This is a genomic window from Pseudoalteromonas sp. EB27, from assembly GCF_001974875.1.
Taxonomy (GTDB): Bacteria; Pseudomonadota; Gammaproteobacteria; order Enterobacterales; family Alteromonadaceae; genus Pseudoalteromonas.
Map to the genome: position 1 here is coordinate 230,686 of NZ_MTQD01000001.1, position 230,686 is coordinate 461,371.

216 protein-coding genes, 2 tRNA genes, 1 other RNA gene and 1 pseudogene (1 of these 220 cut by a window edge) are annotated in these 230,686 nt (G+C 39.2%); 96 read left to right on the forward strand and 124 right to left on the reverse strand.

Translation table 11 applies throughout. The features are described from left to right. Window positions 1-2 precede the first annotated feature (2 nt). Together argB and argC are read right to left on the reverse strand one after the other, a co-directional pair. Window positions 3-770: an acetylglutamate kinase gene (gene argB, locus BW142_RS01000; RefSeq protein WP_024598616.1), complete on the reverse strand. Its 768-nt coding sequence runs from the start codon at window positions 768-770 to the stop codon at window positions 3-5. Further along, window positions 771-1,781 (reverse strand): N-acetyl-gamma-glutamyl-phosphate reductase, encoded by a 1,011-nt coding sequence (argC, locus tag BW142_RS01005; RefSeq protein WP_076923595.1) that lies wholly within the window; start codon window positions 1,779-1,781, stop codon window positions 771-773. 224 nt (window positions 1,782-2,005) lie between these two features. Between argC and argE the strand changes: the two genes are divergently transcribed. Beyond that, complete coding sequence (gene argE, locus BW142_RS01010; protein ID WP_076923596.1) at window positions 2,006-3,166, forward strand: acetylornithine deacetylase; 1,161 nt, start codon at window positions 2,006-2,008, stop codon at window positions 3,164-3,166. A 231-nt stretch (window positions 3,167-3,397) separates the two neighbouring features. Here the strand turns inward: argE and BW142_RS01015 are convergent, their stop codons facing one another. Next, window positions 3,398-4,330 (reverse strand): hypothetical protein, encoded by a 933-nt coding sequence (locus BW142_RS01015; RefSeq protein WP_076923597.1) that lies wholly within the window; start codon window positions 4,328-4,330, stop codon window positions 3,398-3,400. A gap of 75 nt (window positions 4,331-4,405) precedes the next feature. After that, entirely contained in the window at window positions 4,406-5,791 is a 1,386-nt protein-coding gene (gene radA / locus BW142_RS01020) for a DNA repair protein RadA (RefSeq protein WP_076923598.1), read from the reverse strand. A 364-nt stretch (window positions 5,792-6,155) separates the two neighbouring features. Between radA and BW142_RS01025 the strand changes: the two genes are divergently transcribed. After that, window positions 6,156-8,633: a PilZ domain-containing protein gene (locus BW142_RS01025; RefSeq protein WP_076923599.1), complete on the forward strand. Its 2,478-nt coding sequence runs from the start codon at window positions 6,156-6,158 to the stop codon at window positions 8,631-8,633. A 20-nt stretch (window positions 8,634-8,653) separates the two neighbouring features. Here the strand turns inward: BW142_RS01025 and serB are convergent, their stop codons facing one another. Beyond that, the gene (gene serB, locus BW142_RS01030; RefSeq protein WP_076923600.1) at window positions 8,654-9,682 is read right to left on the reverse strand and encodes a phosphoserine phosphatase SerB; all 1,029 of its coding nucleotides are present in this window, start codon (window positions 9,680-9,682) and stop codon (window positions 8,654-8,656) included. Between the two features lie 152 nt (window positions 9,683-9,834). On the opposite strand from serB, the gene BW142_RS01035 reads away from it, so the two are divergent. Then, a complete protein-coding gene (locus BW142_RS01035) occupies window positions 9,835-10,455 on the forward strand; it encodes an AhpA/YtjB family protein (RefSeq protein ID WP_007581635.1) in 621 nt (206 codons plus the stop codon). On the opposite strand, the gene BW142_RS01040 is transcribed toward BW142_RS01035, so the two are convergent. The 5 genes from BW142_RS01040 to BW142_RS01060 all read right to left on the reverse strand — a co-directional run bounded on the left by BW142_RS01040 (window position 10,422) and on the right by BW142_RS01060 (window position 16,440). Beyond that, the gene (locus BW142_RS01040; RefSeq protein ID WP_076923601.1) at window positions 10,422-11,189 is read right to left on the reverse strand and encodes a TatD family hydrolase; all 768 of its coding nucleotides are present in this window, start codon (window positions 11,187-11,189) and stop codon (window positions 10,422-10,424) included. The two genes, BW142_RS01035 and BW142_RS01040, sit on opposite strands and share 34 nt — an antisense overlap. 21 nt (window positions 11,190-11,210) lie before the next feature. Further along, the gene (gene pdxH, locus BW142_RS01045) at window positions 11,211-11,849 is read right to left on the reverse strand and encodes a pyridoxamine 5'-phosphate oxidase (protein WP_076923602.1); all 639 of its coding nucleotides are present in this window, start codon (window positions 11,847-11,849) and stop codon (window positions 11,211-11,213) included. Between the two features lie 406 nt (window positions 11,850-12,255). Continuing rightward, window positions 12,256-13,998 carry an arginine--tRNA ligase gene (gene argS / locus BW142_RS01050; RefSeq protein ID WP_076923603.1) on the reverse strand — a complete coding sequence of 581 codons (1,743 nt, stop codon included), beginning with the start codon at window positions 13,996-13,998 and terminating at the stop codon, window positions 12,256-12,258. A 62-nt stretch (window positions 13,999-14,060) separates the two neighbouring features. Then, the gene (gene prfC / locus BW142_RS01055) at window positions 14,061-15,650 is read right to left on the reverse strand and encodes a peptide chain release factor 3 (RefSeq protein ID WP_076923604.1); all 1,590 of its coding nucleotides are present in this window, start codon (window positions 15,648-15,650) and stop codon (window positions 14,061-14,063) included. A gap of 415 nt (window positions 15,651-16,065) precedes the next feature. Beyond that, complete coding sequence (locus BW142_RS01060; RefSeq protein ID WP_076923605.1) at window positions 16,066-16,440, reverse strand: isochorismatase; 375 nt, start codon at window positions 16,438-16,440, stop codon at window positions 16,066-16,068. Between the two features lie 102 nt (window positions 16,441-16,542). Between BW142_RS01060 and BW142_RS01065 the strand changes: the two genes are divergently transcribed. Then, window positions 16,543-17,430, forward strand: a complete 888-nt coding sequence (locus BW142_RS01065; RefSeq protein WP_076923606.1) for a LysR family transcriptional regulator — start codon at window positions 16,543-16,545, stop codon at window positions 17,428-17,430. A gap of 280 nt (window positions 17,431-17,710) precedes the next feature. Beyond that, a complete protein-coding gene (locus BW142_RS01070; RefSeq protein ID WP_076923607.1) occupies window positions 17,711-20,377 on the forward strand; it encodes a sensor histidine kinase in 2,667 nt (888 codons plus the stop codon). A 65-nt stretch (window positions 20,378-20,442) separates the two neighbouring features. On the opposite strand, the gene rimI is transcribed toward BW142_RS01070, so the two are convergent. From rimI to BW142_RS01085, 3 genes are all read right to left on the reverse strand, one after another. Then, on the reverse strand, window positions 20,443-20,910 hold the full coding sequence (gene rimI / locus BW142_RS01075) for a ribosomal protein S18-alanine N-acetyltransferase (protein WP_076923608.1): 468 nt from the start codon (window positions 20,908-20,910) through the stop codon (window positions 20,443-20,445). Beyond that, complete coding sequence (locus BW142_RS01080; protein ID WP_076923609.1) at window positions 20,897-21,202, reverse strand: hypothetical protein; 306 nt, start codon at window positions 21,200-21,202, stop codon at window positions 20,897-20,899. The genes rimI and BW142_RS01080 overlap by 14 nt, the downstream gene beginning before the upstream one ends. Before the next feature lie 64 nt (window positions 21,203-21,266). Continuing rightward, window positions 21,267-21,343 (reverse strand) — tRNA-Trp (locus BW142_RS01085). 475 nt (window positions 21,344-21,818) lie between these two features. Between BW142_RS01085 and BW142_RS01090 the strand changes: the two genes are divergently transcribed. Further along, on the forward strand, window positions 21,819-23,402 hold the full coding sequence (locus BW142_RS01090; RefSeq protein WP_076923610.1) for a BCCT family transporter: 1,584 nt from the start codon (window positions 21,819-21,821) through the stop codon (window positions 23,400-23,402). Window positions 23,403-23,505: 103 nt separating this feature from the next. Here BW142_RS01090 and guaA read toward each other — a convergent pair whose 3' ends face one another. Together guaA and guaB are read right to left on the reverse strand one after the other, a co-directional pair. Further along, window positions 23,506-25,083, reverse strand: a complete 1,578-nt coding sequence (gene guaA, locus BW142_RS01095) for a glutamine-hydrolyzing GMP synthase (protein ID WP_024598632.1) — start codon at window positions 25,081-25,083, stop codon at window positions 23,506-23,508. Window positions 25,084-25,185: 102 nt separating this feature from the next. Then, complete coding sequence (gene guaB, locus BW142_RS01100; RefSeq protein WP_002958783.1) at window positions 25,186-26,655, reverse strand: IMP dehydrogenase; 1,470 nt, start codon at window positions 26,653-26,655, stop codon at window positions 25,186-25,188. Between the two features lie 135 nt (window positions 26,656-26,790). Here guaB and xseA point away from each other — a divergent pair, with 135 nt between their 5' ends. Continuing rightward, the gene (gene xseA, locus BW142_RS01105; protein WP_076923611.1) at window positions 26,791-28,122 is read left to right on the forward strand and encodes an exodeoxyribonuclease VII large subunit; all 1,332 of its coding nucleotides are present in this window, start codon (window positions 26,791-26,793) and stop codon (window positions 28,120-28,122) included. On the opposite strand, the gene BW142_RS01110 is transcribed toward xseA, so the two are convergent. Both BW142_RS01110 and cysE read right to left on the reverse strand, forming a co-directional pair. Further along, the gene (locus tag BW142_RS01110) at window positions 28,119-28,799 is read right to left on the reverse strand and encodes a hypothetical protein (RefSeq protein WP_076923612.1); all 681 of its coding nucleotides are present in this window, start codon (window positions 28,797-28,799) and stop codon (window positions 28,119-28,121) included. The two genes, xseA and BW142_RS01110, sit on opposite strands and share 4 nt — an antisense overlap. A 35-nt stretch (window positions 28,800-28,834) precedes the next feature. Next, window positions 28,835-29,653, reverse strand: a complete 819-nt coding sequence (cysE, locus tag BW142_RS01115; RefSeq protein WP_002958786.1) for a serine O-acetyltransferase — start codon at window positions 29,651-29,653, stop codon at window positions 28,835-28,837. 610 nt (window positions 29,654-30,263) lie between these two features. Between cysE and BW142_RS01120 the strand changes: the two genes are divergently transcribed. Both BW142_RS01120 and BW142_RS01125 read left to right on the forward strand, forming a co-directional pair. Beyond that, window positions 30,264-30,668, forward strand: a complete 405-nt coding sequence (locus BW142_RS01120; protein ID WP_171972306.1) for a hypothetical protein — start codon at window positions 30,264-30,266, stop codon at window positions 30,666-30,668. Window position 30,669: 1 nt separating this feature from the next. Further along, window positions 30,670-30,990, forward strand: a complete 321-nt coding sequence (locus BW142_RS01125; protein WP_076923614.1) for a helix-turn-helix transcriptional regulator — start codon at window positions 30,670-30,672, stop codon at window positions 30,988-30,990. Window positions 30,991-31,181: 191 nt separating this feature from the next. Here the strand turns inward: BW142_RS01125 and BW142_RS01130 are convergent, their stop codons facing one another. Beyond that, complete coding sequence (locus BW142_RS01130) at window positions 31,182-34,064, reverse strand: M16 family metallopeptidase (RefSeq protein ID WP_076923615.1); 2,883 nt, start codon at window positions 34,062-34,064, stop codon at window positions 31,182-31,184. Window positions 34,065-34,323: 259 nt separating this feature from the next. On the opposite strand from BW142_RS01130, the gene BW142_RS01135 reads away from it, so the two are divergent. Next, the gene (locus BW142_RS01135; RefSeq protein ID WP_076923616.1) at window positions 34,324-35,280 is read left to right on the forward strand and encodes a methylenetetrahydrofolate reductase; all 957 of its coding nucleotides are present in this window, start codon (window positions 34,324-34,326) and stop codon (window positions 35,278-35,280) included. 329 nt (window positions 35,281-35,609) lie between these two features. On the opposite strand, the gene BW142_RS01140 is transcribed toward BW142_RS01135, so the two are convergent. The 4 genes from BW142_RS01140 to BW142_RS01150 form a co-directional block, all read right to left on the reverse strand. Continuing rightward, a complete protein-coding gene (locus BW142_RS01140) occupies window positions 35,610-36,398 on the reverse strand; it encodes a sensor domain-containing diguanylate cyclase (protein WP_363925745.1) in 789 nt (262 codons plus the stop codon). A 27-nt stretch (window positions 36,399-36,425) separates the two neighbouring features. Continuing rightward, complete coding sequence (locus BW142_RS20810; protein ID WP_253188786.1) at window positions 36,426-36,590, reverse strand: hypothetical protein; 165 nt, start codon at window positions 36,588-36,590, stop codon at window positions 36,426-36,428. Window positions 36,591-36,648: 58 nt separating this feature from the next. After that, window positions 36,649-37,896 carry a DEAD/DEAH box helicase gene (locus BW142_RS01145; RefSeq protein WP_007581604.1) on the reverse strand — a complete coding sequence of 416 codons (1,248 nt, stop codon included), beginning with the start codon at window positions 37,894-37,896 and terminating at the stop codon, window positions 36,649-36,651. 188 nt (window positions 37,897-38,084) lie between these two features. Further along, complete coding sequence (locus tag BW142_RS01150) at window positions 38,085-38,786, reverse strand: DUF3581 domain-containing protein (protein WP_024598641.1); 702 nt, start codon at window positions 38,784-38,786, stop codon at window positions 38,085-38,087. Window positions 38,787-39,144: 358 nt separating this feature from the next. Here BW142_RS01150 and BW142_RS01155 point away from each other — a divergent pair, with 358 nt between their 5' ends. Continuing rightward, window positions 39,145-39,780 carry a CPBP family intramembrane glutamic endopeptidase gene (locus BW142_RS01155; protein WP_253188787.1) on the forward strand — a complete coding sequence of 212 codons (636 nt, stop codon included), beginning with the start codon at window positions 39,145-39,147 and terminating at the stop codon, window positions 39,778-39,780. 101 nt (window positions 39,781-39,881) lie between these two features. Next, complete coding sequence (locus BW142_RS01160; RefSeq protein WP_076923775.1) at window positions 39,882-40,274, forward strand: hypothetical protein; 393 nt, start codon at window positions 39,882-39,884, stop codon at window positions 40,272-40,274. Between the two features lie 4 nt (window positions 40,275-40,278). On the opposite strand, the gene BW142_RS01165 is transcribed toward BW142_RS01160, so the two are convergent. The 4 genes from BW142_RS01165 to proB all read right to left on the reverse strand — a co-directional run bounded on the left by BW142_RS01165 (window position 40,279) and on the right by proB (window position 43,863). Further along, window positions 40,279-40,578 (reverse strand): hypothetical protein, encoded by a 300-nt coding sequence (locus BW142_RS01165; RefSeq protein WP_021032137.1) that lies wholly within the window; start codon window positions 40,576-40,578, stop codon window positions 40,279-40,281. Between the two features lie 181 nt (window positions 40,579-40,759). Beyond that, a complete protein-coding gene (gltX, locus tag BW142_RS01170; RefSeq protein ID WP_076923618.1) occupies window positions 40,760-42,244 on the reverse strand; it encodes a glutamate--tRNA ligase in 1,485 nt (494 codons plus the stop codon). Window positions 42,245-42,283: 39 nt separating this feature from the next. After that, the gene (locus BW142_RS01175) at window positions 42,284-42,643 is read right to left on the reverse strand and encodes a glutaredoxin domain-containing protein (protein WP_007581591.1); all 360 of its coding nucleotides are present in this window, start codon (window positions 42,641-42,643) and stop codon (window positions 42,284-42,286) included. Window positions 42,644-42,759: 116 nt separating this feature from the next. Beyond that, window positions 42,760-43,863 (reverse strand): glutamate 5-kinase, encoded by a 1,104-nt coding sequence (proB, locus tag BW142_RS01180; RefSeq protein ID WP_076923776.1) that lies wholly within the window; start codon window positions 43,861-43,863, stop codon window positions 42,760-42,762. Window positions 43,864-43,982: 119 nt separating this feature from the next. Here proB and BW142_RS01185 point away from each other — a divergent pair, with 119 nt between their 5' ends. Continuing rightward, entirely contained in the window at window positions 43,983-44,942 is a 960-nt protein-coding gene (locus BW142_RS01185) for a DMT family transporter (RefSeq protein WP_024604368.1), read from the forward strand. Here the strand turns inward: BW142_RS01185 and BW142_RS01190 are convergent. From BW142_RS01190 to pdsO, 3 genes are read right to left on the reverse strand one after another with little or no spacing between them, the layout of a single operon-like run. Beyond that, complete coding sequence (locus tag BW142_RS01190) at window positions 44,837-45,442, reverse strand: class GN sortase (protein WP_076923619.1); 606 nt, start codon at window positions 45,440-45,442, stop codon at window positions 44,837-44,839. The two genes, BW142_RS01185 and BW142_RS01190, sit on opposite strands and share 106 nt — an antisense overlap. Beyond that, entirely contained in the window at window positions 45,439-47,457 is a 2,019-nt protein-coding gene (locus BW142_RS01195; RefSeq protein ID WP_076923620.1) for a marine proteobacterial sortase target protein, read from the reverse strand. Before BW142_RS01195 ends, BW142_RS01190 begins: the two co-directional genes overlap by 4 nt. Before the next feature lie 46 nt (window positions 47,458-47,503). After that, window positions 47,504-48,235 (reverse strand): sortase-associated OmpA-like protein PdsO, encoded by a 732-nt coding sequence (gene pdsO, locus BW142_RS01200; protein WP_076923621.1) that lies wholly within the window; start codon window positions 48,233-48,235, stop codon window positions 47,504-47,506. A gap of 203 nt (window positions 48,236-48,438) precedes the next feature. Here pdsO and pdsR point away from each other — a divergent pair, with 203 nt between their 5' ends. From pdsR to BW142_RS20680, 3 genes are all read left to right on the forward strand, one after another. Next, window positions 48,439-49,128: a proteobacterial dedicated sortase system response regulator gene (pdsR, locus tag BW142_RS01205; RefSeq protein WP_076923622.1), complete on the forward strand. Its 690-nt coding sequence runs from the start codon at window positions 48,439-48,441 to the stop codon at window positions 49,126-49,128. Then, window positions 49,128-51,266: a proteobacterial dedicated sortase system histidine kinase gene (gene pdsS / locus BW142_RS01210; RefSeq protein ID WP_076923623.1), complete on the forward strand. Its 2,139-nt coding sequence runs from the start codon at window positions 49,128-49,130 to the stop codon at window positions 51,264-51,266. The genes pdsR and pdsS overlap by 1 nt, the downstream gene beginning before the upstream one ends. 281 nt (window positions 51,267-51,547) lie before the next feature. Next, window positions 51,548-51,712 (forward strand): hypothetical protein, encoded by a 165-nt coding sequence (locus tag BW142_RS20680; RefSeq protein WP_007581574.1) that lies wholly within the window; start codon window positions 51,548-51,550, stop codon window positions 51,710-51,712. Between the two features lie 2 nt (window positions 51,713-51,714). Here BW142_RS20680 and BW142_RS01215 read toward each other — a convergent pair whose 3' ends face one another. Further along, window positions 51,715-52,968, reverse strand: coding sequence for a multifunctional CCA addition/repair protein (locus BW142_RS01215; protein WP_024598651.1), 1,254 nt, complete (start codon window positions 52,966-52,968; stop codon window positions 51,715-51,717). 132 nt (window positions 52,969-53,100) lie between these two features. Between BW142_RS01215 and BW142_RS01220 the strand changes: the two genes are divergently transcribed. Continuing rightward, window positions 53,101-53,328: a hypothetical protein gene (locus BW142_RS01220; RefSeq protein ID WP_024598652.1), complete on the forward strand. Its 228-nt coding sequence runs from the start codon at window positions 53,101-53,103 to the stop codon at window positions 53,326-53,328. Window positions 53,329-53,346: 18 nt separating this feature from the next. Here BW142_RS01220 and BW142_RS01225 read toward each other — a convergent pair whose 3' ends face one another. The 4 genes from BW142_RS01225 to BW142_RS01240 are packed head-to-tail and all read right to left on the reverse strand — an operon-like array spanning window position 53,347 to window position 57,212. Then, complete coding sequence (locus BW142_RS01225; protein WP_076923624.1) at window positions 53,347-53,847, reverse strand: DUF1543 domain-containing protein; 501 nt, start codon at window positions 53,845-53,847, stop codon at window positions 53,347-53,349. An 8-nt stretch (window positions 53,848-53,855) separates the two neighbouring features. Then, the gene (locus BW142_RS01230) at window positions 53,856-55,205 is read right to left on the reverse strand and encodes a sigma 54-interacting transcriptional regulator (protein WP_076923625.1); all 1,350 of its coding nucleotides are present in this window, start codon (window positions 55,203-55,205) and stop codon (window positions 53,856-53,858) included. Window positions 55,206-55,207: 2 nt separating this feature from the next. Continuing rightward, on the reverse strand, window positions 55,208-55,753 hold the full coding sequence (locus BW142_RS01235) for a hypothetical protein (RefSeq protein ID WP_024598655.1): 546 nt from the start codon (window positions 55,751-55,753) through the stop codon (window positions 55,208-55,210). A 1-nt stretch (window position 55,754) separates the two neighbouring features. Next, entirely contained in the window at window positions 55,755-57,212 is a 1,458-nt protein-coding gene (locus BW142_RS01240; protein ID WP_076923626.1) for a HAMP domain-containing sensor histidine kinase, read from the reverse strand. Between the two features lie 330 nt (window positions 57,213-57,542). Between BW142_RS01240 and BW142_RS01245 the strand changes: the two genes are divergently transcribed. The 4 genes from BW142_RS01245 to BW142_RS01260 all read left to right on the forward strand — a co-directional run bounded on the left by BW142_RS01245 (window position 57,543) and on the right by BW142_RS01260 (window position 58,697). Then, on the forward strand, window positions 57,543-57,776 hold the full coding sequence (locus BW142_RS01245) for an EF-hand domain-containing protein (RefSeq protein WP_024598657.1): 234 nt from the start codon (window positions 57,543-57,545) through the stop codon (window positions 57,774-57,776). Window positions 57,777-57,800: 24 nt separating this feature from the next. After that, window positions 57,801-58,028: a hypothetical protein gene (locus tag BW142_RS01250; protein WP_007581559.1), complete on the forward strand. Its 228-nt coding sequence runs from the start codon at window positions 57,801-57,803 to the stop codon at window positions 58,026-58,028. Between the two features lie 186 nt (window positions 58,029-58,214). Continuing rightward, a complete protein-coding gene (locus BW142_RS01255) occupies window positions 58,215-58,451 on the forward strand; it encodes a calcium dependent protein (RefSeq protein WP_024598658.1) in 237 nt (78 codons plus the stop codon). Between the two features lie 9 nt (window positions 58,452-58,460). Continuing rightward, a complete protein-coding gene (locus tag BW142_RS01260) occupies window positions 58,461-58,697 on the forward strand; it encodes a calcium-binding protein (RefSeq protein WP_076923627.1) in 237 nt (78 codons plus the stop codon). Window positions 58,698-58,754: 57 nt separating this feature from the next. On the opposite strand, the gene BW142_RS01265 is transcribed toward BW142_RS01260, so the two are convergent. Both BW142_RS01265 and BW142_RS01270 read right to left on the reverse strand, forming a co-directional pair. Then, window positions 58,755-59,207, reverse strand: a complete 453-nt coding sequence (locus tag BW142_RS01265; protein ID WP_076923628.1) for an energy transducer TonB — start codon at window positions 59,205-59,207, stop codon at window positions 58,755-58,757. A gap of 180 nt (window positions 59,208-59,387) precedes the next feature. Continuing rightward, entirely contained in the window at window positions 59,388-59,909 is a 522-nt protein-coding gene (locus tag BW142_RS01270) for an energy transducer TonB (protein WP_076923629.1), read from the reverse strand. 171 nt (window positions 59,910-60,080) lie between these two features. Between BW142_RS01270 and BW142_RS01275 the strand changes: the two genes are divergently transcribed. Next, the gene (locus BW142_RS01275) at window positions 60,081-61,763 is read left to right on the forward strand and encodes an amidohydrolase (RefSeq protein WP_076923630.1); all 1,683 of its coding nucleotides are present in this window, start codon (window positions 60,081-60,083) and stop codon (window positions 61,761-61,763) included. 55 nt (window positions 61,764-61,818) lie between these two features. On the opposite strand, the gene BW142_RS01280 is transcribed toward BW142_RS01275, so the two are convergent. Further along, window positions 61,819-62,658: an HDOD domain-containing protein gene (locus tag BW142_RS01280; protein ID WP_024590070.1), complete on the reverse strand. Its 840-nt coding sequence runs from the start codon at window positions 62,656-62,658 to the stop codon at window positions 61,819-61,821. A gap of 296 nt (window positions 62,659-62,954) precedes the next feature. Between BW142_RS01280 and BW142_RS01285 the strand changes: the two genes are divergently transcribed. Next, entirely contained in the window at window positions 62,955-64,655 is a 1,701-nt protein-coding gene (locus BW142_RS01285; RefSeq protein WP_076923631.1) for a Zn-dependent hydrolase, read from the forward strand. Window positions 64,656-64,696: 41 nt separating this feature from the next. Here the strand turns inward: BW142_RS01285 and BW142_RS01290 are convergent, their stop codons facing one another. After that, window positions 64,697-65,101 carry an HIT domain-containing protein gene (locus BW142_RS01290; protein WP_024598664.1) on the reverse strand — a complete coding sequence of 135 codons (405 nt, stop codon included), beginning with the start codon at window positions 65,099-65,101 and terminating at the stop codon, window positions 64,697-64,699. A gap of 111 nt (window positions 65,102-65,212) precedes the next feature. On the opposite strand from BW142_RS01290, the gene BW142_RS01295 reads away from it, so the two are divergent. Both BW142_RS01295 and BW142_RS01300 read left to right on the forward strand, forming a co-directional pair. Beyond that, window positions 65,213-67,438: a S9 family peptidase gene (locus BW142_RS01295; RefSeq protein WP_076923632.1), complete on the forward strand. Its 2,226-nt coding sequence runs from the start codon at window positions 65,213-65,215 to the stop codon at window positions 67,436-67,438. A 142-nt stretch (window positions 67,439-67,580) separates the two neighbouring features. Continuing rightward, window positions 67,581-69,218: a methyl-accepting chemotaxis protein gene (locus tag BW142_RS01300; protein ID WP_076923633.1), complete on the forward strand. Its 1,638-nt coding sequence runs from the start codon at window positions 67,581-67,583 to the stop codon at window positions 69,216-69,218. Window positions 69,219-69,289: 71 nt separating this feature from the next. On the opposite strand, the gene BW142_RS01305 is transcribed toward BW142_RS01300, so the two are convergent. The 3 genes from BW142_RS01305 to BW142_RS20685 all read right to left on the reverse strand — a co-directional run bounded on the left by BW142_RS01305 (window position 69,290) and on the right by BW142_RS20685 (window position 72,508). Beyond that, window positions 69,290-70,810, reverse strand: coding sequence for a leucyl aminopeptidase family protein (locus BW142_RS01305; RefSeq protein WP_076923634.1), 1,521 nt, complete (start codon window positions 70,808-70,810; stop codon window positions 69,290-69,292). A gap of 129 nt (window positions 70,811-70,939) precedes the next feature. Beyond that, a complete protein-coding gene (dinB, locus tag BW142_RS01310) occupies window positions 70,940-71,992 on the reverse strand; it encodes a DNA polymerase IV (RefSeq protein ID WP_076923635.1) in 1,053 nt (350 codons plus the stop codon). A gap of 339 nt (window positions 71,993-72,331) precedes the next feature. Beyond that, window positions 72,332-72,508, reverse strand: coding sequence for a hypothetical protein (locus tag BW142_RS20685; RefSeq protein ID WP_170071746.1), 177 nt, complete (start codon window positions 72,506-72,508; stop codon window positions 72,332-72,334). 168 nt (window positions 72,509-72,676) lie between these two features. Here BW142_RS20685 and BW142_RS01315 point away from each other — a divergent pair, with 168 nt between their 5' ends. The 3 genes from BW142_RS01315 (at window position 72,677) to BW142_RS01325 (ending at window position 75,215) form a co-directional block, all read left to right on the forward strand. Next, window positions 72,677-73,111 carry a thioesterase family protein gene (locus BW142_RS01315; protein WP_024598668.1) on the forward strand — a complete coding sequence of 145 codons (435 nt, stop codon included), beginning with the start codon at window positions 72,677-72,679 and terminating at the stop codon, window positions 73,109-73,111. Window positions 73,112-73,120: 9 nt separating this feature from the next. Then, window positions 73,121-74,173 (forward strand): aldo/keto reductase, encoded by a 1,053-nt coding sequence (locus BW142_RS01320; protein WP_024598669.1) that lies wholly within the window; start codon window positions 73,121-73,123, stop codon window positions 74,171-74,173. A 118-nt stretch (window positions 74,174-74,291) separates the two neighbouring features. After that, window positions 74,292-75,215 (forward strand): ABC transporter substrate-binding protein, encoded by a 924-nt coding sequence (locus tag BW142_RS01325; protein WP_083707536.1) that lies wholly within the window; start codon window positions 74,292-74,294, stop codon window positions 75,213-75,215. Here the strand turns inward: BW142_RS01325 and BW142_RS01330 are convergent. The 6 genes from BW142_RS01330 to BW142_RS01355 all read right to left on the reverse strand — a co-directional run bounded on the left by BW142_RS01330 (window position 75,166) and on the right by BW142_RS01355 (window position 81,644). After that, window positions 75,166-75,786 carry a fumarylacetoacetate hydrolase family protein gene (locus BW142_RS01330; RefSeq protein ID WP_024598670.1) on the reverse strand — a complete coding sequence of 207 codons (621 nt, stop codon included), beginning with the start codon at window positions 75,784-75,786 and terminating at the stop codon, window positions 75,166-75,168. The two genes, BW142_RS01325 and BW142_RS01330, sit on opposite strands and share 50 nt — an antisense overlap. Before the next feature lie 330 nt (window positions 75,787-76,116). After that, window positions 76,117-78,084, reverse strand: coding sequence for a response regulator (locus tag BW142_RS01335; RefSeq protein WP_024598671.1), 1,968 nt, complete (start codon window positions 78,082-78,084; stop codon window positions 76,117-76,119). A gap of 10 nt (window positions 78,085-78,094) precedes the next feature. Next, window positions 78,095-78,556, reverse strand: a complete 462-nt coding sequence (locus BW142_RS01340; protein WP_002958089.1) for a response regulator — start codon at window positions 78,554-78,556, stop codon at window positions 78,095-78,097. Then, window positions 78,557-80,041 carry a sensor histidine kinase gene (locus BW142_RS01345; protein WP_024598672.1) on the reverse strand — a complete coding sequence of 495 codons (1,485 nt, stop codon included), beginning with the start codon at window positions 80,039-80,041 and terminating at the stop codon, window positions 78,557-78,559. Window positions 80,042-80,079: 38 nt separating this feature from the next. Continuing rightward, complete coding sequence (locus BW142_RS01350; RefSeq protein ID WP_007581523.1) at window positions 80,080-80,289, reverse strand: histidine kinase dimerization/phospho-acceptor domain-containing protein; 210 nt, start codon at window positions 80,287-80,289, stop codon at window positions 80,080-80,082. A 14-nt stretch (window positions 80,290-80,303) separates the two neighbouring features. Then, window positions 80,304-81,644, reverse strand: coding sequence for a sigma-54 dependent transcriptional regulator (locus BW142_RS01355; RefSeq protein ID WP_002958086.1), 1,341 nt, complete (start codon window positions 81,642-81,644; stop codon window positions 80,304-80,306). 233 nt (window positions 81,645-81,877) lie between these two features. Here BW142_RS01355 and BW142_RS01360 point away from each other — a divergent pair, with 233 nt between their 5' ends. From BW142_RS01360 to BW142_RS01375, 4 genes are all read left to right on the forward strand, one after another. After that, entirely contained in the window at window positions 81,878-82,393 is a 516-nt protein-coding gene (locus BW142_RS01360; RefSeq protein WP_076923636.1) for an NUDIX hydrolase, read from the forward strand. A gap of 217 nt (window positions 82,394-82,610) precedes the next feature. After that, window positions 82,611-83,987 carry an NAD-dependent succinate-semialdehyde dehydrogenase gene (locus tag BW142_RS01365; protein WP_076923637.1) on the forward strand — a complete coding sequence of 459 codons (1,377 nt, stop codon included), beginning with the start codon at window positions 82,611-82,613 and terminating at the stop codon, window positions 83,985-83,987. Between the two features lie 846 nt (window positions 83,988-84,833). Beyond that, a complete protein-coding gene (locus BW142_RS01370) occupies window positions 84,834-86,534 on the forward strand; it encodes a hypothetical protein (RefSeq protein ID WP_076923638.1) in 1,701 nt (566 codons plus the stop codon). 366 nt (window positions 86,535-86,900) lie between these two features. Then, window positions 86,901-87,422: a hypothetical protein gene (locus BW142_RS01375; RefSeq protein ID WP_083707537.1), complete on the forward strand. Its 522-nt coding sequence runs from the start codon at window positions 86,901-86,903 to the stop codon at window positions 87,420-87,422. A gap of 281 nt (window positions 87,423-87,703) precedes the next feature. Here BW142_RS01375 and BW142_RS01385 read toward each other — a convergent pair whose 3' ends face one another. The 7 genes from BW142_RS01385 to BW142_RS01415 form a co-directional block, all read right to left on the reverse strand. Next, entirely contained in the window at window positions 87,704-88,267 is a 564-nt protein-coding gene (locus tag BW142_RS01385; RefSeq protein ID WP_076923641.1) for an SLATT domain-containing protein, read from the reverse strand. Continuing rightward, a complete protein-coding gene (locus BW142_RS01390) occupies window positions 88,245-89,126 on the reverse strand; it encodes a nucleotidyltransferase (protein ID WP_076923642.1) in 882 nt (293 codons plus the stop codon). The genes BW142_RS01385 and BW142_RS01390 overlap by 23 nt, the downstream gene beginning before the upstream one ends. A 57-nt stretch (window positions 89,127-89,183) precedes the next feature. Continuing rightward, window positions 89,184-90,011 (reverse strand): restriction endonuclease, encoded by an 828-nt coding sequence (locus BW142_RS01395; RefSeq protein WP_076923643.1) that lies wholly within the window; start codon window positions 90,009-90,011, stop codon window positions 89,184-89,186. Window positions 90,012-90,127: 116 nt separating this feature from the next. Then, a complete protein-coding gene (locus tag BW142_RS01400; RefSeq protein WP_076923644.1) occupies window positions 90,128-90,475 on the reverse strand; it encodes a hypothetical protein in 348 nt (115 codons plus the stop codon). 426 nt (window positions 90,476-90,901) lie between these two features. After that, entirely contained in the window at window positions 90,902-91,981 is a 1,080-nt protein-coding gene (locus BW142_RS01405) for an endonuclease/exonuclease/phosphatase family protein (RefSeq protein WP_076923645.1), read from the reverse strand. A gap of 23 nt (window positions 91,982-92,004) precedes the next feature. Beyond that, window positions 92,005-92,355 (reverse strand): hypothetical protein, encoded by a 351-nt coding sequence (locus BW142_RS01410; protein WP_076923646.1) that lies wholly within the window; start codon window positions 92,353-92,355, stop codon window positions 92,005-92,007. A gap of 76 nt (window positions 92,356-92,431) precedes the next feature. After that, complete coding sequence (locus tag BW142_RS01415) at window positions 92,432-92,680, reverse strand: TIGR03643 family protein (RefSeq protein ID WP_076923647.1); 249 nt, start codon at window positions 92,678-92,680, stop codon at window positions 92,432-92,434. Between the two features lie 123 nt (window positions 92,681-92,803). Here BW142_RS01415 and BW142_RS01420 point away from each other — a divergent pair, with 123 nt between their 5' ends. The 3 genes from BW142_RS01420 to BW142_RS01430 all read left to right on the forward strand — a co-directional run bounded on the left by BW142_RS01420 (window position 92,804) and on the right by BW142_RS01430 (window position 96,314). Further along, complete coding sequence (locus tag BW142_RS01420) at window positions 92,804-93,493, forward strand: transporter substrate-binding domain-containing protein (protein WP_076923778.1); 690 nt, start codon at window positions 92,804-92,806, stop codon at window positions 93,491-93,493. Window positions 93,494-93,522: 29 nt separating this feature from the next. Next, entirely contained in the window at window positions 93,523-94,179 is a 657-nt protein-coding gene (locus BW142_RS01425) for a YoaK family protein (RefSeq protein ID WP_076923648.1), read from the forward strand. 74 nt (window positions 94,180-94,253) lie between these two features. Beyond that, window positions 94,254-96,314 carry a TonB-dependent receptor gene (locus BW142_RS01430; RefSeq protein ID WP_076923649.1) on the forward strand — a complete coding sequence of 687 codons (2,061 nt, stop codon included), beginning with the start codon at window positions 94,254-94,256 and terminating at the stop codon, window positions 96,312-96,314. A 19-nt stretch (window positions 96,315-96,333) separates the two neighbouring features. Here the strand turns inward: BW142_RS01430 and BW142_RS01435 are convergent, their stop codons facing one another. Beyond that, a complete protein-coding gene (locus tag BW142_RS01435; RefSeq protein WP_076923650.1) occupies window positions 96,334-97,125 on the reverse strand; it encodes a helix-turn-helix transcriptional regulator in 792 nt (263 codons plus the stop codon). Between the two features lie 106 nt (window positions 97,126-97,231). Between BW142_RS01435 and BW142_RS01440 the strand changes: the two genes are divergently transcribed. Beyond that, entirely contained in the window at window positions 97,232-98,437 is a 1,206-nt protein-coding gene (locus BW142_RS01440; RefSeq protein ID WP_076923651.1) for an MFS transporter, read from the forward strand. On the opposite strand, the gene BW142_RS01445 is transcribed toward BW142_RS01440, so the two are convergent. The 5 genes from BW142_RS01445 to BW142_RS01465 all read right to left on the reverse strand — a co-directional run bounded on the left by BW142_RS01445 (window position 98,417) and on the right by BW142_RS01465 (window position 102,672). Then, window positions 98,417-98,638: a hypothetical protein gene (locus BW142_RS01445; RefSeq protein ID WP_076923652.1), complete on the reverse strand. Its 222-nt coding sequence runs from the start codon at window positions 98,636-98,638 to the stop codon at window positions 98,417-98,419. The two genes, BW142_RS01440 and BW142_RS01445, sit on opposite strands and share 21 nt — an antisense overlap. A 77-nt stretch (window positions 98,639-98,715) precedes the next feature. Beyond that, window positions 98,716-99,165 carry a Rid family detoxifying hydrolase gene (locus tag BW142_RS01450; RefSeq protein ID WP_253188788.1) on the reverse strand — a complete coding sequence of 150 codons (450 nt, stop codon included), beginning with the start codon at window positions 99,163-99,165 and terminating at the stop codon, window positions 98,716-98,718. A gap of 10 nt (window positions 99,166-99,175) precedes the next feature. Next, window positions 99,176-99,589 carry a GFA family protein gene (locus BW142_RS01455; protein WP_024598859.1) on the reverse strand — a complete coding sequence of 138 codons (414 nt, stop codon included), beginning with the start codon at window positions 99,587-99,589 and terminating at the stop codon, window positions 99,176-99,178. Window positions 99,590-99,993: 404 nt separating this feature from the next. Further along, a complete protein-coding gene (locus tag BW142_RS01460; RefSeq protein WP_076923653.1) occupies window positions 99,994-101,280 on the reverse strand; it encodes an amidohydrolase in 1,287 nt (428 codons plus the stop codon). 402 nt (window positions 101,281-101,682) lie between these two features. After that, the gene (locus tag BW142_RS01465) at window positions 101,683-102,672 is read right to left on the reverse strand and encodes a fatty acid desaturase (protein ID WP_076923654.1); all 990 of its coding nucleotides are present in this window, start codon (window positions 102,670-102,672) and stop codon (window positions 101,683-101,685) included. Between the two features lie 390 nt (window positions 102,673-103,062). Between BW142_RS01465 and BW142_RS01470 the strand changes: the two genes are divergently transcribed. After that, window positions 103,063-103,147, forward strand: a tRNA-Leu gene (locus tag BW142_RS01470). 218 nt (window positions 103,148-103,365) lie between these two features. On the opposite strand, the gene BW142_RS01475 is transcribed toward BW142_RS01470, so the two are convergent. From BW142_RS01475 to BW142_RS01490, 4 genes are all read right to left on the reverse strand, one after another. Continuing rightward, a complete protein-coding gene (locus BW142_RS01475; protein ID WP_024598852.1) occupies window positions 103,366-103,839 on the reverse strand; it encodes a VOC family protein in 474 nt (157 codons plus the stop codon). Window positions 103,840-103,939: 100 nt separating this feature from the next. Beyond that, entirely contained in the window at window positions 103,940-104,410 is a 471-nt protein-coding gene (locus BW142_RS01480; RefSeq protein ID WP_076923655.1) for a GFA family protein, read from the reverse strand. Between the two features lie 108 nt (window positions 104,411-104,518). Beyond that, a complete protein-coding gene (locus tag BW142_RS01485; protein ID WP_076923656.1) occupies window positions 104,519-106,591 on the reverse strand; it encodes a catalase in 2,073 nt (690 codons plus the stop codon). 242 nt (window positions 106,592-106,833) lie between these two features. After that, a complete protein-coding gene (locus tag BW142_RS01490; protein WP_076923657.1) occupies window positions 106,834-107,667 on the reverse strand; it encodes a mechanosensitive ion channel domain-containing protein in 834 nt (277 codons plus the stop codon). Window positions 107,668-108,039: 372 nt separating this feature from the next. Here BW142_RS01490 and BW142_RS01495 point away from each other — a divergent pair, with 372 nt between their 5' ends. The 7 genes from BW142_RS01495 to BW142_RS01525 all read left to right on the forward strand — a co-directional run bounded on the left by BW142_RS01495 (window position 108,040) and on the right by BW142_RS01525 (window position 118,541). Beyond that, on the forward strand, window positions 108,040-108,426 hold the full coding sequence (locus BW142_RS01495) for a hypothetical protein (RefSeq protein ID WP_076923658.1): 387 nt from the start codon (window positions 108,040-108,042) through the stop codon (window positions 108,424-108,426). Window positions 108,427-108,758: 332 nt separating this feature from the next. Then, a complete protein-coding gene (gene gss, locus BW142_RS01500) occupies window positions 108,759-110,627 on the forward strand; it encodes a bifunctional glutathionylspermidine amidase/synthase (RefSeq protein WP_076923659.1) in 1,869 nt (622 codons plus the stop codon). Between the two features lie 135 nt (window positions 110,628-110,762). Then, window positions 110,763-111,131 (forward strand): DUF2237 domain-containing protein, encoded by a 369-nt coding sequence (locus tag BW142_RS01505; protein ID WP_076923660.1) that lies wholly within the window; start codon window positions 110,763-110,765, stop codon window positions 111,129-111,131. 234 nt (window positions 111,132-111,365) lie between these two features. Continuing rightward, window positions 111,366-111,890, forward strand: coding sequence for a DNA starvation/stationary phase protection protein Dps (gene dps / locus BW142_RS01510; RefSeq protein WP_076923661.1), 525 nt, complete (start codon window positions 111,366-111,368; stop codon window positions 111,888-111,890). A gap of 623 nt (window positions 111,891-112,513) precedes the next feature. Further along, the gene (locus BW142_RS01515) at window positions 112,514-115,453 is read left to right on the forward strand and encodes a TonB-dependent receptor (RefSeq protein WP_076923662.1); all 2,940 of its coding nucleotides are present in this window, start codon (window positions 112,514-112,516) and stop codon (window positions 115,451-115,453) included. Between the two features lie 311 nt (window positions 115,454-115,764). Next, the gene (locus BW142_RS01520; protein WP_076923663.1) at window positions 115,765-116,556 is read left to right on the forward strand and encodes a hypothetical protein; all 792 of its coding nucleotides are present in this window, start codon (window positions 115,765-115,767) and stop codon (window positions 116,554-116,556) included. 266 nt (window positions 116,557-116,822) lie between these two features. Then, window positions 116,823-118,541: a SulP family inorganic anion transporter gene (locus tag BW142_RS01525; protein ID WP_076923664.1), complete on the forward strand. Its 1,719-nt coding sequence runs from the start codon at window positions 116,823-116,825 to the stop codon at window positions 118,539-118,541. Window positions 118,542-118,810: 269 nt separating this feature from the next. On the opposite strand, the gene BW142_RS01530 is transcribed toward BW142_RS01525, so the two are convergent. Continuing rightward, window positions 118,811-119,338, reverse strand: a complete 528-nt coding sequence (locus BW142_RS01530) for a hypothetical protein (protein WP_076923665.1) — start codon at window positions 119,336-119,338, stop codon at window positions 118,811-118,813. Between the two features lie 621 nt (window positions 119,339-119,959). Here BW142_RS01530 and BW142_RS20815 point away from each other — a divergent pair. Then, window positions 119,960-120,196 (forward strand): annotated as a pseudogene (locus BW142_RS20815) (sodium-independent anion transporter); the annotation flags it as partial. A gap of 54 nt (window positions 120,197-120,250) precedes the next feature. On the opposite strand, the gene BW142_RS01535 reads toward BW142_RS20815, so the two are convergent. After that, window positions 120,251-120,928, reverse strand: a complete 678-nt coding sequence (locus tag BW142_RS01535) for a glutathione S-transferase N-terminal domain-containing protein (RefSeq protein ID WP_076923666.1) — start codon at window positions 120,926-120,928, stop codon at window positions 120,251-120,253. A gap of 177 nt (window positions 120,929-121,105) precedes the next feature. Here BW142_RS01535 and BW142_RS01540 point away from each other — a divergent pair, with 177 nt between their 5' ends. The 6 genes from BW142_RS01540 (at window position 121,106) to BW142_RS01565 (ending at window position 127,959) form a co-directional block, all read left to right on the forward strand. Continuing rightward, the gene (locus BW142_RS01540; RefSeq protein ID WP_076923667.1) at window positions 121,106-121,876 is read left to right on the forward strand and encodes a DUF1223 domain-containing protein; all 771 of its coding nucleotides are present in this window, start codon (window positions 121,106-121,108) and stop codon (window positions 121,874-121,876) included. 306 nt (window positions 121,877-122,182) lie between these two features. Continuing rightward, entirely contained in the window at window positions 122,183-122,863 is a 681-nt protein-coding gene (locus BW142_RS01545) for a CsgG/HfaB family protein (RefSeq protein WP_076923668.1), read from the forward strand. Then, on the forward strand, window positions 122,863-123,210 hold the full coding sequence (locus BW142_RS01550; RefSeq protein WP_008165258.1) for a DUF4810 domain-containing protein: 348 nt from the start codon (window positions 122,863-122,865) through the stop codon (window positions 123,208-123,210). Before BW142_RS01545 ends, BW142_RS01550 begins: the two co-directional genes overlap by 1 nt. Window position 123,211: 1 nt before the next feature. Continuing rightward, window positions 123,212-123,889 (forward strand): DUF799 domain-containing protein, encoded by a 678-nt coding sequence (locus BW142_RS01555; RefSeq protein ID WP_076923669.1) that lies wholly within the window; start codon window positions 123,212-123,214, stop codon window positions 123,887-123,889. A 295-nt stretch (window positions 123,890-124,184) separates the two neighbouring features. Further along, window positions 124,185-126,362 (forward strand): response regulator, encoded by a 2,178-nt coding sequence (locus BW142_RS01560; RefSeq protein WP_076923670.1) that lies wholly within the window; start codon window positions 124,185-124,187, stop codon window positions 126,360-126,362. Between the two features lie 238 nt (window positions 126,363-126,600). Then, the gene (locus tag BW142_RS01565) at window positions 126,601-127,959 is read left to right on the forward strand and encodes a serine hydrolase domain-containing protein (protein ID WP_076923671.1); all 1,359 of its coding nucleotides are present in this window, start codon (window positions 126,601-126,603) and stop codon (window positions 127,957-127,959) included. Window positions 127,960-128,017: 58 nt separating this feature from the next. Here BW142_RS01565 and BW142_RS01570 read toward each other — a convergent pair whose 3' ends face one another. From BW142_RS01570 to BW142_RS01600, 7 genes are all read right to left on the reverse strand, one after another. Further along, the gene (locus BW142_RS01570) at window positions 128,018-128,359 is read right to left on the reverse strand and encodes a YajD family HNH nuclease (protein WP_076923672.1); all 342 of its coding nucleotides are present in this window, start codon (window positions 128,357-128,359) and stop codon (window positions 128,018-128,020) included. Window positions 128,360-128,396: 37 nt separating this feature from the next. Further along, entirely contained in the window at window positions 128,397-129,332 is a 936-nt protein-coding gene (locus BW142_RS01575) for a hypothetical protein (RefSeq protein ID WP_076923673.1), read from the reverse strand. A gap of 99 nt (window positions 129,333-129,431) precedes the next feature. Further along, window positions 129,432-130,031: an ACP phosphodiesterase gene (locus BW142_RS01580; protein WP_076923780.1), complete on the reverse strand. Its 600-nt coding sequence runs from the start codon at window positions 130,029-130,031 to the stop codon at window positions 129,432-129,434. A gap of 234 nt (window positions 130,032-130,265) precedes the next feature. After that, window positions 130,266-130,499, reverse strand: coding sequence for a ChaB family protein (locus BW142_RS01585; protein WP_039485228.1), 234 nt, complete (start codon window positions 130,497-130,499; stop codon window positions 130,266-130,268). A gap of 16 nt (window positions 130,500-130,515) precedes the next feature. Next, complete coding sequence (sodC, locus tag BW142_RS01590) at window positions 130,516-131,085, reverse strand: superoxide dismutase family protein (protein ID WP_083707538.1); 570 nt, start codon at window positions 131,083-131,085, stop codon at window positions 130,516-130,518. Window positions 131,086-131,940: 855 nt separating this feature from the next. Beyond that, window positions 131,941-132,435 carry a hypothetical protein gene (locus tag BW142_RS01595; protein ID WP_024590238.1) on the reverse strand — a complete coding sequence of 165 codons (495 nt, stop codon included), beginning with the start codon at window positions 132,433-132,435 and terminating at the stop codon, window positions 131,941-131,943. Between the two features lie 225 nt (window positions 132,436-132,660). Then, window positions 132,661-133,893 carry a cytochrome C gene (locus BW142_RS01600; protein ID WP_076923674.1) on the reverse strand — a complete coding sequence of 411 codons (1,233 nt, stop codon included), beginning with the start codon at window positions 133,891-133,893 and terminating at the stop codon, window positions 132,661-132,663. A gap of 328 nt (window positions 133,894-134,221) precedes the next feature. Between BW142_RS01600 and BW142_RS01605 the strand changes: the two genes are divergently transcribed. The 5 genes from BW142_RS01605 (at window position 134,222) to BW142_RS01625 (ending at window position 140,210) form a co-directional block, all read left to right on the forward strand. Next, window positions 134,222-134,467 carry a DUF4235 domain-containing protein gene (locus BW142_RS01605; RefSeq protein WP_002958040.1) on the forward strand — a complete coding sequence of 82 codons (246 nt, stop codon included), beginning with the start codon at window positions 134,222-134,224 and terminating at the stop codon, window positions 134,465-134,467. Between the two features lie 258 nt (window positions 134,468-134,725). Further along, entirely contained in the window at window positions 134,726-135,034 is a 309-nt protein-coding gene (locus tag BW142_RS01610) for a hypothetical protein (protein ID WP_076923675.1), read from the forward strand. Between the two features lie 302 nt (window positions 135,035-135,336). After that, window positions 135,337-136,485 (forward strand): hypothetical protein, encoded by a 1,149-nt coding sequence (locus BW142_RS01615; RefSeq protein WP_076923676.1) that lies wholly within the window; start codon window positions 135,337-135,339, stop codon window positions 136,483-136,485. Window positions 136,486-136,836: 351 nt separating this feature from the next. Then, entirely contained in the window at window positions 136,837-138,060 is a 1,224-nt protein-coding gene (locus tag BW142_RS01620; protein WP_076923677.1) for a hypothetical protein, read from the forward strand. Beyond that, window positions 138,060-140,210, forward strand: coding sequence for a hypothetical protein (locus BW142_RS01625; protein WP_076923678.1), 2,151 nt, complete (start codon window positions 138,060-138,062; stop codon window positions 140,208-140,210). The genes BW142_RS01620 and BW142_RS01625 overlap by 1 nt, the downstream gene beginning before the upstream one ends. 586 nt (window positions 140,211-140,796) lie before the next feature. On the opposite strand, the gene BW142_RS01630 is transcribed toward BW142_RS01625, so the two are convergent. From BW142_RS01630 to BW142_RS01650, 5 genes are all read right to left on the reverse strand, one after another. After that, on the reverse strand, window positions 140,797-141,081 hold the full coding sequence (locus tag BW142_RS01630; RefSeq protein WP_007579952.1) for an addiction module antidote protein: 285 nt from the start codon (window positions 141,079-141,081) through the stop codon (window positions 140,797-140,799). Between the two features lie 335 nt (window positions 141,082-141,416). Further along, the gene (gcvP, locus tag BW142_RS01635) at window positions 141,417-144,308 is read right to left on the reverse strand and encodes an aminomethyl-transferring glycine dehydrogenase (protein ID WP_076923679.1); all 2,892 of its coding nucleotides are present in this window, start codon (window positions 144,306-144,308) and stop codon (window positions 141,417-141,419) included. Between the two features lie 161 nt (window positions 144,309-144,469). Next, entirely contained in the window at window positions 144,470-144,859 is a 390-nt protein-coding gene (gene gcvH / locus BW142_RS01640) for a glycine cleavage system protein GcvH (RefSeq protein ID WP_002958029.1), read from the reverse strand. Window positions 144,860-144,932: 73 nt separating this feature from the next. After that, complete coding sequence (gcvT, locus tag BW142_RS01645; RefSeq protein WP_076923680.1) at window positions 144,933-146,015, reverse strand: glycine cleavage system aminomethyltransferase GcvT; 1,083 nt, start codon at window positions 146,013-146,015, stop codon at window positions 144,933-144,935. A 117-nt stretch (window positions 146,016-146,132) separates the two neighbouring features. Continuing rightward, entirely contained in the window at window positions 146,133-146,732 is a 600-nt protein-coding gene (locus tag BW142_RS01650) for a hypothetical protein (protein WP_024599315.1), read from the reverse strand. Between the two features lie 126 nt (window positions 146,733-146,858). On the opposite strand from BW142_RS01650, the gene BW142_RS01655 reads away from it, so the two are divergent. Continuing rightward, complete coding sequence (locus BW142_RS01655) at window positions 146,859-147,710, forward strand: LysR family transcriptional regulator (RefSeq protein WP_024599314.1); 852 nt, start codon at window positions 146,859-146,861, stop codon at window positions 147,708-147,710. Between the two features lie 188 nt (window positions 147,711-147,898). After that, complete coding sequence (locus tag BW142_RS01660) at window positions 147,899-150,055, forward strand: TonB-dependent receptor (RefSeq protein ID WP_076923681.1); 2,157 nt, start codon at window positions 147,899-147,901, stop codon at window positions 150,053-150,055. A gap of 207 nt (window positions 150,056-150,262) precedes the next feature. On the opposite strand, the gene rlmB is transcribed toward BW142_RS01660, so the two are convergent. The 5 genes from rlmB to BW142_RS01685 all read right to left on the reverse strand — a co-directional run bounded on the left by rlmB (window position 150,263) and on the right by BW142_RS01685 (window position 156,711). Beyond that, on the reverse strand, window positions 150,263-151,006 hold the full coding sequence (gene rlmB / locus BW142_RS01665; RefSeq protein WP_007378377.1) for a 23S rRNA (guanosine(2251)-2'-O)-methyltransferase RlmB: 744 nt from the start codon (window positions 151,004-151,006) through the stop codon (window positions 150,263-150,265). Next, entirely contained in the window at window positions 151,003-153,498 is a 2,496-nt protein-coding gene (gene rnr, locus BW142_RS01670) for a ribonuclease R (RefSeq protein ID WP_076923682.1), read from the reverse strand. Before rnr ends, rlmB begins: the two co-directional genes overlap by 4 nt. A gap of 660 nt (window positions 153,499-154,158) precedes the next feature. Further along, window positions 154,159-154,896 (reverse strand): enoyl-CoA hydratase/isomerase family protein, encoded by a 738-nt coding sequence (locus BW142_RS01675; RefSeq protein WP_076923683.1) that lies wholly within the window; start codon window positions 154,894-154,896, stop codon window positions 154,159-154,161. 100 nt (window positions 154,897-154,996) lie between these two features. Further along, the gene (locus BW142_RS01680; protein ID WP_076923684.1) at window positions 154,997-155,611 is read right to left on the reverse strand and encodes a response regulator transcription factor; all 615 of its coding nucleotides are present in this window, start codon (window positions 155,609-155,611) and stop codon (window positions 154,997-154,999) included. After that, window positions 155,608-156,711, reverse strand: a complete 1,104-nt coding sequence (locus tag BW142_RS01685) for a histidine kinase (protein WP_076923685.1) — start codon at window positions 156,709-156,711, stop codon at window positions 155,608-155,610. Before BW142_RS01685 ends, BW142_RS01680 begins: the two co-directional genes overlap by 4 nt. 324 nt (window positions 156,712-157,035) lie before the next feature. On the opposite strand from BW142_RS01685, the gene BW142_RS01695 reads away from it, so the two are divergent. The 4 genes from BW142_RS01695 (at window position 157,036) to queG (ending at window position 161,069) form a co-directional block, all read left to right on the forward strand. Next, complete coding sequence (locus BW142_RS01695; protein WP_076923687.1) at window positions 157,036-157,902, forward strand: DMT family transporter; 867 nt, start codon at window positions 157,036-157,038, stop codon at window positions 157,900-157,902. Beyond that, on the forward strand, window positions 157,899-158,603 hold the full coding sequence (locus tag BW142_RS01700; RefSeq protein WP_076923688.1) for a glycerophosphodiester phosphodiesterase family protein: 705 nt from the start codon (window positions 157,899-157,901) through the stop codon (window positions 158,601-158,603). The genes BW142_RS01695 and BW142_RS01700 overlap by 4 nt, the downstream gene beginning before the upstream one ends. Window positions 158,604-158,648: 45 nt before the next feature. Then, window positions 158,649-159,869 carry a methyl-accepting chemotaxis protein gene (locus tag BW142_RS01705; RefSeq protein WP_076923689.1) on the forward strand — a complete coding sequence of 407 codons (1,221 nt, stop codon included), beginning with the start codon at window positions 158,649-158,651 and terminating at the stop codon, window positions 159,867-159,869. Window positions 159,870-159,935: 66 nt separating this feature from the next. Next, the gene (gene queG / locus BW142_RS01710) at window positions 159,936-161,069 is read left to right on the forward strand and encodes a tRNA epoxyqueuosine(34) reductase QueG (RefSeq protein ID WP_076923690.1); all 1,134 of its coding nucleotides are present in this window, start codon (window positions 159,936-159,938) and stop codon (window positions 161,067-161,069) included. A 34-nt stretch (window positions 161,070-161,103) separates the two neighbouring features. Here the strand turns inward: queG and BW142_RS01715 are convergent, their stop codons facing one another. The 3 genes from BW142_RS01715 to BW142_RS01725 all read right to left on the reverse strand — a co-directional run bounded on the left by BW142_RS01715 (window position 161,104) and on the right by BW142_RS01725 (window position 164,886). Then, window positions 161,104-162,231 (reverse strand): response regulator, encoded by a 1,128-nt coding sequence (locus BW142_RS01715; RefSeq protein WP_058154163.1) that lies wholly within the window; start codon window positions 162,229-162,231, stop codon window positions 161,104-161,106. A gap of 52 nt (window positions 162,232-162,283) precedes the next feature. Next, on the reverse strand, window positions 162,284-164,278 hold the full coding sequence (locus BW142_RS01720) for an ATP-binding protein (RefSeq protein WP_076923691.1): 1,995 nt from the start codon (window positions 164,276-164,278) through the stop codon (window positions 162,284-162,286). Between the two features lie 119 nt (window positions 164,279-164,397). Continuing rightward, on the reverse strand, window positions 164,398-164,886 hold the full coding sequence (locus BW142_RS01725) for a GNAT family N-acetyltransferase (RefSeq protein WP_076923692.1): 489 nt from the start codon (window positions 164,884-164,886) through the stop codon (window positions 164,398-164,400). 81 nt (window positions 164,887-164,967) lie between these two features. On the opposite strand from BW142_RS01725, the gene BW142_RS01730 reads away from it, so the two are divergent. The 6 genes from BW142_RS01730 to BW142_RS01755 all read left to right on the forward strand — a co-directional run bounded on the left by BW142_RS01730 (window position 164,968) and on the right by BW142_RS01755 (window position 170,424). Continuing rightward, a complete protein-coding gene (locus BW142_RS01730) occupies window positions 164,968-165,543 on the forward strand; it encodes a glutathione peroxidase (protein WP_076923693.1) in 576 nt (191 codons plus the stop codon). Window positions 165,544-165,629: 86 nt separating this feature from the next. Further along, window positions 165,630-165,911 carry a peptidylprolyl isomerase gene (locus BW142_RS01735; RefSeq protein ID WP_002958009.1) on the forward strand — a complete coding sequence of 94 codons (282 nt, stop codon included), beginning with the start codon at window positions 165,630-165,632 and terminating at the stop codon, window positions 165,909-165,911. Window positions 165,912-165,975: 64 nt separating this feature from the next. Continuing rightward, a complete protein-coding gene (locus BW142_RS01740; RefSeq protein WP_076923694.1) occupies window positions 165,976-166,554 on the forward strand; it encodes a glutathione S-transferase family protein in 579 nt (192 codons plus the stop codon). Window positions 166,555-166,571: 17 nt separating this feature from the next. Beyond that, window positions 166,572-166,922, forward strand: coding sequence for a DUF2750 domain-containing protein (locus BW142_RS01745; protein WP_024599302.1), 351 nt, complete (start codon window positions 166,572-166,574; stop codon window positions 166,920-166,922). Window positions 166,923-167,021: 99 nt separating this feature from the next. Then, window positions 167,022-167,702, forward strand: a complete 681-nt coding sequence (locus BW142_RS01750) for a hypothetical protein (RefSeq protein WP_076923695.1) — start codon at window positions 167,022-167,024, stop codon at window positions 167,700-167,702. 148 nt (window positions 167,703-167,850) lie between these two features. Then, window positions 167,851-170,424 (forward strand): M1 family metallopeptidase, encoded by a 2,574-nt coding sequence (locus tag BW142_RS01755; protein WP_076923696.1) that lies wholly within the window; start codon window positions 167,851-167,853, stop codon window positions 170,422-170,424. A gap of 75 nt (window positions 170,425-170,499) precedes the next feature. On the opposite strand, the gene BW142_RS01760 is transcribed toward BW142_RS01755, so the two are convergent. Beyond that, window positions 170,500-170,865: a hypothetical protein gene (locus tag BW142_RS01760; RefSeq protein WP_007579906.1), complete on the reverse strand. Its 366-nt coding sequence runs from the start codon at window positions 170,863-170,865 to the stop codon at window positions 170,500-170,502. Between the two features lie 76 nt (window positions 170,866-170,941). Continuing rightward, window positions 170,942-171,817 (reverse strand): hypothetical protein, encoded by an 876-nt coding sequence (locus tag BW142_RS01765; RefSeq protein ID WP_076923697.1) that lies wholly within the window; start codon window positions 171,815-171,817, stop codon window positions 170,942-170,944. 157 nt (window positions 171,818-171,974) lie between these two features. Between BW142_RS01765 and BW142_RS01770 the strand changes: the two genes are divergently transcribed. From BW142_RS01770 to yjjG, 3 genes are all read left to right on the forward strand, one after another. Beyond that, the gene (locus tag BW142_RS01770) at window positions 171,975-172,874 is read left to right on the forward strand and encodes a phosphoribulokinase (RefSeq protein ID WP_024599298.1); all 900 of its coding nucleotides are present in this window, start codon (window positions 171,975-171,977) and stop codon (window positions 172,872-172,874) included. 62 nt (window positions 172,875-172,936) lie between these two features. Then, the gene (yjjX, locus tag BW142_RS01775; protein WP_076923698.1) at window positions 172,937-173,482 is read left to right on the forward strand and encodes an inosine/xanthosine triphosphatase; all 546 of its coding nucleotides are present in this window, start codon (window positions 172,937-172,939) and stop codon (window positions 173,480-173,482) included. A 13-nt stretch (window positions 173,483-173,495) separates the two neighbouring features. Further along, window positions 173,496-174,170: a pyrimidine 5'-nucleotidase gene (gene yjjG, locus BW142_RS01780; protein WP_076923699.1), complete on the forward strand. Its 675-nt coding sequence runs from the start codon at window positions 173,496-173,498 to the stop codon at window positions 174,168-174,170. Between the two features lie 81 nt (window positions 174,171-174,251). Here yjjG and lpxC read toward each other — a convergent pair whose 3' ends face one another. The 16 genes from lpxC to mraZ form a co-directional block, all read right to left on the reverse strand. Further along, complete coding sequence (lpxC, locus tag BW142_RS01785; protein ID WP_024599295.1) at window positions 174,252-175,163, reverse strand: UDP-3-O-acyl-N-acetylglucosamine deacetylase; 912 nt, start codon at window positions 175,161-175,163, stop codon at window positions 174,252-174,254. A 106-nt stretch (window positions 175,164-175,269) separates the two neighbouring features. After that, window positions 175,270-176,517, reverse strand: coding sequence for a cell division protein FtsZ (gene ftsZ / locus BW142_RS01790; protein WP_076923700.1), 1,248 nt, complete (start codon window positions 176,515-176,517; stop codon window positions 175,270-175,272). 21 nt (window positions 176,518-176,538) lie between these two features. Next, on the reverse strand, window positions 176,539-177,771 hold the full coding sequence (gene ftsA / locus BW142_RS01795) for a cell division protein FtsA (protein ID WP_007582937.1): 1,233 nt from the start codon (window positions 177,769-177,771) through the stop codon (window positions 176,539-176,541). Continuing rightward, complete coding sequence (locus BW142_RS01800; RefSeq protein ID WP_024599293.1) at window positions 177,768-178,547, reverse strand: cell division protein FtsQ/DivIB; 780 nt, start codon at window positions 178,545-178,547, stop codon at window positions 177,768-177,770. Before BW142_RS01800 ends, ftsA begins: the two co-directional genes overlap by 4 nt. 1 nt (window position 178,548) lies before the next feature. After that, complete coding sequence (locus tag BW142_RS01805) at window positions 178,549-179,469, reverse strand: D-alanine--D-alanine ligase (protein WP_076923701.1); 921 nt, start codon at window positions 179,467-179,469, stop codon at window positions 178,549-178,551. Continuing rightward, on the reverse strand, window positions 179,466-180,917 hold the full coding sequence (gene murC, locus BW142_RS01810; protein ID WP_024599291.1) for a UDP-N-acetylmuramate--L-alanine ligase: 1,452 nt from the start codon (window positions 180,915-180,917) through the stop codon (window positions 179,466-179,468). Before murC ends, BW142_RS01805 begins: the two co-directional genes overlap by 4 nt. Next, window positions 180,918-181,994: an undecaprenyldiphospho-muramoylpentapeptide beta-N-acetylglucosaminyltransferase gene (gene murG / locus BW142_RS01815; protein WP_076923702.1), complete on the reverse strand. Its 1,077-nt coding sequence runs from the start codon at window positions 181,992-181,994 to the stop codon at window positions 180,918-180,920. Beyond that, a complete protein-coding gene (gene ftsW, locus BW142_RS01820) occupies window positions 181,991-183,166 on the reverse strand; it encodes a cell division protein FtsW (RefSeq protein ID WP_076923703.1) in 1,176 nt (391 codons plus the stop codon). The genes murG and ftsW overlap by 4 nt, the downstream gene beginning before the upstream one ends. Continuing rightward, on the reverse strand, window positions 183,163-184,497 hold the full coding sequence (murD, locus tag BW142_RS01825) for a UDP-N-acetylmuramoyl-L-alanine--D-glutamate ligase (protein ID WP_076923704.1): 1,335 nt from the start codon (window positions 184,495-184,497) through the stop codon (window positions 183,163-183,165). The genes ftsW and murD overlap by 4 nt, the downstream gene beginning before the upstream one ends. Beyond that, window positions 184,498-185,580: a phospho-N-acetylmuramoyl-pentapeptide-transferase gene (gene mraY, locus BW142_RS01830; RefSeq protein ID WP_024599287.1), complete on the reverse strand. Its 1,083-nt coding sequence runs from the start codon at window positions 185,578-185,580 to the stop codon at window positions 184,498-184,500. Further along, the gene (gene murF / locus BW142_RS01835) at window positions 185,580-186,962 is read right to left on the reverse strand and encodes a UDP-N-acetylmuramoyl-tripeptide--D-alanyl-D-alanine ligase (RefSeq protein WP_076923705.1); all 1,383 of its coding nucleotides are present in this window, start codon (window positions 186,960-186,962) and stop codon (window positions 185,580-185,582) included. Before murF ends, mraY begins: the two co-directional genes overlap by 1 nt. Next, a complete protein-coding gene (murE, locus tag BW142_RS01840) occupies window positions 186,959-188,437 on the reverse strand; it encodes a UDP-N-acetylmuramoyl-L-alanyl-D-glutamate--2,6-diaminopimelate ligase (protein WP_076923706.1) in 1,479 nt (492 codons plus the stop codon). Before murE ends, murF begins: the two co-directional genes overlap by 4 nt. Continuing rightward, the gene (locus tag BW142_RS01845) at window positions 188,430-190,247 is read right to left on the reverse strand and encodes a penicillin-binding transpeptidase domain-containing protein (RefSeq protein ID WP_076923707.1); all 1,818 of its coding nucleotides are present in this window, start codon (window positions 190,245-190,247) and stop codon (window positions 188,430-188,432) included. The genes murE and BW142_RS01845 overlap by 8 nt, the downstream gene beginning before the upstream one ends. Continuing rightward, window positions 190,244-190,570 carry a cell division protein FtsL gene (gene ftsL, locus BW142_RS01850; RefSeq protein ID WP_007582915.1) on the reverse strand — a complete coding sequence of 109 codons (327 nt, stop codon included), beginning with the start codon at window positions 190,568-190,570 and terminating at the stop codon, window positions 190,244-190,246. Before ftsL ends, BW142_RS01845 begins: the two co-directional genes overlap by 4 nt. Then, window positions 190,567-191,505 (reverse strand): 16S rRNA (cytosine(1402)-N(4))-methyltransferase RsmH, encoded by a 939-nt coding sequence (gene rsmH / locus BW142_RS01855; protein ID WP_076923708.1) that lies wholly within the window; start codon window positions 191,503-191,505, stop codon window positions 190,567-190,569. The genes ftsL and rsmH overlap by 4 nt, the downstream gene beginning before the upstream one ends. A gap of 28 nt (window positions 191,506-191,533) precedes the next feature. Continuing rightward, window positions 191,534-191,992 carry a division/cell wall cluster transcriptional repressor MraZ gene (mraZ, locus tag BW142_RS01860; RefSeq protein ID WP_007582904.1) on the reverse strand — a complete coding sequence of 153 codons (459 nt, stop codon included), beginning with the start codon at window positions 191,990-191,992 and terminating at the stop codon, window positions 191,534-191,536. Between the two features lie 499 nt (window positions 191,993-192,491). Here mraZ and BW142_RS01865 point away from each other — a divergent pair, with 499 nt between their 5' ends. Genes BW142_RS01865 through BW142_RS01875 form a run of 3 tightly spaced genes read left to right on the forward strand, consistent with a single transcriptional unit; the run spans window position 192,492 to window position 193,536 of the window. Next, window positions 192,492-192,830, forward strand: coding sequence for a hypothetical protein (locus tag BW142_RS01865; RefSeq protein WP_010554292.1), 339 nt, complete (start codon window positions 192,492-192,494; stop codon window positions 192,828-192,830). A gap of 6 nt (window positions 192,831-192,836) precedes the next feature. Further along, window positions 192,837-193,283: a hypothetical protein gene (locus BW142_RS01870; protein ID WP_024590208.1), complete on the forward strand. Its 447-nt coding sequence runs from the start codon at window positions 192,837-192,839 to the stop codon at window positions 193,281-193,283. Between the two features lie 10 nt (window positions 193,284-193,293). Further along, window positions 193,294-193,536, forward strand: a complete 243-nt coding sequence (locus BW142_RS01875) for a hypothetical protein (RefSeq protein WP_024599282.1) — start codon at window positions 193,294-193,296, stop codon at window positions 193,534-193,536. A gap of 3 nt (window positions 193,537-193,539) precedes the next feature. On the opposite strand, the gene BW142_RS01880 is transcribed toward BW142_RS01875, so the two are convergent. Both BW142_RS01880 and BW142_RS01885 read right to left on the reverse strand, forming a co-directional pair. Next, window positions 193,540-194,514, reverse strand: coding sequence for a glutathione S-transferase family protein (locus tag BW142_RS01880; RefSeq protein ID WP_076923709.1), 975 nt, complete (start codon window positions 194,512-194,514; stop codon window positions 193,540-193,542). A 21-nt stretch (window positions 194,515-194,535) separates the two neighbouring features. Continuing rightward, window positions 194,536-195,378, reverse strand: coding sequence for a pirin family protein (locus BW142_RS01885; RefSeq protein WP_076923710.1), 843 nt, complete (start codon window positions 195,376-195,378; stop codon window positions 194,536-194,538). 201 nt (window positions 195,379-195,579) lie between these two features. Between BW142_RS01885 and BW142_RS01890 the strand changes: the two genes are divergently transcribed. Continuing rightward, a complete protein-coding gene (locus tag BW142_RS01890; RefSeq protein ID WP_076923711.1) occupies window positions 195,580-198,684 on the forward strand; it encodes an EAL domain-containing protein in 3,105 nt (1,034 codons plus the stop codon). Between the two features lie 89 nt (window positions 198,685-198,773). Beyond that, window positions 198,774-199,661 carry a LysR family transcriptional regulator gene (locus tag BW142_RS01895; protein ID WP_024599278.1) on the forward strand — a complete coding sequence of 296 codons (888 nt, stop codon included), beginning with the start codon at window positions 198,774-198,776 and terminating at the stop codon, window positions 199,659-199,661. 3 nt (window positions 199,662-199,664) lie between these two features. Here the strand turns inward: BW142_RS01895 and BW142_RS01900 are convergent, their stop codons facing one another. Continuing rightward, window positions 199,665-200,618: a YihY/virulence factor BrkB family protein gene (locus tag BW142_RS01900; protein WP_024599277.1), complete on the reverse strand. Its 954-nt coding sequence runs from the start codon at window positions 200,616-200,618 to the stop codon at window positions 199,665-199,667. Between the two features lie 117 nt (window positions 200,619-200,735). Here BW142_RS01900 and BW142_RS01905 point away from each other — a divergent pair, with 117 nt between their 5' ends. Continuing rightward, on the forward strand, window positions 200,736-201,815 hold the full coding sequence (locus tag BW142_RS01905) for a mechanosensitive ion channel family protein (RefSeq protein ID WP_076923712.1): 1,080 nt from the start codon (window positions 200,736-200,738) through the stop codon (window positions 201,813-201,815). A 75-nt stretch (window positions 201,816-201,890) separates the two neighbouring features. Here BW142_RS01905 and rnpB read toward each other — a convergent pair. Next, an RNA gene (rnpB, locus tag BW142_RS01910) (RNase P RNA component class A) lies at window positions 201,891-202,256 on the reverse strand. A gap of 41 nt (window positions 202,257-202,297) precedes the next feature. Continuing rightward, window positions 202,298-203,155: a 16S rRNA (cytidine(1402)-2'-O)-methyltransferase gene (rsmI, locus tag BW142_RS01915; protein WP_010554279.1), complete on the reverse strand. Its 858-nt coding sequence runs from the start codon at window positions 203,153-203,155 to the stop codon at window positions 202,298-202,300. Between the two features lie 62 nt (window positions 203,156-203,217). Between rsmI and BW142_RS01920 the strand changes: the two genes are divergently transcribed. The 4 genes from BW142_RS01920 to dolP are packed head-to-tail and all read left to right on the forward strand — an operon-like array spanning window position 203,218 to window position 206,681. Then, window positions 203,218-205,095: a penicillin-binding protein activator gene (locus tag BW142_RS01920; RefSeq protein ID WP_024599273.1), complete on the forward strand. Its 1,878-nt coding sequence runs from the start codon at window positions 203,218-203,220 to the stop codon at window positions 205,093-205,095. 23 nt (window positions 205,096-205,118) lie between these two features. Then, on the forward strand, window positions 205,119-205,490 hold the full coding sequence (locus tag BW142_RS01925; protein ID WP_024599272.1) for a YraN family protein: 372 nt from the start codon (window positions 205,119-205,121) through the stop codon (window positions 205,488-205,490). A 38-nt stretch (window positions 205,491-205,528) separates the two neighbouring features. Next, window positions 205,529-206,122: an SIS domain-containing protein gene (locus BW142_RS01930; RefSeq protein WP_002957968.1), complete on the forward strand. Its 594-nt coding sequence runs from the start codon at window positions 205,529-205,531 to the stop codon at window positions 206,120-206,122. After that, window positions 206,115-206,681, forward strand: a complete 567-nt coding sequence (dolP, locus tag BW142_RS01935; RefSeq protein ID WP_076923782.1) for a division/outer membrane stress-associated lipid-binding lipoprotein — start codon at window positions 206,115-206,117, stop codon at window positions 206,679-206,681. The genes BW142_RS01930 and dolP overlap by 8 nt, the downstream gene beginning before the upstream one ends. Before the next feature lie 59 nt (window positions 206,682-206,740). On the opposite strand, the gene BW142_RS01940 is transcribed toward dolP, so the two are convergent. From BW142_RS01940 to zapE, 8 genes are all read right to left on the reverse strand, one after another. After that, entirely contained in the window at window positions 206,741-207,178 is a 438-nt protein-coding gene (locus BW142_RS01940; RefSeq protein WP_076923713.1) for a ClpXP protease specificity-enhancing factor, read from the reverse strand. Continuing rightward, window positions 207,178-207,804, reverse strand: coding sequence for a stringent starvation protein SspA (gene sspA / locus BW142_RS01945; RefSeq protein ID WP_002957965.1), 627 nt, complete (start codon window positions 207,802-207,804; stop codon window positions 207,178-207,180). Before sspA ends, BW142_RS01940 begins: the two co-directional genes overlap by 1 nt. An 80-nt stretch (window positions 207,805-207,884) precedes the next feature. Beyond that, window positions 207,885-208,634, reverse strand: coding sequence for a cytochrome c1 (locus tag BW142_RS01950; protein ID WP_024599270.1), 750 nt, complete (start codon window positions 208,632-208,634; stop codon window positions 207,885-207,887). Continuing rightward, on the reverse strand, window positions 208,631-209,896 hold the full coding sequence (locus BW142_RS01955) for a cytochrome b N-terminal domain-containing protein (protein ID WP_007378320.1): 1,266 nt from the start codon (window positions 209,894-209,896) through the stop codon (window positions 208,631-208,633). Before BW142_RS01955 ends, BW142_RS01950 begins: the two co-directional genes overlap by 4 nt. After that, on the reverse strand, window positions 209,896-210,486 hold the full coding sequence (petA, locus tag BW142_RS01960) for a ubiquinol-cytochrome c reductase iron-sulfur subunit (RefSeq protein ID WP_024599269.1): 591 nt from the start codon (window positions 210,484-210,486) through the stop codon (window positions 209,896-209,898). The genes BW142_RS01955 and petA overlap by 1 nt, the downstream gene beginning before the upstream one ends. Window positions 210,487-211,067: 581 nt before the next feature. Further along, window positions 211,068-211,460 carry a 30S ribosomal protein S9 gene (rpsI, locus tag BW142_RS01965; RefSeq protein ID WP_024599268.1) on the reverse strand — a complete coding sequence of 131 codons (393 nt, stop codon included), beginning with the start codon at window positions 211,458-211,460 and terminating at the stop codon, window positions 211,068-211,070. An 8-nt stretch (window positions 211,461-211,468) separates the two neighbouring features. After that, a complete protein-coding gene (gene rplM / locus BW142_RS01970) occupies window positions 211,469-211,897 on the reverse strand; it encodes a 50S ribosomal protein L13 (RefSeq protein WP_007378318.1) in 429 nt (142 codons plus the stop codon). Window positions 211,898-212,182: 285 nt separating this feature from the next. Further along, window positions 212,183-213,271: a cell division protein ZapE gene (gene zapE / locus BW142_RS01975; RefSeq protein ID WP_076923714.1), complete on the reverse strand. Its 1,089-nt coding sequence runs from the start codon at window positions 213,269-213,271 to the stop codon at window positions 212,183-212,185. Window positions 213,272-213,406: 135 nt separating this feature from the next. Here zapE and BW142_RS01980 point away from each other — a divergent pair, with 135 nt between their 5' ends. The 3 genes from BW142_RS01980 (at window position 213,407) to BW142_RS01990 (ending at window position 216,519) form a co-directional block, all read left to right on the forward strand. Beyond that, window positions 213,407-213,850 carry a YhcB family protein gene (locus tag BW142_RS01980; RefSeq protein ID WP_076923715.1) on the forward strand — a complete coding sequence of 148 codons (444 nt, stop codon included), beginning with the start codon at window positions 213,407-213,409 and terminating at the stop codon, window positions 213,848-213,850. A 131-nt stretch (window positions 213,851-213,981) separates the two neighbouring features. Further along, entirely contained in the window at window positions 213,982-215,334 is a 1,353-nt protein-coding gene (locus BW142_RS01985; RefSeq protein ID WP_076923716.1) for a Do family serine endopeptidase, read from the forward strand. Between the two features lie 102 nt (window positions 215,335-215,436). Continuing rightward, window positions 215,437-216,519 carry a trypsin-like peptidase domain-containing protein gene (locus BW142_RS01990; RefSeq protein ID WP_024599264.1) on the forward strand — a complete coding sequence of 361 codons (1,083 nt, stop codon included), beginning with the start codon at window positions 215,437-215,439 and terminating at the stop codon, window positions 216,517-216,519. A gap of 102 nt (window positions 216,520-216,621) precedes the next feature. Here the strand turns inward: BW142_RS01990 and murA are convergent, their stop codons facing one another. The 7 genes from murA to BW142_RS02025 are packed head-to-tail and all read right to left on the reverse strand — an operon-like array spanning window position 216,622 to window position 221,286. Next, complete coding sequence (gene murA, locus BW142_RS01995) at window positions 216,622-217,881, reverse strand: UDP-N-acetylglucosamine 1-carboxyvinyltransferase (protein WP_024599263.1); 1,260 nt, start codon at window positions 217,879-217,881, stop codon at window positions 216,622-216,624. A gap of 13 nt (window positions 217,882-217,894) precedes the next feature. Beyond that, on the reverse strand, window positions 217,895-218,152 hold the full coding sequence (locus BW142_RS02000; protein WP_002957953.1) for a BolA family protein: 258 nt from the start codon (window positions 218,150-218,152) through the stop codon (window positions 217,895-217,897). A 5-nt stretch (window positions 218,153-218,157) separates the two neighbouring features. After that, window positions 218,158-218,451 (reverse strand): STAS domain-containing protein, encoded by a 294-nt coding sequence (locus BW142_RS02005; protein WP_024599262.1) that lies wholly within the window; start codon window positions 218,449-218,451, stop codon window positions 218,158-218,160. Next, complete coding sequence (locus BW142_RS02010) at window positions 218,444-219,124, reverse strand: ABC transporter substrate-binding protein (protein ID WP_024599261.1); 681 nt, start codon at window positions 219,122-219,124, stop codon at window positions 218,444-218,446. The genes BW142_RS02005 and BW142_RS02010 overlap by 8 nt, the downstream gene beginning before the upstream one ends. A gap of 5 nt (window positions 219,125-219,129) precedes the next feature. Next, window positions 219,130-219,678, reverse strand: coding sequence for an outer membrane lipid asymmetry maintenance protein MlaD (gene mlaD, locus BW142_RS02015; RefSeq protein WP_002957950.1), 549 nt, complete (start codon window positions 219,676-219,678; stop codon window positions 219,130-219,132). A gap of 13 nt (window positions 219,679-219,691) precedes the next feature. Beyond that, window positions 219,692-220,471: a lipid asymmetry maintenance ABC transporter permease subunit MlaE gene (mlaE, locus tag BW142_RS02020; protein ID WP_002957949.1), complete on the reverse strand. Its 780-nt coding sequence runs from the start codon at window positions 220,469-220,471 to the stop codon at window positions 219,692-219,694. Beyond that, window positions 220,471-221,286, reverse strand: a complete 816-nt coding sequence (locus BW142_RS02025) for an ATP-binding cassette domain-containing protein (RefSeq protein ID WP_076915496.1) — start codon at window positions 221,284-221,286, stop codon at window positions 220,471-220,473. Before BW142_RS02025 ends, mlaE begins: the two co-directional genes overlap by 1 nt. 255 nt (window positions 221,287-221,541) lie before the next feature. On the opposite strand from BW142_RS02025, the gene BW142_RS02030 reads away from it, so the two are divergent. The 12 genes from BW142_RS02030 to mgtE all read left to right on the forward strand — a co-directional run. Next, window positions 221,542-222,510 carry a calcium/sodium antiporter gene (locus BW142_RS02030; protein ID WP_024599260.1) on the forward strand — a complete coding sequence of 323 codons (969 nt, stop codon included), beginning with the start codon at window positions 221,542-221,544 and terminating at the stop codon, window positions 222,508-222,510. A 3-nt stretch (window positions 222,511-222,513) separates the two neighbouring features. Continuing rightward, entirely contained in the window at window positions 222,514-223,485 is a 972-nt protein-coding gene (locus BW142_RS02035; RefSeq protein WP_076923783.1) for a KpsF/GutQ family sugar-phosphate isomerase, read from the forward strand. Continuing rightward, window positions 223,486-224,037, forward strand: coding sequence for a 3-deoxy-manno-octulosonate-8-phosphatase KdsC (kdsC, locus tag BW142_RS02040; protein ID WP_007580311.1), 552 nt, complete (start codon window positions 223,486-223,488; stop codon window positions 224,035-224,037). It abuts the gene before it with no gap. Next, entirely contained in the window at window positions 224,034-224,588 is a 555-nt protein-coding gene (lptC, locus tag BW142_RS02045; RefSeq protein WP_024599258.1) for an LPS export ABC transporter periplasmic protein LptC, read from the forward strand. Before kdsC ends, lptC begins: the two co-directional genes overlap by 4 nt. Next, entirely contained in the window at window positions 224,578-225,123 is a 546-nt protein-coding gene (lptA, locus tag BW142_RS02050; protein WP_076923717.1) for a lipopolysaccharide transport periplasmic protein LptA, read from the forward strand. Before lptC ends, lptA begins: the two co-directional genes overlap by 11 nt. Further along, complete coding sequence (gene lptB, locus BW142_RS02055) at window positions 225,120-225,845, forward strand: LPS export ABC transporter ATP-binding protein (protein WP_076923718.1); 726 nt, start codon at window positions 225,120-225,122, stop codon at window positions 225,843-225,845. The genes lptA and lptB overlap by 4 nt, the downstream gene beginning before the upstream one ends. A 69-nt stretch (window positions 225,846-225,914) precedes the next feature. Then, on the forward strand, window positions 225,915-227,414 hold the full coding sequence (locus tag BW142_RS02060) for an RNA polymerase factor sigma-54 (RefSeq protein WP_024599255.1): 1,500 nt from the start codon (window positions 225,915-225,917) through the stop codon (window positions 227,412-227,414). A 26-nt stretch (window positions 227,415-227,440) separates the two neighbouring features. Further along, window positions 227,441-227,728, forward strand: coding sequence for a ribosome hibernation promoting factor (hpf, locus tag BW142_RS02065; protein ID WP_007580301.1), 288 nt, complete (start codon window positions 227,441-227,443; stop codon window positions 227,726-227,728). A 4-nt stretch (window positions 227,729-227,732) separates the two neighbouring features. Then, window positions 227,733-228,185, forward strand: coding sequence for a PTS IIA-like nitrogen regulatory protein PtsN (gene ptsN, locus BW142_RS02070; protein WP_024599254.1), 453 nt, complete (start codon window positions 227,733-227,735; stop codon window positions 228,183-228,185). Between the two features lie 18 nt (window positions 228,186-228,203). Next, entirely contained in the window at window positions 228,204-229,049 is an 846-nt protein-coding gene (gene rapZ, locus BW142_RS02075) for an RNase adapter RapZ (RefSeq protein WP_024599253.1), read from the forward strand. Window positions 229,050-229,091: 42 nt separating this feature from the next. After that, window positions 229,092-229,364, forward strand: coding sequence for an HPr family phosphocarrier protein (locus BW142_RS02080; RefSeq protein ID WP_002957937.1), 273 nt, complete (start codon window positions 229,092-229,094; stop codon window positions 229,362-229,364). Window positions 229,365-229,489: 125 nt separating this feature from the next. Continuing rightward, window positions 229,490-230,686, forward strand: the 5' portion of a protein-coding gene (gene mgtE, locus BW142_RS02085; protein WP_024599252.1) for a magnesium transporter. It continues 162 nt past the right edge of the window; only the first 1,197 of its 1,359 coding nucleotides appear in the window; the start codon lies at window positions 229,490-229,492; its stop codon lies beyond the right edge, outside the window.

The following is a 230,686-nucleotide window of genomic DNA, read 5'->3' on the forward strand; positions in this document are numbered from 1 at the left end:
ACCTATGGTGTAATCTTTGTTCCGACATGCTCACCTTGTAACAGAGCAGTTAAGTTTTCTGGCTTTTGCCAGCTGGAAATATACACACCGCGTCGTAAGTGTTGGGCAGCGTGAAGACTGGTCTTAACTTTGACCTCCATCCCGCCCACAATTACTCCATCTGTAATTAAAGTATCAATGTGTTTTGTGTCAAGTTGATGTAACGGCTGTTTATTTGCATCAAGTACCGCTTCTACATCTGTCATAAAAATAAGTTCTGCATTTAAATTACTAGCAATAGCCGCTGCAGCTTCATCTGCATTTACGTTATACCAAAGCCCTTGTTCATCAAAGCCGATAGAGCTAACAATAGGTAAACGACCTATTTTAAGTAAATCACTAATTATAGAATCGTCGTTGCTTTTGCACTTACCTACTAAGCAAAGCGCTTTTAGCTTTTGAGTGGCAGTAACACCTGCCTCAAAAAGGCTTAAGCCAACAGGTTTATGCCCTGCATTAATCGCTTGAGTCATTAATTGTTTATTAGCACAACCTGCAAGTGCCCCAACTATATAAGGCATTTGCTCTGCTGGACTAATACGTAAGCCTTGGTGTTTAGCACTAGCAAAACCGGCTTGCTTTAGCCATGTATCAACTAAAGAGCCACCACCGTGCACAATGACAAACTCATTATTTTTTTGCTCATTGAGTACATCAAATAACGCTTTTGCTGCATTTTCTGTATTAAGTACTGCACCACCGAGTTTAATAACCCACGTTTTTTTACTCATTTAAAAGGCCCCTTTTAAGCCGGTCGTGTGCTCTAAATTCATAGAAATATTAATACATTGCAAAGCTTGACCAGCAGCACCTTTTAATAAGTTATCAATCGCAGACATTACAATTAACTGCGTGCCTTGTTGTTGCCAACCAATATCAACAAATGGCTGCTTAGCTACACCTTTAATTGAAGGTATTTTATTTCCTAACAAACGAATTAATGGCTCGTTAGCAAGTACTTGATAAGCCGATGCAACGTTTTCCTTGGTAACGCCTGGCTTAAGTTGTACATAAATAGTTTCTAAAATACCGCGCGGGAAATTACCTAAATGCGGTGTAAATAACACTTTGTGGCCAAGGTGTTGTTCAATTTCAGGACCGTGGCGGTGGTTAAACAAACCATAGGGTGCAAGCGATACCTCACAAAAATGTGTTCCTACACTCGCTTTACGCCCGGCACCCGTAACACCCGATACGGCATTAATAATAATACTTTCGCTGCTCAATAAGCCTGCTTTTTTAAGCGGTTTAAGTGCATTAAGTGCGGCAGTTGGGTAACAGCCTGCAACAGCAATTAGCTTTGCGTTAGCTATAGCATCACTGTTCCACTCTGCTAAACCGTAAGCCGCTTCATTTAAAAGCTCTGGGTGTTGATGCTCAAAACCATAGTAAGTAACGTAATCATCATTACTTGCTAGGCGATAACCACCAGACAAATCAAATACTTTTTTACCCATAGCTAAAAATTGAGGCGCTAAATCAACACTTACTTTGTGATCGGTACATAAACATACATAGTCAGCATCATTTTGAATGTCATCAAAAGCTGATGCACTAAGAGGAAGTAAAGGATAATCTAGTAAACCAAGGTGCTCTGGATATAAATCACTTAGTAATTTATTTTTATCTAAGCTACCCTCAGATACATAACAGCCTGTTAAGGTAAGGTTTGGATGATTAGCAACTAAGCTTGCTAACTCTGCGCCGCTGTAACCGCTTGCGCCAATAATAACTACATTCATTGATTACTCGTTATTTTTAAATTTACTGCTAAATATATATGTTGTTCGCTTAAACTAGCTAAAACGCTAAATTAAGACTTAATTTAATGAATTTGTAGATTATCGTCGCATTATTTTCATAGCTTTACTTTAATATATTTATGCTTAAAAAGTGAATTGATATTCATCATAAATACTTTTATATTGTTATGCAATTAAATTGAATAATAATTTTGGATTTTTTTATGCCTTTGCCTTCGTTTATTTCTATGTATCAACAATTGATTGCAGCCCCTTCTATTAGCGCAATTGAAGACAACCTGTGTATGAGCAATAAAAACGTAATCGAACTCCTTGCAAACTGGTGTGAAACACTTGGTTTTACGTGTGAAATTATTGAACTAGAAGGTGGTAAGGGCCGCTTTAATTTATTAGCAAAACGCGGGAAAGGCGATGGCGGATTAATGCTTGCGGGCCACACTGATACAGTGCCTTTTGATGACAGCCGCTGGAACCACAATCCGTTTAAACTTACCGAACTCGACAATAAATTGTACGGGCTAGGAAGCATTGATATGAAAGGCTTTTTTGCTTTTGTATTACATGCGATTAGTGAGCTTGATGAAAAGCAGCAAACTCAACCTATTTTAATACTCGCCACTGCCGATGAAGAAACAACTATGGCAGGTGCACAGCAAATATGTAAGCACCCTAATTTAAAACCTGCGCGCTGTATAATTGGCGAACCTACTGATATGACTCCAGTATTTATGCACAAGGGCCATATGAGTACAGCAATAAGAGTAGTTGGTCGCTCTGGGCATAGCTCAGATCCCGAACGTGGCCTTAACGCCATTGAAGTAATGCATAAAGTGATTACAAAATTGATGTTCTTAAAAGAGCAACTAAAGCATAAGTATTCAATAAATCACTTTGAAATTCCTTATCCAACATTAAATTTAGGTAATATTCATGGTGGCGATAACGCGAATAGAATTTGTGGTTGCTGTGAAATGCATATAGATATGCGCCCATTACCGGGTTTAAGCATTAAAGAACTACAAGCATTAGTACACGATGCAACGAAAGAAATTAATGATCAATACCCTAACGCTGTGAGTGTTATTGATTTACACGAACCCATTCCGGCATTTAGTGGCAGCACCGACAGTGCTTTAGTAAAAATGGCTGAAAAAATAGCGGGGCAAAAAGCGGTCGCGGTAAATTACTGTACTGAAGCTCCTTTTATACAACAACTTGGCTGTGAAACAATTGTAATGGGTCCCGGCTCAATTAACCAAGCGCATCAACCTGATGAATTTTTAGCGATGGAAAAAATAAAACCATCACAACAAATAATCACCGATATTATTAAAGCTAATTGCTTTAGCTATCAGGGTCACTAGCTGCTTATAACAACACAAATAATAAAGGCGCCAATTGGCGCCTTTATTAGATAATACCAATTCCATTAAGTATGTGATCTAAATTTTACGCCGAAAAAACAATTCAGTTCTAGGCGTAAATTGATGTAAATGGTTGTTCCCTTTGCGAAATTTACAACAAAGAAATGGGTTGTTTTAGCAAGTAAAATAGATCAGCTATTTATTGGAGTTGGTATAATTAAATACTAATATTTAATCACCTTTAACTTCTAAATTAATAAACTTAACTAGCTCTTCAGGTTGCCCTACTAGCATCATAACTTGTTGATTAATTTCCATCATGGTTTTACCTTCAGGTAGCTTTGCAGATACGCTAAATGAATTTAAACCTTTAGCAAAGCTAGTTAAAGCTGCGGCTATGTCTTCAGTAACAGGCGCTTGTTGCAACTGTTGCTCTAGCGTCATTTCCATCTGCTCAAGCGTCATACCTTGCTTTTCAAGCTCGCTTGATAATAAATCTTTTAGCTTACCTTGATTATTTAAAACAAAGCTAACATTACGTGGCTCTAACTTACTCATTGCTTGCATAACAAGTGTTTGCTGCTGTAACTCTTGCTCGTAAGTAAGTGGCTGGTTACCCGCTTCTTGCTGTGCTTTACTAATCGCCAATGAAGCATCCATTAATGCTTTTGAATTAGCCAAGCCCATATCCATGTTAAAACTAACAATGTCTTTTGCATCAAGCTTAACCACAACATCACTGTTGCCAGACTCTTCATCGTAATCAAGTGATGAATGTAAATCGTAACTTGCCGACGCTAGCATTTCGTTTGTATCTGCAGGTAATTTTGAAACAAAATCTTTATCAAACTGAAAGCTTTTTACATCAAATGATGTATGCGGTGATATTTTATCTGGCTCGTAACCAGTTATTTCAATGCTTTGAATATTAGCAACATTGTCACCCTCAGGGCTTATTACTTCCATGTTTGTTATTTCTACGCTTTTTGAAATAACACTTGCCGATAAACCAGCGTATTTAAATGTAGCGCCAGTTTGATCGCTTACTAAAGCAAGTTGCTTATCTACTTCTGCACGCACTTCTTGTGTAGCTACATAATTTGCATAGCTCACGCCACCAACGCCCGCAGCTACAATTGCTGCAACTATTACTAACTTTTTCATGTTATTTCCTTATTCTATTCTTTGTGTAAACCGAGTTTTCTTAAGAGTAACATTACACATTAACACCCGTAAGTGTTAATTAATTAAACTAAGCAACTCATGTACTGTTTTAACTGGCGTAATTTTAGCACCAAGCCCTTCCATTGATTTATGATAATTACGAAATGGAATATATATTTCAGTAAAACCATGTTGTGCAGCTTCCTTAACACGTGGTACACCACTGTCGATTGGGCGTACATCGCCGTTTAAGCTAAGCTCACCCATAATACACGTGGTACGAGGTACAACAAATTCGTTTAAGCTACTAAGTAATGCGGTAACCAATGCTAAATCAATACACGTTTCTGTTTCATCAATTCTTAAGCCGCCAACAATATTAAAAAAAGTATCGTGAAATATTTTAGTTTTAGTGTGTTTGCGTAATATACCAGTCAGCATTTTTATACGGTTCATATTTAAACCAACACAAACACGCTGCGGAAATTCTGCCTCGGTTTCGGTCGTTAAACACTGAATTTCGAGCAATAAATTACGATTGCCTTTACGAATACAGGTAATTGTAGACCCTGGTGAATCGGTTGTAGAACCCGATAAAAATATTTCGCTTGGATTATCCACGCTCAACATCCCACGTTCACACATTTTAAAAATGCCCACAGTATCAATATCACCAAAGCGGTTTTTATTTGCCCTAAGGGTTCGAATTTGCCCATCATTGGTATCTATGTGTAAAAGCGCATCGACAATATGTACGAGTGTTTGAGGGCCTGCTATTTCGTTATTTTTATTTACGTGAGCAATAATGAACATGGTTACATCATTTTGCTTACAGTACTGAGTTAATGCTTGGGCGGCGCTTTTTACTTGCGAAGGCGAACCTGGGCTACCATTTGCCGTATCGGTTACAACAGCTTGAATAGAGTCAATAACAGCAAACTTAATTTTATTTTTCTCGAGCTCTTCGATGATGGTTTCAACGCTCGTTTCTGAAAGTAAATAAAGCTCGTCCGGGTTATAGTTTAACTTTAAACGATTTACCCTGTTTTTAAACTGCGATAAAGATTCTTCTGCCGTACAGTAAAGTGATGGCATACGTTGTGACATTCTCGCCACTAAGTCAGATAGCAAAGTTGTCTTACCCGCCCCCGGATCGCCCGAAATTATATTAACAGAGCCAGTAGTCACCCCGCCGCTTAGTACGCGATCAAGCTCGCCGATTTCAGTTAGCTGCTTTTCAGCCTCTGATGTAGCAATATCATTGATTTTTTTAGAACCACCACCAACACCACCAGCATAACCACCAACGTTTGATCGTATTGATGCTTTTTTACTATGCCCTGCTGAAGGCTTAAATTCCGCTAATGTGTTCCACGCACCGCAGCGACATTGACCCTGCCAACGTTGATAGTTCATGCCACATTCGGTACAAACAAATTCTACTTTTGCCGCTTTAGCCATTGATAACTTTACCTACTATTCTTTAAATTAAAAAAATTCTTACTATTAGGCGCTTATTTTGCCATTTCAGGCATTTACTTAGCAACAAACTCTTGCCTGCTTAAAAATCTAGCGTCACAATCAATAAATACACATGGTGTTTCTTTTTAGCTATAATTTAGGGCATACTTTTTGCTTTGTAATAGTTTAAAGTAACTTGCCAATAAAATGGCAAATAACACATACATAACAAGAGCTAAACAGTAGTAACTCAAATAATTGTACCTATATTAATAACATAGCGCGATTTAACGTTTATTGAACTTCTAATAAATGGACTTAACAGTATACCTACTTTTTCAATTAGACGGTGATGGTTTTATAAATGGCTGATGACATAATGCTCAAACACGAAGACCTCGTGAATGAGTTAAAAACATATTTAGGCAACGCTAAATTTGATCTAATTTTCAAATCAAAAACCGCAGGGTTAACTAAACCTGAGCAATTTTTAATGAAAATGGAAATGTCGCGTTTATCTCAGCCAGTGGCACGTTTTGTTGATCTTCGCGGATTAGTGACAGGCCAAGTAAAACCATATGAGCATAACGGCAAGCAACACTTTATGGATGACACAGCCATTGAAGTGTTTGAAAAAGCGCTTAAACAACATGGTGAATACACCTTAGCTGTTTACGAAGCCGTAATGAATACAGAAAATAACCACCGCGTATTACAAAAACAAGCAGCCGAAAAATCAGAGTTACAAGAGTTAGAAAATAACTTAAACACTGAAGTAATTAAGTTTGCCTCTTACGAGAGCCGCCGTGAAGAACGGATGAATTACTCAATAAAAGTAACGATTGATTACAAAGATAAAAAGAACATTGCTGCTAGCACCTCAGATATATCTTTAAGCGGTTGTAAAGTTAAGCTTGCAACGCGCTACTCTATAAAAAAAGGCGAACTCATCGCAATGCGCTTAGTAGGCCTTGAGCAAGACTTTGAACTTGGCCTAAAAAACGGTATTCAATACGAAGTTGTTGCAGTAGAAAATATCTCTCGTGAATTTAATCACATCCGCTTAAAGCGCACTTATATAGAAAACAACGATGCCTTTAATGACTTTTTAGAAAGTTTTATTCATGGTAATAAGCGTCGTTATAAAGTAAATCTAGATAATACGCTCGATGCTGTAGTATCAAAGGGGTATGAGCAGTACTACATTCCTCGCGTAACGTCTTTATATGTGTTTTTAAGTAAAAAAGATGAGCAATATTACCCAAGCCTTAGCCTTACCACTGAAAATAATATTTTTATTCAGCGCTACTTTACCGATGAAAGAAAAATACCGTGTTTGTACAATATACTTAATCATCAGCGTATTACACAATTACTAACTCAAATTACCGCAGTAAAAGAAGATTACCTCTATACATTTACACATATATCATCAGGTAAAATTTATTACTACTCAGCGACGCGTACAGAGTTAAATAACAACCCGAAATTACGTGATCTATTTTTAGGTTTTGGTAGCCAAAAAGAGAGCTGGCAGTGCTTTAAAATACAAGTAATGCCAAGTCATCCAGATGATTCTTTTATACCGCTTTCACTACCTAATAGTGCCGGTGAAAATATAGAAAAATTAAATAAGCCACCTTCACCTCGTGTAAAAGGCCTTATAAAAGATGTTAAGTATATTGTTGTACTTACAAATATTGGCAATAAAGCTGAACAAGCAAATTATAAACAACTTACTTTTGATAAAGCATTAGTAAATCAGCTTAAGCACTTTGGCCACGCCAAACACAAAACGCCACCTTATTTAGACATTGTGCCACTTGAATACGTAAATTTACGCTCACATAAGCGCTACCTTTATAAGACACCAGTTAGCATCACAATTAATGGTGAAGTATTTAACGGTTATACACGTGATTTTTCAGTGATGGGTTTACAGTTAGAGTGCGAGCAACCTGCTACATTCAAAAAAGGGGATATAGTACTTTTAACATTTCCTGAGCTTCAAAAAATAACTAAAAAGCATAAACTTAGCGAACTAAAGTACGAAGTAATGGCTATTAGTAAGTCATTCACTACTATTAACCTAAAAGCGAATCGCATTGCTGAGTTACCCCATGCTGGCGTAACCTTTTTCACTCAGTTAATAGAAGGTAATAAAGACAAACTTAAAGTATCTGAAGAAGCACCTAAAGTAGAAGGCTTATCTACCGCGCTTAGAAATATGGTGACGAAAAGTGTATGCCAATTTCCACTGTATTTACACAAGGAAGCTGCACACTTTAAAACGGGTGCAATTGGTTATGGTTTATATGCAAGCCCTATGCATGTTATTTTACAAAACTTTGGTTTATTAAGTAACAAAACTGACTTTTCGAGTATTCTTACCGAAGAGCAAATTATTAATGTTATAACGCCTAATATAAAAGATCGCAGTCGCCAAGATGCACCGCTTGCTTTCACAATCGCGATTAACTTCGACCCTCGTAAGGGTAACATTGAAGAGGCCATTGTTAGCCAATGCACTTTAGGCGAAGACTACTCAAGCTTTTATAAACAAATTAGTAAAGACATTACATCCCAACTTATATTTGTAATGCGTTTATATATTTCGCGCACAGGTCGCCCTGACACTGACTACCTCTCTAATGAGCTAAAATACGTAAGCCAATACGCAATGCACAAAGCAAAAGATTTAGAAGAAGCCTTATGGGCTGTTGCGGGTGTGGGTGACGTAGTAGATATAACTGAAGAAGCTTTAAGCCATTTAGAACTTAAAAAAGAGCAAGTTGAACAAATGGGCCGCCGTAAGCTAATTTGGTTAAACCGCTTACGCTAAGCGGTTTAACTTAATTTATTTTAAAGTGTTGGTTGTTTTTCTAACGGAATAGCCAACATATACAGCAATTGCAATAATGACCCTTCACAAATAGCTGCTTGCGCTTGCTCAACTACTTTAGGTTTACCATGTACAGCAACACCAAGGCCTGCTTTTGCCATCATTACTAAATCGTTTGCGCCATCCCCAATAGCTACAGTTTGTGTTTTTTTAAACCCTAGCTTTTGCTGAAGCGCCTCTAAAATAACCGCTTTTTGCTGCGCGTCTACAATTGTACCCAGTACCTTACCTGTTAATTTATCGTCTTTAAATTCAAGCACATTAGCGTGTACTTCATCTAAATTAATAAGCTCTTGAACGCGCTCTGCAAAAGGCACAAAACCTCCAGAAGCTATTGCTAAATACCAATTATGCTGCTTTAAAATTTGGCATAATGCTTTAATACCAGGCATTAAAGGCAATGCATTTTTTAGCTCTTCAATTAAGCTTTTTTCAATACCTGTAAGCTTCGCTACACGCTGATTTAAGCTCTCGCTAAAATCAAGCTTACCGGCCATAGCAAGTGCGGTTACAGAGGCAACTTCATCGTATACATCTGCAAGGCGTGCTATTTCGTCTATGCACTCAATAGTTATTGCAGTTGAATCCATATCCATAACCAATAAACCAGGCTCATATAAATTAGGTGGAGTAACAACTTGCACTAATTGACAATCAATCGTGTTTGAAAACTCTTGAAGCACTAACGGGTTTATAGCTTGCTCTGCATTTTGCGCGTAAAAACACAATGCAGGTGCAAGGCCTAAATCTGGTTGATATTGGCATATAGCAGTGACGGTTTGGTTATGCGTAGCTAAAAAATCAATAATGCTAACAATGTGTTTTTCTTCAAAATCACCTGCAAACGCGATGCTGAATAACCCTAATGCTTTATTGGGAATATAATCAAGAAATGTAAATACACCATCACTAAAGCCAAACCATTTATTTAAAGTTAAGTGTTGTAATGGCTGCTCAGCAGTTGGCTGTGCCATGTTGATTTGCGACATGGGATCTCCGTGTTTATTTTTATTTTCCTGATAGTTGGCATATCAAAACTGGTATTCTCAACACTAAATTCGCCATCAGGTGGGGTTTAAGGTTATAGTTAGTGTAGTTGTAACATCAAATCAAAATGCTGTCAGCAGCATAAACGGTGACTATGAAAAATAACCATATTAAAAACCCTATTACCGCTTCACAAAGAAAGCGACTTGTTCGCTTAATACTTGCGGCTGGCTGTTTTGTATTATTAAGCTGGGTAGGCGTTAATAGTAGTTTTCAAAGTCATCAATTGTTATACGATAGCGCCGATAGCACTGCAAAAAGCCTCACTCAATTTATGGCTTTAAATGTTAAAACGCCGCTTATAGAAAAGAATAAACCACAACTCAACGCCATTTGTAACGATATAAGTAAAGATGAGTTTGTGCTTTCTGCCACTATTTATGATCAACAGGGCATTTTAATTGCCAGTAGTGACAATTGGCAATCACACCATATTTATGGTCAGCTTCCGGACTCAACACCGGGTATTAGTAAACTAAAAACACCTTTTATGGAACCCGTGATAAGCGATGATGACCGCCCTATAGGCTTTGTGTCTGTTACTTATTTAACTCGCGCTGCAATATCCGACAGCCACAATCATTTTCATGACTTAGGTCGGCAGGTACTATTAATGCTAGTGATTGCGTGTATTTTTACGTGGCAGCTAGGCCGTGGATTAAAACGTTGGCAGGTAAATCGCTATATGCAAAAAACATCTGAACAAGAATCGTAAAGCTGCTTTGCAAGCGTCCCTCTTTCACTATATGGCTTTAAATCACATAACGCGTTAAATACATCAGGTATATGCAGCGGTGTGTTTATTTCACCTTGGTAGCCACTTAACGGCATTGAAGGTGAGTCGGTTTCAAGCACTAAGTTATCTGGCTCAATAGCAGCAATAACAGCCCGTGTTTTTACTGCGCGATCATAGGTAATAACACCGCCTACACCAAGTTTAAAGCCGTGTTTTATATAATACTGCGCTTGTTGGATTGATCCCGAAAAAGCATGAATCACCCCGCCATTTATTGGTTTACACCGTTTAAATGATTGCGCAATTAAATCGTGGCTTTGTCTGTGATGTACAATAAGCGGTAAGCTTAGCTCGTTAGAAAGCCTTATTTGCTGCTCAAATAAATAAGTTTGTTTAGAGAGGTTTTCAATACTTCGATCAAGCCCGCACTCCCCAATAGCTACCAGTTGGCGCTTATTTTCAGTCGCAAAATCAAATAACGCTTCTATGTGCGATTCTTTATGTTGCTCTAAAAAATAAGGATGTAGCCCAGCGGCTATTTTTATACTTGGGTAAGTTGCTTTGAGCTTTATGAGGGTATGCGATTGAGCAAGCGTAATACCTGGCACAACAAACTGATTAACTCCCTTTGCTACACACTCGTTTATGAGCGATTCACGATTCGAATCAAACTCGCTAAAGTCGAGATGGCAATGAGAGTCAATAAATTGCACGGTTACTTACTCATCTATTTACTAAGGGTTTAAGCGCGTAACTTGCCAGCTGTTATCGGCTTGGCGCTGATACATAAAACGGTCGTGCAAACGATGCGCTCCGCCTTGCCAAAACTCAATTTTAGTGGGTACTACACAATATCCGCCCCAAAAATCAGGAAGTGGTATTTCACCTTTAGCAAACTTGTTTTTCATATTGGCAAAGGTTTCCATGAGTACTTTACGTGATGACACCGGACGACTTTGCGCTGATGCCCACGCGGCTAATTGGCTTTCTTTAGGACGGGATAAAAAGTACTTTGCCACAGCAGAAGTCGGTAAGGGTTTAGCCTCGCCATACACAATAACTTGGCGCTCCATGTGATGCCACGGAAAGTGCAAGGAAATTTTATTATTACCTTTAAGCTCTTGCGCTTTACGCGAGCCGGTATTAGTAAAAAACACAAACCCGTTATCATCTAAATGTTTTAAAAGCACAATACGCTGTGAAGGCTGACCGGTTTCATCAACGGTTGCTACAACCATTGCTGTTGGATCGGGTAGTTTACTTGCTACCGCATGCTCAAGCCACGTTTCAAACTGCTTAAACGGCTCATCTTGCAAATTATCTTCGCTTAACGCGTCTTGCAGGTATTCACGGCGGATATCTTCGAGTTTCATAACAAGTCCTTTAAATAAAGCCTTAGAAAAGAGCTTAGAGTAGCGAGCTTAAAACAATAGATGTTGAGTAATAACAAATATTAAGATTCAGGTGTATGCGATAGCAATAACACCGAGCCTTGAGTGTATTCGATAACAGTAAACATAGAGTCTCAGGTGCATTCGATAGCAATAAACACAGAGCCTCAGGTGCATTCGATAGCAGTAAACATAGAGTCTCAGGTGTATCGTTGGGTTTCGCTTCACTCAACCCAACCTATAACGTAAACTACACAACTCAGATATCTGCAAGTGTAGAAGTGCTGACAAGACGGAGTGCTTTTTTATGCCAAGGAGCATACATTTAGTATGTGACTTAGGCTAAAAAAGCACGACAACGCAGTCAAAGCGAACTACACGCAGCAGATTACATTTGCTCCATAACTTCAATGCCAAGTAAGTCTAATCCCGTCTCTAATGTTTTAGAAACCAAATTACACAGCACTAAACGGCTATCGCGCACGCTTGGTTCTACGCCTTCTTTAAGTACTGGGCAGGCTTCGTAAAATGTCATGTATAAGCTTGCTAGCTCATATAAGTAACCACATAGTACGTGCGGTGTTGCCTCAGAGATCATTAAGTCAAGTACTTCTTCAAGCTGTAGTAGCTTAAGTGCTAGTGCTTTTTCTTGAGGCTCAACAATTGCTACGTCTGAATTTAATGTAGCTGCATCAACGCCTGACTTACGGAAAATACTGCGGATACGTGTATAAGCATATTGTAAGTAAGGGGCTGTTGCGCCTTCAAAGCTTAGCATGCTGTCCCAGTTGAATATGTAATCGCTGGTACGGTGCTTAGAAAGGTCGGCGTATTTAACTGCGCCAATACCTACTTTACGTGCAATCTCGCTGCGATCGCTATCACTTAAATCCGATTCACGTTCAGCTAGTTTTGCAGCTGCACGGTTGATTGACTCTTCTAATAAGTCAGCAAGTTTTACTGTGCCGCCAGTACGTGTTTTAAATGGTTTGTTATCGGCGCCCATCATAGTGCCAAACGGGCAAAACTCGTAACTTGTTTCGTCTCGTAATAAACCTGCTTTACGCGCTGTTAGCTCTACTTGATTAAAGTGTAGGTTTTGACGTGCATCTACAAAAATTAAGATGCGATCGGCACCTAATTTATTTGAACGATAATCACATGCCGCTAAATCTGTTGTTGCATATAAAAAACCACCGCCAGATTTTTGTACGATAAACGCAGATGGTTCGCCATCTTTGTTGGCTAGCTCATCTAAAAACACAACTTGCGCGCCTTGCGACTCTACAGCAATGTTTTTATCTTTAAGTAGGCTAATAATATCGTTAAGCTCTGCGTTGTACGCGCTTTCAGCCATAATATCGGCTTGCGTAAGCGTTACATTTAAACGTTTGTATACTTCTTCAGAGTGCTTAACTGAGGTTGCTATAAATAGTTTCCAAAGCTTTTCACAGTGCGCGTCGCCACCTTGTAATTTAACAACGTAATTACGGGCTTTATCTGCAAAGCCTTCTTCGTCGTCAAAACGTTTTTTAGCATCGCGGTAAAAGGTTTCTAAATCGGCAAGTGCAACCGTATCTAAGTCTACACCTTGGCTAATTTGGTCTTCTAAATGCGCGATTAACATACCAAATTGCGTGCCCCAATCACCCATGTGATTTTGACGTACAACCGTATCGCCTCTAAATTCAAGCACACGTACAATTGAGTCACCAATAATGGTTGAACGTAAATGGCCTACGTGCATTTCTTTAGCAAGGTTTGGTGATGAGTAATCCACTACCACTTTTTGTGGGTTAGTGTGCTCGTTTACTGCAAGCTTTGCATCGCTATTAGCTGCTTTAACACTTTGCGCTAAAAACTCTGGCTTTAAATGAATGTTAATAAAACCTGGACCCGCAATTTCAGTTTTCTCTGCGATATCACTTACATCAAGGTTATCTATAATTTTTTGTGCAAGCTCTCGTGGGTTGCTTTTCATTTTTTTAGCCGCGCCCATTGCTGCATTAATTTGGTAATCACCAAATTGTGGACGTGTGCTTTGCGTTACTGCTGGGTTTGTGTCTTCAGGTAAGCCTGCGCCTGCCATAGCGGCAATAGCTTTTTCGATTAAAATAGTACGAATGTTCATTATATTATTTACCTTTGTAAGCCCGCCTTAGCAGGCTTTCAGTTAACTGTAGTCGGTCAATTCTAGTTTTCGCGCGTGTGGTTAAACGTTACTTCTGGATAACGCTCTACCGATAAATTAAGGTTTACACGGCTCGGCGCTATGTAAGTTAAGTTATCGCCACCATCGAGTGCTAAATTGCTTTCGCATTTGCGTTTAAAGTCTTCAAACTTTTTAACGTCACTGCACTCAACCCAGCGTGCTGTATTTACGTTTACACCTTCGTAAATAGCATCTACGTTATATTCAGCTTTTAAACGCGCTACAACCACATCAAACTGAAGTACACCTACCGCGCCCACAATTAAATCGTTGTTTATAAGCGGTCTAAATACCTGTACAGCACCTTCTTCAGAAAGCTGTACTAAGCCTTTTAATAATTGCTTTTGCTTAAGCGGATCGCGAAGACGAATACGACGAAATAGTTCAGGCGCGAAGTTAGGAATACCACTAAATTTAAGTTTTTCGCCTTGCGTAAACGTATCACCAATTTGAATTGTACCGTGGTTATGCAAACCAATAATATCGCCAGCGTAAGCATCTTCTGCTCGCTCACGATCGCCTGCCATAAAGGTTACCGCATCAGAAATACTCACCTGCTTACCAATACGCACGTGGTTCATTTTCATGCCCTGGCTGTATTTACCCGATACAATACGCATAAATGCAATACGGTCACGGTGTTTAGGGTCCATGTTGGCCTGAATTTTAAATACAAAACCGGTAAAATTCTCTTCTGTTGCAACAATAAGTCTGTCTTCGGTTTCGCGTGGTAATGGCGTTGGCGCCCATTTAGTTAAACCATCTAAAACATGGTCAACACCAAAGTTACCAAGTGCAGTACCGTAATAAACTGGCGAAAGTTCACCGGCTAAAAACAGATCTAAATCAAATTCGTTTGATGCACCAATAACAAGCTCAAGCTCTTCGCGTAATTGCGCAGCTAAATCTTCGCCAATCGCAATATCTAACTCTGGGTTATCAAGTCCTTTAATAGTGCGAACTTCTTGAATTTTATGACCTTGACCTGTTTTGTATAAAACAGCTTCGTCATTATGAATATGATAAACACCTTTAAACTCTTTACCACAACCAATTGGCCACGTAATTGGAGCACAGGCTATATTTAGCTCTGTTTCAACTTCGTCCAATACTTCCATTGGGTCACGAATATCACGGTCACACTTGTTCATAAACGTAACAATTGGCGTTGTACGCAGGCGCGTAACTTCCATGAGCTTACGGGTACGGTCTTCTACACCTTTTGCCGCATCAATAACCATTAAGCACGAATCTACCGCTGTTAGCGTGCGGTAAGTATCTTCCGAGAAATCTTCGTGTCCTGGCGTATCAAGTAAGTTAACAAGCGCATTGTTATACGGGAACTGCATTACAGAGGTAGTAACCGATATACCACGCTCTTTTTCCATTTCCATCCAGTCAGATTTAGCATGCTGATTAGAGCCACGCCCTTTTACAGTACCGGCTCTTTGAATAGCTTGTCCGAACAACAATACTTTTTCGGTGATAGTTGTTTTACCAGCATCCGGGTGAGAGATGATAGCAAAAGTCCTTCGCTTGCTGATTTCATTGATAATAGTTTGGTCTGCCATTAATAAATTCTTTTAGTTTGATGCGGGGTTGAATGCATTTAAATAAGCGCTTGCGAGTAAACCCGTAATGTTGATCGTAATTAACTACTATTTTCGCTGATTTTAACGTTATAAACAGCTGATAATAAAACGCCAATAGCTAATTTTTTAATAATGACAATTGTAACAGGAGTCGGTATAAAAGTGTGCTATCTAACTTAAAAATATCTTGGCTCTATAATGAAGAGATGTGACTAGAAATATTTGAAATATGGTCAGCAATTAAATTACAGACCATTTTATAATTGTTTAAGCGATGATTCGTTGCTTTTTAAGCTTATTTTCACCGAGGAATTTATATAAGTATTTTATTTCACAACCTTAGATAAATTAGACTCACTAGTTAGCACGTACTCAACTCTAAATTAATAATTACTTAGCGCTCACCTAATACTTCAAAATCGTCACTTTTTAACTTTGCTTTTCCATCAGCTGCAACAACCCAATGTTCGCGATGAACAACACCATGCGCTTGGTTCATTGTCCATTTAGCTGATAAAACATAACCATCATCACCAAGCATTTCCCATGTTACATCAGTGTATTGCACATTTTTAAAGCCTTGATCCATGATCCCTTGCCAAAAGCTTTCTATAGCAACCTCTCCTTTAAACATACCAAATGGGCGAGCATGCATTTCACAATCAGAAAAATACTGTTGCGCGCAGCCTTTTGCATCTTGGTTATTAAATGCATCCTGCCAATCCGCTATCCCTTGTTTGCATTTTTGAAGTACTAATTCGCTATTCATAGATCACCTGTAGTTAATAAATTACGCTTATATTAGCCATATCTTTTAACACCAAAAACAAAGATAATAAAAAATACAGTTTAGAAAAACAGAACAATAAACATGAGTAAATTTAAACAAATGTCGGTGTTTGCAAATATTATTGAGGCAGGTTCTATATCTGCCGCAGCTGATAAGCTTAATGTTTCTAAATCGGTAGTAAGCCAGCATTTAAAAGCGCTAGAGCTAGAGCTTGGGATAACCCTTTTAAAACGCACAACGCGTAGACAAGCATTAACGGCAACCGGCGAGCTGTTTTACATACAATGTAAAGAGTTAAATAATATCGCGACTACGGCATGGGATACCGTAAAAACTCAACAAGCAGAGCCTACTGGCAATATAAAGATAACCGCCCCAAATGCATTAATGGAAACACTTATTACCCCTGTTATTGCTAACTTAATGAATCAATACCCCAAATTAACGCCAGAGCTTGTAAGTGCCGATCAGCATATAGATTTTTTAGATCATAATATTGATCTCGCTATTCGAGTGGGTCCCTCGAAAGACAGCGCCCTAAAACAAAAGCGCATAGGTAGCTTTACTGACAGGCTGTGTATAAAAACGGGAGTAATTAAAAGCCCTAAACAGCTAGAGTCTAAAATATTAAATGCAACGCCTTACATCGCTAATACTTGGCAAGGGTTAAATATAGATCACACCTTTAAAAATAAACATGGAGAACTACTTCACTTCAGTACCCAAGCTCGTTGCCTTGCAAACTCTTTCCATAGTTGTTTATCGCTTATAAAAGCAGGAGCTGGAATGGGGCTGATACCGGATTTTTACTTAAACTTAGTAAAGCCATCACTTGAGGTAATTAACCCCGATTACTCACTTAGTAGTAAAAGTATTTATGCATTAACGCCCTACACGCACAACATGCCAATCTCTGTAAAAATATGCATTGATGAAATAACAAAACACTTAAACAAACTTACAACTTAAGTTTAATAAGCGTTACTCCACTTTTTTAAATATATTAAGCATAAAAAGTCACTTTTACATGCATAAATACTGTAAAATTTATTCAAACACTAAAATACCATTTCAATAATACGTAACTTATTAAATTAAAATGACTTAATTATACAAATAAGTAGCTAACCTTAGCTAAATACCGCGCAATTAATGGTTACATTTCAGCCATCAAGACCGCTATAAGCTTGTTTAATAAAGCCGTAACGCATATTATTGGTAGATTGCATGGAGGATAAGTCGCTTGGTCATGAAAACCAGTAAGTTAAGTATTCGATTATTATGGTATATAACACCCCTTGTTATTCTACCGCTGCTATTTTTAGGTGGCTTTACGCTCACCACTGTAACTAATTCAACACAAAAACAAGCTGATTTAATAATGAGCCGTTTTGTTGAGCAACAACAGCAAAAAATATTTAACTATATCGACTCTTTTCACTCTACAGCAAAACTACTTTCAACTTCGCCAGTACTTAGCGACTTTTTAGCAAACGACATTCGTGCCAACGGTAACCACACCCGAAAACTTGGCGCGCTTATGGATGTATTTGCCAGCTACAGTGAAGCTTATCCAGATATTATTAGTATTAATTTAGTCTCTGCCAGTGGGAAAAGTGATGCTTACTACTCTAACAACCTAACTACTGCACCTAAAAGCTATCCATTTTTTAATCAAGTCTTGCAAAGTAATTTAAGTAAACAGCAATTTATGATTCAAAAGGATGACGGCACCACTAGTTTGTATTTTATTCAACGAATTTATAGTGTTGATTACTATTTAAAACGCCCACAGCAACTTGGTTTTATTGTAATACATATAGAGCCTTCGATACTTAACTCCAGTATTTTAGAAGCACCGTATAACAACACGCTTAATTTGATGTTAACCAAAGACGGTAAGATTTTATTTAGCTCTGACTACAACATGCGCGGCCAATATATAAGCGAATACGAACTCAACCAAATCCACGACCTGGCCGATATAGGCATGCTTTCGACCATTGAGCTCTCAAGTATAGATAAAATTGAGCGTATGATTTTTGCAGTACAAATGCCTGGCGGATATTATTACGTATCTACCATTCCAAAAGGTGTGCTTTACCAATCAGGCAAAGCTATAAGTTTAATAACGGGCTTAATTGTTATTATTTCAGTGATCACTCTACCAATATTAATTTTTGTAGTGGTGCGTAATTTATTACTTAATCCAATTGAGTTACTAGGTGCAGCGAGTCACCGTGTGGGTGATGGTGATTTGTCGGTGCACTTACCTGCGCACACTAATGATGAAGTGGGTGTTTTATTTAACGACTTTAACCACATGGTTAATCAAATAAGGCATTACCAGCAGCAGCTTGAAGAATATAAGCATCATCTTGAGGATAAAGTAGAAAGTCGCACCCAAGCACTTGAAGCTATGAACAGCCAACTTGAGTTGGCTATTGGCCAAGCTGAGCAAGCCAATCAACTTAAGAGCCGATTTCTAGCTAACATGAGCCATGAAATACGCACGCCACTTACTGCTATTATGGGCTTTACAGAACAGTTGCTACACAATGGCAAGATTGAGAACGATAAGCAACATCTCAGTACTATTTTACGTAACTCAAAACACTTATTAGAGCTAATAAATAATATTTTAGATTTATCTAAAATTGAAGCCGAAAAGCTAGCTGTTGATTTGTCAGCATTAAACGTAGTGCAGCTTGTACACGACATTGAATCAATTATTCAACCACTGGCACAAGAAAAACAATTAACCCTTAATATTGACTATCAACTACCGCTACCTCGCACTATTTATAGTGATGTGACTCGCTTAAAACAAATACTTATAAACATTGCCAATAACGCCGTTAAATTTACCGAAAATGGCAGTGTGTCTATTTGTGTGCACTATTTAGAATCGAGTCAAAAGCTTGAGTTTGTAATTAAAGATACCGGTATTGGTATGTCTGAGCATCAAATAGAGCGTGTATTTAAACCGTTTGAACAAGCTGATGCAACAACTACACGTCGTTTTGGTGGTACAGGTCTTGGATTGTGTATTTCTAAAAATTTAGCACTGCTACTTGGTGGCGATGTAAATCTTGAAAGTGAAGTGGGTGTTGGTAGTCGCGTTACAATTAGGGTGGCGTGTCAGTTATCTGATGATCAACCCATGCTTGAATTTTTAACGCAAGACAGCCAGTTAATACCAGAGAAAGACCCTCTATTATCATTTGCCAGCAATAGCTTCGACGCCAATATATTAGTTGCTGAGGATAACCCAGATAACCAATTATTAATTAAATTACTACTGCAAACCTGGGGTCTTGAACCCGATATTGCCAATAATGGTGCACAAGCCGTAGAAATGGCACTCGTAAACGACTACCAACTTATTATTATGGATATGCAAATGCCTGTAATGGGCGGGTTAGAAGCGACTAAAATGCTTCGCCATGCCGCGTATGATGGCCCTATTATTGCCCTTACTGCCAATGTAATGAACCACGATATAGGGACTTACCTAGAGGCTGGTTGCGATAAAGCACTTGCTAAACCCATTGATAAAGATGCTCTGGAAAATGTACTCGTGAGCTACCTGCATCTTGAAAAAGATAATCAAAATAAATGGGATAGCCTATTAAAAAGCGAAAAATTCCAGCAAATTGCTGATAATTATTTAGCTAACTTACCTACATATTTAAAAGAAGTTAAAGCTCTGCAACATTGTGATGATTGGGAAGCATTAAGAGGTGTAGCGCACAGTATTAAAGGTAGTTCTGGATGCTTTAACTTTGATGAAATTTACCATAGTGCTGCGGCACTTGAAGAGAACTTAAAAAGTAACAATAAAGTGCCAAGAGACGAGCTGGTAAATGATCTAATAGCAGCCATTGAGCAAGCAATTAGCGACAAAGTAACCTAAAAGCAAACTTACAAAATGCAGTACTTTAGCGACTCTGTATTTTAAATGCTAATTACCGACTTTAATTATGAAAAGTTTAAACCTAGCGCCATACCCATTAAAATAGCGTCTTCAAAGCCATTTTTAGCAGGGTTATCACTTGGGTAGTAGTTTTTACGAACTGACATCTCAGTAAAGCCTGCGCGCTCGTACAGCGCAATAGCACGCGTATTTGATTCGCGTACTTCTAAAAAAAGGTTTTCAGCATTTTGCTGCTCACCATATTCAATAAACTGCGCTAACAACTGCCTTGCAATACCCTTACCCTGGTGACTTGGTGTTACACAAATATCCATAAGTGTAAAATCAGGCCCTGCTTTTTCACCAATATAAAAACCAATCATGCTCGCATCATCAAATGCGGCAACATTAAAATAGCGCCCGCCTATGCATGAACTCATTGTATTTAAAGTCCACGGATGGCTATGACACGCTGTTTCGACGGCCATTAATTGAGATATTGCAGTTTCATCTACTGGTTTAAAGTTTATCAAGGTGTTCACTCATTAAAGCCCATAAAGCACGCTTTTCAGAAGCGTTGAGCTGTGGGGTTGGCAATGTAAGCTCATTATCGTTTAATTGCATCTCACGGCCCTGTACAACACTATTTATAATAATAGGCTCGGCACTGAGTTTAATGTCTGTAAGTAATTGCTCATTGAGCGTTAAAGGACTGGCTATCGCACTTTGTAATAAAGTATTAGCTTGATCATTTGCTTGAGGACAATAATGTTGATTGAGTTCAAGATTTTCTATATCAAAAATAGCTGCGTAACGTGGATGCATAACAACTCAGTAGATTAGACATTTGAACAATATAAGAAGTAATAAAAACGATGTAAAGAAGAAATGGCAGGGGCGGAGAGATTCGAACTCCCAACCATCGGTTTTGGAGACCGCTGTTCTACCAATTGGAACTACGCCCCTGCAATGACGACGAATTATAGAGAAGTTTCGCCAAAGGTAAAGAGAAAAATCACTCTTTTAGCTCAACTGCTTTTAAAATAAACAAAACGGTGAATTAGCATGCTAATTCGCCGTTTTATCTACTGTAGTAACACAATAAATACTTTTATTTAGCGCTCTGCCCAGCGAGGGTTATTAAGAATAGACATCATAGAAACATAAAGAACATCAGTTCCATGCAAAACGTTGGTGACAAAAACACCTAAAGTAACTGTCATTACTGTTTTATTAACTAAATAAAACTTAGCGGATGAGTAAACATACAAACAAATCAATAACATTGATAGCATTTATGATACAGTTTTTCCTCCAGAAGATCCGCGCTTTATCTCTAAATTGCATATTTCATCATGTATCTTATTCACGCGGGTTATACACAATACCAATATGGAGGAGTTTTACTATTCGCTTTTGCGGATGGTTTACACCATGTTATATGAAGTTTAAATCAAAAAAATATAGTATCGATTCAACCGATTATCAAGTAGGTCAAGATAACGTCAGTAAATGGGGGATGGATATTCATAGTAATGTGTTTTCTATTTCAATTGGCTTATCTTTACTTTTCATAATAACTTTACTCGCCTTGCCACCTAGCGAAACAAAAGACGCTATTAACACGATAAAAAATGCTGCACTCGTAAATTTTGATTTTGTATTTATGTGGGGGGCAAATATACTCCTGCTTTTTGCTATCGGCATTGCAGTATCTCCGCTTGGAAAAATTCGCTTAGGCGGCGATAAAGCAACAACCGACTACTCTACCCTTTCTTGGGTTTCAATGTTATTCGCTGCTGGCATGGGCATAGGGCTTATTTTTTGGGGTGTTGCCGAACCAACCGCATTTTATACAGACTGGGCAGGTACTCCTCTCAATGCTGAACCATTTACCGAGCAAGGTCGAGAAATTGCCTTAGGTGCGACGGTATTCCATTGGGGTCTTCATGCGTGGGCGATTTATGGGATGACCGCATTATGCCTAGCTTATTTTGTTTATAATAAAGGCTTACCACTTTCAATGCGCTCTATATTTTATCCACTTTTTGGGGATCTAGTATGGGGGAAACTAGGCGATGTTATAGATGTAATGGCTGTTTTAGTAACTCTATTTGGTTTGGCTACATCACTTGGTCTCGGTGGTTCGCAAGCAGCAAGTGGGATAAGCCATGTTTTAGGGTTTGAAAATTCGCTACTATTGCAACAAGGCATCATTTTACTGATTATGGGCTTAGCCATTTTGTCGATTATACGTGGTATGGATGGCGGCGTTAAACTGCTTAGCAACATTAATATGGGCATTGCTTTTGTGTTTCTTGCTCTAATTGCTATTTTAAATTTTACTACCGTACTTGATTCTGGCTACACCGCAGTCGTCGGCTATGTAAAAAATATTATACCTTTGAGCTCAAGCACAGGCCGAGAAGACACTGAGTGGCTACATAGCTGGACTGTATTTTACTGGGCTTGGTGGGTGGCTTATGCACCTTGCTTTGGCATGTTTGTGGCACGTATCTCTAAAGGCCGCACCATACGAGAGTTTTTAGTATACGTATTACTTATCCCAACGCTTGTTACTACAGCCTGGATGTCGGTTTTTGGTGGGATAGCTATCGATCAGGTTATAAATGAAATTGGAGTGCTAGGCGCCGATAAAGGTATTACTGATGTATCACTTAGCTTATTTTATATGTTGGATGCATACTCTTTTAGTACAGTGCTTTCGCTTTTAGCTATCGCGTTGATTATCATCTTTTTTGTAACGACTCTAGATTCGGGCTCTATTGTGATAGATAGCCTTACATCAGGCGGTAAACTTGAAGTACCAATAAAACAAAAGCTAGTATGGGCTAATATTGCAGGTATTATTGCAATGCTAATGCTCTGGATTGGGGGTACTGAGTCTATTCAAGCACTACAATATATAACGATCATTGCGGCACTCCCTTTTACGCTTATTTTATTACTTGGCAGTATTAGCCTTGTAAAAGGACTAATGACAGAGCTAGAAACACACAAGTAAAAACCTATCAGCACGAAGCTGTAGTCGTAAAAAAGCCCGTTTTATAAACGGGCTTTTTAATGAGCGACTATAAACTGACTAAAATAAGCTTATACGCTTAAGGTTATTCCCACTCAATAGTTGCCGGTGGTTTACCAGAAATATCGTAGACAACACGTGAAATACCATCTATTTCGTTAATGATACGGTTAGAAACCACACCTAAAAACTCATATGGTAAATGTGACCAGCGCGCTGTCATAAAGTCGATTGTTTCAACACAACGAAGTGATACAACCCAATCGTACTTACGTGCATCACCCATAACCCCTACCGATTTAACAGGTAAGAATACAGTAAATGCTTGGCTTACTTTATGGTAAAGCTCAGCTTTGTGAAGCTCTTCGATGAAAATCGCATCAGCGCGGCGTAATAAATCACAGTATTCTTTTTTGATTTCGCCAAGTACACGCACACCTAAACCTGGTCCAGGGAAAGGGTGACGGTAAAGCATGTCGTACGGTAAACCTAGCTCTAGGCCAATTTTACGTACTTCATCTTTGAATAATTCACGTAATGGCTCAACAAGTCCCATTTTCATGTCATCTGGTAATCCGCCCACATTGTGGTGAGATTTAATAACATGTGCTTTGCCTGTGGCAGATGCCGCAGATTCAATAACGTCTGGGTAAATTGTACCTTGCGCTAACCATTTTGCATTTTTAAGCTTTTTGGCTTGCTCATCAAATACATTAATAAACGTGTGACCAATGGCTTTACGCTTATCTTCTGGGTCTGACTTACCAGCAAGATCATTTAAAAACTGCTCTTCGGCTTCAACTTTAACAATGTTTAAACCAAATTTATTACCAAACATGTCCATTACTTGTTGGCCTTCGTTTAAACGAAGTAAACCATTATCAACAAATACACATGTTAGCTTTTCGCCAATTGCACGGTGAATTAGCATAGCCACAACCGATGAATCAACACCACCAGAAAGGCCTAAAATAACTTCGTCATCACCTACAGTTTCTTTAATACGCTCGATAGCATCATCGATAATTTTTGCAGCAGTCCACAACTTTTCACAGCCACAAATATCAATAGCAAAACGCTCTAATAAGCGCTGACCTTGATGCGTGTGTGTAACTTCTGGATGAAACTGTACGCCGTAAAAACGTTTTTCTTCATTAGACATTGCAGCATGTGGACAAGTAGATGTTTTAGCTGTTGTAGTAAAATCAGCTGGAATATCCATTACTTTATCGCCATGACTCATCCAAACGTCAAGTATGCCGTTGCCGCCATCTGTAATATGGTCTTCAATTGCATCAAATAATGCACAATTGCCCACTTTTTCTACTTGTGCGTAACCAAACTCTTTTTTATCTGAGCTGTGTACGTTTCCGCCTAGTTGAGCCGCCATTGTTTGCATACCGTAGCAAATACCTAGTACAGGCACGCCTGCATTAAATACATACTCAGGAGCGCGCGGGCTGTTTTCAAGCGTTGTTGATTCTGGGCCACCAGAAAGAATAATACCTTGTGGGTTGAACTCGCGAATTTGCTCTTCAGTCACATCCCATGCCCATAGCTCACAGTAAACACCAATTTCGCGGATACGGCGCGCGATTAATTGCGTGTATTGTGAACCAAAGTCTAAAATGAGAATTCGTGAATCGTGAATATCTTTGCTCATGGAGTATCTCGTAAAGTCTGATGCTAAATGCCGTTTGTTAATGTAAACGACTAAAAAGAGGGCTTGCAAAGCAAGCCCAGTATATTAAATTAATTACGCTGCTTAACCTAAGCGGTAATTTGGTGCTTCTTTAGTGATTTGCACATCATGAACGTGCGACTCACCCATACCCGCTGAAGTAACACGTACAAATTGTGGTTTTGTATTTAGCTCTTCAATTGTTGCACAACCCGTTAAGCCCATAGCACTACGTAAGCCACCTACTTGCTGATGAATAATCGTTGCAATAGGACCTTTGTAAGCTACGCGACCTTCAATACCTTCAGGTACTAACTTGTCTGCTTCGTTTGATTTTTGGAAGTAACGATCTGATGAACCTTCTTTTTGATCCATCGCGCCCAATGAGCCCATACCACGGTAAGATTTATAATAACGGCCTTGGTATAATTCAACTTCACCTGGTGCTTCTTCTGTACCAGCAAGAAGTGAACCCACCATTACACACGATGCACCAGCAACAAGTGCTTTAACAATATCACCAGAAAAACGAATGCCACCATCAGCAATAACAGGAATGTCGCGACCCTTTAAGCCTTCAACAGCATCTGAAATAGCTGTAATTTGTGGAACGCCACAACCGGTAACAATACGTGTAGTACAGATAGAACCTGGGCCTATACCTACTTTAACTGCATCGGCACCAGCGTCTGCAAGTGCAATAGCACCTTCAGCGGTAGCTATGTTACCGGCAATAATTTGTAAGTCAGGGTACTCTTTACGCGTTTTAGTAACACGGTCAATAACGCCTTGAGAGTGACCATGCGACGTATCAATAAGTAAAACATCAATACCCGCTTCTACTAATGCAGCAATGCGCTCATCAGTACCTGCGCCAACACTTACAGCAGCACCTACACGTAAACGACCTTGGTCGTCTTTACATGCGTCAGGTTTGTCTTGGGCTTTTTGGTAATCTTTTACTGTGATCATGCCTTTAAGTTTAAATTCATCATCAACAACTAAGATTTTTTCAATGCGGTGTTCGTGCATTAAGCCTAAAATTTCTTCGCGTGCTGCGCCTTCTTTAACGGTAACAAGCTTTTCTTTTTTAGTCATAACGGTAGAAACAGGCTGTTCAAGCTTAGTTTCAAAACGCATATCACGACTAGTAACAATGCCTACAAGCACATTATTGCTATCGGTAACCGGAAAGCCTGAAAAACCTTTTTCGTGCGAAAGCTCAATTGCATCTGCAATTGTTAAATCGGCAGTAACCGTTACAGGGTATGAAACAATACCTGCTTCGTAGGTTTTAACTTTACGTACGTTTTTCGCTTGTTCTTCAATAGTCATGTTTTTATGAATAAAACCAAGACCACCTTCTTGCGCAAGGGCAATAGCTAAACGAGCTTCTGTAACAGTATCCATAGATGCTGAAATAAGCGGCAAGTTAAGTTTGATACCACGCGTTAAGCGAGTTGAAATATTTGCCGTGTGTGGCAAAACAGTAGAATGACCAGGTACTAAAAGTACGTCATCAAAGGTAAGAGCTTCTTTAGCGATTCTAAGCATTTTGGCAACTTCTCACATGTGGATCTAAGATAAGGAATTGCGGCCAAATTTTAACAGCGTTGTTGGCATGAGTAAATAATATTTCGCAAATATTTATGATAAAGTAGCCCTATAAATAGATTTAGGTTGTTTTTTATGTTTTCACCGTCCTCAAAAGCAGTTTACACCGTGTCACGCCTTAATAGAGAAATTCGCACGCTTCTTGAACAAGGGTTTGCATCGCTTATATTAACCGGCGAAATTTCGAACTTTATTACACCAGCATCTGGGCATTGGTATTTTTCGTTAAAAGACGATAAAGCACAAATTAAAGCCGCTATGTGGCGCGGCAACAATCGCAACCAAAGCTACCGCCCTGCCAATGGCGCACAAGTTACAGTAAAAGCGCGTGTATCGCTTTATGAACCTCGCGGTGATTACCAGCTTATTGTTGAGCATATGGAACCCGCAGGCGAAGGTCAGCTAAAGCAAGAATTTGATGCGCTTAAAATGCGCTTAGCCGCCGAGGGATTATTTAGCTCAGTTCACAAACAACCATTACCGCAAAATATTAATCGTATTGGTGTTATTACCTCAGCAACCGGCGCTGCTATAAAAGATATTTTAACGGTACTCAAACGCCGAGCGCCGCAGCTAGAGGTCATCATTTACCCTGCTATGGTACAAGGCAAAGAAGCGCACGTGCATTTAATTAACCAAATTGACTTAGCCAACACACGTGACGAAGTAGACGTACTTATTTTAGGACGCGGCGGTGGTTCACTTGAAGATTTATGGTGTTTTAATCACGAACAGCTCGCCCGCGCTATTTTCAAAAGTGAATTACCGATAGTAAGTGCGGTAGGCCATGAAATAGATACAACTATTAGCGATTACGTTGCTGATGTTCGTGCAGCGACCCCATCAGCCGCTGCAGAGCTTGTAAGCCCAAATACACAAGAGTTACATAACAAGGTAACGCAATTAGTTAATCGTTTATCCAACGCGTTTAAGCACGATATTGCTGAAAAACGCGCACTTGCAACGCAGCTACAACATCGCCTTAACTTATGCCATCCGCGTAATCAGCTTAATCAAAAATCACAACGTTTGGATGAGCTAAACATTGCGCTGCAACAAGCTATGCGTAATCGTTTATACCAGCAAGAACGCACACTCAATAACTTAACGCCGCGTTTAATGCGCCAATCGCCTGATAAAAAACTCGCTACAGCAAGCCATCAACTTTCGCAATTACAAGCTAGGCTAAACCAAGCTATACAGCATCAATTACAGCAAGCTAATAATAGCTTGGCATTGCAAGCAAGTAGGTTAGATTCGGTAAGTCCGCTTAATGTTTTAGCGCGCGGTTATAGCATCACTAAAACACAGCAAGGGAAAGTAGTTAAATCTGTGGATAAAATTAAAACAGGCGATGTTTTAATTACAGAGCTCGTTGATGGCTCTATAGAATCACAGGTTACTTAAAGCTCGGTACTTAGCAACAATTTAAGCTCGCTATCGCTAGATGTAGAGGTAGTGCTTTTAAATTGCTGCCAAAATTCCTGCTTCATCAACTTGTCGTTTAGCTCTCGCCATTGAGCACTGCCAAATGTATCGTTATCAGCGGGCGCGGCTAGTTCAAATTCACATACCGTTGTTTTACATTTTGCGCTAACAATATCAGGCATAATTGCCAAATCAGCTGTTAATAAAAAATCTTGTAATGCCATTTCAGTACGATAAGCCCATTCTTCGTCACGCGTTTGCTTTTCAAATTTATCACGTAAGACCTTCTCAAAATCTGAAGGGCCTCTCATTTGCTTTAAAACGCTTTTAAGCGTCGCTTTCTGTTCGGCGAGTTGCTGCTTAAGCTGAGTGACTTGCTCTTCTAAAGGTAGCTCATCAAGCATTTGGGGTTCTAAATCGGTTGGAGACGTGTCTTCAGCGGGCTCTGTATTAGCTACTTGCTCAGGTACTACAGAGTCTGCATTACTTAATACCTCATTACTTTGTTGTTCAGTATGAAGCTTTTGCTGTTTTTCATAACTTGGCTGCGACTTAACAGATTCTGGATGACTTGAAGCTGCATTAAAGTAGCTCCAAGTTAAACCTACACCCGCAATAAACCCAATCCCTAGAGCCAATAAACTATTTTTGTTCATGTTAATTCCTTTTAAGTTTTATTATTTTTCATTACCTATAGCATTGCACTCGTGTGCGATTCGTTTTCAGGCTCAGGATTTGCTAAAAAGTTTTGGTTCATACTTTGCGCCGGACACTCACAATCCGGTCGACCAATAATTTTAGCGGGTACGCCAACAGCGGTTGTGTGTGGTGGAACATTGCTAAGTACAACTGAGCCCGCGCCAATTCGTGCGCCCTCACCTACTTCAATATTACCCAGTACTTTAGCACCCGCGCCAATTAATACGCCCGCTCTAATTTTAGGATGACGATCGCCCTGCTCATTGCCTGTACCGCCAAGCGTTACAGATTGCAAAATTGATACGTTATCTTCAATTACCGCTGTTTCACCAATAACAATACCGGTTGCGTGGTCAAACATAATGCCTTTACCCACTTTACATGCTGGGTGAATATCGACCCCAAACACTTCAGAGTTACGGCTTTGAATAAAGCGTGCTAACTCTTTGCGATTTTGTTGCCACAAACAATTAGCCAAACGGTGCGCCTGAATAGCATGAAAACCTTTTAGATTTAATATAACCGTAAGATAGGTTTCTGATGCAGGATCGCGGTCTTTTACCGCTTTAATGTCCTCAGCAACAAATGAGAGCATACGGTCACATTTTACAAACGCTTGGTCGAACAGCTCTCGGATAGTGAATGCAGATACAACCGCATCAGCCAACTTATTAGCAACAATAAAGCTCAATGCCGAACCTAAACAATCATGATTCAAAACACATGAATAAACATGACTTGCTAATAATGGTTCACGTTTTACTACATCGTTAGCTTCATCGCGAAGCTGTTGCCAAATTGCATGACGCATAATACTGCACTGCCTTAAGTTGATATAAAATAGCCTTTTCCCAAGTCTAACGGATTTAGCCACTAAGGTGTTAATCCCTTAGTTATTTGTTCTGGTTATTAGATATAACTAGGGCGTGTTGATCTTTGGTGATTGGATTTGCAGCAGTATATTTGGTTTTTAGGCAAGGCAGAGCCTATGTAGTGTGGTTACTCCCCATAAATAGGCGATAACGCAGCATAAATACCAAACATGCGCTGCCCTTTGGGTTCTTTCTAGGGACGATTAACTCTTTGTTGATCGGTTTTTACTTAGCCCACTAGGTTACAAACCTCGCGCCGCGATTAAATCGACCCTAGATTGAACAAATTTCAATCCACAGAGTTCAACACGCCCTAGCACCCAGAAATGATATTTTAAATACATACCCACTTTTTAGATTAAGTTATACGACAGTTGCTAAAATTTCCAATACATACTTAAAATATAATAAATTAATAAAAATCAAAAGCTAACAACATATGACAGCTCACCTGTCATATGCCAAAATACATACTGGCGTATAGCTGACGGCGTAAATAACAAAAACAAACGCTAAATTAGCATCATCAACTCAACAAGGATAACGATGATGAAAAACGATATATTAAATACAAGAAAATTAGGTTACAAATTTTACTTTCAAGATGGCGATGATCAAATAGCGTGTTTTGGTAGCTACTTTACAGGGAAAGAAGAAGTATACGTAAATGATGAACTTATAAGTAATAAGCGTAACCAAAGGATTCACAGTGGCCATCAATTTAATATTGGTGACAATGATTTTAAAGTAATGTTTGAAATGCGTAATATTTTAACTGGCAAGTTAGAGTGCTCACTTTATAAAAATGGCCAATTTATAAAAAGTTATGAACAATCATCATTATTAAATAACCCAAAAACTTCGTTAAAAGTGCTTTTTGGCTGCTTTTTTGGAGGCCTAGTTGGTGGCTACTTGCTAATTATAATTTTAGAATTCTTGATTGGGAAGCTTTAAAATGCAACTTAATCCTAAAACAATAAAAGAACTTAGGCAGCAATTTAATTGGACGCAACAGCAACTTGCCGATGCCTGTGATGTAAGCTTGAGAACAATCCAACGGGTAGAAAAAGAAGGCTCGGCATCAAAAGAAACCACAATGGCTTTATGCGCGGTTTTAGAAGTACGCCAGGGTAAATTAATTAAGCTTGATGAAGATACAACACCTCTCGGTGGTGCAACAACTTTAAACAAGCACACTATAACCACGGTGTTAGCATTGTCATCAGTAGTCAGCTTCATATTAGGCATGATAACTGTTTTTTTTATTATGAAATAAAGATCTACAGCAATATCAAAATATAAGTCGAAAGAGCTACGTGGCCACATCACTTTAGTTGTAATAATAAGTGCAATGATACTTTTTGGGTTAGGTGTAAAAATTGGTTCAATACTATATCCAACACCATAAAAAATGCCCCAATATATGGGGCATTTTAATTATCTTAACTTATATAACTATTTAAACCTTCATTGAAAGACTTTATCGACTTTCATCACTTCAATATTTTTTGCAGGAATGGCTAATTTGTAATCAGCAATTACTTTATCCTCAGCAACCAGCTCAGCAGGTTTATTAGTGTTGTAAACCATTGGTGATGTTTGCTCAGACGCTAAACGTTTTTGCATATCAGCAACGTCTGCGGTTATAAACACATATTGAACATTGTCTGTTTGTAAGTTTTCTTTAATAACGCGGTTTACATCAGCAACGCTTAGCGTTTTAAGTTTATTAGTAACGTAACTTACAAAGCTATCTGTGTTGTAAAATTCGCTATCAAGTGCGTAACCTAATTGGCGATTTTGACTTGCGACCATTTGCGGCACAAAGTTAATTAAAAAGTTACGCGTAGCTTCAAAGTCATCTTCGCTCATACCATTTTTAATTAGCTTATCTAGCTCAAACAAGGCTGTACGTGTTGCAAAGTGCGCATCGTTATTAGAGCGAAGTGGGCGTAACCACACTTGAAAAATTTGCTCAGAGCGCCCTAGGTTTGCATCAGGCTTGGTTTGAAACATACCACGTGGAAAATATTCAATGTATACGTAATCGCCGTAGTTCATGCCGCGAGTTTCACGAATGCGCTCATATAAAAAGCTGTTAGAACTACGGTGCTCACCAAAGTACGAACGCACAAGCCACAGGGCTGTCCAGTCTTCGCTACTTCTTATTGTATCAATAGGAAAACCAAACGATACCGCTGTCGATTGTGCCGATTTTTCTACAATCGTTGCATGATGACCTTTAAGCACTGGCGCATCAGGAATACTTAAACGGCTTTGCTCACCTTTTGGTAGCGTTGCAAAATCGCTCATCATTTTAGCTTTAAGTTTTACAGGCACAGCCCCAATTAAGCCAACCGTGAGTTTTGATTGCGTAAGCTCGCTGTTATAAAACGCTTTAACATCATCCAGCGTCAACGCTTCTAAATCCGAAATATCACCGTAGTTGTAACTTTCATAAGGGTGATTTTTGTAAAGCGCACTGTATAGCACTTCTTTGCCTAGCTCTTCATCGTTAGATGCTTTTAAGCCTGACTTAATGCCGTCGATCATTTCTTTTTTAAGGCGCTTAAAATCGTCATCTCTAAAACCTGGATTTAGTAATTGATCGCTCACAAGTGTATACCACTGCGCCGCATTATCTTTATGAATACGCCCTTGAAACGACAGCATTTCTTTATCTATTTGATAGCCAAAGCTACCCGCAAGCGGATAAAGTGCTTTTTGAATACCTTTATAGCTTGTCGCCTCTGAGCCACCTTGTGCAAGCATAGCTGCAGTTAACGCAGCAACACCTTTTTTGCCTTGCGGGTCGGCAGCCGCACCGGTATTGAATAAAAAGTTAACATCAATTAATGGCGAGCTATTGGTTTTATCAAGTACTTTAAATACAGGTGCCGCAGGTGCTTGTTCAAGCTTTGCAGTAAGCGCATTTAAATCAACTTCTTGCTCAAAACCAGGGGCTTTATCAAGTGCCGACATCGTTAATGTGGTACGTGCGTTATCAGTAAAGTATTTATTAGCAACGGCTTTAATATCTGCGCTGGTAATGTTATCTGATGATTTATAAAGCTGGTTTATAACCTCAGGATCGCGCTCAAAATGCATGTAGCTGGCAAGCGTTGATGCAATCGCTTGCGACGAATCTAAGCCGTTAATAAAGCTGTATTTAAGGTTCGATTTTAAATCATTTAGCTTTTGCTCATCAACAAGCTCAGTGCGTGCTTTTGCATAAGTGCGGTTAATTGCATCGCGTGCAGTGGCTAAATCGTCTGCGTTTTCTACCTTAACAAATACGTGTAATAAACCCGGATCTTTAGTCTCTGGGTTATAGGTAAACATTTGGCTGGCAATTTGTTTGTCGACCACTAGCTCTTGATATAGATCTGAATTATTTGAAAAATAAAGCTGTGAAATTAAATCAAGTGCCGCTCTGTCCTTTTTAGCAGGCTCCCACGCAGCGCCTTTGTACGATACAAGTAACCAATGCCCTGGTAGTGCTTCATCTTGCTGGTGCAAATATTTTGGTGCTTGTTGAACAGGCTCTGCTGTAATGTCAGCAACATAGTTACCCTTTTTCCAGCTACCCCAATGCTTTTTAACCATTGCCATTGTTGCTTGTGGGTCTACATCGCCCACGATGACAAGTGAAACATACTCAGGCTTATAAAACTTAGCAAAAAACTCTTTCCCGTACGCCATTTGATCAGGCATGGCTTCTATGTCTTTAAAAAAGCCCATAGTGGTGTGTTTATACGTGTGCTTATCAAACGCTTCTTCGCGTACAGCACTTAATAATTTACGAATTGGGCTCGCGTTGTTTTTTAAGTACTCACCTTTTACCGTTTGTGCTTCGGTTCTAAATTGTTCTTCGGTGTAGGTTAAATTTTGAAAAATATCAGCTTCAAGCTCAAGTACTTTATCAAGATGCTGCTTTGAAAAGTTTAAATGGTAATTTGTGTAATCGTTTGTTGTATAAGCGCGGTTATCAACACCTGAATTTTTTAATATGTCTGAATATACGTCTTCTGGGTATTTTTGTGAGCCTTTAAACATCATGTGTTCAAAAAAGTGGGCAAAGCCTGTTTTGCCCTCTTCAACTTCGTTACGCGACCCTACCGATACCGGAATTTGCAGCGACACTACATCAGGGTAATCGGTTTTAACAACCATGACACGTAAGCCGTTTTCTAGCTCTTCAATTAAATAATCTTGCGAAAAAACACGGTCATCAGCTTTATTTACTTGTTCTTGTTGTGCTGTTGTTTGCGTGCTTTGGTTTTGTTGCATGGCGCAACCCGTTAACGCCAGCGATACCGCTAAGCTGGTTGCTAATAATTTAAATTTCATTGTTGTCCCTTTTTAAATTGAGCAAATTTGTTGTTAGATTTAACACTAACTCACCCTCGATTATGCCCCAAAGCCAATAAATATAAGAGTCCCAAGGGAATTTATTATGTAAACAACTGTGTCAATTATAAATAATGGGAACAAGCACTATGAATAAACATCATGTTAGTTGAAAAACTTTCATTAAATAAATCTATCTAGACGTCTAAATGGCTGCTATATTAAATCTATCAAAACGCACTTGGCTGGAATGAGGATTATGGCTTTATCATTAAAAGAGAAAATAGAGGACACCAACCAAGGTGTTTATCTTATTGGTACTACCCCGCCTAAAATAGGCACCGATAAAGCGCAATTAAAAACTATTGCAGAAAAGCTATTAGGTCGCTTACACGAAATTGAATACGACGGCGTAATAATTTACGACATTCAAGACGAAAGCAGCCGAACTAATCAAGCGCGCCCGTTTGCGTTTAAACAAACCGTTGATCCGCGTGAATACAGCCATTTACTACGTGATTTATCTGCACAAGATGTAATTACTTATAAAAGTGTGGCGCAGCGTGGCGTAGGCGAATTTAAAGATTGGCTAAGTGAAACTAAAAACGACTACGATTTACAAAATGTAGTTTTAGTAGGTAGCCCGTCATCGGTAGGCGATATAAAGCTAAGTCTGCCAGATGCGTATAAAGCAATGGCTGAGCAATCAGATGATTTCTTTTTAGGTGGCGTTACAATTGCCGAGCGCCATTCAAGTAAACGAAATGAGCACGAACGATTAATAGAAAAAACAGCACAAGGTTGTCAGTTTTTTATATCGCAAGCTGTTTACGACGCACAAGCGACTATAGAGCTAATTACTAGCTACGCACGTACATGTAAAGCACAGGGTATTACACCTCAACGTATTATATTAACGTTTACCCCGTGCGGCGGCGAAAAAACCTTAGAGTTTATGCAATGGTTGGGTATCTCAGTGCCAGAGGCAACTAAATGGCGCATGCTTGATGCAGACAATACACTAAGCGAATCGGTCCGTATTTGCCGCGAAAACCTCGACTTAATACTTAAAAGTTGTGCGCATTTAGACGTGCCACTGGGCTTAAATATTGAAAGCTTAACAAACCGTAAAGAAGAAATTGACGCGTCAATTAACTTATACCGTTTATTAAAAGCCATTATGGAATTGAACCTTGCGGAAAAGCTAATAGCTTAGAGTTTGAGCCTAAACCAATTCACACCCTTCTTGGCAAGCCTAGTGGCTTGCTTTTTTATGTCCGTTCTTTGAAAAATGAATTAATAAATACAAATAAAATTTGCAGCTTAAGCTATTTATTAAAGCTATTTTTGGTTATTACTCTCAAGCCTTTTTAAGGCAAACCCCATAGAGGAGCACATAACACCAAAAATTATTCCCTCATTAGATATAAATCTAATGCTAGGGAACGTTTCAAATAAGCTTATTATTGCTAAGGAAAAAATAAAACCTATCGCAGAAAAACTAGCCAAGTTTGTGTGGCATGAGTCATAACGAACTTCCTTTTATTATTGTGCTTTTTTAGCTAGCTTATACGCTTGTTTATTTTTATACATTGCATGGTCTGCATCATTTAATAGCGTTTCAAAAGCCTGCTTTTGTTTATTAGTAAAGCTATAACCTATGCTGAGCGATAAATCGCAAACGTCTTCTTTGAGTAAAGCTTTTGAATACTCGGTCGAAATTTTATTCATAATATAGTTAATTTTACTTTTATCGCTTACTTGCATTACTGCAACAAACTCATCGCCACCTAAACGCCCTACTATATCGGCACCTCTTAAATGCGTTTTTAGCGTGTCCGCCAATATAATCAATGCTTTGTCACCCACTTCATGTCCGCAGGTGTCGTTTAATTTTTTAAAGTCGTTTATATCAATAAACAAACAACACACGTCAAAACCTAAACGCAGTGCTAAGTTAAGCTTTTGCTGAGCTAGTAAGTTAAGTGCTCGGCGATTATAAATATTAGTTAATGAGTCTAACATGGCTATTTCACGCATTTGCTCATAGCTATAAACAAGGGCTAAGTCGTCTTCAATCAAATCGCGTAGCTGTTCTATGAGTTCAAAGTATTCATCGGTATAGCTTGTTATTTTAGTGTCTTTTAAACATAACGTGCCAAACACTTCGCCTTCAGGCCAATGAATGGGTAAACCTAGGTAGGATTCAACACCGTCTTCAACTACTTCTGACAGGGTATTCCATGTATCGTTATTACTTGCATCATTAACATATAATGTATTGTTAGTTTCAGCTACGTGGCGACAAAACAGAGGAGTTTGAGGAGGGAGTATAGGGTTGGTCTCAAAGTTAGATCCACCCTAGTTACTTCTAATAACAACGCGATAGCCTTTGCTTGTTGCCTGAACTATATAACCAGACGGGGCTGAAAAAAGCCCCGTTATAAGATCAATTGTTTTTTGCCATTTATGCAAAGATATTTGGCCATCAATACCAGAAAATGCCCATTGATCAATTTCAAACATTGCTTTACCTCGGCTGCTTAGTAGCTCCAGTATAGGCAAAAAAGCAAAGTAAAAGCTATTATTTACGACGCCTACTTGGCTCTCTTTTACCAGTGATGCGCTTTTTATCGCGATCTTTTCGCGACTTATTGGTGTTTTTACGATTGTCTTTTGGCTTTTTATTAGGATCTGGCTCGTAACCTTCTAACCACTGCGGCGTTAAGCGCGTATCGAGTAATACTTCAATTTCTTCTAGCAGCCATTGCTCATCAAGACTTACCAGCGACATAGCAAGTCCTTGTTCACCTGCACGACCTGTACGACCAATACGGTGTACGTAATCCTCTGCAATGTATGGTAGCTCAAAGTTAATTACGTATCTAAGTGTTGAAATATCTAAACCACGCGCGGCTACATCGGTTGCAACAAGTACACGTGTAATACCTTCTTTAAAGTTTTGCAATGCACGGTCGCGTGCGCCTTGCGATTTGTCGCCATGGATTGATTCGGTTTTTAAACCGTCTTTACACATTTCTTTAGCGAGCTGATCAGCCATTTGTTTTGTGCGAGTAAAAATAAGCACTTGTCGCCAGTTTTTCATGCCAATCATGTGCGATACAAGTTCGCGCTTACGATCCTCATCTACAGCGTAAATAACTTGCTCTACTTCAACTGCGGCTGAGTTACGTTTATCAACTTCAATTAGCTCTGGGTTTTTAAGTAACTTTTTACTGAGTTCAAACACGCTGTCATCAAACGTAGCTGAAAATAGTAAAGTTTGGCGATCGCCTGGGATATGACGCAATATACGTCTAATTTCATCAATAAACCCCATATCAAGCATGCGGTCAGCTTCGTCAAACACTAAAGAGTCTACGCTTGAAAGTACCACACTACCTTTAACTATATGATCAAGTAAACGCCCAGGTGTTGCCACTATAACTTGGGCTGTTTTAAGTGCTTTTATTTGTGGACCAATACTTACGCCGCCATACGCTAAAGCACCATTGATATTAGTGCCTTGTGCGTACTTTTCAAAGCTGGCAAATACTTGCTGAGCAAGCTCTCGTGTTGGCGTTAAAATTACAACGCGGGCAAGACCTTGCTCATCTTTTTTAGGGGTATTTAAAAGCTTATGTAACAGCGGTAAAACAAAAGCGGCGGTTTTACCCGTACCTGTTTGTGCACTGCCCATTACATCACTTCCGGCTAAAATAGGCGGAATGGTTTTAATCTGAATTGCGGTAGGTTGAGTGTAATTATTTTGCTCAATCGCAGTTAATAATAACGGGTCGAGATTAAGTGATGAGAACGTAGTGGCAGACATAGGCTTAGCTTTAAAATAACAAAGAGCGCTATTGTACGCATATTACTGTACTGCGTAAATTAACCAGTTCAGAAAAGTATTTAATCGTAGTTACTCACTTACGCTTTAGCGCTAAAACAATAAAAAAACCAATAAAAAAGGCGCTAAATAACAGTTGTATTTAGCGCCTTTTATAATTTTCTGTAGCTTTAAGCTGGCTTTAGTGTCGCTTTACGTTCGTTGTAAAACGCTATTAAATCGTCAACTGTTGCTTGGCAGTATTCGCGTATACCCGAAACCACCATGTGCTTTTCACCACTACCCACTTTAACGCCGTTTTCCAACAGGTTAAAACGTAGTGTGATTTTTCCGCGCTTACCGGCATACTCAAAACTAGGCTCTGCAAACTCAAGTTCTGGTTCTGTAATATCAAGATTATCAAGATTGATAAGCATTGATTCGTAAATCACCATCGGACGAGCAGGGTTTATCATTACCTCTTGCTTGCCCATTAATGGAATAATTACATGCGGAAAAGTAGTACCAGAAAACTCAACATAATTTTTTATAAGACTATTAGTTAATGCTGGGCATTGGCTGGTTTTACCGCTGCGCTTTACCTTTAAAATTACTTTTTCGCCATTGGTAACATCAAACTCATCGGCTCCCTCAGGAAAATTAAGTTTGGTGTTTTCATCAACCATACCAGCAAAAGTAAATTCCATTTGTTCACTAATACCGTAGCGGTCTAGTACCAATGAAAAAAGTAAGTCTCCTGGCGCGCAAAACTTTTTGGCATCTTTGTCGTGAAGTGGATTGTAATCGTCAGCAACGCATTTAGCGAATCGACAACCCTGCTCACGAGAGATAGAAACATAATCAGCATGCTGCTGAAAAAAAGGACTTAACATAGTTTGTTCACTGCTTAAACTGCTTATAACCTATCTATATTACCAGAAAAAAAATATTGAGAGGTCGAATCTGTTAGATTAATGGCTAAATAAAACAGAGCAATAAAAAACAATGACTTTTTATTTATTAGCGCTATCAATTATATGTGTTTTTCCGTACTGCAAAATATCAATAATGCGGCAACCCCTTTGGCACTACTTACTAGCTTTAGGTGTTGTAAGTGCGTATTTTCAAGGTTATATAAATTTATATGCTCTGCTGTTCACTGGGCTTTACGTTGTTTTATACTACTGTGTGCAAAATACAAAGCGGGCAATAATACGCGCTATATTAAGTACTGTTTTTATAGTTTCCTCATTGGCGTTAGCACTTCATTGGGTACCTGGTTTTAATAACCTCCCTATTGTTATAGACGAGCGTATTACCAGCGATGCGATTACTTTTACCCTTTATGCTAATTTTGATAAAGCTATGGCTGGGTTATTTCTTTGTGCTTACTTTTTTTCAAACTTAGATTCAAATAAAAAGCCTTTAAAAACAGACTCTAATAAAGCGGGCTCATTAAACGTTAAACAACCCATTTTTATAATTATTGCTACTGTTTTGGCTTCGTTCACTGCGGCTTTAATGCTTGGACTTGTAAGCTTTGACCCAAAAGTGCCCAACTTTTGGTTAGTCTTTATTGCTATTAATCTTTTATTTACCTGTGTTGCCGAAGAAGCTTTATTTCGAGGTTTACTTCAAACTAAGCTTAGCAAAATAATTACACCGACCCGTTTAGCAATACTTGCCCCTGTAATTACTGCATGTATTTTTGCTTTGGCACATTTTGCAGGAGGGTTTAACTATGTATTGGTTTCATTTATTGCAGGCTTAGGATATGGCTATGCTTTTTATAAAACGCGGCGCTTAGAGTGGGCTATTTTATGCCATTGGTTGGTTAATGTTTGTCACTTCTTTTTGTTTACTTACCCTATGCTCAATAAAATCTAAATACATTTACAAATGCTAACAATTTACTTAGTAGTAAACATTGCCCGCATTTGATTTTGTTAGTAATTTACTACTTTAAATAAATTAAAGGATTAATGAATATGCTACGTTTTATAACAACAATAACTGTGCTCGCCACAATAACGGGTTGTTCAAGCATGACTTATCATACAGATATAGACAACGGCGTTTTATCTCAAGAAATTGGCACTTACGTTAATAAAAGAGATTTACAGCAATTTTATAGCGATCAAGAAGCTCACGAGAGTGGCGCAACACTTTTAGGCCGAATAGAAGCTGAAAGCTGTGATGGCGACGGTAGAGGTAAAAATAATGTAAGCTACAATCGCTCTAAATCAAACGCGATTGATTTACTTAAAGCTGATGCTATGCGCAAAGGTGGGAATGCTTTTACTATCAATTCTTGTAGTGAAACCTCTGTATCGTACTGCGACCTATCTGTTTTATGCACCGGACAGGCCTACGATTATTAATAACTTATATATTAAGCGCAAAGCTCAGTAGCACACGCTTTCCAGACTCGATTTTAGATACGCTGTGTTCGTACTTATCGGGTCTGAATAAATACACGCGATTAAATAAATTTATAATGCATTTTGAACATTTAAATACCCCACCCGCTTTAGGTTTTTCTAATACAAAGTTGAGCTTGTAATAGCGCCCTTGCTGCACAGGGTCAATATGGTTCATTACGCTGTGATTAGTTGGGTAAGTAACAAGGTTTATCGAAAATGTATTACTGCTAAAAATAGCTTTGTTTTTAACGGTTGCAATCATACTGCCTCCTATGAGTTTATATGCCGCATTGTAGCATTTAGTAAATTATGAATGCTTAGGCTAAACAATATCAAAATACGATGTCATATAGCTAAACAGCCTGAAACAAAAAAGCCGAGCTTAATAAAGCTCGGCTTTTAATACTTTTAACAACTAACTATTGAGCCGTTATTATTAAATACTATGCGCTTGGGTATTCGCGGTACGCACGTTCTATATTTTTAGCCTGCTTTTTAGAAATACCTAAATGAGCAAGTGCTACACGTAAACGGGCGCGTGATAGGTCAGAGCCTAAAATTTCCATTGCATCAAGCACTGACGTACTTGATGTTTTGCCAGTAATTGCGACAAATATTGGCTCTAAAAAGTCTTTAATTTTTAACTCATGGAATGTTGCAACTTCTTTTGCAATTGCAAAAATAGCGGGTTTTTCAAAGCTACGCAAACCTTCAAGCTGCCATACAAAAAATTGTAGCGCTTGGCGAATTACGTTTTCGTCTGCTTTGCCGGTTGTTAATAACGCAGGATCGTAAGTTGGAATTCCGCCTACAAAGTGCCCTGCTAGTTCAACCATATCCGACAGTGTATTAATACGTGTTTTAACTTCTGGTAATATTTTAGCGAGCATTTCGCCGTTAAACTTCCAATCAACAAAGCGCTGAATTAACTGTTCGTCGGTTAGGTTTTCGCGGATCCACATGCCGTTTAACCAGCTTAGTTTATCTACGTCAAATACCGGACCACCAAGCGATACACGCTTCATGTCGAAGTTTTCAATCATCTCATTAAGTGTGAATTTTTCACGCTCATCAGGCATTGACCAACCCATACGACCTAAGTAGTTAAGCACGGCTTCTGGCAGGTAGCCCATTTCTTTATAGTAATTAATAGACGTTGGGTTTTTACGCTTAGACAGCTTTGATTTATCTGGGTTACGTAGTAATGGTAAGTGACCAAGTACTGGTGCTTCCCAACCAAAATCTTCATACAGTTTTAATAACTTAGGAGCTGAGTTAATCCACTCTTCACCACGGAAAATATGACTAATTTCCATGTGGTGGTCGTCAACTACGTTCGCTAAAAAGTACGTTGGGAAACCATCAGCTTTTAAAAGTACTTGCATGTCTACGTTTTCCCACGGGATCTCAATTTCATCACGTAGGTAGTCGTTAAACTTAAATGTGCCTTCGCTTGGGATTTTCATACGTATAACGTAAGGTTTGCCTGTCGCTAAGTTTGCTTTAATTTCTTCATCTGTATGGTTTAAACCACGGCCGTCGTATTTAGGGCGTAAGCCTTCTGCCATTTGCTCTTCACGCATTTGATCAAGCTCTTCGCTTGTTGCAAAGCAGTAAAACGCTTTGCCATCGTCAACTAACTGATGCGCGTACTTTTTATATAAATCGCTACGCTCAGATTGACGGTAAGGACCAAATTCGCCACCCACATCAGGACCATGATCCCAATCAAGCCCTAACCAACGTAGGCTATCCATAATCGCAAGTTCAGACTCTGGCGTGCTACGTACTTGGTCTGTATCTTCTATACGAAGTACAAATTCACCGCCTTGTTGTTTAGCAAAACAGTAGTTAAATAAGGCGATATAAGCGGTGCCAAGATGCGGGTCACCAGTTGGCGACGGGGCAACACGGGTGCGAATTGTCATGGTATATTCTCTTTAAATAAGTGAGATAGTAAAAGTGGTTTATGCAGCTACTTTGTTTAAATAAGCAATAATATCGTTTGATTCATACAGCCATTGTACTTGGCCATTTTGCTCTATACGCAGGCAAGGTACTTTAACTTTGCCACCTTGCTCTAGTAGCTCTTGACGATATTGCTCATTGTCTTTTGCATCACGCGTTTCTATGTTTAAGCCTTCGCGTTTAATGGCGCGACGTACTTTTACACAAAACGGGCATGCTTTAAATTGATACAGTTTAAATTGTGAGGTTTGCTGATCAAGCTGTGCTTGCTCGTCGCTTGCACGCTTTTTACTGCGAGGAGTAAATACAAAATTAAAGAATAAGATTATACAACCTAAAAACCAACGAACTAATTTCATGTTCTGTGCTCTGCTTACAACAATTTAAGGAGCCAGATTTTAGCACAAATTTGCAATCAAAAAAGTGTAATACTCCGAGAATTACACTCAAGTAATTTAATTTACTAAAAGTGCTTCTATAGCAATACCATATCATCCCTATGAAGTACTTCTGCGCCACTATCGTAATCGAGTAATTGGCCTATTTGACTAGAGTGCGCACCCTTTATTTTATTTACCTCAACGCTACTAAATCGCGTTAAGCCCCGTGCAATCACTTGATTTTTTGCATCTATTAAATCAATTAAATCACCGCGTTCAAAACGTCCAAATGCATTAGTAACGCCTTTAGCGAGTAAACTTGCGCCTTTATTTTGAAGGGCGCCAATAGCACCTGTATCAATAACAATTTGACCGGTACTTTTAGGCCCGGCTAGTAACCATTTTTTACGGCCATCTTTTGGGGCGGTGAGTTTTAAAAAACGCGTGCCTGGTAACTCGTCACTCATACATTTTAAAATAACGTTTTTACCTGCACCTTTAGCAATAATAACTTCAACGCCTGCGCGCCTTGCAATATCGGCGGCTTGCAGTTTAGTTGCCATACCGCCGGTGCCTAAATTTGTGCCACTGCCACCAGCAAGTTGGCGTAGTTCATCGTTTATATGTGTTACCTCGCCAATGAGGGTGGCATCGGCGTTTGTGCGCGGATCGCTGGTAAATAAGCCTTCTTGATCGGTAAGTAGCAATAATTTATTAGCATTAGCCAAAATAGCGACAAGCGCCGATAAATTATCGTTGTCGCCTACTTTTATTTCACTGGTAGCGACTGCGTCATTTTCGTTAATGATGGGTACAACGTCGTAATTTAATAACGCATTGAGCGTATCGCGTGCATTAAGGTAACGCTCTCTGTCGTCTACATCAGCGCGAGTAAGCAGCATTTGTCCTACATTTATCCCATATAAACCAAACAAGCTCTGCCAAATATGAATAAGTTGACCTTGTCCAATTGCAGCAAGCATTTGTTTATCAATTAAGCTTCTGCCACAGGGTTTTAATAGCTGTTCACGCCCAGCAGCTACCGCGCCGCTCGATACTAAAATAACGTGATGCCCCAGCTTTTTAAGCTCGCAGCATTGGCGTACTAATTCAACCATGTGCGCTTTATCTAGTTTATCGGTGCCGCCAGTAAGTACGCTTGTACCAAGCTTTACAACTATTACCTGTTCCCTTTGCATGTGCTTTTTACTAATCATTAATTAAAGATGAATTAATTTATACCAGCTCGGTATTTTTGAACAAGTTAAAAATATTCATGCTAGGATCTGATTTTATTAAATTATATAAATTACTCTCTATGCCTGCCAGTTTGTGTTTAATTATTGCCACCTTTTTATGGGGCAGCTCTTTTATAGCGCTTAAATATGCCATTGCCATTTACGACCCTGCCTTGGTAATATTTTTACGCATGCTCACCACGTTAGTTTTATCGCTTTGCTTATGGCGCTACGTTATTCGGTTTGAGTATTTAAAAGGTGATTGGAAGTATTTAGTGGGTATGTCGCTTGCTGAGCCTTGCTTGTACTTTTTATTTGAAGGTCACGCAATGGAATATACATCAGCCTCGCAGGCGGGTGTTATTGTGTCGTGCTTGCCTATAATTATTGCGCTGCTTGCCTTTTTATTACTTAAAGAATACATAAGCAAAGCCATTGTTGTTGGCTTTACGCTGTGTATTGGCGGCAGTATTTTACTTACGCTTCTTTCACCCAATTCTGAGCAAGCACCTAATCCGTTACTAGGTAACTTTTTAGAGCTGATGGCTATGGTGTGCGCTGCATTTTATACCGTAAGTATTAAGCATTTAGCTAATCGCTACTCCCCCCTTACTTTAATTGCACTTCAAGGTATTAGCGGCAGCTTGTTTTTTGCACCTTTTTTGTTTTTTATCGATCTACCAAGCGAAAACCAACACGACTTAACCGCGCTTATGAGTATTTTATATTTAGGTTCGTGTGTAACCCTTGGCGGCTACGGCATGTACAATTATGCTATTAGCAAAGTCTCGGTATTAACCGCGGCTGCATATTCTAATTTAATTCCTATTTTTACACTTATTTTGTCAGCCATTATTTTGGGCGAAGTGCTCAACGTGTGGCAATGGCTGAGTATATTTGTGGTATTTATTGGTGTAATGGTAAGCCAGCGCCATCAAGAACTTGTGGTTGATATACCACTTAGTGAATCGGGTGAAGATATTTGCGCAGATACAAGCAATCTCAAATCAGTACCTGAGGCAAGCGAATCAAAAGGATAACAGGTCAGCAAGTACAATCCAGGTGTTTGTAAAAAGTCATGTTGAGATTGATGAATAACCTCAATCCCCGTTACTTCATAGTTTTGTATCACCCCACTTTGCAATTGCAAAGTAAACGCCTCCCCCACTTTTGCGTTTTGTAAAAATGCAAAGTGGGTGTCGTTATGCCCTGCTATTAGCGCGCCTTTGTTGTTACCAAACTCTTTACCACCAAGCGCCCCTGCGGGTAAAAATTGGCTTGGCGCAAATGCTAAGTTACGCCCGCTTGCTCCTGCCAATACACTTAAAGTTTTATTGTGGCTTGGCCAATTAAGCTTTGCTGTCACGTAGCTGTCGGCGTAATACCAGGGTTTTACTTTGGTGCCAGATGATTTAAGCGCCTCTTGCCATGCTTGCTCAATTAATACTTGAGCAAGCCACGCTTTTGCCTGCATATAAGCGCCGTGCCCAAATAATCCAAGCCCAGCGATTAGTAAGCCCGCGCTTAGCCACTTTTTCATTTATGTTCCCTACTTAATTTAGGCCCTCGGTTTATTTTAAGCGCGCCAAATCCCAATAATAAAATACAGCCTAACAATATGTGGAGCCTACTTTGCCCATCGGTTTGTGGTAAACGCATTGCCATACCTTGCGGTACTGCATTAGTAGCTTGCGCCGTTTGCTCTGCCACTTCTTTTGTTTGAGTTTGTTCAATCGCTATAAAAGCAGTAAAGGGGCTAAGTAATTGATGAGTAAGTGCAAGCTCCTGTACTTCATCTTTAACGGTACTTTGCTCGTTGTATAAAAGTAATGACTTAATTTTTTGGCGCGCCCACAGTTTTGCTATACCTTGAGCGCTTGAACTATTTTGTGTACTTAATCTAATACTTAAAGGCCCTTGTGCTGTTTGCCCAGCAAGTACCACACTTTTAGCATTATTAAGTTTTATAGCGACCATGATAGGCTCGCCAAAATATAAATCAGGTAGTGGTGATGGCCAAAAATCTAAGCTGTTACCGCTTTCATCGCTTAGCGCCAAATTAGTAATCGCTGGATGTGCAAGCTTGTCAAACAATTGCTGCATTTTAGGTTGCACCTCGCTTGTGCTGCCTATAAACGTAAATGAGCCTTTACCGATATCTGCCGCTCGGCGCATAAAAAAGCTGTTAGGTGCGCTGCCAATGCCCACTGTAAATAAGCGGCTATCGCCTAATTCACTTTGAATATTTTTAAACAATGCGTCTTCATTGCTTACGCTGCCATCGGTTAAAAATACAACTTGGCGTACAAAACCATCAAACTCGCTGCCATCAAGTACGGCATTAAGCGCACCTTGTATTTCTGTGCCGCCGTCGGCTTCTAGGCTATAAATAAATCGCTCTGCACGGCGTAAATTAAAGTCGCTGGCTATAAATGGTTTATCGCTCATTGGAGTCACTATGTTATCAAAACCAATAATATTAAAGCTGTCGTCGCTATCAAGTAATGAAAGCGCATAAAACAACGCTTTTTTAGCTTGCTCCATAGATTGCCCGTGCATAGAGCCCGACGTATCAACGACAAATACCATTTCGCGAGGTAATCGCTGAGTTTGTGTAAAGTGATCCCCCGGTGGCATTAGCATAGCAAGCCCGTATCGATCACCATTTTCAAACTGCTGAGTGAAAAATGCAGCTTGGGCCTGCTCTTTTTGCAGCGGTTTAAACTCAAGTACAAAGTCGCGATTAACTGCATTTTCTTCATTTAACGCTATTTTATATTGCCCAAACGCAGTGTTTTTCACATCAATATTATGAAATTTAGAATTGATATCCACCAGCTCTAAGCCAACGTCTATATCAATGTTTAAGCTAAATTTACTACTTGGTACGTTATCAGTTTGAGTGATGTTTTGAGTGCTGTAAACAGGGCTTAACCAGCCAGTTGGGAGTGGATTTGTATGCGCTTGGTGTTGAGTATTAACCTCAACCTCACCACTAATCGCGTGATAACGCGGTGTAATGGTAGTAGGAAATCTAATAGCGAATGTACCGCTGTTGTAATCAATTATTTCTTGATACTCAAGCTCAATAATTACCTGCTCACCAGGACCAATATTCGCCACATTCGTAATAAACATATTGGCGCGTTGCTGGCGTACGAGTGCCGCTTGCTTGCCTGATTTTTTAGCCTCGTCGTATTTTTTTTCAGCCTCCACTTTTTTATCAATTTGGCCTTTAATAACTCGCTCACCTATACGCATCGTCATGGCATGTACGGCGCTTTCATCTGGCAATGGAAAAACGTAGCGCGCATTAACTGCAAACGGATTTTCGTTTTGATAGGTTTGCGTTACTACAACATGATTAATCAGGCCGGTTAAGGTCATATTGGCATCGCTTTTTAATATTATTGCTGGCCCTGCTGGCGCACCATTGCTATCAAAAAGCTCTAACTTGGGTGATTGCGCATGGCTTTTAAAGCTCGCTAACAGCACAATCACTATGAATATAAAAATGCTTACTTTAGTAAGCATTTTGGTTGGTTTACTCAACATAAAATCACTCCATCGAACGCTTAGCTTTACTTAGGTTCCGTTAGGTTTAGTTACTCGCCGTTTGGCCATTTACACTATTCATTGAGCGAGTGGTAAGCGTTACGCGTCTATCAAAAAAGTTGTCTTCCACCGTATTGCTGTTAGCCAATGTTTGCTGCTCGCCAAATGCCTGCGTGCTTAAGCGTTTGTGGCTCACGCCGTGTTTTATTAAATAGCTTTGCACGGCATTTACACGCGCTTTAGAAAGTAAAAGGTTAGCTTGCTCATCGCCGCGTTGATCGGCAAAGCCACTTAAATCAAGTGCGAGTTGTGGTTGGTTGTTTAACAAGGTAACCAGTTGATCTAACTGCAGCGCAAAATGCGGGGCAATAACACTTGAACCTGTTTTAAATTGTACCGTCATCGCCAATAAGTTATTAATTTGAACTTGAGTTAACTGCTCATTTTGATTGGCAAGCACTTCTAGCTGTTGCTCTAAGATATTATTGTGGTTAAGCACGTGTTGGTAATCGCTGGTTTTTTCTTTCATGACCGTAATAGCACGCTCTTGCTCTGCAATTTTGTTATCAGCTACTTTTGAATCACCTATTAAGCCACCGGCAAATGCCCCAATAAACGCACCAATTGGCCCGCCTACTACGCCGCCAATAATAGCGCCTGCACCTAGCCCAATAGCCGTTTCTTTATGGGCTTCTTTTGATGGCGTGTTAGATGTTGAGGCAATTGCTGGAGTACAAAAACTAGCAACGAGTGTTAATGCAATTAATGTCTTCTTCATGATTTGATCCTTAAACTTATCTTTAATTTGTGATGTTTTGTTTTGATGGACCTATTAAAACAAGCTCAAGTGGCAACAAAGGGGATCAAAAATGGCAAACTGCTGAGCAATTGTGGCAAAAAAATGGCAATTGCCTTTTTAAGCGTACTTAGCTTAAAAACTTCGATATAGTGCACAGCAGAGCCGATAGGATAATGATTAAGATGAAAAAAATAGCCATCGTTGAAGATGAACCCGCAATCCGCGAAAACTACATAGAAATGCTGAGCGCACAGGGCTACCAAGTAAGTGGCTTTGCCGATCGCGCTTGCGCAGAAGCTGCATTTAAAAATGCCCTGCCCGATTTAGCCATAGTTGATATTGGCCTAGCCCATGAAATAGATGGTGGTTTTTTACTGTGCCAAACATTGCGATCGCTTTCTAAAACACTGCCTATTATTTTTTTAACCGCCCGCGATAGCGAAATAGATACCGTATGCGGCCTGCGCATGGGCGCCGACGACTACCTAACGAAAGACATAAGCTTGGCTCACTTGGCTGCACGTATTGGTGCGCTGTTTCGCCGAATGGAAGCACTTGAGCAACCCGCTGATGCAAACGCACTCATAACACGCGGGCAATTAACGCTCGACACACAACGTATGCAGGTATTTTGGCAACAACAATTAGTTGATTTAACCGTAACCGAATTTTGGATGCTGCATTCACTCGCCCAGCGACCAGGCCATGTTAAAAGCCGTAACGAATTAATGAGCGATGCTAAAATTTATGTAGACGACAGCACCATTACTTCACACGTAAAACGTATCCGTAAAAAGTTTATAGCACTCGACAGCGCCTTTGATTGCATAGATACCGTGTATGGCATGGGCTATCGGTGGGAACAACACTAATGCTACGATTTGGTCTGCGCAGTAAATTTATATTACTTTCATGTTTTTTGTTTTTGCTGCCGTGGCTTGGCTACGAGTACGTATGGGAAATGGAAAAGTTTTTACGCCAAGGCCAAGAAAAAACCCTCGTAGGCACTACTCGCGCACTTGCTACTGCACTACATGAGCGCCCCGCATTATTTGACGAGCAAACCAACTTTTTAGACCAAGTAGTAAAAGGCCGCGATTTATACGCTTATAATCTTAAAAATCCTATTCAGCTCGACGGTAAACTTAACGATTGGGACAACTACCAACCGCTATTTTGGCATTACGACAAGCGCTACTTACAAAAAACAGATAACAAACATCAAGCCAGTGACTTATCGTTTGATCATATGGTGGGAAAGTTTGATAACTACTTATACGCCGTATTTAAAGTCACCGACAATACCCTTATTTATCGCGCTAAAAATAGCTTAAGCATTACTAATAACGATTATTTACAAATTGGCCTAAAAACGCCTGACGGCCAGTTTAACACTTACATTATTGCGCCACGCCAAAACGGCTGGGTTAATGCGTTTGATGCAAAAACCAAAGCCCCTTTTACTAAAATCCAGGGCTATTTTGAAAGTACCGAATCTGGTTATAACGTAGAGCTGCGTTTTCCTATTAACATGCTGGGCAACAAACTTGGCTTTGCCATTGTTGATGTTGATAATAAAGAGGCACAGCTAGAGCCTAAAATAATGTCGACCTCAAACTTAAATAACCCAAACGATTTAGGCTCAGTACTCGTACCTTCCCCAGAAATTAGCCGTATTTTAAAAGGCATGGGCCACAGTGGTAGCCGCATTTGGGTAGTTGATAACCATCATCGTGTACTTGCACAATCGGGTACTATTCAAAATGCAGATGGCGTATGGGCTGATGGGCTTGCTAACCAAGCACCTAAAACTTGGTGGCAGCGCTTTGAGCAAAATTACTTGCACCCACTTTACTATAAAATATTAACGCGCCCCGAAAATGAGTTTTTAGATACCCTGCACGATGTAGCTTCTATGCAGGGCACACATTTAGCTAAAGCATTAAAAGGGCAACCAGCATCGTCTTGGCGATTAACACCCGACAGCAAAGCTGTTATTTTATCGGCCGCTTACCCTATTTGGATCCAAGACCAAGTAATTGGTGCAGTAATAGCAGAGGAAACCACTAACGGCGTACGTACGCTACGTAATAAATCGCTCGAAAAACTGTTCAACGTTATTTTAGCCGTAATGCTAATTGGTACTGTCACCTTGTTCTTTTTTGCCTCGCGTATATCGAACCGAATTAGGCGACTGCGCGATACAGCTGAACAAGCAATTGATGCACAAGGGCGTGTTACCGGCAGTATTAATTACAGCGATGCTAACGATGAAATTGGCGATCTGTCTCGTAGTTTTTCAAACATTGTTAGTCGACTTGGTGGCTATACCGATTACTTAGAAAATATGTCGTCGCGATTATCACACGAGCTGCGCACGCCGGTTGCCGTAGTACGCTCGTCACTCGAGAACTTACAAAGCTTGCCGCAAAACGAGCTGAGCCAAAAATATCTCGATCGCGCCAGCGAAGGCGTTGAACGCTTGGGTAAAATAATAACCACCATGAGCGAAGCCACTCGCCTTGAACAAAGTATTCAAAGCAACGAACCTGAGCCTTTTGATTTACAAAAAGTAATAAATGGCTGCATGCAGGGCTATCAGCTTACTTACCCACACCAGCTATTTACGCTTGATGTATGCCAAAACAAATTACCTATGCAAGGTGCACCGGAGTTTATAGCTCAGCTACTTGATAAGCTTATTAATAACGCGCTGGAGTTTAGTGAAGCCAATACGGCTATTAATGTAGGCCTTAAGCAGAGCGAAAATAAAGCAATATTAACAGTGAGTAACACAGGCCCCGCGTTACCCGAAGGATTAACTGAGCATATTTTTGACTCTATGGTGTCGGTACGTAGCCAGCAAATGCAGCAACAGCCACATTTGGGGTTAGGTCTTTATATTGTAAGGCTGGTGTGCGACTACCATAAAGGCAGTGTAACAGCGCAAAATGACGAGCAAGGTGATGGTGTCGTATTTACCGTAACGCTGCCGTTAGCTAATAGTTAGAGCTGTATTTATACCGTTATATTTGTACCGTTATATTTATAGCTACAGCATTATATGCAAATAGTAATTACGCAATAAATTAAATTCAGCTGTATATTTTTAGTTAAAAATAGTTATTTTAATTTACCTTAACTCCATATAAATTAACAAATAAACCCCTCTCACCCCTCAAAACCTGCCAGTTACAATTTAGTACAACTTCAAATGTAACTATTCACTTTTAATTCAGTCGAATGACCATACCCTACATCATATTAAAGTATTAAATTGAAGGAATACTCATGAAACCATCACTAGAGCGTGAAGAACTAGACTTTATTTTTGACTTATACAGGCCCTCTAAAAAACCGGAGTCTGAAAATGTAAAACCTAAAAGTACAAACTACAAAGAACTAAGAAAGCACGACGCGACTAAAAACCAAGGCGTATCGCACTATTTAGTCTAATTTTATTGCGCTTGGGATTTCTCATGTTCTAAAAATGCTTTAATGCAGTTTATTTCTGCAAGTTTTACTTCTTCGCCTATTTCAGGGCCTTTTTTGCCATTTTTAAGTGCATTTTGCACTACTTGCTTCTTATCCATTTTTTGCAGTTCAGTATGAATTGCTCGCAGCTTAGCTGCTTGCGGATATGGCTTATCTACCAGTGTTTCACCACGCCCTTGTGCATCGCATTGGCATGCTTGGGTAAACGCTATAAAACGTTCTGGGTGTACCAACGCATTTAAGTTAGTCACTATTAGCTTGTGAATAGTTTGCGGCCTTAACTGATCAATCGTGTGGCAAAGGGTATGATTATCACTGGTGAGTACACCAACATCGCGAAAACGATTAGGCACTTTTAAGCGCTCACAAAACGCCTCAATAACTGCAACACCTTCGCGTTCGTGCCCACGTAGGTTTCCATACTTTTTAAAACTAAGCGCTTTTCCAAAATCATGGGTTAGTGCAGCAAAACGTGCTTCCAAGTTAAAATTTAAATCGGCAGCACGCCTAAGTACCAGCATAGTATGTACAAATACATCCCCTTCAGGATGATGGTTTGCTGGTTGCGGTACATTAACCATGCGCTCAAGCTCTGGAAAAATACCTAAGCCTTGCAGTGCTTCAAAATAAAGCTCAGGGTACTTTTCACCCAGTGCTTTTTCGGTTTCAAGCCACACGCGCTCTGGTACTAAATGATTTAGCTCACCTTTATTTTTAAGCTCACGCATTAGTGCATACGTACTTGGGTGAATACGCCAATCACTGCCATAGCGCGCTAAAAAACGGGCAATACGCAGTACTCGAACAGGGTCTTCTACAAATGCCTCAGTGGTGTGGCGCAGTGTTTTATTTTGTAAGTCAGTTTGGCCATTAAACGGGTCAATAATATTACCGTGTTCATCAAGCGCCATTGAATTTATGGTTAAATCACGCCTTGCTAAATCTTCTTCTAGCGTTACAGTTGGGCTGGCATCAACCACAAAGCCAGTATAGCCTTTGCCACTTTTACGCTCCGTGCGCCCTAGTGCATATTCTTCTTTTGTTTTTGGGTGTAAGTAAACCGGAAAATCGCTACCTATTGGTACAAAACCTAGCGACTGCATTGTTTCTGGCGTTTCACCAATCACTACATAATCGTTATCTTTTGATTTTATATTTAGCAGCTTGTCGCGAACTGCCCCACCAACGAGGTAAACTTGTTTTAAGTTACTTTTCACTTTATTCCCATAAACATTAATAAAATTGTTTGATGTTAATCATAACATTAATTAAAAAATTCTGCGGTGTTTGCCAAGCTCAAGTAAGCTCATTACAATGGCGCATTATTTTCAGCTATAGCCTCACAATTAATGAAAAACCATTCATCAAAAAAAGAACTTATGTTACTACCCATTTTATTAATGGTTATTTTAATGTGTGTGGCGGGTCACTTTTTACTACAAGCAAATTTTCAAGACAGTAATATGGTTGAATACATGTTAGCAGCACTGCCGTTTGCTATGTTTGGATTGGTTATTGTGGCGTTTAAAATGGCGGCTAAAAGCGAAAAGGATGAACAAAACGAGCAGGACTCTTAATCCTGCTTTTTGGCTAATTTAAAGTACGTGGTAGCCAAACCAGTCTGGCTTTATCGGCTGCGATATACCGCTGGGCGTGAGTTTAATGTTTAGCTGGCTATCGAGTAAATCAATGGCAAAGCAATCGTCTACGTCATGTAAATCATCTTTATGAATATGGCTAAGGCCTGCAAGTAAATCGTTTTTAGCACGCTCTTTAGCTTCATGGCTACTACTTGCAACATACAACGCAAAGTCGTGTTGCTCAGCCATAGAATCACTTCTGTAAGCGCCTAAATTTACAAAATAGAGTTGTTTATTTTGCTCCACATAGCTATCGACTACTTCTACTTTAAAGCCATCAATATGATTAATTGCCATGTAACTATCCATGTGAACACTACTTCTGTCGCCTACCCACTGGCTTTTTAACTTTGAGTAGGTTTGCTCTATATTCTCCCCTACAACAAAACGAATATCATGCATTTCAATGTGGCAACCTCGAATCCGGCCACCTAAATAAACCATAAATAACTGCATGCTTTTCCTTAACCTAAATTATCAACATCAATATTATGCTTTTTAATCAACTTATAAAAATCTGAGCGGTTACGTTTAGCAAGCTTAGCGCCTTCGGCTACGTTACCACCTGCCATTTTTAAAGTGTTAATTACATAGTCGCGCTCAAACTCTTTTTTAGCGTCGTTTAGTGATAATGGTTCTACATTTGTTTCGTTACTATTTAGCGCTGCTAACACTAAGTGCTCTGAAATAACATCGCTTGGCGTTAATGCTACAACCTGCTCTACTACGTTTTGTAGTTGGCGGATATTACCTGGCCAGTCGTAACGCACAAGCGCATGCATCGCATCGCTTGCAAAGTGTTTTTCAGTTTGCTTCATGCGCTTAGCAATGCTTGCACTAAAATGCTGTGCTAATAAGCTTATATCTTCGCGGCGCTCACACAGTGGCGGTAATTTTAAATTAACTACGTTTAAGCGATAGTATAAATCTTCTCTAAATTGCTGGCTTAAAATAGCTTCAGGAAGATTTTTATGTGTTGCCGATACAATACGTACATCAATTGCTATTTCTTCTTGAAAACCCACCGGGCGAATTGTTTTTTCTTGTAATACGCGCAGTAACTTAACCTGCAAGTTAAGCGGCATATCGCCTATTTCGTCTAAAAATAACGTGCCGCCCTCAGCTTGTTGAAACAACCCTTGGTGATCTTTAATTGCGCCTGTAAAAGAGCCTTTTTTATGACCAAATAATTCGGACTCTAAAAGCTCCCCTGGTACAGCGCCGCAGTTAATTGCAACAAAAGGTCCGTTACTTACATGGCTATGTTGATGAATCGCCTGTGCGAGTAGCTCTTTACCTGTACCACTAGCCCCCGAAATCAATACATTAACTTGTGTTGGCCCAAGTAGTTTTACTTGCTCAAGCAAGTGAAGCATTGTGCCGCTACGCGTAACTATATTACTTTTTGGGGCTGCTTCATCAGCGTTAACACCGTGAATTTCTATCGCTTTAGCAAGGCTGTCAAATAGCTCATCTTTATCTACAGGTTTAGTTATAAATGCAAAAATGCCCTGCTTAGTTGCCTCTACTGCATCAGGAATTGAACCGTGCGCTGTCATCATAATGACAGGTAATGCAGGGTAGCGGCTTTGCAACTGACGATGCAGCGCCATGCCATCCATTTCATCCATACGCAAGTCGGTTATTACGGCGTCAAACACTTGGCTTTTAAGTATTTGTAGTGCGGTTAAGCCGCTTTCACAGGTCGTTACTTCGTACCCTTTTGATTCGATACGAATAGCGAGCAGTTTTAATAAGCTAGCGTCGTCGTCAACGAGTAATACTTTTGCACCTTGCACTTTAGTTGCTGCCATAGTTACTGCTCCTTAGTTTCTTCTCGTAGTAAAAGCTGCTGCTCAATTGTTGCTAAAGATGAGAGGGTTTCTTGCATTTTATTGTTAAGTGCTTGTTGCTCTTTTTTAGCATTTATTTGCATAGTCACTTGTTGCTTTTGAAGCCATAAATATTGCTTTATATCATCTGGCCAAAAGTAAGCAAGATCGAGTTTTAGCAACTTAGTCATTACTGTATTTGGATCATCATTTATGTTTAAGCACATAAATTTAAAAAAGCGTTTAAGATCGTTTTCGCCTGTAAAAATATCTTTTTTTGGCACCAATTTAAATCCGCCACACTGATTAGCGTGCCATGCAATAACTTGCTCTGCTGGAGGGTAGCTAGGTTCTATTTTTGGTCTGGGTTTTGGGCTTGGTTTGCTGTTTTTGTCGTTTTTTATTTTAGTATCGACCACAGGTGCTGGTGTAATTGACACACGCTCTTCTTGCCCATTATTAATTTCACAACCAGATATAACCATGCTGCTACTGAGCACACATAAAATAGCGATTAAACGCAAGCGCATGTTAATTAACTCCTAGATTTTTTGTTATGGGAATTTTAATTGAAAACCGGCAACCATGTGGCTCATTATGTTCAACAGTAAGTGTACCTCTTAGCTGTTCAACAGACTCTTTTACAATAGTTAAGCCCAGCCCACTGCCTTGCAGCGTAACATTTTTACTGTGTTTACCTTGATAAAATGCGCTGAAAATTTGAGTTTTTTCTTGCTCTTTAATACCGCACCCTCTATCGAGCACAGCGATACAAAGTTGATTTTGCTCAAGCGCTAAATTAATAGTAACGCTTTGCTTATCTTCTGAAAATTTTAAGCCATTTGAGATAAGCTGAATTAAAATCATCTCAATAAGCTCACTAGGTAAAGCAAGCGGTTTATTTGGTAAGTCATTTTTCCATTGCAGAGCCTGCTCACGCGCACTTAAGCGATGCTCAAAATGGCTATTTATTTTATTAATAAGGAGGCTAAATTCAACTTCGCTTAGACTGTCTTTACTGGTACGAATCGCATTATAACTCAATAAACTGTCAATCATTGTGCGAAGGCGCACCATAGATTGGCTAATAAGCTCAAGTACCGCTTTTTGCTCACCTGTAATTGGGCCTACTATTTCATCAGTTAGTAAGTCAGTACCTTCGACCATTGAAGCTAACGGCGTTTTTAGCTCATGGGTAACATGGCGTAAAAAAGTATCTTTTTGCTGCTCAAGCATATGTAGTTGCTCTTGCACCCACTGAAGCTTCTCTCCTAGCTCAACTAGCTCAGCTGACCCCTTAACAGATATTTTTTGCTGCCAATGTCCCTGTCCTAGCTTATCAATAACCGTGGTTAACCCTTTTAGTCGCCCACTTATGCGCCATAAAAAACCACCACCTACAATTAAAGTAAGTGGAATAAGTGCCACCAGCCAGTTTATAAATGAGGCTTGCAAGCTTGTCAGCTCATTTTGGTTATTGGTAATTTGCGCTTCGTTTTTATCACGTAACCATAAAGTAAGTTCAGCGACTAAATCGCTCACTGGGACAAACAACTCAGCTTGTTGTTGTTTTTGCTCAACCAATTCAACATGCGCGGTTTGTAAGGTGGTATATAAGCGTTGCCATTGGTGGGTATAATCTTTATTCATGTTTACAAATTTAAGCTCATCAATGCTTTGCAGGGATGATTGCCATTTATCAACGATGAGTTTGTCGAGCGATTCACTTTTTAATACCCAGTTTTGCCTAGTGGCCCGCTCAAGACTGTTGAGTTCTTGTTTTAGAGTATTAAACGATTTAGTAACTTGGTAATTGTTACTCACAATACTTTGAGTGATAGCTAATTGCTTGTTAAGCGCATTTAAAAATACAATCACCACTATAGAAAGCGGGAGCAACGAAAGCAGCATACTCATTGCAAATTGCCCGATTAAATTAGGCCGCCAGTTAAGCATTGCTTGGTATTTTTTAGCTATGGTTGCTGGCATTTCGTTTAGTCCTTTTAAATTAAGCGTTCTATTATTAAGTGCTTACCTTATACACTAGCTGAACCAGCAATTATATTTAATACGATTAACAGCCAGTGCTACAAAAACAATGTGTCGCCAAATAGAGACAGCGTAAGCCATTGATTTTAAAAACATCTCTTTAATCTCGCTACATAGTGTTGCAAAAGACATACAAAAATTACAATAAACCCCGTAAAAAATTCTCACTCTCCTCAAGTTAAAACGCTAAGCATTTGAAAATTAATAATAATTATTATTGGCATCATTTTTGTAATGCTGTTACTAACTTTAATCAATAAGGAAATAATTATGAACAAACGCATTTTAGTAGTTTCATCATTACTAGCTTTAGGCTTTTTAGGCGCTAACGCACACGCAATGGACGTTCACGCGACTTTTAACGAGCTTGATAAAGACAGTAACGGTACATTAAGTGAAGCCGAAGCAGGTGAAGATGCCGTTTTACATGAGAATTTTTCTCAAATTGATACCAATCAAGATGGGCAATTGTCGCTAGATGAATTCAAAAAATTTATTCAATAAACTCATTTAATAAGGAACGTGATTATGAAACAACTTATAGCCGCTTTTTCATTAATGTTTTTAGCAATTAGTGCCACTGTAATTGCATCCCCAACAAACGTGCGCTTTGCTCATTTAGATAAAGATATGGATGGACAAATATCAATTGTAGAAGCAAAGGAAGACAAGGAAGTAATGAGACAATTTGCCGACTTAGATGAAGACGGTGATGAAAAAGTCTCAAAAAAAGAATTTGAAAGCTTTAAACCTTAATCAGTAATTACTGATTAAGGTTTACTTAAGCTTGTTACAGGTAAACTGAGCTTAAAAGCATTTGCCATAATCCCTGAGGGAGTGTGTAAAAGGATTTAATGTTGGGAGTTAAATTACGGCAAGTGCTTTTTCCTTTTTACTTTGTTTTAGTCACGAACTTTTAATACATCTTTTGGAAGGAACACCATGAAGATACTTCCCCTTGTTATAAGCATTTTAATGCTATTAAGTTTTGATGCCGCGGCACTTGATGTAAAGCAACGCTTTGATCACCTAGATAGCGACAAAAGTGGCTATTTAACACACGACGAACTTGATCCCCAGCCACAACTTTTAAACACCTTTGTAAAATGGGACAAAAACCAAGATAACCAAATTTCGCTAGTCGAATTTAAAAGTTATCTAACTAACAACCTTTACTAAGTGATTTGTATGAAAAGTATTAGCTATATAACGCTGCTGGCGTTTAGTATTTTTAGCACATTTAGTTTTGCCGCAAGTAACGATATTGCAAAGCAATTTAAAAAGCTAGATAAGAACAAAGATGGTTTCTTATCACGTTCAGAAACCGCTTTAGATCCGGCTTTGTGGTCACGGTTCTCAAGCTACGATAGTGATAAAGATGGCAAGTTAGCACTAAATGAATATGGCTTATATGCAAGTAAGTAGTTTTATAGCTAGGTAAACAAGCACCTAGCTTATTATATTTATATCTATTAATTACGTTCAGGCTTTATTTTTAGAGCAATGCGCCAAATACTCTGCATCAGTAGGTTTTGGGCTCACCATAAAATCCATTTTGAGATAAGTTAGAATAGGTTGCTTACTCGTATTTTCAGTTGTCGCTTTCCAGCGCCATAAACCCACAGCAGCAGCTGCATTATTATCAAACACACCCTCAGGGTAGGATGCAATAACCTTATACCCTTGGGCTTCACCTTGTGAATTAATTAACATAGCAAGCTCAACACAACCTGAAATACTTTTCTTAGCAGCTTCTATCGGATATCGCGGCTCTACTCTTTTAGCAACATCCCAGTATTCACCTGCCTTACTTCGCAGTTCAGGACTCGATAAATCAATAAAACTCGGCATTTCATCGTTTACTTGTTGATCAGACGTTGAGCCACAGGCTGTTAGCATCATGCTCAACGGGAGTAATAAATAGAGAGCTTTCACAGTATTTCCTTATTCTTGATGCTTATTTAGTTATTTGTAATATCCGTATTAAACTCATACCCATCAGATTTTATAAAGGTTCGATCTAAAACGTTACACACACTTAAAGTAACTTTAGAGTGAGGTAAATAAGTACTTTGTTCAAACCTTATAATCTTTCCCGTTACTTGAAATGTTTCATCAGTAGGAGGTTTTTTTAATTTTACCTGTTACTTGAAATGTTTCGCCAGCCGGACAATTTTTTAAATATTTTTTACCTACTGGTATTGAATCAATCATGAAATCAATTCTGATATGAGTAAGTACAGGTTGTTTAGCTACATTTACGTTAGTAGGTAGCCAGGCCCATGTATTTAAAGATTGCGCTGCGGCTTCATCAAATAACCCCTTAGGGTATGAAGAAGTTACTTTATATCCTTGCGCCTTACCCTCAGAATTAATAATAGTCATGAGTTCTACACAACCAGCAAGACCTTTTTTTGCAGCAGCTATTGGATATCGTGGTTCTGTTCTTGTGGAAATATTCCAATAGTCTTTCACCCTGTCGCGCAGCTCAACACTTGATAAATCTATATAATCGCGTATTTCAGCATTTGATACATCAGTATGGTTTAGCTTTTCTACACTTTTATCTGCAGTAGGTGTCGATCCACATGCCGCAAGTAATGAAGTTAATGGGAGTAATAAATAGAGGGCTTTCATAGCGTTTCCTTATGCTTTATTGATTTTTTGCATACTAAACAATCACATCAATTACCTATTTTGTAAACAGTTAATATAGAGAAAAGCCTTAAAATGAGGTCTATCAATTCATTGGTATTATAAAATCAAGTTTGTTAATGTAAGTAAATTAACAATAAAAATTAAGTAACTATGCCACTCAAAAAAATAATCAAACCACTCATACTAGCCAGCCTTTGCGCTAGTTCTAGTTACACTCTCGCACAAACAAAAGTAATTTATAACGCCAATGGTTATACCCCTTTATACAAAGGTGAAGTACAGCAGTTTTCTACCCTCGTTATTAAAAATGGCAAGGTAGTTAAGCTCGGTAGCGAAACACTTAAAGATAGCTACCCAGATGCCAAGCTAATTGACGCGCACGGTAATACCTTATTACCTGGCTTAATTGATGCTCATGGGCACGTTATTGGCCTAGGAGATAATTTATCGCAACTTGACGTACGCGGCGCAAAATCGGTAGATGAAGTAACAAATAAACTAAAAGTATTTGCCGATAACAAACAAGGTTGGATTATAGGGAGAGGTTGGAACCAAGAGCTTTGGGCTGATACACGCTTTCCTACGGCTAAAGATTTAGACAAAGTAGTGAGCGATCGACCTGTGGTTCTTTCGCGGGTTGATAGTCACGCCATTTGGGTTAATTCAAAAGCGCTCGAACTTGCTGGGATTAACGCCCAAACAAAAGCGCCCGAAGGCGGTGAAATAATTAAAGACGAATTTGGTAATCCTACAGGTATTTTTGTAGATAAAGCAGAATCGCTAATTACCCAGCATATGCCAGCCCCTTCAAAGCAAGATATAAGTGACTCACTAGATGCAGCAGGTAAGCATTTATTAAGTTTAGGCATTACCTCTACTCACGATGCAGGTATTGATAAAGCCACATGGGAGGTTTACAAAGAGCGCGGCGACCTTGGTAATTTACCGCTACGTATTGTGGCAATGTTAAGTGGTGCAAGCCCTGATTTAGATACAATGTTAAAGGCAGGCCGATACCACGACAAAAATGACTTTATGGAAATTCGCAGTGTTAAAGTTTACGCAGATGGCGCACTTGGCTCTCGCGGAGCTGCTCTGATTGAAGAATACGCAGACCGATCTGGCCACCATGGTTTAATGCTTGAAACACAAGAAAAACTCGAAGCGCTCTTTACACAAAGCTTTAAAAGCGGCTTTAGCGCAAATACCCACGCCATTGGCGATAAAGCAAATAAAGTAGTACTTGATGCCTATCAAAATGTGTTTAAAAAAACGGGCGGTATATTGCTACGTAATCGAATAGAGCACGCACAAATTGTAACGCCTGAGGATATCCCTCGCTTTAAAGCGTTAAAAATAATCCCTTCAATGCAGCCAGTACATGCCACTTCTGATATGCATATGGCAGAGCAACGCTTAACTGAAAAACAATTAAGCGGAGCCTACGCTTGGCAAACATTTTTAAAGCAAGGATCGGTTGTTGCAGCAGGGTCTGATTACCCTGTAGAGCTTGCAAATCCATTTGATGGTTTGTATTCAGCCATTACACGCATGGATCATAACAAACTACCTGAAAACGGCTGGCGCGCAAGTGAAGTACTAAGCCGCGAAGATGCATTACGTGCATTTACGCTCGGTGGCGCCTATGCGGCTCATCAAGAATTTAAGGTGGGCAGTTTAGAAAAAGGTAAATGGGCCGACTTTATTTTAATTGATAAAGACTACTTTAAGGTGCCTGTTGACGAGATATACAAAACAAACGTCCTGCAAACATGGGTAGCGGGAATAAAACGGTACGAAAAAACCAAAACAGAAAATACTATCGATAAATAAAACCAAAAAGGGTTAACGCAAGTTAACCCTTTTTGTTTGCTATGATAAAACATGTTTAGCTAAACATGTTTTTCACATCTTTTAGCATATCGTTGTATTCATCACTTGTGAATAATTGCATTGACGGTATTACACCTTTATCTATATATGTTTGCAGCGCTGCTGACTTATCAGAAACCTGTAATGTTCCCTCTAAAATAGCGCCTACTCGAATAAAGTCTACGTAACTAACTTTATCAGGTTTGTAACTTGGATCTGCCCAGCTTAGAGCTACATCAACAAACTCTTTAGGAAACTCCCACGCTTGCATGATGGATGAGCCAATTTTTCCACTCAGTTTTTGAATTGCGTGAGCTAAAAAGCTTGGATTAGCAAACACTTCAGGGTGGCGCTCAGCTTCAGTTAAAATTGGTAATACACCAATATTATAAACAAGTGCAGCTAATGTAATTGAATCACGATTTAATGAAGTGTGTTTATTGTTTTTTAAGTAAAACTCCATGAGTGTTATTGAATGGCTAGCAACGGTTAATGTTTTTTGCCAAGCCTTACCCATGTAGCCTTTAATCAGCTCATTGTTTGATACAAATAATTGCTCCATGGCCATAGCCGTTGCAATATTTTTAATTTGGCGCAACCCAATACGAGTCACCGCTTGTTGTAAATTAGATACTTTTACAGAACGTCCCATAATCGCACTATTAGCTACTTTTATCATACGAGCTGAAAGCGCTGGGTCTTGTGAGATTACATCTGACATTTGCATTAAGTTCACATCAGGGTTATCTGCAGCTTGTCGAACCTTAATCGCTACTTCAGGTAGCGTTGGTAAAACCAAAGTATCGTTATTTATTCTATCGACTAGAATCGTTAATAAAGCGTTTTCTGTAGACATAAAGCTGCCGTCCTTTTGTGTTCAGCCTGTAAATTAACTGCAAACTCAGGCAGTTAATTTTCGTATTAGTAATATAATTAGTATTGTCTAACTTACCGATAAAGTTAAGGAAATTATAGAAGTTTATTTTTATTTATAATGCTTTACCGCTCATGCTTGCCTTACAACGCCAAATACTTGCTATTTACTATTTAGTTTTGCTTTAATGCACTCACGATAAGGAAGCGTTTGTACATATTTAGTTATTTAACTAAGCAGTACAAGTTATTAAACTTACTTTTTTAACAGGCAATATAATGATCTTAAATAAAATTAGCCAAGCAATTATGCTCTCAGGTGTCGTTTTTCTTAGTGCATGTTCTGAACAAGCACCGTCTTCTACCGACAATACAGCCGTAGAGCTTGCTCAAAAAAGCAGTGCACAATCAGGCCCTGAGCTTATTAATACAGATAAACAACGTTTAGATATTTATACCGACTTTAGCCTAGAGGCTGACCTTTCGCATTTGAGTGATAACCAAAAAGCGATGGTGTCTAAGCTTATTGATGCTTCAAAAATAATGGACGAGTTATTTTGGAAGCAATCTTTTGGTGAGAATAGAGATGCGTTTTTAGCAAAACTCAATGATGAAAAAGTCCGTAAATTTGCCGATATTAACTACGGTCCATGGGATCGCTTAAATGGCGATGAAGCATTTTTATCTAGCTATAAAGAAAAACCTCTTGGTGCACAGTTTTACCCTGCCGACATAACTAAAGAAGAGTTAAATAATGCAGACGTTGAAGACAAAACAGGGCTTTACTCTGTAATCAAGCGTGATGAGCAAGGCAAACTTTATAGCGTACCTTACTCTAAAGAATACGCTGTTGAGCTTGCAAAAGCCGCTGACCTTTTACGTGAAGCAAGTAAACTTGCTGACGATAAAGAATTCGCTAATTACCTAAATCTACGTGCTGATGCCCTACAAAAAGATGATTTTCAAGTGTCTGATTTTGCGTGGATGGATATGAAAAACAACCCTGTAGATGTGGTTATTGGCCCAATTGAAACTTATGAAGATCAATTATTTGGTTACCGCGCAGCGTATGAATCTTACGTACTAATTAAAGATTTAAAATGGAGCGAGCGTTTAGCTAAATTTGCAGCTTTTTTACCTGAGCTTCAAAAAGACTTACCTGTTGATGCTAAGTACAAACAAGAAGTACCGGGTTCTGACGCAGACCTAAATGCATATGATGTTGTTTATTACGCTGGGCATTCAAACGCGGGTAGTAAAACAATTGCAATTAACTTACCAAACGATGAGCAAGTGCAACTAGAAAAAGGGACTCGTCGTCTGCAACTTAAAAATGCGATGCGAGCCAAGTTTGATAAAATTTTAGTGCCAATTTCAGAACAATTAATTGTACCTGAGCAGCGTAAACACATTACCTTTAACGCATTTTTTGCCAATACTATGTTTCATGAAGTGGCGCATGGCTTAGGTATTAAAAATACACTTACGGGTAAAGGTACTGTTCGCCAATCACTACAAGAACACGCAAGTGCACTTGAAGAAGGTAAAGCCGATATTTTAGGTCTCTATATGGTTGAACAGTTACTTAATAAAGGCGAAATTACTGAAGGTACCCTTGAGGATTATTACACAACGTTTATGGCCGGTATATTCCGCTCAGTTCGCTTTGGTGCATCAAGCGCACACGGTAAAGCTAACATGATTCGTTTTAACTTTTTTGCACAAGAAGGCGCATTTTCTAAAAATGACGAGGGTTTATACCGCGTAAACATGGAAAAGATGAGCATTGCAATGGCCAAGCTTTCTCGTCTAATTTTAACCTTACAAGGTGATGGCGACTACGAAAAAGTAGATCAACTAATCGCAACGCATGGCGATATTAAAGAAGAACTAGCTAAAGACTTAGAAAAACTAAGTAAAGCAAATATCCCTGTAGATGTAACGTTTAAACAAGGTAAAGAAGTACTAGGGCTTAAATAAGTTTAGTCAAACTTAGCTAAACCCTAAATAAGCGTTGCAGCTTAAAACTGCAGCGCTTTTTTTATCTCTGTAATTTGTACATCTGTATACGGCACTGCTGGGTGCTTACCCCAAATTGGCGCAGGCCAAGCTGCATCACTCGTAAAGCGTGCAATATGGTGAATATGTAATTGCGGCACCATATTACCCAAAGCAGCTATGTTTAACTTATCAGGGCTAAACACATCCATTAATAATTTACTTAGCTTGGCTGACTCTTTTAAATACACAATTTGATCACTCTCAGATAAATCAATTACCTCTCTTAAGTCAGCCTGCCTTGGTACTAATACAAACCACGGATACTGACTATCGTTTAATAAAAGTACTTTACACAGCGGCCAATCTGCCAGTTCTATACAGTCGCGCTTAAGCTCTGGCGCAAGTTCAAATTTAGGGTTCGTCATTGTTATATCCTACTTTGTCTTTAATAATCGCCACTTTATAGCATTTAGTTGCAGTTGCACACGCTTGGCTTTACCATCAAAGCAATATTTATAATAAGCTAAGGCAACCTTGTGCTAAAAAAAATAAAACACCTCTCACTAGCCCTACCATTAATGGTTGGCGCTATTAGTGTTCAAGCAAAACCTTTATCGTTGGAGCGTATTTTTGACGATCCGAGCCTTTCAGGTAAATCACCTGTACAACTTAAATTTTCGCCTGACGGCAGCCGTGTAACTTACCTGCAAGGTAAAAGCGATGACTACAACCGCTACGATTTATGGGAATATAATTTAAAAGATAACACCAATCGTGTGCTAGTTGATTCGGCAAAATTATTTTCAGGCCCAGAAAACCTATCAGATGAAGAAAAAGCCCGCCGCGAACGCCAACGTATTTTTGGTAAAGGCATACTTGAGTACAAATGGTCGAAAGACGGTAAAGCACTTTTATTCCCACTTAACGGCGACCTTTACTATTACGATTTAGCCTCAGGTAAAAGTAAAAAGCTAACCGATACTGAAACATTTGAAACCGATGCACGCTTTTCACCTAAAGGTAATTATGTATCATTTATTCGTGAACAAAATCTTTATGCTTTAGAGCTTGATTCAGGAAAAGAAATTCAGCTTAGTAAAGATGGCGGTGGCGTAATTAAAAATGGTATGGCTGAGTTTGTTGCTCAAGAAGAGATGAGCCGCATGACGGGTTACTGGTGGTCAGGGGATGAAACTAAAATTGCCTATACCCGCGTTGACGAAACTCCAGTAAAAGAAGCTATCCGTAACGAAATTTACGCTGATGAAGTTAAGTTATTTAACCAGCGCTACCCGTTTACAGGTACCGACAATGTTAAAATTCAACTCGGTGTGGTTAAACTAAACGACCAAAAAGTAGATTGGATTGATTTAGGTAAAGATGAAGACATTTATATCGCGCGTGCTAAATGGCTAAAAGACGGCAATACACTGTCGTACCAATGGCAAAATCGCTCACAACATAAATTAGAACTGCGTTTTTATAACAGCGAAACTAAAGCTCAAAAAGTAGCATTAACCGAAAACAGCGAAACGTGGATTAACTTACATTTTGATCTTGAGTTTTTAAAAGACAAAAAGCATTTTGTGTGGGCATCTGAGCGCGACGGTTTTAAACATTTATATCTGTATCGCACAAACGGTCAACTTGTTCGTCAAATTACTTCTGGCGATTGGGCTGTTGATAGCTTAAAAGGCATTGATGAGAAAAAAGGCATTATTTACTTTGCTGGTCGTAAAGACACTCCTCTTGAAAGCCATTTATACAGCGCGCCTTTATTTAAAAAAGGCGATGCCAAACGTATCACCGAAAAAGGTCAGTACCATAATGTTGTGCTAGCAAAAGACAACAAAACCTTTATCGATAATAGCTCATCTGATAATAAACCAAACTCAGCAGCGCTTCGCAAAGTAAACGGCGAATTTATTACATGGCTTGAAGAAAATAAGCTAGATAGTAATCACCCGCTTACCCCTTATTTAAGCGATTTAACAAAACCAGAATACGGCATAATCAAAGCTGAAGATGGTCAAGTTATGCACTACCGTTTATTTAAGCCAAGTAACGTAACCGATGGTAAAAAGCATCCTGTTATTGTTAACGTATACGGCGGCCCGCATGCTCAGCGAGTAACGAATAGCTGGCGCAGTAAAAACTTGTACTTTCAGTACATGGCGCAACAAGGTTACGTAATTTTTCAACTCGATAATCGTGGTTCGTACAACCGTGGTAAAAAGTTTGAAGATGCAATTTATAAACACTTAGGTGTAGTAGAAGTTGCCGATCAAATTAAAGGCGTAGAGTTTTTACGTACACTTGATTACGTAGATCCACAGCGTATTGGTGTTTATGGCCACAGCTACGGTGGCTACATGGCACTTATGACTATGTTTAAAGCGGGCGATTACTTTCAAGCGGGCGTATCGGGTGCTCCAGTAACCGATTGGGCTCTATACGATACCCATTACACTGAGCGCTATTTAGGTCATCCTGATACCAATGCTAAAGGCTATGAGGACAGCGCAGTATTCCCCTACGCAGATGGCTTAAAAGGTCCATTAATGATTTATCATGGAATGGCTGATGACAACGTGTTGTTTACGCATTCAACTAAATTATTTAAGCAACTACAAGATAACGAAAAACAGTTTGAAATGATGACCTACCCAGGCTCTAAGCACAGCCTACGTGGTAAACAGGTGCAAACACACTTACATCAAACAATTACAAACTTTTTTAATCGTCATTTTGATGTTAAATAATTAAACTATTTTAAAAATAGATAAAGGCTGATTGATAAATCAGCCTTTTTTTTGCATTATTACTCGTCGGACCTAGATTAAACTCTCTTTTTAGCTACGCTTATCCTATGCGCTAAAGCGCACACTTTTTGAGGATAAATGTATGCCTAGTCTACGTAGTTTCAGTATATTCCAACGTTTCTCGCTACTTATAGCAATTGTGGTGTTTGGGCTTATAGCGCTTAGTATAGCCAGCTTAACTCACCAATATAGCTCTCTTAAAAACGAGCAGTATCTAAAAACACAAAACGTAGTAGAAACTGCTTACAGTATAATCGAGCACTTTTATGACCTTGAGCAAAGTAATTCACTTACTCAACAACAAGCTCAATCGCAAGCACTTAATGCAATAAGAGCAATGCGCTACGACAAAACCAATTACTTTTGGATTAACAACTATCAGCCCACAATGGTTATGCATCCTATAAAACCTGCGCTTGAGGGAAAAGATTTAACTAATAATAAAGACCCCGATGGCAAAGCATTATTTGTTGATATGGTGAATATAGTTAAACGTTCTGGCGAGGGGTTTATTCCTTATAAATGGCCAAAACCTGGTAAAGAAAAACCAGTTGAAAAAATCGCATTTGTTAAAGGTTTCAGTCAATGGCAATGGATTATTGGTTCAGGTGTTTATCTAGACTCAATTGACGCAGCATTTAGCGAGCAGCGTAATCTTATAGTTATCAGTGCTACAATTATGATTATTGCTGTTATTTTACTTAGTTACTTTATAGGCAAGAGCATTTTAATACCTACTCGTTTAGCGGCCGATATGATGAAAGATATTTCACAAGGCGAAGGTGATTTGACCCGCAAATTGAGTGAATCTGGAAATGATGAAATATCTGAACTATCACGTTCGTTTAATTTATTTGCTTTAAAAATGCGAGAGTCACTTGCCCATGTATCTCAAAGCGCAAACGACGTAAGCGAGCATGCGCATACAGTTGATGAATCAAGTAAAACAAGCCACTCATTTATTGAGCTCCAAAACGATAGCTCAACCCAAGTTGCAGCTGCCATGGAGCAAATGACTCACCAAATACATGATGTAAGCCGTAACGCCGAAGCCGCAGAGCAAGCAGCTAAAGACGCAGCACAAAATGCATCAACAGGTAAAAACGTAGTTGCTCAAACAATTACAGCCATAGAAACACTCTCAAGCAACATAGAAACAGTCAGCCGTGTAACAGAAGATTTAGCCAACGAAAGCCACAATATAGGCTCTGTACTTGATGTAATAAGAAGTATATCTGAGCAAACAAATTTACTGGCATTGAACGCTGCCATTGAAGCTGCTCGCGCAGGTGAACACGGAAGAGGTTTTGCGGTTGTTGCTGATGAAGTTCGCACACTTGCAAGCCGTACAGGGCAAAGTACCGACGAAATTCAAACCATGATCACTAAACTACAAGAAGGTGCAAAAGCAGCAGTAGAAGCAGTTAAATCAAGCCAAGCACTTTCGGTTTCTACCGTAGCACAGGCGTCATCAGCCAATACTTCGCTTAATGAAATAGAACGACTTGTTTCAATTATTACCGAAATGAACAGTCAAATAGCACGTGCTACAGAGCAACAAACTCAAGCTGCTGATGAAGTTAATTTACGTATTAATGAGCTATCTCAATCAACTGAGCAGTCACTCAATAATACTAAACAGCTTACCAATGCTAGTGATAACCTTAAACAAAGTAGCCAAGAGCTTTCGAGCGTAGTTAATCGTTTTAAATTAGATTAATCGATAGCATTGTCATAAAATGCAAAAGCCCTGAATTAACAGGGCTTTTTTATCACATATAAACTTTTAGCTTACAAACAGTAACGTGCAAACAAGCTCGTTACTGATGCAGCCGTTGGCTTGCCATGCTGCCAATCACCGCCTTCAACACCGCTACCAGCAATATCCATATGAACATAAGGTAGTGGCTGAACTGAATCGTTACCGTGCTTATCAAGCCCACCAACAATAGCCATAAAGGCCATTGGGAACTGATGACCACGAGCTGTAACAGCCGATGCCGCGTTATTGCTAGATAAAACATCGTCAGCTAGCGTGCGTGGTTTAATAAAGTCGTAATCTTCGCGACGTGAACGCGATACTTCTGCACCATCAGCCCACAAATCTCCAAGATCAGCTATTTGACGTGAAACACCTGCGCTACGAGCAGGGCCATTTTCAACATACGCACCGTAAGGACCCATCGCACGTGCCGCGTGACCCGTTAATGTGGCTACAGTAAATAACGTTGGATTGACCTCAGTTTTAGCTAAATCTTTCATTTCGCTAAGCAGGTCACCCATTGCTAAGCGCCCTTCTGCATCGGTATTACCAATGCGTACACGGATACCTTCTCGACTAGTAATAATTTCATCTGGCACAAAACAATCCGAGCCAATAGAGTTACGAACAACGGCTAAGTACGATACTACTTTAACGCCTTTAGGCTGATAATCCGCAACAGCTTTCATAAAGCCCGCAACAGAAGCTGCGCCGCCTTTATCACGACTCATGCCTGCCATATGGCCGCCTACTTTTAAATCTGCACCGCCTGTATCGTACACAAGACCCTTACCTACAAACATAAGTGTGCGAGTAATTTCGCCCTCTGGTACATATTCAAGCTTAACCACACGTGGGTGATGGCGCTCAACTGCATACGATGCACGCGCAACTGTACTTAGCATTGGGTAGTTTTTATCAATAGCTGCAATATCATCAATTACGTCAACCGCAATGTTTGAGCCTTTAAATAAGTCAACGCAGTAATCAGCAAAACGTGGTGGAGCCATACGCTCAGGTTCAGTGCCACATAAATCACGCGCGGCATATTGGCCAGCTGCAATTGCATTAACAGCTTTGATTGTTTGCTCGCTTGCGCCAACTAAACCAATTTGAGTAATAGGTTCAATACTTTCACCGTGATATTCACGCGCTTCTAATGGCTGCCATAAGGCTTGGCAAGCGCCTAAATAAGAAACTTCTAAAGCGTGCTGATAACGGCTGTCGCCATTTAAATTTGGTAAAAATAATGCAGGATTAACACTACCCGACGCTTTTGCTTCGTTAATTGCTAATTTAGCAGCATCAAAATAACGGCGAACATCATCGTAATCTCTATTTAACGGACCAGTAGGCGCAAGTACAACGCGCTTGTTTTCAATTACTAATAAAGTAACTTGTTTACCGATGCGAGAATCAACGTTTGCTTGGTCTAAAATAGCATCACGTAATGAGTTATTTGGTAATAAAGAAAAGTCATCACTAATAATAATAAGCGCATCATGTGATGTGCATTCAAGGCTCGCACTAACCGCTTGAGGGTATGCCATAAATAAAGTCCTGTTAGAAAACATAGGCCTCTATTATCGTCGATTTAAATATTGAAGACCAGCTAGGTGCGATGAGCTAATTACACAACTTGTCAATAAATGGCAACTTGGAGTTACAGGCTTTACAGCTTAATCAAGAATACTCAGTTGAAAGTTTTGATCTGGCTCACTTTTAATGCCAACGCCTATGCCAAGTAATCGTACAGGCTGCTGTAAACCTCTTTGATAAGCCTTGGTAAGTAATTGAACAAGTATTTCAGTGTTTAGTTCGTGGTATGCCTGGTCGGCTGAGGTTACTACAAAATTTGCAAACTTCACCTTAACACTCAGTTTATTGATACGGTTTTGTAATTGTTGCTTATTAAGCCTTAAAACTAATTCGTCTAACAATTTTGGCAGCTCATCTAAGCACTCTTGCAAACTTGTTTTATTGTATTCGTAGGTATGTTCAACACTCAGCGATTTTCTTATGCGATCTGTCGATACTTTACCAATATACTCACCTGCACATTTTTGATAAAGCGATACACCAAAATTGCCTACATGTTGCTGCATCCAATTTACGCCCTTTTCACGTACATCTTTGCCGGTATATAAGCCTTTTAAATTGAGTTTTTCGAGCGTTACTTTACCTACCCCCGGAATTTTCCCCAGCGGTAATTGCGCTAAAAAGTCATCGACCTCATGAGGCAACACGACAAATTGACCATTCGGTTTTTTTTCGTCGCTGGCTATTTTGGCAATAAACTTAATAGGCGCAATTCCTGCTGATGCAGTTAATCCTGTGGTACTGTAAATATCGGCTCTTATTTGCTGTGCAATAAGTGTGGCACTGCCTTTACAAGCGGTGCTGTCTGTTACATCTAGGTAGGCTTCGTCAAGGGAGAGAGGCTCTATTAAGTCTGTATAGCGGCTAAATACTTCGCGTATTTGATTTGAAGCTTCTTTGTATACAGCCATGCGCCCAGGGACAATAACTAAATCGGGGCATAATTGTTTAGCATGATAGTTCGACATAGCCGATCGTACGCCATATTCTCTCGCTATATAGTTAGCGGTTGAGAGCACGCCTCGTCGGCTATTGCCTCCAATAGCAAGCGGTACACATGCAAGTTTAGGATTATCTCGCATTTCTACTGCTGCATAAAAGCAATCCATGTCTATGTGAATAAACTTCTTCATCACCACAACACAACTGTTTATTTATACAGTCATTATTATGTAATCACTTGTGATAAGCAAGCCTAGGGCCTGTTTATCTTTCGAGGTTAAATTTGCAGCAGTATGTTTGGTATTTAGGCAAGGCAGAGCCTATGTAGTGTGGTTATTCCCCATAAATAGGCGATAACGTAGCACAAATGCCAAACATACGCTGCCCGAAGGGTTCTGCCTAGGGGCAATTTACTCTTTGTTGCTCGGTTTTTACTTAGCCCACTAGGTCACAAACCTCGCGCCGCGATTAAATAGCCCCTAGATTGAACAAATTTTAATCCTGAGAGGTCAACAGGCCCTAGTTAGCGATTAAAAAAAGTGCTTATTATCTTCTGGCTCTTTATGGCCACGTAACCAAAACATAACTTCGAAGAAAAACCCCGCTAACATCAAAATAATAGCGCCAGATTCATTACCCATTGCGTAGCAGGTAAATGAGGCTATAAAAACCAAACAAGCTAAAGACCAATTAATTATATTGTGCATACATACCTCTGTGTGTGTTTTTGTGTTTGTGTTTGTCTGTGTAATTTAACTGTAGACCTAAAATTAAATAGGTACAATCATCTTATAAAAAAACATGCTATTAATTACCTTGAGCTCACAACTCCATATTGATAATCTAAATACTTTAAAATTAAGGGCCAATAAATAATGCAAACGTTTAAAGATCAGCACCCTATCCATACCGACATCACCGTAGCGTGGGCTGATATGGATGCACTACAACACGTAAATAATGTAGTGTATTTACGTTACTTTGAAATAGCCCGAATCGACTTCTTAAATAAAATAAATCTGTTCGATACAATAAGCTCTAATGGCGTAGGCCCGGTAATAAGCGAAAATAACATTCGCTATAAACGCCCAGTTACTTTTCCAGATACGCTTACAGTCGGCGTTACTATTTCTGATATAAAAACAGATCGATTTGTTATGAATTACACCGTATTTAGTCACGCGCAAAACGCTATAACAACAACAGGCACTTCAAAAGTGGTTATGTTTGATTTTGAAACAGGCCAAAAAGCGCCAATTGCAGAGCCTCTTTTATCAGCGTTAGTTAGCTACTCTCAAGACGATCAATAAGGAATTCTCATGCAATACAGCCCACTTGGCAGCAGTGGTATTAACGTTTCAAGAGTATGTTTAGGCAGTATGACTTGGGGTAAACAAAATACTCAAAGCGATGCTGATGAACAAATAGCCTACGCGCTAGAGCAAGGCGTAAACTTTATTGATACAGCCGAAATGTATGCTGTGCCACCTTCTCCAGAGACCTATGGCAAAACCGAGGAAATTATTGGCGACTGGCTATCGCGTAATCAGCAAAAGCGTGGCGATGTAGTACTTGCCACAAAAATTGCAGGCAATGGATTATCTTGGGTACGTGATGGCGGTAATATTACTCGCCAAACAGTAATAGAAGCCGTGGACGACTCACTTAAGCGTCTTCAAACCGACTACATTGATTTATATCAGCTGCATTGGCCAAATCGCTCTACTCCACACTTTGGCAGACAATGGCCTGGCACACTTAAATTTACCGACGTAAATACACAAGAACACCAAGCTAGTATGCTTGATATTCTACAAGGCCTTAATGAATGTGTTAAAGCAGGTAAAATTAAGCACTGTGGTTTATCTGACGATACGCCATGGGGTATAAGCCAGTTTTTAAGCTTGGCCAAAGAGCATAACTTACCGCGCATGGTATCTATTCAAAATGAGTTTAGCCTAGCGCACGCTAAAGACTGGCCGTATTTAATAGAGCAATGTGTACACGAAGATATTGCCTACTTACCGTGGTCACCTTTAGCCGCCGGTTTATTAACGGGTAAATACCTAAATGGTGCTCGCCCAGAAGGCTCTCGTTGGACCTTCATGCAGCGTAACGGTATTTTTAGAGATACACCAAACGCAGAGCAAGCAACTAAGCAGTATGTTGAACTGGCTCATGCAAACAATATCACTCCAGCACAACTAGCACTCGCATGGTGTAACCAAGTAGATGGCGTCACATCTTCAATTATTGGTGCAACAACCATAGCCCAATTAAAAGAAGATATTGATGCATTTAACATTACATTAAGTGACGAAATCCTCAGCGAAATTAATACTATATTTAAAAACTATCCAATGCCTTATTAAGCGTGTAGCAGTTAAAAAGCAGCCTTGCATAAAGGCTGCTTTTAACTAAAATATTTGACCCTACAACAACCAACACTATACTTTAATTAAGTTTTATTAATTCAACGAATAATTATCAATGCTGAAAAACGGATACTATGCATTTTGCTTATTAATTGTATTTAACGCACATGCCGTTGAGCAAAAAGTACAGCCTCTAGAAGAGATTATTTGGCTGCAAAGTTACACGCCCCCTTTTCATATAGCTAAGAGCGAAAGTGCACCACAAGGTGGAATTTGCGACAATCTAACTGAGCAACTAATCAGAACCATAACTGATGTAAAACATACTCGCTTAATAGTCCCTCAGCAGCGTATAAATAAATATTTAAATGAAGGAAAAAACGTATGTTTCCCATGTGTTATTTATAAAAAATATAATAACCAACTACTTAACTACTCAAATCCAACAACGGTATATCCTCCATTTTCAATTATCACGACAAAAGAGCTAAAGCCACAATTAGAGAAAAAGCACGGTTCACCTATTCATCTTATTAATTTATTAACTGATCCCCAATACGTATATGGACAAGCCGCTGCACGTAAATTTACAACTGAAATTAATACTATTATCGAAAATACAAAACGAGATAAAGAGTCATCGTTAAGTTGGAGCAGTGAAAACGAAAGTCAGGCGGTTATAGCGCGTTTGAGTCACGGATTTTTAGACTATTCAATTGATTACCCGTTTATGGCCGATTACTTTAATAAGCAAGGCGAATTTACGAATATAGAGAGTGTACCAATAGAAGAAAATGATGTTCAATTTATAAGAGGAGCAATAGGCTGTGCGGCTAACGCCCCCAATAATTTTGCAGAGCAAGCGCTCAAAAAAATTAACCGTTCACTAAAAAACAACGTACTACAATCACCTGAGTACCAACAAAGTCAGCATACTTGGCTTAAAACTACCTTTACCGACTTTGATAAACACTACCAACAGCAAGTCATTAATTTTTACTTACTTTCCACTGATGCTCAAGTAAACACTGATCATTAGCATAAAGTGCAACAGCAAAAATACTTTTAGCCGTTACCTCACCTACGCCCGAAGGTGTGCCTGTCATTACTACATCACCGTCCTCGAGGCTCATAAATTCATTAATCTCTTGTAAAATCGAGTCAGGATTATGTAGCATAAAATGAGTATCACCTCGCTGAATCACTTCATTATTAATTTTAAGTTCAAACGTAAAGTGTTTCATAGCATCAGTTAGTTCGACAAAGTCACTTAAAATAACAGAGCCATCAAACGCTTTAGCACGCTCCCATGGAAGCCCTTTATTTTTTAATTTACTTTGTACTGTGCGCTTAGTTAAATCTAAGCCCAACCCAACACCTACAAATTTTTTATCTTTAATTACAAAGCATAACTCGGTTTCATAATGCAGCGTATCGCCGTTATGAGCTGCAAGTAACGTATTAGTAATTGCGCTATTTGGTTTGTTAAATAAAACCATTTGATCTGGCGTTTCGTTATTTAGCTCTGCAATATGTGCGGTATAGTTACGGCCAACACACACTACTTTTGATGGTATTAATTCTTCAGATACTAACTTTATTGAATGCATATAAATAATGTCTCAGTTATTGGACCTGTTGACCTTTCAGGATTAAAATTCGTTCAATCTAGGGGCTATTTAATCGCGGCGCGAGGTTTGTAACCTAGTGGGCTCGATAACTGCTCCTGCGTTATTCTACTGACTTACATCCCTGTAAGAATAAGTAAAAACCGAGCAACAAAGAGTAAATAGCCCCTAGACAGAACCCTTCGGGCAGCGCATGTTTGGCATTTGTGCTACGTTATCGCCTATTTATGGGGAATAAACACTACACAGGCTCTGCCTTGCCTAAATACCAAACATACTGCTGCAAATTTAACCTCGAAAGATAAACAGGCCCTAGCTAATAAGCGTTTCAAGTAAGCTCAAATTAATAGGTTTAAGTAAAACTCGGTCTATATTTAAATCTTTTATTTCTCTAGGATCTGGCTCTGCACCACTTACAATTACCAAGCGAAGCTCTGGATATCGCTCATTAATTTGCTGGCCTAAATCAGTGCCACGTCCATCGGGTAAATGCATATCTAGCAATACTTTATTAAATTGCTGGTCGTGATTAAGTATTTGTAAACATTGCGCGCAACTTGACGCAATCACCGTCTCAACACCTAAACTTTCTAAAAGTAGCTGCGTAATTTGCGCTGCATCGTGATCGTCTTCTACCAGTAAAAAACGTTGTTTTTTCTCGGTTAAGCCATTACTACAATGTATATTTTTAGCTTGCGGTGCATGCTCCGGCGCGACTAAATAATCTTGCAGGCACTGGTATAAAGCAGCGCTATCAACGGGCTTTGGTATTACATCGTTAAAGCCAAGGGCTGCAAGCTCTTCGCGTATCCCTTTCATTGTAGCTGCCGTAAGCGCAATTATTGGGCCTTTGTAGCCCATTTTTCTGAGCTCTATGGTAGCTTCCTTGCCGCCCATTACAGGCATATGAATATCAATAAAAATAATATCGTAAGGCGCTTTATACGCATCTGCAATACGCACTTTTTCAAGTGCTTGCTGCCCATGTTCGGCGTAATCTACGCGCGCACCACAGGTACTGATCATATGCCCTACTAACATGCGTAAATCACGTAAATCATCAACTACTAATACTCGCCCATGCACTTTGCATGGGGCCGATTTACTTTGTAGTTGTGGAACGCTGCTAAAATTAAGTACTTGTCGTTCTACTTCGCTAATATCACCTGGATACACCGAAATCGTAAATGTAGCACCCTTGCCAATTTCAGAGTGCAAACTAATATTACCGTGCATACGCGCTAACAACTCAGCACATATTGCCAAGCCAAGGCCTGCACCACCTACAGAGCGTGATTCCACATCGGCTATCTGCTCAAATGGCTTAAATATTAGTTCTTGTTTTTCAGGGGCAATGCCCATGCCTGAATCTTTAATGCTAAAAAATAGCATTTCATGATCATCAACCCACTGCGTCCACGCATTAACAACAATTTCGCCTTTATCGGTAAATTTAACCGCATTGTTTATTAAGTTTATTAAAATTTGGCGAACTCTTGTTGCATCCAGTCGTGCAACTAAGGGCAATGGCTGTTGAGATTCAAAACGCAGTGTAAGGCCTTTATCAAGCACCGATACACGCATTAAGGTGTATACATCGGCAAGCATGCTATCAAGGTTAACTTCGCTTAAGGTCAGTTCGAGTTTATCGGCCGCTATTTTAGATAAATCGAGCACGTCGTTTAACAAGCTCAATAAATGTTTACCATTTCGATAAATAACACCCAATTCATTTTCTGCTTGCTGACTAAAATCGCTCTGCATTAATAATTCGGTGTAACCTAAAATAGATGATAGAGGGGTTCTTAATTCATGGCTCAAATGAGCTAAAAAGCGGTCTTTTGAACGATTTTCAGCTTCGGCTTTTAAACGTTCAACTCGCTCGCCTTCAACATCTTTACGAGCAAGTGCATAACGAATAGCACGTGCAAAACGGCTCGAACTCATTTCTGTTTTTATTAAGTAATCTACTGCACCGGCGTCAAGCGCTGCCGAGTCTAACTCATCGTTTGACTGCCCGGTAAGCATAATAATTGGGCCGCTAAAGCCATTCGCAATGGCCTCTTTTAATACATCTAAACCATTAGATGCACCCAAGCGGTAATCAAGCAAGCAAATGTCGTGCTCATTTTTACTAAGCGTTGCAATTGCCTGCTCTGGGGAGCTTATCCATTGAATGTTAAACGTGTGTGAATCCAATTGGTCCAGATAGTCGCAGGTGAGTATATAATCATCTTCATCGTCCTCTACAAGCAGCAACTGAGTCACTTTATCTAACATACAATCTCCATTAATCGTTAAATGTTGTCGGTAGCTCTACAAACTCTACCCAGTATTTTCCTAGCGTTTTCATCAAATCAACCAAACCATCAAACGTCACTGGTTTTGTAATATAAGATGCAGCACCTAAGTTATACCCTTTAACCATATCTTCTTCTTGCTTAGATGTAGTTAAAATAACGACCGGAATTCCCTTTAAATTAGGGTTCCCTTTTATAGCTTCAAGCGCTTCACGGCCATCCATTCTTGGCATATTTAGATCAAGTAATATTAATCCTGGTCGCGGCGACACTGTTTTATCTTCAAACTTACCTTTACGTTCTAAATATTCAAGTAACTCAACGCCGTCTTCTACAAAATGAAGCTCGTTAAGTACACGGCTTTCGGCAAGGGCATCTTGTGTTAACAAACGATCATCTTCATCATCGTCTGCCATTAAAATAGTAATCGGTTTTACTTTTGAATAGGGCATTTAAGCCTCTCCTTGCAATGTGAAAAGCGCAGCTTCCACAGGTAGTTTTATAATGAAGGTTGCACCTTCACCGTCTTTACTTTGGGCTGTAATTGTTCCGCCATGGCGTTCCACAATACGCCTACATACAGAAAGGCCAATACCCGTACCTTTATATTGTGAGCGGCCATGTAAACGTTGAAACGGTACAAATATTTTATCGGCATAGTCTTGTGAAAAACCAATACCGTTATCTTCTATAGTAATAACTTGAAAGCTTAAATTAGCATTATGATCCTCGCTAAAAATGTCTTCATGCTGGTAACTAATTTTTATATGTGGACTTACATCTGGGCGTCTAAATTTAACAGCATTCGACAACAAGTTTAAAAACAACTGCTGCATTTGGCTCTTATCAGCCTGAATAACTGGTAAATCCTCTACATCAACTTGTGTATTAGACTCGCCTATCGCAATTTCTAAATCACTGAGTATATCGGTTACAACGTCGTTTAAATTTGTATCATCAAAATCTTTACCACGGGTGGTAATACGTGAAAACTCTAGTAAGTCGTTTATTAAATTAGACATGCGTTGCGCCGCATTTTTCATGCGTCCAATATAATCAATACCCTTTTCACCAAGCTCATCCTTAAACATAGTTTCGAGTCGGTCACTAAATGCCTGAATTTTCCTAAGAGGCTCTTGTAAGTCATGGCTTGCAACAAAAGCAAACTCCTCAAGCTCTCGGTTACTTCGGCTCAGTTCATCAGAATACAAAGTTAGCTCTTGTGTACGCTCAGACACTTTAGTTGCTAATGTTTCGTTTTGTTTTTCAAGCTCAAAGCGATACCGTGCCGCATTTCTTAAATTAAGCCGCGTCATTACAAACATACCTATAATAAGTAATATGCTTGTGACTGCTGTAATAGCAAACGTGATTTTAGCTTCATTCTTAATTTGCGCTAACTTTGAAAAATGGCTCACTTTAAAGAGTAATTCACGGTCTTGAATTTCATTAACATACTCTCTAATTTGCTTATAAAGCTCCCTGCCTTTATGTGTATTTAACACATACAATGCACGCCTTTCTCTATCATCAAGTGCCAGATTTACGGTTTGTTTTAGCTCTTTAATTTTACTATCGACAAGTACAAGTAGTTGGGCAATACGCTCAGCTTGGCCATCAATTTCAGAGTGCAACGACTTAACATGATCTGTCTGCGCTTCAATTTGCCCAACAGCATCGTAGTAAGGCGTTAAATAGTCAGTCTCTTCTGTTAATAAATAGCCACGCTGGCCTGATTCAGCCTGAACTATTGACAAATGTAGTTGCTCAATTGCTGTTGTCAGCATATTAGTGTTGTCTAAACTCTTTTGGGTTTGTGTTAAACCTTGAATCGTATTCAATGCTAAAAATGCGTTACCCACAATAATACTCAACACAACAACTATAAAAGCTGCCCAAGTAATATTCGCTTTCCCTTGATGTTCTTGTTTGCTCATTTAGCTTCCCGAATTAGCGTTTATACAACACTTAATATTTATTGAGAGTCAGTTATTTTTTGTAAACTTTCACTACACTGTTGACAGTTGTTAATAATCTTATCAAGCGCATCTAACGCTTTTTCTTTTGGCATATCGTTTTCGAGTACCAACTTAATAAGCTCTGCATTCATCGATATACGATTAAGCGGCGCTCTTGCATCGTGTACTAATTTGTTTAGCTGCTCTGTTTGGTTATCGGATGTCATGCCCTTCCTCAAATCTATTTGTATTCGCCAATACCGCCATATGCATTAAGGCGGTTATAAAGTGTTTTAGTACTAATGCCCAGCATTTGTGCAGCAAGCGTTTTATTACCTTGCACCTTATCAAGTGTTGCATGAATAAGCTCTTTTTCAACTTCTTCAATAGTTTGCCCTGCTGATACTGGCTTATCTGCAGTTTGGTTATTAACACGTGAAAACGGCGACTCTAAGTTATCAGGTAAAATAATATCGCTAGTTTGCGGGTCACTCATAATGAATGCTCGGTGTATTGCGTGGCGAATTTCGCGCACATTACCTGGCCATTCATAGCTTTGCAGTTCTTTAAGCTGTGCGGGTGTCCAACTAAATGCGGTACCATTTTCATCATTAAGCTGATCTAAAAATGCTTTCGCTAATAAAGGAATATCTTCTTTTCTGTCGCGTAGCGGCGGTATATCAATAGGGAAAACAGCCAACCTAAAGTAAATATCTTCACGAATAATATTATTTTGCGCTAAATCGGTAAGCGAGCGGTTAGTAGCCGAAATAACACGACAATTGGTTGGTATTTCTCTGTTACCACCTACACGTGTTACTTTTTTAGTTTCAAGCACTCGCAGTAAATTTGGCTGCATATCAATTGGCATTTCGGTCACTTCATCTAAAAACAAAGTACCGTTATTTGATTGCTCAAATACCCCTTCTTTACGGGCTATAGCACCGGTAAAGGCGCCTTTTTCATGGCCAAATAATTCACTACCTATTAATTCTTTTGAAAGCGCACCACAGTTGCTCGCCACTAACGGGCCTTCGCACTGGCTTGCGTTATGAATAGCTTGAGCTACAACTTCTTTACCTGCACCACTTTCACCCATCAACATCACATTGGCATTTGTTTTAGCAACGCGTTCAATCATATTGTAAAGCTTGTGCATTACTTCTGATTCGCCAATTAAACCACCAAAGTGACGCGTTATACCGCCCGACTTTGCTTTTTTAACTGCTTTTTTAGGGCCATTTAAAACCAGTTCTAAATCTTCGCGTTGTAATGGCTTTAATAAATGCCCTACATTTGGCTCACACATCTCAGCTAAAATGCCCTTAACTGAAGGATGACCCGATATAAGTGTAATTTTTGGAGATTGCCCAATCGTTTTTAGGTGATCAAGTAAGTGCAAACCGCTACCATCAGGTAACATAAAATCAAGCAGCACATGGTCAAAGGTATTATTTTCAAACCATTGATGTGCTTCTTTTAAACTGGTGGCGGTGCTTATATTGTGGCCGAGGAATTCGACTATGTGGCATACAACGTCACTAAACTCGACGTCATCGTCTACTAAAAGTATGTCTAACATGATAAATCCCTATGCTTTTTTTCTTATTCTACGCATCCTAAATATTAATTTAAAGGCGCACCTAGAATCTAATTACTTAAATAGTTAAGTAATCCAATACTATCTATTTTACCAACCTAATATTTACGTATGCTTAAAAAAAACGATCACAAATTACGAAAAATAATTAAAATCGTTTCTATTTATAGAATGGTAGCAACTGTTATCATTAAAAACCTAAAAAAGGAGACGAAATGCAGCAATTAAAAACCTTAATACATTCAGGTATTAATATTGACCAAGGCAGTCAATTTACCCGTTTAACGGCTCGCGCCATTGTTATTAAAAATAATAAAATACTTTTAATGTATACAAACCGCTATGAAGACTACAGTTTACCTGGTGGTGGAGTAGATGAAGGCGAAAGTATTGAGCAAGGTTTGATGCGTGAACTAAGCGAGGAAACCGGTGCACAAAAAATAAGTGTTGTTAAAGCCTTTGGACTCTATGAAGAATATCGCCCTTGGTATAAAGGCGACTTTGATATTATTCATATTAAATCGTATTGCTTTGTATGTAATATTGCCGACGAGTTTGGCAAAGCACAGTTAGAGCATTATGAGCAGCAAAATGGCATGACCGCTAAATGGGTTGATATTAACGACGCAATTGCACATAACGAGCGCACACTTGCTAATAGTGAAAAACAAGGACTCTCCATTTTACGAGAAACCTACCTATTAAAACGTATTGCTAAAGAACTTCTATAAGTTAAATAAAAATGAGCAATCACCCTTGTAACTTTTGCATAAATCAGTACTTTTTACTGCCTTGGATAATATATTTACAGTAGTAAAAAGTTATTAGCAGAACAAAAACAAGAAACAAACCTTACATTTCAATGGCTTATATTTAATTGACACTGCTTTTTTGATATTGGCTTTTGTTTTGCACCCTTATAGATAATTAATTTGTAAGGAGATAGAAATGAGTAACACAGTTAAAACGATTAATCCGGCAACTGAGCAAACCATTGAAACCTATACGCTACTTTCTCAAAAAGAAGCTGAACAGGTAATCGAAAAATCTCACGAAACATACTTAAAATGGCGCTTAACGTCGTTCACTGAACGTGCGAGATATCTTAATAAGTTAGCCTCACTTTTCGAAGAGCAAAAAGAATCTATTGCAAAACTCATGACCGAAGAAATGGGTAAAGTATACGAGCAAGGCTTTCAAGAAGTTGAACTATGTGCAGCTATTTGTCGTTACACCGCCGAAAACGGCCCACAAGTACTTGCTGACGAAGAACGTGATATGGACGGCGGCCGCGCAATCATTAGCTACCAACCAACGGGCGTATTATTAGGTATTCAACCGTGGAACTTCCCGCTTTATCAAGTAATTCGTTACAGTGCTGCCAACATCATGGCGGGTAACACAACCGTATTAAAACATGCTGGTAACGTATTTGGCATGGCTGAAAAAATTGAAGAGCTATTTAAACAAGCTGGTTTCCCAGAGTATTGCTTTAACAATTTACTTATCGACGGCAAAACCGCCAGTTCTCTAATTGCACACAAAGCAATTAGCGGCGTAACCTTTACGGGTAGTGATGCGACAGGTAAAAAAGTAGCTGAAGAAGCGGGTAAACACGTTAAAAAGACAGTGTTAGAACTTGGTAGTAATGACGCTTACTTAGTACTCGATGATGCCGATTTAGAGCTTGCAGTTAAAACCTGTGTAACAGGTCGCATGATCAATAACGGCGAAACGTGTGTTTCAGCTAAACGTTATGTTGTTGTTGAGTCACTTTACGATGACTTTAAAGCGCAAATTAAAGAGCAGTTTGAAGCCATGAAAATGGGCGACCCAATGGCAGATGACACAGACTTAGGTCCAATGGCCCGTGAAGATTTACGCGACGGTATTCACGACCAAGTAATGGAATCAGTTAAAGCAGGTGCAAAAATAGTAACGGGTGGCGAAATACCATCGCAAACAGGTTACTACTACCCACCAACGCTACTTGATAACTTATCGCCTGGCATGCCTGCGTACGATGACGAATTATTCGGCCCAGTAGCTTCGCTAATAAAAGCGAAAGACAACGACGATGCAATGCGTATCGCTAACGACTCTCGCTACGGTTTAGGCGGTGGTATTTTTTCAAAAGATGAGAAAAAAACCATTGAACTTGCTAAAAAGTACTTTGACACCGGCATGATCAATATTAACGGTTACGGTTTAGCACAGCCTAACTTACCGTTCGGTGGTGTTAAAGGCAGTGGCTATGGCCGAGAGCACGGCGGCTTTGGTATGCGCGAATTTGTTAATGTTAAAAGCATTATGATCGCTAGCTAATTTAGCTGCATAAATGAAATAATTATTTTAAATAGATATTTTTAATACGTGTTTAAAATACAAAAATTACTAAGCCTAAAAGTGGGTAACTGCTTTTAGGCTTTTTTTATAACTTTTAGAAGATTGCTTTTAGAAAGTAATTTTCAGGAGACAGTACTTAGTTTTTAGTAAGAGATAGAACCGAGTTTTTAGTAAGAGATAGAACCGAGTTTTTAGTAAGAGATAGTACCGAGCTTTTAGTAAGAGATAGTACCGAGTTTTAGATATATTCGTAGGTGCGATTTTACATCACACTTTTAAGAATTAAATATCCTTCAAAATAAAAAGTTACAAGCTAACCATTGCTACTTCATTAAGTTTTAAAAATTTAAAACTCACTTCACAATTTAGCTTATTTAATAAAAATGTAAGCACGCTACCTTTGTCGCTATTTTAAATTGCGCTTACAAACCTGTTAAGCCGTGTATTTAAAGACATAAACATAGTGAGCACTATTACAGAAAACATCACAAATATGATGCTTAAACAGAGCGAGACCAAGTACTATTAAGCCCAAAGCTAACTATTAATATGTAGAAGCTAATACCTGAAACTTGACAGACAAAAATGAGCGATTAGCGGTCATTCAGGTGAGTCGTCATTGACTTAGTAAAAATAAAAGAAAACTTTCCTGTTACTTACATGTTTATATAGGCTGCAGAAAGCCTAATATTTATAGCTGGCAATGATTTACGCTATTTGCTATTAATATAAGTTCATAAAATAAGGACGTTTTCGCGCTAAAATAGGGAAAGCGCCCTCTGATAAAGTTGTTTGTTTTATCTCGAGTTTTGGTGGAAATCGGCAATGAATGTATATGATTTAAATTGTTTAAAGTTCTTATCTAATGAGCCTAGCTCCGAAGATGAGTTCAATGACTGGTGTCAACAAAGTGATGTTGCTGAGTTTTTAACTTCGGATATTAATGATGAATACGTAATTTTGTATGCATCAATGCCACATGTATTTATCCATGCAGTATTTTTACCTGAAAAAAATGCGATTAAAGACAATTTCAATAACCTTCTCAACTGGAGTGGAAATCCATTTTCTTCTTGGGGTGTTTCTTGTTCGTCTGAAGATATATCTATAGAAAGTCCTATGTCCAACCTTGGCTGTAAAGAATTAGCTTCTGGAGAGCAAATACTTTTCGCTCGGTCATTTCAATCCATAGGTAACGATGAAACCTATTATGAGCTTAATCAAAAAATATCTCATTCTTTAGATTTACATTACGTTCCCGAAAAAAAATCATGGTGCAAATTAGATTCTCACGGTGAAATTAATGAAGTAATTAAAATACTCAAAGTCCCTAACGCTCGGAAAAACGATGAAGGAACTATTATCTGCGCAAAGAGAGAAATTATTGGGGAGTATGCGGGTATAGAAGGCATGAAGTTATTTCGTATGTTTGACTTTACGCGTTATAAAACTGGTGATTTTAATGGGTGGGGATCAAATAGAGAACATATTGATTTTAATACCACAGGAATCTTTGGAACAATCAATATCGTAAATGGTGTTGGAAGCTACTCTCGAGGTTTTCATATTTCGGATATTTCAGTTTCAAAGAAGAAGTTAATAGCAAATATTTGGGGCCATTCTGACGATGAAGTTGAAAAAGAATATTGTAGCTATGTTGCGCAGGACTGGAAGAATAGTGAAATAAAGGAAGTTTCATGTAACCCAATTCATTTAGCTAACTATTTTACAGAATCTAATCTACCGTTTGAAATAACCCCTGTATTTTTTAAACCAGAAGTATTACTCAAATATAAAGCTGATCGAGATAGGTTCACTTTAAATAGCCGCAGTATATATTGTAGAGGGGCATGGGAACTAAAAACTTTTGATGTCAATACTGCTGGTCAGGTACATACATATTTAATATACCTGAGCCATCTACCATATGAAGAACAATTGCATTGGAAACAATACAATGAGGCTCCAAAAGCACCTATTTCAACTCGCGCTATGGAAAATGATATAAAAGGTGAGTGGAGTAGTGAGTATGATGCGTTATTAAGTTTAAAAGCCAAACTGGCTGAGTTAGATTCAAAAGGTTCTTTATGGTGGAAGCTCAGGGATAAAAACGCTCCAGATAAAGTTAACTATCCGTATACTAGTTCACGCGATGAGTGGGCTGAAGAGATTCTTAACCTAGATCAATTACTAGTTGAAGGCTTAGAAGAAAAATGGCTTAGAAAAAAAGCTAAGGCTTTAAAGTTAAAACCTGATGCGAGATTACGTGCATTAAAATTACTTGAAGTCATCTTAGTTGGTGTTGAATTTGAAGAAGAGCATGCACGTGAAATAATGTCTCCATTCCATATAGTTCACAATGCTCGTTCAATTCTAAAGGGCCACACTCTGGGTACGGAAGCAGAAGATCTTAGAAAAGTGGCTATAACTGAATATGGTAGCTATAAAAATCATTACGAAAAAATTTGCACAGACTGCGATGAGTCACTTGAAATTATTGCAAACGCATTGAGTGAAATTGAATAATGAAACTATTAAGGAGCAGATGCCAGACAGTTAAAATCTCACGCTTCTTCTCCACCTTTAAAAGCTACAGAGCTCGGCGCTAACAATGTTTGCTAATGGCACAAAGGCATACACTAGCAACGAGTGAAAACAAGTCATTCAGGGTCGTTGTCGTTAACTTAGTAATAAAAAGAGGGAGTTTCTCCTTTTCCATATGTTTAAGTAAACTAGAGTGATATTTTAAAGCTGGCAATAAGTTAGAGTATTTGCTAATAATTTATGAGATACAGGCGTTTTAATGTAAAAGTCACTAAAGCGCCTTTTGATTAAACTGTTAGACACGAAGGTGTTAAATATTAGGAGCGATGAATTATTAGCAAAAAACTTTTGCGCTTAGATGGAGAAGAATCTATTGAAGAGTTAACTGAGCAAAATTTACGTGCCAGAATTTTGAAAGAATCTGAAAAGTATTTGAATACGCCAGTTTCTTCATGGCCTAAAATTATATTTAACTGGGATCTGTCAAGAAGCTCTCAACGTTTTGCATTGGACGGTGTAGGAGAAAATGATTTTCAAAAGTACTACCCTGATGGATTTATACTTGGTTATGTTTCGTTAACTGAATTTGATAAAATCTTATGTCATTTTAGTCGAAGAGATGAAGGCGAGTTGTGGGAGCTCGGTTATCCAGATAACTTGGCAAAGCTTATAGTTTATTTATCTGAAAATAGACCAATATCTCCTCCATTGGTAAAACCTGTCGATAATGGAGAGGTTATATTTCAGGGAGGACATCATCGTTATGCTATAGCTAAAGTCACAGATGTTGATGTATTTCCTATTTACATTGAAAAACACAACAAAATTGAAATAGATAAGCGTTTATTTGTAAATTGGAAAAATGCCTAACAAGAGGCAATGGTGCCACCGTTCGATACTGGCACGTATATGAATTGGGCTCTGAGCGAGAAACAGACTATCGGATAAACTCATTTTGGACAAAAACGTTTTAGGTAGTCAGCCGTATTAGGTGAGTTTCGCATAAAAATTTCTATGGGCTAATGCCGCATTTAGGTATGGCAACGCTACTACAAAGCTGAACCAGACCACCATAAACACAAAACCCAACGATGGAATGAAAAATGCCAAGTGTTGGGAATCATTCTTAAATGCTTTGTTATAAGCAAAACTTACACTGTACGTTTCAACGGTTTGGGAAGAAATTTATCAATTTCTTCATCACTGAAAGTCATTTCCTCCATCTCTTTTAGCGCTTTAGACGCCTCAATGTATGCTTTGCTAACCGTACGTGGTGAACCTTTATAATGCTTATGAAGCTCGATTTGAAGCTTATCTCGTTGCACTTTGATAGCCTCCACATCAATTGTTTGAGACTTAATATCGGTAATAAGGGAAAAATACTTTTCTCGGATATTCCACACAGATACCGCTGTATCTGCATGCTTCTGTGCTAGAGCACCTAAGTCATACTTTTTTACGTATGCGTTGATAATTGTAAGTACTAGCGAAATCAGTGCTGAAGCAATACCAATAACTTTATTTTCACCGAATACCGCAACAAAAACACCTGAAGTAGTAACTGCTGACAAGACAATTTGCCAAAACTTAATTCGATTTTGCCTTTTGTTCAATATATCTGCACACTTCTCATGTGTTTTATGAGTCCAAACTACTCGACCAAAACATTCACGTATTTGGGATTCAAGAATTTCAACTTGGGAATTTAGTTCCATAGATTTCACGCCACTTGAGGTTTGCTGATGCGCTCATATTATCACGCTCATAGTCTAATGCTTCAACAGCGATGTTGTAGCAACGTAGTGCTTTATACTCGAATTTACCTTTGCGCCAAACATACTGAGAACTACCAGGAGCTAACCAATAATTTTTATCAGGATCTTGGTCTTTGAGATACGCAAAGAAGTCTCTGGTCATCCAATCATAGTAAGTAAAAGACTTGTCCTTGTGTTCCCATTGCTTTAGAAAGTTATAAGCAAGTGTGTCAATCAATAGACCTCCAATTGGCACGTCCCATTTGTCTTTCCAAGCTCGAGCCATTCGGCATAATCGCTTTAAGTTTTTATTCCAGTGATTGTTTGCTGAATTTATTTCTTTAATTTCGGCTTTTGGATTTGTAACTTTCCACTTACCGCCGTCATTAGTGTCTGGATATGTAAAAGACTCACCATCTTTATTGATGAAAGCTGGCACAATTTCATAACAGATTCCGTCTGTAAAATTCAACTTAACAACTTGCCCATCACCACCAATATGAGTTGTTGAGTATGTTTTCTTGATTGAGTCCCTTACCGCTTGTAAAAGCGCAGATTGACCATTGGTCTGATAACCATTGTATTTCTCGTACAGCTCATAAGGTAACTGGATAATCATATCAATATCACTGACAAATATATCCGTACCTCTTCCATAAGAGCCAACAAATAGACTATAACTAGTATCGCTATCCAAACCTCTGAAGTCAGAGTTAACTCTTTTTGTTATCTGCTTCGCTCTGTAGGATACATTAGAAACAACATCACCTGACATACGTAATGCTGAACAAAACGTAGAAAATTTCTCAGAAATACTCATAACTCTCCTTTTGCTGATAATGCTTAAAGCTGCGGCTGTGAAGCAGTCCGACAGCCCTTACTTGTTATGTTCTTTATTGAGAGTGTATTCAATATCACCACTTCTGAAATCTTCGAGAACAGCTTGAACAAAATCAATCGCATTAACAGATATAGATAGCTCTTGCCTACTTAATTCCCATAGAACAGTAAAATTTTTAATCTTAAGTCTTTCTTGTGTAGGCAAAACTACAAAGGCATTTTCAGGTGAAATAACTTCCGTCTTTGGGGTATTTAGTTCACCTAAATTGGCCACAATCTTCGAACCTAACCATTTTCCAATAAAACTTACTACACCATCTTCTTCAATTGAAGAATCATAGACATTGAATGATATTTGACTACCATGTTTATCAAAGTATTTCTTCGTATCATAATCTTTTCCGTCAAAAGCTAGTTTCATATCCAAATATTGGTTCTGATACAGTTCTCCATTCACATTTATAATCTGGATATATCCATCCCAGTCTGTACCTTGTGGCGTTCTAATTCTCTTTAAATTTATTTCATAATGACCACAAAAATCGATTACTCCAGATTGAAAGCCTTGTGTAGTAACTATCAGTCCTTGGCTATTAGGAATGTCATTTAGCAGGCCCAACATATTTCTTGCGTGTATTAGTGAAACAGGTTTCGAATAATATTTGCATTCAATTAAGATTTTATGACTCACTCCTGCGTATCGATACTCCCAAAAAACATCTATCTGATGCTCAACACCAGATTTCCCTTTTATTTTCACATCGTGTTGCACATCAATATTCTCTACGCCTTCTGACTCAAGAATTGCTCGATATATCTTTTGAGTTAGTAACTCATAATCTTTAGATGTTTCGCAAAGTTCCAATACTTACTCCTTGAACATAACGCTTGACTAACCAGCGAAAAATAGCAGGCTAAAATAAGCGACGAAGGAGTGCAAGACTGCTATTTTGCGTCCTTTGGTTTAGGCGCTTGTTAATTTTACCTGTGGAAATCTCGATTAAAAATTTCGCGTTTTTTTTGATTTATTGAATAATTGCCTTCAAATACTTGCGGACATACTGACATAGAGTAATCAATTACCCCATAGTTTCCATGTTTTAAAACTACACTTTCTAAATCTTCCATTAACTCTGTAATTACAGATTTATCAATTGCCACATCATCCCCGATAGCAACAATGTTTACTGTCACGGAAGCTGAACTCGTATAATGGACATCTAAATGATAAATGCATTCTTCAAGTTTAACTTTAAACTTTGAGCTAGTTTGACTTTCTCGAACTAAACTCCATTCACAATTTAAACCTTCTAGATAATAATGCGGCATAAAACTCTCCTTAATAAAACTAACTTTTTATAGCGAGCGAATCGCGAGTTTTTATACCACAGCGTCGCTCGTTTTTCTGCATGACTCATTTGTAACAAACTTCTTAACTAATTGCCAATACTACTAAAATACAGTGACTCTAGCTTTTTCCTCAGGGTAAAAACGAGCGATTGGGTCGTTTTCCTGACTATGCAAGCAATATACTATGACGAAATAGAAAAGTAATTGTGAGCGGCCGATGTTCGCTCTTGTTAGGAATTCGCCTAAACACGTTTTGGGGCAGAAACGAGTTAATCATGAATGACTGCTCATGGCACTTATAAGACTGTCAGTTTTGATTAAATATTATTAGTCAAACACCTGACAGTTAAGATCTGAGCTAGTGCAAGTTAATACTTATTGACGAATAGCTAGAACTAGCAGCTATCACTTCTTCTCAAACCTCGGCACTTTTCGCTTATCTGCCTTATTCATTGCGAGCTCTTGGATTTCTTCTTGCTTATGCTCTGCCGATTTAGTTTCTAGTGACTCCTGATTGGCATTCTCATAAGAAAGCTCAGTAAGTAGTGCAAAGTGATCAGACCCATATTTAGCTAGGCGCTTGATACGCTTTACTTTAAAGCCTTGGCTGTGAAATAAGTGATCGAGCGGCCAGCGCATAAAAAAGTAACTTGCATGAAAAGTATTATAAAACCCACGACCTTTTCGAGGGTCTAAAAAGCCACTTATTTGCATAAACAAACGGGTGCTACGCGACCATGCAACATCGTTTAAATCGCCGGCAACGATGGTAGGCCGTGTAGGGTTTTTAAGTGCTTTAGCCACCATTATTAGCTCAGAGTCGCGCGGGCGCGATGAGTCTTCCTCCGTTGGGCTTGGTGGTGCGGGGTGAATAAAGTGCCCTTGCATTTCAAGGCCTTCATCGTTTTCAAATAGTATATGAATAGAAGGAATGTCGTCTTCTATTAGCTCACATATTTGTGCATCAAGTATTTTAAATTTACTGTATAAGTGCATGCCGTAGCGGTTGTCTTTAGGGCACTCTATGTAATACGGGTAATTTTTTTTAATAACTGATAATTTATTTTCCCACCAGCTATCGCTCTCAAGTGTAATAAGCAGGTCAGGTTGGTGCTCATCAACAAGGCTAATTAACTGCTCACTTTTATGGTTCGACATAAGTACATTTGCCGACATAATCCTTATACTATGGTCTATATGCTTAGGTGCGCTTTGTACTTCTTTTTTAGCAAGCCACGTATACGGGTAAATCCATTTACCTTGTAAAAACATTATAAGAAATGATGTTAAAGCTATAAATACATAACCTATTGCGCTACTTTGCCATAATAAAAACAACGAAGTAACGGCTACAAAACTGGCAATATAAAATACCTGTAAGCGCACAAAGTCGCAGCTACGCACTAAGTAATGCTGGCTGTACGACATAGGTAATAAGGTAACCAGTAAAAAAAAGCCAATAATTATAGCCAGCGCAATGAGCATTTTAATATCCTTATAAAGTTAATTTAGCGACTTAAAATTGAAAGTATTTCTCGAGTATCGTGCACCATATGGATAACTGTACGGTCTATTTCTATACTCACTGTACCATTATCTCTAGAGCGTTCAATCACTCTACCTCTTTTGTATAAATCGCGTTCTAAAAAGTCGCCTCGGTGATAGCTTTTACTTAGCCCTGGTGGCGTCCAACCTGCGCGAATTAGTTGCTTTGCCTCTTTTTTAGAAAGGTAGCCATTGTCGTTATGCTTATGCGAATGATGATTTTTATGGCCATGTTTATCTTTATGTGGTTTTGCGTTTGCACTGATTGAACATAAAGCCAATACTATTAGTGCTGTGTATATAGGTGCTCTCATAAATAATCTCTAGCATAATTAATAGCTAGAGGTTAACAAATACGGATGAACATCGTATGAAACAACTAACACCTATTTAACGTTGTTTATATTGAGTTTTACAATGGCTTCGCATAATAGCGGGATCGCGTAATTTTAAATGTTTTGTTTTACGCCCTGCATGGCGCTTACGCCACACTTTAAAACTGCCTTTTGAAATATTGTCGCGCATAAAAACCACCAGCTGCGGATACTTTAATCCGTATAGCTGCTCTATTGCCTCGTAGGGGGTTCTATCTTCCCACGCCATTTCGATAATGCGTGACTGCTGCTCAGGATTAAACATGGTATATCTCACAAAATTTAACTTATACGCTAGGTAAAAATACTTAGATCAATGCAATTTAAGCTCAGTAACTGTATAATTAGCATTCAGATTATGTATTTAAATGGTATCGAATTTATATTTATGCGCGCAATATTTCTGTTTTTAGCCTTAACTTTTCCCTCGTTATTACTTGCAGCGCCAAGTAAAACTCTGCGCTGCGTTACAACGCACTACCCTCCTTTTACTATTTACGATGAAAAAGCCGATACATTTACAGGTTTAGATATTGATTACATTAAGTTTATTGAAAAAAACTTAAACCTCAAAATCGACGTTGTTCATTTACCTTGGGCGCGTGTTAAAAAAGAGATGGAGCTGGGCTATTACGACTGCTATTTCTCATTGGCCAACTATAAAGAGCGTACAGAATATTTAGACTTTACTAGCGAGCCTTTGCATACCACTAAGTTTGGTTTATTCACGTTAAATGAAGATAATCTGCTTATTGATGATTTATCAAAAGCCGCTATAGCTATGTTACGCGGTGTTATTCTTCCCAAAATTATCGCTAAAAAGTACAGCCTTGATGAGAATAACCTGCTTCGTTCACTTTCAACTAAAGACACTTTTGAGCTACTTGAAAAAAAACGCGTTGAATACGCAATAACTAACTATCAAGCGGGTTTGTGGTACTCAAAGGAATATAAAAACATTTATGCTCGGCAATTAAATGAGTTTACATTTCCTACTTACATTGCTTTTAAGCGTGGCGTAATTGATACAAAATTAGTTGATGAACAAATAAAGCGTTTTAAAGCACAAGCTCAATAATTAACTCTGCACACATTAAGAGATAACCAATGTTTACAAAACTACCAAAGTGGGTTGAATATGGCGCGTTTACACTGGCATTTATAGCGGGCATCGTTAACGCTGTAGGCTTATTAGGTTTTGAGCATCAAGCCATTTCGCACTTATCAGGCTCTGTTACTTTGTTGGGTATTAAGCTAATGAGCAATACCTCAGCCGCTTTGCTGTTATTTAGCATACTCATTAGCTTTATGTTGGGCTCGGCACTTTCTGGTTTTTTACTTGCAGGGCGTTCATTAAAACTTGGCCGCCATTACGATACGCTCTTATTTATTGAAGGCGCTTTACTGTTAGCAAGTGCCTACCTACTTAATCAATCTTATGTTTATGCAATTACGCTTGCCTCTGCTGCTTGTGGGTTACAAAATGCGTTAGTCACTAATTACAGTGGTGCGGTCGTTCGTACCACACATTTAACGGGTATTTTTACTGACCTTGGTTTAATGATAGGTAAAGCACTTAAAGGTGAGCAATTTGATATGCGTAAAGGCGTTATGTTTTTACTTATTATTGCAGGCTTTTTATTAGGCGGTGTAGCCGGTTTTGTTTTATTTGAGCATTACTTAGTGCTGGCTTTGGTGTTTCCTGCTGTGGCTTGTTTTGTTTTATCAATTACGTATCGGGTTTATAGGTTACGTACGCTTTAACGCAACGAGTTTAAAAGCACATTAAAACCGCATATTATAGAGGCAATGCAATATAGATTACTTTCAAGGAATGTATGAAACCTTATTTTTTGCCGCTGTTATTACCCTTCAGCCACACTGCGTTTGCCAACAATCAAAATAACGATGCAATAGAAACCATAACAACGACGGCATCACGTATTGAAGCGCTATCTACCCCACTGCCTTTATCAATAAGTACACTTAGTGAAGCGCAGCTAAATAGCATAGCGCCTACGCATATTGAAGAAGCCCTGCAACGTGTAGCGGGTGCTAATATTCAACGCGGAAATGGCCAAGAGTATTTACCCGCGCTTCGCTCACAAGTGCTTTCGGGCGCAGGCGCTTGTGGTGGCATATTGACTTTAGAAGATGGCATACCACTGAGAGCCGCCGGGTTTTGTAATATAAACGAGCTATTTGAAGCCCACAGCGAAATGGCGCAGCGCATAGAAGTACTCAAAGGCCCCGGCTCTGCACTTTATGGCTCAAATGCTGTACATGGTGTTATTAATGTAATAACGCCCGATACCACGCAAGGCGGTGGCTTAGTTGGTTTAGATTACGGCTCGTATGGCTATACTCGCTACAAATTACGTGCAGGACAAGATTACGGCAACAGCGGTATAGGCATTAACGCAAGTATTACCGACGACAGCGGTTACCGCGACGACGAAAGTGTAGAGCAACAAAAAGTTAATATTCGCCATCGCTATTCAAATAATAATTTATTACTGACCTCAGGACTTACTTACACAAACCTCGATCAGCAAACGGCTGGATTTATTACAGGTTTTGAAAGTTACAAAGATGAAGATCTCGCGCAAAAAAACTTTGACCCAGATGCATTTAGAAAAGCACGCGCATTTAGAGCGTGGAGCAACGCAACATGGCAATTAAATAACGATGATGTGCTCTCTACTACGTTATATTTTCGCGACCAAAGCATGGACTTTTTTAAGCACTTTTTACCCGGCACACCGCTTGAAACAAACAGTCAAACAGGCTTTGGCGTGCAATCGCTTTATCAACATAATTTACAAAGTAATGTAAAAATAAACCTAGGGCTTGATGGCGAATACACGCAAGCCGATTTTACTCAAAGCCAAAATGAGCCCACGCAAGGTTCTGCATTTTTAGTCGCGACAGTGCCACAAGGCAAACATTACGATTACGATGTAAACGCTACGCTTTATGCCCCTTTTGCATCTGTAGATTGGCAATTAAATAAGTGGTTACTAACAGCTGGTGTGCGCTACGAGCATATGCAGTACGACTATACCAATAATATGCTAGCAGGTAGAACAAAAGACGATGGCACAGAATGCGCGTTTGGGGGCTGCCGATACAGCCGCCCAGCGAGTGCTAAAAATAGCTTTAGTAATTTATCGCCAAAGCTTGGGTTGAGTTATCAGTACAATACAAATAACACACTTTATGCGAACTTTTCTCGCGGTTACCGCGCCCCACAAGCCGCTGAGTTATACCAATTACAACGCGAGCAAACTACTGCAAATTTAAGCGCCGAAATAGCTAATAATGCAGAGCTGGGTATTAAAGGAATTTACGAAAAACTACGTTATGGTGTGTCGGTTTACGCTATGAGTAAACACAATACGATTTACCGTGATAGTGACTTTTTTACGGTAAATAATGGCAGCTCTCGCCATCGCGGTATTGAGCTTGAACTTGATTACCAGCTTACAAATACACTCTCACTCAACTTTGCAGGCACGCACGCAAAGCATACTTACACTGACAACCAAGTGCTTAACGGTCTAAATATAAACGGCAACGACATAGATACCGCGCCGCGTAATATCGCTAATCTCGATTTAACATGGCAGGCACTAAACAATGCACAATTTGCTTTGCAGTGGCATCGCGTTGGTAACTACTACACCGACCCAGAAAACTTAAATAAATACCAAGGGCATGATATTTTAAGCCTGCGCGCGCAGTGGCAAGTTACCAATAATCTTGAAGTGCTTGCTCGCATTATTAATTTAACCAATAAGGCTTATGCAGAGCGCGCCGACTACACCAGTTTTACCGGCGACAGATACTTCCCTGGCAAACCTCGTAACGCGATGCTTTCGGCAACTTATACGTGGTAATGCTTATTTAAGGGCTAAGCTAATTTAACTGATTTAAGTCGCTCATGTATTTCATGGGCGACTTTTTCATTACCTTTTTAAACATAGTAATAAATGCACTCACCGACTCATACCCTAGTAACTCCGACACCTGCTGCACACTTTGCTTATCTGAAAGCGCTTTTAAGCCTGTAATTATATGCAATTGCGTACGCCACTTTCCAAATGTCATGCCGGTTTCTTTTTTAATTAACCGCGCTAATGTGCGCTCAGTTAATGCAAACTGCTTAGCCCATTGTGGTAATGTTTTTCGATTGTTTGGCATGTTTATAAGCTGATCGCTCATGGTTTGAATTACCTCGTTTTTAGATAATACAAAATCAAGTGGCTGTACAGGCATGTCGATAAGTTGATCAAATAACACCTGCGCCAAACGTGCTGTTTTACTATTTAAAGCATAGTGCTGATTATGCCCAGCCAACTCGCACATTAGCTCTTTAACCAGTGGCGTAATGGCTAATGTACACGTATTTAGCGGCATACCGTTTTTACTACTATCAACAAATAAATGACAGAGCTTTGCGTTATCAGACGCCCTATTACTATGCACTTTTTGTGCGGGGATCCAAATTGCACTGTGCGTAGGCACCATCCACATTTTTGCCGACACTTCGCAGGTTACATAACCATGCAGGGCTAAAATTAATTGCCCTTTAGGATGGGTATGCAGTGGTATTTCGTGACTTGCATGGGCGTGCTCTATTTTGGCTATTATGGGCTGCGCCATAGTTTCAAAATTTTTAATGTCGTCCCAGCCAATTGCATCAAACATAGTTTTGTCTGTTTTTAGTTATTTAATGTCATTATCTCTAAATTATAGTTTTTGCTAAGCATTTATACTAGCGCCCATTAAGTATTAGCTTTAATGGTCTTCCCTTTTGTTAAATAACATACCTAAATCACGCTTTGCTGGCATATTGCTAGTACTTGGCATATTGCTTATTGCCGCCAATTTACGTGCAACATTTACAGGTATTGCACCTGTGCTTGAACAAATTATTAATCACTTTGGGTTAAGTGCTTCGCAAGCTGGATTTTTAACAACACTGCCACTCATTGCCTTTGCGGTTGTATCGCCAATGGCCGCAACTCTTGCTAAAAAGCAAGGATTAGAGCGCACCTTGTTTGTGGCTTTGTTATTTATACTTGCAGGGGTTGCAGCGCGGGTAATAAATACCTCAGCCATGCTGTTTGTGGGTACCGCTATTATTGGTGTAGGTATTGCTATAGCAAACGTATTATTACCGAGTTTAATTAAGCGCGACTTTCCTGCAAAGGTCGCGTTAATGACCTCAGCCTACGTGCTTACTATGGGCGTGGTATCGGGTGGATTTTCTACTTTAGTATTCCCGCTGAGCCAGCTAAACGGATTAGGGTGGCAACTTGCGCTGGGTTCATCAGCCATTATCACTCTGGCGAGTATTATTGTGTGGATATCGCAATTAAGTAAACATACTAAACCCGCGAAAATTGCTCAGCACGCTAACACTTCAAAAAGTGTATGGCGTTATTTACTTGCATGGCAAATTACCCTGCTATTGGGTTTAAACTCATTTTTAAATTATATAATTATTACGTGGTTACCAAGCATATTAACCGAAACAGGTCACTCAGCTACCCAAGCGGGTGCTTATCATGGTGCTTTTCAAATAGCGACTGCATTACCGGGTTTAATATTAATTCCGTTACTTGCTAAATTAAAAGATCAAAGCGCGCTTAGCTTTATTTTAGCCATGTTGAGTGCGCTTAGCGCGTTGGGGCTACTCTATATGCCTAACTTTGCCTTTGTTTGGACCCTAATGCTAGGTTTTTGCTCTGGCGCGTGTTTTATATTGGGGTTGTCGTTTATTAGTTTACGAACTGACGATTCGCAACAAGCAGCGTCGCTTTCTGGTATGTCGCAAAGTGTAGGTTATTTACTTGCCGCTATTGGGCCTATGCTAGCTGGTGCATTACACACAACTACGGGAAGTTGGAGTGCGCCATTATGGCTGTGCGCTATTGCCGGAGTACTGTGTGCTTTATGTGGTTTAGGCAGTGGTAAAAACACCACTTTAGCTAAATCAGCTAACGAGTTGCTGTAACCACGAAAACAGGCCAGACGAAGGTTTGTTACTCGTGTGTTTTTGCTCATAGCGTTTATTAGTTGCTTCGCGCTGTTCACGGCGCTCTTGTGCTAAATTAGCTTTTGCGGCAAAACGTAGGCGTTGCTCTTGAGTTAGCTCATCATTAAAACTAATGGCTGTTTTTTTAACTGCCCGGCTGCTTTTAGGTGAACTACACATAATATTTCCTCTGTTGTGTAACTATTCAAATAGACAGCCTTTTAGCAAATAAAATTTCAGAAAACTTAACTTTTAATTTAAAGTGAGCCTATACATTCAACTTCTACTAAAGAATCAAGCGCTAACGCCTTTACAGCAAAAGCACTACGTGCAGGATACGGCGCACTAAGATACTGGGTGTAAATGGCATTGAATGCTTTAAAGTCGTTTATGTCGGTAAGCATAACGGTGCATTTAACTATATTGCTCATACTGTAGTTATGTTGCTCTAAAGTGCGTTTAATATTTTCAAGTGTTTGTTTAGTTTCACCTTCAAAACCGCCTTTAGCCAACTTACCTGTTACAGGGTTAATCCCTATTTGCCCCGACATATAAAGCGTATTACCAGCTTTTACTATTTGCGAAAATGGTAAGTTAGGATTAGCTTTGCCTGTATTTAAAAAGTCGACATTACTGGGTTTTGCCTGCGCAAAACCAGTAAGTAGTACGCTTGCTAATAAGGCTGTTTTCATCAGTGAGTTCATCATCTGGCTTACCTTATTTTTGTGGTGTGGTTTCAAAAGCAGGAACTTCGTGTAAATTATTTAACCATGTAAGCGTTGATTGTGACCAAATTTGTGCAGACGGTTTAAACTCATCGCGCTGATCAACCGCACCAATACGCAACCCATAAACACGACCTTCTTTTTCTGCATTTGTAGCATAAAGTGTTGTACCACATGTGCCACAAAAGCCCTGCGCACGCTTGTTACCACTTTGGGCTGTTTTAACAAACTCTTTTGGCTCACCTTGGGTAAACACAACCGAGTTTGGCTCTGCAATTATAACTGCTCTAAATGGGCCGCTCGACATACGTTGGCAATCGCTACAATGGCAAACAAGTGCGTTGTTATTTTGAGACTTTGCTTGGTATTTAATTTCACCACAGTAACAGCTTCCAGTAATTTCCATTATTTAAATCCTTAATGCTTATGAAGATTGAATCGAGATATAAGACCGGCAATATCGATTCATTATTTTTAAAATATAAAAAAACTGCTCGCTGGTTCATTTTTATATTCGGTTAGATTTTTAATTTTTTAGAGTGATTTTTTAAAAGTTGAGCAAGTGCTACAAACATGATCCGATGTTTTAAATAAAACAGCAATACCACGTTAAGCTAATAGCGTAACGTGGTGTGTTTAAGCTATTTTTATACCAATTCGCTTAATTAAGTTGTCTATTTTGAGGTAAGAAAACCGTGTCGATAACAAGGCAAAAATTTCGTTATTTAGTTGTTCTATATGAGATATTTTTAACGAAGTTAACGTGCGGTTTAATCCCTCAAATTGATTATGTATTATTGCGAGTTGGTATTAATGTGCGTTTAAATAATCAACAGCTAACAGGCTAAGCGCCTTAGTGCCTACTTTAAACGACGATTCGTCGGCATAAAAATAAGGTGAGTGATTACTAGCCACTGTATTTAAATCTTGCTCACTTGGTGTGCCGCCTAAAAATACAAATACACTCGGCACTTCTAATGCGTAAAACGAAAAGTCTTCTGCGCCGGTTATTTTTCCCATTTCCACTACGTTTCCATTACCTGCTGCTTTTTTAAGGCTAGGTAACATTTGCGCAGTAAGCTCAGGGTTATTAATCGTTACCGGATAACCTTCGTGAATGTGTACCTCTGCAGTTGCACCTGACGATTTAGCAATGTGCGTGGCTGTGGTTTTTATTTTTTCAAATATTTGTGCACGATTATCCATATCAAAGTTACGAATTGTGCCTACCATTTCAACTTCTTCAGGAATAATATTATTACGTACCCCACCCGCTATCTTACCAAACGAGACAATAGCAGGCTCTTTGGTAATGTTGATTTGGCGACTAACAATATGATTTACGCCTGTTACTATTTGCGCTGCTGCGGCAATGGGGTCAACCCCAGTCCACGGTGCAGAGCCGTGTGCCTGCTTGCCATGTACTGTTATTTCAAATCGGTCTGCACTGGCCATTGCAGGGCCACTTCTATAACCAATTTTACCGCTGTGCAAACTAGAGGTTATGTGTAATCCAAAAGCAGCCTCTGGTTTGTATTGTTTAAATATGCCTTCTTTAAGCATTAACTCAGCGCCACCCTCTTCCCCCTCTGGTGCGCCTTCTTCTGCAGGTTGAAACACAAACATGATGTTGCCATGCAATTCATCTTTCATATTTGCTAATACTTCGGCTGCGCCCATTAACATAGCCACGTGCGTGTCGTGCCCACAAGCATGCATTATGCCTACATCTACACCACGGTAATTAGTGGTTTTAGTTGATTTAAAATCAACATCGGCTTTTTCAGTAACTGGAAGCGCGTCCATATCTGCACGTAGCATTACTGTTGGACCTGGCTTTGCACCTTTTAATAAACCCACAACGCCTGTAAAAGCAATCCCCGTTTGTACTTCCATACCCAGCGACTTTAAGTGCTTAGCTACAATACCTGCGGTGCGGGTTTCGCGATTTCCAAGCTCAGGGTTTTGATGAAAATCACGTCGCCAATCAATAACCTGTTGCTCTACCTTTTTCACTTGCTGATCAATGTTTGCATTGGCATTAAGCGCACTAAGGGCAGCAAAGCCCAGCGCTATTGAAATTAGTGATTTTTTCATCCTGTTTGTCCTTATTATATTTATTGGTTTTATAATATTGATGAGCACGAGCCCTTATATACTATTGAGAACATAATTAGTTCGCTCTATAACCACTATTACTGAAGGCTCCACGATAATCAATACCGTTTAAGCTAGATGCCCAACTATGGGGGGCCACTTCACTTCTAACTGGCTTTTATCAGTTTTTAGTTTGAATATTTAACGGTAATTAAGCCTACCACTGTTGTTTTGATTGATTTAAAAATAGCATTGAATAGTCAACCAACGCACGTAAAGTAGGTTTTAGTAAGCGCAATGGTAAGTAGGGAGAGTAAACGATTGATGGACTTGGTACATAATTGCTATTCAAATTATAAAATAAGAATAGCAACGTAAAACCTCCCCTAATGTTGGCGGGAGTTATTTAAATACATTTGCATCTTTAATGCTATCAAAATCGTTAAAGCGCACGTTGTGCTGTTGCATTACTTTAAGTATTTTTTCACTTAGCATTTGGCGTAAATAAAACGGCTGATTTGGCACAAAGTGATGGATAGTATGCGTTTTACCAAAGTTAAAACAAAACAAATGAAACGGCATAAATAAACGACTCGTTAGCACATGGGTTTGCTCGAGCACATTATTAACACCACCATAATAATGCATGCTTGAGGTAACAAAATTAAGTGAACTTGAGCGAATAATATTAGGCACAATAAGCACTACCATTAAAAATTCAAACACCTTCATTGAACTTAGTATCCAACTAGGTGAATTTAGCGAAAGTGGTATAAATAAATCAACGGTATGAAATAAAATAACGCTATATAAAATAGTGAAGTGCGCAGTCGCTATCGGAAACCCCGCATTAAAAACACTCGAAAAACTAAAGCCATTAATTTCTTTTCTAAAACGTTTAGTAGAAATAACTAACCCTAATAGCCCATCGACAATAACTAGCGCACGTAAAAATGGGTTTTTAATACCATTACCCACCAAACGTTCCTCTAGGTCTTGTTGTGTGCCTGAGCTTTTATGGTGGTGTAAATGCATTTTACGTCGGTACCATGGGCTAATAGTATTTGGCCGCATTAACCATACAGTTAGCATCATAAAGTTATGCATGAACGGCTGATTACTAAAGTATTGTTTATGTATAAGGTCGTGCTCTAATTCATGGGAAATAGACGCCGCAATAGCCGCAAGTACTATACATACCCAAGCAGGTATGATGGCTAAATAATATAAAACACCAACACCAATTAATGCGCTAAGCGATAGCAATAAAATAATTAACCCTAAGGTATTTTGATGTGCAAGTAATGGGTGCTTTTGACGAAGTGATACTTCTTCTGTCTTAATTGCTTTAACAATCGCTTGAATGTTCTGCTTGGCACTTAATTGAGTCATATGTAATGTCTTAAAAACCTTGTTGTACAAATAATACCTGAATTAAACGCAACATCGGAATAAAGCAGGAATAATTATTGTAATACGATTAACTATTACCAATAGTTCAATTGCTTACGTATTCAATCGCATAACAAGTTTAATAGCACTCATAACCTAAAACATTCGCTTTTTGTATCAGCCAAAAAGACTTAAAAAAATTCCCTGTTGAGTATCTTTACTATAAACGATTAATTATCAACCAGTTGTTTATGCAAATAAAAGAAAAGGCTTGCCGCCCCCTCTTTTGTTTGTATAATGCGGATACAGAATAAGAGGTATATAAGTATCCTTTTTATTTTAAGTGGTTTTTCTTTATTTTTTATATTTAAAAGATTAAAGAAAAATTATGCCAGCGTGATGAAATTGGTAGACATGGGGGATTCAAAATCCCCTTCCGAAAGGAGTGCCGGTTCGAGTCCGGCCGCTGGTACCACTTTTTAAACCTCAGCTAATTATTGGCTGAGGTTTTTTTATGTCTAAAATTTAACTAGTAATTTATACCAATTCACTTAATTAAATGAGCTATTCTGAGGTGAAAAACGGTTTCGATAACAAGATGAAACCTAGCTCAGCTGAAGCAAAAGCTATAGGCCTTCCATTAAAGCTCTCGGCATATCTTAGGGAGGTACATAAATCTGATTAGCATGCTAATTATGCATCTTGCTCTTGATTTGTTATATCCCCAATTCGATTATTTAACTCTTCGTCACTAACATCTTCTTTGTGTGTACCAATGATCCATATATGACCAAATGGGTCTTGTAGCGTGCCTGTCCTATCACCATAAAACTGGTCATGTACGGGTCTTATTAGTGTTGCACCAAGCTCAATTGCTTTTTTAAATACGGTATCAACATCTTCAACATAAAGCATAAGGCTTAGCGCTGTACCACCGAGTTCTTTTGGACTTTTTAAATACTCTTCAGAACCAATATCTGAAAGCATAATATGCGAATCACCAATTATTATTTCTGCATGGGCTATTCCACCATCAGGTAAAGGCATTTGCATTACGTGTTCTGCACTAAATGCATCACAATAAAAATCTATCGCTTTTTGTGCGTCATTCATAATTAAATAAGGTGTAACTGAATGAAACCCTTTTGGTATTGCTGAGACTGCCATAATATTCTCCTTTACTTACACGGTGATTTTTAATATTTAATTAACTAAATATGCGTTTAATTGCCCCTAAATTTAAGCTTAGCTCATACAAAAAATTGCGTTACTTTTCGAGGTTTAAACGCTTATGCCAAGCAGCAATACTTTCATCAGGGTACTCTTCAAATTGCTTGTCACCTTCATTAATGGGCGCATTTACCCAATTTGCTTTACTACCAAGCATTAAATGAGTGCGCTCTGGCGGTATGGGTAACTCATTATCTATTGCACCTGCAAAGGGGTGAACTTGCTCAGGCCAACGTGCATCGTATAACCACAAGTTAGCGCTACAATGCTTACAAAAATGACGCTCTGCTGGGCTGATTTTATCGCCTATTTTTGCATGATAAATAGTTATGTGTTCACGCCCTGTGACTTCAAGCGTGCTGTATTGCGCGTTCAAGTTAATAACAAAACCGCCGCTCCCTGCGGTTTTACGACAAATAGAGCAGTAACATAAATTGTAAGGATAAGGGTGTTTTGAGTTGACTGTAAATACCACTTTACCAAAGTGACAAGCGCCATTAAGCTTCATAATATATCCAATTTTATTGTTGGCTTGAACTAATACCTTAGCTAGGTGAGCTTAAAAAAACCACAACACTTACATGCTGTGGTTTTATTTATCACTAACCCATATCGACTAGCGCTTCCAATATCTTAAATTACGCAATGTATTTATAAATTTATCGGCTGAATGTGCCTCTAAATCTATCCAACCATTATCTGCTTTTCCATCAAGTCCTGCCGCTTTAAATAAAGGCTTAGCCTCATTTGTAAAGCCTATAAATTTCATGTGTGCATATGCATCACTTACAAAGTCTTTGGCTTCTGCAATGGCAGCTAGTTTTTTAGCTCCCTCTTCGGTGGTTAGTACAAGTACCGCATCATATAAAACCGATGGACCACCATTAATAACCTGATCTGCTTTAAAGTGCTTACCTTTACTGCATTTAGCACCGCCGACTTGTGGGGCAATAATTTCAAAGTTTGCGCCTTCACTTTCAAGTGCATTAGTAACCGATTCAAAAATTTCTGCATCAAACCCGTCACTCACTAAAATACCTAACTTACGCCCTTTGAATGTATTTGGCGCATTTTTTAAAATACTTAACGCATCAGACACAGGTAAGTCTTTACGTGTTGGCATAGCAGATTCAGCTGGGTCTGGCATTTCTTGCAAGCCAAGTCCTTCGGCCACTTTATTTGCGAGGGTTTCGTCAATATTTAACAAGTGCGATACCAACCGTTCTCGTATTGGTAAATGCTCAACTTTAGAAAGCTCAAACACGTACGCAGATTGAATATGCGCCTGCTCTACCTCTGTTTGACTTAAATAAAATTGACGAGCTTGACTGTAGTGATCGCTGAATGTTTCTGAGCGATAACGCAGTTTATCACCGCCGCTTACTTCAGGCTCGCTTGAGCTTTTAAAGCCATGTGCAGGGCATTCGCGCGGGTTATTTTCACCGCCACTCCACGAGTTTGGCTCGTAATTTACACGCCCTTTTGGATTGTGCATTGCCATGTGGCCATCTTGCTGAAAATGACGCATTGGGCATTTAGGAGCATTGACCGGAATGTGCGTAAAGTTAGGCCCACCTAAACGCTTAGTTTGAGTATCTAAGTATGAAAAGTTACGACCTTGCAGTAACGGGTCGGGCGTAAAGTCGAGCCCTGGTACAATATTTTGAGTACAAAAGGCAACTTGTTCTGTTTCTGCAAAAAAGTTGTCTACAACACGGTCAAGCACCATCCGGCCAACAATTTGAACTGGCACTTGTTCCTCTGGTATAAGCTTAGTGGCATCAAAAATATCAAATTCAAATTCATCAGCAAATTGCTGATCAAACACTTGCACACCTAACTCCCATTCAGGGAAGTCGCCATTGCCAATAGATTCCCACATGTCTCTGCGATGAAAATCAGGATCGGCGCCGTTAAGCTTAAGTGCTTCGTTCCATACTACCGATTGCATACCGCCTTTTGGCTTCCAATGAAATTTAACAAATTTTTCATCGCCTTTGGCATTAATAAATTTAAAGGTATGAACACCAAAGCCTTCCATAAAGCGCAACGAGCGCGGAATAGCTCTATCAGACATTGCCCACATAACCATGTGCATTGACTCAGGTGACAAGCTCACAAAATCCCAAAAGTTATCATGTGCTGTTTGCGCCTGCGGAAAACCACGATCAGGCTCGGCTTTAGCGCTATGAATTAAATCAGGAAACTTCATTGCATCCTGAATAAAAAATACCGGTATATTATTACCCACTAAATCCCAGTTTCCCTCTTGGGTATAAAACTTAACCGCAAAACCGCGTACATCACGTGCTAAATCTGGCGATCCTTTATTACCTGCAACCGTAGAGAAGCGAGTAAACACTGGCGTTTTTTCACCTTTTCGCTGAAAAATATCCGCACAGGTTAAATCTTCAAGTGTGTCGTAAGTTTCAAAATATCCGTGTGCACCATAACCTCTAGCGTGCACTACTCGCTCAGGAATGCGTTCGTGATCAAAATGAAAGATCTTCTCGCGCATTATATGATCTTCTAATAATCCTGGGCCACGCTTACCTGCACGTAATGAGTTTTGATCGTCGCTTACAGGGCAGCCCTGCGCGGTGGTCATGGTAGGGTATTCGTCCGACGCCTTTTGATGCAATTCGCCGCCATGCCCTTTATTACCTGAGTATTTAAATGATTCAGCCATGTTTAGTCCTTCATACAGTTTGATTTAATGGGTCAATAGTTTTTATGAGCTTTAAAGCTAAAAGCGACTATGCAAATGCAAAATAAAGACCAGCCATCCAACCTAGTAAGAAAGGGCTGTACAGATAACAATGTAGTATTTGAGGTGGTTTATAAAAGAAAAAGTTACACAGGTATGTAACTTTTTCAGACAAAGAAAGAGCACTTAAAAGTGCTCTTAGATTTAAATCATTTTAAATTTAGTTAATCTTTGCTTTCGTTAACTAAAATAACTTTACGATGTGGGAAAGGTATTTCGATGTTGTTTTCATCTAGTGCTTTTTTAATTAACTCTGGCACTGTGTAAAGAATATCGAAGTAATGCTCGCCCTTACAAAAAGGTCTTACTAAAAAGTCTACTGAGCTGTTGTTAAGTGTTTCTACTTCAACAAAAGGAGCTGGGTCTTTTAGTATGTGTGGATGCGCTTCAAGTACGGCATCTATAACTTTACGTACAGCCGTTGTATCTTCACCGTAAGCAACACCAAAATGCATATCCACACCACGAATTGGATGATGTGAATGGTTTATAATTTGCGCGCCCCAAATTTGACTATTTGGAATAATAACCTGTTGGTTATCGAACGTTTGTAAAATAGTAGTAAACATATCGACCTCAGTTACTTTACCAAAGCGCCCTGCTGCCTCAATAAAGTCATTCACTTTATAAGGTCTAAATATTAGCAACATAACGCCTGCTGCAAGGTTCGACATTGCACCTTGTAACGCCAAGCCTATAGCAAGTCCCGCGGCACCGAGTAAAGCAATAATAGAAGCTGTTTGTACACCAAAGCGATTTAACACAGCAATAATAACGAACGCTAATATGATGTATCGAGCCATGCTGCCTAAAAAGCGAAAAAGCGTGTCATCAAGGTGAGTGTATTTGTGGCATAAGCCAATAATTAAATTGCGTACTTTGCCTGCCAACCACAAGCCCGCAAGTAAAATTGCAATCGCCAGTAATATGTTGGTTGCCCACGTAATTGCAGCGGGTAAATATTGATTAATATCAATGTTGTTTATTATGTCTTCCATTGTTTTTCCTGTTTTAAAAACTTTTAACTAGCTTCAATCCATACTAAGTGCAACAGTTTAACAAAAAATTAACTAAAGTACGGCTATAGGAGTAATTTAAAACATAAAGAAAGAGCGTTACCCTCAATACATGTTATCGCTCACGTAAATCTTTCACCCATAATTTTGCTTTCAATCCTTGGTTTATAGCTTAAATAATTAAACTTCAACTAGTTCATAAATAAAGCTAATACCCGAGATAAATCTCGGTTAACTCTCTTAATTTTCTAATTATTACTGGCACTCATCTATAAATTTACCGATAATCTCACCTAAGCGCGCATATATTGGCGAGACAACACAATTGGATGAAATTAAAAACAAAGGATTATTATGAAAAAGTACTCAATTTTACTTACAGCGGCAGCACTTACTATACTTGCTGGTTGTTCAACATCTGTTGCAGTAAGAGACTTTGAACAAAACCTTATTCCGCAAACATCAACAATTACCAACAGTGAAGCTGACGTAGAAAAAGGTATTCTAAAAGCATGTATTCAGCTTGGTTGGAAGTGTACGCCTATGAGTGAAGGTAAAATAAAAGGTGTACTGGATATTCGCACACACCAATTAACAATCGATATTGCGTATGACAAAACGGCATACTCAATCAACTATAAAGACTCAATTAACTTAAACTACAACGGCAAAAAAATTCACCGTCAGTATGTTAATTGGGTAACAAACCTTATACGCCATATAGACGCTGAAATGATTTAGCAGCGCGTTAACCTGCTTTAAACATTATAAAAAGCACTAAATATGAATAATAAAAATGGAGAAGCTACCTATAGCTTCTCCATTTTTTAGTTGAATTTTAAACAGTAATAATTACGTCAAAAATATTACTAACTTTCAACTAGCTAAAAGGCAAAAAAGCACCAAACCTAACACTATTAGTAAAAGTACTCTCCCGTATTTTCACTCTTTAATGAATGAGTAATTTTTTACTTATCCCCCCTTCGTAAAAACATATTTTATATCTTGCTATAACGCAGTTTCGCTCATATAGTCAGCAAATTATCACACCTTTATTTTGAACATCTTTGTTTATGAAATCTTCTGCTCCTGCTAGTGATTTTGGTACCTTATTAGGTTATGCACCTGGTAATGTTGCTGTTTATTCATCTGATTATGATACGGCTGACGAAAGTATTTATCCTAATCGTAGCGCCTTTCGTAGTTACCTTGATGGCATTTACATGGGCTATAAATGGCAATGCGTTGAGTTTGCACGTCGATGGATGTATCTCAACCATAGTTATATTTTTGATGATATTGCTATGGCTTACGATATTTTTGAGCTGCGTTCTGTGCGCGATGTAAATAGTCAAAACAGACTGCCACTAAACGCGTTTAAAAACGGTGCTAAACATCATCCTCAGGTAGGTAGCTTACTTATTTGGGAAGAAGGCGGCGAGTTTGAAGAAACAGGCCATGTTGCTGTCGTTGTTGAAGTATATGAAGATAAAATACGCCTTGCTGAGCAAAATGTAGGACACCAAATATGGCCAAAAGGTCAAAGCTGGTGTCGTGAACTAAAAGCAAAAGTAACTAAAGATGGCGACTATTGGATTGAGTGCTCTTACAGCGACGCCACTATTTTAGGCTGGATGACACAAACTGATGAAACAGAATATGCTGAGCCAACGTCAGAGCTAAACACCGACTTATTTATTATAGAAGCCCATAAAGCAGTAGATACAGGCCAAGCAAACAAGTCATGGTTAAATATTGCGAATGACGATGAAGCTGCCTACGTAGAAATGATGCAAGGCCATAAACTTACATCAGTAGCTGAGGATCAACATAATTACTTTGCGATATCTCAAACGGCGCAGCAAAGCATTGAGCATGCTACAAATGAGCTACATGGCTTATTTATGCATGCAACCGACTATGTACTGCAGCACCCTGAGTTATTAAAAAAGTTCAATTTACCCGATGTTGTGCTTAATAAAATTCGCCAATCGTGGGATAACCGCTTAAACCAATTAATTACCAGTCGGTTTGACTTTGCTCTAACCACAGCAGGTTTAAAAGTTTACGAATACAATTGCGATTCGGCATCGTGTTATATGGAAAGCGGTAAGGTTCAGGGTAAATGGGCAAAACACTTTGGTGTTAAAACAGGTGTAGATGCAGGCCAAAATTTATTTAAAGACCTAGTAAAGGCATGGCGTAAAAGTGAGGTAAAAGGTCTTGTTCATATTCTGCAAGATGATGAACCAGAAGAGCATTACCATGCATTATTTATGAAAGAAGCCATTGAAGCAGCTGGTTTTGAGTGTAAGTTAGTAATTGGCTTAAGCACACTTCGCTGGAATGAATCGGGCAACATAATAGATGCAGATGGCGCACAACTGAGTTATGTATGGAAAACATGGTCGTGGGAAACCGCACTTGATCAAATCCGTGAAGAATGCGAAGCCGATCAATCATTAGGTGATAACTTTGAACCACAATTCAAAATTGGTGAAACGCCACGCTTAGTTGATGTATTACTGCGTAAAAATGTCATGGTGTTTGAACCGCTGTGGACATTAATTCCTAGTAACAAAGCTATTTTGCCAATACTGTGGAGCTTATTCCCTAATCATAAATATTTACTTAATACCGCGTTTGATCTTAACGACGAGTTATTACAAACCGGGTATGTAGTTAAACCAATAGTAGGACGCTGTGGCGCTAATATTCAACTTTTTGATGAACAGCAGCAAGTTATAGAAAAAACAACTGGGCACTTTGCAGAGCAAGACCAAATATATCAACAGTTATTTGCACTGCCTAAAGTTGATGATTACTTTGTACAAATATGTAGTTTTACAGCTGCCGGAAAATACTCTGGTGGTGGCGTACGCGTTGATAAAAGCATGATCATAAACGGCCATAGCGATTGTATGGCACTGCGTATTAAATAAATAATACTAAGCCCGCAATTTTGCTGCGGGCTTAAGTTTGTGTAATCCCCTTCCCTCTTTTAAGTTTTATAGCTATCTCAAGCGAGTTACTCCTGATAGAGTAAATTTATCAAACACCACAAATTAAGGTATTTCATGGCGAATCAATTTAATGTGCTTGGCACACGTTTAAAACTATGTTGCGGTAATGGTGGTTACACACGTGAAGGGTTTTGTTATGTACCAGAATCAGATCTTGGGAATCACAGTGTATGTGCAATTATGACTGACGATTTTTTACAATTTTCAAAATCGCAAGGTAACGACTTAATAAGCCCAAACCCTCTTTACGATTTTGAAGGTTTAAAAGCCGGTGATAAATGGTGCTTATGTGCAGCAAGGTGGCTGCATGCAATTTCGGCTAATGTCGCGCCGCCAGTGGTACTTGAAGCCACAAATAAAAAAGCGCTAGAAATAGTACCGTTCGATGTTTTAAAAGCGCATGAGTATATAGCCAAAATTTAAATTCACTTAAGCGTTATTAAAATAAAGTCTGCAGATTTTACAAATGTATGCAGGCTTTTCAAAAATCAAATGCTCCCTTCATCACCTAAAACCTCAATAAAAAACATAACACCATGTTTTTAAGGTTATTTTTAAAAAACTCACTTACGGCATAGCAGTTGCTTCATTAAGTTTAAGTCACGCTCATAACGCAACATTTTATATGAGCAACACATTACTTAAGTAGGAGAAATTATGAGTAACAATAACGAATCAAACAAAACAACTAAATTTACCGCGCCAGGTATGAGTGACGAATCAGCTCAAAAAACAATAGCAAAGCTCGATAACCGCATGGTTGCATTGATAGACTTACAGCTTACTTTAAAGCACATTCACTGGAACGTAGTGGGACCAAACTTTATTGGCGTACACGAAATGATAGACCCACAGGTAGACATTGTCCGCGAAATGACAGATACCATTGCAGAGCGAATTGCGACTCTTGGTGGAGTACCTGTCGGTACGCCTAAATCTATTGTAGATCGTCGTACATGGAACGAATACTCAGTAGGTAAAGGGTTAGTAACCGAGCATTTAGCCGCACTTGATAAAGTATACAACGGCGTTAATGCCGATCATCGCAAAGCAATTGAGACTCTTTCTGAGCTAGATCCAGTGTCTGAAGATATGATCACCAGCCAATTAGCTGACCTAGAGCAATTTCAGTGGTTTATTAGAGCCCATTTAGAATCATCTACAGGCGAGCTAAAAAGCTAATATATTAAATCTAAGAAAGCCCAGCATTAATATGCTGGGCTTTTTTTTGCGTAAAAATCACTCTATTTATTATCATATATAGATATGTATCAGTAAGCTCTAATACAAAATTAATATAAAAACAATAGAAAATTGGTATTACCAAAAAAAATAACCAATAGAAAATTGAATGATTTTATACTCCTCACTATTTCGTAAATTTATAAGCCATACCCAACCTTCAATGAACATATTATCATTTTAACATCACTTAAAAAACAAACTAAATACGTATAAAAGTACGACATAAAATTTAAAAACAGTACTAAAAAATGTATTTAATAGTACAAATAATATAAAAAACGCCTTTGGTAAACATACTTCAATAAAATTCACTCAAAATATAAAAAATAAAAATACAGCATAAGCCATTAAATTTATTAAATATAAGCAAAATAAAAGAACACTTTGTAATACACCTTGTGAATTTTTGGTAAACAAAGGTTGTAATAAAAGCTGAATTGGACTAATTTCAACCATACCACCTGTATGACACACTACAGGGAAACAGTAGTTAAATTGGTTAACCAAACCAAGTGACAACACACACAATGACGTAAGTCGTACCCAAACGGGAGAGATACATGAAACTCAATCAAATTACTTCAACATTAATTAATAAACATAAAAGAAGTAGCTCTACAACAATCAGTGCAGCAGCCCTTTTATTAATGGCTTCTTCTACTATTGCAGCGCAAGAGGCTCCGACAGCTTCAGAAACAGCAGCTGCAGATATTGAAGTTATTGAAGTAAAAGGCATGCTAGGTAGTATGAAAGCCGCCGCTATGCTTAAGCGTACTGACGGACGTATTGTAGATGCGATTGTTGCTGAAGACATTGGTAAGTTACCTGATAATAATATTGCAGAAGCACTGCAACGTATTACTGGTGTATCTATTAATACCGATTTTGGTGTGGGTGACAGTGTTTCGATTCGTGGCTTACCTCAAAACCGTGTTGAATTAAATGGTCGCTCTACTATTGGTGACTCTCGTGACGGTATTAGCTTACAAGATTACCCATCAAGTTTCTTAAAAACAGTAGAAGTAGTTAAGTCTCCTACTGCCGATATGATTGAAGGTGCATTAGGCGGAACAGTTAGTCTAAAAACGGTTCGCCCATTAGAGCTAGATAAACTAACTGGTGCTGTTTCATTAGATGGTGAGTACGCTGATAAAACAGAAAAAGTAGCGCCTATTTTTAGCGGTTCACTTGGTAACAATTGGGATTTTGATGAAATGGGTACCTTTGGTGCCATTGCTATGTTTTCGTTTCAAGACCGCGAAATTCGTCAAGATGAAACGTCTAGCCGTGTTAAACCTCAAGACATCGAAATTAATGGCCAAGAAGGTAATACATCAAGTGGCAACGCTATCGTACGAGACGAGCACAGTGTTGAACAATACGTAGAACAACGTAAACGTACTGCTGTAAATTTATCACTTCAGTGGGCACCGCAATCTGGTAATGGCATGGTGTATCTAGATTTAAGTGGCACTAAACGCTCTGGTGAGCAAAGTGGTAACTCTATATTAGGTGTTGCAGGTTCACTATCAACAGATGCAAATACAACTCAAGATGCTAACGGCGTAAATAATTACACGTTAACCAACGAATTTGGTATTCCTAAAACATACAGTGACTTTCGTGAAACCGACTCATTTTCAAATGCACTTGGTGCAGAGTGGAACCTTACTGACAGTATAAAAATCTCTGGTGAAATTGCGGTAGCATCATCAGAAAGTGTAAGACCAGATTCTGAATTTACACTTCGCCCAATCGAAAAATCAACATTTGAAGCAAGCGGCGGTGTTGATTTAGTAAACCATTTATATGATGGTGCATTTTCTCAAAACGGTAATAAATTACCAAGCATCATTCATTCAGATCCAAATGCATTTACTGACCCACAAAACTTAGCACTACGTACGTTTAAAAGTGAAGATAGAAGAACAGATAATGACGAAACAGCTATTCGTTTTGATGTTGAAATGTTTGAGCCACTCAGCAGCTTGAGCTGGGTGTCTAAAGTAAAAGCAGGTGTACGTGTTACTAACCGTGATTACGAATACGAGCAATACAAAGTAGAAATTAAAGACATTTACAAAAATGCATTTAACGACTCAGATGGTTCATTAGCTACTTTATGGGTTGATGACTACAACGCCGCTTTTTCAAATAGCTTCACAACAGTTAGCCACGACAACTCATTTGACCAATTAGGTCATTCAGGGCAAAACGACCTACTAACGTTTTTAAGCTACAACGGTTTATCTAACCCAGCAAATACTTATGCTCAACTTCAGCAGTTACTTGCAGGCACAAACCTAGCGTCAACAGGCAGTCTTTCAGATAATCAAGAGTTCCAAGAAAGCGCATACCGTAACGTAGTTGAAGATACAGCTGCTGTGTACGTATCAGCGTACTTAGACTTTGATAACATTACTGCAATTGTGGGTGGTCGTTATGTGACTACAGATTTAGAATCAAGCGTGTTCCTTAACGGCGAAAAAGTAACTGGCGACAATGACTATAGCGACTTTTTACCAAGCTTAAACGTAACGTATAACTACTCAGACGAAACATTATTCCGCTTTGCTGCTGCAAAAGTTATGCGACGCGCTGACTTTAGCGAGCTAAGTCCTGCGTTTGACGTTAATAACGACATTACAGGTGCAACGCAAGGCTCTATTGATTTAGAACCATACCGCGCAACGCAATACGACTTATCTGTAGAGCATTACTTTGATGAAGGTAACGTACTATCTTTCGCAGTATTTTATAAAGATGTTGAGTCTTTCTTAAGTAACGAAAGTAGCTGTCAAGCTGCATCAAGCACTTCAACAGGTCAAAACGTAACTCAGTGGAACCAAGTATGTCAGCTTGACGTTGCAGGTGTATCACAAGACAACCTAGTTTACTCAGATGCAACAGACTTCCCAGTAGATGCAGATGGCTTTAACCATGTTGCAGGCTTGCGTGATGCAGGACTAACGGGTATCGATACAGTTAAAAATGTAAATGGCGAAAACGGCTCAGTACAAGGCTTTGAAGTTGGTTACCAACAGTTCTTCACAAGCTTACCTGGTGCATTTTCTGGCTTAGGTATTAATGCAAACTACACGTATGCAGACAGCGAACAACCAAACGGAAACCCGTTATTAGATATTTCTAAAAATACGTACAACTTACAAGTATTTTGGGAATACGAAGGGTTCTCTACTCGTATCGCTTATAACTACCGTGACAGTTTCTTAGATACTGAAAACGAGAAACGTGTAGAAAATATTAACTCAGACGGCAGTATTTCAGCAGAAGGCACTGTTTACGGTAATAACTATCGTGACGACAGAGGCCAGTTAGATTTCTCTGCAAGCTGGGATATTAACGAAAACATTACGCTAGTAGGTAATGCGACTAACTTAACGGGTGAGCCTTCTATCTACCTATCTGAACTAGGTGGTGCTTGGAAGTACACTGAAGCGGATCGCCGTTACAGCTTTGGTATTCGCGCTAAATTTTAATTTTCCCTAGAAACTAAAGCCTGCTTTTATGCAGGCTTTTTTACGTCTATAAAAAAATGACACTTTTGTTAAAACACAACACAATTTTTATAACTGAATATTTATTTAAAGCAATAAAATTATCATTGAATAATACTCCAAACTAAAATTTAGCTACCGTGTAAACAATATCAACCTCCTGAACATCACCTTTAGCGCACAACATAAACACCATAAAAATTCCACCAAAACCAAGTAACCTTGCGACTTGGTTATAAAGTGTCTAGTATTCCAAATGCCGTACTCATAATTGGTACGAAAAAGGATTAACAATGTCTCTAAAATATATAACAACAATATCAATCACATTATCATTACTATTATTAACAGCATGCGGCTCTGGGGGAAGTGAAACAAAAGTGGCTGTAAATACTGAAATAATAAAATCAACAGCAATCATTAACAACAGTCCCCTAAATGACTACAAAATAATTATCTATGGAAATAGCCATAGTTCGCAGTTAGGGGGATTATTAAATACGATTATTACAGCGCAATTACCTAACACTTCAGTTAAAACGATGACTGTCAGTGGCCGATTTTTAGATGAAATAGTCGCCGTAGATGCGAATGTCGATAAATTAAAAAGTGATAATTGGAGTCATGCTATTTTTCAAGGACAAAAGTACTCACAATCAGGTTCGACTGACTACCCTACGAGTGCAACTGAGCGATTAATCTCGAACGCAAAAGAGCATAAAATCACACCAATTTTATTTCCGGAGCATCCTCAAAAAGGGGATCCCACAGAAGCAAAGCTGGTTTACGACCTCCATTTATCAATCAGTAAAAAACAACCTAGCTGCATAGCGCCTGTTGGCTTTGTATGGAATCGAGTATTAGAAATAATGCCTAGTATAACCCTTCATAGTGCCGACGGTAATCACGCATCCTATGCAGGCAATGTCCTTACAGCGATGACCTTTTATCAAATCATTACCTCAGAATTAACAGACACAATGCCATTTATACCTGCTATAGATTTAACACAGCAAGAACAAGCCTTATTTGCACAAGTAGTAACAGAAGTACTTGAGTTATATCCGGCATGTGGAGCTAAATAATCTTAAAAAATTTAAAAACTAGATTTTAGATTTGGTTATTTCCAGAGGCGTTCGATATCAGTAGATTAATACCATGCACATAATCTGACTAAAAAGACAAACGCCTCAGGAGCATTAACTTTTATAATTAACTTTTCTGCCAAATTATAAATTTAATATCTTGATAAATAATCACCTGCAATTTATTAAAATAACCACCGTCCTAGCTATACTTATTTTGTTATTAAATTTACTATCGAAGCGTTACCACCAACAGGAAAATTGCAGTGCTGTCGCGTTTATATAATTTTATGCCGGGTTTAGATACATTGCTGCACTACGAGCGACAATGGTTTGCTGATGATGTCAGAGCGGCGCTATCGGTAGCTGCCGTAGCTTTACCTGTTGCCATTGCTTACGCACAACTAACCGGTGTTAACGCCGCCGTAGGGTTATATTCTTGCATACTGCCAATGATGCTATATGCTCTTTTTGGCACTTCCAAACAACTAATAGTTGGCCCTGATGCCGCCACCTGCGCCGTTATTGCAGCCGTAGTAACCCCTCTTGCTGCAGGTGACAGCTTTAAACATTGGCAACTTGTTGTCACCATGACCGCTATGACCGGCTTTTGGTGTTTTATAGCTAGTAAATTTAAGCTAGGCGTATTAGCCGACTTTTTATCTAAACCTATTTTAATGGGCTTATTAAATGGCGTAGCCATCACTATTATTGTTGGTCAATTTTCTAAAGTATTCGGTTTTACCTTTGACGAGCGCTACCTACTTGAACGCCTAGGTGGTGTACCCACATACCTAGCGCAAACACATGTTCCCACCTTGTTAATGGCCTTGTTCACATTGGCGGTTTACTTTGCCATGAAACGCATAAAACCCACGTGGCCGGCATCAATGTTTGCCATTGCATTTGGTGCGATTTTGGTATGGATTTTTGATTTAAAACAACTTGATATAAAAACTATTGGCACCGTAACTGGCGGACTTCCCGTTTTTAATACTCCTGTTTTTGATTTAGGAATTATTCGTGAGCTAGTGGTACCCGCACTTAACTTAGCCATCGTGAGCTTTGTAAGTATGATGCTAACTGCCCGCAGCTTTGCTGCTAAAAATGGCTACGACATAGACGCCGATAAGGAATTTAGAGCGCTAGGTATTGCCAATATAGCGTCAGCTCTTTCGCAAGGTTTTGCAGTTAGTGGCGCCGACTCTCGCACCGCAGTTAACGATGCAACGGGTGGTAAAACGCAGTTAGTATCAATAATTGCAGCAGCTATTATTGCGGTCATAGCCATTTTTTTAACAGCCCCGCTTGAGTTTATTCCAAGCGCAGCGCTGGGTGTTGTACTTATTATTGCTTCTGTTCATTTACTCGATTTAAAAGCTGTTTGGCAATTAAAACGAAAAGATAAACAGGCATTTTATCTCGCCTCAGCCACCTTACTTGCGGTGTTATTTATTGGCGTTATACCAGGGATCACACTTGCTGTATTACTGGGGTTATTTCAATTTATTCGCACTGTTATGCGCCCAACCGACAATATACTCGGCGTAGATGTTAACGGTGTAGTAAGAAGCTTAGACGCCACAGATAAAGCAAAAGCAGTGCAAGGCGTGTTTATTTATCGCTTTAATTCACCTTTAACTTACTTTAATGCCAGCTACTTTAAACGCAGATTACTTGAGCAATACGCAAGGCAAAAAGGCGACACCCAATGTGTAATAATTGACGCTGTGCCCTGCTTTACTCACTTAGATTTAAGCGTAATGGCCATGCTTGCCGACCTCGACGTTATATTTAAAAAGCGCGATATAAGGCTTGAACTTGCAGGTAGAAAACGCCAACTACTTTCGTGGTTTGATATTGCAGGAATGAAGTCAGGAAAAGAAGGTATATATATTCACTCCGATCTATATGTTGCGCTACAAAAAAATAGAGTAAGCCAGCCTACCGACGAAGTTGCCTTATTTGAAGCTCATACCAATTAGGAAGAATTAGCCGTGTTGTAAATTATAAACGGCAATAAAAATAAAAAAGAGTCACTGTATTTTATTATTCGTTAAACAGCTAAGCCCCCTGATTGCCCTGTAAGTTATTTTCAATTCACTACATAAGCTATTTAATGGGCTAAAATAACTAAATTCTTAACAGGCTTCTGATAATGAAGTCACGTCAATAGAGCAGCTAAGTTATAATACGGTTTAACCAACAACGCTACTATACAACCTTGTTGGTTAAATTATTAAATCAATTAGCATTATAAAGTCGTCGATATTGATACAGCGTGTGGCTGCATAAGATCTTTTGCTTTTTCCATTTCCTCGTGGGAATCAGTATGTACAACAATCGCCCACAGACCCGAGCGAGTTGCTTCTCTTATATTATTGATCAAATCATCGTGATCTGGCCTTAACGAAAAAGCTCCAGCAATTAGTACACCAACAAAAGTACAAAGAATACTTATCGAAACATATGTTTCTAGGATGTGTTGTTGTAAAAATTCAAACTCTAATAAAAAGAGTATACTGGCAATGAACACACCAACAACAAGACCAACTACGGCAAATACTAAGTGTGATTTCAACATAGTTTTAGCAATTTTTTTATCTTCAGGCTCGACCTTTTCATCGTAATGTTGATCGTGAGGTGGAATTAGCCTTATGCTTTGTTTTACAAAGTTCTCGTCATTATTTAAAATATCAAAGGTTGCTTTAGCTTTATGTTCGCTGTTAAAAATACCGCCCACTTTAGTGGCTTTATCTCCACTGCTTATATTCGCTTTCATGGCTATTATCTCCGCATTAAATAAATAGTGGTTTAGTAAAACTACTAACACTAATTAATAAAAATTATTGATAATTGAAAATACGACTAATAAATTCACTTTATCATCATAAAAGCAGTTGCAAGACTAACACCAACTTGATTGACGAGTAATAACTCAACTCCCAAAGTAAATAAGCTTACGTGTAAATTAGAGGTGGAGGGGTTATCCTTTGTTTTTTAATACTTTTAGTACCTATTTAAATTCATCGATTATTATAACCTTATTATTTTTGTTGCGAACTCTGCACTACAATAATTAATGTCCATATAAATCACCGTGTAGAATATACAAAAAATATTTCAAACCTCGAAGCAACTAAAAATTAATAATTCAGTATCGCCTTGTTGATAAGCCTAGCTATCAACAAGGTGTTAAATTAATAGCATACCCTCGGAGTCAAGTTTTAGGATATATGGCTTTAAGTTAGCCTAAATAATTTGTATGTGAATACTTATAACTTCATGAAGGCCCGTTTTTTATTTCTTTGGATCTATGCTTAAATTACTGTGGATGAACCATGTGTTCAACCTCATGCCAGTTAATTTAGCAATCACTTTAATCACATAAAAGAAAATACCAATCATTGCCGACCTCGACGTTATATTTAAAAAGCGCGATATAAGGCTTGAACTTGCAGGCAGAAAACGCCAGCTGCTCTCATGATTTGAAATTGCCGGTATGAAGTCAGGAACAGAGGGCATATACATTCACTCAGACCTATACATCGCCCTAAAAAGAAATAGCGTAAGCCAGCATACAGAGGAAGTTAATTTATTCGTGGCAGATGAAAATAAAGAGGCGCTCACACATCCATAAAATACTAAACAGCAGATCAGCTAGCTGGCTCTGCTGTTTAGTATTAAGTACTTTTTATACTTTTGGGTAATTTGAAGGGAAAAACGCTTTTTTAGCGTCTTCATCAAACTCTTTTTTAAATGCTACATCAGTACCAATTACGCGTGCACGTGCAACCGCTGGGCGGCTATCAATGCTTTCAAACCAACGCTTAAGATTTGGATACGGTGCTAAACCTTCTTCGCCTAATACAACCGGTGCTTTATCAATCCAGCCCCAAGCAGAAACATCAGCAATAGTGTATGTATCACCCACAATAAAGTCACGACCTTCAAGATGTGTATCAAGTACTTCGTAGTGGCGCTGCGCTTCACGTAAATAACGATTAACCGCGTAATCAAGCCCTTCTGGTGCCATATGTCTAAAGTGAACACTTTGCCCTGAATACGGACCTAAACCAGATGCGATAAACATTAACCACGACAGCATTTCAGCGCGGTCATCGCTCTTACCTTCTAGCTTTCCATATTTTTCAGAAAGGTACATTAAAATAGCATTCGAATCGAACACACGCGTTTCACCATCAACAATTGCTGGTGCTTTAGCGTTTGGATTAATTGCTTTAAATTCAAGTGTATGTTGCTCACCTTTTAAAGTATCAAGAGGAACAAGTTCAAACGGCAAGCCTGTTTCTTCTAAAAAAAGTGCAACCTTCATTGGGTTAGGAGTATGGTGAAAATAAAATTTAATCATGTAAAGTTCCTCAATAATTGAGCAACGATTAAAGCACAGCTTGAGCGAGTGTTCAAATTGAGTTTTCAATAAGTTAAATATGGAGTTAAAACGTGATTCAATTGTGAGTATTTCGTGATACTTCATTCGTAAATATCATTTAGGCTGAATGCAATATCAACCTTTGCGAAAAGTAACATGCCTTTTAAAGCACTATCCCGTCCATTTTTTATCTCACTTGTTGGGTTAATAACTTTTTGCTTTCAAAGCCAAGCTGATGAGCAAGTAACTATTTCAAGTACAGCTAATCCGACTACCTTTTTAGAGCTTTACACATCGCAAGGTTGCAGTAGTTGCCCACCAGCAGAGCGCTGGATTTCAACGTTTACAGATGATGAAAAGCTATGGACTGATTTAATCCCTATTAATTTTCATGTTACTTATTGGGATTACTTAGGATGGAAAGACCCGTTTGCCTCTGCTATTTTTAGTAAAAGACAACGTACTTATAAGGCACTCGGTAAAAGTAGGATTGTAGCAACCCCAGGGTTTATGGTTAACGGCAGCGGGTGGCAAGGTTGGTTTTATAAGCAAGCTATTCCTGTAGCTAAAGCCCCTTATTTGGGTAATTTAAAAGCGACTATAAACAACAGTAAAATTAATCTCGAATACAATACTGTTAATACCAAAGATAATACTAACCAAAACTTAATAGCCCATGTAGCTCTGTTAGGCTTTGGCATAGAAACACAAATACACAGTGGCGAAAACGCAGGCCATAAGTTAAAACACGACTTTGTGGTTATTGGTTACGAGCAAAGTAACATGCAAACTAAGCAGCAATTATCATTAACTGACTTAACCCTGCCTCGCGCTAAAAAAATATCGCCAACAAAGCAAGCCTTAGTGTTTTGGGTATCTGAAAAAGGCGACCCTACTCCACTACAAGTTGCAGCCGATTGGTTTTAAAAATTACAGTTAATTGAATAAAATTACTAATTAACAACTCAGCGCTCAATAAATCTCCTTGTATATCAACTATAGAAAAAGGCTTTCAATAATTTAAAAACTAATGAATTAGCATTGTTATTACAAAGAATTTATTCTTTTTCATTGTGTGTACCTGTATAAAACATAAATAACATTGTATTTACATCAACTTTTGTTTATAAAGTAAGTTGAATGGACTCTTGAAATAAGTAATTGACTTATAAGTATAAAAATCAAGCGCCTATCAATAAAAACTTCTGCAATTATCTATATGGACAAAAATTTATGCGAATTAACCAAAGCCACATTAAAACAATTGTAATCGCTGCAATTACAGCTTCGTCTTTAGCTGGGTGTGCTACAACATCATCAAAAGTAATAGAAACACCAACTGTTGCTAGCTATAACACAACCTACTCAGGTGCAAAAAGCAAACTAGTCGTAGGTCAGTTTGTAAACCGTTCGAGCTTTCAAAATGGTATATTTGCATCAGGCCAAGACCGTTTAGGTAGCCAAGCAAAAACAACACTAATGAGCCACTTACAACAAACAAATCGCTTTAGTGTGCTTGATCGCGACAATATGGCAGCCCTTGCGGAAGAGGCAAAGTTAACAGGTACAAAACAAGTTCTTAGCGGTGCTAAATTTGTTGTAACTGGTGATGTAACAGAGTTTGGCCGTAAAGCCATTGGCGATCGCCAGCTTTTTGGTTTATTGGGTAAAGGTAAATCGCAAATTGCTTATGCTAAAGTAACGCTTAATGTTGTTGATGTTACTACATCAGAAGTTATTTATTCAGTGCAAGGTGCTGGTGAATACAGCCTATCAGAACGTGAAGTTATTGGTTTTGGTAGCACAGCTTCATACGATGCCACATTAAATGGCAAAGTACTTGACCTAGCTATTCGCGAAGTCGTTAACAAGTTAGTTACTGGTCTTGAAGCTGGCCAATGGGGCAATAAATAATGAAAAAGCTAATTACCTTAGCATTTGTTTGTATAGCCCTAACGGGTTGTAACTCAACGAAAGAACCTATTTACTATTACGGCGACTATAGCACTGCCGTATACGCCTATTTAAAAGCAGATGACGTAACAGCCGAAGAGCAAATTAGTATGCTTGAGCAAATTATTGCCGATGCCGCAAACAAAAGTAAGAATGTTGCACCTGGCCTACATGCTCACCTAGGTATGCTGTACTTTGAAACGGGTAATCCTTCATTAGGCACTACTCACTTCGAAACTGAGAAATCACTTTTCCCAGAATCAGTTCATTACATCGACTTCCTTCTAAAGTCTGCGAAAGGCGCTTAATATGCTTAATTTAAAATCATACACAGCGGTCGCATTAGTCGCATTACTCACTGGTTGTGTTTCACCTCCACCAGCACATGACTACACAGCATTTAAACAAGCAGACCCTCACTCAGTTATTATTTTACCTCCGCTAAATAATACACCTGAAGTAATTGCACCATACAGTGTGATGACTCAAATGGTCGCGCCTATAGCTGAGTCGGGTTTTTATGTTTTTCCTGTTGCTTTAGTTGATCAAACCTTTAAAGGTAATGGCCTCACTGTTGCAGGCGACGTACACCAAGTACCGGTGAATAAATTACATGAAATTTTTGGTGCAGACTCTGCGCTTTACATCACTATTGAAGAATACGGCACTAGCTATGTTGTAATTTCTAGCGAAACAGCTGTAACTGTGTCAGCCTCACTAGTTGATTTACGCACTGGCGAGCAATTATGGCAAGGCAAAGCAAGAGCCTCTTCAGCTGAACAACAAAGTAATGGCGGTGGTGGCCTTGTAGGTATGCTTGTTATTGCAGCAATCAATCAAATTGCTGAAACGGTAACCGATAAAGGCTTTGAAATCGCAGCAATGACTTCAACACGCTTACTTTCTTCAGATGTTTACAACGGCTTATTATATGGACCTCGTTCACCTAATTATGGCCAACCAGCACCAAGCGAAAGGAAAAAATAACTCTTATTGTTATTAACCTAAATCTTAAAAAGGCCGAATCATTAAATGGGATTAGGCCTTTTTAATAAAAGCTTACCTAGCTAAAAACCTTAGCAAAGTTACTTTTAAGTATTTAGAGCAGATTTTAAAATACGAGTTTAAAAACCAATATTAGTCACAATAGAAAAAACATTTCAAAAAATAATAATAGAGTAGCAAAATGCAATGTCTTTTTTTTAGCCGGTTCTACATGTTAAAGTTGTCATTATCACTAAATTACTCTTATAGTGAATCTATATAAATATTGAGCAATACTATGATAAAAGCACAAATACCAGCTGACGAAGAATCTAGATTAAAGGCCCTTTACGAGTATGAAATATTAGATACTGAAGCCGAAAAAGTATTTGATGATTTAACTCAACTTGCTTCTGATATTTGTGAAGCCCCCATATCACTTATAAGCTTAGTTGATCCACAAAGGCAGTGGTTTAAATCAAAGTATGGTATCGATGTAGACTCCACCGAAAGAGATATCGCATTTTGCTCTCATACAATACTGCAAGACCAAGTATTTGAAATACAAAACGCTCTACTTGATGAACGTTTTTATGATAACCCCCTAGTAACCAGCGATCCAAACATTCGGTTTTATGCGGGCACACCGCTAGTTACACCTAGTGGCAGCACAATTGGTACATTATGTGTTATCAGCGACCAGCCAAAAAAGCTAACTCAAACACAAATTAACGCACTGAAAATACTTGGCAAAGAAGTTATTGCACAACTTGAGCTCAGGTTAAACAACAGAAAGCTGGCCACTGCATTAAAACAACAACAAATACATAATAAAAATCTTGAAGAACTAAAAAAAGAAGCTGATACAGCTAACACTCTAAAAGGTCGATTTTTAGCAAATATGTCGCACGAGCTAAGAACCCCGCTGCACGGCATTTTAAATTTAGCTGAGTTTGGACTAGCAGAAACTTCAAATATAGAAAAAGATAACGCCCTAAAAAGTATTTTAAGCTCCGCGAATATACTCTCAAATATTGTAAATGACATTTTAGACTTTTCAAAAATTGAAGCGGGTAAATTAAATATTGAGAATATTAACTTTAACTTGAGCGAAGTCATTAACAATGTAATTAATCCACTAATGAAACAAGCCACAGATAAAGGCATAAAATTTATTCCATCTATAGATAAAAATATCGCTACAACCCTAAAAGGCGACCCTGTCAGAGTTTCTCAAATTTTAAATAACTTATGCTCAAATGCGATTAAATTTACACAACAAGGCCTGGTAGAGTTTAAAGTCACTGTAAAAGAGAACTCCTTAAACACGCAAAATATTGTATTTGAAATAATCGATACGGGTATTGGTATTAGTAAAGCTGCACAGCAAAATTTATTTCAAGAGTTTCATCAGGCCGATTCATCTACATCTAGAAAGTACGGGGGCACGGGCCTTGGCCTCTCCATTTGCACCAAGCTAAGTGATTTAATGAATGGCAAAATCAACTTCACGAGTAAAGAAGATAAAGGTTCTGTATTTACTTACCAACAAAGCTTTGAAACATCAGAACTCGATGAATTATTAAAACCAAATAAAGAAATAACCGATTTACAAGGGTGCACTATTTTGGTTGCCGAAGACAATAAAGTAAATCAAGTTGTCGTAAGTAAAATGCTACAAGCTCATAATGCGAAAGTAATATTTACCGAAAATGGCAAAGAATGCGTTGATTACTCTTTTGCCAACCATGTTGATTTAATTTTTATGGACATTCAAATGCCAGTGATGGATGGAGTGCAAGCCACTAAGATAATTAGAGAGCAACAAACAGGTAAAACAACGCCAATTATTGCCATGACAGCCAACACCATGAAACCAGATATTGAACACTATTTAGACATTGGTATGGATGGCTATTTAACGAAGCCATTTAATAAAGATCATTTAAATAGCTTGCTCAATGTTTATAATCCAAAAAACTCAAATCTCAAAAATTTAGCAGTTAAAGTTAGTAACCCAAACATTACGAGTGAACGTAAGCTAAAACAGATATGCAATGAGCTAAAAAAGTTAATTTCAAATGCCGACAGAGTCAGTCTATGGTTGTTTAATCACGACTATACCGCCATTAATAGCTTAATTTGCCTTGATGAAAAAAATGAGAGAGTAAGTAATGCAGTTTTAAAAGCTAAAGACTTTCCTGCATACTTTGACTATATTTTAGAGCATAAAGTATTAGACGCATCAGATGCGAGAAACCACGAAATCACTAAAAACTTAACCAAGGTTTATTTTGAACCATCAAACATTTACTCCTTGCTTGATTACATCTACTTTATTGATAACAAACCGCTAGGTGTTATTTGTTGTGAAAGTGTTGGCTCAAAAATTTCATGGAGCCATGCAGATAAACTGTCACTTATTAAAGTAGCTGATGTAACAACCTTGTTTTTATCCAAACAGTTGAAATCATAGTAGCTACTTAATATATATAAAATGGGAGGAGTGCCTAATTACTTAAACTATTTAACTAAGCGGCACATGCCACCAAGGTTATGCGCGTTTATTGATTTAACAAAAAAGTTTGAATGTATATGGGTAACTAAAGCGAAGCGTTGAGTTTACTTTTTAGCTGTGCAATATTAATTCATTAATAAGCACAAGGATCACTAAACCTATTTACAGGTTTGGTATAAAAACTAAAAGGATGAATATGATTAAGCCATTTTACGCTAGCTGTTTGTTAGCCCTCTTGCTATTAACACCCAGCCTTGTAATAGCAAATCCGACAGCCTCGCAATATCAGGAAATTCTTAACGATAACCTTGCTGAAAACGAGCCTGGGGTATCGGTAATTATAAGCAAAAATGGCAAAGTACTTTTTAAAGGAGTTCGCGGGCTTGCCAACCTCGAACATAACATCGCACTTAATGAGCAAAGCGTTTTACGTTTAGGTTCCATTTCAAAACAATTTACTGCAGCTGCAATTATGATGCTGCAAGAGCAAGGTAAGCTAGCGGTTACCGATGATATTCATAAGTATGTTGCAAGCTTTCCTACTGAAGGTAACCTCGTCACAATCGAAAACTTATTAACCCACACCTCAGGCATTGCCAACTACACAGATGACGACGACTTATTCGATAAAGAAATACAAGTACCCACCAGCGTTGACGATACACTCAAGAGATTTGCCAAACACCCAATGGTGTTTAAACCCGGCGAAGCGATGGCTTATTCGAACACGGGCTATTCACTGCTAGGTAAAATAATTGAAGTGGCGAGTGGGCAATCTTACAAAGACTTTATTGAACAAAATATATTTAAAAAACTAGGGATGACTCAAAGCAGCTATGAAGGGCAAGATATTGTTGCTCACCGCGCAGCTGGGTATGAGCAAACAGAGCAAGGCTTTATAAACACAAGTTATATTAATATGGACTGGCCTTATGCCGCAGGTGCGCTTATATCTACCCCAACCGACTTAAACATTTGGTTTAGCGCATTATCGTCTGGCAAGCTTATTAGTAAAGCAAGTTATGAGAAGATGGTTAGCCCTTTTAAACTCAATGACGGCAGCTTTTCATCCTATGGTTACGGATTAATTATTAAGCCTTTGAATGAATACACCGTAATTAAACACACTGGCGGAATAAATGGCTTTTTAGCACATGCACGCTATATTCCAGAGCAAAAGCTATATGTTGCAGTACTGGCTAATTCAAACCACATAAACCCTATTTTTATCAACGAAAAACTCACAGCCAAAGCACTGGGTATTGCGCTCCCCGAGTTTAAAAAAGCAGATGTAACAGCGCAGCAGTTAGCGCCCGTATTGGGTGATTACCGTATTGATAAAAACACCTTACGCAGCCTAATTTTTGAAAATGACGTTTTGTATTCTAAGCGCACAGGTGGCGATAAAACAAAACTAATTACCATGTCTAAAAATAGCTTTTACTATCCTAATTCAAACAATTACTTAGTAATAGAAAAAGACAGCCAAGGCCAATTAGTAATGAAGTATTTTAGTGGATTATCAACAACGCCCACTGAGGCGATTAAAATTTAGCGACAAGTTTGAGCGAGGCACAAAATGCTTCGCTCTTGCTAAATAGCTCTCTCTAAAGCTACTTTGATTTATTAAGCATCGCTTTTAAATCGGCAAATGGAGAATGCGTTGCAGCCTCAACTTTTCGCTCTGTAGTCGACCCGCCATACATAATATGTTCATGGTATTTATTGTGTTCATTATCGTGGCAATAAATACACAATAGCTCCCAGTTAGTGCCATCTTCAGGGTTATTACTGTGATTATGATCAACATGATGCACCGTTAACTCACGCAAATTAGAGTACTCAAACTCACGAGCACAACGCCCGCATACCCAAGGGTATAATCTTAAGGCTTTTATTCTATAACCTTCCTCTTGCTTCACATAAGCCTGAGGTACTGCGTTATTATTACTCATAGTATTCCTGGTAAATTCACTATTTCGGTGCTCAATACTAAAAAAACTTAATTACTGACAAATCACCAAAAGAAGTATCTATATGCCGGCCTGTTTGCTCCCATGCACGAAGTACAACCATAAGTTTTTTATTGTCAGAAGTCCAAGAAATTCCACCGCCGTATGCTTCAACTTTTTCACCGCCAGAATCTTTTAACCCCAGCCCAGGGTCTGTATTTCGAATATTTCCCTTACCTACTTTGTATTCAGCAAATACGTGAACATTATGCGGTAACGAAAATGATAAAAGAGAGCCAATACTCGCTCCATACGAATTAGAAATTAACTTAGTGACCTGTGGTGCAGACGAATTTAAAAAATCAGCCTGAAATACAATATTATCTTTATTCTCAAGGGATACATGCTTGAAAGACCACGCGCCAACAATACTTAACGACAAATCAAATTTGTTACTTAGCTTTGGCTTATTAAGAAAAAAATGCTCAAACAAAGACTCTTTATTGTTGAAGGTATAAAAATTGTGTTGGCCAGATAGCTCAAACTTGGTTGAACGTGTATTTTGCGAGAAAATTTGATCCGTTTGATTGCCGCTTAAATTGCTAGCCGTGCTTTGCAGTCCTTCAAGCGTTTGATAGTTAAAAGTGATTTTAGAATTTTTAAACTTTCTATATGAAAGCAGTATATCTTGTGTTTTTGTTTCAACATCATCTTCAAAAATATCGGCAGAGTAGCCAATTTCAATGTCGTTAATATCAAAAAATACACCCACACGTTGGTTGTTTATGGGCTTTAACGAAAAGAGTGTTTTTTGATTATTCCCAGCCAAGTCATCATATATTAATGCGTGGCTAGTATTTGGATTTGAAATAGTTGTTCGTACCGACTTTAAGTCAAAGTCGAAAGCCAATACGGCACCAGATTGAAATGCCGCTAAAACAGCAAAGCTCACAATAGCCAAGTAATTGCGATTCATTAAAAACACTCAAAAGTTAATTTGTATTAGAGTAGCGTTTTTTTCACCTTAAATTATCACAAAAGCTTAACAATTGATAAAAACTTTAAATAATGCGCTTTATGCCATTTTTGGGGTGCTTTCAAGGTCAAACTCACTTACATGCTTAATTAGCTCCGGAAAGAACGCTAAAAACACGGCTTCTAATTCGTCGTAGTTACGCGTTATATCATCGGCCGCGCCCGCAAAGTTATTAGTAAAACGGATGCGGTTAGCAATATTATCAAGTGCTACTCCTATTCCCTCAACGGTTTCGTACTCTTTAAACCAATCGTTTTTGGTCATACTTGTTACAACATGCTGCATGCGCGGCGGCATCACAGGTATGCGATTATTCAAAAGCTGATAGCTGGTGTACTTAAAATCACTTAAAGGTTGCTTGCTAAAGCGCTGCCAATGCACAATTAAAAAATGATCAAACATCACATCAATAGCCACACCAGCAAAACGTTTACGCTCGGGAGAAAAGTACTGCTTGGCGTGTTTAACTGCGCGGTGGGAGTCTGTAAATTTATCGACTAAATAGTGGTTATCGAGCCCGTTTTTAACCGTATTTGGTAAGTGCTCTATATGCCTTTTACCACCAAAGTCACCCAACAAGTTTCCAAAGTGAGAATCGGCTGTGGGCTGCGCTAAATAAAGATGAGCTAAATAATTCAAAGTGTTCTCTGGCTTGGCTAATACAAACAAATAATAACGTAAATTTAAACCAAACTCACATTCGTGTTTAAAGCAGTACTTATGGTTTTGCTTACCAATTTTACTCAAACACGCCGTAAAGTATTGTTTAAACCGGTAAATAGAAAAGTGATCAATCACTGGGCTCTATAAAAAAGCCACTACAATAAGCTGTAGCGGCTTTTTAATGCTTTAGCTTTGTTAGTTTGATCAAAACTAATTACTCGACTTAACCCAATTTCCATTGTCATTTTTACTGTAGCTATTTTTAACCGCAGACCAAGCCACTTTGTGCGCAGTGGTTTCGCGGTCGTCGTCGTTTTTTCTATCGCTTGGGTCCTTGTAGGTATCCCACGCACTATTAAACGCCTCTTGATATATCTCTTGAGCATGTTTAGGTAAGTTACTTTTTACCGACTCAGGTAGTTCGTCCCGGTTTTTATATGGCATAACATTCTCCTTATATTTACTCTATTACGCCACAAGCAACGCGGCTACCACCGCCGCCTAATGGCTTTGGCTCATCTGCATAGTTGTCACTTCCTTCGTGAATCATCACTGCGTGTTGTTTAAGTTGTTCAAGCGTGAGCCTTGGCGCTAAAACAGGCGATTTAGCTTGGCCACTTTCATTTACATACAACGCCGGTAAATCACCTAAATGACCGTTAGCCCAAGGATAATCATGATGCTCGCTAGCTTTTGGATCGAAATGCCCACCAGCGCCACCACCAGGCACGACCTTATCGCCTTTTTTCTTGGGTTCACAACTAGCAAATTGATGAACATGAAAGCCATGCTGCCCAGGCGTTAAACCTTTTAAGTTTGGTGAAAAAACAACGCCGTGAGCATTTTCTGTTAGTGTAATAGTGCCTAGTAATTGCCCCTGCCCCGACTTAGTAACTTGGTGCATTTCAACGTTTACATTAGCCAGTGCACTATTTTGTAGTAAAACGCTGGTAAATAATATTGCAAAAGCCGGTTTTAAAACGCGGTTTAAACTTTTTTTAGCTTTTGAATCAAACTGCAAATAATTCATCATCATCTCCTGGTTTATACCAATCTGCTTATATATGGGGTCTATTTAACGTTAAGAAAATTACGCTAGAACTAGACAAAAATTTTTATATCTAGTTGTTCTCGGCAATTGCTCCCTGCATTGCTCTACCTCCTGCATCCATGCAGTCGTAAATAAAAAATTTTAACGACGTTATAGTGCAATTTAATTCGTTAAATTGATCAAAGATTTATGCAGGTTGGTATTAGTATCAAATTAATAAAACAATAACGCTAAATTAAGCTGCTATTAAACAAGTAGTTTCAATGTCTATACCAGTCCTATGTGCAAACATATATTTATGTATTTTTTAGTCGTAATTTATTGATTAAAAATAATTTTAACTAAATAGCTATTTAATTAATGGGCTAACTTTTAGCCAAAGATTAAGTGAAAACCAAGGCATATTTACAAAGCTCGTGAGAAAAGATTACCAACGTCCCTACCAAAAAAGACAAGCCAAGTGAAAAAGAGGATCTTAAAGAGGCAGTTATTACTTAGGCGGTAGTCTCAAGTGTTGGTGTTGGTTGAATGGCCGTACGTTATAAATTTAAGAAGCGCCAATCTAAATAAGCCTTCTAAGATACTCTTCACGCATTATATTTATAAGGGGTATTTATTTTTTATTATCAAAGCTTGTTTAAAACCAACCCGCTTATATATGGGTCCATTTAATGACAAAAAGTTACGTTATTTAGTTGTTCTATATCAGAATTTTTAACGCAGTTAGCGTCAGATTTAATCCTTAAAATCAATTAAGTATTGTTGCTCGGCGCTAAAAAGCGAGCACAAAAAAAGGTGAAACCAAGTTTCACCTTTTTAATTAATTAGCTAGCATTACGCTGTAGATACGTTACTTGCGCCTGCATTGTTAAGTATTTCTTCAATAGCGTTTTTGTTGTCACTATCGTACTTAATACCAATTAATATAGAGCCTTTTTCAATGGCATCTTCATAATACTTAATTTCGTGCTCGGGGATAAACGCACCAATTGCGGCACCTAAAGTACCACCTACTGCAGCGCCTGCGCCACCAGCAGCAAATGCAGCGACTAATGGTCCGGCAACTAATAAGCCTGTGCCACCTGTTGCTACAGTCCCTACGGCAGTGAAACCACCAATAATTGCAGCAAGAATACCACCCGAAGCCGCGCCAATAAGGCCGCCTTCAGAAGCTTTAGTACCTTCGTCTACAGCAAAATCTTCCTTTGCGTATGAGTCGTTGGCTACAATACTTATATCAGCTTCGTTAATACCTAAAGCTTCTAATCTATAAATTGCGAGTGTTGCTTGTGATGCACTTTCGAATAACCCAGTAATAACGGTACTCATAATAACTCCTTTATTTATTTAAGAAAATACACTTACTACCAAGCAAAACTTAAACCAAGTAAATTATTATTTAAAATCAATAATATAAAACAAAACCCCGTGCTAACACTCTTATTATTAGAGTAAAAATTGCCAAATTTTGTAAAAAACTCCTACCCACATAAACAAACTTAATAACAAGCGATAGCAGTTTTAATATAAATATATTTACAAAAGGAAAATTTATTACTCAGACCATGTAATTTCGGCTAATTGGTTAGTCGCTGTTTGGTGAATAATCAGCCCGTTATTCCCCATGCGCATATGCCTAATTAAGCCTGAGTAAACCCCCTCTTTACTCGGAATTTGCCAGCTCTGCATGGTTTCGGTATTAAGGTCGAACCTTACTAAGGTTTCAGGGCGTTTGGCTGACTCGTTAAACCAAATGGCGTTATCGGCATATTCAATTGCATACGGGTGACTGTTTTCACCGCTGGGATTATCCCACTGAGTGATCTTCTTGGTTTTTGGGTTATAGCGGCCAAGTTTACCCATACCAGAGTTAACATAAAAAACCATATCGTCAGGCGTAATGGCAAGCCGCCTTGCATGCGTTTTGGCGCCAGGGAGTTTAATTTCGCTAAGCTCCATGTTCTTTTTATCAACTTTAACCAAACAGTTACTACCATTACACGACACCCACGGCGTGCCGTTTGAATCAAGCTTAATACCATATGGCCGTGAGCCTTTAGTGGGTAAAGTAACGAGTTTAATATCGCCAGTTGTAGGGTCTAGCTTGCCAATCATATTACTGTGTTGGAGGGTAAACCAAAATATACCTGCCTCGTCAAATACACCGGTATGCGGGTCGCGGGCGTTTTTATCGGGCATTTTATACACTTTAAATTTTTCGGTTTTTAAATCTAAATATCCAACCGTGCCATTTTTATTACCTAAAAACCAAGGCGTTTGATTTTTATCAAGCGACACACTGTGCGCATAGGTACCACTTGGCAGTGTGTACTCTTTCATATCGCCGGTTTTAGGGTCTAACCTACCTAAAATATTACCCCACTGGCCAACCCACCAAATAAGTCCATTTTTACCTTGTACCGGATCGCGAGCGCGCTGCCCAAGCGTAGGCACTTGCCAGTACTTAAAGCTAAGCTTTAAATCGCCCGTAACAACCTTAGACTCGCGCTTGGTATTAACAGGATAATGCTCAGCTAAATAAGCGCTTATATCTTTACTAAGCGCAGTACCCTCGCCCGTATCAACCATATAGCTTATTAATGTTTGCCAGTCCTGCTGACTATAACCCGCGCTACTCTCAAGGTTATTTAAACTATGGCAACTAGCACAAAGCTGCTCAACTAGCGGCCCTTGCTCGTTACTAAGCACAGTTACCGGTGCAGCCAAAGTGCCCGACACAGCCATTACCGCAACGTATTTATTAAATAAAAATCGATTTTTACTCATAACGCCCTCCCTTGTTTTTTAATATTAAAGCATAGGGCGAAGGTGTTTACTATATGTACAGATAAGCCAACTAGAAGGTAAGTTAACTTGCTGAGTAAATGCCTCAAAAATAGACCTGAGCACAGTGGCACGGCTTTACGTTGGTTATTTAGCTGATGCTTAAGTGTGATTTAAAACGACTAAATTACACAAAGAGAATAATAGCCGCTTAAAAAACCTGATTTAAAGTCTTCAGAGTCTATCGGTATGTAAATTGCTGGTACTACTGTTCTTACTTAAAGAGTTACATATTGATAACTCACGCTACAACTAAATAATCGAGGGTAATATGAGTAATAAACAGCTAATTACGACGATAGGTATAGGTCTGGCCGCAGCATCAGCAGGTATGTTAACAAGGAAAACTTTACAAAAATCGTGGGAAAAGGTTACCAATGAACCAGCCCCAAAAGATAGACCAAGCGAAGAAACCGATCTTAAAGAGGCCGTTACATGGGCAGTAGTCTCAGGTATTGGTGCGGGTGTTGCACGAATGGCCGTACGTTATGTACTAGACAAGCGCCGATCCAAATAAACCGACCCAATTAATACCTCTTATAAGTATTAAGCGTAATGCGATGAGGTTCTAAAAGCGGCTTGCGACAACCACTCCCTAGTTGTCGCAAGCAACTTGGTAAAAACCTAGGGCGCCTTGCGACATGCACTCCTAAATTTTAAGCTGATACACTCTATTAAACATTAACTCCCTTTCAAAGTTGTTGCCTGCCTACAAGCTTGCGTATAATGCCCGCATTCCGGCTGCATTTATTAGCCGCTAACTTGGATTTTATTAATGAAAAAACTCTCTGCAGTGCAAATAAAGCAGCAAGCACTTGTACTTAATACTGCTGAAAAATTAGAAGAACAAGGCCGCGCTGAGCTCTCAGGTATGCTGCAATGCTGGTTTGATGTGGAATATCACTTATTTCCAAGTTCACTACTGCTGTGCTTTCAGTTTGAAAACGAGCAAGCCTTAGCAGCCGCAGAGCCAGATTTATTAAAGTGGCAAAAGCGTTTAAGCGGCGCAATGCTTAAAAAAGGCGTTATTTTAAAAGATATGCGTAAACACTTAGTGTTTACCTTAAAAGGGCCTGACGATTAATAGAGGGTTTTAAAGGGATATAAGGCCTTTCGCTCGTGTAGCCGAAGCGCATAAAACCATAATGAAAAGCCGTTGCATTCCTGTAACGGCTTTTTACTTTTATTAGAGCTTAAAGTAGTACCTATAAAGATCAATTTTGGCTCGGGGATTTTTATTAGCCGATGATGCCAATTGGTCGTTAAAAAATACTAATGCACGGCAAAAGCAAATATCAGTTGATTCAACGTTAATTGGTTGCCCTAAGTTAGCAATAGTAGGATAGTAAATTACACATAAAAAAATAGCTTTATCTTAGGAGTATTATGATCAAAGTATTACTAGCGACCAGCTTAATTGCCTCTTCATTCGCTGTTTTAAGTAACCCTTTAACTGTTGAAGAACAGCGTATCAACAAAGCCCAAACAGCTATGCCAAATGTTTTAAAAGCATTTACCCCACAAATATCAACTTTTGAGCAACAATTTAAAGAATTAAACGACTTTAAAAGTGCAAAAATATTAGTACAAAGCTTTAGCTTTGAACTGTGGGAAAACGCCAAGCAACGCATAGTAAAAACCAACAATTACGACGACCGAGAGCTCTACTGGGCACGCCTGCTTTCAAGTAAAGTAATACGCACAACATCACCTAAATTTTCAATTACGCAGGCCCAACTAAATACTTTACTAACCCTACTTGAGGAAGGCAGCAGAGGACGTACCGACCTTGCTTTTTCATCAGGCAGCACTAAAAAAATATTACTTACAGGCTTTGACCCTTTTTTACTCGATAAAAACATAAACCAAAGTAACCCCTCAGGTGTTGCGGCGTTATTACTCGACGGCCAAGTTATTAATTACAACGGCGTGAGCGCAGAAATAAACACCGTTATGGTGCCTGTACGCTACGAAGACTTCGATCAAGGCATAATAGAATCGCTACTTGCCCCCTACTACGCACTTAATAATGTAGACATGGTAGTAACCGTAAGTATGGGCAGAACAGAGTTTGATTTAGAGCACTTTCCGGGTAAACGTCGCAGTGTAACCGCCCCAGATAATGCCAATATTGTGTATGGTGGAACGCAAACGAGCCCAATAATACCAAAACTTAATGGCCGACCACTCCCGGGCAACGAGTTTGTAAAATTTAGCTTGCCTGTAAGTTACATGCAACAAGCCAAAGGCCCTTATAAAGTTATCGACAATCACGAAGTCACCACGCTTGAAAAAACCTATAAAGCAGGTTCGTACGGCGAGCTTAAAAATAGTATTGCGGTAAATGGCGGCGGCGGTGGTTACCTGTCTAACGAAATATCGTACCGAAGTATTCGCCTGCGCGATGCGCTTAATTCAAGTATACCTACAGGGCATATTCATACCCCACGTATACAACAGTTCGAACCTGAAACAGAAGCTAAAATAGTAAAACAAATAAAGGCAATGCTAGAGCAAAGCTTAGTCGCGCTATAGGTTATAACTACTAGTTTAAGCGCATAATAAAGGGCAATAACATTGCCCTTTTTAAATGGGGCTACTAGGGGCTGGTTTTACATTTTTCCTTAATCACAAAAGGCAAAAAGAAAGAGCTGACCCTGCCGGTTGTGGCCAATTTTATTAACCACTACAATCCTTTAGTTTTTAATTGAGTTTATAAAAAGCCTGTGTGATATTGATGAGTGAAAAGAGATAAGCAATCCAGTAATATAAAATACTCGATAGATTATAAAATAGGGAGGCAGGAAAAGTGGAAACCAGCTCCCAGTGACTTTTTACTTTACGACTGATTTTAACAATGGATAGAAGAAAAAAGGACAGAATTATATGATTTCGTTACCCGCTTCTTTAGCTTTAGACAAAATTGAAGACTTTCAAAAAAAGCTAGATAAACTCGATCATTTAGACACGCTTAAAATACCAGTCGGTAGTAGTAAATTTGCTTTTGGTGGGCTTGCCAGTGCAATTCAATCAGTTAATACTTGGGCTAGTCTTAGTAATGAGCGAAAAGTTGTAATTAAGCCAAGTGTCAAAACCAAAAATGAAGCACTTGAAGATATTATTGTACAACCTCATAAATTTACCGCCCTTATGATGGCAAAGCAAACTGAATTGCTAGATGCAAAAGAACCTAATATACGTAGTGAAGCAAATCAACTAGCTAAATTAGCAATAGAAAAGCAACCATCAGAAATATATGGTCAGAATCGTGGCAGATTGTGTTGGTACTCTTTTGTAGATCACAGTACGAAAGGCTTTGATAGAAATTTTTACGATGCAATTCCTGATTACCACCCTTCACCTAAAAATATAGGTCAGATTACAAGTATTATTAAGTCTATGGTTGAGCAATCTTCTAAAGTTGCTGGTGGTGGAGTTCTCCCTGAAAAAGAAAAAATCAATAGCTTAGGTCGTATGTTTTACGAATTATTCATTAATACGCATGAACACGGTAGTCGTGACATGGATCGGAAAACATGGATAAAACCGGCAACTCGAGTAATTTATACATATGGAATAAACTTAACAGATAACGCAATTAATAATGCAGTAGAGCAAGATCTAAATTTTAAGAATTACATTTCAAGACTATCAGTAACTAAAACTCAAAATTCTTCACGCAGGTTTGTAGAGATTAGCATTGTTGATTCTGGGTTAGGCTATTGTGGACGCTGGCTTGCTGATCATCCTGGTGAGGGTAATTTGCGTGATATGGATATTAACCAGCAGTATCAGATTCTTAAAAGATGTTTTCAATTTAGAAGTTCTTCAACAAAAAGTGAGATAAAAGGAAATGGCCTTCCCGCAGTAATGGCAAACTTAACGAACCTTAATGGATTTATGAAAATTCGTTCTAACAAACTTTCGGTATTTAGAGACTTCGCAAACCAACCTTTTACGTCGAATGAAATAGATAGTTTCGATTTTTCTGATTGGGAAACAAATGCTCTTTGTTCTAACCACTTAACAGAGCACACTGAATTAAGAGGGGTTGCAATAACTGTATTAATCCCACTTTATGATAAGACTGATGCTAAGGATTTAGCGTAATGAGTAATTATTTTACTTTTAGATTTCAAGAAACAAATGAACACAGACAATCTCTAGTCGTATTTTGTCACTCTGACTTTGAAGTGTCATCTTTAACAAAAGTGATTAAAGAAGATGTAGATGAAAATCTAATACCTCAACGAGTGTATTTAATGGGGTATGATTTAACCTCAACAGTGAAAGAAGAGCTTACTTCCGATAGTTTTTTTGTAGATGAAATAGATTCATGGATTGGTACTTTTGCGGATAAAGTATCCTTTTTAACAGTGACTTCTGCGGGTCTAATTAAAGAGTTTGACTCCAATGAAAATTTTAGTTTTTCCTCCCAGCTTTTAACTACTGGGGCTGGATCAATATTTGAGAGTAGAAAAGGCCTAATAACATCTTTGCCAAGTTATCACTTTTTAAAACCATCTGGTGATCACTGCGATAAGTTTATACGTGCGTCAAATTTATTTGCCTCCGGTATTGAAGTTGCATTTTTAGCTATTGGTTTACTCCCCTACCTTAAATCGAATATTAAGCGTATTTATGTAGACTCTTCATCAATTTCTTTCTTAGTTAGTATCGCGATTCAATTAAGTAAACGTTTTGGTGAAAAATTCCCTGTTATTGAAAGCTTTGAGTCATATTCTGTTTTTAACAAGCCTTATAGTTTTCATGAAGATGATGACAGTTTAGTAGTCATTTCAGCTACAACTAGTGGAGGCCTTGCGCACAAACTAACACAAGAGCACACTTTTAAACCTTCCAATATTATTACGCTGTTTTACTCTCGAATTAAAGAGCGGCAAGAAGCAATCTTCGATATATCAGGAGCTGTTGGTAAAATTACATCAGTTGCTCCCTCTAGCTGTAAGTTATGTGAAGATGGCTCTAAGCTTATTAAAATTGAAGGAGAACAGTTCATACCTGAAACCCCAAAACATGAGCTATTGGTTATTAAAAAGACAGATTTTAATGAAGGTAGACAAAAATTCTTTAAGGCGTTTGCAACTAAGAACCTTCTTAAATTTAATACAGCTCCATGTGATAACTGGGATAGAGAACATTTTTTCGTAGATGTTAAAAAGTTACTTGAATTAGAACCAGATGCAGAATTAGATGCATTCAGAAATTATTTGGTCAAAAAAGTAAATAAACACTTTTCAAAAGATATTAGCAAAGTAATTTGCCTTGACGATGATGATGCAAAATCACTTGCAGATGAAATAGTAAAAATTGCTCAAGCTCCTGCTGAATACGTAGTCTGCTATAACGACGTTACAGATGATGATTTTAAAGGTCGTAGCTCGGTAATGGTTGTTGCTAGTGCAATAACATCAGGTAGAAAACTACTTGCAACGGCAAGAAAGTTAAGAGGGATAGATCCTTCCGCGACAATTACTTATTTGGTTGGATTTTCTAAACTTCCGACTATTGATGCTTTTGAACAACTTAGAAAAGATCTCTGCTTAGGCGGCCATGAACTTATCCCGCTTAAAACATGCTGCTTACCCAGATTAAGTGAAAAAGCACTTACCCCTTGGGATACTGAGCGAGAAAAACTTTCTGTATTTGGTGATGTAGAAGATCCACTATCGGATGATACTGGCAAGTTGCCTCCATTACTAAAAGATCGACTATGTGAGCTCAATGAATTTTCCAGTCAAGACGAGCTATTTTTGAAATCTCCAACTGGTTCAAACCTATCTTTGAGGGGGACATTTGCTTTTTGGGCAGGACTAGACCTAGAAACCAGTGAATCTTCTCAAGCTGATGTTTACTGGACTATTCAATCAATTGTTCACGACTTAAGAATTGAAAATGATAAAGGCTTAGCCACTACATACCATTCCACTTTGTTAAGCCCTGTGTGCTTTGATCGTTTTAATGATGGTGTGATTCAAGCATGTTTGCTTAGAGCTGCAAAACCAACAGAGCTAAACTACGCTGTTGATGAAGATTTCAGTAGGCAAATAACGGATATTATTATTTCTGTTATAAAAAATAGTGGTAACCCTCAAGGTGAAGGCTGCTTAGAGTTTCTTCTAGCAATATGGTCTGGAAGATTAAAAGTTCAGGACAAACACTTGGAAGAGATATTAGCTTTAAAAGATACTGTTGTGCTTGAAGATGTTAAGTTCATTTTAAATAGAATATCAAAATAAAGCACTTGTAAGGTGAATCATCTTTTATTCTTCTTACAAACAATTAAAAGACTAAGAGGTGCAGACTAAAGGGGTCAAATTTTGACTTCATACATTAAGGTCTTAGCTGATAAATATTGCGTTTTGCTAAGACCATACACCAATCTCACTTTTAACACCCTCCCCCCGTCATTACGCCCTGAAAATAAGCAATTGATGAGTAATGTCGCGCATGGATGCGCGATAAGGCGAAACTAGGCCATGGATGGCCTATCTTCGCCGCTTACGTTCACATCAATTGTGGTTTGAAGGATTAAGCGTGATGCTCGGGTGGCGCTGAGAGTGTCCAGAGAGGGACCAGCGGCAGCCCCTCTTTGGCTGTCGTCGCCAGCGCGACAAAACCTTGAATAAGGTTTCTAATCTTTAAAAGTACCAAACGCATTCACATTATCGGTGACTATAACCTCAAACACCTATTCAAATACTTATTCGGACAGCCGCCCGCGCGTCAGCAAGCTAAACGCATACAATAAATAACACATACTCTTGGCTTTTGAACGAGTTAGTATATTTGTGATTCGTTGGGTTTCGTTGCACTTTGCCTAACTTACGCTACTTGTGTTGTAAGGCGAAAGTTAAGTGCTTTCATCACTTTAAAAATAGTTTCCCAACGTGGCTTGGTTTTACCGTTAACTGCTTTATATAAGCTTTCACGGTTTAACCCCGTTGCTTTAGCAATATCACTCACGCCATGCTTTTTAACTAATAAGCCAAGTGCTTCGATAAAGGTATTTGGATCATCATCAGCTAAACACTCTTCTAAAAATGTATTAATTTCTTGCTGTGTTTCCATATAGTCAAACGGGTTAAAATCTGATGTTTGTAGCGCCATAATAATTACTCTAATTTATTCAACTTGCTGAACAAATGTAGCCTAAAAACTACAAGCATACAATGTTATTTATAACTTTAAGGCTGCCGCCCGCGCGTCAGCAAGCTAAACGCCTACAATAAATAACACATACTCTTGGCTTTTGAGCGAGTAAGTATATTTGTGATTTGTTGCGTTTCGTTTCACTCTTTCCAACCTACGCGCATATTATTTATGACGAATTACTATGCACAAAAAAGCCGTTGCATTGCTGCAACGGCTTTTATAATTTTAATAAATTCCCGGACTATAATGGAACTTACTACCCATTAAAGTTCAAAAATTAGTCCCTGCTCTTAGTCGCGATAAGTCTCTACCGCAGGGCATGAACACACTAAGTTACGGTCCCCGTACACGTCATCAATACGTGTAACGGTTGGCCAAAACTTATTTTTAGCTACTGCTGGCACTGGGAATGCAGCGTAAAAACGGTCGTATGCACGGTCCCATTCGTTACCTAACACGTCGCCTTGTGTATGCGGTGCAAACACTAGCGGGTTATTTTCAATTGACCATTCGCCAGAAATTACTTTTTCGATTTCGCCTTTAATCGACACCATTGCTTCGATAAAGCGGTCAATCTCACCTTTTGACTCAGATTCAGTTGGCTCAATCATTAATGTGCCAGCTACTGGGAACGACATAGTTGGTGAATGGAAGCCGTAATCTTGCAAGCGCTTAGCTACGTCCATTTCAGTAATGCCTGATAGCTCTTTAAGCGGGCGTAAGTCAACAATACATTCGTGAGCAACACGGTTGTTACGACCACGGTATAAAATTGGGAAGTGCTTGCTTAGCTCATGCGTTAAGTAGTTAGCATTAACAATTGCCATTTCAGTGGCTTGTTTTAAGCCCTCTGACCCCATCATGGTGATGTAAGCCCATGAAATAGGTAAAATAGCGGCTGAGCCATAAGGCGCTGCCGATACCGCACCGTTACCGATGTTAGTACCTGGTACGTTAATTACGCTGTGGTTTGGCATAAATGGCGCAAGGTGCGATTTAACACCAATTGGGCCAACACCTGGACCACCGCCACCGTGTGGAATACAAAACGTTTTATGTAAGTTTAAGTGCGATACGTCTGAACCAATAAAGCCTGGGCTTGTTACGCCAACTTGCGCGTTCATGTTTGCGCCGTCCATGTAAACTTGGCCGCCGTGCTCATGAATAATGTCACAAATTTCGCGAATTGTTTCTTCGTATACGCCGTGCGTAGACGGGTATGTGATCATGATGCACGACAGGTTTTCAGACACTTCCTCAGCTTTCGCTTTAAGGTCGGCCATGTCTACGTTACCGTTTTTGTCGCAGTTAACTACCACAATTTTCATGCTCGCCATTTGCGCTGATGCAGGGTTAGTACCGTGCGCAGAGCTTGGGATTAAACATACATTACGGTGTGCGTCACCGCGTGACTCGTGGTATTTACGAATCGCGATTAAGCCTGCGTATTCACCTTGCGCGCCAGAGTTTGGCTGTAGTGATACTGCATCGTAACCGGTAATGTTTACTAGCCAGTCGTGTAGCTCGCCAATCATTATTTGGTAACCCTCTGCTTGATCTAGCGGGCAGAATGGGTGAAGGTTTGCAAACTCAGGCCACGTAATTGGGATCATCTCTGCGGTCGCGTTTAGTTTCATGGTACATGAGCCTAACGAGATCATTGAGTGATTAAGCGATAAGTCTTTGCTTTCTAGTCGCTTAATATAGCGAAGCATGTCTGTTTCGCTGTGGTAGCTGTTAAAGTTTGGATGCGTTAGTACTTCGTCGTCACGTACTAAACTTGCAGGAATTGACTCGCTGCCATTTGCTTCAACGTCGGCTGCAATAGCGTCAACACTTAGGCCATGACCTTCGCCTAAAATAATATCGAATAACTCAGCTACATCGGCACGTGTTGTTGTCTCTGATACCGAAATTGAGTACTCGCCTTCGTGGTTTGTTGCAAAGTTTACGCCTTTTGCAATGGCACGTGCTATTACGTCGTCTTTACTGTCATCTGCAATTGTAAGGGTATCAAACCATGTGCTGTGTTTAAGTGCGATGCCTTTAGCTTTAAGGCCAGCAGCTAAAATATCAGCAAAGCGATGTATACGCTGCGCGATAGTTTTTAAGCCTTGTGGGCCGTGGTACACCGCGTAAAACGCTGCCATGTTGGCAAGTAATACTTGCGCTGTACATATGTTTGAGTTGGCTTTGTCGCGGCGAATGTGTTGTTCGCGCGTTTGCATTGCCATACGTAGTGCGTCGTTACCTAAACGGTCTTTAGATACACCAATAATACGACCTGGTAATGAACGTTTGTATGCGTCACGTGTTGCAAAAAATGCAGCATGAGGACCGCCGTAACCCATAGGTACGCCAAAACGTTGAGCCGAACCAAGTACTACGTCTGCGCCTAGTTTACCCGGTGCTTTTAATAGTAATAAGCTCATTATGTCGGCAGCAACACAGGCAATCGCCTTTTTGCTTTGTACGCCAGCAATTAGGTCAGTTATGTCTACCACTTCGCCTGATGTAGTTGGGTATTGGAACAATGCGCCAAAAATGTCGTGGTTTACGGCATCTTCTGCTTTACCTACAATTATTTCAAAACCAAACTGCTCTGCACGCGTTGTTACTACGTCGATTGTTTGTGTGTGTACGTCGTCTGCGATAAAAAAGGCATTGGCTTTTTTTGCTTTTGATACGCGTTTTGCAAGGCCCATAGCCTCTGCAGCGGCTGTTGATTCGTCAAGTAATGACGCGCTTGCTAAATCAAGACCGGTTAAATCTAGGGTCATAGTTTGGAAGTTTAATAATGATTCTAAACGCCCTTGTGCAATCTCTGGCTGATACGGTGTGTACGCTGTATACCAACCTGGATTTTCTAGTACGTTACGTAAAATTACGTGCGGTACGTTAGTTGGGTGGTAGCCTTGGCCAATGTACGATTTGAAAACTTTATTTTTGCTTGCTACTGATTTTAGGTAGCTTAGTGTTTCAACTTCAGTACGGCTTTGTCCAACTGTTAATGGCTGCTCTAAGCGAATGCTAGCCGGTACAGTTTGGTCAATGAGCTCTTGCACACTCGATACTTCTAAAGCACTTAGCATATCGCTTACTTGTGCTGGGCTTGGCCCAATATGGCGGCGAATAAAATCTTGCTTTTGCTCTAGTTCTTCAAGAGATTTGGCGTTTGACATGAATCCAGATTCCTATGATCCTAAATGCTAATGGGTAACTAGCATTAATTAAAATATTTGACGATTTAACAGCTCACTCAGTATGGGGTTGTGCGCTGTAAAATCATAAAAGCCCCATTTTTATACATTAAACGGGGCTTTTAGTTATCTTCAAAAAATTATTATTCTTCGTCGATAGTGTGCGAGTAACCTTCAGCGTCTAATAAGTTGTCTAGCTCAGACTCGTCAGATGCTTTAATACGGAATAACCAACCGTCGCCGTAAGCGTCGTTGTTTACTGTTTCAGGTGAATCTTCAAGCTCTTCGTTAATAGCAACAATTTCGCCACTGATAGGTGCGTAAATGTCTGATGCTGCTTTAACCGACTCTGCTACTGCACAGTCTTCGCCAGCGTCTACTTCGTCGCCAACTTCTGGTAATTCAACAAATACCATGTCGCCAAGAAGTTCTTGTGCATGCTCAGAAATACCAACAGTAAATGTACCGTCACCTTCGTTGCGAACCCACTCGTGTGAAGGTGCGTATTTTAACTCGCTAGGAATGTTGCTCATTTTATTTGTCCTTTGGTTTATATTGGGAGGATACCAATCGCAATAATTATTGTGATTGGTATAACCAAATTATTTAAATTATTGATTTACCGTTACGTACAAAGCTAGGCTTTACTACTTTAACGTTTACTAATTTTTTACGCATTTCTACTTGAGCTGTATCCCCTGTTGAACGTGGTACACGTGCAAGGGCTACACTAAAACCAAGTGTTGGTGAGAAAGTACCTGAGGTAATAACACCCTCCCCACCGTCAACAATTACTTTAGAACCGCTACGCAACACGCCTTTTTCTTCAAACACTAAGCCAACTAGTTTGTCAGTGCTTTTTTCTGCGCGTTGCTTAACAAGTACGTCACGACCAATAAAGTCGCGATCTTCTGGTTCCCATGCAATGGTCCATGCCATGTTAGCTGCAAGTGGTGATACGCTTTCGTCCATATCTAGGCCGTAAAGGTTCATACCTGCTTCTAAACGTAGCGTGTCGCGTGCACCTAAACCAGCAGGCTTAACCCCTGCGTCTAGCAGTTGTTGCCATAAATCGGCTGCTTGGTCGTTCGGTACTACTATTTCGTAACCGTCTTCGCCAGTATAACCCGTTGTGGCAATAAATAAATCACCTACTTGAACACCAAAAAACGGCTTCATACCTTCAACCGCTGCTTGTTGCTCGGCATTTAAAAGAGTGGCTGTTTTTGCTTTAGCGTTAGGGCCTTGTACTGCAATCATTGCAAACTCTGGGCGCTCTGTAACGGTTACGTCAAAGTCGCTCGATACGTTAGCTAAATGCGCTAGGTCTTTTTCGCGTGTTGCTGAGTTAACAACTAGGCGGTAAAACGTTTCGCTAAAATAATAAATAATTAAGTCGTCTATTACACCGCCTTGCTCGTTAAGCATGCCTGTGTAAAGCGCTTTGCCTGGTACGGTTAATTTTGCAACGTCGTTAGCTACTAGCTTACGTAAAAATGCTTGTGCTTGAGGCCCTTCAATATCAACAATGGTCATGTGTGATACGTCAAACATACCTGCATCGGTACGCACGCTATTGTGTTCTTCTATTTGTGAGCCGTAGTTGATTGGCATTTCCCAGCCATGAAAATCAACCATTTTTGCGCCCGCTTCTAGGTGCTTAGCATGTAGTACAGTTTTAGAAGTCATAACATTCCTTCACGTTTAAATTAACCCTGTTTAGGGCGTGGCTTAAATAGACTTTAATTGCTTAATCGCAATTAAAAACAGGCAAACATTGTTATGTTCACCTGTTGTTTGTATTCGTTATGCGGCTTCACTATGCATAAGTGCAAAACCTTGCGCTTGCATGTAGCTTTGCCATTTTTGTAATTCTTGTTGTTTAGCGACTAATACAAAGTGTTGTTCGTCGTTTTTATCAATGGCGGTAATAAATACATCACCACTTTGCGCACCGTAGCATAGTTGCGCATTTGATAAGCGCAAACCTGGTGTTAATTTAAAAGCATTAACTAGAGTATCAAACGCATTGTCGCCACTTAAAATAAAGCTTGCTAGGTCGGTGCGTACTACATAATCAATATCAAAACGTAGTTGTTGCTCGTTTATAAGTGCTTGTAGTTGAAGGCTTGCGTTGTGTGGCAGTACGAATCTAAAGGCGGTTTCGCTAAAGTAATAAACAGCAAAGCTGTAGTCAGAATTATAGTCGCCATCAAGTGTGCCTTTTAAGCCTAAACCGCTGGCGGTAAGCATTGTTAAATCAAGGCCTAAAATGGTACTTAAAAATACACTGGTTTCGGTGCCGCTAAAATCCATTACAACGTGATTGTTGTTAGTTTGCAAAGCGTTAGTAACCGCACTACTTGCGTTGCTGTGGCGGGCAAACATTATTGGGTTAAAAGTCATAACAAATACCTGTGTATTTTCGATTGTAAAAGTATATTGCCCACGCCTACCAACAACAAATTGTAATTTTTTATCAATTGATAAATAATACTTATATATATAGCTATATAAATTGTAATTTTAAATATGAAAAACATATCAACCGATGCTTTACGTACCTTTGTAATGGTAGTTGAAATAGGTGGTTTTGCTAAAGCCGGCGATTTACTTGGCCTGTCGCAACCAGCTGTTAGTTTGCAAATAAAGCGCCTAGAAGACGTGCTTGGCTATAAACTATTTAAAAAACAAGGACAGCGCCAAGTATTAAACCAGTACGGCGAGCTATTATTGCCTATGGCAAAACAAATGATGCAACACAACGATGCTATTTTGCAGCAGTTCACATCAGAAAATATCGCGGGCAAAGTGCGCTTAGGTATTCCGAGCGAATTTGCAGCGCGCATTTTACCTTCTATCATTGGCGACTTTGTGGCGCTCTACCCTGAGGTATCGTTAGAGGTTAAATCGCGTTTAAGTAAACATTTACTTTCGGCCTCAAGGCAAGATCAGTTCGATTTAGTACTTGCGCTCAATGAGCGACTTAACTCTGATAAGTTTCCTATTTTTATGCAAGACGAACTAGTGTGGGTGGGCGACCTGTCACTTGCGCAAAACGACGTGGTTACGCTAGTTACTGCCCCAGAGGGGTGTATTTATCGTCGCCGTGCAATTGATGCATTAAAAAATGCGGGCATAAAATACCGTATTGTCTATAGCAACGCAGATTTAACCGGCCTTATTGCTGCATTAAAAGAAGGCTTAGGTATTACCGTACTTGCTAAAAGCACAGTACCGAGTGAGCTTAACTATCAAGTTCAAACCAAACATTTACCGGCTCTTGGCAATATTGGTATTAGTTTAATTAAAAGTTCGGGTGAATCTGATCATGCCGTAGATAAGCTCGCGGAATTTATAGCGCTACGTTTGGGCTATAGCTAATCAAAACTTTATAATTAGTTTATGAGTTGTGAAGTAATACAAAAGAAACAATTTAGTTAACAAAGTTGCATAAGTAGGTGTTTTTAGTTCTATTAAACTGAATAATTAAATAGTTAATAACATTGATTCGTATTCGTTAACGTGTTCAAATTACGCCAATTAAGATAATTGACATGATTAGGAACACAATGAACCCTAAGTTTTTAGTATCTACTTTGGCAACTGCGGTTGCTTTGTCTTTTAGTGCTACTGCAATAGCAAAAGACACCAGCGATAAAGAACAACGCTTTGAACAAATTACTGTTATTGGCTCAGAACAAGCAATTAACGACATTCCTGGTTCGGCTACGTTTATTTCTGATGAAGAACTTCAAAAATTCAAATTTACTGATATTTCTCGCGTTTTAGCGTCTGTTCCCGGCGTTTACGTGCAAGAAGAAGACGGTTACGGCCTTCGCCCTAATATTGGTATGCGCGGCACAGGTACTGGCCGTAACGATAAAATATCAGTAATGGAAGACGGTGTATTAGTTGCACCAGCACCTTACTCTGCACCTTCTGCTTACTACTTCCCTACTATGGGTCGTATGGAGTCTATTGAAGTATTAAAAGGCGCGGCATCAGTTAAGTATGGCCCGCGTACTACGGGAGGTGTTTTAAACTTACTTTCTCGCAGCTTACCTACTGAGCCAAATAGCTCAAAAGGTATGGTAGATGCAGCCCTTGGTGGTGATGGTTACTACAAAGGTCACGCTTACTTCGGTAAAGAAAAAAACAACACAGCGGGTTTAATTGAAGTATTTACTTACGGCGCCGACGGTTTTAAAGAGCTGCCAGTAGGCGATGACAACACCGGCTTTGAAAAAACAGATTTACTATTAAAGTTTGGCCATACGTTTGGTCAAAACGATGCGCATAATTTAGAGCTAAAAATTAAGTACTCTGACGAAACATCAGACGAAACATATATGGGCTTAACAGACGAAGACTACCAAAAAAGCCCTTACCGTCGTTATGCAGCATCGCAAAACGATGAAATGAATACTCGCCACAACGCATACCAACTTAACTACGCGTACCGTTTTGGTGATGGCTATGAATTTTTAGCTACGGCTTACTTAAACGATTTTCATCGTAACTGGTATAAAGCCAGCAGCGTAGGTTTAAGTACTCTTGAGCAGTACAGCGATTTTGAAGCAAACCCAACAAGCGAAGGCATTGAAGGTATTGGTGTTAAAGCTAATAACCGCGATTACCAAGCTAAAGGTATTCAGTCTGAATTACATATTCCTGCAGGCGATCATTATGTGACTGTTGGCGTACGTTACCACGAAGACGAAATGGATCGTTTTCAGTGGCAAGATACCTACACGCTTAATCAAGACTTGAGCTTAACGCTTACAGAGCAAGGCGTTCCTGGCTCAGACAGCAACCGTGTAGATAGCGCAGAAGCAAGCACCTTGTTTATTCAAGACGAGTGGACAATTGATGCATTAGTAGTAAGTGCAGGTCTTCGTTATGAAGATATTACTATTACGCGTGAAGAGTGGTCTAAATCAGATCCAACACGCAGCAACGGTTTAACTAAAGATGTGTCGAACGACACTGAAATTTTAGTTCCGTCGTTAGGTGCCACTTACACGCTTAACGAAAACGTAACGCTACTTGCGGGCATTCAAAAAGGTTATGCACCAGCAGCACCAGGTAATGCAGACCAAGAAGAAGAAGAAAGTGTAAACATTGAGTTTGGCTCTCGCTTTAATATGGATGGCTTTAGCGGTGAAGTAATTGCCTTTTACTCTGACTACGACAACATGCACGGTAACTGTACTGCAGCGGTTGGTTGTAGCGACGACAACATTGGCGACCAATACAACTACGGTGAAGTAGAAGTAGCAGGCTTTGAATTTAGTGCAGCACGTACGTTTGCAACTGATACAGCTATGTTCCCAGTTAAATTAACGTATACCTACACAGACTCTGAGTTTAAAAACGATTTTGATTCAGAAATTTGGGGCGCGGTAGAAAAAGGTGATGCAATGCCTTACGTACCAGAAAACCAAGTAGCGCTATCGTTAGGTGCTGAGTTTTCTGCTTTTGTAGTTAACAGCCAAATACGTTACGTATCTGATGCGCATGCTAATTTGACTGAGTCGGGCTTAAACGCAATTGATAGCCGCGTAGTATGGGATTTAGCTGCTAAATACTTAATCGATGAGAATCAAAAAGTATACCTAAGCGTTGATAACTTGTTTGATAAAACATACGTTGCTAACCGTTCAAACGGTGGCATTCAGCCAGGTAAGCCGCGTACTGTACAGATGGGCTACACTTATAGCTTTTAAGCTTAAAGCTGGTTAAACGGTTCACTAACAGCGTTAATAATTTTTTATGTAAGAGCACTACACATCTAAATTATTGCCTTGTTATTAAACCGTTTATCAAAGCTTACAAAGTTAAAAGCGTAAGTTACAGATACAAAAAAGCCGAGATTGAATTTCAATCTCGGCTTTTTTAATACTTAATTTAAATTAGGTATTATTTATTAGGTATTAGTTATTTGCGTTACGTTGGCGTAATACTTCAAACAAACAAATACCGGTGGCTACCGATACGTTTAAGCTTGAAACAGTACCCGCCATAGGAATTTTAACGAGCATATCGCAATGCTCACGCGTTAAGCGTCGCATGCCCTCGCCTTCTGCGCCCATAACAATAGCCATTGGGCCTGTTAAGCTTGCATCAAATACGTGGTTATCAGTTTCGCCAGCAGTGCCTACAACCCATACGCCTGCATCTTTAATTTCGCGAAGCGTGCGTGCAAGGTTAGTAACTTGAATAAGCGGTACTGTTTCGGCTGCGCCACAAGCAACTTTACGTGCTGTGCCGTTAAGTTTTGCAGAGCGATCTTTAGGTACAATTATAGCGTGAACACCTGCCGCGTCTGCACTACGTAGGCATGCGCCTAAGTTATGCGGATCGGTAATACCATCAAGTACAAGTAAAAACGGTGTGTCTTCACGAGCGATTATCGCATCAAGATCTTTTTCATTAAATGTAGGAGCAGCTTTTACGTTGGCAATAATACCTTGATGCTGCTCACCTTTTGATTTGCTATCAAGGGCTTTACGCTGCATAAACTGTACTGAAATGCCAAATTTACGTGCTTCATCAATAATCGGAGTTGAGCGTTTGTCGTCACGACCTTTAAGGGCGTAAATTTCTACAAAGCGCTCTGGCTCGCTTTCTAAAATTGCTTCAACAGAGTGAAAGCCAAAAATTAATTCATTACTCACGTATTATCTGCTCCTGGACTAGTACTTTTGCGGGCATTTTTGCCAGCTCTTTTAGGCTTTCTAACTGCCTTCTTCTTCGGTTTTTTCTTTACGGCAGTGTCTGCTGCTTTTTTATCTGCGGGTTTTGTTGCAGACTTATTTGCAGGCTTGCCTTTATCTTTATTTGCTGGCTTTTTTTTGCCCTTTGGTTTGTCATCGCTGTGCGACTTTTTACCCGGTACTTTGCCTGCTTTTAATTGCGAGCGAACACTTGCTGGCGCATGCTCAGATTTACCTGAACCTTTTTTTGGCGCACGACGACGTGAGTATCTGTCTTGTGCAACATCGCCTTTAAGCGTTAAGTTGATACGGCGATCGTCTAAACTAACCGATGCAACGTTTACTGTTACTTTATCGCCAAGGCGATAAACTTTGTGAGAGTGCTCACCTATTAGGGTGTGTTTTGCTGCATCATGCGCAAAAAACTCGTCGCCTAAATTAGTAACGTGAACAAGCCCATCAATTTGTAAATCGTCTAAACGAATAAACAAACCAAAGTTAGTGACCGATGAAATAACACCGTTAAATTCAGTGCCTACATGATCCTGCATAAACTCACATTTAAGCCAATCGGCTACTTCGCGAGTTGCATCGTCAGCGCGGCGCTCTGTGGTAGAACACTGCTCACCTAGTTGATCAACTTCGTCGTCGGTATAAGCATATTCGCCAGACGTTTGCTGACCCTGTGCTTTTATGACTGCTTTAATAGCACGATGTACTACTAAATCTGGGTAACGACGTATTGGCGATGTAAAGTGCGCATAAGCCGATAACGCTAAACCAAAGTGACCAATGTTATCTGGCTGATATACAGCTTGTTTCATTGAACGCAGTAGCATAGTTTGAATTAGTTCAGCTTCTGGGCGGTCACCTAGTCGCGCTAATACTTGGGTTATTTCTTTTGGCGTTGGCTCGTCGCTTAATGTGCTTTCAATACCTAACTCGCCTAAAAACTTAGTAAAGTTACCTAGTTTTTCGCTATCTGGTTCGTCATGCACACGATAAAGCGCGCTTGCTTCGTGCTTTTCAAGAATTTTAGCCGCCGATACATTGGCTAAAATCATACATTCTTCAATTAGTTTGTGCGCGTCGTTACGAATAACAGGCACTATTGATTCTATTTTACGCTGAGCGTTAAATACAAAACGTGTTTCTAGGGTTTCAAACTCAATGGCACCACGGTCTTGGCGTGCTGCTTTAAGTGCCATATACATTTGCTGTAAGTCAGTTAAATGTGGCACTACGGCTGAGTATTCTTCGCGTAGTTTTTCGTCGTTTTGTAAAATGGCATTTACTTTGGTGTAAGTTAAACGTGCATGCGAGTTCATTATCGCTTCGTAAAACTTATAGCCCGAAAGTTTGCCCGCACTCGATACGGTCATTTCGGCAACCATACATAAACGATCTACTTTTGGATTAAGCGAACATAGTCCATTAGAAAGCACTTTTGGTAGCATCGGAATTACTTGCTCAGGGAAATACACTGAGTTACCACGCAAAATTGCTTCTTTGTTAAGCGGCGTGTTCATTCCTACATAATGCGATACATCGGCAATGGCAACCCATAAGCGCCAGCCACCCGATTTTTTAGGTTCACAATATACGGCATCATCAAAGTCGCGCGCGTCTTCACCATCAATAGTTACAAGTGGTATGTCACGTAAATCTACGCGACCTTGTTTATCGGCTTCGTCAACAAATTCACCTAGGTGGGCAACTTGTGCTTCAACTTCTTCTGGCCATACATGTGGAATATCGTGATTGCGCAGTGCGACTTCAATTTCCATACCTGGGGCTAAATGCTCACCAAGTACGTCTATAATTTTACCTACCGCGTTCATGTTACGGCTTGGATTTTGTGTAATTTTAACCTGCACCATTTGGTTATGGCGGGCACCGTTTTCGTTGCCTGGTAAAATCATTATATCTTGCGTGATGCGCGGATCTTCAGCGACTACAACAGCAACACCATGCTCTACAAAGTAGCGGCCAACAATTGGCGCGCGCTCGTTAGTAAGCACTTTTATAATACGTGCATCGCATTTTGAGCCAGAGCCACGTTTAGTGCCTTTAGCTAGTACAATGTCGCCGTGTAACACCATGTTCATTTGGTGTTTAGCAATAAACCAATCTTTACTCTCGCCTTCAACTTCTAAAAAGCCAAAACCGTCTCTGTGGCCTATTACTTTGCCTTTGGTTAAACCGGCTTCGTCAATTAGGGCATAGCATTTAAATTTATTAAAATACAGCTGTCCGTCACGCTCCATAGCGCGAAGGCGGCGTTTAAATGCTATTTGGCGTTCGTCATCGTTTACTGCTAATTCTTCACATAATTGTGCGTAGTTAGCAGGCTTTGAACGCTCTTGAAGGTGAGTAAGTATAAACTCACGACTAGGGACTGGGTTTTCGTACTTTTCTTGTTCTCGACTGAGATTTGGATCTTGGTTTGACATTCACTATCTTGTTAGTTGGTTATGTAGGTATTTTAACCCATATAGTTATAATGAGACAGGTAAAAGCTATTAAACTTTTAAGAAAGCGCTTTTACCTTAGCTGTATGGCCTAAAAATCTAGCGCAATGGGGCTTAATGGCCCCTTAACTGCAAAGTGTTTAGTCATCTCGTTGCAATGCTAAAACCCTTTCGCGCTATTATAACCTGAGCTCTGGATAATAAATCTATCTCGAGCAGCTATTTTCAGCGCTAACAGCGTTGAATATACTTGCAATAGGCTAGGGTCTGTTGATCTTTGCGGATTAAAATTTGTTCAAACTAGGGGCTATTTAATCGCGGCGCGAGATTTGTAACCTAGTGGGCTAAGTAAAAACCGAGCAACAAAGAGTAAGTAGCCCCTAGGAAGAACCCTTTGGGCAGCGCCTGTTTGGCATTAATGCTACGTTATCGCCCATTTATGGGGAATAACCACACTGCATAGGCTCTGCCTTGCCTAAATACCAAACAGACTGCTGCAAATTTAACCTTGAAAGTTCAACAGACCCTAGCTATTGACGCGTAAATTCGTCTTGTTTTCACTAAAAATCTCTGGCTAGAGAAAATAAATTTAAATATCACCATGATTCAATACGTTAGTAAATCTCTTAACCAGAGTTCAGGTTATTTATTTTTTTGTAGGTTTTTCCAGAGCAGTTTGCTTATATTATCAATAAAGCTTGGGTCTTCTTCTTTCATTGTAAGCAAAATTTGCTTATTCATTTGTGTTTTATTTTGAGCGTAAATCCAGCGGTTTTTATTAAACTGCTGGGCAAACTCAAGTACACCTGCTTGTAGTTCGTCGTTATTAATAAATGTAGCTTCAACCACTTTATTGTCTAGCAACTGCTCTGCACCAACACGCTCTCCTGACATAGCTAAACGATTAAAGAATGTTTGCGAAATTGCTTTATTAATTATAGGAAACATCGACGGTACAAACGGCACCATTACATCCACTTCAGGAAAACAAAAGAAGCCTCTGTCTGACTTCATAAATCTAAAATCGCACGCACATGCAAGCACAGAACCATTACCATAGGTATGTCCGTTTAACGCCGCAATAATAGGCATAGGAAAAGTAACTATGCGCTTAAACAAGTCGCTTATTTGAATCATAAAGTCAGAAATTGCTGCTGGTAAAATACTTGGATTAGACATCCATTGAAGGTCGATACCTAGTGACCAGTTTTTATCGCTCGAAGACGTTAAAATAACTGACTTTATATTTTGATCTGCTTCGATGTGGTCAAGGTGTAAATTAAACTCAGCCAAAAACGCTGGATTGTGACGGTTTTCAGCGGTATTCATGGTGAGTATAGCGGTGTTATTTTTAGTTGTTAGTTCTATTAGATTTGCCATTAAACCCTCTTTTAGCGCTTTTTAAGCTAACTTTAAGCGCCGTTCGTTACTTTTATAAGTAACATAGTAATACTTTGCTTATAATTTATAAACCCACTATTTATAACCACCCTTTTTGTTTAGCTATACGCGCAGCATCTATGCGGTTAGTGGCGTTTAGCTTAGCTATAGCGTCTGATAAATAATTACGTGTGGTACCTTCGCTTATAAATAACTGCTTGGCTATATCGCTTGTTTTAAGGCCGTCGCTTGCAAGTTTAAGCGCTTTTCGCTCTTTATCGGTAAGCGGGTCGGAGTCGTCTAGTGCATTAATAGCAAGCTCTGGGTCAATTACTTTTTGCCCCTGCATTACTTTTTTAAGCGCATTTATTAGCTCTTCACTTGGTGCTTCTTTTAAAATAAAACCTTTAACACCTGCCGTAAGCGCTCGCCTAATATAACCCGCACGAGAAAATGTGGTCATAATAACCATTTTTATAGCGGGGAACTTAGCGGCTATTTTTTCACTCAGCTCTATACCATTCATGGTTGGCATTTCTATATCGGTTAAAATTATATCGGGATGTAAATCACTATCAAGCGCCTCAATTGCATTAAGTGCATCTTGCCCATTACTTGCTTGCCCAATAATCTCAATATTAAAATCGAGACTTAATAGTGCTGCGATTGCGTCGCGAACAAGCGCTTGATCTTCCACTAAATAAACTTTAATCATTGTAAATCCTTATCTGTGATTGGTAGCATCACATTTAGTGTAAAAGTATCACCACACGTAAACTTAGCACTGCCCTTTAATTGCTCTGCTCGCTCTGTAATGCCATTTAGACCATTACCTGCTTTTAATGTATTGCATGGCGCGTAATCAATCACTGTAATGAGGAGCTGCTGCACTGTTTGATCTATATTTATTGCGCAATTCTTTGTGCTGCTATGGCGTAATAAATTAGTCACAGCCTCTTTAATTATTAACCCAGCGAACCCTTCAACCTTAGCGGGTAAAGTACTTAAATTTGCATTAACCTTTACGCTAAAGCCTTGCTCTATTAGCCTTTGCTCTAGCTGTGCTATTTGACTGACTAGATTGAGCTGTTTTAAATCACTTACTGCGTTTCTTACATCGCTAAGTAACTGTCTTGCAAGATCTGCCACTTGCGCTATTTCGTTGTTGGCTTGAGCGTAGCGCTCTCCTTGGTTTAATTTATTAGCAAGCTCAGCCTTTAGAGCAATAGATGACAGTGAGTGGCCTAAAATATCGTGCAAGTCGCGAGCTATTCGTTCTCGCTCAGCAATCGCTGCTAATTGCTCTAATTGGTTAGCGCTTTCTTGTTCGCGCTTTTTGTATAAACGCTCTTTTTGACCTGCTATACCAAAGGCAAATAAAGCCCCACATAATATTAAAGATCCGGCAAAAAAGTACTTAACGTTATGTACATCAGCAGCATATGCAGCCCCTATAACACTTACAATAACCGCTAGTGCTGCAAAAATCCGCTGCTTGTAGCTGTATGATGACCCCGCTATATAAGCAATAAATCCAAATAACGTTGAAGTGCCTGACGTATAAAATGTGGCACTAAAGCACACCAATAACATCACTACAAATAACTTGGTAACATTAGAGTTTTCGCAGTCCATCGCCTTGACGTAAAGCAGTATAAAAACAATGTAAAATGCGAACGTCATAACAATGTTATTTGCGCTTAAGTTAGAAACATTAAAAATGGTGGGCAGTAAATAAAAACCGGTGAAAATTAGCGGTGCATAGTCCCAAAACTTTTTCCCTGACGTTTTTTTAGCTGTACTTAATGTGTCCATATTGGAGCCTCTGACTTATTCTTTTTATTTATAGCACTGTTTTTATTAATAAATATAAATAACATAAAAATGCTCATGAGTATAAAGCAATCATTTATTGAAACTGTAAAGCCCAGCCCATCAACAAATTCACTAATAGACAGGCTTATTAAAATTAAAGTATTCATAGCAACCTCCAGTTGAGTACATTAACTATGCCTGTGTAATAAAATAATAAGAGTGTGAAGTGTCATTAACTTTAATGACTTTTGTCATATTGGGAAAATTTCATCTTGTAAAAGTAACCTCAATGATAAGATATTAAAAAAAGGAGATAGCGTTTTAATGCAACCACAACAGCAAAGCCTGATTTACTTACACATAGCCGTTTTACTTTTTGGCGGAACCGCTCTATTTGCCAAGCTTATTGGTTTAAATGCTTTAGATATTACCGTTTATAGAACTGCAATTGCAGGAATGGCTATTTTAGCTATGCTGTATTTTCAAAAAAAACAAATTAAACTAAACAAGCCTAAAGACTACCTTATTGCATTATTTTTAGGGGTTGCGGTGGGTATTCACTGGGTAACCTATTTTGCTGGTATGCAAATGGCCGGTATAACAATTGGGATGCTGGCGTTTTTTAGCTACCCCGTAATGACAGTGTTTTTAGAGCCCTTATTTAATAAAAGCAGGCCAAAAGCAAAAGATATAATAAGTGCGGTGGTAGTTGTTTTAGGTATTTACCTATTAGTACCAAGTGCAAACTTAGGCGACGATGTAACCCTGGGTATAATGACAGGTGTAATATCGGCATTGTTTTTTTCAATCAGAAACATTACTCATAAGCGCTACTTTAGCCAATATGGCGGGCCGCAAACGATGTTTTATCAAACCTTAGTGGCAAGTATTATGCTGTGCGCATTTATTGAAGTCCCTGTGTATGAGGTTAGTGATCATGATCTGATTTTAATTGCTATAGCGGGTATTATTTTTACGGCTACACCTCACTCATTATTTGCAGCAAGTTTAAAGCATTTATCAGCGGCAACCGCTGGGTTAATTTCTTGCTTACAACCACTTTATGGCACCATACTGGCTATAGTAATTATTCATGAACGTCCTACTGTTATGACGTTAGTTGGTGGAGCACTCATAGTGAGTGCCGCTTGTTTTGAAACGTGGTCAATCACTAAAAAGGCTCGACAATGAAAGTATTTGCACACCGTGGTGCCAGTGGGGATTTTCCTGAAAACACCAAAAGCGCTATTTTAGAAGCGTTAAAAGTAGGTGTTGATGGTATTGAAGTAGATATTCAAAGTTCCTTCGATGATTACATGGTAATACACGATTCATGGCTTGATAGAACCACCAGCGGTAAAGGCAGGGTGAGTAACTTTACCGCTCATGAGCTCTCTAAGCTTGATGCTGGAAATGGTGAAAAAATTCCTACTCTTCAGCAGCTGTTTGATTGGAATAACAATAAATCTTTATTAAATATTGAGCTTAAACACACGTTTGCACTAGAAAGGTTTGTGGCTCAATTAGAACAAAACATTGAAGCTAAAAAAATATCGAAAACCAATATTTTAGTATCATCGTTTGATCATCATCAACTACAGTGGCTTAAAAGCAAGCTACCATGGCTTAAAATAGGCGCTCTTACTTCTTCTATTCCAATTAACTATGCAAAGTTTGCAAGTGATTTAAACGCTTATAGCGTACATGCAGATAAAACCTTTATAAATAAGGCTTTTGCCGATGATGCAAAAAAAAGAGGCTTAAAGATTTATGCTTATACGGTCGATAGAGAACAAGATATAGCGCTAATGCTTGAGTATGGCATAGACGGAATTTTTACAAATTACCCAGCGCGAACCAAAGCTTACTTGTTGTCGTTACAAAAAAGCTAACTTACATCTCCCTAACTAAAATAAAAATCGTAGGGTTTAAGCATAATGAGTGTTTTTATGAAAATTTATAACTATATAGAGCAAACATTCTTTTTTACGTTAACGCGTAAAATAGTCGGTAATTTAAGTTTTGTATTATTGCTCCAAGCAATTACGTTATTTTGGCTGCATCAGAGCTTAAGTGAACAACAGCAAAGTACAGGGCTATTTTGGCTGCTTACGCTTGTTATTATATCTGGTTTTATTTTTACTCTTTTTTATATGCGTTTTTTAATTGTTCGCCCTGTTAGTGCTATGCGCGATACTTTGATAAAAATAAACCAACAAGATGCAAATTTAGCAGCAAAGCTTCCCCACTTTTCATATGACGAATTTAAAGATTTAAGCACGCAGTACAATATGTTTACTGCCCATTTAAGTGAGTTACTCAGCACAACATACAACAGCGCTCAAGCCAGCGCACACAGTAATACACAAGTGACACAGTCAATGAAAAATACTGAGCAATCAAGTGAGCAACAAATACAATTAAGCCACAGTATTATTAATGGCAGTATGCAAATAACCCAAAGCTTACAAAACATAGTAAATAATACAGATAGCGTGCATAACGTTAATAATGAACACCTTAACTTTGTAAAACTCTCTGCATCAGAGCTCGCTGCTTTAGTAAAGCAGGTTAAACTTATTACTAATATGCTGGGTAGCTTTTCAAATACAATTGCGGGACTAAAAGAGAATAGTGAAAACATTCGTAGTATTTTAAAAATGGTTGAAGAGTTTTCCGATCAAACCAATTTACTAGCGCTCAACGCCGCTATAGAAGCAGCTAGAGCAGGTGAAGCTGGTAGAGGGTTTGCCGTAGTTGCAGACGAAGTGCGTACACTTTCAATAAAAGTGAGTGGCGCAACTAGGCAAATAAGTGACTTTATTACTCAAATGAATGATTTAGTAAACGAGACGAATAAAGAGTCAGAGCAATTAATTACCCACTCCAATAATGCACAAAGCTCAATTAGTGCAACCTGTGATGGCTTTACTAAAATGCTGAGTGAATTTGAGCACAACCAACAACAGTTACAACAAATAGCTAACGCGGTGCATATGCTTGAAGATACTCAAACCGATACTCACCAATCGGTAGAACAAATTGTAGCGCTAGGTGAGCAAGCTAAACAGCAAATAGATACAGCCCTTAGCGATTGCCAACAATCTCAACAGTTAAGCTTACAAACCCAACAACAGTTAAAGCGCTTTGTGCGCTAAGAAGCGTTTTCGGGCTCAGAGAAATATGGTAAATTACGCAGCTATTAATTTAAGTGTGTGAAGTGTGTGAGCAACCCTACCCCAGACTATGAAAAATTAGCCCTGCAAATAAAAACCTGGGGACAAGAGCTTGGTTTTAGCGAAGTAGGTATTACTGATATTGACCTATCTAAGCACGAAGCCCAACTCCAACGCTGGCTTAATGCTGGCTACCACGGCTCGATGGATTATATGGCTGCTCACGGCATGAAACGCGCTCGCCCTGCTGAATTAGTACCTGGTACGCAGCGTGTAGTCTCTGTAAAAATGAACTACCTCCCACCTGATGCAGGCTTTGCAAAAACCTTAAAAAATAAAGAAAAAGCATACATCAGCCGCTATGCACTGGGTCGTGATTACCATAAATTAATGCGTAATCGTTTAAAAAAACTAGGTCAAAAAATAGAACAAGAAATTGGCGAATATGGCTTTAGGCCTTTTGTCGATTCAGCTCCTGTACTTGAACGTCAACTCGCTGAAAAAGCCGGTTTAGGTTGGCGTGGTAAGCATTCTTTATTAATTAATCAAGAAGCAGGATCGTGGTTTTTTTTAGGCGAGCTATTTATTGATTTACCTCTACCAATAGATGCAGAGAACACCTTTGAGGGATGCGGTAAATGCGTTGCTTGTATTACTCTTTGCCCAACAGGTGCAATTGTAGAGCCTTACGTTGTTGATGCACGTAAATGCATATCGTACTTAACGATAGAACACCAAGGACCCATACCCGAACAATACCGAACTTTATTAGGCAACCGCATTTATGGCTGTGATGATTGCCAGTTGGTATGCCCTTGGAATCGTTATGGACAAATAACGGATGAAAATGACTTTCATCCCCGTACTCAATTAAAAAATAAAGATTTACTTGCGCTGTTTGCTTGGGATGAGCCTACATTTTTAAAAAATACCGAAGGCAGCCCTATTCGTCGCATAGGTCACGAACGTTGGTTACGTAATTTAGCAGTTGGTTTAGGTAATGCAGAGTTCAGCCCCGCTATTATTAATGCCCTACAAGATAAAAGCCAAATATGCAGCGAACTTGTTTTAGAGCATATTGAATGGGCACTTGCTCAGCAAAACGATAAACAACGATTACAAATTCGTAAAACAGCTAGGTTAATTAGAATTGTAGAAAAAGGCTTACCAAGGGATGCATAGCACCGCTTAAGTAAACCTTTATATTGCGAAGTAACTAGTTTTTCAAAAGTAACGATAGATCTTGTTCTATCTCTGTAAAGGCTGCTTTGACTTGTTTAACAGACTCTTCTCTTGCTACTGAGTTTTGGATAGTTTCATCTACTTTTTTATAAATAAACACCTCCTGATCTTCATCCAGTCCCATTGATGGGATACGTTCTTCGAGCTCTTCTTGTAACTGTTTAAACACTTTTTCGTTGTTTTGACGGTTTTCATTCAACAAGCTAATTAAGCTATGAAACTTACTATGAACAGTACTTGCTACGGCATTAAGTTTTGCTCGTTGTGATTCAAGCATTTTCTTGGTCATGATGGCGCGTAGCTGCTGCTCGGTAACACTGACAATAAAACATACGTGGTCGCGTATACGGCCATGCTTATCAGGGTCATGATCGGGCATATTTAAAATAAGTAAGCTAATCAATTCATAGTTAACTAAAATTCGGTGCGAAAACTCATGTAAGCGCCCTTTGTTTTTCAGCATTTCAAATAGCTCCACCACAATAGGTGAACACACGCCGTTTAGTGCAAAGTGGCTAATTTCATTATTTTCTCTAAATTCTACATTGCTTTGTAAATCAAAAGACTGAAGGCAATCTACAAGCGCTTTACCTAGCTCTTGAGGGTCGTTAATAAAGCCTATGTTTTCAACGTAGTTAACTATCTGCCCCATTTCACTGCTGTTAGCCATGGCATTAAATGCAGTTGATGTAGCATCTTCAACTTGCTTTTCAAGGCTTTGTTTTTCAACAAGTACTTGGTTTAAATTTTTAAGCTTTGACTTAAGTTCATCATGGCCAAAGGGTTTTACAATATAGTCTTCTGCACCAACCGAGTAGCCTTCCATGCGCTCTTCAACTGTGCCGCGAGCAGAAACAAACATAACAATAATGTGTGCTGTATTTGGGTTTGCTTTAAGTGCCTTACATACTTCATAGCCGTTCATTTGCGGCATACTTACGTCGAGCAATATAACCTGAGGCATATAGCCCTCAACCATGTTTAAACACTCAGGACCATTCGTTGCTACTTGTAATTCAAAATCAAGATCCTCTAAAATTTCCTCAATAATTTCAAGGTTAAAGGGTTCGTCATCAACGGCAAGTATTTTAGTTAAGGCCATAATTTATCATCCATTCAAATTCTCAAAAAGTTACTTGGCTTGCCAAAAAAAATTAATTACTGTGTTGTATTAATTGATCTTCAGCCAAATGATCATCTAGATTTATTTCTAATGGCACCTGTATAGATATAGTTGCACCACCATTTTCGTTGTTACGTGCAGTGATCTCACCTTGGTGTAAAGATACAAACTCTCTACACAAGGCAAGACCGAGCCCTGTACCACCAGCACCGCTATTTGTTTTACTGCTTTGTACAAACTTAGTAAAAATATGCTCTAGTTCATCTTCAGGTATACCGACCCCATTATCGGTAACCTTTATAGTAGCAAGCTTATTATCTGACTCTAAATTTACCCGTATTTTACTTTTTGGTTCGCTAAATTTAAGTGCATTACCTAATACGTTTCGAAGTAACTGATTTATTTGCTCTTCATCACATTGCGCAATTACAGGTAATGGCTGCGCGGTAAATACAATCTCAATTTCTTTTTCCATTGCCGTACCAGATACATCATCAATACTTGTTTTAATGATGTTCGATAAATTATATGGACGAGGATTAAATGGAAACTTACCCACATCTAGCTTAGATAGGTCGAGTAAATTATTTAGTAGCGACAGTAAACGCTCGCCACTACTCTCTATGCGAGATAGGTATTTAATGAGTTTTTCTTTTGCAAAATCTCCAGCATCTAATTTACTTAGACCAAAACGAGAAAAGCTTAAAATAGAGTGCATTGGTGTACGAAGTTCATGCGACATATTAGCTAAAAACTCTGATTTACTTAAGTTTGCAGCCTCAGCCACATTTTTAGCGTGCTCGAGTTGTGAAGTACGTGCTCTTACTTGCTCTTCAAGGATATCTTTTGCTTCAAGTAGTAAATCTTCTTTTTGCTTAAGGTGAGTTACATTTTTAAATATTACGGCAAGTGCTATTTCGCCATGGTGATCTATCTCATTAAAAGATCCCACCAACGGTATATATCCCCCTGCTGTTTTAGATAAACGTAAGTCGCAGCTAAATTGGCGATTACTATTTAATGTCGAAATTTTATCTTTAATACCTAACGTTGAATCATCATCTAAAAAGTTAAATACTGACTTACCTTCGAGTTCGTTAAACGGTAAATTAAATAGTTTTAAACAAGCATCATTAGCTTCTATTACCCTACCGCATTTCTCAAACAACATAATTGCATCGGGCGTATGCTTATAAATAACCTGGAGTAGACTGTCTTTTTCAATCAGGGCATCAACTGTATCTTGTAGCCTTTCAACAAGTTCTGCGTTATGGCGTTTTAATAACTCTGTTTGCCATAATTTATGTATTGATTGTAATAGTGAGCTGTCGTTCAGTGGCTTAATAAGTACGTCTTCTACACCTTGACGAATAGCTTCAATCATCGAAACTTGATCGGGACGTGAGGTAAATAATAAGCAGCGGCAATGTGGTTGCGTTACTTTTAAGTTTGAAAAAATTTCTAAACCTGTTCCGTCATCTAAAACAAAATCGCTTATCAGTATATCGATTTGCTTTTCTTTAGTAATTTCTAAAGCTTCTGCGGAGGTGGTTGCTGTATGAGTCTCTATATGAGCACCGATTAAGCTATTTTTCATTTTTTCGAGGCGCTCAGGAACATGATCGACGAGTAAAATAGCGGGTAATTGCAAAATATGATTAGAGCCTAATTCTAGTAGGCTTTCTAAAAGAGAAGTAATTTCTTTATTAGAAAAAAACGGGTAGATCACGGTTGCGTCAGGCGCAGCATGATTTAGCTCACTAAATGCAGTTAGTTGCTCACCACTTTCAGCTTTTGGAGCAAGTAACATAAAACGCTCTTGCGCTACTTCACTAACAAGGGATTTTATAGAATCAACAGGCACACCATGGGCAACAACAACTAAGTCGTAGTTGCCTATATTGGTATACATGTCTAGCATGCTGAAATGAATTAATTCGACTTCACATCCTATTAATTCTAAAAGCACTTTCACACGCATTGCGATGATACTGCTACTATCAACAATTAATATTTTTCGAATCATCAAGCTACACTTCAAATTAATAAACTTAATATGTTAATAGCGTAGTCTATTTTTCTTTAATTGGCATAAACCCTTCGTCTTATTTTGTAAAAAAATATTACAGCATTATGAAAAATAATTTATTCCAAATGTTTTCCAAAAATAGTAAGGCTATACGCCTTATCATCCATTATTGCAACACTTGGCAACTCGCCCCATATTGCAAAATCAAAATGTTTAAACAATTTAACACTCGGTAAGTTATGACTAAAAATAAAACCGAGTAATACCTTAATATGTAGTTGCTTAGCTTGTGTTTGGGCAAATATCATCAGCTTTTTACCAAGCCCTTTACCTTGTGCTTTACTGGTAATATAAATGCTCATTTCTACTGTGCCATCGTAAGCAGGACGGCCATAAAACGATTTATAGCTCACCCAAGCAAGTACTTGGTTATTTTCGCAATAAACGTAAATAGGCCTTTTATCGTTATGGCTATTAAACCAGTCACGCTTTTCGTCAACGGTCACTTCTTCGGTATCTGCAGTTACCATTCGCCCTGCAATAGTTTCGTTGTAAATGGCTACAATTTCTTTAAGATCATTAATAGTTGCTAAACGGATTGTCATAGGTCATTTGGGGGTTGATCAATTTGTTCCATATTAGCGTATGATTATCAAATCAAACAATCGTAAATTTTAGGTAATGTAATGCTAAAAAAAATTATAATAGGATTAATGGCTTTATTTATTAATGCTTCACTCCAAGCTGAAACATCATCAACTATTAACCAAACCTCTGCCCAAGACTGTCAAGATTTTACTAATATAGATATGCGAAAGCTTCGCTCAAAAGAATCGATTAACTTGTGCAAATTCAAAAATAAGCCTTTATTAATAGTAAACACGGCGAGTAATTGTGGGTTTACACCTCAATTTAAAGGCCTTGAAGCATTATATCAACAATACAAAGATCAAGGTTTAGTCGTATTAGGGTTCCCCTCTGATGACTTTTTTCAAGAAGAAGATAATGAAAAAGAAACAGCAAAAGTATGCTTTGTAAACTATGGTGTAACTTTTCCCATGTTTGCCACCAGTAAAGTTCGTGGTAGCGAAGCAAATCCAATTTTTAAATATTTGAATGAGCAAACTAGCTCTCCAAATTGGAACTTTTATAAATACTTAGTGTCTGCTGATCGTAAAACAATTTTACGGTTTAACAGTAAAGTGGCACCTAATTCAGAGCAAATGATTACTGCAATTGAAACTGTGTTTTCTAATAAATAAGTTTATACTGGTACAATTAGTTGAAACTAACTAGAATGACATTTCAATTCGGTTAAAAAAACACCACATTATATTCGGGAGATTTTATGACAGTAGCAAGCGCACGACACATACTTGTAGACAGTGAAGCACAATGTTTAGACTTAAAAACAAAAATTGAGCAAGGCGAAGACTTTGCTGAATTAGCAAAAGCACATTCTAATTGTCCTTCAGGTCAGGATGGCGGTGCTCTTGGTGAGTTTGGCCCTGGTATGATGGTTCCAGAGTTTGATAAAGTTGTATTTTCTGCGCCAATTAATCAAGTACAAGGCCCTGTACAAACTCAATTTGGTTATCATTTACTTGAAGTTACTAGCCGTTCAGAATAAATTTAACTGTACTGTAAGTAACATTTGATAAAAGCCGCTTATGCGGCTTTTTTATGGAGTAATTATGCAATTAATTGGTTCTGTACCTTCACCTTACGTACGCCGAATTAGAATTTGGGCGCAAGAAAACGACTGCAAGCTAGAACTTGTAAGTTTAGACATATTTTCTGATCAAGACCGCCCTACCATGGCCAGTAAAAACCCGGCTCGAAAAATCCCGATTTTGGTAGATGGTGACTTAACACTTAGCGACTCTAATTCTATATTGCGTTATTTACTTGAAAAAACAGGTCAGCCAAAACTAACGTGGCCTCAAGAGCACTTACTTACAACTATAAATGCCTGTAACGATTCGTTAGTAGAAATGGTGTTGTGTAAACGTTCTGGATTTGACACCAAAAGCGATAAATTATTTTTTAATCTGCAAAACGAACGTATTGAGCAAACATTGAGCTTTTTGAATTCTCATTTAAGCGATGAAGAATTTAAAGGCTGTGAATACCTCAACATCAGTTTATACTGCCTGCTTGATTGGATTTGCTTTCGCGAATTGGCTGACTTTAGTCAGCATTCAGCGCTTGTTGCTTTTCATAAGCAATATGGTGAGCGCCAAGCAGCAATAGACACTAATCCTCGTCACTAATTTAAAAGGGTAAACACATGAGCGATATCGAAATTGAATCACAACTAGTTAGCTTCGTAGAAAAAGTACGTGTTAGCGAAGTAATTTGGGCACTTGGTGCAGAAGATAATGGCTTTGTAGTGTGCGATTCTAACCAATTTGACGAAACTGACGTACTACTGCTTTGGGAAAGTGAAGCAGCAGCTAAAGCACAGTGTAAAGAAGAGTGGAAAGATTACAGTCCAGTAGAAATCAACCTTGATGAATTTTTAGATGCATGGGTTGAAGACTTAAATGAAGATAATGCACTTGTTGGTATTAACTGGAATGATGACCAAGTATGTGCAGAAATTGAGCCTACAGGTTTAGCTCGAGCATTGAGTGAATAATACTTTATACGCTTTGCGTTAAAAGCGAATAAAACCCGACTAGCATCTATTGCTAGTTGGGTATAAAATAAAACACATCATTATTTTCAAGGTATTACGTTGAAAACCCATCTTGGTCGCCGTCCCTTTTCCGCCATGGAATTGCACACCCTTTATAATGGATATATATACGGTGATTTTAAAGTTGCACGAGAGCAACCAAAACACTGGCACTTTTGGCTCCCTTTAATTGCATATTATAGCGGTGCTTATAGCGATGAGATTGGTTACTTAACGCTTGATGATCTGTCTCTTGAAAAAAATGTCTTATGTTTTAATTTTTATACCCACGGTAAAATTAAACCTCGTTTAGTTCCAGTACATCAAGCTCTTATAAATGCTGGATTTAATGAATATATAACATTCATCAAATCGCAAAACCAACACCGATTAATGTTCGACTTACCCGCTAAAACTGGCAGGTACAGTGAAAAAGTACGTATTTGGTTTTCAGGTGAAGGTGAGCGTGCCGGTTACCTGCAAAAATGTGATATACCAAACGTAGATCAACTCGGTATGAAAACAGCAATAAGCAGTCTTCGTCTTAACTTTGAGCAACAAGTGCGTATATACGCCCTGCAAGCTAACTCTAAAGACACATTTAATTATTTAATGGGCTTTAACGAGTATCCACATGATGTGTTTAGCGATACTCACTTATTAAATACCGTTGTCCAACAAATACTTATTATTAACTCACACCTGCATTGGCAGCGTTTTATAACACGCGAAAGCCACTGACAAACTTTGTTACTATTTCCCTTTAAAGTCACCGTTATAATCAATTACTCTATTTAAAAAAACTGTTAGGATATCTAACCCCCTAATTATATGAGCATAAAAAAGCCTATTTAGGGTAGTTTCTAACAACAACAATCTAGGGATCACTATGTTTCTTAAAAGCCTCTTAACAGTGAGCGTTGCTTTGGCAATGGGTGCTGCAAACGCTAACGAATTCGTTATTGAAAAACTCGCAAAACCAAGTTCACAACAGGTCTCGTTAACACTCGACCCGAGCCAAGATACATTCACAGGGATGACTGAGATTTCCCTAGAAGTACTAAAGCCAACAAAATATATTGAGTTAAATGGCGTAGCTTACGCTGTTAAAATGGCGCAACTGCTTGGTGATGAAAGCTGTGATTTAAACAATGAAATGCTTAAAACAGGTAAAGTTAAATTTAGCTGTGATGAACAAATTCAACCAGGTAAATACACACTTAAAGTTGATTTTTCAGCGCCATATAACCGTCAAAGTGTTGGTTTATACAAAACATTAGACCAAGGCACACCTTACTTATTTACTCAATTTGAAATGAGTGATGCACGCCGTGCATTTCCTGTTTTTGACGAGCCAAGTTACAAAATTCCATTTCAGTTAACGATTACTGCGCCTACATCACAAAAAGTATATTCAAATACGCCAGAACTAAAAACAACGGTTGATGGCGATATGACCACACACTTTTTTGATAAAACACCGCCAATCCCTTCATACCTAGTGGCAATGGCCGTTGGCCCATTTGAAGAATTAGAAATTAAAGGCATGCCAATTCCTGGTCGTGTAATTACGCCACAAGGTAAAATTCACTTAGCCCAATACGCAAAAGAAAATATGCCAAAAGTACTAGGCGCACTTGAAGCGTATTTTGGTATTCCTTACGTTTACAAAAAATTAGACTCAGTAGCGGTACCAGAATTTCCATTTGGCGCAATGGAAAACTCAGGCTTAGTTACCTACAGAGAAGATATTTTACTGGTTGATTTAGCTGCCGCAACACGTAGTAAAAAACAACGTAATGTATCAATTATTGCTCACGAACTTGCTCACCAATGGTACGGTAACTTAGTAACCATGAAATGGTGGAACGACTTATGGTTAAACGAAGCGTTTGCTAGCTGGATGGCTGCAAAAATTACTAAGCAGCTTAACCCTGAGTTTGAATCGCACTTAGACCTGCCACAAAACAACGTAATGGCACTTGATGCACGTTTAAGCACTAAGCCTATTCGTAAGCCAATTAAAACCGAAGCCGACATTATGGATGGTTTAGGCCTTGCTTACAGTAAAGGCAGCTCAGTACTTGCTATGGTTGAAAACTGGATTGGCGAAGATGCATTTCAAAAAGGTATTCAAAGCTACTTAAAAGAGTTTTCGTACAAAAATGCTGAAGCGGCTGATTTATGGGAAGCACTAGGCAAAGCATCAAACAAAGATGTAGCAAGCGTTTTAAAATCGTTTATTGAGCAATCCTCTTTCCCACTAGTTAAAGTGACTCAACAAGGTAGCAAAGTAACTATTTCACAAAGCCGCTTTGTAAATGCAGGTGTGGATGCGCCAGAGCAGCTATGGAATGTACCGGTTGCAATTAAGTATGGTGCTGGCGATAAAGTAAAAACAGCAAACGTATTACTTAATAAACAAAGCCAAACGCTAGACTTAGACTTTGAACCAGAGTGGATTTATCCTGACCAAGGTGCACTAGGCTACTATCGCTGGGTAATGGATGACGCACAATTTAGCGCACTTGTTAAAAAAGCGCCAAGCGTACTGAGTGACCGTGAGCGCTTAGCGTTACTATCGGCTACTGATGCACTACTTGATGCTGGTGTTATATCTGCTGCTAAGTTAATGCAAACACTTGAAGTGTTCGTAAGCGATAGCCACCCTCGCGTAGCAAATACCGCACTAGGTTACTTAGTATCGCAACAACGTACTTTTAAAGACGATAGCAATAAAGATTTATGGCCTGAATTTATTCGTAATGCGGTAACGCCTGCGGCTAAAAAATATGGCCTAGAAGCTAAAGCGGGAGAAGATGGAGCTATTGCACAACTTCGTGCAGCCGTTGTATCACGCTTAGGTTTTGATGGTGAAGATCAAAACGTCATCAAAAAGGCAAAAGAACAAACACAAGTTTATTTAAATGATCCACAAAAAGTAGATCCTTATTTAGCGGGTACGTACTTAACTCTTGCTGCTTTTCATGGTGACAAAGCGCTGCTTGATCAGTTCATGACAACGTTTAAAACCACAAAAGATCCACAAGTACGCACTAACATGCTTGCTGCAATGGGCTTTTTTGGCAAACCTGAGTTACAAAAAGCGGTATTAGCTTATAGTTTAACGGATGAAGTAACGGCATCTGACATGCGCACTATTTTGTCAGGTCAAAGTTATACAGATGAGCGCCAAGCGTTATTTATTGACTGGGTTTACAGTAACTACGATAAAGTAACAGCAAGCTTACCGCCGTTCTTTATTCCTAACTTACCGTACTTTACAACTGCAAGCTGTAATGCAGAAAGCCTAGCTAAAACAAAAGTATTTTTTAACGAAAAAGTAGCTGATGTAGCAGGTTACGCTCGTACATTAAGTAAACTTGAAGAAAGCACAAACGATTGTATTGCGCTTAAAACACGCGAACTTGAATCGGTTAATAGCTTCTTAAAAAGTAAGTAACTCTTAGTTATTAAGCTATAAAAATACAAAAGCCGCTGAATATAAATTCAGCGGCTTTTTACGTTTTATATAAAATTAGTTACCAATAATCATAGTTAGCTTGGCTATAAAGTCTTTTGCTGCTTGCTCAGAATTTATTTTAAATGCCACGCCATAGTGAATAGGTTGGGCGCTTTTAAAAATACGCGTAGGAAAGCGTGTCATCTCGCTGCTATGAAAGTACCCTTGAGCACGCGTTACGCCATCAATATCACTAAAATCATCACTAAACACTTCAAATGCGGGGCGAATTACTATTTTACCCTTGCCACTTTCGCTGTGGGTATAAAATGCTTCTTTAGAGTTTACTAACATGTACTCTGCAATATTTTTAATCTTAAAATTACTTCTACACTGTAATTTAATAAGCTGTTCTGTCAGCTCGTCTGCACTATAAGCCACGTGTAATCCCTATTAGTTAAATTTACGCATTAGATTAACGCATACACACAATAAAATCTGAATTTATTTGCCTACTTTACTTCGTTATATCACATACAAAAGCGAGTTTTTCATTGTTGAAACTCATTCTTGTTATATTTGTTTCGCAGTAAGTGCTTAAATTAAGCCATTGCGATACTTCGTCACTGCCCTCAAGCTTGCGTTGATAAACGCGGTTCTTAATTGCGTAAGCGATAGTTGCATCATCTTTCAAAATAAAATCTTGTACTTGAGCCGGCAATCTTAGTAAGTCTTCAACTTGTTTATCTTGTGGATTAAAACTCGCTAAAATGTGTTGCTCGTTTTTAGTGTAACTAAATAAAAATGTAGCCGTCGCGTTATTATAAATAAGTGTTCGGCCAATATTGCTGGCAGCTATTTTTCCCTTTGCTTCTTCAACTGATGTATATTGAAGGGTATGAGGCTTTCCTAAAATAAACATCACTAAATCATTTTGAACGCCCCAAGCGTGGTATCCAACAGGCTCAATCCAATCAAAAATACGACTTGGCGCATCTTCGTTTTTACGTGGGTATCGCCACAACTTTTGTTTACCATCCGCCTCAACAACAATCGCTGATACTGCATCACCACTAGGCATAACAGTTGGTGAATATTCGCTTACGGGAGAGTTACTGATATTAGTTACTTGTTTTGATGTTAAGTCATAATAAGCAATATCGGTTTGGCCCTGCCCATCTGTAATGACCTCATGAGTAAAATATAAACCGTCGCTTGTTAAGTATGGTTGGTTGTTATAACTATTTTTATCACTCACTATACTAACTTGTACCCCATAAGGCGTATTTAAATCAGCAAGTAATACTTGGCTTTTTGGCATGCTAGCCTGCGCCATAATTGGGCTAAGCGCTGCTATAGAAAATACCCCAAGTAATGGTTTAATAAGTTTCATGCTTTCTCTCGTTTTAATTTTAAGCACCTCATGATAACGTTATTTGCTGATGACGTCACTTGAGCTAAGTCAGTCAACTCTTAAGATACCCAAACGACTTAAAATAATGTTAAGTTTAGTCTGGTTATAAAACCTGGTCCTAAAAAAGAGAATTAACATGTCAGCTAAAAATCCTATTATTGCGATTACGGGTTCGTCTGGTGCGGGTACAACCACCACAACCAATGCAATTAAACATATTTTCCGTAGCCTTAATATTGAAGCGGCTTTTATCGAAGGAGATAGCTTTCATCGTTACACTCGCCCTGAAATGGATAAAAAAGTACGTGAAGCGCAACAAGAAAATAAACACATTAGTTACTTTGGCCGAGAGGCAAATGACTTTGGTTCTTTAGAAGCGTTGTTTGAAAACTATAGTGAAACAGGCCAAGGTAAGTTACGCCGTTATTTACACACCTTTGATGAAGCCGTTCCATACAATCAATTACCGGGTACATTTACTCCTTGGCAAGACCTTGATAGCAATACCGATATTTTGTTTTATGAAGGATTGCACGGCGGCGTAGTTGATCAAGATGTAGACGTTGCAAAGCATGTTGATTTATTAATAGGCATGGTGCCTATTATTAACCTTGAATGGATTCAAAAATTAATACGCGACACATCCGAACGCGGCCATTCTCGCGAAGCGGTTATGGGCTCTATTGTGCGCAGTATGGATGACTATATAAATCATATTACCCCGCAATTTTCTCGTACCCATATTAATTTTCAGCGAGTGCCTACTGTTGACACCTCAAATCCATTTAGCGCCAAAGATATTCCATCACTCGATGAAAGTTTTGTAGTTATTCGCTTTAGAGGAATTGATGATGTTGATTTTCCTTATTATTTACGCATGATCGAAGGCAGTTTTATGTCTCGTATAAATACACTTGTAGTACCAGGCGGTAAAATGGGCTTAGCTATGGAGCTTGTGCTTACCCCATTGATTAAAGATATTATTTTGAAAAAGCGTGCACTGGAAAATCTAGCTCCTCTCGATTTGCCTATTTAACTCCTCTTCTAAGATTGAGCCAACTCACGTACACTGCTGATTTTACTCAAGGTCAGATCAGCATGTCACAACAATTAAAAATTATTGTCGGTTCTAAAAATCCTGTAAAAATAAATGCCGCTAAACATATTTTTACTATGTATTTTCCAGAATGTATCATTGATTGTGAAGGTGTGAATGCTCCCTCAGGCGTGCCCGATCAGCCTATCGGCGAAGACGAAACACGTATTGGCGCGCAAAACCGCGTAAATTATTGCAAAGAGCACCACCAAGCTCACTATTACGTTGCAATGGAGGGCGGTGCTGAGCAATTTAGCTATGGTGCAGCAACCTTTGCTTACGTAGTTATTGATAATGCGTTAAATCAAGTTGTAGGGCGCAGCAGCAACCTTCCTCTACCCCAAGTACTTTATAATGCTTTACTTAAAGGTGAAGAACTTGGCGATGTAATGGACAAAGCATTTAATACCACCAACGTTAAACAAAAAGGTGGCGCTATTGGTCTACTTACAAACAATCATGCCACTCGGGAAAGTACCTACACACAAGCACTCACTTTAGCTATGGCGCCTTTTTTACACCCTGAGCTATATAGCCAAACAAATTAATTTAGGAAGTTTAATGAAGTACAACTATGTATTGTTTGATGCAGACGAAACCTTATTTAGGTTTGATATTTTAGCGGGTATGACTCGCATGTTTAAAGCTTACAACGTAGATTTTAGCCAAGACGATTATATTCATTATCAAAAAACCAATAAGCAGCTGTGGGTTGATTATCAAGATGGCGCTATTAGCGCAGATTACTTACAAGTAACACGCTTTAATGAGTGGGCTGTAAAACTTAATGTGCCAGCAAAAGAGCTAAATGATGCTTTTTTAGATTCTATGGCGCAAATTTGCGAGCCATTACCTGGTGCTATTGAGCTTTTAAATAAACTTAAGCCGCATGCTAAGTTAGGTATTATAACTAACGGATTTGCCCGCTTGCAAACCGTACGCCTTGAGCATACTGGCTTAAAAAATATGTTTGAATGGTTAGTTATATCTGAGCTTGTAGGTATAGCAAAACCGAATAAAGCGATTTTCGAGCACACATTTGAGCTAATGGGTAACCCAGATAAATGCGAGATACTTATGGTAGGTGATACAGCGGCAAGTGACATACTTGGCGGCAACAATGCCGGTATTGATACTTGCTGGTTACAGCACCCTGGTGAGCGATTAGCCGACGGAATAAAGCCAACCTATACAGTAACTAATTTAAATCAGTTACAAACTCTTTTAGAGTTATAATAAAGTAAATTTCACGCAAAAAAAATGACGCTAATAAGCGTCATTTTTTATAACTGTTTTTCGAGCTTCGCTATAACGCTTTTAAGCGTGGGCTAACTCAAGACCGGGTGCAGGCATCGTCACAGGCGTTTCAAATGTTGCCCACTCCCATGCTGACTCTGTTGCCATAATTTTACGAAGTAATTTATTATTTAAATCATGACCTGACTTAAATGCAGTTACTTTACCTAAAAGGTTATGGCCTGTCATAAACATGTCACCAACACAGTCTAATATCTTGTGCTTAACGAACTCGTCGCTATAACGTAAACCGTTAGGATTTAAAACTTTGAATTCATCAAGTACAACTGCACTATCCATGCTCCCACCTAGCGCTAGGTTGTTTGCATGCATGTATTCAATATCTTTCATAAATCCAAAAGTACGCGCACGGCTAATTTCTTCAATAAAGCTTTGCGTTGTTATATCCAACCCAATACGTTGGCGACTTTCATTGATAGCAGGGTGGTTAAATGCAATCTCAAAGTCGATATGAAAACCATCATATGGTTCAACTTCAGCCCATTTACCATCTTCTTCAATGCGTACTTTTTCTTTAATACGGATAAAGCGTTTAGCAACGTTTTGCTCTTCAATTCCGCCTTTCTGCAACAAATATATGAATGGTAATGCACTACCATCCATAATCGGCACTTCTGAGCTATCTAATTCTACAATTAAATTATCAATGCCCATTGCAGCAACAGCTGCAATAAGATGCTCAGTAGTCGATAAGCGAACACCATCTTTGTTAATTAAACAGGTACACAACTGCGTATCACCAACGGCTTCAGGTGTTGTTTCAAAATCAACAACCGGATCAAGGTCGACACGACGAAATACAATCCCAGTATTTGCGCTCGCAGGTCGGAGAGTTATTGTGACCTTCTCACCTTTATGAAGTCCAATTCCTATGGCTTTGACTACTTCTGCAATCGTACGCTGTTTAATCATAGGTATGCTCACTTTTAAATCAGTTACAGTTATATGGCGGAGTTTAACATAAATCCTTTTGCCTTTCAATATTCGTACATATTTCAAACAAAAGTATTGTTAAATGTTAATCAGCCTGCTTACGTAAAAAAGCGGGGATATCAAAATAATCACCACCTTCTGATTTATCCGCTTTTTTACTGTTTTGCGCTGAAGAGCTTGATGCACTGCTTGAGCTCGTTGAAGGCGCTTTTTCTTTACTTTGCGCTTGCTCTTTAGCAGTGTTTTCTTCAGTGTTTGTATCTTGGCTTGCAAAGCTTGGTACGTACATACTGCTCGTTTGGTTTGATGTGCTTGCAACATCAGAACCTGATGCTTTTTTAAAGCCGTTATCAACAATACCAAACTGTGGACGACGATCGCCGCCTAAGCCAGTTGCAACAACCGTTACACGTAGCTCATCAGTCATTTCTGGGTCGATTACCGCACCAACAACAACCGTTGCGTTTTCTGACGCAAGTGCTTTAACGTGATTACCAACAATTTCAAATTCTTCAATCGCAATGTCCATACCTGCGGTAATATTAACTAATATGCCTTTAGCACCTGTTAAATCAACGTCTTCTAGTAGTGGGCTTGAGATAGCCGCTTCTGCTGCTTCTTGTGCACGATCAGGACCTGACGCAGACGCCGTTCCCATCATTGCAGTACCCATTGCAGACATTACAGTTCTAACATCGGCGAAATCCACGTTAATTAAACCAGAACGTGTAATTAGCTCTGCTATACCTTGTACCGCACCAAATAATACGTCATTAGCTTTAGCGAAGGCATCTAGAAGTGTAGTCCCTTTTCCTAAAACTTTAAGCAATTTATTGTTCGGAATTGTAATAAGTGAATCTACAATTTCTGACAATTCATTAATGCCTTGTTCAGCGGCTGCTGCACGTTTTTTACCTTCAAAATCAAAAGGACGTGTTACAACTGCAACAGTTAAAATACCTAGCTCTTTTGCTATTTTAGCAACTACCGGTGCTGCACCAGTACCTGTACCACCGCCCATACCTGCTGCAATAAAGACCATATCGGCGCCTTCAAGGCTGGCACGAATTGTATCTGCATCTTCTTCAGCCGACTTACGGCCTACTTCAGGGTTTGCGCCCGCACCCAACCCAGAGGTTATTTGCGTGCCTAGCTGAACTGTAATATCGGCTGCAGAGTTACGTAATGCTTGCGCATCAGTATTAGCGGCTATAAAACGCACGCCTTCTATTTGTTGTTTTACCATGTGCTCAACAGCGTTACCGCCACCACCGCCCACGCCGATTACTTTTATTACAGCTTCTTCGCTGTGTTGTTCCATTATATCAAACATGTTTACTCTCCGACTTGAGTCTTAAAACTCGCCTTGGAACCATTTAGTAATGCGGTTCCACCAATTATTGTTATCCTCTGCTTTCGACTTTTGTGCATTCATCGATTGCATGGTACGCCCGTATTGTAACAAACCAACAGCGGTTGCGTACGAAGGATCATCTACATAGTCTGTCAAACCAACCATCCCGATTGGTTTGCCTATTCTTACTGGCATTTGGAAGATGTCTTCTGCCACTTCCATCGCGCCAGTCATTTTAGCAGTTCCGCCTGTAATAACGAGACCTGCCGCAATTTGGTCTTCTAAGCCTGAACGACGAATTTCTTCCATCGCAAGCTCAAATAATTCTCTAAAACGAGGCTCTACCACCTCAGATAATGTATGGCGCGACATTAACCTTGCTGGTCGTCCGCCTACACTTGGTACTTCAATTGTGTCTTCGCTACTGGCCATTTGGCTACTAGCACATGCGTATTGTACTTTGAGTGACTCGGCATGTGATATAGGTGTGCGAAATATTTTTGCAATATCACCAGTAACTTGGTTACCCGCCACTGGAATAACCGCAGAGTGACGAAGTGCACCATTAATATAAATGGTGATATCCATAGTGCCGCCACCAATATCAAGTACTGCAACACCTAGCTCTTTTTCGTCATCTGTTAGTACAGAATAACATGACGCTAATGCAGTAAAGATAAGCTGATCGACTTCAAGACCACAACGCTCTACACATTTCTCGATATTTTTTGCCATATCGTTTGAGCACGTAATAATGTGTGCACGCGCTTCCATACGAACACCGCTCATGCCTAATGGGTTTTTAATCCCCTCTTGCATATCGATGCTGTACTCTTGCGGTAATGCATGCAGCATTTTACGCTCTGCCGAAATAGGCACAGAACGCGCAATATGAATTACATTTTCAATGTCTTCGTCAGTGACTTCGGTGTTATTAATTGCCACCACGCCACTTTCGTTTTGGCACTGTATGTGTTTGCCAGAAATCCCCAAATACACAGAGCTAATACGACAATCAGCCATTAACTCGGCTTCGTCTATTGCTCGGCGAATAGACTCAGACACTAAGTTTAAATCGTTAACGCCGCCTTTATCCATACCATGAGATACTTGGCTGCCCACACCAACAATGCTGAGCTTGTTATCTGCGGTGATTTCACCTACCGTGGCAACCACTTTCGAGGTGCCAACGTCTAACCCTATTACTAGGTTTCTTTCTGCTGACTTAGTCATGCCTTACTCTTATTTTGTAATTGTTCTTCTTGCACTGGCTTAAAGCTTACTGCAAGGCCGGTATCATACCGTAAATCTATTGTATCTACTTGTGCATCTGCACGTTGTTCCATTCGTGGGTAGACGTCTATAAAACGTTGCACACGCTTGGCTTTATCTTTACGTCCTAAATTTAAACGTATTCCGTTATCTAGCCATAATTGCCACGAAAAGCGCTCCGACAATGCCAAACTTGTTAACGTTAAGCCGTTAACTTTTAGCATCTCATCAAATTGCTTAAAAGCAATCCACGCTTCTTCTTCGCTGCCTTCTGGGCCGTATAACTGCGGTAAGTCATCATCTAACTTATCGCTGCTGGCTTGAAATGCTTGGCCACTTTGGTTGAGCAATAAGTCGCTATTCCAATGTGCTACTACTTCATGTTCAACTACATATACTTGTATAGTATCAGGCCATTGTTTACGTACCGAAGCGGTAGCAACCCAAGGTAAATCTTGAACTAGTTGCTGCACATGTTTTACATCTAATTCAAAAAAACTACTTAAATCGGCATTTTTAATCGCTTTTATAATTGCCGTTTCATCAGTGTATTTAGGCTGCCCTTGCACTGTAAGGTGCTTGATTTGAGCATCTTTGTTTTCAACTAACCAATCCGATACACCTGTCGTAATTTGCACTAAGCCAATTACAACAATGAGAAAAAAACTCACACCAAAAATCAGAGACCAATTAAGCTTCAGTTTGATTTCTTGAGCTTTTTCTAAAAGGGGATGCATATTAAAGCGTTTGCTCTAAAATGCGAACAACTAATTGTTCAAAAGTTGCCCCATTCGCTTTTGCAGCCATTGGTACTAACGATTTTTCAGTCATACCTGGTACTGTATTTACTTCAAGGAGATAAAAATTACCTTGCTCGTCTTGCATCGCATCAACACGGCCCCAGCCGCTTGCGCCCACTAAATCAAAAGCATCTAGTGAGATAGCCTGTAAGTACTTAGTATCTTGCTCTGACAAATCTGCAGGGCAATGATACTGCGTAGTATTTGATTGATACTTAGCTTGGTAGTCGTAAAAGCCATTTGGTGTCGTCATTTCAATGACTGGTTGTACTTCGTCGCCAAGCACTGTGATTGTAAACTCACGACCAGTGATCCACTGCTCTACAAGCACTTGGTTATCAAACTTAAATGCATTAGCTAATGCATCTTCAAGTTCTTGTACTGTACTTGCTTGCGCCATACCTATGCTTGAGCCTTCGTGCGATGGCTTAACCATTACCTTTTTAAACTCACCCATAATAGCTGCAGCATCAAAGCCTTTTTTGGCATCAACTACGGCATAAGGTGCGGTGCTTAATCCCGCTGATTTAAATAAGTGTTTACAACGTACTTTATCCATAGCAAGTGCTGAACCTAGTACATTACTGCCCGTGTAAGGCAAGTTCATAAATTCAAGCGCACCTTGTACAGTTCCGTCTTCGCCACCACGCCCATGCAAAGCAATAAAAACACGCTCTACATTTAATTCTTTTAATTCCCACAAAGAACGACTTTGTGGGTCAAATGCAATTGCATCAATACCACTATTTTGCAGTGCATTTAAAACAGCTTGACCCGATCGTAAAGACACTTCACGTTCTGCTGAGTTACCACCTAGCAGTACCGCTACTTTACCAAATTGTGTGTTTACCTGAGTCATACTTCACCTTGCTTAAGTTTTTCTATCGACATACCCGTCGCAGCTAATGTTTTAACTAACTGACCTATATTACCAGCGCCTTGAGTTAATACTAAATCATTATTTTGTAAATTTGCGGCCAAAACGCCTGCAAGTTCTGCATTTGTTGCTACATGCAGCGGCTCTTTGCCACGTTGACGAAGGCTACGACATAAGCTTTTGCTGTCTGCGCCAACAATTGGATCTTCACCAGCGCTATACACATCAAGCAATAGCAACTGATCTACATCAGCAAGTACTTTTACAAAGTCTTCGTATAAGTCGCGTGTACGAGAAAACCTATGTGGTTGATATACCATTACTAAACGCTTATCTGGCCATCCTTCACGTACTGCTGCAATTGTTGCTGCAACTTCTGAAGGGTGATGCCCGTAATCATCAACTAACATCACATTGCCACGCTCGTTTTCAAATTCACCATAGTGCTGAAAACGACGACCAATACCCTCAAACTTCTGCAGCGCTTCTAAAATTGCATGGTTTGCAATGTTTTGATCTTTTGCCACAGCAATTGCAGCGGTTGCATTAAGTGCGTTATGTCTACCTGGCATATTCAACGTGGCAGTTAAACACTCACCTTGCTTGTTAGTTACTGTAAATGTGCATGTATTAGCTGATTGGCTAAAGTCGCTCATGCGATAATCAGCATCCTTCGATTCACCATACGTGATAACTGGGCGACCAAAGCGCGGAATAAGCTCAGCAGCAACTTCAGAGTCAATACATACAACGGCTAAACCATAAAACGGCAAGTTATGAATAAAATCTACATAGGTGTCTTTCATCTTTTCAAGACTGCCACCGTAAGTATCCATGTGATCTTCTTCGATATTTGTGATCACCGATACCATTGGCTGTAAGTGTAAAAACGACGCATCGCTTTCATCTGCTTCTGCAATTAAAAAATCGCTTTTACCTACTTTTGCGTTACTACCTGCGCTATTTAACAAGCCACCAATGATAAACGTTGGATCAAGGCCTGCTTGTCCATAAATGCTTGCAATTAAGCTCGTTGTCGTTGTTTTACCATGCGTACCCGCAATGGCTATGCCGTGACGAAAACGCATTAGTTCAGCAAGCATTTCTGCACGGCGTACAACCGGAACTCTTGCGGCTTTAGCTGCGATAATTTCAGGGTTTGTTTCATCAATCGCGCTTGAAACAACCACTACATTGGCATCTTTCACGTTATTTTCATGATGGCCAATAAATACTTCAGCACCGGCTTTAATTAAACGATCTGTCATAGCGCTATGAGCAATGTCAGAACCTGTAATACGGTAGCCTTCAAATGCGAGTACTTCAGCAATCCCGCCCATACCAGCTCCACCAATACCGATAAAGTGGATGGTTTCTATTCGGCGCATTGCAGGGCGTGTATGCTTTTCTTGTACTGATATCTCTTTCACTTATTTTCTCTTATTTGTTACTTGCTCACAGTGCGTAGCTACGCTTGCTGTGGCATCTAAAATGGCTTGTTTTTTTGCATTTGTAGCCATTTCAGTAATTAATGAAGGTTGGGCTAAATACGGGCTTAATAGTTCAACAATTGATTGTTTATTAAACTGCCCTTGCGGCATTAATAATGCCCCATTCGCCATTACCAAATACTGTGCATTCGCTGTTTGATGATCGTCCACCGCATGAGGAAACGGGACAAAAACAGCCATTTTACCTGCCGCTGCGATTTCGCTAACAGTTAACGCACCTGCACGACAAACAACAATATCAGCCCAGCTATATGCTGCGTCCATATCATCAATAAATTCAGCTATTTTTGTATTACCGCCCGCTAAACCATGCGCTTTATAAGCTGCTTCTACAGTGGGTAAATGACCTTTACCTGTTTGATGCCACACATTTATTGGAGCTGTATTACTAAGGCCTTTAAATGCTTCTGGTAACGTCTGATTAAGCACTTGTGCACCAAGCGACCCACCAACCACTAAAATATTAATAGGGCTTGATACATCGCGTTTGACTATATCCATTACACTTTGACGTACTGGATTACCTACTAGCTCAGCTTGTCCTTGTGCAAACGCACTTGGAAATGCTGCTAATACGCGTGTAGCAAACTTAGCAAGCCATTTATTGCTCATACCGGCTACAGCATTTTGCTCGTGAATAACCAGCGGGATACCTAAACTTTTTGCTGCAATTCCCGTTGGACCCGTAACATAACCGCCCATTGCAAGTACTACATCCGGGCGCTGTTCTTTCAATACCTTACGCGCCTGCAATATTGCATTAAGTACCATGAATGGGGCTTTAATGAGACGCTTTAACCCATTGCCACGAACACCTTTAACATTAATAAAATCAATATCAATGCCATGCTTAGGAACAACACTTGCTTCCATTCGATCTGGAGTGCCAATCCAGCTGACTTGCCAGCCCTGCTGCTTTAAATAATCGGCCACTGCAATGCCAGGAAAAATATGCCCGCCAGTTCCACCAGCCACTACTACTAATTTTTTACTCATCGCTTACCTCCGCGTGAGGTGGCTTGTTTGGTTGCCATTTTGGTTTCAAAATCTACGCGCAATAAAATACCCGTGGCAATCGTCATAATTAACAAGCTTGAGCCGCCATAAGAAATAAACGGCAGGGTTAAACCCTTCGTTGGTAAAATACCCGCGCTTGCACCTACATTCACCATGGTTTGAAATGCAAACCAAATACCAATGGCAAACGAAAAATAGCCTTCGTATTCCTTACCGCATTTAAGCGCTTGTTGACCTATTAATAAGGCTCTAAATACTAAAGTAGCTAATACCGTTAAAATACTTACAACGCCTATTAAGCCGAGCTCTTCACCTATAACGGCAAAAATAAAATCGTTATGCGCTTCAGGTAAATATTGTAGTTTTTGTACGCTGTTACCTAAGCCTTGACCAAACCAACCACCTTGGCTATACGCCATTAGTGATTGCACCAACTGATAACCTTTACCAAAAGGATCATCCCAAGGGTCTAAAAAGCCTACAACACGCGCCATTCGATATGGTTCAACAATAATTAGTAATACAACCAGACCCACGCCCGTTAAAATAAGTACAAAAAACTGCCATAACTTAGCACCAGCTAAAAACAGCAAGCCAACCGTTGTTACAAACATAACAACTACTGTGCCTAAATCGGGCTGTAGTAAAATAAGCAATGCATACACTGCAAATACTGCTATTGGCTTTGCAAAGCCTTTAATATTTTCTTGTACTTCTTCGCGTTTTCTTACTAAGTAGCCAGCTATATAACTAAAAAAGTATAACTTAGCGGCCTCAGCAACCTGAAAACCAACAGGTCCAATAGGTATCCATCGTTTAGCGCCGTTAACTTCACGACCAATAATCAATACTGCTATTAATAGCACCATACCAAGCATTAATAGGTAAGGGTTTGAACGTTTCCACCACTCCATTGGCACGCAAACGCTTATCCAAAAAAGCACAAAAGCCATCGCCAAAAACATGCTGTGGCGAATGGTAATATGGTACGGGTCATCAAATAGTCGCTCTGCGGTGGGCATTGATGCACTGGTTACCATGATAAAACCAACACCAATTAGCATTATTACGCAGTATAATAGCGGCACATCGTATAACTGCCCTGAAGGCTTAGGTGTTAACGCATCTCTTATATCGGCAAAAGCAATCATGATTGCCCTGCCATTACACACTGAACGAAGTCATCACCGCGTTGCATATAGTTGTTATACATATCAATGCTGGCACATGCAGGTGCTAATAAAACAATATTACCTGTACTACTAAGTACTTTGGCCAAAGTAACGGCTTCTTCCATATTGTTAGTTAAATAACTCTTGTTGGTAATCGCAGCTAAATCACTTGCATCTTTGCCAAAACAAATTAATGCTTTTACATGCTGTTTTATGTAAGGTTTAAGCGCATTTAAATCAGCGCCTTTAGCATCGCCACCAGCAATCACAATCAGATTTTCACCGTCACTTGCTAAACTATCTATTGCAGCAATAGTTGCTCCAACATTGGTAGCCTTTGAATCGTTAAAATACTTTACACCGTTAAGCTCAGCTATAAATTGGCAGCGATGAGCCAACCCATTAAATTGACCTAACGCATTTTTATATTGCTCTTTGCTTACTTCAAACGGACTTAAGAGCGCCATTACTGCAAGCGTATTTAAATAATTGTGCTTACCCACTACCGCAAGTGTATCAACAGGTAAAAAGGCATCGCCTTTAACCATAAAGTGAGTTTCACCATTGTGCTGCGCTAAATGGTAATCACCTTGTTGAGCACCAAAGCTAATTAAGGGAGCCGTACCGCGCTCAACAGGACGTGTTTGAATGTCGTCTGCATTGACAACAATAAGCTCTGCGAACTTATAAATACTAAGCTTTGAGTCTATATAAGCTTGGTAACTGTCATAGCGGTCAAGATGATCTTCAGACACATTTAATACCGCTGCACTTACTGGTTTTAAACTCGTTGTGGTATCTAACTGAAAACTCGATAACTCAAGTACATACACATCAAAATCATCATTGAGTAAATCAAGTACCGCTGTGCCAATATTCCCACCCAAAGCAACTTTATAACCGGCTTCTTTTAACACTTCATAAGCGAGCGTAACCACGGTTGACTTACCGTTAGAGCCCGTTACTGCAACGACAGGTTTTGTATTAATGCGCGCAAATAACTCAACGTCACCAATCACTTCAACACCTGCGTTAATTGCATTTGCAACAGCTGGTATTTTTAAGCTAAGCCCAGGGCTTATAATAATCATATCGCTTAAACAAAGCTCTGCGTCATCCAAATTACCAAAGTGGGTATCTAGAGTTGGCGCGTGCTCTTTTAACCAATCAATCCCCGGCGGGGTTGCTCGGCTATCAACGACCTTGGGGGCAAGGCCATGAGATAATAGAAAACGCACAATGCCCAGACCGGTTACACCGAGTCCGAGCACTGTTATTTGTTTGTTTTTTATCTCGTTTAAATACTGCATTTATCGAATCTTTAAAGTAGCTAAGCCAGTAAGCACTAGCACAACAGAAATAATCCAAAAGCGCACAATAACGCGAGGCTCTGGCCAACCTTTTAATTCGTAATGATGGTGAATTGGCGCCATTCTAAAAATGCGTTGTCCCCGTAATTTATACGACCCCACTTGTAATATTACCGATAGCGCTTCCATTACAAATACACCGCCCATAATAATAAGCAGTAACTCTTGGCGTACTAAAACAGCAATAATACCTAATGCGCCACCAAGTGCTAATGAGCCAACATCGCCCATAAATACTTGTGCTGGGTAAGTGTTAAACCATAAAAAGCCAAGCCCTGCGCCCACAATGGCTGTACACACAACCACAAGCTCACTCGCTAGCGGTAAATGTGGAATATGTAAGTAAGCCGAAAAGTTAATATTACCGGTTAAATAAGCAATAATTGCCAATGCCGCAGCCACCAAAATAATTGGCACAATCGCCAAGCCATCTAAGCCATCGGTCAGGTTTACCGCGTTTGATGTACCTACTATCGCAAAATACGTAAGTACGATATAAAACAAACCTAATTGCGGTAACACGTCTTTAAAAAATGGAACAACAAGTGATGTTTCAGATGCTTGTGCACTGGTAAAGTACAAAGCAGTAGCAACAACTAATGCAATGACCGATTGCCAAAAGTACTTCCACTTAGCAATTAAACCTTTTGGATCTTTACGAATAACTTTACGGTAATCATCAACAAAGCCAACAATACCTAAAGAGCCAATTACAAACAGTGTTGCCCACACGTATTTATTTGATAAATCGGCCCAAAGTAGCGTGCTGGTAAAAATAGCCGCTAAAATAAGTAAGCCACCCATAGTCGGTGTACCCGACTTAGACAAATGCGATTGCGGACCATCGTCTCGAACTGTTTGGCCTATTTGCATACGTTGCAAACCACGAATTAACTTAGGCCCTAAATAAAGCGACATAATTAGCGCAGTTAAAATACCTAAAATGGCACGTAGCGTTAAATACGAAAAAACATGAAAACCACTAAAATACTGTGTTAAATACTCTGCCAGCCAAACTAACATTATGATACTCCATTGATGGCTTGTTGCTGGCCATTAACTAAATCGGTTACTAATAATTCCATGCGAGAACTGCGCGATCCTTTCACTACTATTGTTGTTTTAGTATTCACTTTATTAATACTTTCTTGAATTTTTTGCTGCATCTGTTCGCGACTCGAAAAGTGACGATTAGGGAGTTCAAGCACATCACTTGCGTATTTACTTAACACACCTAATGTAAATAACTCATCAATCCCTTGCTCAAGTGCATACTCGCCAACTTCTTGATGGTACTTACGTGCATCTTCACCTAGCTCACCCATGTCTCCGAGTGCTAAAATGCGGTGACCTTGCATGTCACTTAATAAGTCAATCGCAGCCTTTACCGACTTAACATTGGCATTATAGGTATCATCAACCACGGTGAGTAAATCAGACACTTCAATTAAATTAACGCGCCCTTTTACATCACCCATTGTGGCAAGTGCATTGGCTATTTCTTCAAGGGTTACATCAAATTCACTAGTCAGTGCAGCAGCGATAAGTGCATTACTAATATTGTGCTTACCAGGTAGCGCTAAAGTAACAGGTACTTGCTTGTTTTTAGTGCAAAGCGTAAAGCTTGCACGCGCATTGGCATCAAGCGTGATGTCTTCGGCCCAAATGTCTAGCTTTTCGGTTGTAGAAAAACGTTTAACATTACGTCCTTCAAGCTTATCTAACCAATACTGGCTAAATTCACTATCGCAATTAACAATAGCAACGCCGTCATCTTTTAGGCCGTCAAAAATCTCACCTTTAGCTTTTGCAACCCCCATTAAACTACCAAAACCTTCTAAGTGAGCTGCTGCAACATTGCATACAACAGCTACATCTGGCTTTGTCATTGCAGTGGTGTAAGCAATTTCACCTAAGTGATTTGCACCTAGCTCAATTACTGCAAAACGATGTTGAGGCTCTAAGCGCAATAACGTAAGTGGGACGCCAATATCGTTATTAAAATTACCTTTAGTAGCTAATACATCACCGTGAACCGATAAAATTGCCGCACACATTTCTTTTACAGTTGTTTTGCCTACACTACCTGTAATTGCAATTGTTTTAGGCGCAATTTGCGCCATAACAGCAGTCCCAATTACACCAAGTGCAATACGAGTATCGGTCACTATAAATTGTGGAATATCTACATCTACTTTATGCTGAACAACAACGCCAATCGCGCCTTTTTGTTTAGCCTCAGTTATAAATTTATGACCATCAAAATTTGGCCCTTTCAGTGCTAAAAACACTTCGCCATCGCACACTGTACGAGTATCAGTATTTATATTAAGTACGCGTTGATTATCACCTTGATAATCGGTTGTTAGCACATTAGCTAACCAATCAAAATCCATTGGGATCATTGTGTTATCCCTCTTACTGCTTTTTTTAGTTGTTCTTGTACATACCGGCGATCGCAAAAGTCGATTCGCGTATCACCTATAATTTGATAATCTTCGTGGCCTTTACCTGCAATCAAAATAACGTCATCAGCTGTAGCGTTTTCTATAGCAAAACGAATTGCAGTCGCTCTATCAGCCTCTAAATGTGCATTTTGAGGATGGGTTAAACCGGCTGCTACATCTGCAATAATGTCATCAGGGTTTTCTGAGCGAGGGTTATCACTGGTAATAATAACTTTATTAGCGTTTTGCTCTGCGGCTTGCGCCATCAATGCACGCTTTCCTTTATCTCTGTCGCCACCACAACCAAATACACAACTTACACCACCTGGCACATGCAGCTGCAATGCTTGTAATGCAAGTGCAAGTGCATCGGGTGTATGTGCGTAATCAACAACACACGTTGGCATGCCTGCTTGGCTAAATGCTTGCATTCGCCCAGCTACTGGCTGTAACTGCGCACAACCTGAAACTAATTGCTCAAGCGGATAACCAAGCCTTAGTAATGTAGCGATCGCGGCCGTTAAGTTATATAAGTTGAATTCGCCAAACAGAGGCGATTTAATCGATATATCACCCCAACTAGTCGATAACTGCGCCGAAATACCGTCACTTGAATATTCAACATTAGAAAAATAAACGTACTGAGCATTCTTAGGGGCTAAGTTTTTGCGGCCATAACAAACTAGGTTATTAAAGTCATACTTTTCAAGCCATTGCTCAGCTTGAGCATCATCTTGATTAAGCACTACAACCTCTGGCTCAAAGTCACGGAAAAGCATTAGTTTCGCATCACCGTAACTTGCCATATCACCATGATAATCTAAGTGATCGCGCGAAAGATTAGTAAACACAGCCGCTTTAAACGCGCATTTAGCAACGCGCTGCTGCACTAACCCATGAGATGACACTTCCATAGCTACCAGCTTTTTATGCTGCGAATTTAAATCGCTCAAAATATGCTGTAAATCAACCGTTGAAGGTGTGGTATTAATCAGTGGAATTAAGTTATCAGGATGACCATAACCTAAAGTGCCTATAATAGCCGACTCAGTACTACAAAATTGTGCTAAGTGGGCAATCATAGCTGTGGTCGTCGATTTCCCATTTGTACCTGTCACACCAATTAAATCAAGAGCCTGACTTGGCTGGTTATAAAAGCGACTTGCTAATTCTGGAAGCTTTTTATCAAGCTCCGAAACTAAATATAGTGGCTCAAAACTTGTTTCAAATTCACATAATCTGTCAGCAATAATAGCTGTTGCGCCATTTTCAATTGCTTTACTAATAAACTGTCCGCCATCAAGTGCATGGCCTTTAATTGCGACAAATACATCACCTGGCGTTACTTCACGACTATCTAGGCGTAAATGTTTTACCAGTTGCGAGGGCGCATCTATTTCGATGTATTTTAAAATATCCTTTAACTCACGCATCGTTATCTTTACCTTGTACGTATGCAACCTCTTCCTTGTCAGGCGCTACGTTTAATATTCTTAATGCGTTAGAGATGATTTCTGCAAATGCAGGGCCAGCGGTGGCACCTCCATAGTACACATCACCACCTGGTTCATTAATCATAACTACCACGGCTAAACGAGGATTACTTGCCGGCGCTACACCTGCAAAATAACCTACATATTCATCACCATAACCACCTGCTACGGCTTTTTTAGATGTACCTGTTTTACCAGCTGCACGATACCCATCAACTTTTATGTTGCGAGCAGTACCGTCTTTTTCAAATACACTTTCCATCATGTGCACTACGGCTTCTACGTCTTTTTGTTTAAAAATACGTTCGCCTTCAGGTATATTATCTTGCTTTAAAATAGTCAGAGGTCGGTTAACCCCACCAGCGCCTAACATGGTATAAAAACGTGCCATTTGCGCTGTACTTACCGAAATCGCATAACCAAACGATAAAGTCGCAATTTCAAAGTCAGACCAACGGCGATTTGGATAAAACAAACCACTGCTTTCACCTACCATTCCAGTACCAGTATCACTGCCAAAGCCTACTTTTTGGTATAAGCCAACAAGGTAATCTTTAGGCACTAACTGAGTAACCTTCGCAACTCCCATGTTTGAGGAGTACTTTAATATTTCGCGCAGTGTTAGTTCGCCGTGATTACGAGTATCTCTAACTAAACTACCACCTAAACGCATCCAACCTGGGTAGGTATCAATCGTGTCATCTGCCTGAATGGCGCCGTAGTCTAGCCCAGCCAAAATGGCTAGAGGCTTAACAGTTGAGCCTGGTTCAAACAAATCTGTAATTGCGCGGTTACGACGCTTATGAGGTGCAGCATCGCTTAAGTTGTTTGGATTAAATGAAGGGCTATTTACCATTGCCAGTACTTCACCGGTTTTAACATCAACTACCATAGCTGAACCCGATGTGGCTTTATAAGTCAATACAGCTGATTTTACAGCCTTGTACGCAATAGCTTGAATTCGTTGATCAATACTTAGTTCTATGCTTTCTGGCTCTACACGTTCACGTTCGTCAAGTACTTCTACCTCACGCCCTTGTGCGTCTTTACGAATGGTACGGCGGCCTTCCTCACCCGTTAAAGCGTTTTCGTAGAGCTTTTCAATGCCTTCAATGCCTTTGCCATCGATATTGGTAAAACCAATAACATGCGCGGTAACTTCACCTGCAGGGTAGTAGCGTTTAGATTCATCTAGTAAATGGATACCAGGGAGGCGTAAATCACCAATATAATTTGCTACAGCAGGAGTAACTTGGCGCTTTAAATACACAAAGCGACGCGAAGGATCGTTTAAAAGTCGAGAATTAATCTTTTTAGGTTCAATACGCAGCACATCTGCAAGCTCACGCCAGCGTAAATCGTTTTTATAATAAAGTGCAGTACGCTTATCAAGCTCAGCAGTGTTTTCAGTTAAAGATAAGTGATCTTCACCGCTTTTGCGTGCTTGTTTGATTACTTTAGAAACAAGCGATTTATGTAATGCTTTAGGATCAGCATATACACTTACCACAGGCACACTTACCGCTAATTCTTTACCATTACGGTCAAAAATCATTCCACGTTGCACATGCAGTTTTTCAACACGTACCGTGCGCTTATCACTTTCTGAACGGGCTTTATCGGGTTCTATCACTTGTAAATAAGCAGCGCGAGATACGAGTGTTACAAACACCATAAACACAACTGTACACACCAGCATAAAGCGCCATGTGATTAAATTAGTGACTGGTTTTTTGCCTCTATTTCTCATTGTACTATTATTACCTGCTCATCTTGACTCGTAGGTCGTTTCATTTTTAATTGTGATATAGCAACTTCTTCAATGCGTGCATGTTGCGAATAAAATTCTTCCTCAACAAGTAAGTAGCGCCACTCTAAATCGAGTTCATCACGTTCTTGTAATAATTGATCTTGCTTAATAAGTTGCCCACGAGCTAAATGAGTTGTTTGCACAACAGCTAAACTAGAAGCGAATATCACAACCAACAAGGCCGAGGTTAGCTTGTTAGCACCTAGGCCTTTTAATATTTCAAAGAATAAATTGGGTTGACGATAGCTCGCTTTTTTACTCATCCCAACCTCTGTGCAATCCTAAGTACAGAACTACGAGAACGTGGATTACGTTCTACTTCAACAGTACTTGGCTTAATAGCCTTACCCACTGCTTTTAACGTCAGGTTTTTATTTATTTGTGCATCAGTTAAAGGCAGACCTCTGGGTAACACTTCTCCCCTACTCTGTTTTCTAATAAACTGTTTTACAATACGATCCTCTAGTGAGTGAAACGAAATCACCACTAAACGACCGCCTGGCTTTAGCACTTTAACTGCAGACTGTAGCGCTGTTTGAATCTCTTCAAGCTCGCTATTAATGTAAATACGAATCGCCTGAAAAGTACGTGTTGCAGGGTGCTTAAACTTATCTTTTACCGGTACTGCTTCATCAACAAGGTCAGCAAGTTGCTTTGTCGTTGTAATTGGCGTGTGCTCACGAACTTCGAGTACTTTGTGTGCAATGCGTTTACCAAACTTTTCTTCGCCCAGTTTTTTAATTACGTGGGTAATATCATCTAACTCGGCTTCTGCTAACCACTGTGCTGCACTGCGACCTGTTGTTGGGTCCATGCGCATATCAAGTGGCCCATCTTTCATGAAACTAAAGCCACGCGCAGCGTCATCAAGTTGTGGCGACGAAACACCAATGTCTAATAAAATGCCATCCACTTTACCAATTAGATCGTTCTGCTCAGCTACTTCGTATAAATTTGAAAAACGAGTATGTGCAATCGCAAAACGTGGATCATCAGCAAATTTTTCGGCTGATTTTATCGCTTGTGGATCTTGGTCAATTGCTTGCAGGCGACCTTCATCACCAAGGCGTGCTAAAATTTGTCCAGAGTGGCCGCCACGTCCAAACGTACCATCCATGTATATACCGTCTGGCTTAATTGCGAGGGCATCGATGGTTTCGTCCATTAATACGGATACGTGTTCAAATTGCGCTGTCATTAGCTATTATTTGCCTTTTTTTGTGCTGTTAGAGTGTAAAATTATCTAAATCTTGGTTAGGCTCAAAATCGCCAAGTCTTTCAAGCTCGGTATCTTGCTGCATTTGTTCGTGCCAACGCGCCTCATCCCAAATTTCAAATTTATTCATCAAACCAACTAGCATGATTTTTTTGCCAAGTGATGCATGAGCCCGCAGTGACGGCGCAAGCAAAATTCGACCATTTTTATCAAGTTGATATTCAGTAGCATTCCCGAGCAACATACGCTGCATTCGACGGGCTCGTGGGTTCATATTGGAGATTTTAGCTAAACGGCTTTCTATTTCGAGCCACTCAGCCAGCGGATACAACCATAAACACGGCTCATTTAATGCGACGGTACAAATAACCGTTCCCTGATCTTCAGACAATAGAGATTCTCGGTACTTAGTCGGTACCGCAAAACGCCCCTTATCATCCAAACTCAGTGAACTCGCGCCACGAAACATAAAAAACCTACTTTAAAATTGTTTTATTCAACTTTTGTTTATTTTTATCCAGTGTGATCCACTAAAAACCACTTTTTACCACAGTGCTCCAGTTTAGGGCTTGACAAGCCATTTTGTCAAGTAAGCTGACCAGCTTTAGTGAGTCCCAAAGCTAGAAAAAATAAGGGCTCAAGCGAAGCGTTTGAATTATGTGGGAAAAAGTGGGATTGTGATGAAAAAAATATCTATTCTGTTTTTTATAACTTCCTGTTTACACGCTTTGCTTACTGAATAACCAATGAATATTTACAACTTTTTAAGCATTTTTACTCCCTTTGTAAAATTTACCTAACCGTGTAGTAATAGTTACTGTTTGCTTTAAATTATCAAATGTGAAAAAGCTACACAAAAACAACAAAAACCAATACATTCAACACATTAAAACTAAAAAACAGTTTTGGTTTAATCATTGCATTATCTAAATCACTATTTAAATTTTTTAACTTATTAAGGATTGATTATGGCTACTGCAACAAATACGAAACCAAACACAACTTCAGATGTTAAGCCTGACGTTAAACTAACAAATACTGAATCACCTCTTACAGAGAAAGCAACATCAGCGGCACACGATGCTGTAGATGCACTTTCTAGCAAAGCAGCAACAGCTGAAAGCAGTGTTCGTAAAGGCGCTTCAAGCTCAGCAGAAGCATTAAGTGAAAAACAACTTATTGCACGCGAAAAGTTAAGTGAATGTACAGCTAAAACTCGTGCATTTGCTTCTGAAAATCCATTAGCAACAGCGGGTATTGCTTTTGCTGCAGGTATGCTGATTACATCACTATTTCGTCGTAAGTAATTAGTGATGAATAACCCACAAACAAGCGCAGCTAAGGATGGTGAAGCGCAAAACCAAACTACTGAGCAGCAGAGCCAAAAGGACGATTGGCAAGATCATATTGCAAAGCTTTTAGAGTACTCTAAGCAGCTCAAGGATGATTACCAAACTCAAGGAAAGATCACCCATCAGCTTGCTAAGGCTGAATGGCGGTTGTCGCTCAGATCGCTTGCATTGATCACTATATTTTTAGGCTGTTTTGCCAGTGGTTTGGTTTTGTTGTGGGCAGGATTTTTGGGTGCTGTTGGATACGGTGTATATGATCTTTTTGGATCAGTATGGCTGAGTATTGCAACAGCTACTTTGCTGCAAGTTGCTTGTTTAGCATGGCTTTGGAAAAATACGGTTTACCTAAGCAATAAAATTGGCTTTAGTAAAACACTTAAAAGCTTAAAACAGCTGTTTAACTTATAAGGAAATTACTATGTTAGTTAACTACTTAATTAAAGCACCTAATGAAAACGTTGATGCTCTTAGTAAGCAAATGCATACGCGCAGTGAGCTGAAACGCCAACATCATGCAGCGTTTCAATATAGGCTAAAGCGTTTTGCCGCAACTAAAGTGGGACTGACAAGTGCCTTTTTAGCCGGTGCAGCTGTACAAGCAGGAAAAGGCGAAACCAGCTTTGTAAGAAAATACGGCTGGCTTGTTAGGCTATTTGCTTAAACATTAAACATTTCTACCGTGATCGGATAAGTAATCAATACTTGGGCCACTTGGCACAATTTGTGTTGGATTGATCATTGTATGGCTAAAATAGTAATGACGTTTAATATGATAAAAATCAACCGTCTCTGCCACACCTTCAACTTGATATAAATCTCTAAGGTATCCGCTCAAAGCTGGGTAGCTTTCAATTGTTCGCAGATTACACTTAAAGTGACCAACATACACACTATCAAACCGAATGAGAGTGGTGAATAATCGCCAGTCAGCTTCTGTGAGGTTATCCCCTGTTAAATACCGCTGTTTGCTCAGTACGCTCTCTACTGAATCGAGTGCTTTAAATAAATCGTTAAATGCCTCTTCATAAGCATCCTGAGTTGTTGCAAAACCCGTACGATATACACCATTATTTATATTTGGATAAATCAGCGCGTTTAATTCGTCAATTTTTGGTTGCAGCGCCTCAGGGTAGTAGTCATCGTTATTACCTGTTAACTCATTAAACGCACTATTGAACATACGTATAATATCGGCAGACTCATTACTGACAATTTTATTTAGCTTTTTATCCCACAATACGGGTACGGTGACTCGCCCGGAGTACTTTGAGTTACTTTTTGTATACACTTGATGTAAGTAGTTACTATTAAATAAAGCATCGCCAGTACTGTGGTTTTTCGTATCAAATTCCCAGCCACTATCAAGCATATCAGGGCTAACAACCGATACCGTAATTAAGTCTTCCAACCCTTTTAACGCTCTAAATATAAGTGTTCGGTGAGCCCAAGGACATGCTAGCGATACATATAAATGATACCTGTTCGCTTGTGCTTTAAAACCTGCGTCACCGGTTATTCCAGCACTGCCATCAGCAGTAATCCAATGGCGTAACTGCGCAGCTTCGCGTTCAAACTTACCATTACTTGAATCAGTGTCGTACCATTTATCTTGCCATTGACCGTTAACTAATAATCCCATAAAACTCTCCTAAAAATACTGTTAAATTTTGCCAAACTTGCCATTTTTATAATCATGTACCGCTTGCTGTACTTCATCTTGCGTCGTCATTACAAACGGCCCCATATGAGCAATTGGTTGATTAAGTGGATCGCCAGCTAAAATCAATACACCAGCGCCGTGCTCAGAGCTAATATTAATATCACTGCCTGGTTCTAAAATAAGTAACTTACCCGCTGGTATTATTTGATTGTCGCTCATTATTAGTGAGCCGCTATGAATATAAAGCATTACTTTTTGTTGGCTAAGAGGCTCTAAATCCATGCTTTTACCAGCAGGTAATGTAATATCAGCGAGCGCAGCATTGGCAGCTAAACTTTGCAGAGTGCTTGTAAGTGTTTCACTTTCGAACTGCCACGATCCCGCAAGTGCTTTTAACGTCACACCTTGTGTATTTGTAAAACTCGGAGCTGGGTTTCTAGTCGTATCTTGATAACGTGAATCACGCATTTTTTGTGCGCTTGGCATATTGATCCAAATTTGAAAGCCATGCAGACCATCAACAGCATCAGCGAGTGGCATTTCACTGTGCATGACGCCGCGCCCTGTACTCATCCATTGCACATCGCCTGCTTTAATTGCTTCTCTGTTACCCATTTGGTCACGATGTTCAAAGCCACCTTTTAGAATATAAGTAAACGTTTCAATACCTCGGTGCGGATGCTCAGGAAAGCCTCCCATATACTCTTTTTTGTCGTCTGACTTAAGTTCATCAATCATTAAAAATGGATCTAAGTATTTACCATCAAACCCAGGTATACGGCTAATGTTCACGCCATCACCATCTTGAGTTGCATAAGCTGTCAGTATTTTTAATATTTTCATTTTTTAATTCACTCTAAAGCATAAGTTTATGAGGCTATTAAATCATTCATTAAACAAAACAACTATGTCTTTAAATCGACCTTAACATTCCAAAAAATAGAACTATAATGATTCATTGGTTATATTTTCAACCTTATAATTACTATGGTTATTTGGAGTGAATTTGGCTACAATTGTTATTGCAAAATACAAAACTAAGGAATGGTTATTTTTACTTATTCTCTCAAACATCAGCTTTATCGTTTGCTTATACTGTTAAGTATTCCAGGCACTGCTGTAATTATTTTTACACTGCTGCTTGAGCGCGATCACTCTATTGAGCAAAGTGAAAAAAAAGTAGAAAACATTGCTAAGCAATTAATTTTACAGCAAAAGCATTTAGTCGATGATATTAACCGGTTAGCGCGTTACTTAGCTAAAGAGGAAAGTAAGAAAGAAAATCTAGCAACGTCCTGCCCTAATTATTTTAATCAATTTAGAGCTATATACGCGCACGTTGCCAATATCGGGATTGTAAATCCAAATGGCATTGTTATATGTACAACAAGCGGGTTAGCCAAAAAAATAAATATTGCCGATCGGGCGTATTTTCAAAACGCCTTAAAAAGCAACCAATTGTCGGTAGGTTATTTTCAGCACGACCGAAGCCTGCAAAAAAACACCCTTAATTTTGCGTTACCTATTATTAATAAAAAAAATGTAATTCAGGGCGTTGTAGTTATCGTTGTTGCGCTAGACTGGTGGAATAATGCATTTAATGACATTGAACTTCCGCCGGGCTCTATTGCTGCAATTGCTGATTCTAACGGAAAAATTTTAGCGCGTTATCCTCCTACAACAGCCGCGCTTGGCGATAATATCGCACAGACTTTATTAGCAACTGATTCTTCGATTGATACTGAGGCATCAACAAAAATAAAATCCATTGAAGGTGAAGCCCGAATGCTTCATCACTCTGTTATTTATAGCGATCCGAGTAACAACAGCTTAAATATACATATCGCACTTCCTGTCACGCATGCTTTAAAACAAATAAATAATAACTTTTTTATAGCGATTGGTGTGTTTATTTTATCGCTACTGATACTGTCTTTAATTGCACGAAAACTACTTAAAACAAGTATTATCGACCCAATTAATAATCTAACAAATGCAACAAATGTGCTAGCTAAGGGCGAAATGCCCGCACAAAATATACAGCCCAATAATCCCGAACTAAATACTCTTTATCAGCATTTTAAATCAATGGCGCAAACTAGGTTAACAACCGAGGCTAATTTAAAAAACAAGCATGACGAGCTTACTAGCTTGCTTAATACTCTGCCTGATAGTTACGTTAGAATTAACATCCATGGCGATATTCTCAACATAACGGGGCAATTTAAGCCCCAAGTAAACCCAAATAGCACTGCCGCACCTCATTTATCATCAATACTTTCACACAGCAATGTTCAGCTTTTATTATCGCAGTTATCTAAACTTGATGTTTCGAGCAGTTTAGAATTCACACTCGAAAAATCAGATCCTAAACGCAGCTTTGAAGCGCGTATTAGTGCTATGCAAAGCAAAAATGAATACGTTGTTGTACTACGTGATATAACACAGCGAAAAGTAAATGAAGAAGCACTCCACCTTGCCTCGCTAGTGTATAACAACAGTAGTGAAGGTATGGCAATCACCGATCCAACAGGTATTATATTTGATGTGAATCCTGCATTTAGTAAAACGACCTTATATAGTAAAGAAGACGTTATTGGGCGGTCCTCTTCAATTCTTTCATCAGGAAAACATGATAAGAAATTTTACAATAAAATGTGGTCAGAGTTACAGCAAACTGGCCGTTGGCAAGGCGAGGTTATTAACCGTAAAAAGAGCGGGCAGTTGTACTCTGAGTGGCTCACAATCGATACGGTTTATGATGAAAATAATGCACCAATTCGTCGAATCGCGATATTCACAGACCTCACAGAGAAAAAACAAGCTGATGAAACTATTTGGCGACAAGCTCACTTTGATCACTTAACAGACTTGCCAAATCGTTTAGAGTTAAAAGAGCGATTAAATAAACGATTTTCAAATGTTGTTACTCCAGATAATCAATTGATTGTCATGCTTTTAGATATTGATCACTTTAAAGATATTAATGACACTTTGGGCCATCATTATGGCGACAACTTATTAAAACTCGTATCACAACGCATAGTACAGTCGGCAAAGAATGCTGACTTTGTGGCTAGGATTGGTGGTGATGAGTTTGTTATTGTGTTCAATCAAATTAAAAGTACGCGCCATATTAATCAAATTGCGAGTAATATTTTACTTAGCTTATCGTCAGCTTTAAATCTTGAAAACGAAGAGTTATTTATTAGTGCAAGCATAGGTATTGCATGCGCCCCAAATGATGGTAAAAATACTGAACAGCTTTTAAAAGCAGCCGACCAGGCTATGTATAAAGCAAAGAATAATGGTCGTAATTGTTTTGAGTTTTTTTCTGCTGACATGCGCGAATATGCACATGCTCGCATGGTGCTATTAAAAGACTTACGAAGTGCCATTGAACTTGAACAGTTTAAGTTATTTTATCAACCTATTGTTGCTTTAAATGATTTACATATTCATAAAGCTGAAGCGCTGATACGTTGGCAACATCCTGAAAAAGGGCTAATCAGCCCTATCGCATTTATTCCACTTGCTGAAGAAACCAGGCAAATAAATGCAATTGGCCAATTTGTATTTGCCCAAGCCCTTCAAACACTTAACGATATAAAAACACTAACCGATGATACGTTTCAAATAAGTGTAAATGTATCGCCAGTGCAATTATCCACGCCAGAGAGTGGCATAGATGAATGGTACGATATGCTAAAAGCAGCAAAACTACCTGCTTCGTCAATTGTCGCAGAAATAACTGAAGGCTTAATGGTTAATCCTGAAGCGCTAACACAAAGACGCCTAAAAGAAATCGTGAAATCAGGAATACAGCTAGCTCTTGATGATTTTGGCACTGGATATTCATCGCTCGCTTACCTACAAGAAATGGACACCGACTATTTAAAAATAGATAAGCGTTTTGTCGATAATATTCAAATAGGCAGCCAAGAACTTGCATTGTGTGAAGCCATAATCGTTATGGCGCATCAGTTGGGCTTAAAAGTAATCGCCGAAGGAATTGAAACTAAATTACAAATGCAGCTATTACTGGAAGCTGGATGCGATTACGGACAAGGTTATTTGTTTTCAAAACCTTTAAATAAAAGCAGTTTTATGGCACTTCTAGCGGATAAAAAAGTAGCTTTGTTAAAATAAATAGACAAAAAATAACTGTTACGCAATAAATAATGCGTCTGCGCGGTCAAGTTAAGCAATCAGATATAAAGTAGTAACAGGATTTTAAAATGGCAAAAGCAACATTAGAGCAATGGCGAATGTTTAAAGCTGTTGTAGATCATGGCGGGTTCGCAGGCGCAAGCGCAGCTGTACATAAAAGTCAGTCAACCGTACACCATGCAGTGCAAAAACTTGAAGCCGCCTTGCAAATTAAGTTGCTTGAAGTAAAAGGTCGTAAAGCATTTTTAACCGATAGCGGTAAGCTTATTTTACGCAGAGCTGAATTTTTAATTGAAGAAGCAACTAAAATAGAATCGGTAGCAACTACGCTTAGCGAAGGCGTAGAGAGCACATTAAAAATAGCCGTTGATGAAGTGTTCCCACACGCTATTTTATACCAAGCACTTGCTAAAACGAGTGAGCTTTACCCTCTTTTAAAAATTGATTTAGTAGAAAGCGTGCTAACCGGTGCAAACGAATTACTACATAACTCAGTAGTTGATTTAGCCATTTCATCAATTCCTATTTATGGAATTAGCTGCAGTACGCTATGCGATATAGAGTTTATAGCGGTTGCGCATAAAGACCATGTATTACAACAGCATAGTGAACAACTCAACTTTCGAGACTTAAAGTTACATAGACAAATAGTAGTTCGCGACTCAGCAACCCACACCAGTCACAATGAAGGCTGGTTAGGTGCTGATATGCGCTGGACAGTGAGCCATTTACGCAACTCTATTGATATGGTTAGTCAAAATTTAGGTTACGCTTGGCTGCCAAAAACACAAATTGCACATTTAATTGAAGATAAAACGCTCATCGCGCTTAATTTAGATCAAGGTACAACCCGTACTCTTAATTTATATTTAATGTGCAACGACAACGACAGGCTTGGCCCCGCAGCACAAGAATTTAAAGAGCAAATTACTGCACTTACTAATTTAGCTAGCTAATAGCTATTCGTTTTTTACATCGAGGTGATCTGCTACATAGGCGCCTCGCTGCCCACGCTCTTTAGCTGGGCCTATAGTACTGTCTTTACCTGTTTGCTGTTCAGTTGCAGCATTAATAACAGCACCTAATGTGATTATATAAGCGCTGATATACAACCACATCAACATGATCACTACACCACCTAGTGAGCCGTAAGTTTCGTTGTAACTAGAAAAACGCGACACATAAAAAGAAAAACCTATAGATGCCAAAATCCACAGCACGGTAGCAATCGACGATCCCATCGTGATCCAACGCCATTTAGCGGGTTTACGATGCGGGGCATAACGATATAAAAGTACTAATGCAAAATTAAAGGTAAAAGCCAGTAATGGCCAAGAGATAAGTTTAATTAATAAATCTATACTTTCTTTTAGCCCCACCAAGTTTAGTACGATGGGTAAAATACCAATAATCAATAATGCAAAAATTGCAACGACAATTGCCCCCACCGAAAATAAAAAACGCACTAATTGAGCTTGAAAAAATGAGCGTTTTTCATATTCACGATAACTAATATTACACGCAGTTATAAGTGCTTGGCTGCCCTTTGAACTACTCCAAATGGTAAGTATGAGCGTACCGATTGCACTTAAGCTCAAGCTTGCACTTGATGTTTTAGCAAGACTAGAAACCTGAGATAAAATCAGTTCACTGGTGCTTGGTGGAAGCAAAGTAACTATTTTACTTAAGTGCTCACTAATATCTGTTGGGGATGAAAAGTACGCATACACTGATACCATCGCCGCAATGGCTGGAAAAATAGCAAGTAACGCATAAAATGCCACACCCGCCGCCACTATAGATAAATTATCTTCGCTCATTTGCTTAAAAATACGTTTAACAATATCCCACCAGCCTATAAAAGGGATATGTGCAGGCTGCTCTGCTTCCTGTCCTCGTTTAGCTTCTTTCATTCTAAACCTCAATATTTATATTACGTTACTACAGCAAAATATTTGCCAAGTTATAAGCGTTTGGTATCAAACTTGCTAATATTTATCTATAAATGAATCAAACACGGAAGATAAGCCATGCTCGGCACCCTAAAAAGCAGTGTAGCGCTAGATAATACACCACCAATGACTGAAGTAATCACAGTCGATACACTTTCGTGGAATTACTTTTATGAGCAAGGCGTGCAATTACTTCACGTAACAGCGCAAATATTACCCACTCTTTTACTCGGGGTCATACTTTTAGTACTCAGTTACTTAATTTCAGGACCTCTTTCTCGATTACTTATAAAGCCTATTGACTACATGACTGACAGCAAGCTTGTTCACCTAGTTGTAAGACGCAGTATAAGCACTTTAATTATTTTATTCGGCGTATATTTATTTTTACGTTTAGCTGGGCTCACTCAGTTTGCTGTTGCTATTATGAGTGGTACCGGATTAATAGGTTTAATACTTGGCTTTGCTTTTAGAGACATAGCAGAGAACTTTATTGCCAGTTTATTACTGAGCGTACAAAGACCTTTTAAAATTGACGATGTAATTGAAGTGGATGGCCGATTAGGTATTGTTAAAAAAGTAACCGCAAGAGCAACCACACTTGTTGATTACGATGGCAATCATATTCAAATACCCAATGCGACTGTATATAAAAATACCATTAAAAACCTGACTGCCAATCCGAAAATGCGCGGAAAAGTAGAAATTGGTATTGGCTATGATAACGATATACGCGGCGCGCAAACTCTTGCCCTAGATATTGCGAATCAACAAAATGCGGTGCTTAGCGATCCACCCGCGCAGGTTTTAATAAAAAACTTAGGCTCATCTACTATTAACTTCATTTTGTATTTTTGGGTTAATAGCGAGCAGCACAGTCCATTAAAAGTAGCCTCTCAACTTATGCGCGAATTAGTCAATGAGTTCACAAAACAAAACATCAGTATGCCAGATGACGCACGAGAAAGAATTATACTCACCGACCCTAGTGAAAGTGTTTCTAGTTTAGAGGAAAAACAACCATCGCAAATACAAAACGGAAAGAATGAAACTGTTGAGCAAACTAAAACACTTGATGATGTCAGCAGTGATACCGACGAAATACGCGAACAAGCAGAGCAATCAAGAGACCCAGAACAAGGGAAAAATATTATTTAAGGATACTTAAATTGTATTTAAGTAAAATTGAGACACAAAAAAGCCCGCAGTGTTAACTGCGGGCTTTTTATTGAATGAGTGAGTCAGCCTATAAGCCGGGTTTTGTCCTTTCCGAAGAAAGTGATAATCATTCGTCTAGGCCATAAATCGCTCTATGGCTCAAGCAACCTACCCGGTTCCAACGTGGGCCACGCCATAAGGAACCCTATTTGGTCTTGCTCCGAGTGGAGTTTACCTTGCAACCGACTATTACTAGCGGCCCGGTGCGCTCTTACCGCACCCTTTCACCCTTACCAACCCGAAGATTGGCGGTCTCCTCTCTGCTGCACTTGTCGTGGGCTCACGCCCCCCAGCCGTTAGCTGGCACTCTGCCCTATGGAGCCCGGACTTTCCTCCCCCTGATCATTTTCGTCACAGGCAGCGATCATCTTGGCTGACTCGGCGCGCAGTATACATGAGGCTAACGCCAAGCGCAGTAAGATTTACTCTTTTTCTTCAATAATTGTTTTGTATAACGCGTTTTTCTTCATTCCAAAGTATTCTGCTACAACTCCACAGGCCTTTTTCATTGGCATTTCACTCTCAAGCAGTGCCAGCATTTTGCGCGCTTCTGGCGGAACATCGTCTATTTGCTTTGGTTTACCTGGAAGCATCAGCACTATTTCGCCGCGCTGCTTGGTAGGATCATCTGTTAAAAACTGTTTAAGCTCACTCACACTACCGTTAAAAAATGTTTCAAAGGTTTTGGTTAGCTCTTTAGCAAATACAACTTGTTGCTCATCACCAAGGGCTAGTGCTAAATCATCAAGGCTTGCCATAATACGGTGCGTACTTTCGTACATTATGCTGGTGATACCTGAGTTAACAGCTTCGGTAAAAAAATCTTGGCGAGCTTTGCTTTTAGCCGGCGTAAAACCAATAAATTGAAAGCGGTCGGTTGGTAAGCCTGAACAACATACGGCCGTAATTGCAGCACATGCACCTGGAACAGGTGTAACATGAGCGCCTTGTTCGCGGCATAAGTTTACAACTGCATAACCTGGGTCACTAATAAGCGGTGTACCAGCATCCGATACTAAAGCAATATTTAAACCTTGATTTAGTTGATCGATAATTTGCTGTGCTTTTTGCTTTTCGTTGTGGTCGTGTAATGCAAACGTTTTTGCCTTAATTCCAAAGTGGCTAAGTAGCTTGCCGGTATGGCGAGTGTCTTCAGCAGCTATTAAGTCAACTTGCGATAATGTCGCAATGGCACGGTGACTTAAGTCGTCATAATTGCCAATTGGGGTGGCAACAATGTAAAGAGTGCCAATTTTCTGTGAATTCTCCTCATTTAACATTGAGGTCTCCTGCGTCAGTCAGTAATATAAGCAAATCGCGTTAACGTATTGGGAAATCATTTGTGCGACTTAAACTAGTTAGTCTATTAATTATATTGTCAGGGTTATCGGCGTGTAGCACAACCGAAAAACCAACTAAAAACAGCGATAACGTAAGTAACCGCTCTAATGCACTTCAAAATCAGGCGACCAGTGCGCAATCTATCTACCAATTGGCGCAAAACCGCCAAGGTGCCGATAAAATACAATTACTTTATAGTGCACGTGATGCTGCAATTAGTGAGCAAAACTGGCCTTTATTAGAGACAATTGGAAATGAGCTTGAATTAACAGCAAGTGTTGATCAAATTCAAAACCGTCTTTATATTGCATTTGCACAAAAACAACAGAATAAAAATGATCAAGCCTTAGTGATTTTACAATCGCTAGACGGACAACTTACTCAACCTGAACATTTTGCATGGCATCAGTTTTTAACTGCCACTATTTACGCATCACAAAATTTTCCTAAAAAAGCAGCGCCCTACTTTTTTAGAGCCTCTGAAACAGCAGCAAAAAATAACATTGAAATCCCTCAACTGAATCAAAATCTGTGGGATAACTTAAAACAACTCTCTTCATATGCGCTTGAGCGCTTTAACCGTGGTTCGGTTATTCAGCAAGGCTGGACTAACCTAGCGTTATATCATCAAGTATATGCAGGCAGCGGTGTAGAATTAGATCAAGCAATCAATAATTGGCGAAGACGCTATATTGGGCACCCCGCTTTTACTGTTTTACCTAAACAAGATGAAATGCTTACTGAGTTTGCACCTCTAAATATAGAACGCTTAGTTGTATTGTTTCCACAGTCAGGACCTAACGAACGCTTAGGTGATGCTCTAAAAGCCGGCGTGTTAGCAGCACTTGATACTCAAAATATCAACGACACTATTTTTATTGATGAAAACTTAAGTACAGAAGAAATTACAGCACAGCTTGAAGAAATAAAGCCTGATTTTGTAATTGGCCCTCTACTTAAAGCAAATATAGATAAACTAGCTAATGCGCAAACGCTTATCGATACGCCAGTACTACATTTGAACACCTTTGACGGTGAACGAATTTCACTTCAACATTATTACTTTGCACTAAATCCTGAGCACGAAGTAGAACAAGCCCTAGAGCACTTTTTAGCAATGGGTTACCAAAAGCCGATGCTACTAGCGCCTAATAACGCTAACGGACAACGTCTTGTTGATTATTTTAACTTACAGTGGCAACGCTATAGCGAAACTAAGCCGCAAATAGGCTTTTATAACGATAAAAAAGATATGCCAAATACGATTACTAGCTTGCTGGAAGTAGATAAATCAAAAGAGCGCATAAAAACGGTTAAGGCATTATTTAGACAAGAAGTAGAAAATGAAACGCGCTCACGCAGTGATATTGATGTTATTTATATTTTAGGTGATGCAATAGAAACACGCTTAATTAAACCTTATCTTGATGTAAACGTAAGTACTTTTGCAGATCGTATTCCACTTTACGCCAGCTCTAAAAGCCACAGTAAACAAATTGATAGTACTGACAAAGGCGACTTAGACGGCCTATACTTCACTGAATTGCCGTGGATGCTCGATTCGCAAATTAAACAACATAATTTACGCCAGCAGTATGATTCGTTATGGCCAGAACAAGTAGATATTAGCCAACGCTTATTTGCAATGGCATACGATGCAGTATCTGTATTACCTGATATTAGGCAGTTAAGCGTAATGCCAGGTAATCAATACAGTGGCCTAAGCGGTAAATTATCAGTTAATACTAGCGGTCATATAGAACGTATGCTCGACTGGGCTCAATACACAAATCGTCGTATTAAATCTGTGCAATTAAAAACGCAGCGTCCTGTGCCATTGTTTATGCAATCAGCAAGTGAGATGCAAACTATAAATTAAACTTAATTAAGTAAGGGGGCGACATGTCGTGGTTTAAAGAGCTGTGGCACAATAGTCGCGAAAAAGGCCAGTATTATGAGCTTGAAGCGCAAAAATACTTAGTTACTCAAGGGTTAACGCCTATTGAACGTAATTATTACTGCCCCTTTGGTGAGCTTGATGTCATTATGAAAGAAGGTAACACCCTTGTATTTGTTGAGGTTAAGTTTCGTAAAAATAATGCTCGTGGCGGCGCTAACTATGCGCTTAGCCCACAAAAGCAAGCTCGATTAAAACGTAGTATTTATCATTACTTAGCAGCTAAAAATTTGACTAACCAAGCGCTAAGAATTGATTATGTAGCCATTACAGGAGAAGCATCTCCTAATATTAATTGGCTGAAAAATGTATTTTAAACACAAATACAAAGATAAAGATAAATTATTGGTAGGCTATGCAAGATACAATTAAAGAAATTTTTACAGAGAGCATTCAAGTTCAAATCGCTGCGGGTGAAGTACTACCGAGTGCGCTTGAGTCAGCTGCATTTACTATTGCACAAAGTCTGATCAACGGAAATAAACTCATTTGCTGCGGTACTGCAAATTGCCACATGCTCGCCCAGCATATGGCCGGTGTATTGGTTAATCATTATGAAACCGAACGTCCTTGCTTACCTGCAATTGCTCTATCGCAAGAAAACGTTAACCTTGGACAAAGTACTCAGGTAGACGATCACGATACATTTGCTCGTCAAGTCCGTGCTTTTGCCCAGCAAGGCGATTTATTGTTGGTACTGGCTATAAACGGTAACGAAAAGCATGTTATTTCTGCCGTTGAAGCTGCACTAACTAAAGATATGAAGGTCATAGTTATGGTTGGTGATGATGGTGGTGAGTTGGTTGGTCTACTTGGTCCTAATGATGTTGAAATTAGATCTCCATCTAAACGCCCTAGCCGCATTATCGAATCCCATTTAGTGAACTTACATTGTTTAAGCGAACTTGTTGATTTAACGCTTTTCCCTCAGGATGAAAATTATGTTTAAACGCTCTCTTATTGTTTTAGGTACTGTTGTATTACTTCAAGGCTGCGCCGCAGCTGTTGTTGCAGGTACAGCCAGTGCAGTAACTGCAGCGAACGACCGCCGTACCATTGGTTCACAAATTGATGATAACAATATTGAAATAAAAGCCAGTATTGCACTTAGTGAAGTAGAACGTCTTGAAAAGTTCGCTAATATAAGCGCTGTAAGCGTTAATGGTATTGTTTTACTTGTTGGCCAAGTAGCAAATGAAGAAATGAGAAACGAAGCGCAGCGCACCATTGAAGGCGTTTCTGGCATTCGTAAAATACATAACCAAATTCGTATTGGTTCAAATATTGGCATTACTACACAAACTCACGACTCTTGGCTTACTTCTAAAGTAAAAGGCCAGCTTCTAACAGCAAAAGACATTAGTAGTAATAATATTAAAGTGGTTACAGAAAACGCTGAAGTATTTTTAATGGGTTTAGTATCTGACTCTGAGTCAACTCAAGCTGTAAATATTGCCCGTAATGTATCTGGCGTAGAGCGCGTAGTTAAAGTGTTTGAATACCTATAAATACAAAATACAGACATAAAAAAACCGCTAATTAGCGGTTTTTTTTTGGCATTTACTTATTATTTAATAACGCGTAAATGAGAGCCTTTTTTCTTCTCAGGCTTTTCTGGTGATGTTTCATCAGTAAACTCAGCTGATGACTCAACACTTTCAAGCTCTGGCACAAAATCGTCTTCGTCCTCTAAAAACTCATCTGCGGTAAAGACTGTTCCTTCGCCATTTTCACGCGCGTATATTGCAAGCACAGCACCTAGAGGTACATACACTTGCATTGGCTGACCACCAAAGCGCGCATTGAAGCTAAGTTGGGTTAAGTCTAACGAAAACTGTGTGACCGCTGATGGACTTATGTTTAAAACAATTTGTCCGTCTTGAACAAATTGTGTTGGCACTTGTACATTTGCAAATCCAGCGTCTACCACTAAATGCGGTGTACACTCGTTATCGACTATCCAATCAAAAAAAGCACGTAATAAATAAGGACGATTAGGCGTCATTATAAACGGATCTCACGCTCAGCTTCAGTTAAAGAGGCTTGGAATGACTCACGTTCAAATAAACGGATCATGTACTCTTTAAGCTCTTTAGAACCTGCACCATTAAGCTCAATACCAAACTCTGGTAAACGCCACAATAGTGGAGCTAAATAACAATCTACTAAGCTAAACTCTTCACTCATAAAGTAAGGTGCTTCGCTAAAAATAGGTGCTACAGCAAGTAATGCTTCTGTTAGCTCTTTACGAGCTTGAGCCGCATCTGATGTGTTGTTACTGATTTTGTCAGCTAGGCTGTACCAGTCAGTATCAATACGATGCATCATTAAACGGCTACGACCACGCATTACCGGGTAAACAGGCATTAGTGGAGGATGAGGAAAACGTTCATCAAGGTATTCCATGATGATGTTTGCCTGATATAAACCAAGCTCACGGTCAATCAGTGTTGGCACTGTACCGTAAGGGTTAATTTCGTGAAGTGCTTCTGGCAAGTTATCTTTTTCAGCCAAATGAATATCTACACTTACACCTTTTTCCGCAAGTACAATACGTACTTGGTGGCTATACATACAGTTAGCACCAGAAAAAAGGGTCATTACAGGGCGCTTATTGGCAGCTACGGCCATGCCTATACCTCCATTAAATAACTAAAACAGCAAAAGGGGCTTAAGCCCCTATTGCAAAATTACCTTTAAAAATGTTCAACCTAATGAACATCTCTCCAGTATTCTTTCTTAAGCATAAATGCCAAGATAAACAGGATGATTAAAAATCCTATTACCTTAATACCTAGCGCTTCCGATTCAAGACGTGAAGGTTCACCCACGTATTCAAGGAAGTTCGTTAAATCACGAGCAGCTTGGTCGTATTCATCTACACTTAATTCGCCCGTACCATCTGTTTCAGTAGCAATAACTTTGGTCACTGTGTGTCCATGTTCTTCTACTTCTTTAGTAATAGGCGTTGGTAAACCTTGTAGTTCTTGAAGAACGTGAGGCATACCTACTAATGGGAAAACAATATTGTTAACCCCAAACGGGCGAGATTCATCTTTATAAAACGATTTTAAGTACGTGTAAATATAATCTGGTGATTTTACACGCGCAATTAGCGTTAAATCCGGCGGAGCCGCACCAAACCATTTTGCTGCATCGTCTTTTGTAATCGCGTTAGTAATATGGCTACCTACTTTAGAACCGTCAAAAATCAACTGTTCTAAACCAACTTCTGTTGGGATACCTATATCACGAAAAGTGCGTTCATAACGTTGATACTGCATTTGGTGACAACCAAGACAGTAGTTCATGAACAACTTTGCACCGCGCTGTAAAGATGCTTGATCAGTAAGGTCGTTATTGGCCTCCATTAAAGGAACCGACGGACCCGCTGCCATAACCATGTTAGGTAACAAGTTTACTGATAAAGCAAATAAACCAATAAGTAGCTTCTTCATCATTTCGTTAACCTCTCTGGCAATGGCTTAGTTTTTTCGTTCTTACTGTATACAAATAACAGTACGAAGAACATAAAGTAAGTCACAGTACAGATTTGAGAAATAATCGTTTTCAGATCAGTTTGAGGAGTTGCACCCACCCAACCTAAAAGAACGAAAGTAACAACAAAACCTGCAATGTTCCATTTATGGAAACCACAACGGTAACGAACCGATTTAACTCTACCACGGTCTACCCAAGGTAGTAACGCAAGTACCACAATTGATGCACCCATCGCCGCAACACCGATTAACTTATCAGGGATTGCACGTAAGATTGCATAGAATGGCGTAAAGTACCAAACCGGGAAAATATGCTCAGGTGTTTTAAGTGGGTTAGCTGCCTCGAAGTTTGGACCTTCTAAAAAGAAGCCATTCATCGCAGGCATAAAGAACACAACCCAACAAAACAATATTAAGAAACCAACCACACCCACAATATCTTTAACTGTGTAGTAAGGGTGGAACGGTATCGCATCAACAATATCTTTCTTGTCAGTGTAATACTCGTGAAATTTAAATTTAGGCTTATCTTCTTCAGCTACTGAGCCTTTCTTACGTTTAATCTCAATACCTTCAGGGTTGTTTGAACCCACTTCGTGTAGAGCAACAATGTGTAAGAAAACTAAGATTACAATAACCAGTGGTAGTGCAATTACATGTAATGCAAAGAAGCGGTTAAGCGTTGCACCAGATATAACGTAGTCACCACGTATCCAAAGTGTTAAGTCATCACCAATAACCGGAATAGCCCCGAATAAAGAGATGATTACCTGTGCGCCCCAGAACGACATTTGCCCCCATGGTAATAAATACCCCATGAATGCTTCAGCCATTAGCGCTAAGAAAATAAACATACCAAATAACCACAGTAACTCACGTGGTTTTTGATAAGAACCGTAGATCATGCCACGGAACATATGCATATATACAACGATGAAAAACGCCGATGCACCTGTTGAGTGCAAATAACGTAATAACCAGCCATATTCTACATCACGCATGATGTACTCTACCGAGGCGAATGCGCCCTCAGCAGATGGAACAAAGTTCATCGTTAACCAAATACCTGTAAGGATTTGGTTTACTAGTACTAACATGGCTAGAGAGCCAAAAAAGTACCAGAAGTTAAAGTTTTTAGGTGCTGGATACTGTGCAATGTGCATGTTCCAAACACGTGTCATTGGGATTCGGTCGTCTATCCAACCAATAATCTTACCAAACATTAGGCTACCCCTCTTTCTTCGCCCACTAAAATAGTGGTTTCATCTAGAAAAGTATAAGGTGGTATTTCTAAGTTTAATGGTGCAGGTACCGATTGAAATACACGGCCAGCCATATCAAATTTAGAACCGTGGCACGGGCAGTAGAAACCGTCATCAGTCCCTTCTACTTTTTCACCAAAGTTACCTTGTAAAAAGCCTGGCGAACATCCTAAATGCGTACAAATACCTACAGCCAGAAAGATTTCTGGACGTAATGAACGGTAATCATTTGTTGATGATTCTAATTGTTGTGGCTCTTGCGATTGTGGATCACGAAGTTGACCTTCATGTTCTTTCATCTGCTCAAGCATTTTTGGGGTACGTGATACAACCCATACAGGTTTACCACGCCACTCGACACGTATTAATTGTCCCGGTTCAAGTTTGCTGATATCTACTTCTACAGGCGCACCCGCAGATTTAGCTCGCTCACTTGGATTCCAAGACGCAATAAAAGGAACAGCAGCCCCAGCCGCACCAACACCACCTACAACAGAGGTAGCTATGGTTAAAAAGCGACGTCGGCCATTGTCTACAGGCGCATTGCTCATCCACTTATCTCCACTATGATTCTCAACACTTGCTATATTGAGAACATCAGTTACAGCAGGTTAATTATTCGAAATTTTTAAAATAGAAGCGATCATAATTAAAACCCTTGATTAAAACAAGGTTATTCAAAGCCCCATGCTCGAATAAACCTGACTTGATCAAAAATTTGATTAAGCTAGCTCGAGAATAAAGCCGAACGACTATAATAACGCTTCTGTAAAAACAATATACTGACCAAGATCAACATCACTAAGAGGAAACAGTAAAAACTGTACATAGTGTTGTTAAACCGCTCATTTTACTTACCGGACAATTGTAGCAAAAAATTCCACCAATTAACTGATGGATTTAAACTAATTACGATAATTATTTAACTTTTTTGCAGCTATCTGAGTATTTTTTAACTTTCGTTCGATTAATACGCAGTTATTAATAAATTTGATCATCATTAATTGCTGCAATCACCTTGTATGGCAGTCGCAATAAACAAATTTATAGTAAATTGAAAATGTAAACATTTTGATTTGAAAACAAAAAACCCAGCATAAGCTGGGTTTTTGAATTCTTGATAACGTATAGATTAACGTTTTGAGAACTGTGGACGCTTACGCGCTTTCTTAAGACCCACTTTCTTACGTTCAACTTTACGTGCATCACGTGTAACAAAACCTGCTTTACGAAGTTGTGGACGTAATGATTCGTCAAACTCCATAAGTGCACGAGTGATACCGTGACGGATAGCACCAGCTTGACCAGTTGTACCACCACCGGCAACGGTGATGTAAAGGTCAAATTTTTCAGTCATATCAACTAGCTCAAGAGCTTGATGAACAACCATGCGTGCTGTTTCGCGACCAAAATACTCTTCAAGAGAGCGTTTGTTGATTACGATGTTACCAGTGCCTGGGCGTAAGAATACGCGAGCACTTGAACTTTTACGACGACCTGTACCGTAGTATTGATTTGCCATGATGGTGCTCCTTAAATGTCTAGAACCTGAGGCTGTTGTGCAGCATGGTTGTGCTCAGTACCTGTGTAAACTTTAAGTTTACGGTACATAGCGCGGCCTAAAGGACCACGTGGCAACATGCCCTTAACAGCCTTCTCGATGATCATTTCAGGCTTTGCAGCTTGAAGTTTATCAAAAGTAGTAGACTTAAGACCACCTGGAAAACCAGAGTGTGAATAGTACACTTTGTTTTTGAATTTGTTACCAGTTACAGTAACTTTTTCAGCGTTGATAACGATGATGTAATCACCAGTATCTACGTGCGGTGTATATTCAACTTTATGCTTACCGCGTAGGCGATGAGCGATTTCAGTAGCGATGCGACCTAAAGTTTTACCTTCAGCGTCAACTACGTACCAGTCACGTTTTACTGTTTCTGGTTTAGCAACAAACGTTTTCATTTATAAAAATCCAATGTTTTTCAATTAAAACCACAAGTAGTTAATATTAACTACTGCTCTAAGTTTGCTATAACCCCTTCGAGTTTTAGACTTTTGCGCCGCTCACAAGTGGCTAGACTATATGAGGGCATAGAACGCAACGTGGCAGACGCGGGAGTATACCAGCACTTAAAACACATTGCTACTCGCCGGTTGTTTTTTCCACAAGAAATTTCATAAATAAGAAGTACTATATACATACCTCTTATTTTTAATGGCTAACCTATTACACTTTTGCCTACTTTTTTAGACCAAATGCTCTCTAGCTAAATACTCTAAAGATTGCATTTCTTGCAAACGGCTTATACAGCGCTTAAATTCAAAGTTTAAATTACCTTGAGTATAAAGTTCGGTAATAGGTTTTTCAGCCGATATAATTAAAGTTACGTGACGCTCATAAAATTCATCCACTAAAGCAATAAAACGTCTAGCGGCATCATCATTAGTCTGCCCAAGCTGTTTAACGTTAGAAATAATAACCGTATTATATAGGCGGCTAATTTCCATGTAATCGACTTGACTACGAGGCGTTTCGCATAATTCACTAAACTCAAACATCACAACGCATTTAGCTACTTTTCGCGTTTTGATTTTTCGCCCTTCTATTTCTATCGGCTCATCTAATTGTCCAGGCTCTGGTGATAACTTGTCGAAGTATTCAAATAGGTTTTTATCTGCATCTTCATCTAACGGACTATGAAAAATTTCGGCTTGCTCTAAGGTACGTAATCGATAATCAATACCTGAATCTACATTAACTATCTCTGTATTAAGCTTAACCAGTTCTATAGCAGGAACAAAGCGTGCACGCTGCAGGCCATTTCTGTAAAGCTCATCAGGCACTATATTAGAGGTAGCAACAAGTACTATACCCCGTGCAAATAGCGCTTCCATTAACCCACCTAGCAGCATGGCATCGGTAATGTCTTGAACAAAAAACTCATCAAAGCATATTATGTCTGTTTCTGCTTTGAAAATGTCGGCTATTTTTTCTAATGGATTAGCCGTATTATTTAATTTCTTAAGCTCATTATGCACTCGGTGCATAAACCGATGAAAATGCACGCGCATTTTACGCGTGCCCGGTAGTGATTCGTAAAAAGTGTCAACTAAATAAGTTTTACCACGCCCTACTCCACCCCAAAAGTACAAACCTTTTATAGGCGCTGGTTCATCTTTGCTGAATAACTTAGCAAAAAAACCTTTTGGTGCAGGCTTTGCCTGAGTTAAGTCATCGTACAGACGTTGTAAATGGCGCACAGCATTTTCTTGTGCTGCGTCGTGTACAAAGTCATCTCGCTTCAAGTCTTGTTGGTATGTTTGCCAAGGAGTCATATCTATTTACAGTTAAAACACAGTTTAATTTGCAAAGTATATTAACACGCATCATAACTCGGGGTATATTACACTTAGTATGATTTATAATTGAATCAAGCATTCGTTAGTTATTTTCCCAAAGGGGTAGTTTTTATGGGCACAGTTATGTGGGTAGGTTTGGTTGTTATTGTTGCTGTAGTAGCATTTTTTATTGGTGCATTTGTTACTAAAAAACAGTTCAAACAAGATGAATTAAAAGAACAGGCTGAGCAAGCTGAAAACGCATTAGAGCAGTATCGCCAAGATGTCGCTGATCATTTAGCAAATACGGGTAAGCTCGTAAATAAAATGAAAGAAAACTATGACCAATTGCTTAGTCACGTTGAAGAAACAAACCAGCTTCTTCTAGAAGATAGAAATAAAGTACCAGCGGAACCATTCTTTTCTAAAGAAACCACTGAGCAATTGCAGGCGTCTTTAAAAGAACGTAGTTCAGATCGCTCATCTGCTGCAGCGCAACCCGCTGATTATGTATCAGGTGAATCTGGTTTATTTGCTGGTCAAAATAAAGTTTCAGAACATTCTAAAGCATCTTGATGAACTTTTTTTAGACCCCATAGTCTTTAGATATAACAGCTTTGTTGTTTTATCTAAACAAACCAAAAAGGGCTGCTGTAAAGTAGCCCTTTTTGGTTTTTGCTTTATCTTAAGTGGAGTTATCCCTGACTATGAAAATGAAATTATCACTTATCAGCGCAGCTATTCTATCTACAAGCTTATTAATGAGTCCTGTAGCGTCTTATGCAAAAATGCCAATTGCAGTAAATGGTCAACTACTACCTACTCTTGCTCCCATGCTAGAGCAAATATCTCCTGGTGTTGTAAGTATCCAAGTTTCAGGCTCTAAAGAAGTACGCCGCCGCGCAGATCCACTCGAATACTTTTTTGGACAACAGCAGCCCCGCAGTCAAAAACGCCAATTTAGTGGTTTAGGCTCAGGGGTAATTATTAATGCCGATGAAGGCTATGTGGTAACTAACAATCATGTTATTCAAGATGCCGAAAAAATGGTAGTTACTCTCGAAGATGGCCGTGAATTTGAAGCAACTAAGATTGGTACTGATACAGAATCTGATATCGCTCTTTTACAAATAGACGCTGATGACTTAACTGAAATAAAACTCGCAAACTCAGATAGTTTACGAGTGGGTGACTTTGCGGTTGCGATTGGTAATCCATTTGGACTTAGCCATACAGTAACATCAGGTATTGTTAGTGCACTTGGCCGTAGTGGTTTAAACATTGAAGGTTACGAAGATTTCATTCAAACCGATGCTGCTATTAACCAAGGTAACTCTGGCGGTGCATTAGTTAACTTAAATGGTGAGTTGATTGGTATTAATACTGCTATTTTAGGTGCTTCTGGCGGCAACGTGGGTATTGGGTTTGCCATTCCATCTAATATGATGAAAAATCTAGTTGATCAAATTATTGAACATGGTGAAGTACGTCGAGGCTCGCTAGGTATTTCTGGTCGCCCACTTGATGCAGGACTTGCAAAAGCACAGCAACTTGATGTCAAACAAGGTGCTTATGTAATGCAAGTAATGGACGACACTGCCGCAAGTAAAGCAGGTATTGAAGCTGGTGATGTTATTGTTAGCATTAACGGGGGAGATATTAGCGGGTTCCACGAACTTCGCAGCAAAATAGCGACCTTGGGTGAAGGCCGCGAGATAAAATTAGGCATTTACCGCGATGGTAAAATTAAAACAGTAAAAGTAACCCTTGATGGTGCATCAGGTGTTACAGCGACCGGTGAAGAGCTCCATCCCGCATTCCAAGGCGCGACGCTTGAAAACGTGCAAAAAAATAGCAATAAAGGTGTTGAGATTACTTCTGTAGATCCTCGCTCACCTTCTGCCCGTGTTGGCCTTGAAGAGGGTGATATTATTATGCAAGTGAATCGTCAACGAGTTGAAACGATTCGCGACATGAATAAAATCATCGACAGTACAAAAGGTAATATAGTACTTGGCGTGCAACGTGGTCGTGAGTCCATATTTATTTTAATTCAGTAATAAATCACACTATTAATGTAATAAAAATAACAGTGGCACTTGCCGCTGTTATTTTTTTTATGTCATCATAAAGAGATTGCTCACTTACATAATAAGAAAATCGTGCTGAAACTAATAAAATTTATTCTTCCCCCTTTATTTGCAGGCCTAAGTATTGCTTTTTTAGTGGTTTTTTTCAGCCCTAATATGCGAGCGGCCTTACTTCCAAATGTTCCCCTACCAAGCGCTATGAGTGCGGGTCACCTGAGTTTTTCTGATGCAGTTAAACGAGCAGCTCCTTCTGTGGTTACTATTTTTTCAGAAAGCATTTCCAAAGAACCCCGTTATAAAAGAAAAAACACAGTACAAGAGCTAGGCTCTGGCGTCATCATGTCGCAAGACGGTTATATTCTTACTAACTACCATGTTGTTAATAACGCAGATCAAATTATGGTTATTCTAACCGATGGTCGACGCTTCTTTGATGTGCAGCTAATTGGTTTTGATACCATTACTGATTTAGCCTTACTTAAAATAAATGCAGATCACCTTCCGGTCATTCCTGTCGATGATAGCTATGTATCGAGCGTAGGCGATGTGGTACTTGCTATAGGTAACCCGCTTAATTTAGGTCAAACAATCACGCAAGGCATCATTAGCGCAACGGGTAAGCAAAAGATTACAGACAGTCCGTACAATAACTTATTACAAATGGATGCGGCTATTAACGTGGGCAACTCTGGCGGCGCATTAGTTAACTCCAATGGTGATTTAGTCGGTATTACCTCTGCGCAGTTTAAAACGCGTGAGAATCTGAATATTCAAGGAATATTCTTTGCGGTGCCTTACTCGCTTGCTAAAAAAGTAATGGGAAAACTCATTCGTCATGGTCGTGTTGTACGTGGCTATCTAGGCTTCGAAGGCACAGCAGTAGATAGTACCGGTAAAGAAGTAAACGACAGCCTAACTCCCGTTACGGGCATGCGAATTACTAATTTAGACCCTTTGGGTCCAGCATGGCAAGCGGGCATTGAAGAGCAAGATATCGTTATTAAAATTGCAGGCCTCTCGGTAGCAAACCCACAAAAAGTGCTGGAAGAAATAGGTAATACAGAGCCAGGTAAAGAAATAGAGTTTGAGCTTTACAGAGATGGGAAAATAGAAAAAATCATGGTGGTGGTAGCTGAGCTTGAAACAAAGCTTTAATAAAGAATAATACCAACCTGCATAAATCGTCAATAAAAAAGTCGGATAGCAATTCGCATATCCGACCTTTTTTCAAAATTGTGTAATTAGTTAAGTATCTACTTAGCTACTTCTACGTTTAATATTTGCACCTAACGCACTTAGCTTATCTTCAATGCGCTGATAACCTCTATCAACGTGATAAATACGATCAACGACCGTTTCACCTTGAGCCACTATACCCGTCAAAATTAAACTAGCTGAAGCGCGTAGATCGGTTGCCATCACTTGCGCACCCGTTAAGCTTTCAGTCTCACCACAAATTGCGGTATGTCCTTCCAAACGAATATTAGCGCCCATACGCTGTAACTCTGGTACATGCATGAAACGGTTTTCAAAAATCGTTTCTGTAATAGTCGCACTACCATTTGCTACTACATTCAATGCTGTAAACTGAGCTTGCATATCCGTAGGAAAACCTGGGTGTGGGGCTGTTTTAATATTAACGGCTCTTAGTTCTCGGCCGCGCATATCAAGATAAATACTGTCGTTATTCACCTCTAGGTGTGCATTGGTTGCGCGTAATTTTTCAATCACAGGCTCAAGGGAGTGAAAGTCAGTGTTTTTACAAAGTACTTCACCGCCTGCCATTGCTGCCGCGACTAAAAACGTACCAGTCTCAATTCTATCTGGTAAAATACTGTGCTCGCATCCTGCTAAACGCTCAACGCCTTCAACTTCAATGCGGCTGGTTCCTGCACCTGTGATTTTAGCGCCCATCGCAATTAAGCAATTAGCTAAATCAATTATTTCGGGCTCGCGAGCAGCATTATCAAGTATGGTTTTGCCATCAGCAAGAGCAGCTGCCATCAATAGGTTTTCAGTAGCGCCTACGCTTACCATTTCCATAAAGATTTCAGCGCCTTTTAAGCGCCCGTTTACCTTGGCATTAATATAACCATTTTCAACGTTAATTACCGCGCCCATGCGCTCCAAACCTTGAATATGTATATCAACAGGACGAGCACCAATAGCACACCCACCAGGTAAAGACACTTGAGCTTCACCAAAACGTGCAACTAAAGGGCCTAATGCAAGTACAGAGGCACGCATTTGCTTAACTAAGTCGTATGGCGCTAATGTTTTATTAACCGTTGCGCCGTCAATCACTAGCGTATCGCCGTGCCAATTAACATCAGCACCTAGAGTTTTTAATAAGGCTTCAGTGGTCACTATATCGCGAAGGCGCGGTACATTAGTAAATGTACTTTTTCCATCAGCTAATAATGAAGCAAACAAAATAGGAAGTGCGGCATTTTTAGCGCCAGAAATAGTCACTTCACCAGCAAGTGAAGTACCACCTTGAATTACAAATTGATCCATTAAGAGGCCCTATTTATTGCGGTAAAATAAATTTTTGTTCACGCTTCCACTCTACGGGAGTAAATGCACGAATAGATACTGCGTGAATTGTGCCATCTGAAATTGTATTCATTAATGGACCATAGACTAGCTGCTGCTTTTTAACTCGGCTTAAACCGTCAAAGCATTCGCCTACTGCAACAACTTCATAATGGCTACCATTGGCTTTTACATGTACTTCAGCTAATTGAAGTTCTTCGCGTAATAATGTTTCGACTTGGCTAGTTTCCATAACTCTCACTCAAATAGGGTTGTAACCTGACCCAATTGCATTAAATTTTGCAATTGCTCAGGTAGGTTTTGCAATTCAAGGCGAATGCCTTGCTGCTTTAATTCTGCAAAAGAGTGAATTAACCAAGCTAAGCCCGCTGTGTCAACCCTAGATACTCCACTTAGGTCGAAATAGATGATTTTATGCTTAGTTAATAACTTGTTGTTCAGAAGCTGTTCATCGCCAATTGAATTTCGAGTAAGCTCACCGCTTACTCGAAAATGTTGTCCATCAACTTGGCTTATTGCCAATTTAGTCATTCGAGTTACTGCCTCTAAACTGAACTGGTAGCTGACTCTTTTGCTCTAAAAGGTTACTTACATTATCAATACCTTGCTGGCGCAAAATACCTTGTAGTTCACTTTGTTTTGCATCTAGTAAACTAATACCTTCAGCAATCATATCGTACGCGCGCCATTCACCGTCGCGGTCTTCGCGTACTTTAAAATCGATTCTGATATCAGGTTTACCGTCTTCAATAATTTTAGTCTTAACAACAACTACGTCTTTGCCTTTAAATGCTTGCTCGGCACCAAACTCAACTTTCTGGTTTGTATATTGAGTGAATACACCTGCATAAGTAGCAACTAAATACTCTCTAAACACACCAATAAAGCGTTGAATTTCTTTAATTGCTTTAGCTTTTTCAGCTTCGTCGGTAATTGCACGGACTTTAGATACTTCACTACCTAGTACGCGAAGTGCTGCATATTTGTAGTCGATATAAGGCATTAATTCTTCTTCAACGATTACGCGAAGATGCTCTTGATCTTTAACAATTAATGGCTGATCTTTTTTAATACGTGCAAATGTATTATCGGCAACTTGGCGTACCATTTTATTTGGATCGACCAATTTAACATCTGCTGCACTTACGCTTTGAGTTAGCGTCATTGTGCCAATTGCTACAATAGCTAAAAACTTTTTCAACATAATAATTACTCACTACCTTGGTTGAATAAAAACTGCCCGATTAATTCTTCAAGTACAATGGCAGACTTAGTATCAGTAATTGAATCACCATCACCTAGTGCTTTACTTTCCACACCAAACAAATCGTCAATTGCTTCATCTTGCTTGTTTTCAGTCACTGTTTCGCCTAAGCAACGTTGTTTAGCCGAATCTGGAGAAATGACAGGGTGAATACCTAAATACTGCTCACCTAAAATACCCGACGTTAAAATAGAGATTGAGCTTGTGTCTGAAAAACGACATAAATACTGTGCATCAATGGTCATGTTTACCACTGGTAAAAACTCTTGTGGGTGAACATAAATTGATTCAACTCGACCAATTACAACACCACCTACTTTTACCGGCGCACGCGCTTTTAACGAGCCAATGTTTTCAAACTTGGCATTAAGCGTATATGTTTCGCCAGAGCCACTAATACCTGAGTTGGCAACTTTAAGTGCAAGCATCGCAAACGCTAAAATGCCAAGTGCTACAAAAAAACCAACTAAAATTTCTAATTTCCGTGAATTCATTATCTATACCCTATTAGCTGGTAAACATTACCGCTGTCAAAATAAAGTCAAAACCTAAAACTGCTAATGACGAATGAACAACCGTTTCGGTGGTTGCTTTGCTGATCCCTTCGGAGGTCGGCACACAGTCATATCCTTTATAAAGCGCAATCCAGGTCACCACTATGGCGAATACAAAACTCTTAATAATACCGTTTAGTATGTCTTGCTGAAACGACACTTGTGATTGCATGATTGACCAAAAACTACCTGTATCAACCCCCAGCCAATCTACACCCACTAAATGAGCGCCTATAATTGCTACGGCTGAAAATATCAAGGCAAGCAATGGCATGCTTATAAAACCCGCCCAAAAGCGTGGTGCAATAATACGTTTTAGCGGATCGATTGCCATCATCTCAAGTGATGAAAGCTGCTCTGTTGCTTTCATTAAGCCAATTTCAGCAGTCAATGCGCTGCCTGCGCGTCCTGCAAACAGTAATGCAGTAACAACCGGGCCCAGTTCTCGCAATAAACTCAGTGCCACTAACGGCCCTAAACTATCCTCAGCGCCATAACCAACTAATACGGTGTAACCTTGTAAAGCCAATACCATGCCGATAAACAAGCCCGACACCATAATAATCAGTAACGATTGCGAACCCACCATATAAAGCTGGCGAACAAGTAACGGTGTGCCTTTTTTAAAATTAGGAACATGCGCTAATGCACTAAACAGCATATAAGCTGAACGACCGAGAGCCGCAAAGCGTCCTAGCGTTTTATGCCCTAGCTTTTGAAATAAATCCAACATTATGCTTTTTCTCCAAGCAGCTCGTCTGCATAAGCTTGAGCCGGAAAATGAAATGGAACCGGACCATCCGACAAGCCTTTTAAAAACTGTTGAACTAAAGGAGATTCGTGATTACGCATTTCATCTGGGGTACCACAACCAATTACCCCTTGATCAGCGATAATTATAACGTGATCGGCAATACTCATTACCTCTGTCACATCGTGCGTCACAATTAAAGACGATAAACCTAATACCTCGTTAAGCGACTTAATTAGCTTAACCAATACGCCCATCGAAATAGGATCTTGTCCTGCAAATGGCTCATCGTACATGATTAGCTCTGGATCAAGTGCTATAGCGCGCGCAAGTGCAGCACGTCTTGCCATACCGCCTGATAACTCAGAGGGCATTAAATCTTTAGCGCCACGTAGCCCAACCGCTTGCAGCTTCATTAATACAACTAATCGAATAAGGTCTTCACTTAGCTTTGTGTGCTCTCTTATAGGAAACGCAATATTGTCAAATACCGACATATCAGTAAACAGCGCACCACTTTGAAAAAGCATGCTCATTTTAGTACGTGCTTCGTATAACTCTTTACGAGACATTTTAGGAATGCTGCCACCTTCAAATAAAATATCACCTGAATCGGGTTTAAGCTGACCACCAATTAAACGCAACATAGTGGTTTTGCCAATTCCGCTTGGCCCCATGATCGCAGTAATTTTACCTTTAGGAACGCTAAAACTCATATTTTTATATATAGTTCTATTGCCTCTCGAAAAGCTAACATCCTTGACTTCTACTATTGATTGCGACAAGTCGCTCTCCATAAAAATGTTCACTAGTGCACCTATTTTAAAGCTTTTTTGTCAAAGATGGAAAAAACAATTCGTAAGATTTTGTAATACATCCGTGAAAAGGATTATAAGACTCGCTCAAAACAGCTTAACCCCGGCTTAAATTTTTAAATTAGCTGTTTAAAAGCAGCATTGTTACGTAGTTGACCTTACTCTTTTATTTATACTTTCATCTTGGCTTTTGTTACTATTCGCGCCATCCGTATTTTGTATAACTGGCTTAACACAATGGTTACCTCGTTTGTTATTTTAATTCTTGGTTTTGCAGCTCTTGTTTGGAGTGCAGACAGGTTTGTTTATGGCGCTGCGGCTCTTGCTAAAAACTTTGGTGTACCTACACTTATTGTTGGTTTAACCGTGGTAGCTATGGGCTCTTCAGCGCCCGAAATGATGGTTTCAGCCTCTGCAGCTCTGGCTAACAAAACCGACACAGCCGTTGGTAATGCTGTTGGCTCTAACATTACAAACATTTTACTTGTGTTAGGTATCACAGCTTTATTTCGCCCTCTTTCAGTTTCATCTAGTACGTTAAAACGCGAAATGCCATTGGTAATGCTAGTATCTCTTGCTACTTGGTATGTCTTTTCGGATAACTACTTTTCATTTAATGAAGGTGTTGCACTTTTAGTTGGCTTTATCGTGTTCATCGGTGGGTTAATTATTGTATCTATGCGTGCAAAAAACCAAGATGACCCATTTGTCTCAGAAGCCTGCGACGACGTCCCTAACGATGTACCTACAAAAAAAGCGATATTTTGGTTAGTTATAGGCATGATACTCCTACCTGTTAGCTCTCATTTTTTAATAGGTTCAGCCGTAGACATTGCAAAATACTTCGGCTTAAGCGACTTAGTCATTGGCTTAACAATTATTGCCATTGGTACTAGCTTGCCAGAGCTTGCAGCTTCGGTAGCTGGTGTACTTAAAAATGAAGATGATTTAGCACTAGGTAATATTGTTGGCTCAAATATATTTAATATTCTAGCGGTATTACCACTTGCAGGTATCATTAACCCTTCTGCCATTGACCCATCATTAGTAAGTCGAGACGTATTGATTATGATTGGTGCAACACTTGCTCTTATTATTATGTCATTGAACTTTAGAGGCACCCAACGTATCAATAGAGTAGAAGGCGGCTTATTGCTAATAGCGTTTTTGGGTTACCAAGGGTATATTTTTAGTCAAGTAGGGTAAATGATGGCAACGCTAAATTTTATTGAACAAGGTCTTCGCGTTTTAGATGTTGAGCGCCAAGCACTTAGTGATATTGCACAATATGTAGATGAGAATTTTAATAACGCGTGCCAATTAATGTACGACTGCGAAGGCCGTATTATTGTCATTGGCATGGGTAAATCAGGTCATATTGGCAATAAAATTGCGGCCACTCTTGCGAGTACTGGCAGCCCTGCATTTTTTGTTCACCCTGGTGAAGCAAGTCATGGTGATTTAGGTATGATCACTAAAAATGACGTGGTTATGCTTATTTCTAATTCAGGAGAGACCAGCGAAGTTTTAAATATCATTCCGGTTTTAAAACGACTTGGTGCCAAAATGATATCGATGACTGGCAATACGCAATCAACCATGGCGACCCTTGCTAATGTACATGTGTGTATTAAAGTAGAAAAAGAAGCCTGTTCATTGGGTCTAGCTCCTACATCAAGCACCACTGCAACGCTTGCGATGGGCGATGCCATGGCAGTTGCACTATTAGAAGCCCGCGGCTTTACAGCTGATGACTTCGCGCTATCTCACCCAGGTGGTAGTTTAGGCAAGCGCTTACTGCTTACTTTAAAAGATGTTATGCACGGTGGCGCAAATACACCTATTATTAGCGTTTCACAAACAATTAAAGACGCCCTTATTGAAATGTCCGCCAAAGGTTTAGGCATGACAGCCATTGTTGATGAAAATCAGCAGCTCGTGGGATTATTTACCGATGGCGATTTACGTCGTATTTTAGAGCAAAGAATTGATATTCATACAACACAAATAGATGTTGTTATGACTAAGTCATGTACTACGGCTACACAAGATATTTTAGCCGCTGAAGCGCTTAATATTATGGAACACAAACGTATAAATGGCTTAATCGTCGTCAATGAGAAAAACCAACCTATTGGCGCATTAAACATGCAAGACCTATTAAAAGCAGGAGTGTTATAAATGCAATTTGAAGAACTCTATCAACCGCTGAGCGATGATGCAAAAGCACGCGCTAAAAAAGTAAAGCTACTTATATGCGATATTGATGGTGTATTTTCTGATGGCCGTATTTATCTTGGTAATCAAGGTGAAGAGCTAAAAGCATTTAATACAAAAGATGGTTTTGGCATTAAAGCGCTTATAAACAGTGGCTTTGAAGTGGCTGTAATTACTGGTCGTCATTCACAAATAGTACAACAACGTATGAGCAGCTTAACCGTACAGCATATTTATCAAGGTCAAGAAAATAAGCTCATTGCCTATCAAGAATTAAAAGACAAACTCAACCTTAGCGATGAACAAATTGCTTATATCGGTGATGATGGCCCTGACATGCCCGTTATGGAATTAGTCGGCTTTGCTGTTGCAGTAAATGATGCCCATCCACTTATTAAACGTTTATCACACTATGTAACGCAAATGCCTGGCGGCTTTGGTGCAGTAAGAGAGCTCACCGACTTACTTATGCTTGAAAATGGTAAAGCGTTGACTACACAAGGCACTAGTTCATGAATGCAGCGCGCATAATATTAAGCGTTTTATTCATTAGCTGTATGGTTTGGCTTTGGTACCCTTATTTTACACAACCAAATATTTTGCCTCAGACTGAGCCTGAAGTTATTGCCAAGCCTGATTACATAGCCATTGAACTCAAACAAACAGCCTATGACGAACAAGGTACAATCAGCCACAAAGTAACTGCGGCTAAAATGGAATTATATCAGCAATTAGGTTTCACGTTTTTTGAAAAACCCATTTTTACTTTATATAACGAAAAGCAAACGTGGCAAATAAATGCAGACGAAGCAACATTATACGAAGACAAACAATTAATTTTAGAAGGTAACGTGGTTGCCAAAAACTTAACCGATAACGCCATGATAGACAAAATCAATGCTGATAATATTCAGGTAGATATAAAGCTATTAACAATGCGCTCGGAACAACCCGTTATCATCACTGGACCCAATTTAAAAATCACCGGCAAAGGCCTAGAAGCCGACTTAAAAACCGAAGTGATAAAACTAATTAACCATACGCGAACCATATATTATGACCAATAAAATATTAAAATCACTTATTATTCCTACACTTATACTAGCATTTAATAGCAGTGCTGCAGAGCCAAATACACAGCCTGCTGCAAATCAAATATCAATAAGCGCCGATAAGCAAGAAGGTCAATTAAAAGCTAATGTCGGGATTTTTGAGAAAAACGTTGAAATTATTCACGGTAACCGCCGTATTACAGCCGACCGTCTCGAAGTACATAAACGCGATGAACTTGGTGATAATAAGCAATTATTAATTGCTACTGGTAGCCCTGCCTACTTTGAAGAGAAGCAATCAGACGGCACGACTATGAGCGCCAGTGCTGACGAAGTACGTTACGATGTATCTAAGCGTTTTTTAACGCTTGTTGGTAATGCACAGGTATCGCAAGCAGGACAAAAAATAAATGCTAAAAGCATTACCTATGACATTGAGCAGCAGCTAATCAGTGCCGAAAAAGATGAAAACTCAACTGACCGCGTTCATACAATTTTAGTACCTATTGAAACTAAAAAAAGTAAAAAAAGCGACAAAGGTCAACCATGAGCACATTAAAAGCAGAACTATTAGCAAAGAGCTATAAAGGCCGTGAAGTTGTAAAAAACGTTGGCCTTGAAGTAAAAGCTGGCAGTATTGTTGGCTTACTTGGCCCTAACGGCGCAGGCAAAACAACCACGTTTTATATGATTGTAGGTCTTGTGCCCAGCGATAAAGGTAAAATATTGATAGATGATAACGATATTACTCTTTTACCTATGCATAGTCGTGCTAGATTAGGCATAGGCTACTTACCGCAAGAGTCTTCAATTTTCAGAAAGCTAACTGTTTATCAAAACTTAATGGCTATTTTAGAAACGCGCAAAGAGTTAAATAAACAAGCTAGAGAAGACACTCTCGATAAATTGTTAGATGAATTTAGCATACAACACATTCGTGATAGCCAAGGTATGGCATTATCAGGTGGCGAACGTCGTCGAGTTGAAATAGCACGTGCGCTAGCAGCAGATCCTAAATTTATATTACTGGATGAACCGTTCGCTGGTGTTGATCCAATTTCAGTATTAGATATAAAGAAAATAATAGAACATCTTAAAAATCGTGGGATTGGAGTATTAATTACCGACCATAACGTAAGAGAAACCCTTGATGTTTGTGAAAAAGCCTACATTGTTTCTCATGGGGAGCTGATTGCATCAGGTACTCCAGAACACGTATTAAATGATAAAACAGTACGCGATGTTTACTTAGGCGAGCAATTTAGGCTGTAACATTTACGCCATGTCTTAAAGCATCTGCTAGTATTAATTATAACAACATAAAAGGATTGTTAGAGATACATGAGGCAATCACTACAGCTGCGCATGGGCCAGCAACTTACAATGACTCCACAGCTGCAACAAGCTATTCGTTTGTTGCAACTCAGTACATTGGATCTCCAGCAAGAAATACAAGAAGCTCTCGACAGCAACCCGCTATTAGAGGTTGAAGAACAAGACTACTCAGAAGATGCTGCTGGCAAAAACGAGCAAAAAGCTGATACCGATGACATAACTGTTAGCGCATCTGCCGATGATGCTCCAAGCGAATACGAACAAGATAGTGGTGAAGCACTTGCGAAAGACACGCTAAGTGACGACATGGCTATGGATGTTAGCTGGGATGAGTACATGAGTGCTGCTCCTGCAGCATCATCGGGTCCAATGCCTGAAGATGAATCAATTTATCAAGGTGCCTCTACAGAGACGCTCCATGAGTATTTAATGTGGCAGTTACAATTAACGCCATTTAGCCCTACAGACGAAGCTATTGCTATTGCTATTGTGGAAGCCGTTGATGATTCAGGTATTTTAACGCTTAGTTGTGAAGAAATTTTAGAAAGCTTTAATCAAGAAAATGAAGATGATAACGAAGTCGAACTTGATGAAATTGAAGCTGTATTAAAACGCATCCAACTGTTTGATCCTGTCGGTATTGCTGCACGTAGTTTACAAGAGTGTTTGTGTATTCAGCTTAATCAGTTTGATAAAGAAACACCTTACATTAATGAAACAAAAATGATTTTAACCGAGCATATTGATTTATTAGCTGCTCGTGACTATCGTACATTAATGAAGAAAACCAAGCTCAAAGAAGAAGAGCTTAAAGAAGTAATGACATTAATCCATACTCTTAGTCCTAAGCCTGCAGATACTATTGTAAGAGAAGAATCTGAGTATGTTATTCCAGACGTGTCAGTTAAAAAAATTAAAGGCCGCTGGGTTGTTGAGTTAAACCCAGACAGCATGCCTAAAATTCGTGTTAATAGCCAATACGCTGCAATGTCTCGCACTGTGAAATCGAGTGGTGACAGCCAGTTTATTCGCTCGCATTTACAAGAAGCTAAATGGTTTATTAAAAGCTTAGAAAGTAGAAACGACACACTTTTAAAAGTAACTAATTGTATTGTTAAGCAACAACAAGGCTTTTTTGAACACGGCCCTGAAGCAATGAAACCAATGGTTTTAAATGATGTTGCTGAAATGGTAGAAATGCACGAATCAACAATTTCGCGCGTAACAACTCAAAAGTATATGCATACACCCCGTGGTATATTTGAGCTCAAATACTTTTTCTCAAGCCATGTAAGCACCGAAAACGGTGGTGAATGTTCATCTACAGCAATTCGTGCACTTATCCGCAAATTAATCGCTGCAGAAAACTCAGCAAAACCATTGAGTGATAGCAAAATAGCGGATATATTGGCTGAGCAAGGAATTAAAGTAGCAAGACGTACAATCGCAAAATACCGCGAATCTCTGGCTATTCCACCGTCAAATCAACGTAAAAGCTTGATCTAAGACGCAAAAAAAAGAGGGTAATGCTTATGCAACTAAACTTAACTGGTCGTCACGTAGAATTAACCGATTCACTAAGAGACTATATTAATACCAAATTTGCGAAGCTAGAAAGACACTCTGATCATATTAATAATGTTCATGTCATTCTCGATGTAGAAAAATTAAATCAAAAAGCAGAAGCCACAATACATGTAAGTGGTGCTGAGCTATTTGCCTCTACGGAACATCAAGATATGTATGCCGCCATTGACTCGTTGATCGACAAGCTCGATCGACAAGTAATTAAACACAAAGAGAAGCTTGCTCGACACTAATATGATGAAATTAAGCTCACTTATATGCCAGGACTGCAGCAAAGCTGCGGTCCTTTTTAATAGCAAAAAAAGAATTTTAGAGTTCATTAGCGAACTTGCTCACGACAAACTTCCGTATTTACCGCAACAGGATATCCTTACTGCTTTAATGAGTAGAGAGAAACTGGGTAGTACAGGTATTGGCCGTGGCATTGCCATTCCTCATGGTCGAATGAGCGGTGCAGAAGAGCCTTTAGCTTTAGTACTCGTTAGCGAAACTCCAATAAATTTTGATGCAATAGATAATCGTCCTGTTGATATTTTTGTCGCACTCATCGTACCAGATGGCGATAACCAACAGCACTTAAAGACTCTCGCAACCATTGCTGATAAACTAAACAACAAAGATTTTTGTAAACAGTTACGCTGTGCAAAATCAGATGCTGAGCTTTACCAAGTTATTGTCGATCAATCATAGTTTTATAAAGGGTGTTAAATGGAGTTAATTATCATAAGCGGCCGTTCTGGTTCTGGAAAGTCGGTTGCTTTACGCGTTGTAGAAGATTTAGGCTATTATTGCGTAGATAATATTCCAGTTAACTTGCTTCCTTCATTAGTTCGCAGTGTGTCTGATAGCTACGATAAAATTGCTGTTAGCATTGATGTGCGAAACATCCCTAAAGAGCAAGATGAATTTAACGATATTCTTGAATACTTACCAGGCTTTGCAAATCCTACGTTATTTTATTTAGATAGCGACGATCAAACGTTGATAAAACGCTTTTCAGAAACGCGCAGGTTACACCCACTATCAATTGACTCGCTGCCTCTTGATTTAGCCATCAAAAAAGAAAAAGAATTACTTGATGTACTAATCACCCGCGCCGACTTTATGATAGACACAACTGATTTAAGCGTTCACCAACTTGCAGAATCTATTCGTGAAAAGATTTTAGGTAAAAAAGATAAGCAACTAATTGTCACGTTTGAATCGTTTGGTTTTAAACACGGTATACCAAAAGAAGCAGACTATGTATTTGATGCGCGTTTTTTACCAAATCCACATTGGGAACCTGAATTAAAACCTTTAAATGGGTTAGATCAACCCGTTAAAGATTATTTGGCCAATCACAGCATAGTGCAAAAATTCACATGGCAAATTCAAACATTTGTACAAACGTGGTTACCGCACTTAGAGCGAAATAACCGCAGTTATTTAACCATAGCTATCGGATGTACAGGCGGACAACATCGCTCTGTATATTTAGCGCAAACTATCGGTGAAAGTTTTGCAATGACACATCCCAATGTAAAAATTCGCCATCGTGAACAAGAAAAATAATAGAGCTGAATAATCACCTGTTCAGCTTAGGTAGAGTAAGTTATGCACTGTGAAGACACTTTTTTAATAAAAAACAAATTAGGCTTACACGCTAGAGCAGCTACTGTGCTTGCGCAGTTAGCAGTACAATTTGATGCGACAATCACATTATTTCAAGATGATAAAGAAGCCGCGGGCGATAGCGTACTTGCACTAATGTTACTTGAAAGTAGCCAAGGCAAAGAAGTAAAAGTTGTATGCAAAGGCCCCGATTCTGAGCAAGCTTTACATGCTGTTGGAGAGTTAATAGCACAACGTTTTAATGAGCAAGAATAAACAGTTATAAAAATAATGCTCGCATTACTAACGCCTCAACTAAAACAGATATATAAATACGGTTAGTGACGCCAGTTAACTCACCTCTCCCCATAAAGTAATATAAAAATTTATAAAGGACGCCAATGCCTGAAGCTTTTGAACAAGATTACCCACTACAGCAACTAAAACAGGTGACTAAGTCACTCAATAGTGGTCAATTTGTTCAAGTTAGGCGCATGCTCGCAAAAACAGCTCCTTGTGATACCGCATTATTATTAGAATCATCCCCCCATAAAATTCGCCGACTCCTCTGGCAGTTGGTTGATCCTGATGTGCAAGGCGATGTTCTTGAAGAACTATCAGAAGATGTTCGTTTAGGCATTATTGCCCAGATGGAACCTAAGCACATTGCAGCCGCAACAGAGGATATGGGCCACGATGACTTAGGTGAGGTATTACGTAGTCTGCCAGACACCGTTTATAAAGACGTTGTTAGCGCGATGGACATTCAAGACCGTGAACGTGCAACACAAGCACTTTCGTATCAAGAGCGTTCTGCTGGCGCGCTAATGAACACCGATACGGTGACCATTCGCCCCGACGTTACGCTTGATGTTGTACTTAGGTATATTAGGCTACGCGGCGAGTTACCAGAAGGTACCGATGACTTGTATGTTGTTGATAAGCATAACTGCTTTATAGGCGCTTTATCACTCAGTACATTATTAACTAACCCGCCAGAAAAAATTGTTCGCGATTTAATGGATGAAGATTGTGAGTCTATCCCAATCTCTATGGATGAAAGTGAAGTCGCGCAATTATTTGAACGTCATAATTGGATATCGGCCCCCGTAGTTGATGATAATGATCAGCTCCTTGGTCGTGTGACTATCGATGACATCGTTGACGTAATAAGAGAAGATGCGGAGCATAGCTTACTAAGTTTAGCCGGTCTTGATGATGAAGAAGATACCTTTGCACCAGTACTAAAAAGCTCTAAAAAACGCTCAGTTTGGTTAGGTGTCAACTTACTAACGGCACTTGCAGCTGCTTTTGTAGCTAGCTTTTTTGAAGGCACTTTAGATGTTTTACCTATTTTAGCTGTACTTAACGGTATTGTCCCTTCTATGGGTGGTGTTGCAGGTAGCCAATCATTGACGCTTGTTATTCGTGGTATTGCGGTAGGTCATATAAATCAAACAAACCAACGTTTCTTGATGATGAAAGAGCTTGCTATTGGCGCGTTAAACGGGGTTTTGTGGTCGTTGTTAATAGCAGGTGTTATTGCCCTATGGCAGTGGGACTTTATGCTTGGTGGCGTACTCGCCTTCGCTATGTTT

Bases quoted from the DNA above. Each gene is read 5' to 3' on its own strand.
- argB (WP_024598616.1), bottom strand. From the start codon at position 770: ATGAGTAAAAAAACGTGGGTTATTAAACTCGGTGGTGCAGTACTTAAT.
- argC (WP_076923595.1), bottom strand. From the start codon at position 1,781: ATGAATGTAGTTATTATTGGCGCAAGCGGTTACAGCGGCGCAGAGTTA.
- argE (WP_076923596.1), top strand. From the start codon at position 2,006: ATGCCTTTGCCTTCGTTTATTTCTATGTATCAACAATTGATTGCAGCC.
- BW142_RS01015 (WP_076923597.1), bottom strand. From the start codon at position 4,330: ATGAAAAAGTTAGTAATAGTTGCAGCAATTGTAGCTGCGGGCGTTGGT.
- radA (WP_076923598.1), bottom strand. From the start codon at position 5,791: ATGGCTAAAGCGGCAAAAGTAGAATTTGTTTGTACCGAATGTGGCATG.
- BW142_RS01025 (WP_076923599.1), top strand. From the start codon at position 6,156: ATGGCTGATGACATAATGCTCAAACACGAAGACCTCGTGAATGAGTTA.
- serB (WP_076923600.1), bottom strand. From the start codon at position 9,682: ATGTCGCAAATCAACATGGCACAGCCAACTGCTGAGCAGCCATTACAA.
- BW142_RS01035 (WP_007581635.1), top strand. From the start codon at position 9,835: ATGAAAAATAACCATATTAAAAACCCTATTACCGCTTCACAAAGAAAG.
- pdxH (WP_076923602.1), bottom strand. From the start codon at position 11,849: ATGAAACTCGAAGATATCCGCCGTGAATACCTGCAAGACGCGTTAAGC.
- argS (WP_076923603.1), bottom strand. From the start codon at position 13,998: ATGAACATTCGTACTATTTTAATCGAAAAAGCTATTGCCGCTATGGCA.
- prfC (WP_076923604.1), bottom strand. From the start codon at position 15,650: ATGGCAGACCAAACTATTATCAATGAAATCAGCAAGCGAAGGACTTTT.
- BW142_RS01060 (WP_076923605.1), bottom strand. From the start codon at position 16,440: ATGAATAGCGAATTAGTACTTCAAAAATGCAAACAAGGGATAGCGGAT.
- BW142_RS01065 (WP_076923606.1), top strand. From the start codon at position 16,543: ATGAGTAAATTTAAACAAATGTCGGTGTTTGCAAATATTATTGAGGCA.
- BW142_RS01070 (WP_076923607.1), top strand. From the start codon at position 17,711: ATGAAAACCAGTAAGTTAAGTATTCGATTATTATGGTATATAACACCC.
- BW142_RS01080 (WP_076923609.1), bottom strand. From the start codon at position 21,202: ATGCATCCACGTTACGCAGCTATTTTTGATATAGAAAATCTTGAACTC.
- BW142_RS01090 (WP_076923610.1), top strand. From the start codon at position 21,819: ATGAAGTTTAAATCAAAAAAATATAGTATCGATTCAACCGATTATCAA.
- guaA (WP_024598632.1), bottom strand. From the start codon at position 25,083: ATGAGCAAAGATATTCACGATTCACGAATTCTCATTTTAGACTTTGGT.
- guaB (WP_002958783.1), bottom strand. From the start codon at position 26,655: ATGCTTAGAATCGCTAAAGAAGCTCTTACCTTTGATGACGTACTTTTA.
- xseA (WP_076923611.1), top strand. From the start codon at position 26,791: ATGTTTTCACCGTCCTCAAAAGCAGTTTACACCGTGTCACGCCTTAAT.
- BW142_RS01110 (WP_076923612.1), bottom strand. From the start codon at position 28,799: ATGAACAAAAATAGTTTATTGGCTCTAGGGATTGGGTTTATTGCGGGT.
- cysE (WP_002958786.1), bottom strand. From the start codon at position 29,653: ATGCGTCATGCAATTTGGCAACAGCTTCGCGATGAAGCTAACGATGTA.
- BW142_RS01120 (WP_171972306.1), top strand. From the start codon at position 30,264: ATGAAAAACGATATATTAAATACAAGAAAATTAGGTTACAAATTTTAC.
- BW142_RS01125 (WP_076923614.1), top strand. From the start codon at position 30,670: ATGCAACTTAATCCTAAAACAATAAAAGAACTTAGGCAGCAATTTAAT.
- BW142_RS01130 (WP_076923615.1), bottom strand. From the start codon at position 34,064: ATGAAATTTAAATTATTAGCAACCAGCTTAGCGGTATCGCTGGCGTTA.
- BW142_RS01135 (WP_076923616.1), top strand. From the start codon at position 34,324: ATGGCTTTATCATTAAAAGAGAAAATAGAGGACACCAACCAAGGTGTT.
- BW142_RS20810 (WP_253188786.1), bottom strand. From the start codon at position 36,590: ATGTTTGAAATTGATCAATGGGCATTTTCTGGTATTGATGGCCAAATA.
- BW142_RS01145 (WP_007581604.1), bottom strand. From the start codon at position 37,896: ATGTCTGCCACTACGTTCTCATCACTTAATCTCGACCCGTTATTATTA.
- BW142_RS01150 (WP_024598641.1), bottom strand. From the start codon at position 38,786: ATGTTAAGTCCTTTTTTTCAGCAGCATGCTGATTATGTTTCTATCTCT.
- BW142_RS01160 (WP_076923775.1), top strand. From the start codon at position 39,882: ATGCTACGTTTTATAACAACAATAACTGTGCTCGCCACAATAACGGGT.
- BW142_RS01165 (WP_021032137.1), bottom strand. From the start codon at position 40,578: ATGATTGCAACCGTTAAAAACAAAGCTATTTTTAGCAGTAATACATTT.
- gltX (WP_076923618.1), bottom strand. From the start codon at position 42,244: ATGACAATTCGCACCCGTGTTGCCCCGTCGCCAACTGGTGACCCGCAT.
- BW142_RS01175 (WP_007581591.1), bottom strand. From the start codon at position 42,643: ATGAAATTAGTTCGTTGGTTTTTAGGTTGTATAATCTTATTCTTTAAT.
- proB (WP_076923776.1), bottom strand. From the start codon at position 43,863: ATGCAAAGGGAACAGGTAATAGTTGTAAAGCTTGGTACAAGCGTACTT.
- BW142_RS01185 (WP_024604368.1), top strand. From the start codon at position 43,983: ATGCCTGCCAGTTTGTGTTTAATTATTGCCACCTTTTTATGGGGCAGC.
- BW142_RS01190 (WP_076923619.1), bottom strand. From the start codon at position 45,442: ATGAAAAAGTGGCTAAGCGCGGGCTTACTAATCGCTGGGCTTGGATTA.
- BW142_RS01195 (WP_076923620.1), bottom strand. From the start codon at position 47,457: ATGTTGAGTAAACCAACCAAAATGCTTACTAAAGTAAGCATTTTTATA.
- pdsO (WP_076923621.1), bottom strand. From the start codon at position 48,235: ATGAAGAAGACATTAATTGCATTAACACTCGTTGCTAGTTTTTGTACT.
- pdsR (WP_076923622.1), top strand. From the start codon at position 48,439: ATGAAAAAAATAGCCATCGTTGAAGATGAACCCGCAATCCGCGAAAAC.
- pdsS (WP_076923623.1), top strand. From the start codon at position 49,128: ATGCTACGATTTGGTCTGCGCAGTAAATTTATATTACTTTCATGTTTT.
- BW142_RS20680 (WP_007581574.1), top strand. From the start codon at position 51,548: ATGAAACCATCACTAGAGCGTGAAGAACTAGACTTTATTTTTGACTTA.
- BW142_RS01220 (WP_024598652.1), top strand. From the start codon at position 53,101: ATGAAAAACCATTCATCAAAAAAAGAACTTATGTTACTACCCATTTTA.
- BW142_RS01225 (WP_076923624.1), bottom strand. From the start codon at position 53,847: ATGCAGTTATTTATGGTTTATTTAGGTGGCCGGATTCGAGGTTGCCAC.
- BW142_RS01230 (WP_076923625.1), bottom strand. From the start codon at position 55,205: ATGGCAGCAACTAAAGTGCAAGGTGCAAAAGTATTACTCGTTGACGAC.
- BW142_RS01235 (WP_024598655.1), bottom strand. From the start codon at position 55,753: ATGCGCTTGCGTTTAATCGCTATTTTATGTGTGCTCAGTAGCAGCATG.
- BW142_RS01240 (WP_076923626.1), bottom strand. From the start codon at position 57,212: ATGCCAGCAACCATAGCTAAAAAATACCAAGCAATGCTTAACTGGCGG.
- BW142_RS01245 (WP_024598657.1), top strand. From the start codon at position 57,543: ATGAACAAACGCATTTTAGTAGTTTCATCATTACTAGCTTTAGGCTTT.
- BW142_RS01250 (WP_007581559.1), top strand. From the start codon at position 57,801: ATGAAACAACTTATAGCCGCTTTTTCATTAATGTTTTTAGCAATTAGT.
- BW142_RS01255 (WP_024598658.1), top strand. From the start codon at position 58,215: ATGAAGATACTTCCCCTTGTTATAAGCATTTTAATGCTATTAAGTTTT.
- BW142_RS01260 (WP_076923627.1), top strand. From the start codon at position 58,461: ATGAAAAGTATTAGCTATATAACGCTGCTGGCGTTTAGTATTTTTAGC.
- BW142_RS01270 (WP_076923629.1), bottom strand. From the start codon at position 59,909: ATGAAAGCCCTCTATTTATTACTCCCATTAACTTCATTACTTGCGGCA.
- BW142_RS01275 (WP_076923630.1), top strand. From the start codon at position 60,081: ATGCCACTCAAAAAAATAATCAAACCACTCATACTAGCCAGCCTTTGC.
- BW142_RS01280 (WP_024590070.1), bottom strand. From the start codon at position 62,658: ATGTCTACAGAAAACGCTTTATTAACGATTCTAGTCGATAGAATAAAT.
- BW142_RS01285 (WP_076923631.1), top strand. From the start codon at position 62,955: ATGATCTTAAATAAAATTAGCCAAGCAATTATGCTCTCAGGTGTCGTT.
- BW142_RS01290 (WP_024598664.1), bottom strand. From the start codon at position 65,101: ATGACGAACCCTAAATTTGAACTTGCGCCAGAGCTTAAGCGCGACTGT.
- BW142_RS01300 (WP_076923633.1), top strand. From the start codon at position 67,581: ATGCCTAGTCTACGTAGTTTCAGTATATTCCAACGTTTCTCGCTACTT.
- BW142_RS01305 (WP_076923634.1), bottom strand. From the start codon at position 70,810: ATGGCATACCCTCAAGCGGTTAGTGCGAGCCTTGAATGCACATCACAT.
- dinB (WP_076923635.1), bottom strand. From the start codon at position 71,992: ATGAAGAAGTTTATTCACATAGACATGGATTGCTTTTATGCAGCAGTA.
- BW142_RS20685 (WP_170071746.1), bottom strand. From the start codon at position 72,508: ATGCACAATATAATTAATTGGTCTTTAGCTTGTTTGGTTTTTATAGCC.
- BW142_RS01315 (WP_024598668.1), top strand. From the start codon at position 72,677: ATGCAAACGTTTAAAGATCAGCACCCTATCCATACCGACATCACCGTA.
- BW142_RS01320 (WP_024598669.1), top strand. From the start codon at position 73,121: ATGCAATACAGCCCACTTGGCAGCAGTGGTATTAACGTTTCAAGAGTA.
- BW142_RS01325 (WP_083707536.1), top strand. From the start codon at position 74,292: ATGCTGAAAAACGGATACTATGCATTTTGCTTATTAATTGTATTTAAC.
- BW142_RS01330 (WP_024598670.1), bottom strand. From the start codon at position 75,786: ATGCATTCAATAAAGTTAGTATCTGAAGAATTAATACCATCAAAAGTA.
- BW142_RS01335 (WP_024598671.1), bottom strand. From the start codon at position 78,084: ATGTTAGATAAAGTGACTCAGTTGCTGCTTGTAGAGGACGATGAAGAT.
- BW142_RS01340 (WP_002958089.1), bottom strand. From the start codon at position 78,556: ATGCCCTATTCAAAAGTAAAACCGATTACTATTTTAATGGCAGACGAT.
- BW142_RS01345 (WP_024598672.1), bottom strand. From the start codon at position 80,041: ATGAGCAAACAAGAACATCAAGGGAAAGCGAATATTACTTGGGCAGCT.
- BW142_RS01350 (WP_007581523.1), bottom strand. From the start codon at position 80,289: ATGACATCCGATAACCAAACAGAGCAGCTAAACAAATTAGTACACGAT.
- BW142_RS01355 (WP_002958086.1), bottom strand. From the start codon at position 81,644: ATGTTAGACATACTTTTAGTAGACGATGACGTCGAGTTTAGTGACGTT.
- BW142_RS01360 (WP_076923636.1), top strand. From the start codon at position 81,878: ATGCAGCAATTAAAAACCTTAATACATTCAGGTATTAATATTGACCAA.
- BW142_RS01365 (WP_076923637.1), top strand. From the start codon at position 82,611: ATGAGTAACACAGTTAAAACGATTAATCCGGCAACTGAGCAAACCATT.
- BW142_RS01370 (WP_076923638.1), top strand. From the start codon at position 84,834: ATGAATGTATATGATTTAAATTGTTTAAAGTTCTTATCTAATGAGCCT.
- BW142_RS01385 (WP_076923641.1), bottom strand. From the start codon at position 88,267: ATGGAACTAAATTCCCAAGTTGAAATTCTTGAATCCCAAATACGTGAA.
- BW142_RS01390 (WP_076923642.1), bottom strand. From the start codon at position 89,126: ATGAGTATTTCTGAGAAATTTTCTACGTTTTGTTCAGCATTACGTATG.
- BW142_RS01400 (WP_076923644.1), bottom strand. From the start codon at position 90,475: ATGCCGCATTATTATCTAGAAGGTTTAAATTGTGAATGGAGTTTAGTT.
- BW142_RS01405 (WP_076923645.1), bottom strand. From the start codon at position 91,981: ATGCTCATTGCGCTGGCTATAATTATTGGCTTTTTTTTACTGGTTACC.
- BW142_RS01410 (WP_076923646.1), bottom strand. From the start codon at position 92,355: ATGAGAGCACCTATATACACAGCACTAATAGTATTGGCTTTATGTTCA.
- BW142_RS01415 (WP_076923647.1), bottom strand. From the start codon at position 92,680: ATGTTTAATCCTGAGCAGCAGTCACGCATTATCGAAATGGCGTGGGAA.
- BW142_RS01420 (WP_076923778.1), top strand. From the start codon at position 92,804: ATGCGCGCAATATTTCTGTTTTTAGCCTTAACTTTTCCCTCGTTATTA.
- BW142_RS01425 (WP_076923648.1), top strand. From the start codon at position 93,523: ATGTTTACAAAACTACCAAAGTGGGTTGAATATGGCGCGTTTACACTG.
- BW142_RS01430 (WP_076923649.1), top strand. From the start codon at position 94,254: ATGAAACCTTATTTTTTGCCGCTGTTATTACCCTTCAGCCACACTGCG.
- BW142_RS01435 (WP_076923650.1), bottom strand. From the start codon at position 97,125: ATGTTTGATGCAATTGGCTGGGACGACATTAAAAATTTTGAAACTATG.
- BW142_RS01445 (WP_076923652.1), bottom strand. From the start codon at position 98,638: ATGTGTAGTTCACCTAAAAGCAGCCGGGCAGTTAAAAAAACAGCCATT.
- BW142_RS01450 (WP_253188788.1), bottom strand. From the start codon at position 99,165: ATGATGAACTCACTGATGAAAACAGCCTTATTAGCAAGCGTACTACTT.
- BW142_RS01455 (WP_024598859.1), bottom strand. From the start codon at position 99,589: ATGGAAATTACTGGAAGCTGTTACTGTGGTGAAATTAAATACCAAGCA.
- BW142_RS01460 (WP_076923653.1), bottom strand. From the start codon at position 101,280: ATGAAAAAATCACTAATTTCAATAGCGCTGGGCTTTGCTGCCCTTAGT.
- BW142_RS01465 (WP_076923654.1), bottom strand. From the start codon at position 102,672: ATGACTCAATTAAGTGCCAAGCAGAACATTCAAGCGATTGTTAAAGCA.
- BW142_RS01475 (WP_024598852.1), bottom strand. From the start codon at position 103,839: ATGGCAGTCTCAGCAATACCAAAAGGGTTTCATTCAGTTACACCTTAT.
- BW142_RS01480 (WP_076923655.1), bottom strand. From the start codon at position 104,410: ATGAAGCTTAATGGCGCTTGTCACTTTGGTAAAGTGGTATTTACAGTC.
- BW142_RS01485 (WP_076923656.1), bottom strand. From the start codon at position 106,591: ATGGCTGAATCATTTAAATACTCAGGTAATAAAGGGCATGGCGGCGAA.
- BW142_RS01490 (WP_076923657.1), bottom strand. From the start codon at position 107,667: ATGGAAGACATAATAAACAACATTGATATTAATCAATATTTACCCGCT.
- BW142_RS01495 (WP_076923658.1), top strand. From the start codon at position 108,040: ATGAAAAAGTACTCAATTTTACTTACAGCGGCAGCACTTACTATACTT.
- gss (WP_076923659.1), top strand. From the start codon at position 108,759: ATGAAATCTTCTGCTCCTGCTAGTGATTTTGGTACCTTATTAGGTTAT.
- BW142_RS01505 (WP_076923660.1), top strand. From the start codon at position 110,763: ATGGCGAATCAATTTAATGTGCTTGGCACACGTTTAAAACTATGTTGC.
- dps (WP_076923661.1), top strand. From the start codon at position 111,366: ATGAGTAACAATAACGAATCAAACAAAACAACTAAATTTACCGCGCCA.
- BW142_RS01515 (WP_076923662.1), top strand. From the start codon at position 112,514: ATGAAACTCAATCAAATTACTTCAACATTAATTAATAAACATAAAAGA.
- BW142_RS01520 (WP_076923663.1), top strand. From the start codon at position 115,765: ATGTCTCTAAAATATATAACAACAATATCAATCACATTATCATTACTA.
- BW142_RS01530 (WP_076923665.1), bottom strand. From the start codon at position 119,338: ATGAAAGCGAATATAAGCAGTGGAGATAAAGCCACTAAAGTGGGCGGT.
- BW142_RS01535 (WP_076923666.1), bottom strand. From the start codon at position 120,928: ATGATTAAATTTTATTTTCACCATACTCCTAACCCAATGAAGGTTGCA.
- BW142_RS01540 (WP_076923667.1), top strand. From the start codon at position 121,106: ATGCCTTTTAAAGCACTATCCCGTCCATTTTTTATCTCACTTGTTGGG.
- BW142_RS01545 (WP_076923668.1), top strand. From the start codon at position 122,183: ATGCGAATTAACCAAAGCCACATTAAAACAATTGTAATCGCTGCAATT.
- BW142_RS01550 (WP_008165258.1), top strand. From the start codon at position 122,863: ATGAAAAAGCTAATTACCTTAGCATTTGTTTGTATAGCCCTAACGGGT.
- BW142_RS01555 (WP_076923669.1), top strand. From the start codon at position 123,212: ATGCTTAATTTAAAATCATACACAGCGGTCGCATTAGTCGCATTACTC.
- BW142_RS01560 (WP_076923670.1), top strand. From the start codon at position 124,185: ATGATAAAAGCACAAATACCAGCTGACGAAGAATCTAGATTAAAGGCC.
- BW142_RS01565 (WP_076923671.1), top strand. From the start codon at position 126,601: ATGATTAAGCCATTTTACGCTAGCTGTTTGTTAGCCCTCTTGCTATTA.
- BW142_RS01570 (WP_076923672.1), bottom strand. From the start codon at position 128,359: ATGAGTAATAATAACGCAGTACCTCAGGCTTATGTGAAGCAAGAGGAA.
- BW142_RS01575 (WP_076923673.1), bottom strand. From the start codon at position 129,332: ATGAATCGCAATTACTTGGCTATTGTGAGCTTTGCTGTTTTAGCGGCA.
- BW142_RS01585 (WP_039485228.1), bottom strand. From the start codon at position 130,499: ATGCCATATAAAAACCGGGACGAACTACCTGAGTCGGTAAAAAGTAAC.
- sodC (WP_083707538.1), bottom strand. From the start codon at position 131,085: ATGAATTATTTGCAGTTTGATTCAAAAGCTAAAAAAAGTTTAAACCGC.
- BW142_RS01595 (WP_024590238.1), bottom strand. From the start codon at position 132,435: ATGAGTACCGTTATTACTGGGTTATTCGAAAGTGCATCACAAGCAACA.
- BW142_RS01600 (WP_076923674.1), bottom strand. From the start codon at position 133,893: ATGAGTAAAAATCGATTTTTATTTAATAAATACGTTGCGGTAATGGCT.
- BW142_RS01605 (WP_002958040.1), top strand. From the start codon at position 134,222: ATGAGTAATAAACAGCTAATTACGACGATAGGTATAGGTCTGGCCGCA.
- BW142_RS01610 (WP_076923675.1), top strand. From the start codon at position 134,726: ATGAAAAAACTCTCTGCAGTGCAAATAAAGCAGCAAGCACTTGTACTT.
- BW142_RS01615 (WP_076923676.1), top strand. From the start codon at position 135,337: ATGATCAAAGTATTACTAGCGACCAGCTTAATTGCCTCTTCATTCGCT.
- BW142_RS01620 (WP_076923677.1), top strand. From the start codon at position 136,837: ATGATTTCGTTACCCGCTTCTTTAGCTTTAGACAAAATTGAAGACTTT.
- BW142_RS01625 (WP_076923678.1), top strand. From the start codon at position 138,060: ATGAGTAATTATTTTACTTTTAGATTTCAAGAAACAAATGAACACAGA.
- BW142_RS01630 (WP_007579952.1), bottom strand. From the start codon at position 141,081: ATGGCGCTACAAACATCAGATTTTAACCCGTTTGACTATATGGAAACA.
- gcvP (WP_076923679.1), bottom strand. From the start codon at position 144,308: ATGTCAAACGCCAAATCTCTTGAAGAACTAGAGCAAAAGCAAGATTTT.
- gcvH (WP_002958029.1), bottom strand. From the start codon at position 144,859: ATGAGCAACATTCCTAGCGAGTTAAAATACGCACCTTCACACGAGTGG.
- gcvT (WP_076923680.1), bottom strand. From the start codon at position 146,015: ATGACTTCTAAAACTGTACTACATGCTAAGCACCTAGAAGCGGGCGCA.
- BW142_RS01650 (WP_024599315.1), bottom strand. From the start codon at position 146,732: ATGACTTTTAACCCAATAATGTTTGCCCGCCACAGCAACGCAAGTAGT.
- BW142_RS01655 (WP_024599314.1), top strand. From the start codon at position 146,859: ATGAAAAACATATCAACCGATGCTTTACGTACCTTTGTAATGGTAGTT.
- BW142_RS01660 (WP_076923681.1), top strand. From the start codon at position 147,899: ATGAACCCTAAGTTTTTAGTATCTACTTTGGCAACTGCGGTTGCTTTG.
- rnr (WP_076923682.1), bottom strand. From the start codon at position 153,498: ATGTCAAACCAAGATCCAAATCTCAGTCGAGAACAAGAAAAGTACGAA.
- BW142_RS01675 (WP_076923683.1), bottom strand. From the start codon at position 154,896: ATGGCAAATCTAATAGAACTAACAACTAAAAATAACACCGCTATACTC.
- BW142_RS01680 (WP_076923684.1), bottom strand. From the start codon at position 155,611: ATGATTAAAGTTTATTTAGTGGAAGATCAAGCGCTTGTTCGCGACGCA.
- BW142_RS01685 (WP_076923685.1), bottom strand. From the start codon at position 156,711: ATGGACACATTAAGTACAGCTAAAAAAACGTCAGGGAAAAAGTTTTGG.
- BW142_RS01695 (WP_076923687.1), top strand. From the start codon at position 157,036: ATGCAACCACAACAGCAAAGCCTGATTTACTTACACATAGCCGTTTTA.
- BW142_RS01700 (WP_076923688.1), top strand. From the start codon at position 157,899: ATGAAAGTATTTGCACACCGTGGTGCCAGTGGGGATTTTCCTGAAAAC.
- BW142_RS01705 (WP_076923689.1), top strand. From the start codon at position 158,649: ATGAGTGTTTTTATGAAAATTTATAACTATATAGAGCAAACATTCTTT.
- BW142_RS01715 (WP_058154163.1), bottom strand. From the start codon at position 162,231: ATGGCCTTAACTAAAATACTTGCCGTTGATGACGAACCCTTTAACCTT.
- BW142_RS01720 (WP_076923691.1), bottom strand. From the start codon at position 164,278: ATGATTCGAAAAATATTAATTGTTGATAGTAGCAGTATCATCGCAATG.
- BW142_RS01725 (WP_076923692.1), bottom strand. From the start codon at position 164,886: ATGACAATCCGTTTAGCAACTATTAATGATCTTAAAGAAATTGTAGCC.
- BW142_RS01730 (WP_076923693.1), top strand. From the start codon at position 164,968: ATGCTAAAAAAAATTATAATAGGATTAATGGCTTTATTTATTAATGCT.
- BW142_RS01735 (WP_002958009.1), top strand. From the start codon at position 165,630: ATGACAGTAGCAAGCGCACGACACATACTTGTAGACAGTGAAGCACAA.
- BW142_RS01740 (WP_076923694.1), top strand. From the start codon at position 165,976: ATGCAATTAATTGGTTCTGTACCTTCACCTTACGTACGCCGAATTAGA.
- BW142_RS01745 (WP_024599302.1), top strand. From the start codon at position 166,572: ATGAGCGATATCGAAATTGAATCACAACTAGTTAGCTTCGTAGAAAAA.
- BW142_RS01755 (WP_076923696.1), top strand. From the start codon at position 167,851: ATGTTTCTTAAAAGCCTCTTAACAGTGAGCGTTGCTTTGGCAATGGGT.
- BW142_RS01765 (WP_076923697.1), bottom strand. From the start codon at position 171,817: ATGAAACTTATTAAACCATTACTTGGGGTATTTTCTATAGCAGCGCTT.
- BW142_RS01770 (WP_024599298.1), top strand. From the start codon at position 171,975: ATGTCAGCTAAAAATCCTATTATTGCGATTACGGGTTCGTCTGGTGCG.
- yjjX (WP_076923698.1), top strand. From the start codon at position 172,937: ATGTCACAACAATTAAAAATTATTGTCGGTTCTAAAAATCCTGTAAAA.
- yjjG (WP_076923699.1), top strand. From the start codon at position 173,496: ATGAAGTACAACTATGTATTGTTTGATGCAGACGAAACCTTATTTAGG.
- lpxC (WP_024599295.1), bottom strand. From the start codon at position 175,163: ATGATTAAACAGCGTACGATTGCAGAAGTAGTCAAAGCCATAGGAATT.
- ftsZ (WP_076923700.1), bottom strand. From the start codon at position 176,517: ATGTTTGATATAATGGAACAACACAGCGAAGAAGCTGTAATAAAAGTA.
- ftsA (WP_007582937.1), bottom strand. From the start codon at position 177,771: ATGACTAAGTCAGCAGAAAGAAACCTAGTAATAGGGTTAGACGTTGGC.
- BW142_RS01800 (WP_024599293.1), bottom strand. From the start codon at position 178,547: ATGCATCCCCTTTTAGAAAAAGCTCAAGAAATCAAACTGAAGCTTAAT.
- BW142_RS01805 (WP_076923701.1), bottom strand. From the start codon at position 179,469: ATGACTCAGGTAAACACACAATTTGGTAAAGTAGCGGTACTGCTAGGT.
- murG (WP_076923702.1), bottom strand. From the start codon at position 181,994: ATGAGTAAAAAATTAGTAGTAGTGGCTGGTGGAACTGGCGGGCATATT.
- ftsW (WP_076923703.1), bottom strand. From the start codon at position 183,166: ATGATTGCTTTTGCCGATATAAGAGATGCGTTAACACCTAAGCCTTCA.
- murD (WP_076923704.1), bottom strand. From the start codon at position 184,497: ATGCAGTATTTAAACGAGATAAAAAACAAACAAATAACAGTGCTCGGA.
- mraY (WP_024599287.1), bottom strand. From the start codon at position 185,580: ATGTTAGTTTGGCTGGCAGAGTATTTAACACAGTATTTTAGTGGTTTT.
- murF (WP_076923705.1), bottom strand. From the start codon at position 186,962: ATGATCCCAATGGATTTTGATTGGTTAGCTAATGTGCTAACAACCGAT.
- murE (WP_076923706.1), bottom strand. From the start codon at position 188,437: ATGCGTGAGTTAAAGGATATTTTAAAATACATCGAAATAGATGCGCCC.
- BW142_RS01845 (WP_076923707.1), bottom strand. From the start codon at position 190,247: ATGAGAAATAGAGGCAAAAAACCAGTCACTAATTTAATCACATGGCGC.
- ftsL (WP_007582915.1), bottom strand. From the start codon at position 190,570: ATGAGTAAAAAAGCGAGCTATCGTCAACCCAATTTATTCTTTGAAATA.
- rsmH (WP_076923708.1), bottom strand. From the start codon at position 191,505: ATGACAGCGCAATTTGAACACGTATCCGTATTAATGGACGAAACCATC.
- mraZ (WP_007582904.1), bottom strand. From the start codon at position 191,992: ATGTTTCGTGGCGCGAGTTCACTGAGTTTGGATGATAAGGGGCGTTTT.
- BW142_RS01865 (WP_010554292.1), top strand. From the start codon at position 192,492: ATGGCTACTGCAACAAATACGAAACCAAACACAACTTCAGATGTTAAG.
- BW142_RS01870 (WP_024590208.1), top strand. From the start codon at position 192,837: ATGAATAACCCACAAACAAGCGCAGCTAAGGATGGTGAAGCGCAAAAC.
- BW142_RS01875 (WP_024599282.1), top strand. From the start codon at position 193,294: ATGTTAGTTAACTACTTAATTAAAGCACCTAATGAAAACGTTGATGCT.
- BW142_RS01880 (WP_076923709.1), bottom strand. From the start codon at position 194,514: ATGGGATTATTAGTTAACGGTCAATGGCAAGATAAATGGTACGACACT.
- BW142_RS01885 (WP_076923710.1), bottom strand. From the start codon at position 195,378: ATGAAAATATTAAAAATACTGACAGCTTATGCAACTCAAGATGGTGAT.
- BW142_RS01890 (WP_076923711.1), top strand. From the start codon at position 195,580: ATGGTTATTTTTACTTATTCTCTCAAACATCAGCTTTATCGTTTGCTT.
- BW142_RS01895 (WP_024599278.1), top strand. From the start codon at position 198,774: ATGGCAAAAGCAACATTAGAGCAATGGCGAATGTTTAAAGCTGTTGTA.
- BW142_RS01900 (WP_024599277.1), bottom strand. From the start codon at position 200,618: ATGAAAGAAGCTAAACGAGGACAGGAAGCAGAGCAGCCTGCACATATC.
- BW142_RS01905 (WP_076923712.1), top strand. From the start codon at position 200,736: ATGCTCGGCACCCTAAAAAGCAGTGTAGCGCTAGATAATACACCACCA.
- rsmI (WP_010554279.1), bottom strand. From the start codon at position 203,155: ATGTTAAATGAGGAGAATTCACAGAAAATTGGCACTCTTTACATTGTT.
- BW142_RS01925 (WP_024599272.1), top strand. From the start codon at position 205,119: ATGTCGTGGTTTAAAGAGCTGTGGCACAATAGTCGCGAAAAAGGCCAG.
- BW142_RS01930 (WP_002957968.1), top strand. From the start codon at position 205,529: ATGCAAGATACAATTAAAGAAATTTTTACAGAGAGCATTCAAGTTCAA.
- dolP (WP_076923782.1), top strand. From the start codon at position 206,115: ATGTTTAAACGCTCTCTTATTGTTTTAGGTACTGTTGTATTACTTCAA.
- BW142_RS01940 (WP_076923713.1), bottom strand. From the start codon at position 207,178: ATGACGCCTAATCGTCCTTATTTATTACGTGCTTTTTTTGATTGGATA.
- sspA (WP_002957965.1), bottom strand. From the start codon at position 207,804: ATGGCCGTAGCTGCCAATAAGCGCCCTGTAATGACCCTTTTTTCTGGT.
- BW142_RS01950 (WP_024599270.1), bottom strand. From the start codon at position 208,634: ATGATGAAGAAGCTACTTATTGGTTTATTTGCTTTATCAGTAAACTTG.
- BW142_RS01955 (WP_007378320.1), bottom strand. From the start codon at position 209,896: ATGTTTGGTAAGATTATTGGTTGGATAGACGACCGAATCCCAATGACA.
- petA (WP_024599269.1), bottom strand. From the start codon at position 210,486: ATGAGCAATGCGCCTGTAGACAATGGCCGACGTCGCTTTTTAACCATA.
- rplM (WP_007378318.1), bottom strand. From the start codon at position 211,897: ATGAAAACGTTTGTTGCTAAACCAGAAACAGTAAAACGTGACTGGTAC.
- zapE (WP_076923714.1), bottom strand. From the start codon at position 213,271: ATGACTCCTTGGCAAACATACCAACAAGACTTGAAGCGAGATGACTTT.
- BW142_RS01980 (WP_076923715.1), top strand. From the start codon at position 213,407: ATGGGCACAGTTATGTGGGTAGGTTTGGTTGTTATTGTTGCTGTAGTA.
- BW142_RS01985 (WP_076923716.1), top strand. From the start codon at position 213,982: ATGAAAATGAAATTATCACTTATCAGCGCAGCTATTCTATCTACAAGC.
- murA (WP_024599263.1), bottom strand. From the start codon at position 217,881: ATGGATCAATTTGTAATTCAAGGTGGTACTTCACTTGCTGGTGAAGTG.
- BW142_RS02000 (WP_002957953.1), bottom strand. From the start codon at position 218,152: ATGGAAACTAGCCAAGTCGAAACATTATTACGCGAAGAACTTCAATTA.
- BW142_RS02005 (WP_024599262.1), bottom strand. From the start codon at position 218,451: ATGACTAAATTGGCAATAAGCCAAGTTGATGGACAACATTTTCGAGTA.
- BW142_RS02010 (WP_024599261.1), bottom strand. From the start codon at position 219,124: ATGTTGAAAAAGTTTTTAGCTATTGTAGCAATTGGCACAATGACGCTA.
- mlaD (WP_002957950.1), bottom strand. From the start codon at position 219,678: ATGAATTCACGGAAATTAGAAATTTTAGTTGGTTTTTTTGTAGCACTT.
- mlaE (WP_002957949.1), bottom strand. From the start codon at position 220,471: ATGTTGGATTTATTTCAAAAGCTAGGGCATAAAACGCTAGGACGCTTT.
- BW142_RS02025 (WP_076915496.1), bottom strand. From the start codon at position 221,286: ATGGAGAGCGACTTGTCGCAATCAATAGTAGAAGTCAAGGATGTTAGC.
- BW142_RS02030 (WP_024599260.1), top strand. From the start codon at position 221,542: ATGGTTACCTCGTTTGTTATTTTAATTCTTGGTTTTGCAGCTCTTGTT.
- BW142_RS02035 (WP_076923783.1), top strand. From the start codon at position 222,514: ATGGCAACGCTAAATTTTATTGAACAAGGTCTTCGCGTTTTAGATGTT.
- kdsC (WP_007580311.1), top strand. From the start codon at position 223,486: ATGCAATTTGAAGAACTCTATCAACCGCTGAGCGATGATGCAAAAGCA.
- lptC (WP_024599258.1), top strand. From the start codon at position 224,034: ATGAATGCAGCGCGCATAATATTAAGCGTTTTATTCATTAGCTGTATG.
- lptA (WP_076923717.1), top strand. From the start codon at position 224,578: ATGACCAATAAAATATTAAAATCACTTATTATTCCTACACTTATACTA.
- lptB (WP_076923718.1), top strand. From the start codon at position 225,120: ATGAGCACATTAAAAGCAGAACTATTAGCAAAGAGCTATAAAGGCCGT.
- BW142_RS02060 (WP_024599255.1), top strand. From the start codon at position 225,915: ATGAGGCAATCACTACAGCTGCGCATGGGCCAGCAACTTACAATGACT.
- hpf (WP_007580301.1), top strand. From the start codon at position 227,441: ATGCAACTAAACTTAACTGGTCGTCACGTAGAATTAACCGATTCACTA.
- ptsN (WP_024599254.1), top strand. From the start codon at position 227,733: ATGAAATTAAGCTCACTTATATGCCAGGACTGCAGCAAAGCTGCGGTC.
- rapZ (WP_024599253.1), top strand. From the start codon at position 228,204: ATGGAGTTAATTATCATAAGCGGCCGTTCTGGTTCTGGAAAGTCGGTT.
- BW142_RS02080 (WP_002957937.1), top strand. From the start codon at position 229,092: ATGCACTGTGAAGACACTTTTTTAATAAAAAACAAATTAGGCTTACAC.